We start from the raw sequence: 230,490 nt of genomic DNA, 5'->3' as shown, positions 1-230,490 counted from the left end.
CAGGCCGCCCTGGCCTCCGGTGCCGTTGCTGCCAGCCAAACCGTTGTCGACGGTTTTGCCGGCCGCGCCGGCATCCCCGCCGGTGCCGCCCTGACCACCCTGACCACCCATACCGCCGCCAGTGGCACCGGTGGTGGTGGTGCCGGTGTTCGAACCCCCGAGGCCGCCGCCACCACCTTGACCGCCGCTACCGCCGTCACCGGCCTGCCCGCCGCCGACACCGCCGATGCCTTTGCCGCCGTCACCGCCGCCACCACCGGCACCGCCCTGGCCGCCCTGAGCACCGGGGGAGGGGGCCAGGAGGTCGTCGTTGCCGTTGACTCCGGTGGCGCCGCGGCCGCCGTCACCGCCCGCACCGCCCCGCCCGCCGCCGCCGTGGGCGCCGTCGGCGCCGCCCTGGACACCTTGGCCGCCGGCCCCGGCATCGCCGCCGGCACCGCCCTGGCCGCCGTCGGCGCCTTTGCCGCCCCCGCTGGCACCGCTGGTGGTGGTCCCGGTGTGGGTGCCGCCCGTACCACCATCACCACCGGCCCCGCCGATACCGCCGGTGCCGCCGTTACCGCCGCCGACCCCGTTGATCCCGGCGCCGCCGTTACCGCCCTGGCCTCCGGCCCCGCCCTGCCAACCCGCGGTGCCCGCGGTGGGGACAGTCGAGGAGAGCCCGGTGGTCCCGAGATCGCCGCGCCCGCCGGTGCCCCCGGTACCGCCGGTCCCGCCGCTGCCCGCGCCGCCGCTATGACCGTGGGTCCCGAACACTCCGCCCGATCCAGCGGCCCCGCCCAGCCCGGCACCGCCACCGGTGCCGCCGGTACCGCCGGTGCCGCCCTCGATCTGGTAACCGAGACCGCTACCGCCCTCACCGCCCATGCCGCCGGTCCCGCCGATCCCCCCGACACCGCCAGACCCCCCAGCGCTGAACAACCCGTAGGCCGAACCGCCGTCCCCACCAAGACCCCCGGTGCCCCCGTTAAAACCCAGACCGCCCTTACCGGCGCTCAGACCACCACCAGCGGTCCCGGTCTGACCGGTACCGCCTTGTCCGCCGATCCCGCCAGCACCGCCATCACCGGCACCCCCACCGAACAGGGCCCGCCCAGCCCCACCAGCACCCCCGGTGCCACCCGCTCCGCCCACACCGCCAAAGCCATCTCCGCCGCTACCGCCCACCCCGCCGACCCCGCCGAACCCGGCCAACCAACCCCCGGACCCGCCGGCACCACCGGTGGCGCCGATCCCACCCGCCACCCCGGTGCCGCCCCTACCGCCGGCCCCACCATTGCCCCACAAACCCGCATCACCACCCCGACCACCGGCCTGCCCCACCGCACCCGAGCCGCCGGCCCCACCGTTGCCCCACAAAATCCCGCCATCGCCCCCCGCCTGGCCGGTGCCCGCCGCCCCATTGGCCCCATCACCGATCAACGGCCGACCCAGCAACGTGTTCGTCGGGGCATTGATCACCCCCCACACACCCTGCTCCAACACCTGCAACGGCGAAACATTCACCACCTCCGCAGCCCCATAGGCCGCCCCCGCACCACTCAACGCCGCCACGAACCGCTCATGAAACACCCCCACCTGCACACTGAGGGCCTGATACTCCGCACCGAAAGTGCCGAACAACCGCGCCACCGCCGCTGATACCTCATCACCGGCCAACGGCGCCACCCCCACCGTCGCCGGCCCCGCCGCCAACGCCGCCGCCCGCACCACCTCCCCAAGACGACCCAACTCACCCGCCGCCACAGAAACACCCTCAACCGAAGCAACCACAAACGACGACAATTCAGGTCCTCTCCCAAAGACACCACAACGCGAATTCGCGAGAAACGCTACACGCGACACACCCTCACCACAGCCAATGCCAGAAATTGAAAGAAATGTCGTATTGAGCGTTTGCGGCATGTTACGAGTCGTTCATCAGTGCTGGCGAATGAGTTGGACTCGGATGACGTCCCGAACGCCGATGTACTGGCCTTAGCTGCAGTTGTCTTTCAATACACGAACAAATCAGAATACGTGGGTGAATTAATTAAGTTGGGCGCAGCACGGACCGGGGTGATCACCGCGCCACGGCGCAAGGCCGCAGCGCCGACGCAACGGGTTCTCAAGGCAGACAGAGCGTTACGACAGGGGCATGCCTGCTGAATGGGCGGTCGTCGCGCAATGTGGGTGGGCGCCGGTTCGAGGTCGAAACTTCGCGGTGGTGGCAGCGGGGCGTAGGCGAGTAGTCCCCAATTAATAGTGAACGCGACTCGCCGATCCCAAGAAACGTCCACGGTTCAACCACCCAGCGACGCGTTAGCCTGTGCTGCAACAGTCAGCACAATCAGCGGTTTCCCGTATTGAGGCCGCACGACCTGCCTTACCTACCTGACCGCAATATTTGAATTTCATTCGAGTCTGCCAAAAGGTCGCAGTCTCACATGTAGCGCGATGGCGTCCGTTGTGTATGTGGCAGAGAGCAGAGATGGTGCTGTTGCGCGACCGGCGGTTAGTCGGATGGCGGCCACGGAGGAGAACAGCCTGGGGCCGCGCAGATGCAGCGGGTCCTGTCGCTTGAGCGACTAGGCGTCCGGGTACCCACCCAGGTACCTACCGAGGGAGATGCCATGAAAACCGTCGAGGACCGTCGCGCCCGAAGCCGCATTCCGCGTTCGCGCGGCGCCGTCACTGGGTTGCTCCTAGTCATTCTGGGCGTCTGGGGAGCGCTGATCCCGTTCGTCGGCCCCAATTTCGACTTCGCCTACACCCCCGGACAGGCCTGGACCGCGGCACGTCTATGGCTGGAAGTGCTGCCGGGCGTGGCCACCGCGCTTGGCGGTCTGTTGTTGATCGCTGCCCGGAGTCGCGGCCCCGCGATGCTGGGCGGATGGCTGGCCGCCCTCGGCGGCACCTGGTTCGTGGTTGGCACCGCTTTCGCGCCGATTCTGCGGATCGGCAGTGTTGGAGACCCGGTCGGCGCGTCGGATGCCAAGCGCGCTGCTGTGCAGATCGCGTACTTCTCCGGGCTAGGTGCGTTGATCATTTTTCTCAGTGGGGCGGTCTTGTCGCGCTTAGTGGTTCGGTTAGCACGTGAGGTTCAGTCGGTGCCGTCGGCCCAGCCGGTGGAGGCCCGGTCCGAGCAGCAGTACACCGGCTTGGTCGAGCCGGATCGCGACCCGCAGCAGACGGATGTGCTGACCACTCCGCGCGACCAGTACGTGCCCGCCGAAGGGCACAAGCGTGGGTTGTTCCGACGGCACCGCACACCGGTCGCGCACCAGTAGTGAGCACTGGCAGGGGCCTGACGGGGCTGTGACCAGTTCGGTCGGCGCCATCTTGGGCGTCTGGGACCGGGGTGCCGCCGCTGAAATTGGGGTTTCCACCAGTCCGCTGGTATCAAGCGCTGCGTTGTCAGCCGGAGTGGCCATTACCCCTTACCAGATCATCAATACCGTTGTCGGGGCGGCGCCGGGGCATTTACATGCGCCCGTTACTACGCATACGCCAACGAATCCGGATACGTGACTGAATTCAGTGCGCGGAGGTCCGCGCCAGGCGCAAGTTCCACCACTCGGCGGCACCGTACTCGGCAACGCCGCGATGAGTGTGCAAGGTGTGCAACGTCTTTCAGTGGAAAACGACTACCGGTCCAGCGCGATGCGCCCGGTGACACGGGATGAATAGGTGGCTCGAGGCCGCATGGGAACTGTGACAGCAGCGGAAAACGAAAAATGAACCCTCATTGCGAAATCGCTGAGCTGCAGTGCAGTTCATCGGCGATGCTTCGCAGGGGTAGCGATGGTCAGTGCCGCGCGTTAGGCAGCTAACTTTTACCGCTACGTGAAATTTCAGAGCGGCGTCGCTACCGCCTCTATTGAGGCTGACAATTGATTAATCTTTGAACCGATTAACAGGCTGCGGATCCACGGCGAGGGGCCGGCGACTGTGGTGCTGCCGGTGCCCTCGCGGACGTGGGAGACGTCGTTCATGTCATTGGTGGTCATCACTGCGAAGCACCCAGCTCAGCCGCTGCGGAACTGGGCAACCTTGCGTCCTCGCTCAGCGCGGCCAATGGTGCCTGTTCGACGGGCTCAATTGAACATCGTCATTCCGTCTAAAGCACCGAAAAAGCAGGTGCCCGGCTGACCAAGCCGGACACCTGCCTCAACCGTCGCCCCACCTACAGCAAGCCGAGCAACTGCAGATCGCTGGCGTACTTTTCGATGACCGCCGGCGTGACATGCGGGATGTCCTTGTCCGGCCCGATCTTGGCTTCCTGCACTGCCGCGCGGAACCGGTCCGTCGGGGCCATCGACCCGTTGATCGGCTTCTCCGGCTGCTGGTAATTGTGCAGCAGTGGCAGCAATGAGTACTGCCGTTGCCGTTCCGGCAGACCCCGCAGCGAGGTCTCGAAGCGTCGCAGCCACTGCTGGTAGTCGCCGATCCGCTCGATCGCATACCCGGCGTCCACCAGCCAGTCGATGAACTCGTCGAGGCCGATGCCGTCGTCGTACGGGTTCATCACGTGGTAGGTCTGGAACCCGATCTCGGGAACCTGCGCACCCAGCGTCGAGATCGCGTCGGCGATGAACTCCACCGGCAACCCGTCATAGTGGGCGCGCTGACGGTTGCCGTCGGCGTCCAGTTCGTAGAACGACTTGGGCGCGATGCCGGAGGCCACCACACTCAGGATGGTCCGGGTGAACATGTCCGGCAGGTTCAGCTGACCGGCGTAGGTGGTGTCAGCCAGGATCATGTCGCAGCGGAATACCGCTACCGGCAACCCGCACAGGTCGTGCGCCTCGCGTAGCAGCACCTCACCGGCCCACTTGCTGTTGCCGTAGCCGTTGGCGTAGCTGTCGTTGATCTTGCGTGTCGCGCTCATCACCCGGACGTCGGCGTCCTCGACGAACTTGCCCGGTGTGATCTGGTCGCCGACTCCGATGGTGGAGACGTAGGTGTACGGCTTTTGCTTGCTGGTCAACGCGATCCGGATCAGCTCGGCGGTGCCCAGTGCGTTGGGCCCGAACAGTTCGCTGTACGGGAGCACGTGGTTGACCAGGGCGGCGGGGTCGACGATGAGGTCGACGGTGTCTGCCAGCCGCTGCCAGGTCGCAGCGTCCAGACCCAGGTTGGCCTCGCCCTTGTCGCCGGCGATCACCTCGAGGTGATCGGCCGCCAGCTTGCGGTAGTGCGCCAGCAGCTTGGGGTCACCGCTGTCGAACGTCCGGTCCAGGCGCTCACGGGCGTCCGCGTCACTCTTGGCCCGTACCAGGGCGATGACTTTGCCGTCGACCAGGTCCATCCGTTCCAGCCAGTCCAGCGCCAGGTAGCGGCCCAGGAAGCCGGTGGCGCCGGTCAGCAGCACGGTGCGCACCTCAGTGGCCGGTCCGGGCAGCTGCGGGGCGGCGGCCAGGGTTGCGGCGTCGATGAACTTGTCCAAGGTCAGGTCGGCGGCGTGCACCTCGGTGGCGCCCCGCCCGTGCACCGAGGCGAAGGTGGGCCGCTTGGACCCGGCCTGCTCGGCTTCGATGTAAGCGGCGACAGCGGCCAGGTCGTTGGCCGGGCTGACGATCACGCCCACCGGCACGTCGACGTCGAAGATCTCGTTCAGCAGGTTGCCGAACGTCAACGCGGACAACGAGTCGCCGCCGAGATCGGTGAAGTGCGCCTCGGGAGACACCTCGGAACTGGCTGCCCCGAGCATGGCGACGGCGGCCCGGGTGACGGTGGCCAGCACGGGGGCGTCCTTGCCGGTGCGGCGAAGTTCGCTCAGCTCGTTGGCTTGGCCGGCGGCCAGGTCGGCATACAGCTGTTCCAACCGCTCCCCGTAGTGCGCCTTGAGCTTTGGCCAGGCCAGCTTGCGGATGCCGGTCAACAGGCCGTTCTCCAGGGTGAACGGCGCGGTCTCGACGATGAAGTCGCGCGGCACCTCGTAGGACTGCAGGTCGGCGTCGCGGGCCACGGTCTGCAATGAGTCCGCGATCAGCGGCTTCAGCTCGTCGACGGAATACCGCGCCAGCGCGTCTTCGGTGGGCACCACGACCGCCAGCAGGTAGGGGTGTGCGCTGTTGCCGTAGACGTAGATCTGCCGGACCAGCGGGCTGTTGCCGAACACCGCTTCCAACTTGGCGACGGTGACGAACTCGCCCTGCGCCAGTTTCAGCACGTTGTTGCGTCGGTCGACGTAGACCACCCGGTTGGGACCGACCTCGGCGACGACGTCGCCGGTGCGGTAGTAGCCGTCTGCGTCGAACACGTTCGCGGTGATCTCGGGCCGTTTGTAATAGCCGGGGAACATGTTCTCGGTCTTGAGTAGCAGCTCGCCGCGCGGATAAGGCCGGTCGGTGTTGAAGTAGCCCAGGTCAGGCACGTCGGCCAACTTGTAGTCGATCACCGGTGGACGCTGCACTTCGCCGTCGAACAGGACCATGCCGGCCTCGGTGGAGCCGTAGCCGTCCAGCAGGTGCATTTCGAGCAGAGACTCGACCCAGGCCTTCAGCTCCGGGGAGGTGGGCGCCGAGCCGGTCATCGCGAAGATGAACCGGCCGCCGAGCAGCTGCTGGCGCTGCCTGACCAGCACCTCGGCCGGGTCGGCGCCGTTGTCGACCTCGCGCAGGAATTCGCCGTACAGCGTCTCCCAGATGCGTGGCACGAAGTTGAGCTCCGTAGGCCGCACCAGGGCCAGGTCTTCGAGCAGGGTGGACAGGTCACTTTTGGCGGCGAAGTACGCGGTACCGCCGTTGCCGAGCGTGCCGTAGAGGATGCCGCGGCCCATGACGTGGCTCATCGGCATGAAATTGAGGGTGATCGACGCAGCGGTGGGGCCGAACCAGTTCTTGGCCGACCGGCGGAACATCTTGGCGACGTTGTGCTGCGGGTACATCGCACCCTTGGGTGCACCGGTGCTGCCGGAGGTGTAGATCAACAGCGCCAGCGCATCCTCAGCCACGTCAGCTACCGGGGCGCCCGGTAGGGCTTCGCCACGTCCGAGCACGTCAGCCAGCGTTTCGACCGGCACGCCGGAGTCGGACAGGGCTGCGACGGCACCATCGAGGGCCTCCCGTTGGTCGTCGACCTCGGGGTGGTAGTCGAACACCACCAGCTTGGTGGGGGTGAACCCGGCGCGGATCAGCTGCACGGCGTCGGTGAGCTGGTTGATGCTCGCCGCGAGCAATCGGGGCTCGGTCTCGGTGACGATCGGCTGCAGCTGCGCGATCGAGGCGCTGGTCTGCAGCGGAACCGAGACGGCGCCCATGCTGCCCAAGGCCATGTCGATGCTGGTGTAGTCCACGCTGGTGAAACCGAGCACGCAGACCCGGTCACCGGCCTGCACGCCGTCGGCGGCCAGGGCGTTGCCGATCGCGGCCATGCGGTCGCCGAGTTCGCCATAGGTGATCGTCTCGAAGCGGGGGAGAAGTTTGAGGGTGGTGCGTCCGGTCGCAGGGTCGGCGATGAACTCCACAGCGCGCTGGCCCAATGCGGGCCGGGCAGCGTAGCCCTGCACGACGGTCTGCAGCACGTGCGGGAGCCGCAACTCCGGGCGCTGCAAGGCCTCGGCGACGGCTGGGTCGGGCTGGGCGGCGGCGAATTGCGGATCGTTGGCGACGAGGTCTTGGGTACGGCGGGTGAGCTGCTCTTCTTCAGTGATGGTCGACATGGCAATCCTCTTCGAACGAAAAATTTGCTTTGAAGGCTATGTGCGCTGCGTTGCGCTGACTATAAGAACGTTAGCAAAACTAACATTATTCCTCAACGGCCCCGGCTGGGGAGTGCCTGTGAGTTGCAACACCGGTGTCAGCGTGGTATTCCACCCCGGTGCCGTCGCGCGTTCGAGGTCTGCAGCCGACGGAAACTAGATGTCGGCCAGCAGGCCACCGATGATCGCGATGCCTTCGGACAGTAGGTCGTCGCTGATGGTCAATGGGGGCAGCAGCCGGATGATGTTGCCGTACATTCCACAGGTCAGTACGACGACTCCGGCCGCGTGGACCGCGGTGGCCAGCCGGGCGGTCAGCTCGGGGTCCGGCTCGGCGGTGCCCGATTTCACCAGCTCGACGGCGATCATCGCGCCGCGGCCCCGCACGTCGCCGATCCGGTCGTCGCCGGCCTGCAACCGCAGCAGCGGCTCGGTGACCAGCCGCTCGATCTCCCGTGCCCGCTCGATGAGGCCGTCGGACTCGATGGTCGCGATGGTGGCCAGCGCCGCCGCGCACGCGACGGGGTTGCCACCGAACGTGCCGCCCAGTCCGCCGCCGTGCGAGGCGTCCATGATCTCGGCGCGGCCGGTGATCGCGGACAGCGGCAGCCCGTCGGCGATGCCTTTGGCAGTGACGATCACGTCGGGCTCGATGTCCTCGTGTTCGCAGGCGAACATCGCCCCGGTACGCGCGAAGCCGGTCTGCACTTCGTCGGCGATGAACACGACGTCGTTCTCCCGGCACCAGCGCAACAGCGTCGGCAGAAAACCCTCGGCGGGCACGATGAACCCGCCTTCGCCCTGAATGGGCTCGATGATGACCGCGGCCAGGTTCTTGGCCCCGACCTGCTTGTCCATCACGCTGATCGCGCGGGCCGCCGCTTTCTCCCCATCGGTGGCCAGTTCCTTGTCCAGCAGCCCGTCCCGGTAGGGGTAGGACATCGGTGCGCGATAGATCTCCGGCGCGAACGGGCCGAACCCGCTCTTGTACGGCATGGACTTGGCGGTCAGCGCCATCGCCATATTGGTGCGCCCGTGGTACGCGTGGTCGAACGCGACCACCGCAGGCTTGCGGGTGTGGGACCGGGCAACCTTGATCGCGTTCTCGACGGCTTCAGCCCCGGAGTTGAACAGCACCGAGCGCTTTTCGCCGGCGCCGGGGGTGATGCGGTTCAGTTCCTCGGCGACGACGACATACCCCTCGTACGGCGTCACCATGAAGCACGTGTGGGTGAACTCGGCGACCTGCCCGCGCACCGCCTCGACGACGGCCGGTGCCGAGTTGCCGATCGTGGTCACCGCGATGCCTGAACCCAGGTCGATCAGGCGGTTGCCGTCGACGTCCTCGATGATGCCGCCGCCGGCGCGGGCGACGAATACCGGCAGGGTGACCGCGACGCCGTGGGAAACCGCGGCAGTGCGGCGTTTGTTGAGTTCCAGCGACGCGGGACCCGGGATTTCGGTGACCAGATGACGGCTTTGCTCGAGGCTGGCCACGGACCGCTCCTTCCGCGGCGCGCCGGTCACGTCGCGAATGAAAGCCTAACTGCTGGCCCGCATCCGGCGGGCCGTTGGGCTGCGCCACCCGTGGTGGGGTCGGTTTGCGACGTTCCCGAATGGCAGACTGGACCGTTGACGACGTGATCGAGCGCCGGGTCCGACTGGCGCCGTCCCCGAGTTTTCGCGGGATTTTCGAACACTACCGATACGAGAGACAGGCTTTTCGATGCAGAGTTTGATGTTGTTCGCGCCGTTCCTGATCATCATGGCCGGCTTCATGTTCATGGCTTCGCGGCGCCAGCGGCGGGCCGTGCAGGCGACCATCGACCTGCACGAATCGCTGCGGCCGGGGGACCGGGTGCACACGACCTCAGGGCTGGAAGGCACCATCGTCGGCATCACCGAGGACGACGTGGAACTCGAGATATCGCCAGGGGTGGTGACGACCTGGATGAAGCTGGCCATCCGGGACAAGATCCTGCCCGATGGCGACGACGCGGACGAGGACTCGGCCGTCGCCGCCGCGGAGGACGCCGACGACGAGACGCACGTCGCCAAGGATTCCTGACCGGGGCTACCTGCCGCGTCCGTGACGCTGGTCTGAACGCGGCACGTAGTCTTTCCGGAAGCTCGCACGGGGCAAGTACCGATTTCAAGGAGAAGGAACGTGGCATCGTCTTCGGCGCCGGTGCAGCCTGCCCGCTACCTGTCGGTGTTCCTGCTCATGCTCGTCGGCGTCTATCTGTTGGTGTTCCTCACCGGCGACAAGAAGGCCGCGCCGAAACTGGGCATCGATCTGCAGGGCGGCACCCGGGTGACGTTGACGGCGCGTACCCCGGACGGCAAGCGTCCCAGCCCGGAAGCGCTGGCGCAGGCGCGCGAGATCATCAACTCCCGCGTCAACGGCCTGGGTGTGTCCGGCAGTGAGGTGGTCGTCGACGGCGACAACCTGATCATCACGGTGCCCGGCAACGACGGCAACGAGGCGCGCAACCTAGGGCAGACCGCCCGGCTCTACATCCGTCCGGTGATCGACACCCGGCCGGCGCAGGCGATTCCCGAAGAGCCCAGGCCGGCCGAGGAGCAGCCGGCCCCCGGTGCTCCGGCGCCCGGTGGAACGGCTCCGGCCCCGGGTGCCCCGGCTCCGGCCCCGGGTGCCCCGGCTCCTGCCCCGGGTGCCCAGGCCCCGGCGCCGGGCGGTCCGGCATCCGGTGCCCCGGCTCCCGCGTCCGGCACCCCGGCGCCACCCCCGCGCGGACAACCACGGCCCTATCCGCAGGATCCGGCGCCGAGCCCGTCGCCTGCCCCCAGCCCGGCGCCTGCGCCCGGTCCGTCGCCTGCGCCCAGTGGGGAGCCGGCGCCGCCCGCAGCCCCTGCGCCCCCCGATCCGCGCCAGGCTCTCGCAGAGCGCATCGCGCAGGAGAAGAAGTGGCGGCAGAGCACCAGTCAGTACATCCAGATGATCGCCCTGCAGTTCCAGGCCACCCGATGCGGCAAAGAGGACATCCTGGCCGGTAACGACGACCCGAACCTGCCACTGGTCACCTGCTCGACCGACCACAAGATGGCCTACCTGCTGGCGCCGTCGATCATCAGCGGCGACCAGATCCAGGACGCGTCGTTCAACCAGGACCAACGCAGCCTCGGCTGGGTGGTCGATCTGCAGTTCAAAGGTCCCGCCACCAGCGTCTGGGCCGACTTCACCGCCGCCCACACCGGCACCGAGACAGCCTTCACGCTGGACTCGCAGGTCGTCAGCGCGCCGCGGATCAGGGAGCCGATCCCCGGTGGACGCACCCAGATCAGCGGGGGCGAGCCACCTTTCAGCTCGGCGACCGCCAAACAGCTTGCGAACGTGCTGAAGTACGGCTCGCTGCCGCTGTCCTTCGAATCCTCAGAGGCCCAAACTGTCTCTGCGACACTGGGTCTGTCGTCGCTGCGGGCCGGTCTGATCGCCGGCGGGATCGGGCTGCTGCTGGTGCTGGTGTATGCCCTGCTGTACTACCGGGTGCTGGGATTGCTCACGGCGTTGTCGCTGATTGCTTCCGGCGCAATGGTTTTCGCAATTCTGGTGCTGCTCGGCCGATATATGAACTACACCCTGGACCTGGCCGGTATCGCCGGTCTAATCATCGGTATCGGTACGACGGCGGACTCGTTCGTGGTGTTCTTCGAGCGGATCAAAGACGAAATCCGCGAAGGCCGTTCCTTCCGGTCGGCGGTTCCGCGTGGTTGGGCACGGGCACGCAAGACCATCGTTTCCGGCAACGCGGTCACCTTCCTGGCTGCCGCCGTGCTCTACGCCCTGGCGATCGGCCAGGTCAAGGGCTTCGCGTTCACCCTGGGCCTCACCACGATCCTCGACCTCGCCGTCGTGTTCCTGGTGACCTGGCCGCTGGTGTACCTGGCCTCCAAGTCTTCGCGGCTGGCCAAGCCGGCGTACAACGGCTTGGGCGCTGTGCAGCAGGTCGCCCGCGAACGCCGCACCGCGTCTGCAGGTGCCCGCTCGAGCAACACCAATACGGGACGGGGATAACCGATGGCCAAAGACCCCGAGGACCGCTCGGCCACCACCGACAGTGCGAAGGCGGCCAAGACGACGCCGGCCACGAAGCCGGCCGCCAAGCCCGCCCGCCCCACGGCGCGCAAGACCACCGCGGCCAAAGCCGCCAAGTCGACCGCGGCCAAACCCGACACGACGACGGCGGCGACAGCACCTGCCAAGGTCGCAACCGAGGAAAAGTCCAGCGTCGCAGCCAAAGACGACAGCACGGAATCACCGACGGCCACCACGGTCGCTGTCACAGACACCCAACCGGACACCGCCGGCGGCCCTAAGCACAGCTTCCTGTCCCGGCTCTACACCGGTACCGGCGCCTTCGAGGTAGTGGGACGCCGCCGGCTCTGGTACGGGATCAGCGGCGCCATCATGGCGATCGCGGTCCTGGCGATCCTCATCCGCGGCTTTGCGTTCGGCATCGACTTCAAGGGCGGCACCACGGTGTCACTGCCCGCGGCCGGGGCCGCCGGCACCATCCAGGTCGCCCAGGTCGAAGACATATACACCAAGGCGATCGGCAAAGATCCGGAATCGGTGGTCAGCGTCGGCAAGGGGTCGTCGGCCACCGTGCAGATCCGGTCCGAGCACCTCACCAACGAGCAGACCGAAAAGCTGCGCAACGCGCTGTTCGACGGGTTGCAGCCCACGGGTGCCGACGGCAAACCCAACAAGAGCGCGATCAGCGACGCCGCGGTCTCCTCGACCTGGGGTGGTCAGATCACCAAGAAGGCGATCCTGGCGCTGGCCGTGTTCCTGGCGCTGGTTGCGGTCTACATCACCGTGCGTTACGAGCGGTACATGACGTTGTCCGCACTAGCGGCAATGGTTTTCGACATCACGGTCACCGCCGGCGTGTATGCCCTGGTGGGTTTCGAGGTCACCCCGGCGACGGTGATCGGGCTGCTGACCATCCTCGGCTTCTCGATCTACGACACTGTCATCGTGTTCGACAAGGTCGAGGAGAACACCCACGGGTTCCAGCACACCACCCGGCGCACTTTCGCCGAGCAGGCCAACCTGGCGGTCAACCAGACGTTCATGCGCTCGATCAACACCAGCCTCATCTCGGTGCTACCCGTTGTTGCGTTGATGGTGGTGGCGGTGTGGCTGCTGGGGGTGGGCACGCTCAAAGACCTGGCGCTGGTGCAGCTGATCGGCATCATCGTCGGCACCTATTCGTCGATCTTCTTCGCCACACCGCTGCTGGTCACATTGCGCGAACGCACCGAACTGGTGCAGACCCACACGCGTCGGGTGCTGCGGCGGCGCGGGGTGGCCGTCCCGGCAAAGGCGTCCAGCGCCAAGAAATCTCGCGGGAAGCCCCCCGTCGATAAGACCGATGACGAGCCCGGCGACGACGAGACAGAGCAGACCGAGGCGGTCTCGCTCGCCAAATCAGAAACTGACACCCCACCGGCCGCCAACAAACCGGCCCCCGGTGCGCGACCGGTGCGTCCCACCGGCACCCGGCGTCCCACCGGCAAGCGAAACGTCGGCAAGCGGTAGGCGCATGGCCACCCGGTGTCGCTGGCGAAAAGCTCTGCTGGTCAACGGCGTTGCCGCTGTGCTGGCGGCGGCGGGCCTGTCCGGATGCTCGGGCAGCGCAGCGGGCCAAATCGAGTACGTGGTCGACGGCATGGTGACGACCTATAACACCAACACCACCGTCGGCGCCGCATCGGCCGGGGCCCAGGCGTTCGCGCGGACCCTGACCGGATTCGGCTACCACGGACCCGACGGGCAGGTGGTCGCCGACCACGACTTCGGCACCATCTCGGTGGTGGGCGGATCTCCGCTGGTGCTCGACTACCAAATCGCCGACAACGCCGTCTATTCCGACGGCAAACCGGTGACCTGCGACGACCTGGTGCTGGCCTGGGCCGCCCAGTCCGGGCGGTTCGGTGGGTTCGACGCGGCCACCCAGGCCGGCTACGTCGACATCGCCAATATCGAGTGCACGCCGGGCCAGAAGAAGGCCCGCGTGTCGTTCATCCCGGACCGCGGCGTCGTCGACTACACGCAGCTGTTCACCGCGACGTCGATGATGCCGTCGCACATCCTGTCCGACACGTTGGGTTCCGACATCACCACGGCCCTGTTGACCAACAAGGTGTCGGTGGTGGAACAGGTTGCGCGACTGTGGAATACGACCTGGGATCTCAAGCCCGGGGCCGATCTCAAACGTTTTCCGTCGTCCGGTCCGTACCGGATCGAGTCGGTACTGGACGGCGGCGGAGTGGTGCTGGTGGCCAACGACCGCTGGTGGGGCGCCAAGGCGATCACCAAGCGCGTGACCGTGCGACCACAGGGCGGCGACATCCAGGATCGGGTCAACAACCGCCGGGTGGACGTGGTCGACGTGGCGGCCGGGTCGTCGGGAGCGCTGGCCACCCCGGACGATTATCAGCGCACCGACTCGCCCGCGGCGGGGATCCAACAGCTGATCTTCGCCCCGCAGGGTCCGCTGGCCCAGATCCCGTTCCGTCGGGCATTCGCGTTCTGTACACCCCGCGACGTGATCGCGCGCGACGCCGCGGTGCCGATCGCGAACTCGCGCCTGTCCCCGGCCACCGAGGACGCGCTGTCCGCCGCGGACGGTGCGGGCGAAGCCGGCCCGTTCAACAAGGCCAACCCCAACGCCGCCCGCGACGCGCTGCGCGGCACGCCGCTGACGGTGCGGATCGGCTACCGCGGCCCCAACGCCCGCCTGGCGGCCACCGTCGGATCCATTGCCGCGTCGTGCGGGCCGGCCGGGATCACCGTGACGAACGTGACCCTGGACACTTCGGGCCCGCAGGCGTTGCGGGAAGGGAAAATCGACGTGCTGCTGGCCGGCACGGGCGGCGCCACAGGCAGCGGCTCCACGGGTTCCTCGCCGATGGACGCCTACGCCTTGCACGGCGGCAACGGCAACAACCTCTCTGGTTACGCCAATCCGCAGGTCGACGGGATCATCGGCGCGCTGGCGGTGTCCGCCGACCCGGCCGAACGGGCCCGGTTGCTGGGCGAGGGCGCGCCGCTGTTGTGGGCGGACATGCCGACGTTGCCCCTGTACCGGCAGCAGCGGACCCTGCTGACGTCCAAGAAGATGTATGCCGTCAGCAAGAACCCGACCCGGTGGGGGGCGGGCTGGAACATGGACCGATGGGCTCTGGTGCAGTGAAACTACGGGTGCCGTGACCGACGTCGCCGCTCTGATCGACGGTCTGACCCGCAGGGTCGCCGACTTCCCCGAGCCCGGGGTGCAGTTCAAAGACCTCACCCCGGTCTTCGCGAACGCCGATGCGATGGCCGCGATCACCGAGGCGCTGACCGAAGTTTCCGCCGGCGCGGACCTGGTGGCCGGCATCGACTCCCGCGGTTTTCTGCTGGCCGCCGCCGTCGCCACCCGGCTGCGCACCGGTGTGCTGGCCATCCGCAAGGGCGGCAAATTGCCGCCGCCCGTGCTCAGCGAGGACTACCAGCGCGAATACGGCGCCGCCACCGTGGAGATTCCAGCGGACGGAATCGAGTTGGCCGGTCTGCGCGTTGTGATCATCGACGACGTGTTGGCCACCGGTGGCAGCGTCGGCGCCGCACAACGGCTGCTGCAGCGCGCCGGGGCCCACCCGACCGGTGCGGCGGTGGTGGTGGAACTGCCCGGGCTCGGTGGTCGCGAGGCGGTGGCGCCGTTGCCGGTGCACAGCCTCAGTCGCGCCTGACAATCCACTTCCCGCGATATCCTCTAGGTCGGAGGTGACCAGTGACCAACGTGGCGGACGAACAGAGCACGCTGCAGGCTGTCACCCCGGCTGCGGAAACGCCGTCCGGCCCGCCCACCGAGCCGCTCCCGATACCTCCCGCCGAGCCGGTCCCGGCACCTCCCGCCGAGCCGCTGAAGTCCAGCAGCAGCGCGTCCCGCCGGGTGCGGGCGCGACTGGCCCGCCGGATGACCGCGCGCAGCAGCGCCATCAACCCGGTGTTGGAGCCGCTCGTTGCGGTGCACCGGGAGGTCTATCCCAAGGCGGACCTCTCGCTGCTGCAGCGCGCCTATGAGGTGGCCGACCAGCGGCACGCCAGCCAGTTGCGGCACTCCGGCGACCCCTACATCACCCACCCGCTGGCCGTGGCAAACATTCTGGCCGAGTTGGGCATGGACACCACCACCCTGGTGGCCGCACTGCTGCACGACACCGTCGAAGACACCGGTTACACCCTCGAGGCGTTGTCCGAGGAATTCGGTGAGGAGGTGGGCCATCTCGTCGACGGCGTGACCAAGCTGGACCGCGTGGTGCTGGGCAGCGCCGCTGAGGGCGAGACGATCCGCAAGATGATCACCGCGATGGCCCGCGACCCGCGGGTGCTGGTGATCAAGGTGGCCGACCGGTTGCACAACATGCGGACCATGCGTTTCCTGCCGCCGGAGAAGCAGGCCCGGAAAGCCCGCGAGACGCTGGAAGTCATTGCGCCCCTTGCGCATCGGCTGGGGATGGCCAGTGTCAAGTGGGAGCTCGAAGATCTGTCGTTCGCGATTCTGCATCCCAAGAAGTACGAGGAGATCGTCCGGTTGGTGGCCGGGCGCGCCCCGTCCCGGGACACCTACCTGGCCAAGGTGCGCACCGAGATCACCACCACGCTGAGTGCCTCCAAGATCAAGGCGACGGTGGAGGGCCGCCCCAAGCACTACTGGTCGATCTACCAGAAAATGATCGTCAAGGGCCGCGACTTCGACGACATCCACGACCTGGTCGGCATCCGTATCCTGTGTGACGAGATCCGGGACTGTTATGCCGCTGTGGGCGTGGTGCATTCACTGTGGCAGCCGATGGCGGGACGGTTCAAGGACTACATCGCCCAGCCCCGGTACGGGGTGTACCAGTCGCTGCACACCACCGTCGTCGGCCCGGAGGGTAAGCCGCTGGAGGTGCAGATCCGCACCAGCGACATGCACCGCACCGCGGAATTCGGTATCGCCGCGCACTGGCGCTATAAGGAAACCAAGGGCCGCAACGGTGTTCCGCATCAGCACGCCGCCGCCGAGATCGACGACATGGCCTGGATGCGTCAGCTGCTCGACTGGCAACGGGAGGCCGCCGACCCCGGGGAGTTCCTGGAGTCGTTGCGTTACGACCTTGCGGTGCAAGAGATCTTCGTGTTCTCACCCAAGGGCGACGTGTTCACCCTGCCCGCCGGCTCCACGCCGGTGGACTTCGCCTACGCCGTGCACACCGAGGTCGGCCACCGCTGCATAGGCGCCCGGGTCAACGGCCGGCTGGTGGCGCTGGAGCGCAAGCTGGAAAACGGCGAAGTCGTCGAGGTTTTCACGTCGAAGGCGCTCAACGCCGGTCCGTCGCGGGACTGGCAGCAGTTCGTGGTGTCGCCCCGCGCCAAGACCAAGATTCGCCAGTGGTTCGCCAAGGAGCGCCGGGAGGAGGCGCTGGAGACGGGCAAGGAGGCGATGGCCCGCGAGGTGCGTCGGGCCGGACTTCCGTTGCAGCGCTTGGTCAATGGTGAGTCGATGGCGTCGGTGGCGCGCGAACTGCACTACACCGACGTGTCCGCGATGTACGCTGCGATCGGCGAAGGGCACGTCTCGGCGCGGCATGTGGTGCAGCGGTTGCTGGCCGAGTTGGGCGGCATCGACCAGGCCGAGGACGACGTTGCCGAACGGTCGACCCCGGCAACAATGCCCCGGCGCCCGCGCAGCACCGAGGACGTCGGGGTCTCGGTGCCCGGCGCGCCCGGTGTGCTGACCAAGCTGGCCAAGTGCTGCACGCCGGTGCCCGGCGACCAGATCATGGGGTTCGTCACCCGCGGTGGTGGTGTGAGCGTGCACCGCACCGACTGCACCAACGCCGCATCGCTGCAGCAGCAGGCCGAGCGCATCATCGAGGTCTTGTGGGCGCCGTCGCCGTCGTCGGTGTTCCTGGTCGCGATCCAGGTCGAGGCGCTCGACCGGCACCGACTGCTCTCCGACGTCACCCGCGTGCTGGCCGACGAGAAGGTGAACATCCTGTCGGCGTCGGTCACCACCTCCGGCGACCGGGTGGCGATCAGCCGCTTCACCTTCGAGATGGGCGCCCCGAAGCACCTGGGGCATCTGTTGAACGTGGTCCGCAACGTGGAGGGCGTCTACGACGTGTACCGGGTGACATCCGCGTCCTAGGTCGGTTCAATCGATTCGGACGACGGCGTACCGGTCGGGTCGCTCGGCTCGGGCTCCGGCGTCGTAGTGCTGCTGCTCGTTTCGCTGAACGTCGTCGTCGTCGTGGTGGACGGTGGAGCGGTGGGGGGCCCGTCGTCCGCGGCGAAGAACGCGACCAACGCGGCTACCAGGACCAGCAGCAATCCCGAACCCGCGACCGTCGCGATCAGCACCGTACGGCCGCTTCCCGCCTTGGCGGGGGTCGGTGGATCGGCGATGCCCTCGGAATCCACCGGCCGCAGCCCGGTGGGCACCTCGGCCGGCGGCGGCGGGGGCAGGGGCAGCGCGGCCCCACCCAACGCCGCGCGCGCGGCGTCGGCGAGCTCGGTGACGGTCTGATACCGGTCTTGCGGGTCTTTGGCCATCCCGCGCGCGACCACCGCGTCGAAGGCCGGCGAAATACCGGGCACCAGGACCGTCGGTCGCGGCGGAGGGGAGTGCAGATGGCCCGAGATCTGTTCTGCGAACGACTCGCCGGGGTACGGTCGCGCACCCGTCAGGCACTCGTAGAGCACACAGCCGAGCGCGTACACGTCGGCCCGCGAATCGGTTGTGCCACTGAATCTTTCCGGCGCAAGATAGGCCAGGGTGCCCATCGTGGTCCCGGTCCCGGTGAGGGCGGTGTCGGTGGTGGCGCGGGCCAGCCCGAAGTCGATCAGGTAGACGAAGTCACGGGCCGCGGCGACCAGGATGTTGGACGGCTTGACGTCACGATGCACCAGCCCGGCCCGGTGCGCGCTGTCCAGTGCTGCCGCGGTCTGCTCGATGATCGCCACCGTCTGTTCGGGGGTCAGCCGGCCGCCGTTTTCGACGATGAACTGGGCCAGATCCCGGCCCTCGACCAGGCGCATATCCACATACAGGCGACCGTCGATCTCACCGAAACTGTGGATGGGCACCACATGCGGATCGTTCAGGCTGGCCGCGGTGCGGGCCTCGCGGCGGAATCGGTGCTGGAACTCCTTGTCCTCGACCAGATGCGGCGGCAACACCTTGATCGCGACGATCCGGTCGGTCTCGGTGTCGTAGGCGCGGTAGACCTGCCCCATACCGCCGCGACCCAGCAGTCCCTGCAACTGGTATCGACCGAATGCACTTTCGGTCACAAGTGCTCCTCCCCGGTGAGCCCGCCTTCGGGGACCCTAGCCGTTCAAGGCCGCCGTTGCCTGAAGCATCACTAATCCGTTCGTAGCGAGGTGATGGTCACGTCGACGGCCGGTCGTGTCTGGTCGCCCATGCCCACCACACCGCCGGCAGCGATCTTGTCCAGGGTGGCCAGGCCGTCGGCCTGGATGGTGCCGAACACGGTGTAGTCGGGCGGCAGCGCGGAGTCGCGGAAGACCAGGAAGAACTGGCTGCCGTTGCTGTTGGGCTGTTTGGAGTGGGCCATGGCCAGCGTGCCCCGCGGATAGATGACGGGTTGTTGCAGCTTCGGATCGCCGGGCTGGAACTGGTTGCTGGGGAACTCGTTGGCGAACTCGTAACCCGGGCCGCCCGTCCCCTCGGCTTTGGGGTCGCCGCACTGCAGGATCGACAGCCCCGGAGATGCGACCATCCGATGGCACTTGGTGTCCTTGAAGAAGTCCTGATTGGCCAGGCTGACAAAACTGTTCACCGTGCACGGCGATTTATTGTTGGCCAGCATCAGGCCGATGTTGCCCTGATTGGTGCTCATGCTCGCGCTGACCTCGGCCGGCTCGGTGGGCACCTTGCCGGTGCGCGGCGGCTTCACCGGCTTGGCGGCCGGCTCCGGCGACGCCGGGTACTGACAATTGGCGCCCACATTGGCCGGCGGCTTGAACTCCGGCATGGGCCCGGCGCCGCTGACGTCCACCGGCGGCAGGTTGCCCTGGGGTCCCGGTGCGGCGCTGCTGCTCGGCGTGGACGACGCCGACGGGGTGGCTTTGTGGTCGTCCTTCATGAAGACGAAGACGACGAGCGCCGCCACCACGGCGACCACTGTGGCCGCGGCACCGGAGATCAGCATGATGCGGCGTCTTTTAGCCTGCTTGGCGCGGCGTTCGAGCTGCCGTTCGAGTTTGCGCTTGGCGGTCTCACGGCGCTGTTTGTTCGTTGGCACGGCCGCTATCATTCCATGGCGCGGTACGGCGTTTTCGTCGCCTGTGGTCCGGGATGGGAAACTGGGCACCGTGTTGATCACCGGATTTCCCGCCGGGTTGCTGCAGTGCAATTGCTATGTGCTGGCCGAGCGACCAGGTACCGACGCCATCATCGTCGACCCCGGGCAACGGGCGATGGGTCAGCTGCGGCGCATCCTGGACCAGCACCGGCTGACCCCGGCCGCGGTGCTGATCACCCACGGCCACATCGACCACATCTGGTCCGCCCAGAAGGTGTCGGACACCTTCGGCTGCCCCACCTACATCCATCCCGAGGACCGATTCATGCTCTCCGACCCGATCTACGGCTTGGGACCGCGCGCCGCGCAGCTGGTCGCCGGCGCATTCTTCCGCGAGCCCAAGCAGGTCGTCGAACTGGACCGCGACGGTGACAAGATCGACCTCGGCGGCATCTCGGTCAACGTCGACCACACCCCCGGGCACACCCGCGGCTCGGTGTGCTTCCGGGTGCTGGCCGACAAAGATCTGGTGTTCACCGGCGACACGTTGTTCGAACGTTCGGTCGGGCGCACCGACCTGTTCGGCGGCAGCGGCCGCGACCTGCTGCGCTCCATCGTCGATAAACTGTTGGTGCTCGACGACGCAACCGTGGTACTTCCGGGGCATGGCAACAGCACCACCATCGGCGCCGAGCGTCGTTTCAACCCGTTCCTCGAAGGTCTGAGCTCGTGAGCGACTTCGTGGCCCCGAAGGGCGTTCCCGACTATTTCCCGCCGGAATCGTCGCAGTTCGTCGCCGTGCGCGACGGGTTGTTGGCGTCGGCCCGGCGGGCCGGGTACGGCCACATCGAGCTGCCCATCTTCGAGGACACCGCGCTGTTTGCGCGCGGCGTGGGCGAATCCACCGACGTGGTGTCCAAGGAGATGTACACCTTCGCCGACCGCGGCAACCGCTCGGTGACGCTGCGCCCCGAAGGCACCGCCGGGGTGGTGCGAGCGGTGATCGAGCACGGTCTGGACCGTGGCGGGTTGCCGGTCAAGTTGTCCTATGCCGGGCCCTTCTTCCGCTACGAGCGTCCGCAGGCCGGCCGGTACCGGCAGTTGCAGCAGGTCGGTGTCGAAGCGATCGGTGTCGACGATCCCGCGCTGGACGCCGAGGTGATCGCTGTGGCCGACGCCGGATTCCGATCGCTGGGCCTGGCCGGGTTCCGCCTGGAGATCACCTCGCTCGGCGATGACAGTTGCCGTCCGCAGTATCGGGAACTGTTGCAGGATTTCCTGTTGGGCTTGCCGTTGGACGACGACACCCGGCGGCGCGCCGAGATCAATCCGCTGCGGGTCCTTGATGACAAGCGGCCCGAGGTGCGGGCGATGACGGCGCAGGCGCCGGTGTTGCTCGACCACCTCTCCGATGCCGCCAAGCAGCACTTCGACACCGTGCTGTCGCATCTGGACGCGCTCGGTGTGGCGTATGTCATCAACCCGCGGATGGTGCGCGGGCTGGACTACTACACCAAGACCACTTTCGAGTTCGTGCACGACGGACTGGGCGCCCAGTCCGGCATCGGCGGTGGTGGGCGATACGACGGTCTGATGCGCCAACTCGGCGGCCAGGACCTGTCCGGCATCGGTTTCGGGCTCGGCGTGGACCGGACGTTACTGGCGCTGCGTGCCGAAGGTAAAAGCGTGGGGTCGACGGCGCGCTGCGAGGTGTTCGGGGTGCCGCTGAGCGACGCGGCCAAGCTGCGCCTGGCGGTGCTGGCCGGGCAATTGCGGGCCGCCGGCGTGCGCGTCGATCTGGCCTACGGCGCCCGGGGGCTCAAGGGCGCTATGCGGGCCGCGGATCGCTCGGGGGCACGGTTCGCGTTGGTGGCCGGCGACCGTGATCTGGACGCCGGCACCGTAGGGGTGAAGGATCTCGGTTCCGGCGAGCAGGTTTCCGTGCCGATCGATTCGGTTGTCGCTGACATGCTTTCGCGATTGCGTGACTCCGAGCTCTAGTGATGACAGTGCATGGAGGCATCGGTTATTCACTGCCACGCTTCGAAAAGGCCGGGTGCGCCCTCGGGTCGGTCCACCTGATGCTGCGGGGTATGTGAGTAGACTCACAGCCGCTGATCGAGGGGGTTCGACAGCGTTAGCTGTTTTCCGTTCGCGTTGAGGAGGCCCCCGGTGTCGTACGTCGTCGCGGCCTCTGAGCTGTTGGCGACGGCCGCGCTGGAGTTGGGCGTGATGGAGTCGGCGCTGAGTGCGGTGAGCAGGGGCGCCGCGCAGTCCACCACGTCGCTGGCAGCTGCGGCAGCCGACGAGGTGTCAGCGCGGATCGCTGCGTTGTTCGAACGACATGGCCGGGAATTCCAGGCCGTCTCGGTCCAGGCAGCTCAATTCCACGGGCAGCTGGTGGACAATCTGACGGCGTCGGCACGGATGTATCTGAGCACCGAGATCGCCAACGTCGGACAGCTGTGGGGCAGCCCGCTGATCGGTGCTGGTGCCGAACTGCCGAACGCGGCGGCAGGCGTGCGCTTGACAGTCCCCGGTGCCGGACCGCTTTACAATCCGCGCTTCGTTCTCGAGCTGCCGTTTTTGGGACTTCCGCTGCTTGCTGGCGGTGTGCCGGGCCCGATCTCGGCGTCCCTGCTACAGGGCTACGACCTGCTCAACGGGGCGATCGGGGGGAGGTGGTTCCCGGACAGCATCGCTTCGGTGGTCAATTACCCCGCGAGCATCGGCATCTTCAGCGGCAGCCTGAATGCCCCGGGCGCAAACGTGGCCGTTGCCATCGGCCGATTGGCACTGCACAGTCAGATCCTCGACGCGGTGGCCACGGCCGGCGGTTCACCGGTACAGATCGCCGGCTTGTCGATGGGATCGCTCGTCGTAAACAGCGAGCTGGCGTATCTGGCGGCCGACCCGACCGCACCACCGGCTCATGCTCTGCAGTTCACCGTGTTCTCGAGTCCCGAGTTGGGCCTGGCTCGCACCTACCTACCGACCGGGACGCATGTGCCGCTGATCGACTACACGAGGCAGAGCTTGCCGAACACCCAATACGACGTCAGCGTGGTCTTTGGTCAGTACGACGCCTTCGGCAACCCGCCCGATCGGCCCTGGAATATTCCAGCGGTGGTCAACGCGCTGTTCGGGACGATCTACCAGCACAACACCACATCGCTCGTGTCGTTGGCGGACACCGTGGAGCTGTCCAGCGTTACGACACCGGCCGGTGGCACGATCACCACCTACATGGTGCCCGCGCCGATCCTTCCGATGCTGTTGCCGCTCGCGCAGCTCGGTGTTCCGCAACCCATCGTCGGCTCCCTCAATTCATTGCTGCAGCCGATCGTCAATGCCGGTTATTCGTCACTGACGCCAGCGGCGGGACCCTATTTTTCCGGCGGATCCCTGGTCGGCTTGTTGTGATGCTGTCCTGACAGCCGCAGACGTCGTCCACCTTGACTTGTCATCGAACTATTGTTCGAATAGGGCAATGCGTTGGACCGGCCAAACGGTAGCCGTCAACGGCACACCCGTCGATGATGGCGCGCTGCCCGGGCTGCAGCGGATCGGCTTCGTCCGCAGCGTGCGGGTGCCGCAGTTCGAGGGCATGACGTTTCACGAGGTGTTGTGCAAGTCGGCGCTGAACAAAGTGCCGGACGCGACAGCACTGCCGTTCAGCTACACCGTCAACGGGTACCGCGGCTGCTCGCATGCCTGCCGCTATTGCTTCGCCCGGCCCACCCACGAATACCTGGACTTCGACTCCGGCGCCGATTTCGACACCCAGGTCGTGGTGAAGACCAATGTGGCCGAGGTGCTGCGCCGCGAACTGCGAAGACCGTCGTGGCGGCGTCACACCGTGGCGCTGGGCACCAACACCGACCCCTATCAGCGCGCCGAGGGTCGTTACGCGCTGATGCCCGGCATCATCTCTGCGCTCGCCGAATCCGGCACGCCGATGTCGATCCTGACCAAAGGCACCCTGTTGCGCCGGGATCTGCCGCTGATCACCGAAGCGGCGCAACGGGTTCCGCTGTCAGTAGCGGTGTCGCTGGCGGTGGGAGACCCGCAGTTGCATCGCGAGGTCGAGCCGGGCACGCCCACGCCGCAGGCACGGCTGGGTCTTGTCACCGCAATTCGCGACGCGGGCCTGGACTGCCACGTCATGGTGGCACCGGTGTTGCCGCACCTGACCGACTCCGCTGAGCACCTCGACGAGCTGCTGGGTCTGATCGCCGCGGCCGGGGCAACCAGCGTGACCGTCTTCGGCCTGCACCTGCGCGGCTCGGTCCGCGCCTGGTTCATGTCGTGGCTGGCCCGCACCCACCCGGAACTAGTCGGCAGGTACCGGGAGCTGTACCGCCGCGGCGCATATCTGCCGGCCGACTACCGCGCCATGCTGAGCGAACGCGCCCGCCCGCTGGTCGCCAGGCACCGGTTGGGCGGGGACCACCGACCGTCGTCACCGGCAATGGAAGCGGCCGTCGCGCCGGAACCCCTGCAGCCGACGCTGTTCTGAGTCAATCGCGACGCGGCTTGGTCAAAGTGAACTGATCGATCGGGGTCACGGCGCCGTACGGCCCGGCCACCGCGTAGTGCGTCGCCTTGATCGACGTGTTGCCCCCGGGCCGCCCAGGATCGACATCGAAAGACGAGAAGCCGTAGGGATTGTCGCGGTCACGGAACGCCGACCAGGGCGCGTCCTCCAGCACGTATATCGGCGTCCGGTGACCGTTTTCCGGGTCGGTGTCGCCGACGCCGGTGATCACCCGGCATTTCAGGTCCGCGAAGAACTTGCCGTTGGTCGGCTTCGAGGTGCCGCCCCCGCCGATGACGAGGTGCACCGTCCCGCGGGTCGGGTCGATCACGTCGGTGCGGGTGTCGACGGGGATGGGCGTTCGGGTGTCGGTGCCGAGTGCGCCGCGCAGTGGATGCGAGCGTTCGTAGTGATGCTCGTGGCCGCACAGCACCAGATCAACCTGGTACTGGTCGAACAGTGGCAGCCAGTCCTGCCGGATCCCCAGATCCGCCCCGTTGGCCTCGGCGGTGGATATCGCCGTCTGATGCATGCAGATGACCAGCCAGTCAACGTCGGGATCGCGCCGAGCCGCTGCGAGTTCTTTTTCCAGCCAACGTCGTTGCTCGCCGCCGGAGTACCCGTGCACGTAGGAGTTGCCGGCGTCCTGCAGGGCTACGTCGTCGTTCTGCAGGGCGATGACCCGCACCGAGCCGGCGGTGAACGAGTACCACAGGCCGGCGAACTCGGCACCGGCCCCCGAATCCGGCACCGCGAAGAACGTCTGAAAGGCGCCGTAACCGATTGGGCCGTTGCCCTTTTCGTTCTCGTGGTTACCCGCCGCCGGCATCCACGGTCGGTAACGCGCGGACCGGGTGTTGTTCTGGAACCAGTCCGACCAGGTGCGCACCCGATCGCTGGCGAGGTTGGCGTAGCACAGGTCACCGTTGACCAGATTGAACAGCGGCGCCATCCGCTCGATTGCTGCAGTGGTGTCGCCGGCCGCCGGTGACCCGATGTGGTCATTGGTGTACGTGCCGTTGACCAGTGTGTCCAGCATCGGCGTGGACTGGTCACCGAAACTGGTGAAGCGCAATGCCTTTCGGCCGGACGGGGCGGTTCGCAGGGTGCCCAGTTCCGGGGTGGCGCCGTCGTGCACGGCGGCGTACACGTAGTCGGTGTCGGGCGTCAAGTTGGACAGGCGCGCGTGATTGACGCGAATATCTCTGTTGGATTTGGCATCTCGGTAGGTCCGTGTCTCGGCCGCCACCACGCTGCCGAACCCACCCGTCGGCGTACCCAGCAGCACCCGGGGGTTGCGCACGGCGTCGGTGGTGTGCCAAGAGACCACCGCCTCCGTCCCGGCGTTGCGACCGAACTGCAGATGCAGCCCACCCACCGGAGGCGCGCCGACGCGATCGGGCTGGTACCAGACGCCGGGACCGCGGGACCGCAGCAGCGCAGTACCCCCCACCCCCGCGCCGGCGCCGAGCACCGCCGCCGCGGCCCCGGTTCCCAGCAGCGCGCGCCGGCTGACGCCGGTGCGTTGCGGGTCGTCGGTCATGGCTGCTTCATACCGCAAGCGGGTGAACACCAACGGAACGAGCCCAGGTAACGAATCCGGTAGCGTTTCCGATATGACGAACGTGCGAAAACTGGCGAGCGCGGTCGCAGCCGGCTTCCTCGGCGCGGCCGTGGTGGCCGCGACCCCGCCTGCGGCATCACATGCGGACCCGACGGGGCATCAGGTCACCTACACCATCGTCACCACCGGCAATCTCACCGGCAGTCTGCGCTACATCACCAGCGATCCGCCGAACCAGGCGGCCTTCGACGCCAATTCGGCGCAGTTCATGACCACCGTGCCGACGACGTTCAGCGGCGGAGAACCCCTGGTCTACAACGCGACGCTGACCAACCCGGGGCAGTGGGCGTTCATCGCTGCCAGCGGTTCCTGCCGGTGGCCCGACTGCAGCTCCGGCAACATCGCGGAGATCAAGTGTCAGATCGCTGTTGACGGCCAGGTGGTGGTGACGCAGAACGCCACCACCGCGGTCACCTGCGCTACGCGTCCCTGGTAACCGGCGCCGCGGGGAGCGGTCGGCCCCCACGGGCGCGGAATTAGCGGTTACCGGCGCACTACGGTGGTTCGCGTGGTCAGTGATGCTCAGGTCGAGCGGTGGCGCGCCGCCGTTCGCACTGCGCTGGACGCCTGGGTCGAGAATGCCGACCCGACGCTTGGCCGCGACGTCGCCGAGTTCGTCGCTTCCGGAGACGCCGGGCCAGATTTAGTCGAGCGGCTGACCGCCGTCGGCGGCATCAAGACGTGGGAAACGTTGCCGCGCGACGATCGCTTGAAAGACGCTCATGCGTTGCTGCACACCATGCCTGCCCGAGTTCGACTGCGCTGGGCGGAGATAGTGCTGCTGCTCAAGCGGTACACCCTGACGCTGGCGCCGATTGCCGGCGGCGACGCCATCGAGAACCTGATCTGTGACCTCGTCGGCGAGTGGAGTTCGTTGGAGAGAAATTTCCCGGATCTTCCCGTCGGCTACGACACCCTGGATGAGATGGTTGTGGCGGCGGGCGGCAGGAGCGGCGAGTTGCTCGCGGCAGCGTTCAGCAGAGCCGCGGACCGGCCCAGCGGTTGGATGTGGCCGACCCGCAACATCCTGCTGTCGACACGCGGTTATGCCGCTGCCGTAGTCCGGCACGCCGCCGAACTCGCGCCGCTGGCCGCCGCACAAACCGGCGAGGACATCCGCGAGCGAGTGCTCGACTTGCTCGAACCTCTGGACGGCACTGCGCTCGCGGCCTTCGCGGACACCTTGGCCACGTTCATGGTGGAGGCAACCGGCAATGTTGCTGTTCGTGCCGAGCGGCTGTGTGGACGTTGTGATAGAGCGGCGCTCTTTGCCGCGTTTCAGCGTCAGGTCTCAGGGCCCCCGGCGCGCCGAGCCGCCGCCTTGCGCGCTGCATGGCGGTATGCCGATATCGACGCCGATCGCCAATGGGCAACGGCCACAGCACAATCCGACCGCGCGCCCAGCGTGCGCCTGATCGTCGACGAATGGCGCGATGCCGCGGCGCCGATTATTCCCCTCCCCGAGCCGGGGCCGGGGTGGCCGGTCGTTGATCCCACGCCGGTCCGCCCAGCCTTGGAAAAGCTTTTCGCGCAGCTTAATTCGATAGTCGTGGGCAACGATTGGGGTGGCAGCCCGCCGCCGCTGATGGGTGCGGAAGATTTGCTGACCGTCGAAACGATACTCCGTGCCGGCCGGGCACCCGACCGGAAGAATCCATGGCCGCGGTTCGCGAATTATCGAATGCGCGATGCGATCCGCGAATTTGCGGAGGCGGAGCATGTCGACATGGTGGTGCTACTGGTGGTGTGTCACTACCTGAGGGACCATCCCTTCGATTTCTACGAGTTCGCCGATGCTGTGCACGCCAAACTCGGCGGCCCGTCGCTGGCTGAGCTGGCCGGCTTGCTCGGTCACTTGACCGAGCAAGCCGACACCGGGCTGGTTTACCACTACGCGAAGGGCAACATAGGGCAGGGTTGGCCCTCCGCCGATGTGCTTCCGTTCCTCACTGCGAACGCTCAGTATCTGGCCGATAGGGCGATGAACGCCAGCCCCCACATCGAGTCGCCCAAGGTCTATTGGGACCTGCTGGCCGAACTTCCGGTGCTGCCGCCCGACGCGGCCGACGCACTGTTTCCCGCCGCTCTGGGGCCTAAGACCAGCAATCGCGCGCAAGCTCAGCGGGTTCTCGCCAAAGCTCCCGACCGCCGCGCCCGCATCTACACCGCGTTGGCTGACGGCCGCGTCAAGGTCCGACTGGCCGCAGCTCAATGGATAGCCCACACCGCAGACCAGCGGACGTGCCGCGGTTGGAGACCTGCCTGCGGATCGAGACCGACGACCGCGTCCGAGGGGCTCTGTTGGGGGCGCTGACCGCGGCGGGAAGGCCTGCGGCCGACTATCTGACACCCGAGCATCTGATTGCCGAAGCCGAAACGGCGCTGCGCAAAGATGCGCCGGCCGGCTTGTCCTGGTTGCTCTGGGAGCGGGTGCCGACGATGCGTTGGGAGCAGGGCCTGGCACCGGTGCCTGCGTCGGTCGTGCGTTGGCTGGTCATCAAGGCGTGTGAGGCCAACGACCCTGCGCCGGACGGAGGGCTGCGACACCACCTTGCGTTGTTCGCCGCCGAAGATCGATTTGCGTTAGGCGACTTCCTGATCGATGCCTGGACGACGGCTGACGAGTACGCCTTTCATTCCCGCCAGACTGCCCAGCAGACGGTCTCGGCCATCAAGTCCAAGGGTGTGCTGGCGGTGGTGGCCGCTTGCGCCAGCCCCAATGCGCCGACGCTGGCGGAGGAATTCCTGCGTAGTTTCGACACGGCGCGGATGGCGCAATGCAGCGCCCTGTTGACCATGCTCGGGCATATCGACAGCGTCGACGCCGTCCGGGTCCTCACGTCGGTGGCGTATCGGTCGAAGTCGGCTCGGCTGATCGAGGAGGCCGCCGCGCAACTGGCCGAGTTGCCCGCTCGGTGGGGATGGTCGGCGGACGAGGCCGCTGACCGCACAGTTCCCTACGTCGGATTCGACAACGCGGGCCGGCTGCAACTGAGTTACGGGCCCGAACCGTATTTCGCTGTGCTACAGGCGGATCTGAGTATCACGGTGTACGACGGCGACGGAAATCCGTGCACGAAAGGGGACCTGGCCGGTCCGTACAAGACGGTCCCGCGCGCGTATCTGGCGCGTGCCCGCAAGCTGCTCGCCCCGGTGGTCACCGCGCAGACCGCTCGACTGGCCGAGGCGATGCACCGGCAGCGCCGGTGGTCCGTGGCGGAGTTCGAACGCTATGTCCTCGGGCATCCGGTGCTGAGCCGATTGGCGTGCCGGTTGGTTTGGGTCGCCGAAACCGACTGCGGTCCAACGCTTTTCCGACCGCTCGGAGCGACGGCCGGGCCCGCTGGGACAGTTACCGTTCGAGTGGCGGGGGACGCCGACATGACCGCTGAGCAGGCCGCTGGCTGGCGCGCGGTGATCAATGCCGGAGACGCACCGCAGCTGTTCGACCAGGGCTAATCTGTGCGTCGGCGGTCGGGTTCTGCATGCGCGACGACGACGACGTCAGCCGGGACCCCGCCGACCGCCCGTAACGTATGCCCGACGGAGGCGTCGAAGTACGCGCTGTCGCCGGTGCCCAGGGTCACGGTCTGCTCGCCATAGCGGAGTTCGACGACTCCGGCGTGCACGAATACGAACTCCTGGCCGCTGTGGGTGGGATGCGGATCGTCGGCGGCGGCACCGGTTGGCCGAACTACGAACGGCGACATGGACTTTCCCAACAGCGAGGTGGCCAGCGCGCGGTAACGCCCCGGGTCGGGCTCGGCCCTGTCGACGACGAACGTTTCCTCGGCCGGGCTGTCGGAGAACAACCGGGCGACGTCGACGTCGAGCGCGCGAGCGACTTTGAGGGCCGCTGCTATCGACGGCGTGCTGTGCCCGCGTTCGACCTTCGACAGGTAACTCTTGGTCAGGCCGGCCCGCTCGGCCAGCTGCTCGAGGGTGAGTCCGCGTTGCCGGCGAACGGCACGGAGCAGTGCGGTCACCGGCCCAGCCTCTCATGACACGAAGTTTCCTATGCGGTACATTGTGTCACATGGTCGCCGGCTCCACGTTCTCCGACTCGAAAGCGGAACTGATGCGCCGCGCCCAGGAACAATTGGACGCCGAATCGGTCGACGGGCATCTGACCACCCGCCAGCAGGTCGCGTTGACCTGCCGGGTGCTGTTCGAGGCCGGCCACGACTCCGGGCTGGCCGGACAGATCACCGCCCGCGCCGAGCAGCCCGGCACCTACTACACCCAGCGCCTCGGCCTGGGCTTCGACGAGATCACCGCAGGCAACCTGCTGCTGGTCGATGAAGACCTCAACGTGGTGCAAGGCGAGGGAATGGCTAACCCCGCCAACCGTTTTCACAGCTGGATCTATCGGGCTCGGCCGGATGTGCAGTGCATCGTGCACACCCATCCCTTTCACGTCGCGGCGCTGTCCATGCTGGAGGTGCCGCTGATCGTCTCGCACATGGATACCACGCCGCTGTATGACGACTGCGCGTTCCTGGCCAACTGGCCGGGCGTGCCCGTCGGCAACGAGGAAGGCGAAATCATCACCGCCGCACTGGGAGACAAAAAAGCGGCGCTGCTGGCCCACCACGGACAGCTGGTAGCGGGGGCCAGCGTGGCGGAGGCGTGCTCGCTGGCGGTGCTCATCGAGCGCGCCGCCAAGCTGCAGCTCGCCGCCATGGCGGCGGGTGCGATCCAGCCGCTACCCGACGAGTTGGCCCGCGAAGCACACGACTGGACCCTGACCCCGTCGCGAAGCCGGGCGAACTTCGCCTACTACGCCAGACGAGCGCTCCAGCGGCACCCCGACGCGCTCACCGCCGGCTGAAAAGGAGCAATCGCGTGCCCACCGTTCACGGGATCATCGCCTACCCGGTCACGCCGTTCGGCGACGACGGCATCGACACCGAGCGGCTGGCCGCGCTGGTGGACCGGCTGGTCTCGTCCGGAGTCCACGCGATCGCCCCGCTCGGCAGCACCGGGGAGCTGGCCTACCTCGACGAATCGGAATTCGACACCGTTGTTGACACCACGCTGGGCGCGGTAGATGGCCGGGTGCCGGTGATCGTCGGTGTCTCAGATGTGACGACCGCCAAGACAATTCGGCGTGCCCAGTACGCGCAGCGGGCCGGCGCCGATGCGGTGATGGTGCTGCCGGTCTCCTATTGGAAGCTGTCCGACCGCGAGATCACGCAGCACTACCGCAGCATCGGTGAGGCTGTCGGAATCCCGATCATGGCCTACAACAATCCGGCCACCAGCGGCGTCGACATGCGTCCCGAATTGCTGGTCGAGATGTTCGACGGCATCGACAACCTCACCATGGTCAAGGAGTCCACCGGCGACCTGTCCCGCATGCAGCGCATCAGAGAACTCAGCGGCGGAAGGCTGCCCTTCTACAACGGCAGCAACCCGTTGGTGCTCGACGCGCTGAAGGCCGGTGCATCCGGATGGTGCACGGCCGCACCGAATCTGCGTCCCCAGCCGTGCATCGAGCTGTACGACGCGGTGCGCGCCGGCGATCTGGACCGGGCGCAGCGGCTGTACGACGACCTCAAACCGCTGCTGCAGTTCATCGTGGCGGGCGGGCTGCCCACCACCGTCAAGGCCGGACTGGACCTGCTCGGCACACCGGTCGGCGATCCCCGGGCACCGCAATTGCCGCTGGACCAGCAGGGCCGCAGCGCATTACAGCAGATCCTGACTTAACCCAGGTCGTTGGTGGCGAAGGTATCGCACTTGTTCGGGTCACCGTTCTGATATCCGATGGTGAACCACTTCTGGCGCTGCGCCGACGAGCCGTGCGTCCAGGATTCGGGGTTGACGCGACCGTTCACCTGCTCCTGGATACGGTCGTCGCCCACCGACGCCGCCGCCGACAAGGCATCGGAAATGTCCTTGTCGCTCAACGGGTTCAGGAACGGTTTGCCGGTGCTCTCCTGCGTGACGGTGGAGGCGTAGTGCGCCCACACCCCGGCGTAGCAGTCGGCCTGCAGTTCGGTGCGCACGCCACCACCTTTCGCGCCCTGCGCGCCGGACTGGGACCGGCCCAGGGTGCCCTGCAGATTTTGGATGTGGTGGCCGTACTCGTGGGCTACCACGTATTCCTCCGCGAAGGGTCCACCGCTGGACCCGAACCGGTCCACCAGCACCGAGAAGAAGTCGGTGTCGAAATACGCCGTCTTGTCCACCGGGCAGTAGAACGGTCCGACCTCGGTGCTGGCCGGTCCGCAGCCGGTGCTCACCGAGCCGCTGAACAGCCGCATCTTGGGCTTGGTGTAGCCGCGAACCAGCTGCTTCCACACCGCGTCCAGCGAGTTACCGGTGGCCACCACCCGGCACTGCACGTACCTGTTGGCATCGGCCCCGGTCTTGCACTTGGTCAAGTCGAAACCGGGCGCCACGTCGCCGCTGGTGTCCACCGGCTGCTGGCTGACGATCCCGCCGGGGTCGACGCCCAGGAGCATCGCGACCACCACGATCAGCAATCCGCCGATCCCCCCGCCGATGGCGATCGGACCCATCCCGCCACCGCCGCCGGACGAGGACGCAGAACTGGTATCGATCTGCATACCCTCGTTGAAGGTCATCGCACGCTCCCCGGAATCAGAGTTTGGTTACCGCGCCGCAATCAGCCTATCGCTGCGCTGTGGCGAATCGGTTGTCGGTGTAAGTACGCAGCGTGCGCAGGAATCGGCGCAGCGTGAGGTTCAGCAGCGGCGCGAACAGCGGCATCGCCAGCCGCGCCGGCCCGGCCGGTTGCACGGCCATGGTCCAGTTCAGCCGGCAACCGCCCCGAATGGCCTCAACCCGGTAATCCTCGGCTAGCGCAGCGAAAGTTTGCGTCGAGCTTTCGTTGAAGCGGAATGCGATGCGGCTGAACGGTTCCCAAGCCAGAAATTCCTCGCTGACGACGATGCCGCCGCGTAGGTCGGCGTTGCGGGTGGTGCCGACGCCGAATGGCTTCGGGCTGGTCCAGGTCACCGTCTTGATTACGGCGACCCAGCGCGGCCACGACTCGGCGTCGGAGAAGACCTCGAATAGCTGCTCGGGCGTGATGGCCAGGTCGACGCTGTTGCGAAACCGGAAGCGGGCGTTGTCGATGAAGTCCAGACCGACGTGTTCGCACGGGTGCATGGCCTCAGACATTAGCCGGGGCCTTCGCTGGCCGCGGCCAGCAACGGCACGATCACGTCGCTGATCGGGGTGGGCAGCCCGTGCCTGCGCGCCCGGCGGACGATCACCCCGTTACGCAGATCCCATTCCAGCGGTCGGTGGTGTTCGCGATCGGTCAGTATCGAAGTCGTCATGTCCTCGGGCACCGCCCGGAACGAATCGACGATCTGCCCAACGACGTCGTCGTCGAACTGGGCACCCTCGGCGCGGGCCACCGCGACGCATTCGGCCACATATCGGCGCGAGAGGGCAGCCACGTCGTCGCGGCGGAACATGCCGGATCGCCGCCCGGTCAGCACCATCAGTCCGGCCAGCGCGTTGAGCAGCAGCTTGCGCCACGTCACGGTGGTGAAGTCGGGGTCGCAGTCCACCCGGCAGCCCCCGGACCGCAGTAACTCTGCAACAGCTTCGGCCGCGGGTCCGGTGGGCAGCACCAGCGCGGCTTCCCCACGCAACCGCACCCACCCGTCGGGCTGGGTTTCTGCGGAGTACCACACGCTGCCGGGCACTACGGTCGACGACGGGCACAGCGGTTGCACCTGCTCGACCTGCTCGACGCCGTTCTGCAGCACCGTCACCACCGTGCGCTCATCACATAACCGAGTCAGCCAGCCTGCCGCGGCGTCGTTCTGGGTCGCCTTGACGGCCAGGATCACCACCTCGACCGGGCCGTCGACGTCGGCGGGGTCGGTGTGCACCGGCCCGGGCACCACAATCGCTGAACCGCCATCGGGCCGCAGTTCGATGCGTTCGCGTGGGGTATGGCCGCACAGCGACACCGGGTGACCGGCGCGGTGCAGCAGCGCGGCGACCGTTGTGCCGACGGCGCCGGGGCCCACGAGTGCGACAGAGGTAGGAATACCGGCAAAAGTACCGGGCGGAACCCGCCCTTTAGACTGGGCAGTCATCCAACCCAGGTCTGAAGGAGTTTTTGTGCTGCGCAGCCACGCCGCGGGTTCGCTACGGGACAGCGACGCCGGACAGCAGGTGACGTTGGCCGGTTGGGTGGCGCGCCGCCGCGATCACGGCGGTGTCATCTTCATCGACCTGCGTGACGCGTCCGGCGTCGCCCAGGTGGTCTTCCGTGAATCCGAGGTGTTGGCCCAGGCGCACCGGCTGCGCTCGGAGTTCTGCGTCGCCGTCACCGGCGTGGTCGAGATCCGCCCGGAAGGCAACGCCAACCCCGACATCGCCACCGGCGACATCGAGGTCAACGCCACCGCGCTGACCGTGCTGGGGGAGTCCGCGGCGCTGCCGTTCCAGCTCGACGAGCCGGCGGGGGAGGAGCTGCGGCTGAAGTACCGCTACCTGGATCTGCGCCGCGACGCACCGGCTGCGGCAATCCGGTTGCGCGCCAAGGTGAATGCGGCCGCCCGCGAGGTGCTGGGCCGGCACGACTTCGTCGAGATCGAGACACCGACCATCACCCGGTCCACCCCGGAAGGCGCGCGTGACTTCCTGGTGCCGGCCCGGTTGCGGCCGGGCACGTTCTATGCGCTGCCGCAGAGCCCGCAGCTGTTCAAGCAGCTGCTGATGGTGGCCGGCATGGAGCGCTACTACCAGATCGCCCGCTGCTACCGCGACGAAGATTTCCGTGCCGACCGCCAGCCCGAGTTCACCCAGCTCGACATGGAGCTCAGCTTCGTCGACGTCGACGACGTCATCGCGATCTCCGAGGAGATCCTGGCCGCGCTGTGGGCCCTGATCGGATACCAGATCCCCACCCCGATCCCGCGGATGACCTACGCCGACGCCATGCGCCGGTTCGGCTCCGACAAGCCCGACCTGCGCTTCGGTCTGGAGCTCGTCGAATGCGCAGAGTTCTTTAAAGACACGACGTTCCGGGTTTTCCAGGCACCTTATGTGGGTGCGTTGGTGATGCCCGGCGGGGCGTCCCAACCGCGGCGCACGCTGGACGGCTGGCAGGAATGGGCCAAGCAGCGCGGGCATCGGGGCCTGGCCTACGTGCTGGTGGGTGACGACGGCACGCTGGGCGGACCGGTCGCCAAGAACCTGACCGACGCCGAGCGCGACGGCCTGGCCGCTCACGTCGGCGCCGGCCCGGGCGACTGCATCTTCTTCTCGGCCGGCCCGGTGAAGCCGTCGCGCGCACTGCTGGGGGCGGCGCGCTCGGAGATCGCTCACCGGCTGGGTCTGATCGAACCCGGCAGCTGGGCGTTCGTCTGGGTGGTGGACCCGCCGTTGTTCGAGCCGGCCGACGACGCGGTGGAGGCCGGTGACGTCGCTGTCGGTTCCGGGGCGTGGACCGCGGTGCACCACGCATTCACCTCGCCGAAGGCCGAACACCAGGGCATCGTCGACAGCGACCCCGGCGCGGTGCTGGCCGACGCCTACGACATCGTCTGCAACGGCAACGAGATCGGCGGCGGCTCGATTCGTATCCACCGGCGCGATATTCAGGAGCGGGTGTTCGCGGTGATGGGCCTCGATCCCGCCGAAGCCGAGGAGAAATTCGGATTCCTGTTGGAGGCGTTCACCTTTGGCGCGCCGCCGCACGGCGGGATCGCGTTCGGCTGGGACCGGATCAATGCGTTGCTGTCCGGCGTCGACTCGATCCGCGAGGTGATCGCGTTCCCCAAAACCGGCGGTGGCGTCGACCCGTTGACCGATGCGCCCGCGCCGATCACCGCGCAGCAGCGTAAGGAGTCGGGAATAGATTTCACGCCCAAGCCGGTTCAGGGGGCATGACCGACAGGGATCTGGCTGAGCTGGCCAAGACGTTCAATCAGGACATCATCGCGGAGTTCCGCGCCAACGACGGGAAGGTGGGCGGCCAGTTCGAAGGCGCCGACCTGTTGCTGTTGCACACCACCGGTGCCAAGTCCGGCGAGCAACGGATCTCGCCGCTGGCCTACTTCGACATCGACGGCAAGCTGATCATCATCGGGTCCTTCGCTGGGGCGCCGGTGAGTCCGGCGTGGGTACACAACCTGCGGGCAAATCCTGCTGCCCGGATCGAAATCGGCACCGACGCCTACGATGTGACCGCGCGCGAACTGCCCGCCGAGGAGCGCGACGCGCTGTTCGACAAGGTCACCGCCAAGGCGCCCGGCTTCGCCGAGTATCAGTCGAAGACCACCCGGGTGATCCCGCTGTTCGAATTGCAGCGCGGACGCAGCGCAAGGGCGGCGGCAACGGCTACGACGACTTAGCCAGGAACTCCTTCACCAGCCGCCGCGGCGCCTGGGTCAGCCACGCCTCGGTGATCAACTCCTCGAGCTCGAAGAACCCGATATCGGCCAGCGTGACCAGCACGGCCGGGTAGCCGTCGAAGTGTGGGGTGGTGAAGTAGATGTCCGGCTCGTCGGCGATCAGCGCGAACTTCACGCCCTCGTCGGGCACCCGTACGCCCAGGATGTCGCCTGTCGGCGGCTGCACCCCGTGGCGCGTCAGCGCTTCGATGTCCGACCTGCGCAACGGGCGCTCCCAGGCCAGCAGCTTCTTGCCGACCCGCCAGTCGTGCTGTGAATGTTCGACGACCAGCGGCAACTCGGCGGCGATGCGCGCGACGTCGTCCCAGGTAGCCACGCCTCTCATTGTGCGCGCATTTGCCGTGCTGAGGAATATTTAGCGCAGAAATCAGCCCACCGACATCGTTTGCTCGGTCGTCTGCTGCCCGCTCAGCCAGGTCACCAGCTTGTCGTAGACCGACGGGTGGTTGAGCAGATCGAAGTGGTTGAGGCCGGCCAGGATGAGCCCGTGTGCGGCGTCGAACGGGATCGACCGGTACTTGCCCTGACCCGCCGCGCTCTTCGGCCGGACCAGGTGGTCGCCCATCAGCAGACCCACCGCACGCGGCGCCGCGGTGGTGGAGACGAAGTGGTAGACCGCGCCGGGCAGGAACGGCACCTCCTGGCACCGGTCGCGCAGGAATTCGTCCGGGTCGCAGTCTTGCCAGTCTTCGTCGAGCAGAGCGCCGTAACGCAGGTCCTTCACGCCGGCGCTGCGGGTGTTGAGGAACTTCGACACGCCTCGGGTCTCGGGAAGCTGCGCCAGCACGAAGGATGCGGCGTTGACACCCTTTTCCAGGTCGGCTCCCAGATGCGGCGAGCCCAGGCACACCACGTGGGACACGTCGTCGGTCCACGCGTGTTCGTGCTGCTGGCCGTAGTGGCACGCGCTGCGCGAGACCAGCCCACCCATGGAATGGCCCACCAGCACCAGTTCCTCCACCGCAACCGGCCACACCGCGTACAGCCGATCGATCAGATCGGCCAGCGCCTGCCCGTTCTGGGAAATGTGCCGGCCGCTGTTGTAGCGCAGGTAGACCGGCGTGTAGCCGAGGTCCTTGCGCAGGCGTTTGCCGTAGGGGCGCAGTTCCTCGCCGGTGCGCGGTGCGCGCCACCAGGACCGCTCGGTCATGCACCAGCCGTGGGTGAAGACCACGATCCGGCTGGTGGCTTTCGGGAACGCCGTGGCGATGGCGCCCCTGCTCAACCCGACCGGCAGCCCCTTGCGGCGGATCTGCATGGTGAGCGCCAAGCCGTTGTCGCGGTTGGTCATCTCGTCGCCGTAGATGCCGTTGAGCGCGGCCAGCACCCCGGCGATCCGGGGCCGGGCCTCGATCGTCTCGTCGTCCTCATTGCTGCACGTGTTGGCAGCCAACGCCCCGGCGCCGTAGAGGGACCCGCGCACCGCGTGGTCCACCAGGCTGTAGATGGTGGACGCGGTGGTGTCGTGCACCACCCTCACCGGCGCGGCTGCCGGGCCGATGGTGCCGAAGACCCGGCCGGCGATACCCCGATGAATGTCCCGGACCAGCGTGGTCAGCACCCGGGTGCCTTCCCCCGCGAGATCGGCCAGCGAACGGATTTCGTCTGCCTGCACAACAAGCTCCTTTCGGCGTTTCAGTGAACAAGTGTTCCCGTTTCGCGTCCGATTGCAAACCGGCCGGCCAGATTCCCGGGTCTGCCCGCCGCAGCGCCGGCCGGCCCCCAGTAGGTTTGGGCATGTGACGGACTTTCGGGACACCAAGCGCTACCGGGTCACGCATCGCACCGAATACCGCTACTCCGACCTCGTGACCGGCTCCTACGGTCGCGGGTTCCTCACCCCGCGTGATTCGCTGCGCCAGCGCTGCGTCGCGCACCGGCTGGTCATCGACCCGGAGCCGGCGGACAGATCCACCAGCCGCGACACCTACGGCAACATCAGCTCGTACTTTCACGTCACCACACCGCACCGCGCGCTGACCATCATCAGCGACTCGATCGTCGACGTCGGACTGCCGACCGCCGACCTCTACACCAGCGGGCCGGCGCTGCAACCGTGGGAGGCGGCCCGCCCGGCCGGGATGCAGGGCGCGCTGGCTACCGATTTCACCCTCGACCTCACCCCGCCCGAGATCACCGACGAGGTACGCGACTACGCCGCACCCAGTTTCGCGCCCGGCCGCCCTCTGGTGGAGGTGTTGCGCGACCTGGCAAACCGCATCTACACCGACTTCACCTACCGTTCCGGTTCGACGACGGTTTCCACACGTGTCAACGAGGTTCTGACGGCGCGTGAAGGGGTATGCCAGGACTTCGCGAGGCTGGCGATCGCCTGTCTGCGCGCCAACGGTTTGGCGGCCTGCTACGTATCGGGATACCTGGCCACCAACCCGCCCCCCGGAAAGGATCGAATGATAGGCATCGACGCGACCCACGCCTGGGCGTCGGTATGGACGCCGCAACAGGCGGGTCAGCACGAGTGGATGGGGCTCGACCCCACCAACGACGCGCTGGTCGATCAGCGCTACATTGTGGTCGGGCGCGGCCGCGACTACGCCGATGTGCCACCGCTGCGCGGCATCATCTACACCAACTCCAAGCGCAGTGTCATCGACGTCGGTGTCGACGTCGTCCCATTCGAAGGTGATGAACTCTATGCGTGATTTCAGTTGTCCCAACTGTGGCCAACGCCTGACATTCGAGAACTCGGCCTGCCTGAATTGCGGCAGCGCCCTTGGCTTTTCGCTAGAACAGATGGCGCTGCTGGTGATCGCCAAAAAGGAAGAAGACAGCGACCACGCCGGCGCCGTCGCGGCGGCCGAATATCAGCTGTGCGCCAATCTGTATGTGGCGGAATGCAATTGGCTGGTCCCGGTCGATCCGCCGGGCACCCTGTGCGAGTCCTGCTCGCTGACCATCGAGCGGCCCAACGATGACGACACGGTTGGTCTGCCCGAGTTCGCCCGGGCCGAAGCGGCCAAGCGGCGTCTGGTCGCCGAACTGCACGAACTGAAACTGCCGATCATCGGCCGTGATGAAGATCCGGACTACGGACTGGCCTTCCGGTTGCTGTCCAGTGCGCACCAGAATGTCATCACCGGTCACGAAAACGGCGTCATCACATTGGATCTGGCTGAGGGTGACGACGTGCACCGCGAGCAGTTGCGGGTGGAGATGGACGAACCGTACCGCACCCTGCTCGGGCACTTCCGCCACGAGGTGGGCCACTACTACTTCTACCGGCTGATCCAGTCGCCGGAGTACCTGGCGCGGTTCAACGAGTTGTTCGGAGACCCCGACTCCGACTATCAGGCGGCGCTGGACCGGCACTACAGCGAGGGCGCACCGGACGGCTGGGAGAAGAACTACGTCTCCTCGTACGCGACCATGCACCCCGCCGAGGACTGGGCGGAGACGTTTGCGCACTACCTGCACATCCGCGACACGCTGGACACCTCGGCGTCCTGCGGCCTGGCGCCGGCGGCGGCCACGTTCGACCGACCGCCGTTGGGACCCAGCGCGTTTCCCACCATCATCGACATGTGGCTGCCGTTGTCGTGGTCGCTGAACATGGTGAACCGGTCGATGGGCCACGACGACCTGTATCCGTTCGTGCTGCCGCCGGCGGTGCTGGACAAGATGCAGTTCGTGCACACCGTGATCGACGAGACCACCGCGGCCGCCTGAGCTCCGCGCCGCTACGCGGGCATCGTCCGGCGCTCGTCGGGGCCACCCCACAGGGGCTGCATGCCGCCGGGCAACGCCAACTGCGTCGCAGCAAGCGCGTCGGCCAGGTCGCGCAGTGCGGCGTGCACCCAGGTGAGCAGCTCGGCCAGTTCTTCGCGGTGCCCGTCGACCAGCTCTTCCAGCTCGGCGGGATCCGAGCGGCGCAGCCGGGTGCCGATCTCGTCCACGATCCGTTCCGGGCGTGACGAGCCCGACGAGCCGGGCAGGTCTTTGAGGCGCGCGCGCAACCGCTCCACCTGGTACAGCAGCGAGCGCGGGTTCTGCGGGTCGAACAGCATCAGTTCGGTCACCGCGGCCACGCTGACCTTGCCCAGCGTGCGACGACGGTAGATGACCGACGACTCGCAGGCCACCAGGGTGGCTTCCACGATGGACTGTTCGGCCACCGTGCCGCGCACCGTGGTCAGCGTGTCGGCCAGCAGCGCGGTCAACCACAGCCCGCGCTCGATCCGCTTGCCGATGTCCATCATCGTCCAGCCCACGTCGCGCACCATCGACTCGCCGGCCACCCCCGACAGGGTCAGCATCCCGGCCAGTGCCTGCGACTGCGCGGCGGCCAGCAGCGCATCGGCCTCGGCCAGCGACTGCGGCGGGTCGGACCGCAACGCGACGGCGCGTTCGACACTGGCCAGCACCATCCAGGTGTCGTTGGACAACTGGTCGCGCACCGCGCGCGCCGACAGCGCCAGCCCTTCCACCGACTGGATCAGCGAACCCGGCCGGTCCAGCTCGACCGTCATCGACCACAGCATCGAAGGAGCCACCGCGATCATCTCGGCGTGGTCGTACTCGGTGGCACCGCCCGCGCCGGTGTCGGTCCCGGTGATGCGGCCCAGCGCGGCCATCAGCACCGGCACGCACTCGCTTTCCTCGCTGTCCTGATGGTGGCGGTAGACGTGGTAGCGTTCGCGCGCCACGATCAACAGTCGCGCCATGTTCTCGGCGCGCTCGCCGTAGCGTCCCATCCAGAACAGATCGGACAGCACCCGTGGCGAGCTGACACCCCAGGTGCCGGCGCCGGTCTTGGCCGGCTGCGGCGCCGAGGGCAGGGTGATCGTCTCGGCTGTCGCGCGTTCCGTCGGGCGCACCCACACATCTTTGGCCGCAACGGTTTTCATGGTGTATGCAGCCGAACCTGGGGCGGTCACATAGCCCAGGCCGCCGATCATCGGGGCGTACCCGCCGCGCTGGGCGACGGTGAACAGCCGCATCCCGACACCGGCCGAGGACAGCACGCCGGCATGGTCGGTGGGGGCCGAGGAGAAGGTGGGCAGCACCTGACCGGCCCACCGCCACGGCGCCGCTTCGATGCGGGCGGTCAACTCGGCGAGCTGCGCGGCCGACAGCGTCGGGCCGACCAGGGGTTCCCCGCCGTCCACCGGTTTGATCAGCAACGACGGCAGGTTCGCCAGCAGGTGGGAGAGCTCGGCCGGGATGCCGCCCCAGTAGACGGGTGCGGTCTGCAGCTGCAGGTCCTCGCCGAGCAGCCGCTCGGCCAGCTCCGGCAGGAAGCGCAGCAGCCCGGGGCTTTCCAGGATGCCGCTGCCCAGCGTGTTGACCACGGTCACTGTGCCGCGGTGCAGCGCCTCCACCAGCCCGACCACGCCCAGGCGGGAGTCGGCGCGCAGGTCGAGCGGGTCCACGTAGCTCGCGTCGACCCGGCGCAGCACCACGTCGACGCGTTTGAGGGTGCCCAGCGACCGCATCCACAGCTTGCCGTCGCGCACCACCAGGTCCGCGCTCTCCACCAGCGGGAAACCCAGCAGCGTGGCCAGATACGCCTGGTCGAACGCGGTCTCGGAGTAGATGCCGGGGCTCAGCACCACCACCACCGGGTCCTGCACCACGTCCGGCGCGGCGTCGATCAGCGCCAGCCGCAGCGCCTGCGCGAACGGGGTGTTCGCCCGCGGCGCGATCTGCTCGTAGAGGTCGGGGATCGCGTGCGCCAGCACCCGGCGATCGGCCAGCGCGTAGCCGGCGCCCGACGGCGCCTGAGTCCAGTCCGCGTTGACCCAGAAGTTGCCGTCGGAGCGCCGGCTGACATCGCAGCCGTGCATGAACAGCTGATGGTGCCCGGGCACGGTGATGCCGTTGGCGGGCCGGATGTAGCCGGGATGGGCAAAGACCAGCTGCGCGGGCAACAGTCCTTCGATGAGCAGCCGGCGCGGGCCGTACAGGTCGGCCAGCACGGCATCCAGCAGCCGCGAGCGCTGAACCAGCCCGGCTTCCAGCGCATCCCAGTCGGCCGCAGACACCACCAGCGGCAGGGTGTCCAGCCGCCACGGTCCGGGTTCGGGTCCGTGACCCGAGGCCGCTTCGCGCCCGGCCTGTCCGTCCGAGACCCCGGTGTAGGTGATGCCGTCGTGGTCGATCAGGCTGTGCACGACCGACCGCAGCCGGTTCAGGCCGCTGCGGCCGCGTTCGGCGATCGCGTCGGCAAGCTCGTCCCAGCCCGGCCGGACGTTGCCGTCGGCGTCGACGAACTCGTCGTAACCGGCACCGGGACCGTCGCGCAGATCGAACAGCGCTTCCTGGGTGCGCGCGGTGCGGTATCCGGCCAGCAGACGGTCGACGTCGTAGGACTCCGAGGAAGCTGCCGACGCTGCACTGAGACCGAGTGTCATATCTGCGGACGCCACTACCGCTGCACGGTACGCACGCGACGCAGATCCAGGATGCCCGGCGCGCCGACGTCGGTGAACAGTCGCGCCTGCTTTTCGCGCAGACCGGCCAGGTCGAGCTTGCCGGGTGTGAAGCCGGACGCCTCGAAGCGCCGCGCCCGGCGCGACTCGGCGGCCACGGCGTTGACCGGGGGCATGTCATAGGCAAGCCCACCGGGGTGAACGACGTGGTAGGTGCAGCCGCCGCGCGACGTCCCGGCGGTCAGGTCGATCAGCTCGAACTGCAGCGGGACATCGATGGAGATGGTCGGGTGCAACGCGCTCGGCGGCTGCCAGGCCTTATAGCGCACCCCGCCCACGTGGATATCGGGGTTGTCGGTCGCCAGCAGCGGTATCGGATAGCCGTTGCAGGTCACCGCATAGCGGTGTCGGTCGGCGCCGATGATCCGCACCTGGATGCGCTCCACCGAAGAGTCCACATAGCGGGCGGTGCCGGTGGCGGTGGATTCTTCGCCGAGGGTGTTCCACGGCTCGATGGCGCCGCGCAACTCGATCTCCACACCGTCGAACACCGCGGTGCCGATCCGCGGGAAGCGGAACTCGGTGAACGGGTCCAGCCAGCTGGTCTCGAAGGGGATGCCCTGCGCGCGCAGGTCGGCCGCCACGTCGGCGATGTCGTGGATCAGGAAGTGCGGCAGCAGGTACCGGCCGTGCAGGTTGTCGCCGTGCCGGATCAGCGGAGCGCGCAGCGGCTGCTCCCAGAACCAGGCCACCAGCGACCGGACCAGCAGCGACTGCACCATCGCCATCCGCAGATGCGGCGGCATCTCGAACCCGCGCAACTCGAGCAGGCCCAGCCGGCCGCGGGAGCCTTCGGGACTGTAGAGCTTGTCGATGCAGAATTCGGCGCGGTGCGTGTTGCCGGTGATGTCGGTCAGCAGGTGGCGCAGCGCGCGATCGGTCACCCACGGCTTGGCCCCCCCACCGGCCGAGAGTCGCGCGATCTCGGCGAACGCGATCTCCAGCTCGTAGAGCGCCTCGTCGCGGCCCTCGTCCACCCGCGGCGCCTGGGAGGTGGTGCCGACGAACCGGCCCGCGAACAGGTAGGACAGCGCCGGGTGCCGCTGCCAGTAGGTGAGGAGCGAGACCAGCAGGTCGGGACGCCGCAGCAGCGGCGAGTCGGCCGGGGTGACGCCGCCGAGCGTGATGTGGTTACCGCCGCCGGTGCCGCCGTGGGTGCCGTCGATGTCGAACGACTCGGTGGACAGCCGGGTCAACCGGGCCTGCTCGTAGAGCGTTTCCAGCTGTCGGCGCTGCTCGTCGAAACTGGCCGTCGGCGCGACGTTGACCTCGATGACGCCGGGGTCGGGGGTGACCGTGGTGAAGATCAGCCGCGGGTCGGTCGGCGGGCCGTAACCCTCGATCACCACCGGGCAGCCGGCCTTGACCACCGCGGTCTCCACCCGCGCGACCAGGTCGATGAAATGTTCCAGGGCGGTGGTGGGCGGCAGGAAGATATACAGCAGCCCGTCGCGGACCTCGGCGACCAGGGCGGTCGTCGGCGCGTTCTCCGGGTCCACGACGACGGCTGTATCGCCCTCCGGTTCCGGCGGCAGCACCGACCCGAGGGTCCCCGGATCCACCTCGAACGACGCCGGGGGCGGTTGCCAGCTGATCGAACTCAGTGGCAACCGCAAGCCCGCCGGGGAATCGCCCTCGGTGAGCACCAGGCGCCCGCGCCGCAGTCGCCAGTTCGCGCTGGCCCAACCGGAGCCGTCGTCGCGGCGGTGCAGCGGCAGGACGAACGCCGCCGGGGTGGTGACCGCTTCGTCGAGCCGGGCCACCAGCGCGGCGCGGCCCGATTCGGTGTCCTGTTCGGCGTCGGGGTCCAGGTCGTCGCCGGGTGCCACCGGGTCACCGGCCGGCAGCCGGACCGACTTCGCCAACCGCACCAGCGGATCCTCGTACGCGGCGCGCACCTGGGTGAGCGGCAGCCCCAGCCCTTCGGCGACCGTCGCCAGCACGTCGCGTGCGGTCTCGTCGGCGACCGGGTCCGCCGGTTCGGGTGACCACGGGTCGGCCAGCAGCGTGTCGTCGCTCCACAGCGCGCGGCCGTCGGCGCGCCAATACAGACCGATCTGCCAGCGCGGCAGCGGCTCCCCGGGATACCACTTGCCCTGGCTGCGCTGCACCAGACCCTGCGGCGCCCACTGCGCCTTGAGCCGGGCGGCCAGCTCGGAGGCCAACCGCCGCTTGTGCGGTCCGTCGGCGGCGGTGCGCCATTCCGGGTCGACCTGATTGTCCACCGAGACGAACGTCGGCTCGCCACCCACCGTCAGCCGCACGTCGCCGGCGACCAGGCGCCGGTCGACCTGGTCGCCCAGCGCACAGATCGAGGCCCACGCGTCGTCGGTGTACGGCAACGTCACCCGCGGGTCTTCGTGCACCCGGGTGACGGTGTTGGTGAACTCCAGGGTCGAGGTACACGGATCGGTGCTGCCCGTGATCGGCGCGGCCGACGACGGATGCGGGGTGGCGGCCAGCGGGATGTGGCCTTCGCCGGCGAACAGCCCCGAGGTCGGGTCCAGCCCGATCCAGCCCGCGCCGGGCACGTACACCTCGGTCCACGCGTGCAGGTCGGTGAAGTCGGCGGCCGGTCCCGAGGGCCCGTCCAGGGGCGGCACGTCCGAGGCCAGCTGCACCAGGTAGCCCGACACGAACCGGGCGGCCAGCCCCAACTGGCGCAGGATCGACACCAGCAGCCATGCCGAGTCCCGGCAGGAGCCCACCCCGCTGCGCAGCGTGTGATCCGGCGTCTGGACGCCGGGTTCCATCCGCAGGCTGTAGCTGACGTCGGCGTTGATGGCCCGGTTCAGCGCGACCAGGAAGTCGATGGTGCGGGTGCCGGGGGGCACGTTGAAGTTGCCGACCCAGGCCTGCACCAAGTCGCCCGGGCCGGACCCCTCCGCGCCTTCGTCGACGGGACGCAGGAACGGTTCGAGGTCGTGCGCCAGCGCCTTGGGGTACAGCGATTTATCCGGGTCCCACGTCTCGGCCCACTCCTCGATGAAGAAGTCGAACGGGTTGATGACCTTGAGGTCGGCGATCAGGCCGACGGTGATGGTCAGCTCCCGGGTGGGCTTGGGGAAGACCAACCGGGCCAGAAAGTTGCCCAGCGCGTCCTGTTGCCAGTTGATGAAGTGCTCGCCGGGATCGATCCGCAGCGAGTAGGCCTCGATCGGAGTGCGGGAGTGTGGCGCCGGGCGCAACCGCACGACGTGCGGATACACCTGGACCAGCTTGTCAAAGGTGTAACTGGTGCGGTGCTCCAGTGCAACTTTGATACTCATAACCGCTGATCCCATCACATGAGACAGCCGCCCGCAGCGTGCGCCAGTGCTGGCTTACGTTGCGGGCGGCTGTTATTCGGGTTTTGGCCGTTCGGCGTGAACAGCCTGTTTCGGGGTGTTACCGCTGATGGCGCCTAGTACTGCTGACCAGGGTACTGCTGCTGGCCCGGGTAGGGCTGCTGGCCGGGGTACTGCTGCTGGCCCGGGTAGGGCTGCTGGCCCGGGTACTGCTGGCCGGGGTACTGCTGGCCGGGCGGCAGACCAGAGGCCTGGCCGGCCTGCTCCAGCGGCGCGACCTGCCCGCCGGTCAACTTGCGGTACGTATAGACCTGGATCAGCATCGCGACCGGGATGGCCGCGATCAAGCCGACGCCGCAGGCGAACTCACCGACGATCAGCACGGCGACCTGGACGAGCCAGGACAGCAGGGCGGGACCCACGTTCGCCTTGGTGGTGTTGATGCTGGCCTTGATGGAATCCACCGGCGACAGCGACCTGTCGATCGCGAACTGGATCGCGAACATCGACAGGAAAGCGAAGATCAGGCCCGGGATGTAGCACAGGAAGGTGCCGACGGCCACGCCGAGGGCCACCAGCAGCGCGGTCAGCACGGCCGGACCCAGGTTGCGCGGTTTCAGGAACGAGCCCAAGGACACCGGCCGGCCGTCGGCGACGTCCAGGCTGCCCGACGCCATGGCGGCCTGCATGTAGTAACCGACGACGGCCAGCACCAGCCCCATCAGGCCCATGCCGATGATCGATCCCATGCCGAGCGCGCTGTCGGAGGCGTAGGTCGAGTAGGAACCCGTCTGCGGGTCGTAGGTGGTGGTGCCCGCGCTCATCAGGGAGGCGATGAACGCTCCGTACATGATGCCGCCGAGCACCGCGATGACGACGAAGAATATCGCCGCGGATCCGGCCATCGGGCCGACGTTCTTGGTGAACTTGCCCCACGCCCAACTGAAGGCGTCGCCCACACTGAACGGGCCGGCGGCCGGGCCGGCGCCCGGGCCGGGCGGGGGTGCGCCGTACCCGCCGCCGGGTGGTGGCGGAGGTGGCGGCGCGCTGTAACCGGGCGCCTGGTAGCTGCCGGGCGACGGACTTTGCGGCTTGGAGAAGTCGGGCCCGGATGGGGGCGGGCTGAAGCTCGGTGGTGGCGGCGGGGGCGCCCCATAGCCACCGCCTTGGCGCGGCTGCGGCGGGTAGCCCGGAGGATATCCGCCCTGCGGGTCGGCCGGGTTGCCTGGATATTCTGGCGGCTGGCTCATTGCTGTCCTCTGCCTCGTAGTTCGCTCTTGTCGATGGGGGCCTGACTCGTGCGGGCGTAGCAAACGGGAACTTAGCAAATGTGCGCCCACCACGCGCGCATTGGTGGCCTGTCCGCCCTGCGTGGTATGCCTGAAAACGTGTCCGACGGTCTGTTCGACCTGCCCGGTACACCGGATCCGGCCGGTTTCGGTGCCGGAAGCGCCGCCGAGAGCGGATCGCCGCTGGCGGTGCGGATGCGCCCGGCGTCGCTGCAGGAGGTGGTCGGGCAGCAGCATCTGCTGGCGGCGGGGTCGCCGTTACGCCGTCTGGTCGAGGGCTCCGGCATGGCCTCGGCCATCCTTTACGGTCCGCCGGGCAGCGGCAAGACGACGCTGGCGGGGCTCATCTCGCAGGCCACCGGCCGCCGGTTCGAGGCGTTGTCGGCGTTGTCGGCCGGGGTCAAAGAGGTGCGCGCGGTCATCGAGAAGGCGCGGTTGGGTGCGCTCTCCGGCGAGCAGACGGTGTTGTTCATCGACGAGGTGCACCGGTTCTCCAAGACCCAGCAGGACGCACTGCTGGCCGCGGTGGAGAACCGGGTGGTGCTGCTGGTGGCGGCCACCACGGAGAACCCCTCGTTCTCGGTGGTCGCGCCGCTGCTGTCGCGGTCGCTGATCTTGCAGCTGCGCCCGCTGAGCGCCGATGACATCCGCAACGTGGTGCAGCGCGCCATCGAGGATCCGCGCGGACTGAACGGCACGGTGTCGGTGGCGCCGGAAGCCGTCGAACTGTTGGTGCAACTGGCGGCCGGCGACGCCCGCCGCGCGCTGACCGCACTGGAGGTGGCCGCCGAGGTCACCGACCACGTCTCCGTCGAAACCGTGGAACAGTCGCTGGACCGGGCCGCGGTGCGGTACGACCGCGACGGCGACCAGCACTACGACGTCGTCAGCGCGTTCATCAAGTCGGTGCGCGGCTCCGACGTGGACGCCGCGCTGCACTATCTGGCACGGATGCTGGTCGCGGGGGAGGATCCGCGCTTCATCGCGCGCCGGCTGATGATCCTGGCCAGCGAGGACGTGGGCATGGCGGACCCGACTTCGCTGTTGGTGGCGGTCGCGGCGGCGCAGACGGTGGCGCTGATCGGGATGCCCGAGGCACAGCTGACGCTGGCGCACGCCACCGTTCACCTGGCCACCGCGCCCAAGTCCAATGCGGTGACAACGGCGCTGGGCGCGGCGATCAACGACATCAAGGCGGGCAAGGCGGGCCTGGTGCCGGCCCAGCTGCGCGACGGGCACTACGCGGGCGCGGCAGCGCTGGGCAACGCGCAGGGTTATAAGTATTCCCACGACGCCCCGGATGGCGTTGTCGCGCAACAATATCCGCCGACCGAACTGGTGGGCGTGGACTACTACCGGCCCACCGGCCGGGGTGCGGAACGCGAGATCGTCGGCCGGCTGGACCGGTTGCGCGCGATCATTCGCGGGAAACGGGGACAGTCATGAAAACCTTCAGCGACGAGGAGATGGCGCCGCTGCTGGCAACGGCCAAGCCCTACAGCGTCGTGATCCTCAAGCGCGGACCCAACTACGGCGACGACGGCGCGTCCGGGATCGTGTGGGAGCACGGCCGGCGCAACTTCGGCCTGCGCGACGACGGTGTGCTGGCCGTGGTGCTGCCGAGCACCGACGAGTCCGACGTGTGCGGTGTCGCGGTGTTCGCCGCCTCCGTCGAGGACACGGACGCGATCATGGCCGGCGACCCGGGCGTCGTCGCCGAGGTGTTCAGCTATGAGGTGCACCCGTGCCTGGGGTTCCCCGGGGACGCGCTGCCGTAGCGCCTCAGTGTCGGGCCGGTCAGACCAGTTCCGGCACCCGCAGCCGCGCGATCGCCAGTTCGAACTCGCCGACATCGTCCTGGTCGACGCCCAGGTCCCGCAGTATCGCCGTGCGCAGCGAGCGGGCCGCCTCGCTGCTGCGTTCCATCGCTTCGCGGCTGTCGTAGGTCACCGACGCCACCGCCCGCGCCGAGGTGCGGTCGATCATCACGCTGGCGCTGCAGAACCCGTCGAACTCCTCAATGGCCGGCAGCACCGCCAACTTGTAGAAGTCCAGGGCGTGTTCGAACTGTTCGGGCCGGGCCTTGAGCCAGGTGGCGCGCACGCACGCGCCCAGACCCGAGCGCCGGTTGCGGTGCAGCGCGGCGATCTCCCACTGGTCGACGACGGCGCTGCCGCCAAGGATCTTCACGGCGCGGCTGCGCACCGGCCACACCCGCTCCGCGCTGGCGCGCATCGCCTCCTCGGTCTCCCAGGCACTCGTCGCGACGCATCGGGCCGAATCCCGGTCCACCAGCAGCGACATGCCCAGACAACCGTCGACCTCGCGAAGCGTGGGCAGCACCACGTCGCGCATGTGGGCGATACCCATGTTGAGCAGCGAAGGTTGCGCCTGGATGGTGGTGGAGCGTGCGTACACGATCGGCCCCTTTCTGTCGTCGGGGGGTTCATCACCCACCTTCCTCCGACCCCGCCGGTGTGGCAACCGTCACATCTGTACTTGGCGGCGCGTAGGGCGTGCACCGTAGGCTGACCGGGTGCATACCGATGTGCTGGAGGTGGACACCACGCGTCGCCGCTACGTCGATCTCACCGATGCGGTGCGGTCGTTCTGCGGCAGCCACGAGGACGGCCTGTGCAACATCTTCGTCCCGCACGCCACCGCCGGTGTCGCGATCATCGAGACGGGTGCGGGCTCCGACGAGGACATGGTGGACACCCTGGAGCGGCTGCTGCCGCGCGACGACCGTTACCGGCATGCGCACGGCTCGCCCGGCCACGGTGCCGATCACGTGCTGCCGGCGATCGTCGCACCGTCGATCACGGTGCCGGTCAGTGGCGGCGAGCCGTTGCTGGGCACCTGGCAGAGCGTCGTCCTGGTCGACCTGAACCGGGACAACCCCAAGCGGTCGGTCCGGTTGAGCTTCGTCGGCGGCTGACTGGCAGGCTGGGCGGGCCGAATTCGGTATTCGGTAGCCTGCTGCGGCGCATAGGCTGACGGTTGACCTGGTACCGGAACGAGGAAGAAGAAGAGTGCAGACACACGAGATCAGGAAGCGTTTCCTTGATCATTTCGTGAAGGCGGGTCACACCGAGGTGCCCAGTGCCTCAGTGATCCTGGACGACCCCAACCTGCTGTTTGTCAACGCCGGCATGGTGCAGTTCGTGCCGTTCTTCCTGGGGCAGCGCACGCCCCCGTACGCCACCGCCACCAGCATCCAGAAGTGCATCCGCACACCCGACATCGACGAGGTGGGCATCACCACCCGGCACAACACGTTCTTCCAGATGGCCGGCAATTTCAGCTTCGGCGACTATTTCAAGCGCGAGGCCATCGCGCTGGCCTGGGACTTGTTGACCACCAACGTCATCGAGGGTGGTTACGGCATGGACCCGGAGAAGCTCTGGGCCACGGTCTATCTCGACGACGACGAGGCCGCGGGTTTGTGGCAGGAGATCGCCGGGTTGCCGCCGGAGCGGATCCAGCGGCGCGGGATGGCCGACAACTACTGGTCGATGGGCATCCCCGGGCCGTGTGGGCCGTCGTCGGAGATCTACTACGACCGCGGGCCCGAATTCGGCGTCGACGGTGGTCCGATCGCCAACGAGGACCGCTATCTCGAGGTGTGGAACCTCGTGTTCATGCAGAACGAGCGCGGCGAGGGCACCTCCAAGGAGGACTACGAGATCCTCGGGCCGCTGCCGCGCAAGAACATCGACACCGGCATGGGTGTGGAACGTATCGCGCTGGTGCTGCAGAACGTGGCCAACGTCTACGAGACCGACCTGCTGCGGCCAGTCATCGACCTGGTGGCTGCCCGCGCACCGCGCGGTTACGACGTCGGGAATCATCCCGACGACGTGCGGTACCGCATCATTGCCGACCATTCCCGCACCGCCGCGATCCTGATCGGCGACGGGGTCAGCCCCGGCAACGACGGCCGCGGTTACGTGCTGCGCCGACTGCTGCGCCGGGTGATCCGCTCGGCCAAACTGCTGGGTATCGACACCCCGGTGGTGGGCGATCTGATGGCCACCGTGCGCGACGCGATGGGTCCGTCGTACCCGGAACTGGTCAGCGACTTCGACCGGATCAACCGCATCGCCGTCGCCGAGGAGACGGCGTTCAACCGCACGCTGGCTTCGGGTTCCCGGCTCTTCGACGACGTGGCCGGGGCCACGAAATCCGCCGGGGTGTCGGTGGTTTCGGGCTCGGACGCGTTCACCCTGCACGACACCTACGGCTTCCCGATCGAGCTCACCCTGGAGATGGCCGCCGAATCCGGCCTGACGGTCGACGAGGCCGGTTTCCGCGAGCTGATGGCCGAGCAGCGCCGGCGGGCCAAGGCCGACGCGGCCGCCCGCAAGCACGCGCACGCCGATCTGACCGCCTACCGCGAACTGGTGGACGCCGGACCGACGGAATTCACCGGGTTCGACGAATTATCATCTCAGGCAAGGATTCTCGGCATTTTCGTGGACGGCAAGCGGGTGCCGGTGGTGTCGCACGCCGACGGTGTCGACGCCGACCGGGTGGAGCTGATCCTGGACCGCACGCCGCTCTACGCGGAGTCCGGCGGGCAGATCGCCGATGCCGGCACCATCAGCGGCACCGGGTCGGGCGGCAGCGCCAAGGCCGCGGTGACCGACGTGCAGAAGATCGCCAAAACCGTTCACGTGCACCGGGTCAACGTCGAATCCGGCGAGTTCGTCGAAGGCGACACCGTGCTCGCCGCGGTGGACCCCGGCTGGCGCAAAGGCGCCACCCAGGGCCACTCCGGCACCCACATGGTGCATGCTGCGCTGCGACAAGTGTTGGGCCCCAACGCCGTTCAGGCCGGATCGCTGAACCGCCCGGGTTATCTGCGTTTCGACTTCAACTGGCAGGGCCCGCTGACCGAAGACCAGCGCACCCAGATCGAGGAAGTCACCAACGAGGCCGTCCAGGCCGACTTCGAGGTGCATACCTTCCTCGAGAATCTCGACAGAGCCAAGGCGATGGGCGCGATGGCGCTGTTCGGTGAGGCGTATCCAGATCAGGTGCGGGTGGTGGAGATCGGTGGACCGTTCTCGCTGGAACTCTGCGGCGGCACCCACGTGCACAACTCGGCGCAGATCGGTCCGGTGACCATCCTGGGCGAATCGTCCATCGGTTCCGGGGTGCGCCGGGTGGAGGCCTACGTCGGCCTGGAGTCGTTCCGGCACCTGGCCAAGGAACGTGCGCTGATGGCTGGACTGGCGTCGTCGTTGAAAGTGCCCTCCGAGGAGGTGCCCGCGCGGGTGGCCAACCTGGTCGAGCGGCTCAAGGCGGCGGAGAAGGAACTCGACCGCGCCCGGCAGGCGACCGCCCGGGCTGCTGCGTCAAATGCCGCCGCCGGGGCCGAGCGCATCGGTAATGTCCGGCTGGTGGCGCAACGCATGTCGGCCGGGACCACCGCCGCGGACCTCCGTGCGCTGGCCGGCGACATCCGCGGCAAGCTGGGCAGCGATCCCGCGGTGGTGGCGCTCATTGCCGAGGGGGAAGGTGCGAGCGTGCCGTATGCGGTGGCGGCCAACGCCGCCGCGCAGGATCTGGGACTCAGCGCCAACGAGCTGGTCAAGCAGCTGGCGGTGGCCGTCGACGGCCGCGGCGGCGGCAAAGCCGACCTGGCGCAGGGATCGGGCAAGGACCCGGCCGGCATCGACGCGGCCCTTGCCGCGGTACGCGCACAGATAGCGCGGGTCGGTTGAGTGGGGTTGCCGCAGGAATCTGACCGGCCGGGCGAGGACGACCCCGGGCGTGGACGTCGGCTGGGGATCGACGTGGGAACCGTGCGGATCGGGGTGGCCGCCAGCGACCCGGACGGCATCTTGGCCACCCCGGTGGAAACCGTGCGTCGCGACCGGTCCGGCCGGCATCTGCGGCGACTGGCCGCGCTGGTCGCCGAGATAGAGGCCGTCGAAGTGGTCGTCGGGCTGCCCCGCACCCTGGCCGACCGGATCGGCTCGTCAGCGCAGGACGCGATCGAAGTCGCCGACGAGCTGGCGCGGCGGGTGGCGCCGGTGCCGGTTCGGCTGGCCGACGAACGGTTGACCACCGTCACCGCGCAGCGTTCGCTGCGCGACGCGGGTATGCGGGCCAAACAGCAACGCGCGGTGATCGATCAGGCTGCGGCGGTCGCGATCCTGCAGGGCTGGCTGGATCAACGCCGTGCCCTGACCGCTGAACGGGTGTCGGATGTCTGAACTCGACGAAAGCCAGGACGAGACCAGGGCCAAGCCCCAAGCCGTCGGCCCGAGCCGAACGACGCGGGCCGCCCGCAAGCGCGCGCAGCGAACCCGCCGCCGGCGCCGCTTCGCGGGTGTCTTCGCGATCAGCCTGCTGACGGTGGTCGTGGTGGCCGCGGTGCTGCTCGGCTCCAAGATGTGGCACCTGGTCACCGCGAGAGACGACGACTTCTCCGGCGATGGCAAGCGCGACATCGTGATTCAAATCCTGTCCGGGGACTCGACCACCGCGGTGGGGGAGACCCTGCTCAAGCGCGGGGTGGTGCGCACGGTGCGCGCGTTCGTCGACGCCGCCCACGGCAACGCGGCCATCACGTCGATACAGCCCGGCTTCTACCGGATGCGCACCGAGATTCCCGCGGCCAATGCGGTGTCGCGCCTGGTCGATCCGAAAAGTCGGGTGGGCAGGCTCGTCATTCCGGAGGGACGTCAGCTCGACGACACCACCGACATGAAGACCAACAAGACGACGCCCGGCATCCTCACCCTGATTTCGCGGGCCACCTGCGTCGACCTGGACGGCAACCAGCGCTGCGTGTCGGTGGCCGATCTGCGGACCGCGGCCGGCAAGGGCACATCGGCGGCGCTGCTGGTGCCGGACTGGGCCGTGGAGCGGGTGCAGGAACTCGGCGACGACCATCGCCGGATCGAGGGCCTGATCGCGCCGGGGACGTTCAACATCGATCCGGCCGGCTCCGCCGAAACCACCCTCGCCAACCTGATCGGCGCCGGCGCGACGCAATACCTGACCTCGGGGCTGGTCGACACCGCCAAGTCGTTGGGCCTGTCGCCCTACGACGTCCTGGTGGTGGCCTCGTTGCTGCAGCAGGAAGCCAATGCCCAGGACTTCGCGAAGGTGGCGCAGGTCATCTACAACCGGCTGCACGAACATCGCAAGCTGGAGTTCGACTCGACGGTCAACTACCCGCTGGACCGCCGCGAGGTAGCCACCAGCGACGGGGACCGCGCGCAGCGCACGCCCTGGAACACCTACATGGTCGACGGGCTGCCGCGCACCGCGATCTGCTCGCCGGGGGTGGAGGCGCTGAACGCCGCGGTGCATCCGGCGCCCGGTGACTGGCTGTACTTCGTCACCATCGACGGTCAGGGGACCACCCTGTTCACCCGCGACTACCAGCAGCATCTGGCCAACATCGAACTGGCCAAGCGCAACGGTGTCCTCGATTCCGCTCGCTGAGCGGGGCCGCGGCGGCAGAAAGGCCGCGGTGCTGGGCTCGCCGATCGCGCATTCCCGATCGCCGCAGCTGCACCTGGCCGCCTATCGCGCGCTGGGCCTGCAGGACTGGACCTATGACCGCATCGAGTGCGACGCCGACGCGCTGCCCGGGGTGGTGGCGGGCTTGGGACCGGAGTGGGTGGGGCTCTCGGTGACGATGCCGGGCAAGTTCGCCGCGCTGCGCTTCGCCGACGAACACACCCCGCGTGCCGAGCAGGTCGGATCGGCCAACACACTGGTGCGCACGCCGCGCGGCTGGCTGGCCGACAACACCGACATCGACGGCGTCGCCGGTGCGCTGGGCCAGGTCAGTGGGCACGCCCTGGTGCTCGGGTCGGGTGGCACCGCACCGGCCGCGGTGCTGGGGTTGGCTCAGCTGGGGGTCGGGGAGATCACGGTGGTCGCGCGCGATCCGGACAAAGCGGCGCGGTTGGTGGAGCTGGGCGCTCGGGTCGGGGTGTCGACGGGGTTCTGCGGCCTGCACGACGACGGGCTGGCCGGCGCGGTCGCCACCGCCGACGCGTTGGTCAGCACCATCCCGGCCGACGTCGCGGCCCGCTACGCCGAGACGTTCGCCGCGGTCCCGGTGCTGCTGGACGCGATCTACCATCCGTGGCCGACGCCGTTAGCCGCAGAAGTGCAGGCCGCCGGCGGGCGGGTGGTCAGCGGTCTGCAGATGCTGCTGCATCAGGCGTTCGCGCAGGTGGAGCTGTTCACCGGACTGCCGGCACCGCGTGCGGCGATGGCGCGCGCGGTGGCCGGATAGCGGTGCCCGTCGCCCGCGACAGTCCTCATATGCGCGTCGACACGCCGGTGAGCGGCGGCATTTCGGGGACGCTCGCGCCGGCCGGCCCTGACTTGCGCCTCAGCGCAACCCGAATACCGTCGCCCGCATGCGGGTCGGGCTGGTCATCGCGTGGATGGCGGTGCTGTGTTGCTACGACGTCCGGGACCGACGACTGCCCAACCTGCTGACCCTGCCCGGCGCTGCGGCGATCCTGGCCGGCGCGGTCGCGGCCGGTCGCGGGGTCCCCGCCGTGGCCGGCGCGGCAGCCCTGACCGGGGCGTACCTGCTGGTGCACCTGGTGTCGCCGACGGCGATGGGCGCCGGCGACGTCAAGCTGGCGATCGGTCTGGGCGGGCTGGCCGGGTGCTTCGGTGCCGAGGTGTGGTTTCTGGCGGCGATCACCGCGCCGCTGCTCACGGCGGTGGCGGCGCTGGTGCTCGGGGTGCGCGCGGTGCCGCACGGTCCGTCGATGGTGTTGGCGACGGCGGGCGCGACCGCGCTGGCCGTGCTGGGCTGAGGGGCCTATTCGACGTTGACGCCGTAGTCGAGCGCAATGCCGCGCAGCCCCGAGGCGTAGCCCTGGCCGATGGCGCGGAACTTCCACTCGCCGTTGCGGCGGTAGAGCTCACCGAAGACCATCGCCGTTTCGGTAGAGGCGTCCTCGAACAGGTCGTAACGGGCCAGCTCGCTGCTGGTGACCTGATCCCACACCCGGATGTAGGCGTTGCGCACCTGGCCGAATGTCTGTCCCTGGCCGTGCGGGTCATGGATGGAGACCACGAAATAGATGGCGGCTATGGTGGCCGGCACCGCGACCAGGTCGACGTTGATGACCTCGTCGTCGCCCTCGCCGGACCCTTCGAGGATGTCCCCGGTGTGCTCGATGGATCCATCGGGGGAGCGGAGGTTGTTATAGAACACGAAGTGGCTGTCGGACAGCACCTTGCGGTTCTCGCCGCACGCGAGCGCGCTGGCATCCAGGTCGTAGGTACTCTCCCAACCCAATCCCACCGACACCGCGGTCAAATTAGGGGCCTGCTTCGACAGTGAGACGTTGGCGCCCTTGTTCAGGCTGACACCCATGCCGATCACCTTTCCAGCGCGTGCGGATTGCCGTGCGGGGTTGCCCCGGTCCGACCAGGAGTAATCGTCACGCTAGTACATCGGCGGCAGGCCCGGCCGGTGCCGGCCGCGCGCGTGGGAAGATAACCGGGTGTTGCGCTGGATCACTGCCGGAGAGTCCCATGGCCGGGCGTTGGTGGCCCTGGTGGAAGGCATGGTCGCCGGGGTGGAAGTCACCTCCGCCGAGATCGCCGACGAACTGGCCCGCCGCCGGCTGGGTTACGGCCGCGGTGCCCGGATGAAATTCGAGCGCGACGCGGTCACCATGCTGTCCGGGGTGCGGCACGGCGTCACCCTGGGCGGGCCCATCGCGATCGAGATCGGCAACACCGAATGGCCCAAGTGGGAGACCGTGATGTCGGCCGACCCCGTCGACCCCAAAGAACTGGAGAACAGCGCGCGCAACGAGCCGCTGACCCGGCCGCGGCCCGGCCACGCCGACTACGCGGGCATGCTCAAGTACGGCTTCGACGACGCCCGGCCGGTACTCGAACGCGCCAGCGCCCGCGAGACCGCCGCCCGGGTGGCGGCCGGCACGGTCGCGCGGGCATTCCTGCGCCAGGCGTTCGGCGTCGAGGTGATCTCGCACGTCATCTCCATCGGTGCGTCCGCGCCCTATGACGGTCCGCCGCCGCGCGCGGAGGACCTGACCGCCATCGACGCCAGCCCGGTCCGCGCGTTCGACGGCACCGCCGAAGCGTCGATGATCACCGAGATCGAGGCCGCCAAGAAGGACGGCGACACGCTCGGCGGTGTCGTCGAAGCGGTAGCGCTGGGCCTACCGGTCGGGTTGGGTTCCTTCACCAGCGGCGAGAACCGGCTGGACAGTCAGCTGGCCGCCGCGGTGATGGGCATCCAGGCGATCAAGGGCGTTGAAATCGGCGACGGGTTCGAAACCGCACGTCGGCGCGGCAGCCGCGCGCACGACGAGATGTATCCCGGTCCCGACGGGGTCGTGCGCTCGACCAACCGCGCCGGCGGCCTCGAAGGCGGGATGACCAACGGCCAGCCGCTGCGGGTGCGCGCGGCGATGAAGCCGATCTCCACCGTGCCGCGGGCGCTGGCCACCGTCGACCTGGCCACCGGTGACGAGGCCGTCGCCATCCACCAGCGCTCCGACGTGTGCGCCGTGCCGGCCGCCGGAGTCGTGGTCGAATCCATGGTCGCGCTGGTGCTCGCGCGTGCGGCGCTGGAGAAGTTCGGCGGCGATTCCCTGGCCGAGACCCGGCGCAACATCGAGGCCTACCAGCGTTCGGTTGCCGACCGGGAAGCGCCGGCGGCCCGGGCGTCCGGAAGCTAGCCCGCCATGGCTCCCAAGGCGGTACTCGTGGGCTTGCCGGGTTCTGGCAAGTCGACCATCGGGCGTCGGCTCGCCAAGGCGCTCGGGGTGAGCATGCTGGACACCGACGCCGCCATCGAGGCGCAGACCGGGCGTTCCATTGCCGACATCTTCGCCACCGACGGCGAGCAGGAGTTCCGTCGCATCGAGGAGGAGGTGGTGCGCGCGGCGCTCGCCGAGCACGACGGCGTGCTCTCGCTGGGCGGCGGCGCGGTCACCAGCCCCGGGGTGCGCGCCGCGCTGGCCGGCCACACCGTGGTCTATCTCGAGATCAGCGCCGCCGAAGGGGTGCGGCGCACCGGCGGCAGCACCGTGCGCCCGCTGCTGGCCGGACCCGACCGTGCCGAGAAATTCCGGGAACTGATGTCCAAACGCATTCCGCTGTACCGCCGGGTCGCGACCATCCGGGTCGACACCAACCGGCGCAACCCCGGCGCGGTGGTCCGCTACATCGTGTCGCGGCTCAAGACCGAGGTAGAGGCCGCCCAATGACTGACAGCGCCGGCATGAAACATGACATTGCGCCGGTCACCGTGCCGGTGGCCGTCGACCCGCCGTACCCCGTGCTGATCGGCACCGGGCTGCTCGACGAGCTCGAGGAGTTGCTCGCCGGCCGGCACAAGGTAGCCGTCCTGCACCAACCGGTGCTCGCGCAGCTCGCGGAAGAGATTCGAATCCGGTTGGCCGACAAGGGAGTTGATGCGCACCGCATCGAAATCCCGGATGCCGAAGCGGGCAAGGACCTGCCGGTCGTCGGTTTCATCTGGGAAGTGTTGGGCCGCATCGGGATCGGGCGCAAAGACGCACTGGTCAGCCTGGGCGGTGGCGCCGCTACCGATGTCGCCGGGTTCGCTGCGGCAACCTGGCTGCGCGGGGTGTCGATCGTGCACGTGCCGACCACCCTGCTCGGCATGGTCGACGCCGCCGTCGGCGGCAAGACCGGGATCAACACCGACGCGGGCAAGAACCTGGTCGGCGCGTTCCACCAGCCGCTGGCCGTGCTGGTGGACCTGTCGACGCTGAAAACGTTGCCGCGCAACGAGATCGTGGCCGGGATGGCGGAAGTGGTCAAGGCCGGTTTCATCGCCGATCCGGTGATCCTGGATCTCATCGAAGCCGACCCGCAGGCGGCGCTGGACCCTGAGGGCGAGGTGCTGCCCGAGTTGGTGCGGCGCGCCATCGCCGTGAAGGCGGACGTGGTGGCCGCCGACGAGAAGGAATCCGAACTGCGCGAAATCCTCAACTACGGACACACTTTGGCCCACGCGATCGAACGCCGGGAGCGCTATCAATGGCGGCACGGCGCCGCGGTCTCGGTGGGGCTGGTGTTCGCGGCCGAACTGGCCCGGCTCACCGGCCGTCTCGACGACGCCACCGCCGCGCGACACCGCACCATCCTGGAGTCACTGGGCCTGCCGGTCAGCTACGACGCCGACGCGTTGCCGCAGCTGATCGAGTTCATGGCCGGCGACAAGAAGACCCGCGCCGGGGTGCTGCGGTTCGTGGTCCTGGACGGACTGGCCAAGCCGGGCCGGCTGGTGGGCCCCGACCCGGGCCTGCTGGTGACGGCCTATGCGGGAGTGTGCGCGCCATGAGCACCACGGTGAACGTGATCAACGGCCCCAACCTGGGCCGGCTCGGCCGGCGCGAACCCGCGGTCTACGGCAGCACCACCCATGACGAGCTGGTCGCCCTGATCGAACGCGAGGCCGCCGAACTCGGGCTCGACGCCGTGGTGCGGCAAAGCGACAGCGAAGCCGAGCTACTGGACTGGATACACCGGGCCGCGGACGCCGGCGAGCCGGTGATTCTCAACGCCGGCGGCCTGACCCACACCTCGGTGGCGCTGCGCGACGCCTGCGCCGAGCTGCGCGCGCCGCTGATCGAGGTTCACATCTCCAATGTGCATGCGCGCGAAGAGTTCCGGCGCCATTCCTACCTCAGCCCGGTCGCGACCGGAGTGATCGTCGGCCTGGGGATCCAGGGGTACCTGCTGGCCCTGCGGTATCTGGCCGGTTAGTCCTTGCGCAGATCCGGCTTCTTGGTCGGCCGGGTGTGGTCGTCGGTGCGGATGACCTCGGTCTTGGCGTCGCTGTCGTCGGTGCGGATGACCTCGGTCTTGGCGTCGCTGTCGTGCGTGCGGATGACTTCGGTCTTGGCCTCGTCGTCGTGGGTGGGGATGACCTCGGTGCGCTCGTCGGCACGTTCCTTCGTGGCGACCGCGGAGGTCCGCTGCTCCGAACGGCCGCCACCGGCGGTCGGGATCTCGCCGGTCGGGCTGTCGTCGTCGTCGCGCACGGCGGAGAACACGTCGGTGTTGTCCTCCCGCTCCCGGGAACCGTCCCGGGAACCGTCGTGCTTCTCGGGATCGGGAGCGTTGCGGTCGATGCGCCACCGGCCGACGGCCACGCCGATGATCGCGAACACGAAGACCAGCAGCGCGGTGAACGCCGCGAACGTTGTTAGCTCGTTGAGGATGCCGCCGGTGTAGATGCCCTTGTAGAAGATGGCGATGATCCAGGCGATCAGGCCGCTGACCAAGCCGGCGATCAGTCCGCCGAGCAACCAGATCATGGCCAGGTCGGCGCGCCGGTCCGGGTCCGGGTTGGCTTTGGCGTCGGCGCGTCCGTCCAGCACGCCCCACACGACCGAGGCGATCACGTAGAGCGTCAACAGCACGATGCTGATCAGCGCAGACTGCGTCTGAAATGCATTGATCAGCGCTCCCTGGATCAGCCGGAGCACGACCATCGCGGCCGCAAAGACCAAACCGCGCACCATCCACTTGTTCATGGGCAAACAGCGTAGCGAGTACCGTCAAGGGTCGTGACACATTCCCAGCGTCGACACCACCTCAAAGCCAAGATCAGTGCCGCCGGACTAGACGCGATGCTGGTCACGGACCTGATAAACGTCCGGTATCTTTCCGGTTTCAGCGGGTCCAACGGCGCGTTGCTGGTGTTTGCTGACGATCGCGAGGCCGTGTTGGCCACCGACGGCCGGTATCGCACCCAGGCCGCGCAGCAATCGCCGGATCTGGAGGTGGCCATCGAACGCGCCCTCGGGCGCTATCTGTCCGGCCGGGCCGGGCAGGACGGTGTGCGGAAACTGGGCTACGAAAGCAACGTCGTCACGGTCGACGGCTTCGACGCGCTGTCGAACGCACTCGACGGCCACCACACCGAGCTGGTCCGCGCGGCGGGCACCGTGGAGGCGCTGCGCGAGGTGAAGGATGCCGGTGAACTCGCGCTGCTACGGCTGGCCTGCGAGGCGGCCGACGCCGCGCTGGCCGACCTGGTGGAGCACGGCGGGCTGCGGCCGGGTCGCACCGAACGCCAGGTGGCCCGCGAACTGGAGAGCCTGATGCTCGACCACGGCGCCGACACCATCTCGTTCGAGACGATCGTGGCGGCCGGGCCCAACTCGGCGATCCCGCACCACCGGCCCACCGACGCGGAACTGGCCCCGGGCGACTTCGTCAAGATCGACTTCGGCGCCCTGGTCGCCGGCTACCACTCGGACATGACCCGCACCTTCGTGCTGGGCAGCGCGGCCGACTGGCAGCTGGAGATCTACGACCTGGTCGCCACGGCGCAAGGCGCCGGCCGGGAGGCGCTGCGCCCGGGAGTTGACCTGCGCGATGTGGACGGCGCAGCGCGCCAGATCATCACCGACGCCGGCTATGGCGAGCACTTCGGTCACGGCCTGGGGCACGGGGTCGGACTGCAGATCCATGAAGCGCCGGGCATCGGCGCGACGTCCGCCGGTACACTACTTGCGGGCTCCGTGGTCACCGTGGAGCCCGGCGTCTATCTACCCGGCCGCGGCGGTGTCCGCATCGAGGACACGCTGGTAGTGCCCTCGGAAACCTTGGCCGCCGCGCAGACCGCCGGACACACCCCGGAATTGTTGACCCGGTTCCCGAAGGAACTGGCCATTTTGTAGGAGATTTGAACGACCGTGGCGAGCACTGCTGACTTCAAGAACGGACTTGTCCTGGTCATCGACGGCCAGTTGTGGACCATCACCGACTTCCAGCACGTCAAACCCGGCAAGGGTCCGGCCTTCGTGCGCACCAAGCTCAAGAACGTGCTGTCGGGCAAGGTCGTCGACAAGACCTATAACGCCGGCGTGAAGGTCGACACCGCCACCGTGGACCGGCGCGACACCACCTACCTGTACCGCGACGGCTCGGACTTCGTGTTCATGGACAGCCAGGACTACGAGCAGCACCCGCTGCCGGAGTCCTTGGTCGGCGACGACGCGCGCTTCCTGCTGGAGGGTCTGCCGGTGCAGGTGGCGTTCCACAACGGCGCGCCGCTGTACATCGAGCTGCCGGTGACCGTGGAGATGGTGGTCACCCACACCGAGCCCGGCCTGCAGGGCGACCGGTCCAGCGCGGGCACCAAGCCCGCGACGCTGGAGACCGGTGCCCAGATTCAGGTGCCGCTGTTCATCAACACCGGAGACAAACTGAAGGTGGACTCCCGCGACGGCAGCTACCTGGGCCGGGTAAACGCCTGAATATGCCAGACCGAAAAACGTCGCGTCCCGTGCGAGGACGGCACCAGGCGCGTAAGCGGGCGGTGGACCTGCTGTTCGAGGCGGAGGCCCGCAACCTCAGCCCGGCTGAGGTTGTCGACGGCCGCACCGCGCTGGCCGAAACGAACCCGGACGTGACTGCGCTGCAGCCGTACTCGGCTGCGGTGGCCCGCGGGGTGGCCGAGCATTCGGCGCACATCGACGAGTTGATCACCTCGCACCTGCAGGCTTGGACGCTGGACCGGTTGCCCGCGGTGGATCGCGCCATCCTGCGGGTTGCGGTGTGGGAGTTGCTGTATGCCGACGACGTGCCCGAACCGGTCGCCGTCGACGAGGCCGTTGAACTGGCCAAGGAGCTGTCCACCGACGATTCCCCCGGCTTCGTCAATGGGGTACTCGGCCAGGTCATGCTGGTGACCCCGCAGATCCGGGCGGCTGCCCGGGCGCTGCGCGAGACGGCGCAGGAGAACGTGCCATGACCCGGCTGGAGCTGCGGGTGGTGCTGTCCGTGCTGGCGGCAGTCGCGGTGGTGGTGGGTGCCGTGGTCAGCGCCGCGTTCGGGTGGACCATCGTGGCCTCGGTGCTGGCGATCTTCGCACTCGGCGTGGGCGCCTGGGTGTACCACACGGTGGAACGGCTGATCCTGGCCCGCCGCATCAGCACGGTGCGCACGGCCGCCAAGCCGCTGCAGCCGCTGCTGCCGGTGATGGCCGCGATCATGGGCCTGACCCAGGGGGTCGTGCGTTCCCTGAGCGATGTCACCGATCTGCCGGGCAAGCGCTGGGAGATGCCGCAACTGCCGTTGTTGAAGTGGATGGAGAACCCGCTCGGTGGTCGCGGCGGTAAACAGATCGTGGACGCCGACGACGAGTCGGACGACCGACCGGCCTGAGTCGAAAATCCTCGACCGAAATCATCGCGCTTTGTCCGCGGGCGGGACACAATGGCGGCTGGCTGTCCGCACCGACGGACGCGCTATCTGCACCAACAGAAGGTGACGACATGACTCGACAAGGTGCCCGCCCGCGACGACTCCGGGTTTCGGCGCTGGCGGCGGTTGCCAACCCGTCGTACACGCGCGTCGACACGTGGAACATGCTCGACGACGCGTGCCAGCACCTGGCGGAAGTCGACCTGGCCGGGCACGACAAAACCCACGATCTGGCCGTGGTGAAGCGACTGATGGACCGGATCGAGGCCTACGAACGGTATTGGCTCTATCCCGGCGCCACCAACCTGGCGACCTTCCGCGCTCACCTGGAAAGCCTGTCCACGGTGCGACTCGCCGAAGAGGTGTCGCTGGCTACCCGGTTGCTCTCCGAATACGGCGATCGCACAGCGCTTTTCGACACCACTGCGCCGCTGGCCGACCAGGAGCTGGTCGCGCAGGCCAAGCAGCAGCAGTTCTACACGGTGCTGCTCGCCGACGATTCCCCGCCGACTGCACCGGAGAGTCTGGTCGAGTGCCTGCGCGCCCTGCGCAACCCGGCCGACGACATCCAGTTCGAGATCCTGGTCGCCCCCAGCGTCGAGGACGCCATCACCGCGGTCGCGCTGAACGGCGAGATCCAGGCCGCGATCATCCGCCACGACCTGCCGCTGCGGTCCCGCGACCGGGTGCCGCTGATGAACACGTTGCTGGGCGCCAACGACGACACCACGGTCTCCGACCGCAGCCACGACTGGGTGGAGTGCGGCGAATGGATCAAAGAACTGCGACCGCACATCGACCTGTATCTACTCACCGACGAGTCGATCGCGGCCGGCAACGACGACCAAGCCGAAGTCTACGACCGGACTTTCTACCGGCTCAACGATGTCACCGATCTGCACAGCACGGTGATCGCCGGGCTGCGCAACCGTTTCTCCACACCGTTTTTCGACGCGTTGCGCGCTTACGCGGCTGCGCCCGTCGGCCAGTTCCACGCTCTTCCGGTCGCGCGCGGTGCCAGCATCTTCAACTCGAAGTCGTTGCAGGACATGGGGGAGTTCTACGGCCGCAACATCTTCATGGCCGAAACATCCACCACCTCAGGTGGATTGGACTCGCTGCTGGATCCGCACGGCAACATCAAGAAGGCGATGGACAAGGCGGCGGTCACCTGGAACGCCAATCACACCTATTTCGTCACCAACGGCACCTCGACGGCGAACAAGATCGTCGTGCAGTCGCTGACCCGCCCGGGTGACATCGTGCTCATCGACCGCAACTGTCACAAGTCCCACCACTACGGACTGGTGCTGGCCGGGGCGTACCCGCGCTACCTGGAGTCCTACGCGCTGCCGCAGTTCGCCATCTACGGCGCGGTGCCGCTAGACACGATCAAGAAAGCGCTGCTGGATCTCGAAGAGGCCGGACAGCTGGACAAGGTGCGGATGCTGTTGCTCACCAACTGCATCTTCGACGGCGTCGTCTACAACCCGCGGCGGGTGATGGAAGAGGTGCTGGCGATCAAGCCGGACATCGTCTTCCTGTGGGACGAGGCCTGGTACGCGTTCGCGACCGCGGTGCCCTGGGCCCGGCAGCGCACCGCAATGGTGTCCGCCGATCGCCTCGAGCAGATGCTGGCGTCCCCGGAGTACGCTGAGGAATACCGTGATTGGCGCAAATCGATGGAAGGCGTGCCCCGCGCGGAATGGGTCGAGCACCGGCTGATGCCGGATCCGGAACGCGCGCGGGTGCGGGTCTACGCGACGCACTCGACGCACAAGTCGCTCTCGGCGTTCCGGCAGGCGTCGATGATCCACATTCGCGACCAGGATTTCAACGCCCGCGCGCGCGACGCCTTCGGGGAGGCGTTCCTGACCCACACCTCGACCTCGCCGAATCAGCAGCTGCTCGCCTCGCTGGACCTGGCCCGCCGGCAGGTCGACATCGAGGGCTTCCAGTTGGTCCGGCAGGTCTACGACATGGCACTGGTCTTCCGGCACCGGGTCCGCAAAGACCGGTTGATCAGCAAGTGGTTCCGCATCCTCGACGAGTCCGACCTGGTACCCGAGGAATACCGGGCCTCCCACGTCAGCTCGTACCGCGAAGTCCGTCAGGGCGCCCTGGACGAGTGGAACGAGGCTTGGCGATCCGACCAGTTCGTGCTGGATCCGACGCGGGTCACGCTGTTCCTAGGCAAGACCGGGATGAACGGGTACGACTTCCGCGAGAAGATCTTGATGGACAAGTTCGGTATCCAGATCAACAAGACGTCCATCAACAGCGTGCTGCTGATCTTCACCATCGGCGTGACCTGGTCGAGCGTGCACCATCTGCTCGACGTGCTGCGCCGCACGGCCACCGACTTCGACCGCACTCAGAAGGCGGCCAGCGCTGCGGACTGGGCGCTGCACGAGCGTCGGGTCGAGGAGATCACCGAGGACCTGCCCCACCTGCCCGACTTCAGCCAGTTCGACGAGGCTTTCCGCCCCGACGAGAACAGCGTGTTCGGCGACACCCGGTCGGCGTTCTACGCCGGATACGAAGAGTCCGATCGGGAGTACGTGCTGATCGGCACCGCCGGACGCCGCATCGCCGAAGGAAAGACGTTGGTGTCCACCACATTCGTGGTGCCCTACCCGCCGGGCTTCCCGGTGCTGGTGCCAGGTCAGGTGGTGTCCAAAGAGATCGTCTACTTCCTGGCGCAACTCGACGTCAAGGAGATCCACGGCTACAACCACGAACTCGGTCTGTCGGTGTTCACCCAGGACGCGCTGCAGCGGCTGGAGGCCAAGCGCAGCGCGGTGAGCTCGGTGAGCACCAACGGCAACGGGTCCGAGCCGACGGGTGCTGAGCAGACGCTGGTGGCCAACGAGCACACCGTCCCGGTGAACTGAGGCTCCTAAGCGTCCTGTCGCCGAGCGTCCCTACCGCCGCCGAGTGTCCCTACCGCCACCGAGCGTCCCTACCGCCACCGAGCGTCCCTACCGCCACCGAGCGTCCCTACCGCCGCCGAGCGTCACGCCAGCGTGGCTTTCGCTGTCGAGCGTCACGCTAGCGTGGCGCGGTCGCCGCTGGGGCCTCGACGTCTGTGCCGGCGCTCGTCGAGTGTCACGCTAGCGTGGCTTTCGGTGTCGAGCGTCACGCTAGCGTGGCGCGGTCGCCGCTGGGGCGTCGTTGCCTGTGCCAGCGCTCGTCGAGTGTCACGCTAGCGTGGCTTTCGCTGTCGAGCGTCACGCTAGCGTGGCGCGGTCGCCGCTGGGGCCTCGACGTCTGTGCCGGCGCTCGTCGAGTGTCACGCTAGCGTGGCTTTCGCTGTCGAGCGTCACGCTAGCGTGGCGCCCAGCGCCGCGGGCGGCGAGCGAGTCGGGCCTACAACCCGAGCGCGCGGTACGTGTGCCGGACGAACCTCGGTTGCGCGGTGCGCATCCGGGCCAGCGTCGGATTGCCCGCGACCGCCGCGGCCGCGTTCACCGTCAGGTCGGGGCAGTACTGAATCAGGTACATCAGGATCAGGTCGGCGCTCGGGTCGGCCTGCCACCACGTCCCGTAGGCGCCCGGCCAGCTGAACGTCCCGACGCCGCCCGGCCCGAACAGCGGGGTGGACTTGGCCGGGTCGGTCACCACCGACAGGTTCAAGCCGAATCCGCGTCCCACCCAGTACGGCGACCCCAGGAAGTTGTGCCGCTTCTGCTCCTCGGTCAGCCGGTCGGTGCGCATCAGCGCCACCGACTCCGGGGTCAGGACCCGAACGCCGTCGACCGACCCGTCGCCCAGCAACATGCGCACGAATCGCAGATAGTCGTCGGCCGTCGACCACAGCCCACCGCCGGCGTTGCAGAACGTCGGGGGCTTGACGTGCGGCGGACCCATCACGTCGTGCCGCAACCGGCCGTGCTCGTCGTGCCGGTACATGGTGGCGGCCCGGGATCGAGCCTCGGGCGTGACGAAGAACCCCGTGTCCGGCATGCCCACCGGTCCGAGCACCCGCTCGTCGAAAACCTCGTAAAGCGGCTTGTCCTCGATGCGGGACAGGATCACGCCGAGCAGGTCGATGGCGTGGCTGTAGGTCACCTTTTCGCCCGGTTGATGCACCAGCGGCAATTCGGCGAGTTCGCTCAGCCAGACGTCGGAGCCCTGGTTGAACGGCAGCCGCAGATACGCCTGCGCGATCGGACCGGTCACTGAAAAGCCGTATGCCAGGCCGCTGGTGTGGGTGAGCAGGTCCTCGATCAGGATGGGCCGTCGCGCGGGATGGGTGCGGTCCAACGGGCCACGCGGATCGTCGAGCACCTGCAAGTCGGCCAGCTCCGGCGCCCACCGGGTGATCGGATCGCGCAACGTCAGCTTGCCTTCGTCGACCAGGCTCATGACCGCTGCCACCGTCACCGGTTTGGTCATGGAGGCGATGCGGAACAACGTGTCGCGCTGCATGGGTAGGCCGGCCTCGACATCCCGGTACCCGATTTCGTTGACCTGCAACACTTCTCCGTGCTGCCAGACCACCGTGAGGGCTCCGGCCAGCAGACCCGCCTCGCACACCTCGCGGATGGTCGCCTGATTGCCGTCGAGATTCACTCGGGTAGGTTAGCGGCCCGGGCGCGCGCGCGGGAAATTGGCGTTTCCGCAAAGATCGACCGAGGCCGCCGCACCGGTCAGGCCCCACCGTTAGTTACTGCCGGGAAACGGTTTGCACCGCGCGGGCCGCATGTTACTGTCGCGCTCTCCGGCAAAGTGATCTGGTGAACGCGCTGTGAGGGCGGCGACTCGGGAGAATGGTGTCGTTGCTGGTGAACCAGGGTGCGGGTGTGCAGTCACCGAGGTCCGCGATGAAGGGTGGGGGCGCGACGCCCAGGCTCCGTCCACACCGTACGACGAGGGTAGCGACCCGCTGCTCAATACCACCGGTTGGTTAACTCAGCAAAGGCTGGCCATGAATGGCTTGATCTCACAAGCGCAAATCTCCCATCGACCCGTCTCCCGTAAACCCTCGACCCCGGTGTCTGTCGCGATCCTGTTCGCCGCAGCACTTGTCGCGACCGTCATCACCGGCTGCGGCGGAAACAAGTCCTCCGAGCCGTCCAAGTCCTCGGGATCCTCGACCACGTCGGCGACGAGCGGAGCCGCTGGAACGTCCGGATCGTCCACGGCCCCCTCACCCGACGCGCAACAGCTGCTGACGGACAGCTCCAAAGCCACCACCGGGCTGCGCAACGTGCACATCAATCTGTCGACCGCCGACATCAACACCTTGCCGATGGAATCGGTCAATGCTGATGTGACCAATGAGCCCGAGAATCTGGGTGGACGGGCCGTCGGCGACGCCACCATCAGGTTGCAACCCAAGACTCCCGCGGTACCCAAGACGTTCATCGTCACCAACAAGACCATGTTCATCAAGGACGACGCCGGCAAGTACAACTCGGTCGGCGAGGCGGTCAAGTTCTACGACCCAGGCGTGGTGCTGGACAAGGAAAAGGGTATCGGCGCGGTCATCGCGAAGGTCCAGAACCCGCAGGTTGCCGGGAACGACAACATCGACGGGGTCGCCGTGATCAAGGTGACCGGGACCATCGACCCGGCGGTCGTGGACCCGCTGGTGCCGCAGATCGGCAAGGACGCCAAGGGCCCACTGCCGATCACGCTCTACATCGCCGACGTCAAAGCGCCGGGGGCGCCCGGCACGCCGCCGAGCGCGTATCTGGTGCGCATGGTGCTCGACAAGGACAAGGGTCACGTCACCATCAACTTGTCCAAATGGGGTGCGCCGGTGACCATTCCGAACCCGGAAGGTTAGCCGGACAGTCTCCGATCGGGACCGACCCGGGCAAGGCGGCATCGCTCGAGCGACCGACGCGCCCGGGTCGCATCCCGTTTGACGTGCACTTTCTAACACCGAACAGACATCCTTTGAGAATCCTCCAAGGCTCCTCCAAGGCCGGCCCTCCACCATTTGGGCCAGCTCGCCGGAAAGCCCGGCGCGCAGCCGATTTCATTCGACCAGACCCGGAGGACCACGAATGACCAACGACCTCCCCGAGGTTCGGGAGCGCGGCCTTGCGCCGGGTCCTGAGCCCGGGCGGAACGGGGAAGCTCAAGAGCGGGGCCCCGGCCCGCGTCCCGGGCCTCCGCCGGGCGGCCCGCCGGTGCTTCCCGACGTGTGGGTGTACAACGGGCGGGCCTACGATTTGAGCGATTGGATCGACAAGCATCCCGGTGGCGCCTTCTTCATCGGGCGAACCAAGAACCGGGACATCACCGCGGTCATCAAGTCATACCACCGCGACCCGAAAGTGGTCGAGCGCATCCTTGATCGCCGCTATTCGCTGGACCGCGCCGCAACTCCGCGCGACATCCATCCCAAGCACAACGCGCCGCCGTTTCTGTTCAAAGACGACTTCGACAGCCGCCGGGACACACCGAAATACCGGTTCGGCAATCAGGAAGACCTGATGCACCGGGTCAAGACGCGGCTCACCGAGCCGGCGCTGGCCGCGCGAATCAAGCGCATGGACCGCGTTTTCAACATCGTGGTGGTGCTCCTGGCCATCTCCTATTTCGGGGTGCAGGCGGTGCGTTTGATCGAACCGCGGTGGATGCCGTTGTGGGCGTTCGTGTTTGCGATGGTGCTGCTGCGCAGCTCGCTGGTCGCCTACGGCCACTACGCCCTGCACCGTGCCCAGCGGGGCCTGAATAGGGTGTTCGCCAACACATTCGACCTGAATTACATCGCGTTGGCGCTGGTCGTGGCCGACGGTCACACCCTGCTGCACCATCCGTACACGCAGAGCGACGTCGACATCAAGAAGAACGTCTTCACGATGATGATGCGACTGCCGCGGCTGTATCGCATTCCGGTGCACACCCTGCACAAATTCGGTCACCTTCTCACCGGTATGGCCGTGCGGATCGCCGACGTGTGGAACATGACCCGCAAGGTCGGTGTCGAAGAGGGCTACGGGAGTTGGCGCAATGCGCTGCCGCATTTCCTCGGGTCGTCCGGGGTGCGATTGCTGCTGGTGGCCGAGATGGTGGTTTTTCTGGCAGCCGGCGACTTCTGGGCCTGGGCTTTGCAATTCGCCGTCACGCTGTGGATCAGCACCTTTCTGGTGGTGGCCAGCCACGAGTTCGAGGACGAGGACAGCGCCGCCGTGCCCGCAGGACAGGACTGGGCCGTCGATCAGGTCCAGCACGCCAACGACTTGTCGGTGCTCGGCAACCGCTACGTCGACTGCTTCCTGTCGGCGGGCTTGAGCTCGCACCGCGTCCATCACGTATTGCCGTTCCAGCGCAGCGGATTCGCCAACATCGTCACCGAGGACGTGCTGCGCGAGGAGGCAACGAAGTTCGGTGTCGAATGGTTGCCGCCGAAGAGCTTCTTCGGCGACCGGCTGCCCAAGCTGTGCCGCAGCTATCTGTTGTCGCCGTCGCGGCCGGCGCGGGAACGCAAGTGGGGCGTGGTGCGCGAACATCTTTCGCCGACGGCGTTCAAGGACAGCGCCAGGTACGTGGTGGCCGGCTTCGTCGGGATCGGGTCGGTGTGAGTACCCCTACGGAGGGCGGCGTGATGTTCCCCGCCGCAGCAGAAGTCGAAGTCCGGCTGGCTCAGTTGCCGCCGGCGCCACCGACCACGGTGGCGGTCATCGAGGGCATCGCGACCGGTTCGCCGCCGCGGGTCGTGCACCAGGCCGATGCCGCCGAGCGAGTCGCGGAGCTCTTCGACGATCCCGAACAGCGGCAACGGATCCCGCGGCTGTACCGCAAGACGCGGGTCGGGGCCCGCCGGATGGCGGTGGACCCGCTGGATCCCGCGTTCGACGCGTTCCGCAAGGAACCCGGCACCGTCCGGGACCGGATGAACCTGTTCTTCCAGCACGCGGTTCCGCTGGCGGTCGACGTCAGCAGACGTGCTCTGGCCGGTCTGCCGTACCGGACCGACGAGATCGGGCAGGTGGTGTTCGTCACCAGCACCGGATTCATCGCACCGGGTGTCGATGTCGCGATCGTCAAGGAACTGGGATTGCCGAAATCGGTGTCGCGCGTCGTGGTGAACTTCATGGGCTGTGCGGCGGCGATGAACGCCATACGCACCGCCGCCACCTACGTTCGGGCCCATCCGAGCATGAAGTCGTTGGTGGTGTGCATCGAATTGTGTTCGGTGAACGCCGTTTTCGCCGACGATGTCAACGACGCGGTGGTCCACAGCCTGTTCGGTGACGGGTGCGGGGCGTTGCTGATCGGCGCCAGCCAGGTGCACAAGCAGCTGCCGCAGGGCAACGTGGTGATCCGCAGCGCGTTCACCCAGCTGCTCGACGACGCCGAAGACGGCATAGTGCTGGGCGTCAACCACAACGGCATCACCTGCGAACTGTCGGAGAACCTACCCGACTACATCTTCCGCAGTGTCGCACCGGTGGTAGCAGAAGTATTGCGGGACAATGGATTACAGAAATCCGACATTGATCTGTGGGCGATCCATCCCGGTGGGCCCAAGATCATCGAGCAGTCCGTGCGATCGTTGGGTATCGGCCCGGAGCGGGCGTCGCACAGCTGGGAGGTGCTGGCCCGGTTCGGCAACATGCTCAGCGTCTCGCTCATCTTCGTGCTGGAACTCATGGTGCGACAGGCGGATTCGGCCAAGCCGATCTCGACGGGCGTGGCGTTCTCGTTCGCGCCGGGGGTCACCGTAGAAGGCATGTTGTTCGACATCATCCGGGGTGAATGAAATGAGCAATCGGCTGAGCGAGCGGGTGCTGTACCGCGAGTTGATGACCGACAATCTGCGCTGGGATGCGTTGCAGTTGCGCGAGGGCGACATCGTCATCTCCACCCCGCCGAAGTGCGGGATGACCTGGACGCAGCGGTTGGTGTCGTTGCTCGTCTTCGACGGGCCTGAGCTGCCCGGACCACTGTCGACGGTGTCGCCGTGGCTCGACCAGACGATCCGGCCCATCGGCGAGGTCGTCGCCGTCCTCGACGCGCAGCGGCACCGGCGGTTCATCAAGACCCACACGCCGCTGGACGGCCTGGTGCTCGACGACCGGGTCACCTACCTGTGCGTGGGGCGCGACCCGCGTGACGCCGCGGTGTCGATGCTGCATCAGACGACCAACATGGATCGCGCGCGGGTGCGGGCGCTGCACGAGATCGCGGTGCCTCCGCAAGAGCGCCTGGGTCCGCCGGGACCCGAACCCGGTCCGCTGGGCCGCGGACCGATCGACGAGTTCCGGCACTGGCTGGAAGGGCCCGCGCTGCCGCCACCCGGGGTGGGTTTCACCCCGCCGAAGGGAATCGGCACTCTGGCCAACGTGATGCACCAGTTCGGCAAGGTATGGGAGCGCCGCCACCTGCCCAACGTGGCGCTCCTCCACTACGCCGACTATCAGGCCGATCTGGTGGGGGAGATGCTGCGCCTTGCTGCGATACTCGGCTACGACCTGAGCCGCGAGCGTGCACAGGAGCTGAGCCGGCATGCCTCACTCGGTGAAATGCGTTCTCGGGCAGCCGAAGTCGCGCCGAACACCACCGACGGCATCTGGCGCAGCGATGAGCAGTTCTTCCGTCGCGGCGGCAACGGTGAGTGGCAGGAGTACTTCACCCGCGACGAGTACCGCCGCTACAACCACCGGATCAACCAGCTTGCGCCCCCGGACCTGCTTGCCTGGGCGCACGAGGGCCGCCGCGGGTACGACCCGGAAGTAGTCGCGGCGTCAGGTTAGTCCGCTCAACCCGTCCGCTCCGAATACGAACCCGCCGCCCCCGCCGGTGCCTGGATTACCTACCGTGCCGCCGACGCCGCGGTTACCGCCGTTGCCGCCGTTGCCGATCAACACCGCGTTCCCTCCGGAGCCACCCGCGCCGCCGAGACCCCCACTGACGTTGTCGCCACCGGCCCCGCCGGCACCGGCGACACCCAGAATGGCGACGTCGCCGCCGCGGCCACCGTTTCCGGCCGACGCACCACCGATCGTGATGCCACCGGTTCCTCCGTCACCGCCGACACCGATGATGACGGCGCCGTTGCCGCCGCTGCCGCCGTCGCCTCCCGGGCCGGTCAGCCCGACTCCGCCGGTGCCACCGGGGCCACCACTCAGGCACAGCACCAGCGCATCGCCCCCGTCACCGCCGGCGCCCCCGGTGAGTCCGAAGCCACCGGTCCCGCCGGTTCCGCCGATGCCGAACAGGAGGCCGGGATTGCCGCCGGTCCCACCCTGACCGCCGGTGCCGGTCGCGCTGACGCCGCCGGCGCCGCCGGCGCCACCGGGACCGCCCACCAGCGCGCCCACCCCGCCGGTTCCGCCGGTGCCGCCGAGCAGGCTGCCGCTGCCACCCGACCCGCCGTTGCCCCCGACCGCGGTGACCACGCCGCCGAGAGGTCCGGCCGATCCGCCGGCCCCGCCCGTCCCGCCCAGTATTCCGCCGGTTCCCCCAACGCCGCCGTTGCCGCCGGATCCGAACAAGCCACCGCCACCGCCGCCGCCGCCTACGCCACCCCGGAAGGAGTCGGCCAGCGTGGACCCACCGGCGCCGCCGAATCCACCGCGGCCGAACAGCAGTCCGCCGCTGCCGCCGGCCCCGCCGATCCCGCCGTCGCCGGTCGCGCAGTATGCACCGGTGCCGCCGGCGCCGCCGGCGCCGATCAATCCGCCCGCACCGCCGGCGCCACCGGTGCCGAGCAGGATTCCGCCCGCTGCACCGTCGAGGCCGGAGCCGGTCGGCGCGTTGGCCCCGTTACCGATCAGTGGACGGCCCAGCAGCGCTTCGGTGGGGGCGTTGACAACGTTGAACGCGCCCTGCAGCGGCCCCGCGATGCCGGCGGATCCGGCGGTGCCGACGGTGACCGGCGAGAACCCGCCGTTGCCGCCGTTGCCGGCGACACCGATCAGCCGGGCATCACCGCCCGCGCCGCCGATACCCCCCGTCCCGGCCGAGCTGTCACCGCCGGCCCCGCCGGCGCCGCCATTGCCGATCAGCACGCCGCCCCGCCCTCCGGCCCCGGCGGCTCCGCCGTTCCCCAGTTCACTGAACCCGCCGGCAGCCCCAGCGCCGCCATTGGACACCCAGCCGCCGTCACCGCCCGCGCCGCCGGTCCCGCCCAGACCCGAAATGCTCTGTCCGCCAACACCACCGGGTCCTCCGTCGGAAAGGAACATGCTCGCCGCACCGCCTGCGCCGCCGCTCCCGCCCGCCCCGGATCCGCTCGCCGCCCCGCCACCGCCGCCGGATCCGCCCGCGCCGACCAGGAACCCCGCAGTTCCGCCCGGTCCGCCGGCGCCGCCGTTGTCGAAGACGCCCACCCCGCCGGCGCCGCCGCTCCCACCCGGTCCGGCCGGCAGGCCCGCAGCGCCACCCGCCCCGCCCGCACCTCCGGTGCGGCCGACCCCGCCGTCGCCGCCGTTGCCGCCGCCCTCGGCGACCATCTGGCCCATGAACCCGGCGGCGCCGCCCCCGCCGCCGGTGCCGCCGACACCGGTCGGGTTTGCCCCACCGACTCCGCCGGGCCCGCCGCCGCCGAGCCACACCCCGGATCCGCCGGCGCCACCGGCGCCGCCCAGTCCGGTCGCGCTGCTGGACATTCCGCCGCTGCCGCCGCCGCCGCCGTTGCCTAGCAGCAGGCCGCCGGCCCCGCCCGTACCGCCGTTGCCGCCGACGCCGGCCGTCATGCTGCCACCGGCGCCGCCGGGACCTCCGTTGCCGAACAGGCCGGCTGCGCCGCCGTTGCCGCCGTGTTGTCCGGGGTCGCCCGATCCGCCGGCGCCGCCGCTGCCGATCAGCCAGCCGGCCGCGCCACCGTTCTGACCCGATCCCGGCGCGGCGTTGGCGCCATTGCCCACCAACGGGCGCCCGGTCAGTGTCTGCACCGGGTCGTTGACCAAGGCCAGCAACGTCTGCAACGGACCGGCGTTGCTCGCCTCTGCGCTCGAGTAGGCACCCGCCCCGGTGCTCAGCAGCTGTACGAACCGGGTGTGAAATGTCATGGCCTGGCCCGCGACCGCCTGGAACTGCTGTCCATGTCCGGAAAAGAGCGCCGCGATCGACGCCGACACTTCGTCATTCGCGGCCGCCGCGATGTGTGTGGTGGAATTCGCGGCCACCGCCTGGGCCGTTCGAATCAGGTCGGCGACGCGGGCCGCATCACCGGCAGTGGCTTGCAGGATTTCTGGTACGACACCGACAAACGACATGGTGTTTGGCTTCCTTCGACGTGGACGGGAACCACGCGTGGTCCGCCGGAATAGCCCTGCGGGCTGAGCCGGGGGTGCCCGGGCAACATCGCCCTAAACGTGCAGTCGCCGTCCGGCGCATCGTGCCCGTTTGGGCCACAGAACGAACGATTGCCTGGTTCTGGTCCGCCGTCAGTGCTGTGCGCGGATGATCTGACCGGGGGATATCGGGTTGGTCCCGGCGGCGACGCGGCTCGCACCGGCGGGAGCAGCACAGTGCTGTGGCATCGGGGAGGGGCCGAGGGATGAACTTTGTCATGCTGCCGCCGGAGGTCAATTCGGCGCTGATGTTCGCAGGGGCGGGGACGGGGCCGATGTCGGCTGCCGCGACATCCTGGGAGTTGCTCGCGACGGAGATGAACGCGTCGGCGGCGGGGTTCTCCTCGGTGATCTCCGACCTGACCGGGCAGGCGTGGCAAGGCAGTTCGTCGGTTGCCATGACCGAGACCGCCGCCCGGTATGCGTCCTTCTTGAATGTGGCTGCGGCGCAAGCGGAATTGGCAGCGCGCCAGGCGCAGACCGTGGTGAGCGCGTTCGAGGCAGCGCAGGCCGCCACGGTGCGTCCGTTGGTGGTCGCAGCCAACCGGAACAACCTGGTGGCGTTGGTCGTCTCAAACCTGTTCGGCCAGAACGCGCCCGCGATCGCCGCCGTCGAGTCGGTCTACGAGGAGATGTGGGCGCGCGATGTGAGCGCGATGGCCGGTTATCACGGCGAGGTTTCGGCAGCGGCAGCGCAATTGCCGTCGTGGCAAACCGCTGCGCTCGACCTGGTCAATGCACCCACTCAGGTGCTGCTGGGACGACCGCTGGTCGGCAACGGGGCCGCCGGCACGGCGAGCAATCCCGCCGGAGGCGCCGGGGGGCTGCTCTTCGGCGACGGCGGCGACGGCTACTCCAACTCCGCGCCGACGGGCAGCGGCGGCAGCGGCGGGTCCGCCGGCCTGGTCGGCACCGGGGGCAACGGCGGCAACGGTGGTACCGCGGGATTCGGCGGCGCCGGCGGAACAGGCGGGCTGCTGTTCGGTGCCGGAGGCCAGGGTGGCGGTGGTGGGGCCGGCGGCGCCGGCGGCAACGCCGGTCTGCTCGGGTTCGGCGGTGCCGGGGGCGCGGCTACCGGCGCGGGCCAACCCGGGGGCAATGGCGGAAGCGGTGGAGCTCTGGCCGGCAACGGCGGTGGCGGGGGCTTCAGCGCGTCCGGCAACGGCGGTGCCGGAGGCAGCGGCGGCGCCATCGCGGGCAGCGGGGGCGACGGCGGGTCGAGTGGGTCGGGCAACGGCGGCGACGGTGGAGCGGCGGCGGTCATGTTCGGCAACGGCGGCAGTGGCGGCAGTTCGTTGTTCGGCGGCGACGGTGGCGACGGGGGCGCCGGGGCGTCCCTGGCCGGCAGCGGCGGCAACGGCGGCAACGGGGGACAGGCCGCCCCCGGTGGCAACGCCGGTGACGGCGGCAACGGCGGCGACGCGGGTGACTTCGGCAGCGGCGGAGCCGGCGGCGCGGGTGGCAACAACCTGGTCGGCACGGTTGGCGCGGTCGGCGGCAACGGCGGTAGCGGCGGCGCGTCCGTCATCGGCAACGCCGGTCCCGGTGGCAACGGCGGCACCGCGCAGACAGCCAACGGGTTCGCCCAGGGTGGCAACGGTGGCAACGGCGGTAGCTCGGCAGGATCGGGCACCGGTGGCTTCGGCGGACTCGGCGGAGATGCGAGCTCACTCACCGGCGACGCGACCGGCGGCCGGGGCGGCGCCGGTGGCAGCGGTGGGTTGACCGGCAACGGCGGACCGGGCGGCAACGGCGGTGACGCCGAGGCCGGGTTGGTCGCGCGCGGCGGCGCCGGCGGCCCCGGTGACAACGGCGGCATCGTCGCCCCGGGCGGCAATGGCGGCAACGGCGGCAACGGTTTTGGCGGCGTTGACGGTTTCGGCGGCAACGGCGGGGCCGGAGGTAACGGCTTCGGCGACGCCGATGGCCGCGGCGGCTTCGGCGGTTTCGGCAGCACCGCCAACGGCGCACCGGGTTGACTTTCGTTGCTGCGCTGACATTTCACATCGGTTGCGGTTGGGCAAAGTTACGGCAGCGTCCCTGTGGCGAGGGGGCCGGTACCGCCTGTCCGGCTATAGTGTTGGCTCCTATGAGCGGACGGCACAGATGCGAGAAGCCCTGGCGCACAGCGCTTCACGCAGCCATGTCGGCATTCGCGTTGGCACTGTTCGGGATCGGCGCCGCCCCCGTGGCCGACGCGGCTGCCGCCACCGCGACGTTGACGGTGGAACACACCTGGCAGACCGGTTTCATCGCCCGCTTCATCGTCACCAACATGAGCGTGGCGCCGCTGACCGACTGGAAGCTGGAATTCGACCTGCCGGCGGGCGAATCCGTTTCGCATACCTGGAACAGCACGGTCACCCAGGTGGGCACGCACTACGTGATCACCCCGGCGAACTGGAATCGCACGATTGCCCCCGGTGGTACCGCCAACGGCGGCATGCGCGGCGTGTTGTCCGGTACCTATTCGCCGCCCGCGAACTGCCGGATCAACGGGCAGTATTGTTCCTAGCGACGGCATCCAGCCAGTGGCGCAACAGCTCTGTGATTCGTGCAAAAGTCGCGCATAGGCAGGCAATTCGCGCAGAGGTGGGCAAACCACCGAGGGTGTCCGAATCCGGTACAGCTGAGCCGGATGGGACTGAAGTGACCAACATCCTTTTCGGCCTCCGCTGAGCCGCTGCCGGCGCCGAATCACCCACCCCAGCCCGTGTTAGGCTGCCCGGCAGTCGACATCCTTTAACGATCCGTCCGGAGAGGCGGAGAAGGAGGTCAAGCTCTCGTATGGGTGCTGTCCGGGAACCGCGAGAATTGATGTCAGCGGCCGACGTCGGTCGGACCATCTCTCGTATGGCTCATCAGATCATCGAGAAGACCGCACTGGACAACCCCGACTCGACCCGTGTTGTCCTGCTGGGAATCCCCACCCGCGGCGTCACACTGGCGGGCCGGCTGGCCGCCAACATCGCCGAATTCAGCGGCGTCGACGTCGGCCACGGCTCGCTGGACATCACCCTCTACCGCGATGACCTGATGATCAAACCGCCGCGACCACTGGCCGCGACGTCGATCCCGGCCGGCGGCGTCGACGACGCACTGGTCATCCTGGTCGACGACGTGCTGTATTCCGGTCGCTCGACCCGCTCCGCCCTGGACGCGCTGCGCGACGTCGGACGTCCCCGGGCAGTGCAACTGGCCGTCCTCGTCGACCGCGGCCACCGCGAGTTGCCGGTGCGCGCGGACTATGTCGGCAAGAACGTGCCCACCTCGCGCAGCGAGAGCGTGCACGTGCGGTTGCGCGAGGACGACGGGCACGACGGCGTGGTGATCACCCGATGACCAGGCGACACCTGCTCAGCGCCGGGGACCTGACCCGCGACGAGGCCACCGCGATACTCGACGACGCCGACCGCTTCGCCCAAGCCCTGGTGGGCCGTGACATCAAGAAACTCCCGACGCTGCGGGGACGCACCGTCGTCACGATGTTCTACGAGAACTCCACCCGCACCCGCGTCTCGTTCGAGGTGGCCGGCAAGTGGATGAGCGCCGACGTGATCAACGTCAGCGCGACCGGGTCCTCGGTCGGCAAGGGCGAGTCGTTGCGCGACACCGCGCTGACCCTGCGCGCGGCCGGCGCCGACGCGCTGATCGTGCGGCATCCCGCCTCGGGTGCGGCGCATCTGCTCGCCGAGTGGACCGGTCGCCAAGATGGTCCGTCGGTGATCAACGCCGGTGACGGCACCCACGAGCATCCCACCCAGGCTCTGCTGGATGCGCTGACCGTGCGGCAACGACTCGGCGGCATCGAGGGTCGCCGGGTGGTGATCGTGGGTGACATCCTGCACAGCCGGGTGGCCCGCTCCAACGTGATGCTGCTGCACACCCTGGGTGCGGAGGTGGTGCTGGTCGCGCCGCCGACCCTGTTGCCGCGCGGGGTGGAGAGCTGGCCGGTCACCGTGTCCAACGACTTCGACGCCGAACTGCCTGCTGCCGACGCGGTGCTGATGTTGCGGGTGCAGGCCGAGCGGATGAACGGCGGCTTCTTCCCGTCGGTGCGCGAATATTCGGCGCTGTACGGACTGTCCGCGCGGCGCCAGGCGCTGCTGCCCGGACACGCCGTGGTGCTGCACCCGGGCCCGATGCTGCGCGGTATGGAGATCTCCTCTGCGGTCGCGGACTCGTCGCAATCGGCTGTGCTGCAACAGGTTTCCAACGGTGTGCATGTGCGCATGGCGGTGTTGTTCCACGTTCTGGTGGGTGCCGAGGAGGCGGCGGCATGAGTGTGCTGATTCGGGGCGTCCGACGCTACGGTGCGGGCGATCCCGTCGACGTGCTGGTGGCGGACGGCCAGATCGCTGAAATCGGTGCCGGACTCGAGATTCCCGACACCGCCGACGTCATCGACGCCTCCGGTCAGGTGTTGCTGCCCGGCTTCGTGGATCTGCACACGCATCTGCGCGAGCCCGGCCGGGAGTACGCCGAAGACATCGAAACCGGTTCGGCGGCAGCCGCTCTCGGCGGTTACACCGCGGTGTTCGCGATGGCCAACACCGATCCGGTGGCCGACAGCCCGGTGGTCACCGACCACGTGTGGCACCGGGGTCAGCAGGTCGGCCTGGTCGATGTCCACCCGGTCGGTGCGGTCACCATCGGGCTGGCCGGCAAAGAGCTCACCGAGATGGGGATGATGCACGCCGGTGTCGCCGGGGTGCGGATGTTCTCCGACGACGGCATCTGCGTGCACGACCCGCTGGTGATGCGGCGCGCGCTGGAATACGCCACCGGGCTGGGGGTGCTGATCGCCCAGCACGCTGAAGAGCCGCGGCTGACCGTCGGGGCGATCGCCCATGAAGGGCCCACTGCCGCCCGGCTCGGACTCACCGGATGGCCGAGGGCCGCCGAGGAATCCATCGTCGCCCGCGACGCCCTGCTGGCCCGCGACGCCGGAGCCCGGGTGCACATCTGCCACGCCTCCACCGCCGGCACCGTGGAGCTGGTGAAATGGGCTAAGGAGCAAGGTATTTCGATCACCGCCGAGGTCACCCCGCATCACCTGCTGCTGGACGACAGCAGGCTGGCCAGCTACGACGGGCGCAATCGGGTCAACCCGCCCCTGCGCGAGGCCGCCGACGCTATCGCGTTGCGTCAGGCCCTGGCCGACGGGGTAATCGACTGTGTGGCCACCGATCACGCCCCGCATGCCGAGCACGAGAAGTGCGTCGAGTTCTCGGCGGCGCGTCCGGGCATGCTCGGCCTGCAGACCGCATTGTCGGTGGTGGTGCAGACGATGGTGCGTCCGGGCCTGCTGACCTGGCGTGACGTCGCCCGGGTGATGAGCGAGAATCCGGCGCGCATCGTGGGGCTGCCCGATCAGGGCCGGCCGTTGGAAGTGGGGGAGCCGGCCAACGTGACCGTGGTCGATCCGGACGCCACCTGGACGGTCACCGGCGGCGAGTTGGCCAGCCGTTCGGCCAACACGCCATACGAGTCGATGACACTGCCTGCGACGGTCACTGCGACGCTGTTGCGCGGCAGGGTCACCGCCCGAGACGGGAAGAGTCCGGTATGAATTCAGGCACCATGGTGGGATCGCTGATCTTTGCGGCGGTCCTGGTGGTGTTGCTGGCGGTGGTCATCCAGTTGATGATGCGGGGCTGGCGACGCCGGGCCGAACGGCAGGTGGAGCTGGTCGGCGAGCTGCCCGAACTGCCCGACGAGGTGGGGGCCGCCCTGATCACCACGCCCGGCCTCTACGTCGGTTGCACACTGTCCCCGGCCTGGAACGACCGGATCGCCGTCGGCGATCTCGGGTACCGCAGCAAGGCGGTGCTGACCCGCTACACCGGCGGAATTCTAGTGGAACGCATCCGTGCGCAACCGATCTGGATTCCGCGGGAGTCGGTGGTGGACATCCGTTGTGAGCGCGGCATCGCCGGCAAGGTGGGTGTGCGCAACGGGATCCTGGCTATCCGGTGGCGGTTGCCGTCGGGCACCGAGATCGACACGGGGTTCCGGGCGAACAACCGGGACGACTATGCGAAGTGGTTGGAAGAAGAGGAGCCCGGGCAAGTGAGTTGCGCCGATGACGATGCAGGGGGGCAACCGCCCGCCGGCGGGGAACGAACCGACGAGGAGTGGCGCACATGAGTCGAGCGCTGCTGGTGCTGGAGGACGGGAAGGTTTTCGCCGGCACCCCGTTCGGCGCGGTCGGGCAGACACTCGGTGAGGCGGTGTTCAGCACCGGCATGTCCGGCTATCAGGAGACCCTGACCGACCCCAGCTACCACCGTCAGATCGTGGTGGCCACCGCCCCGCAGATCGGCAATACCGGCTGGAACGCCGAGGACGGCGAGAGCCGCGGCGATAAGATCTGGGTCGCCGGCTACGCGGTGCGCGACCCGTCGCCGCGCGCGTCGAACTGGCGCGCCACCGGCACGCTGGAGGACGAGTTGGTGCGCCAGCGCATCGTCGGGATCGCCGGGATCGATACCCGCGCGGTGGTCCGCCATCTGCGCAGCCGCGGCTCGATGAAGGCGGGCGTGTTCTCCGGGCCGGCTCTGGCCGATCCCGAACAGCTGATCGAGCGGGTGCGCGCGCAGGAGGCGATGCTGGGCGCCGACCTGGCCGGCGAAGTCAGCACGCCTGAGACGTACACGATCGAACCCGAAGGGCAGCAACGCTTTACCGTGGCCGCGCTGGATCTGGGTATCAAGACCAACACCCCGCGTAACTTCGCCAAGCGCGGGGTACGTAGCCACGTGCTGCCCGCCGGGGCGAGTTTCGAGCAGATCGCCGAGCTCAGACCCGACGGAGTTTTCCTGTCCAACGGGCCCGGCGACCCGGCCACCGCCGACCACACTGTCGCCCTCACCCGCGAGGTGCTGGGCGCCGGAATCCCGTTGTTCGGCATCTGTTTCGGCAATCAGATCCTGGGCCGGGCGCTGGGGCTGTCGACCTACAAGATGGTGTTCGGCCATCGCGGGATCAACATCCCGGTGATCGACCACGCCACCGGACGGGTGGCGGTAACGGCGCAGAACCACGGCTTCGCATTGGAAGGGGAGGCGGGCCAGCGGTTCGACACGCCGTTCGGCCCAGCGGTGGTGAGCCACACCTGTGCCAACGACGGCGTTGTCGAGGGCGTCAGACTCGTTGACGGAAAGGCTTTTTCGGTGCAATACCATCCGGAGTCCGCGGCCGGCCCGCACGATGCGGAATACCTGTTCGACCAGTTCATCGACCTGATGGACGGGAACCGCTAGTGCCGCGACGCCAAGACCTCAACCACGTGCTGGTGATCGGCTCCGGGCCGATCGTAATCGGCCAGGCCTGCGAATTCGACTACTCCGGCACCCAGGCCTGCCGGGTGCTGCGCGCCGAGGGACTGCAGGTCAGCCTGGTCAACTCCAACCCGGCCACCATCATGACCGACCCGGAATTCGCCGACTTCACCTACGTCGAACCCATCACCGCCTCGTTCGTGGAGAAGGTGATCGCCCAGCAGGCCGAGCGCGGCAACCGGATCGACGCGCTGCTGGCCACCCTGGGCGGCCAGACCGCGCTCAACACCGCGGTGGCGCTCTACGAGCGCGGCGTGCTGGAACGGTACGGCGTGGAGCTCATCGGCGCCGACTTCGAAGCCATCCAGCGCGGTGAGGACCGGCAGCGGTTCAAGGACATCGTCACCAAGGTCGGCGGCGAATCCGCCCGCAGCCGAGTGTGTTTCACCATGGACGAGGTGCGGGACACGGTTGCCGAACTGGGCCTGCCGGTGGTGGTGCGGCCCAGCTTCACCATGGGCGGTCTCGGCTCCGGCATGGCCCGGTCGGTCGAGGAGGTCGACCGGATCGCCGGCGCCGGGCTGGCCGCCAGCCCCAGCTCCAACGTGCTGATCGAGGAATCCATCTACGGCTGGAAGGAATTCGAACTCGAGCTGATGCGCGACGGCCACGACAACGTGGTGGTGGTGTGCTCGATCGAGAACGTCGACCCGATGGGTGTGCACACCGGCGACTCGGTCACGGTGGCGCCGGCGATGACGCTGACCGACCGGGAATACCAGCGGATGCGCGACCTGGGCATCGCGATCCTGCGCGAGGTCGGCGTGGACACCGGCGGCTGCAACATCCAGTTCGCGATCAACCCCGACGACGGACGGCTGATCGTCATCGAGATGAACCCGCGGGTGTCGCGTTCGAGTGCGCTGGCGTCCAAGGCGACCGGCTTCCCGATCGCCAAGATCGCCGCGAAGCTGGCCATCGGCTACACCCTCGACGAGATCGTCAACGACATCACCAAGGAAACCCCGGCCTGCTTCGAACCCACCCTGGACTATGTGGTGGTCAAAGCGCCGCGTTTCGCCTTCGAGAAGTTCCCCGGCGCCGACCCAACCCTGACCACCACCATGAAGTCCGTCGGCGAGGCAATGTCGTTGGGCCGCAACTTCGTCGAGGCGCTGGGCAAGGTGATGCGCTCGCTGGAGACCACCCGCGCCGGGTTCTGGACCAAGCCCGATCCGCCCGATTCGACGCTGGACGAGGTGCTGACCCGATTGCACACGCCCACCGAAGGCCGGCTCTACGACATCGAACTCGCGCTGCGGCTGGGCGGTTCGGTGGAGCAGGTGGCCAAGGCCAGCGGTGTCGACCCGTGGTTCGTGGCCCAGATCGACGAGTTGGTGGCCCTGCGCGCCGAACTCGTGGACGCACCCGTGCTCGACGCCGAACTGCTGCGTCACGCCAAGCACTGCGGGCTGTCGGACCGCCAGATCGCCGCGCTGCGACCGGAACTGGCCGGCGAAGACGGGGTGCGCTCGCTGCGCGAACGGCTGAACATCCACCCGGTGTACAAAACGGTGGACACCTGCGCGGCCGAGTTCGAGGCCAAGACGCCGTATCACTACAGCAGCTACGAACTCGACCCGGCCGCCGAGACCGAGGTCGCCCCGCAGACGGTGCGTCCCAAGGTGCTGATCCTGGGTTCCGGCCCCAACCGCATCGGGCAGGGCATCGAGTTCGACTACAGCTGCGTGCACGCGGCAACCACGTTGAGCCAGGCCGGTTTTGAGACGGTCATGGTGAACTGCAACCCAGAGACGGTGTCCACCGACTACGACACCGCCGACCGGTTGTACTTCGAGCCGCTGACGTTCGAGGACGTGCTGGAGGTGTTCCGCGCCGAGGAGCAGTCCGGGGCCGGCGGCCGGGGTGCCGGCGGTGTCGCCGGGGTCATCGTGCAACTGGGCGGCCAGACCCCGCTGGGGTTGGCCCAACGCCTGGCCGATGCCGGGGTGCCGATCGTCGGGACCCCGCCGGAGGCGATCGACCTGGCCGAGGACCGCGGCGCGTTCGGCGACGTGCTCAACGCCGCGGGCCTGCCCGCCCCCAAGTGGGGCACCGCGACCACGTTCGACCAGGCGCGTCGTATCGCCGCCGACATCGGCTATCCGGTGCTGGTCCGGCCGTCCTACGTGCTCGGCGGTCGCGGCATGGAGATCGTCTACGACGAGGCGACCCTGCGCGGCTACATCACCCGCGCCACCGAACTGTCCCCCGAGCACCCGGTGCTCGTCGACCGCTTCCTCGAGGACGCGGTCGAGATCGACGTCGACGCGCTGTGTGACGGCGCCGAGGTCTACATCGGCGGGATCATGGAACACATCGAGGAGGCCGGCATCCACTCCGGTGACTCCGCGTGTGCCCTGCCGCCGGTGACGTTGGGTCGCAGCGATATCGAGAAGGTCCGGAAGGCGACCGAGGCCATTGCCCGCGGGATCGGTGTGGTGGGTCTACTCAACGTGCAGTACGCGCTCAAGGACGACGTGCTCTACGTATTGGAGGCCAACCCGCGGGCAAGCCGCACCGTCCCGTTCGTGTCCAAGGCGACCGCGATCCCGCTGGCTAAAGCCTGCGCGCGAGTCATGTTGGGCGCCAGTATTTCTCAGCTCCGCAGCGAGGGCATGCTGGCCGAGACCGGGGACGGCGCCAGCGCGGCGCCGGATGCCCCGATCGCGGTCAAGGAAGCCGTGTTGCCGTTCCACCGGTTCCGCCGCGCCGACGGTGCCGCGATCGATTCGCTGCTCGGTCCGGAGATGAAGTCCACCGGCGAGGTGATGGGCATCGACCGCGATTTCGGCACCGCCTTCGCCAAGAGCCAGACAGCCGCCTACGGTTCACTGCCCGCGCGGGGCACGGTGTTCGTGTCGGTCGCCAACCGGGACAAGCGGTCGCTGGTGTTCCCGGTCAAGCGGCTGGCCGACTTGGGTTTTCACGTGCTGGCCACCGAGGGTACAGCGGAGATGTTGCGCCGCAACGGAATTCCGTGTGACGAGGTCCGCAAGCACTTCGAGGCGCCGCAGGACGGGCGGCCGGTGGTGTCGGCTATCGACGCGATCCGGGCCGGTGAGGTCGACATGGTGATCAACACGCCCTTCGGCAACTCCGGCCCGCGCATCGACGGTTACGAGATCCGCTCGGCCGCGGTGGCGGTCAACATCCCGTGCATCACCACGGTTCAGGGCGCCTCGGCCGCCGTGCAGGGCATCGAGGCCGGCATCCGCGGTGACATCGGTGTGTTGTCGCTGCAGGAGCTGCACCGCAACCTGGGTTCGCGTAACGGCCACGATGGCTAGTTTCGGTGCTCGGCTGGCCGCGGCCAGGGCACAGCGCGGGCCGTTATGCCTGGGCATCGACCCGCACCCCGAACTGCTGCGGGCGTGGGATCTGCCGGCCACCCCGGCCGGGCTGGCCGAGTTCTGCGACGTCTGTGTGCAGGCCTACGCCGGGTTCGCGGTGGTGAAACCTCAGGTGGCGTTCTTCGAGGCGTACGGCGCGGCCGGCTTCGCGGTGCTCGAGCAGACCATCGCCGCGCTGCGCGCCGACGGCGTGCTGGTGCTGGCCGACGCCAAGCGGGGCGACATCGGGACCACGATGGCCGCCTACGCCGCGGCCTGGGCGGGGGATTCGCCGCTGGCCGCCGACGCGGTGACGGCGTCGCCCTATCTGGGATTCGGCTCGCTGCGCCCGCTGCTGGACGTCGCGGCGGCCCATGACCGGGGGGTGTTCGTGCTGGCGGCCACCTCCAACCCCGAGGGAGCCACGGTGCAGCGCGCCGACGTCGGTGGCCGCACCGTGGCGCAGTTGATCGTGGACCACGTCGCGGCCGCGAACGCTGCGGCGCAACCCGGCTCCGTCGGCGTGGTCGTCGGCGCCACCGTCCTCGACCCGCCCGATCTGAGCGCTGTCGGGGGACCGGTCCTGGTGCCCGGGGTGGGAGCCCAGGGCGGCCGTCCCGAGGCGCTGGCGGGGCTCGGCGGGGCCGGGGCGGGCCTGCTGTTGCCGGCGGTCTCGCGTGAGGTGCTGCGCGCCGGCCCGGGTGTCGCGCAGGTGCGCGCGGCCGCCGAGCGCCTGCGCGACACCGTCGCGTATCTAGCCGGCGCCTGACTGGCCCACCCGGACCACGATCGCGCTGGCGTTGTCGTGCCCGCCGGCGGCGTCGGCCGCGTCCAGGATTCCGGTCACCGCCCGCTGTGGGTCGCTGTCCTGCAGGAAGGCCTCCAGGAATGCGTACGGGACCTGTTCGGCGACGCCGTCGCTACACAGCAGGAAGGCGTCGCCGGGACGAGGATTGACGTTCAGGACGTCCGGCTCCGGTAGGTCCGGGTGCCCGATGTAGCGGGTCAGCTGATAGCGGGCGGCCCCGGCTTCGTGTGAATCGAAGGCATACCAGCCGTTGACCGCGCCCAGCCACGCCATCGTGTGGTCCACGGTCAGCTGCTCCAGCAGCTCGCCGCGTAGCCGGTAGGCCCGTGAATCGCCGACCTGGGCGATCCACAGCCCGTCCCGGCCGGCGGCCATGGCGGTGAGCGTGCACCCGGTCAGCGCGCCGAGTTGGCGGCCGATCGCGCGGACGCGTTCCTGCGCTTCGGCGACCGCTTCCCGAATGCTCGCCGGCGTGATCTGCGCCCCGGTCAGGGCTGCCACGACGGTGTCTACCGCGGTCTGCCCGGCCAGCGCGCTGCCGCGTCCGTCACCCATGCCGTCGGCGACGACCGCCAGCAGCGGATCGGTGCCGAGGTGCACGACGTCGTAGTTCGCCTGATAGCGGCGTCCGATGTGGCTGCCGGCCGCGGTCCGCCAGTCCAGCATGGGGGCAGTATCGCAGCTCTGCGGGCGGTTCCCGGCGCCGGGAAGCGCCGCGCCGCACGTGCACGACACGCGCGGACACGCCGCGGCGATCCGTGATCCTGGGCACGGGGACCGGCGCGCACCCCCCGACCGTGGGTGGCCCGCTGCCCTGCCGAGCCGTACGGTGCCGCTCCAGCACCCTAAAACCGCAGTTCAACGTCGCTATTGGCGGCCCGTGGAACGGCGCGGCCACCGGTTTCCGCCCGCCGTCCGGCGGTGCCGCGCCGCACGTCGACGGCGCGATGTCGCGCTCGCACGCTGGGCGTTTAGCCCCGAAACCGGGGGGTCGGGTTAGATTTCGTCGGAGACCGTGAGTACGGTCGTCAGCGCTGGCCGAAGTACGTGGTCGAGACAAATGACGATCGATAGTTATCGACGAGAGACGGAGGAATCGTGGCCCTTCCCCAGTTGACCGACGAGCAGCGCGCGGCAGCGTTGGAGAAGGCTGCTGCCGCACGTCGGGCACGAGCCGAACTCAAGGATCGGCTCAAGCGTGGCGGCACCAACCTCACCCAGGTCCTCAAGGACGCCGAGAGCGACGAAGTCCTGGGCAAGATGAAGGTGTCTGCGCTGCTGGAGGCCTTGCCGAAGGTGGGCAAGGTCAAGGCGCAGGAAATCATGACCGAGCTCGAAATCGCCCCGACCCGCCGCCTGCGCGGCCTGGGCGACCGTCAGCGCAAGGCGCTGCTGGAAAAGTTCGGCTCCTAGTCGGCTGGGCGATCCAACCCAGCCCCCGGCCCGGGAGCGCCAATGAGTGCCGGCGGGGGACCGGACTCCGGCCGCGTGGTCGTGCTGTCCGGTCCCTCCGCGGTCGGCAAGTCGACGGTCGTCCGGTGCCTGCGGGAGCGCATCCCGGACCTGCACTTCAGCGTCTCGGCCACCACCCGGGCGCCGCGGCCCGGTGAAGTCGACGGTGTCGACTACCACTTCGTCAGCCCCACCGCCTTTCAGCGCCTCATCGACCAGGGCGAGTTGCTGGAATGGGCGGAGATCCACGGGGGGCTGCACCGGTCGGGCACGCTGGCGGCCCCGGTGCGCGACGCCAAAGCAGCGGGTTTCCCGGTGCTCGTCGAGGTCGATCTCGCCGGTGCCCGAGCGGTCAAGGCGGCCATGCCGGAGGCGCTCACGGTGTTCCTGGCCCCGCCCAGCTGGGCGGACCTGGAGGCCAGACTGGTCGGGCGGGGCACCGAAACGGCCGAGGTGATCCAGCGCCGCCTGGACACCGCGCGGATCGAATTGGCCGCTCAGGGCGACTTCGACGTCGTCGTGGTGAACAGCCGATTGGAGTCTGCGTGCGCCGAATTGGTATCCTTGCTGGTTAGCAACCCATCCAGTGCTTGACCCAACCGTACTTTTGAAGCCGCCTATGAGCAGCTGCGTGCAGCCAGGAGAATTTTTACGTGACTATTCCGCAGTCCGACGTGTCGTTGACCGCCGTGGATCAGTTCGATCCGTCGGCCGGTGGGGCCGGTGCCTATGACACCCCGTTGGGCATCACCAACCCGCCCATTGACGAATTGCTGGAACGCGTCTCGAGCAAGTACGCGCTGGTGATCTACGCCGCCAAGCGGGCCCGGCAGATCAACGACTACTACAACCAGCTCGGCGAGGGCATCCTCGAGTACGTCGGCCCGCTGGTCGAACCGGGGTTGCAGGAAAAGCCGCTGTCGATCGCGATGCGCGAAATCCACGCCGACCTGCTCGAACACACCGAGGGCGAGTAACAGGGTCCGGCGCGCCATGGAGAGTCAGCGCAGTGAGGGCAGCAAGCGCGGCTCCAGACGCGTCGTAGTCGGAGTTTCCGGCGGGATCGCAGCCTACAAGGCCTGCACTGTGGTCCGGCAGCTGCGCGAGGCCGGGCACAGCGTGCGGGTCATTCCCACCGAGTCCGCGCTGCAGTTCGTCGGGGCGGCCACCTTCGAGGCGTTGTCCGGGGAAACAGTGCAGACCGGCGTCTTCAAGGACGTGCCCGAGGTGGCGCATGTGCGTCTCGGCCAGCAGGCTGACCTGGTGGTGGTCGCACCGGCCACCGCTGATCTGCTGGCCCGCGCGGTGGCCGGCCGCGCCGACGACCTGCTGACCGCGACGCTGCTCACCGCGCGATGTCCGGTGTTGTTCGCGCCGGCGATGCACACCGAGATGTGGCTGCATCCGGCCACCGTCGACAACGTCGCCACCCTGCGCCGCCGCGGCGCGATCGTGCTCGAGCCCGCCTCCGGACGGCTGACCGGCACCGACAGCGGCGCCGGCCGACTGCCCGAGGCCGAGGAGATCACCACGCTGGCCCACCTGCTGCTGGACCGCCACGACGCGCTGCCCTACGACCTGGCCGGGTGCCGGGTCCTGGTGACCGCCGGTGGCACCCGGGAGGCGATCGATCCGGTGCGCTTCATCGGCAACCGCAGTTCGGGCAAGCAGGGCTATGCCGTGGCGCGGGTCGCCGCGCAGCGCGGGGCCGAGGTCACGCTGATAGCGGGACACACCGCCGGGCTGATCGATCCGGCCGGTGTCAACGTGGTGCACATCAGTTCGGCAGAGCAGCTCGGTGAAGCGGTGTCCAAGCACGCGTCGGAAGCCAACGTGCTGGTGATGGCGGCGGCGGTGGCCGATTTCCGGCCCGCGCAGGTTTCCACCGCCAAGATCAAGAAGAGCCCGGACACCCAGGCCGGACCCGCTCCCATCGAGTTGCTGCGCAACGACGATGTGCTGGCCGGCGCCGTACAGGCCCGCTCGCACGGCCAGTTGCCGAACATGCGCGCCATTGTGGGGTTTGCCGCCGAGACCGGCGACGCCAACGGTGACGTGCTGTTCCACGCCCGGGCGAAGCTGCGACGCAAAGGCTGTGACCTGCTGGTGGTCAACGCTGTCGGCGAGGGCAAGGCATTCGAGGTGGACAGCAACGACGGCTGGCTGCTGGCGGCCGACGGCACCGAGTCGGCACTGCAGCACGGATCGAAGACGCTGATGGCGAGCCGTATTGTGGATGCGATCGTCGCCTTTCTGCACGGGGAGACACCGCAGTAACGTGGCGGGGCAGCCCGTGCTCCGGGCGGCCCATCAAATTTGCAAACACCCGGCGCAGCCGGTTGAGTAAGAGCCAGGAAAAATAATTCGCCTAACTAACCTTTGGCGAGCACGACGGGAAGGAAGCACAGGGTGAGCGAGAAGGGCCGGCTATTCACCAGCGAATCGGTGACCGAGGGGCATCCAGACAAGATCTGTGACGCGATCAGTGACTCGGTCCTCGACGCGCTGCTCGCGGAGGACCCTCGCTCCCGTGTCGCCGTCGAGACGCTGGTGACCACCGGCCAGGTGCACGTCGTGGGTGAGGTCACCACCTCGGCCAAGGAGGCGTTCGCCGACATCACCAACACCGTGCGCAAGCGCATCCTCGAGATCGGCTACGACTCGTCAGACAAGGGCTTCGACGGGGAGACCTGCGGGGTGAACATCGGCATCGGCGCCCAGTCGCCAGACATCGCCCAGGGCGTCGATACCGCGCACGAAGCCCGTGTCGAAGGGGCGGCCGACCCGTTGGACTCGCAAGGCGCCGGTGACCAGGGGCTGATGTTCGGCTACGCGATCAACGACACCCCGGAGTTGATGCCGCTGCCCATCGCGCTGGCGCACCGGCTGTCGCGGCGACTGACCGAGGTCCGCAAGAACGGGACCCTGGACTACCTGCGGCCCGACGGCAAGACCCAGGTCACCATCGAGTACGAGGACAACGTGCCGGTCCGGTTGGACACCGTCGTCGTCTCCACCCAGCACGCCGACGGCATCGACCTGGAGAACACCCTCGACCCCGACATCCGCCGGCACGTGCTGGACACGGTGCTGGCCGACCTGGCCCACGAGACCCTGGATTCGTCGTCGACCCGGGTGCTGGTCAACCCGACCGGCAAGTTCGTGCTGGGCGGTCCGATGGGCGACGCCGGGCTGACCGGCCGCAAGATCATCGTCGACACCTACGGCGGCTGGGCCCGCCATGGCGGCGGCGCGTTCTCCGGCAAGGACCCGTCCAAGGTGGACCGGTCGGCCGCGTACGCGATGCGGTGGGTGGCCAAGAACGTCGTGGCCGCCGGCCTGGCGCAGCGCGTCGAGGTGCAGGTGGCCTACGCCATCGGCAAGGCGGCGCCGGTCGGGTTGTTCATCGAGACGTTCGGCACCGAGGCCGTCGACCCGGTGAAGATCGAGAAGATCATCCCGGAGGTCTTCGACCTGCGGCCCGGCGCGATCATCCGCGACCTGAACCTGCTCCGGCCGATCTACGCTCAGACCGCCGCCTACGGGCACTTCGGGCGTACCGACATCGAGCTGCCGTGGGAGCAGCTGGACAAGGTCGACGACCTCAAGCACGCCATCTAGCCTGCCGAGCAGACGCAAAAGCCCCTATTTCGTGCCGAAATTAGGGGCTTTTGCGTCTGCTCGCCGTCAGGTGGGCGGTAGCGGGTGGTCGGGGTCCAACCCGGCCAGGCCGTCGATGCTGTGTTGATTGCGTCCGATCGAACGGGTGTAGGCCTCCGCGGGCTGCTTGGCGTGATACGTGTCGAGCACCTGGCGGTCGTCGACCAGTTCGTAATACGGCACCGCGAACCCGCAGGCATCGGCGATCCGCTCCACGTCGATCACGATGGCCGCCCGCACCCCGGGGTGTAGATCCCCGAAATGTCTTCTGACACGGTCGAATTCGTCATCGTCGGGGCGCAGCATCCGGCCGGTGCCGAACAACCGCAGGATGCGGGAGTTGCGGCTGAACGAGCAGAACATGACCGTGATGCGCCCGTTGTCGCGCAGGTGCGCAATGGTCTCCACCCCGCTGCCGAACAGGTCCAGGTACGCCACCGTGTGGTCATCGAGTACCGCGAAGGTGTCGGCGTAGCCTTTCGGCGACAGGTTGATGTGGCCGCCCTGCGACGGTGCGGTCGCCACGAAGAACATCGCCTGCTCAGCGATGAACTCCCGCAACGAGTCGTCGATACGCGAAAACACCTTCGCCATATCGACTGAGCCTAGTGCCTAGGGTGCAATCCCTTCCTGACCAGCACCGCGCCGGCCGAGCGACCGCCGGTGACTCAGGCGCTGAACCGGTAGTCGTCGAGGTCGAAACGCCTGCTGCGCCAATAGGCTTCGACCGTGGTGGTGGGCCGCAACGGCACGTCGCCGTTCTTGTCGAAGTAGTAGCTGTTGGCCAGCCGGCAGCTGTCCTGCCAGAAGATCTGCCGGTGCCGCTTGCTCATCATCTCGGCGAAATACCGGTCGTTGGCGGCCGCGGCCACCTCGACGCGGTGCGAGCCGTCGCGGTCGGCCCGTTTCAGGCACCGCACGATGTGGTGGGTCTGGGTCTCGATCAGCGCGAAGTACGAGGAACCAACGTAGCCGTACGGCCCGAAGATGGTGAACATGTTGGGGAATCCGGGAACGCTGACGCCTTCATAGGCCTGCAGCCGGTGTTCGTCCCAGAACCGGGCCAACGACCGCCCGCCGCTGCCGGTGACGGCATAGGTGGGGACGTTGTCGGTGTCCATGACCTTGAAGCCGGTGGCCAGGATCAGCACGTCGATCTCGTGCTCCTCGCCGTCGGTGGTGACTACCGCTGCGGGGGTGACCCTGTCGATCGGCTCGGTGACCAACCGGACGTTGTCGCGGTTGTACGTGGCCAGGTAGGTGTTGTGGAAGCCGGGGCGCTTGCATCCCACGGCATAGTGCGGGGTGAGTTTCTCGCGCACCACCGGGTCTTTGACCTGCTGTCGCAGGTAGCCGCGGCCCGCCGTGGCCATGCTCTTGGCGAACGGGAACACCGTGAAGTACTGCGCCGAGAGCGGGAACGTCACCTCGACGAAAGCCTGACTCAGTAGCCGCTGAATGACGTTGCCGCCGGGAATCCGCATCGCCCAGCGCGCCGCGGCCGGCAACGGCACGTCGAATTTGGGAAAGCACCAGATCGGGGTGCGCTGAAAAACGGTGAGCCGGCTGACAATCGGCGCGATCTCCGGGATGACCTGGACGGCGGAGGCTCCGGTCCCGATGATCGCCACCCGCTTGCCGGTCAGGTCCTGGCTGTGGTCCCAGCGCGCGGTGTGCATGGTGATGCCGTCAAACGATTCCACGCCGGCGATGTCGGGCAGATTCGGCACCGTGAGCACGCCGCTGGCGCTGATCAGGAATCGGGCGGTGATCTCGTCACCCGGATCTGTCTGCAGCCGCCACAACGCCCGCTCGTCGTCGAACTCCGCGGAGATCACCTTGGTGTTGAACCGGATCCGGGACCGGATGCCGTACTTGTCCACGCAGTGATCGGCATAGGCTTTGAGCTCGCCGCCGGGGGCGTAGGTCCGCGACCAGTCCGGGCTCTGCTCGAACGAGAACTGGTAGGAGAACGACGGAATGTCCACGGCGATGCCGGGATAGGTGTTCCAATACCAGGTGCCGCCGACCCCGTCGGCGGCCTCGATCACCAGGTAGTCGGACAGGCCCGCCTCGTCGAGCTTGATGGCCGCGCCGATGCCGGAGAACCCGGCGCCGACGATGACGGTGTGATAGTCGGGTGCCCCACCCATGGCGAATTCCTCCGATGACAATGCCGGTGCCGGCTCATGGCTATATGTCTGAGCCTAGGTTCACGAGTAAAGCGCCTTTTTCAACGCCGCCAGCCCGCGGTTGGTGGCCTCGGCCGCGGCGGGCACTACCGGCGCGAAGCTGACGTAGCCGTGCACCAGTGTCGGCTCGTTGCTGACCTCCACGGCGACCCCGGCGGCGCTGAGCAGCTGCGCGTAGCGGGCACCGTCGTCGCGCAACGGGTCGTGCTGGGCGGTGCCGATGAAAGCCGGCGGCAGCCCGGACAGCTCCCCGTTGCCGGGGGCAAGGCTGGCCGGCAGCGTGGTGTGGTCGGTGACGTCGAGGTGCGGCACGTACCACGCCAGGAAGGCGTCGATGACTTCCTCGTCCAGGATCGGGTCCACCGCGTACTCGATGAACGACGGCAGCGTCCGGTCACCGATGCACGACGGGTACCACAGCAGCTGGTAGACCAGCGCCGGGCCGCCGTTGTCGCGGGCGAGTTGGGTCATGACAGCTGAGATGTTCCCGCCCGCGGAGTCGCCGGCGACGGCTATCCGGCCGGGGTCACCACCGAGCTCGGCGGCGTTGTCGGCGACCCATCGCAGCGCCGCCCAGGAGTCGTCGACCGCGGCCGGGAACGGATGCTCGGGGGCCAGCCGGTAGTCGACGGACACCACGATCGCGTCCGCGCCGACGGCGTGGGCGCGCGCGACGTGGTCGTGGGTGTCCAGGTCGCCCAGCGCCCACCCGCCACCGTGGTAGAAGACCACCACCGGCAGGTTGTCCTGCGCGGCTGTCGGCGGCCAGTAGATGCGGACCGGAATGTCGGTGTGCTCGCCGTAGCCGACCGTGCGTTCCTCGATGCGCAGCTGCGGGAGCATCTCCGCGGGAAACTTCAACGCCGCCAAGGCCGCCCGGGCGACCTCGACCCCGTCGGCCGCGTTGAAGGTCATCGGAATGACATCGAGCAGCATCTTCAGGGTCGGATCGATGCCCGGTGGGGTGCTGGTCGGCTCCGTCATGGCTTCACCGTACGCACGTTCGCCATTATCCGTGCAGCGCGGCGCGCAACGCTGTTAACCCGCGGTCCATCGCGGCGGTGGCGGCGGGCACCACGCCCGCGTACCCCAGGTATCCGTGCACCATCGTCTCGGCGTTGTGCACCTCGACCGGGACCCCGGCGGCGGACAGCAGTTCGCCGTACCGGATGCCGTCGTCGCGCAGCGGGTCGTGGCCGGCGACCGCAATGTAAGCGGCCGGCAGGCCAGACAGGTCCGCGGCCCGGCCCGGGGCCATGCCCGACGGCGGATCGGCCATGTCGGCGTCGCCGGCATACCACCGGGAGAAGTCCGAAATCGCCTTCGCGTCGAGGATCAGCGCGTCGGCGTTCTCGGTGAACGACGGCAGCGACGCGTCCCACATCGTGGACGGATACCACAACATCTGGAATGCGATCGGCGGTCCGCCCTCGTCGCGGGCCCGCTGCGCGATCACCGCCGCGATCGTGCCGCCCGCGGAGTCGCCGGCCAGCGCAATACGGCCGGGGTCGGCGCCCAGGTCCGTGCCGTGATCGGCGACCCATCGCGTTGCGGCCCACGCGTCCTCGACGGCCGCCGGGTAGGGGTGCTCGGGGGCCAGGCGGTAGTCGACCGACAACACGATCGCATCGGCGCCGACGGCATGCTGGCGCGCTGTGCCGTCATGGGTGTCCAGATCGCCCATCACGAACCCACCGCCGTGGAAGAACAACACCACCGGGTAGCTCCCCGAATCGGTTGCCGGCCAATAGATCCGGACACCGATAGGGCCGCCGGGCCCGTCCAGCGAACGATCTTCCACGCGCAGTTCGGGATGTAGCGGGCGGCGCGGCAGATCCCGCAACCGCTGTCGCACGGCGTCGATTCCGTCTTCGGCTGATAGCCGAAAGGGAACAGCATCCAGTACCTTCAGCAGGATGGAGTCCACACCGGGGTTCGCGTCGGGGGCCCCTACGCCGAGGTTGTCCAAGTTGGGCATGGGGGTACCGTACGCAGCCCGTCTGGTGGTCGGCGGTTGGGTGGCCGCGGGGTGGGCGGGCATCGCCTACGGCATCTACCTGACGGTGATCGCGGTGCGCCTGCCGCCCGGCAGCGAGCTGACCGGGCACTGGACTTTCCAGCCGCCGTTCAAGGCGTCGATGGCGGTGCTGCTGGCCCTGGCCGCGCTGGCGCACCCGGTGGTCCGCGAGCGGCGCTGGCTGGTGCCCGCCCTGGTGTTCTCGGCCGGCGGTGACTGGCTGCTGTCGATTCCCTGGTGGAAACACTCGTTCGTGTTCGGGTTGGGCTCATTCTTGTTGGCGCACATATGTTTTCTCGGAGCGCTGCTGCCGCACGTCGCCCCCACGCGCGGTCGGGTCGCGGCGGCCGCGGTGATGGTCGTCGCATCGGTGGCGATGCTGATCTGGTTCTGGCCGCACCTGAACGACGGCACGCAGAATCTGACCATCCCGGTGACCGTCTACATCACCGTGCTCTCGGCGATGGTGTGCACGGCGTTGCTGGCACGCCTGCCCACCATCTGGACCGCCGTCGGGGCGGTGTGTTTCGCGGCGTCGGACTCGATGATCGCGATCGGCCGGTTCATCCTGGGCAACGAGGCGCTGGCGGTACCCGTCTGGTGGTCCTATGCCGCCGCCGAGATACTGATCACGGCCGGCTTCTTCTTCGGCCGGGACGACCTGTACCGCACCGCGGACACCGCCACGCCCGCGGAGAGCTGAGCGCCGGCAACAAATACCTTGGCTGACAACATATCTCGCGGTTCAGGTGCTGCCGAGGTAGAGCCGGTGGCGCGGGTGCTGCCCATGCTGACGGTGCCGCACCTGGATCGGGACTTCGACTATCTGGTCGCACCCGAGCAGTCCGACGATGCGCAACCCGGGGCGCGGGTCCGGGTGCGCTTTCACGGCCGGCTCGTCGACGGGTTCATCCTGGAACGCCGCCACGACACCGACCACCCCGGCAAGCTGGGCTGGCTCGACCGCGTCGTATCGCCGGAACCGGTGCTCACCACCGAAGTCCGACGGCTGGTCGAAGCCGTCGCCGCCCGGTACGCCGGTACTCGGGCCGACGTGCTGCGCCTGGCGATACCCGCCCGGCACGCCCGGGTGGAGAAGGAAGCGATCGTGGTCCCGCAGCGGCCGGTGGTCGCGCCCGTCGACCCGGCGGGCTGGGCAACCTTCCACCGCGGTGCACAGTTTCTGGCCGCACTGGCCGAGTCGCGGGCTGCCCGCGCGGTGTGGCAGGCGCTGCCGGGTCAGTCGTGGGCCGACCGGTTCGCCGAAGCGGCCGCGCAGACGCTGGCGGCCGGTCGCTCGGTCCTTGCGGTCGTGCCTGACCAGCGCGATCTCGACCTGCTGCACCGGGCCGTGCTCGGCGTTGTCAACGAGGACAGCGTGGCGGCCCTGTCGGCGGGACTGGGCCCCGCCGCGCGTTACCGCCGGTGGCTGGCCGCCTTGCGCGGGGGCGCGCGGGTGGTGATCGGCACCCGGTCCGCGGTGTTCGCGCCGCTGGCCGACCTCGGTCTGGTCATGGTGTGGGCCGACTCCGACGACAGCCTGGCCGAGCCCCGAGCGCCCTATCCGCATGCCCGGGAGGTGGCGATGCTGCGGGCGCACCAGGCCCGTTGTGCCGCCCTGATCGGCGACTACGCCCGTACCGCGGAGGCCCAGGCGCTGGTGCGCAGCGGCTGGGCGCACGACATCGTCGCCGCCCGACCGGTGGTGCGCAGCCGGACCCCCCGGGTGATCGCCCTCGATGACAGCGGCTACGTCGACGAACGCGACCCGGCGGCGCGCACCGCACGGTTACCGTCCATCGCCCTGCGCGCTGCCCGCACCGCGCTGGCAGCTGAGGCTCCGGTGCTGGTCCAGGTGCCGCGGCGCGGGTATGTTCCGTCGCTGGCCTGTGGGCGTTGTCGCGCGATCGCCCGCTGCCGGCACTGCACCGGTCCGTTGGCCCTGGTCGAGCGCGGTGCGGGGACCGCATGCCGGTGGTGCGGGCGGGTCGACGCGGCGCCGCGGTGTGCGCGCTGCGGTTCGGATGCGGTGCGGGCGGTGGTGGTCGGCGCCCGGCGTACCGCCGAGGAGCTCGGCCGCGCCTTCCCGGGCACCGCAGTGGTCACGTCGGCGGGCGAGGCCATCGTGTCGGCGGTGGCCGCCCGGCCTGCGCTGGTGGTGGCCACGCCGGGTGCGGAACCATCGGCGACCGGCGGGTACGGGGCGGCACTGTTGCTGGACACCTGGGCGCTGCTGGGCCGGCAGGATCTGCGCGCGGCCGAGCACGCGCTGTGGCGGTGGATGTCTGCCGCCGCTCTGGTCAGGGCCCGCGGCGAGGGCGGGGTGGTCATCGTGGTCGCCGAATCCTCGCTTCCGACAGTGCAATCGCTGATCCGGTGGGACCCGGTCGGTCACGCCGACGCCGAGCTCGCGGCCCGCGCCGAGGTCGGTCTGCCGCCGAGTGTGCACATCGCCGCGCTGGACGGCAGCGCCGATGCGGTGAGTGCGTTGCTCGCCGAGGCGCGGTTACCCGACTACGCCGAGTTGCTCGGCCCGGTGGATCTGCCGGCCGGTGCCCGTCGCCCGGCGGCCATCGCATCCGGTGCGCCGGTCACCAGGATGCTGGTCCGGGTGCCGCGGGAGCACGGCCTGGCGCTGGCGGCCGCGTTGCGCGGCGCTGTCGGCGTCCTCAGCGCCCGCCAGACCCACGAGCCGGTCCGGGTGCAGATCGATCCGCTGCACATCGGGTGACGCGCCGCGCCCGGCCGTCGACCATACCCGCGAACTACTATTGTGGTGAGAAATAATCGATGGCTACGACTGTGCAGCTGTTACGCTTTTCGCTGCTAGCCGACCTAGGCGAAGGGTGCAGCGTGGCAGGGGACAACGCGACGGTCGATGATTCGCTGGACGTCATCACCGACTCGCTGCTGACCGCCTCCCGACTGCTGGTGGCGATCTCGGCGCGGTCGATCGCCCAGGTCGACGAGACCATCACCATCGCGCAGTTCCGCACCCTGGTGATCCTTTCCCACCGTGGCCCCATCAACCTCGCCACGCTGGCGAATCTGCTGGGCGTGCAACCCTCGGCGACCGGACGGATGGTGGACCGGTTGGTCAGCTCCGGGATGATCGACCGGCTGCCGCACCCCACTTCGCGCCGCGAACTGCTGGCGGCGCTGACCAAGCGGGGCCGCGACGTCGTCCGGCAGGTCACCGCCTACCGCCGCAAGGAAATCGCGCGGATCGTCGGACAGATGCCCCCGGCCGAACGGCACGGGCTGGTGCGTGCCCTGACCGCCTTCACCGCCGCCGGCGGTGAGCCCGACGCCCACATCGACATCGAAGACATCTGAGTGCCAAGCGGCTTGCTCTCACGCGGCGTCGTCCACCGGCAGGGACGGACTTCCTAGACTGAGCGCGTGCGCCTCGTCTTCGCTGGAACCCCCGAACCCGCGCTGCCCGCGCTGCGCCGGCTGCTCGACTCGCCGAATCACGACGTGGTCGCCGTGCTGACCAGGCCGGACGCAGCCTCAGGGCGCCGGGGCCGGCCCGAGCCGTCACCGGTCGCCCGCGAGGCACTCGAGCGCGGCATCCCGGTGTTGCGGCCGGCGCGGCCGAACTCGGCGGAGTTCGTCGCCGAACTGACGGAATTGGCGCCGCAATGCTGCGCGGTGGTGGCTTACGGAGCGCTGCTCGGCGACGGGCTGCTGGCCGTGCCCCCGTCGGGTTGGGTGAACCTGCATTTCTCGCTGTTGCCGGCCTGGCGCGGCGCGGCGCCGGTGCAGGCGGCGATCGCCGCCGGGGACACCATCACCGGGGCCACCACATTCCAGATCGAAAAGAGCCTGGACTCCGGACCCGTCTACGGGACCGTCACCGAGACCATCCGGCCGACCGATACCGCCGGTGATCTGCTTGAGCGCCTTGCGGTTTCGGGTGCGGCACTGCTCGCCGCCACCCTGGACGGGATCGCCGACCAGTCGCTGACACCGCAACCGCAGCCCGCCGACGGGGTAAGCCTGGCCCCCAAGATCACCGTGGAGCAGGCCCGGGTGCGCTGGGACCTGCCGGCGCCGGTGGTCGAACGACGCATCCGCGCGGTGACACCCAATCCGGGCGCCTGGACGCTGCTCGGTGACCTGCGCGTGAAAATCGGCCCGGTGCAACTGGCGCAGGACGCGCCGAAGTCGCTGTCGCCCGGCGAGATTCACGTCACACGCAACGCGGTGTGGATAGGTACCGCTTCGGCGGCGGTGCGGTTGGGCCAGATTCAGCCGCCCGGCAAGAAGCCGATGAACGCTGCGGACTGGGCCCGCGGTGCGCGGCTGGACGAGACGACCAGGGCCTCATGAGTCCCGCGCAGGACAAGCCCTACCGGAAACGTCCGGACCGCAAACCGCAACGGCCGCAACGGCCGTCGCAGCAGCGGGGCCCGCGGCGAAAGAACCTGGACCCGGCCCGCCAGGCCGCCTTCGACGCCCTGCGGGCGGTCAGCGAGCGCAACGCCTACGCCAACCTGGTCTTGCCCGCCCTGCTGCGCGAACGCGGAATCACCGGCCGCGACGCCGCATTCGCGACCGAACTGACCTACGGCACCTGCCGGACCCGTGGGCTGCTCGACGCCGTGATCGCCGCGGCCGCCGGCCGCCCGCCGAACACGATCGACCCGGTGCTGCTCGACCTGTTGCGCATGGGCAACTACCAACTCCTGCGCACCCGGGTGGATGCGCATGCCGCGGTGTCGACCACCGTCGAGCAGGCCGGGCTCGAATTCGATTCGGCGCGAGCAGGTTTCGTCAACGGGGTGCTGCGCACCATCGCCGCGCGCGACGAGCAGTCCTGGCTGGACGAACTGGCGCCGCGCAATGATCCGGTAGGCCGTGCCGCGTTCGTGCACGCCCATCCGCGGTGGATCGCCCAAGCGTTCACCGACGCTCTGGGTGCCGCTGCGGGCGAGCTGGACGCAGCGCTCGCCAGCGACGACGAACGCCCCCAGGTTCATCTGGCGGCTCGTCCCGGAGTGCTCACGGCCGCCGACCTCGCCGACGCGGTCGGGGGCACGGTCGGCCGATTCTCGCCCTACGCGGTGTATCTGACCGGCGGCGATCCGGGCGGGTTGGCGCCGGTGCGCGACGGGCAGGCGCTGGTCCAGGACGAAGGCAGCCAGCTGGTGGCGCGCGCGCTGACGCTGGCACCCCTGGACGACGGTGAGGGCGGCCGGTGGCTGGATCTGTGCGCCGGGCCGGGTGGCAAGACCGCGCTGCTGGCGGCGTTGGGTGCCCAGTCGGGAGCGGCGGTGACCGCGGTCGAGCCGACGGGGCACCGCGCCGAGCTGGTGGAGGTGAACACCCGCGGATTGCCGGTCGAGGTGCTGCGGGTCGACGGGCGCGACTCCGGCCTCGAACCGGGTTTCGACCGGGTACTGGTCGACGTGCCGTGCACCGGGCTGGGTGCGTTGCGCCGCCGGCCGGAGGCCCGCTGGCGGCGGCAGCCGTCCGACGTTCCCGCGCTGGCCAAGCTGCAACGCGAGCTGCTTGCCGCCGCGATCTCCCTGACCCGGCCGGGCGGGGTGGTGCTGTACGCCACCTGCTCACCGCACCTGGCCGAGACGGTCGGGGTGGTCGCCGACGCGCTGCGCCGCCACCCGGTGACCGCGCTGGACACGCCGCCGTTGTTCGACCCGGTGGCCGACGGGATCGCGACCGGTCCCTCCGGTCACTACGTACAGCTGTGGCCACACCGACACGGCACCGATGCGATGTTCGCCGCGGCCCTGCGCCGCCAGTAAGGTGTCGCACATGTCTTCTCGGGGGGGACCGCTGATAGCCCCGTCAATTCTGGCCGCTGATTTCGCCCGCCTCGCCAAGGAAGCCGCGGCCGTCGACGGCGCCGACTGGTTGCACGTCGACGTGATGGACAACCACTTCGTGCCGAATCTCACGATCGGCCTGCCGGTGGTGGAGAGCCTGCTGGCCGCGACCGACATCCCGATGGACTGCCATCTGATGATCGACAACCCGGACAAGTGGGCGCCGCCCTATGCCGAGGCCGGCGCCTACAACGTCACGTTCCACGCCGAGGCCACCGACAATCCGGTCGCGGTCGCCCGCGACATCCGGGCCGCCGGAGCCAAGGCCGGCATCAGCGTCAAGCCGAAGACCGCGCTGGATCCCTACCTGGACATACTGCCGCACTTCGACACCCTGCTGATCATGTCCGTCGAACCCGGTTTCGGTGGTCAGAGCTTCATACCCGAGGTGCTCAGCAAGGTACGCGCGGTGCGCAAGCTGGTGGACGCCGGCGAACTGAGCATCCTGGTCGAGATCGACGGCGGCATCAATGAGGACACCATCGAGCAGGCCGCCGAAGCCGGCGTCGACTGCTTCGTCGCGGGGTCCTCGGTGTACGGCGCAGACGACCCGGCCGCCGCGGTCAAGGCGCTGCGGCGGCAGGCCGCCGCGAAGTCGCCGCACCTGGGCAGCGGCTCATGACCGGACCGACCGTCCCCGAGCAGGTCAAGAGCATCGAAGAGGCCATGAAACTGGCCATCGACCACTCCTACCAGGTGAAGGGGACCACCTACCCCAACCCGCCGGTCGGGGCGGTCATCGTCGACCAGGAAGGTCGCGTCGTCGGCGTCGGTGCCACCCAACCGGCCGGGGGCGATCACGCCGAGGTCATGGCCCTGCGCCGGGCCGGCGGGTTGGCCGCCGGCGGCATCGCGGTCATCACCATGGAACCGTGCAACCACTACGGCAAGACACCCCCGTGCGTGAACGCCCTGATCGAGGCGCGGGTGGGAACGGTGATCTACGCCGTCGACGACCCCAACGGCATCGCGGGCGGCGGCGCGGGCCGGTTGACGGCGGCCGGACTGCAGGTGCGATCAGGGGTGATGGCCGACGCGGTAGCGGCCGGCCCGCTGCGGGAATGGCTGTTCAAGCAGCGCACCGGGCTGCCGCACGTGACGTGGAAGTACGCCACCAGCATCGACGGCCGCAGCGCCGCCGCCGACGGGTCCAGCCAGTGGATCTCCAGTGAGGCCGCGCGCGCGGACCTGCACCGTCGTCGGGCGATCGCGGATGCGATCGTGGTCGGCACCGGCACTGTCATCGCCGACGATCCCGCCCTGACCGCCCGGCTGCCGGACGGCTCGCTGGCCCCGCAGCAGCCGCTGCGGGTGGTGGTGGGCAGGCGCGAGATACCGCCGGAAGCCAAGGTGCTCAACGACGATTCGCGCACGATGGTGATCCGGACCCGCGAGCCGGTCGAGGTGCTCCGCGCGCTCAGCGATCGCACCGACGTGCTGCTCGAAGGCGGCCCGACGCTGGCGGGGGCATTCCTGCGCGCCGGGGCGATCAACCGGATCCTGGCCTATGTGGCGCCGATCCTGCTCGGCGGTCCGGTGACTGCGGTCGACGACGTCGGGGTGTCCAGCATGGCCCAGGCGCTGCGTTGGCAGTTCGACAGCGTCGAACAGGTCGGACCGGACCTACTGCTCAGCCTGGTGGCTCGGTAGCCGTCGGCGCCGGCTGGGCTTCGGCTGCGTGCCGCGGTGCTCCGGCCGCAGGTGCCGAGGGCGGTGCCGGTGCTGCGTGTTCGAAGACCGGCTGTTCCTCGGCATGCTCGTCGCGGGCGCCGATCAACAGCCCCAGTAGCGCGCCGACCACACAGATCGCCACGGTGACTTTGAAGATGTCCCCGTACATCAACGCGAACGCGTGCAGGTAGGACCCGGCCGTACGTTCCAACCCGGCCAGAATGTGATTGAACCGGTAGAGCCCCCATGCACTCAGCGCGGCCACCCCGATCAGCATGCCCGTCATCCTGGCCACCACCACCGACGCCGACGCGATGCCGTGCTGAGCGGCAGGAACCACCCGCAGCGCCGCCGAGGACAGCGGTCCGATCACCAGGCCCAGACCCAATCCGGCGATCAGCAGGTCGGTGTGCACGGCGGGCAGCAATATCCCGAGGACGTCGTGCTTGCGTGACATCAGGTCGGCACGCCAATACGAAATGAGCCAGTATCCGCACCCGGCGATCAGCAATCCGACGAAGACGACGATGCGGTCGCCGGTGCGGGTGGCGATCCAGCCGCCGAGCAGCGCGCCCACCGGCAGTGCGATCAGGAACCACAGCAGCAGGCCCGCCGCCTGATTCTGGTTCATCCCGAGCACGCCCTGCCCGAACAACTCCACGTTCACCAGGGTCACCATCAGCGCCGCGCCGGCGCACACCGAGGCACCCAATGCGGACAGGAACGGCCGGAAACGCACGCCGGCCGGGTCGATGAGCCGGGTACGAGCGAAACGTTCCCAGACGAAGAACAGCACGCCAACCACCACCGCGCCGATCACCAGCGGCAGACCGTAGCTCGGCAGCACCTGTCTGCCGTCCGGTTTGGGGTTGTAGAGGCCGATGACCGCCAGGCCCAGCGCGAGCGCCAACAGTAAACCGCCGGTGACGTCGATCTTCTCCGGCTGTGCGCTGCGGTCGTGGGACGGCAGGCTGAAGTGGATCATCACCATCGCGGCCAGGGTCAGCGGCACATTGACCCAGAACACGTCGCGCCAGTCGTGGAACAGCCACACGATGAAGATGCCGTACAGCGGACCCAGCACGCTGCCGAGTTCCTGGGCGGCGCCGATACCGCCGAGCACGCCGGCCCGGTTGCGCTGGGCCCACAGGTCGGCGCCCAGCGCCAGCGTCACCGGCAACAGGGCACCGCTGGCAATGCCCTGAATGGTGCGCCCGGCGATCAGGTAGTGGAACGCCCGGTCGGGATCGGGGTCCACCATGTAGTCGCCGAACTCCGGATTCCAGTTGCCCAGCTTCACCGACATCGCGGTGATCACCGAGCCGACGATGAACATGGCCAGGCTGGACTGCAGCACGAACTTACGTCCGAAGCGGTCCGATGCCCGGCCCAGCAGCGGCATCGCGGCGATGTAGCCCAACAGATACATCGTGACGATCCAGGTGATGCGCTGCAGCTCGTTGACCGGAATGCCGACGCTGGTCATGATGTCGCGCATGATGGTGACCACGACATAGGTGTCGAGGGCGCCCAGCAGCACCGCGAGGCTGCCTGCGCTGATCGCTATCCGGCGTCCTGCTCGCATTCTCATCGGATCAGCTCTCCGGCTTCGTGACGACGACGGGCTGGTTCCAGTTCGACAGCGTCATCTGGATCGAGTTGCCCGACCCCTTGTCGATCATCACCTGCGCCAACTGGTGCTCACCGGTCTCCTGGATCCAGACGGTGGTCGGAACCTGGTCTGTGGCGTTCAGCGGCGCGAGCTTGTTCACCACGTCGCCGTTGACCTTTCCGCTGATGCGCACGGCAGTCTGCCCGTTGATCATGTCGCGGCCCTCGGCTTTCGGATCGTTGAGATTCGCCAGAATGTTGGCGACGCCCGTTTCCGGGCTGAGAATTGCCGACGGGTCGTAGTGCAACAGTTCCTCGATCTTGCCCACGTCGGTCCATTGCCCGGGGGACAGGGCGGTGGTGTACAGCTCGCCCTCCAAGATCACGAAGTCGGCCTGAACCTCGTTGCCGAACGCAATGATTCGGGCGTTGCCCTTGCCGGCGGTGGTCGGGGTGGTGGTCAGATCGCCGGTGAGGTTCTTCAGCGGCAGGCCCGCAATCTTGCCGTTCACCGTCAAGTTCAGATGCGCGCTCTTGACGCCTTTGGTGACCGCGGCCGACTGGCTGACCAAGGTCTTTGCGTCGGGAAGTGGACCACCTTTGGCTTTCTTGCTGATCGTGCACCCGCCGCTGAGCGTGACAGCGACGCTCAGGATGGCGAAGACGGCTAAGAGTCGTCGGGGGGTCTGCATACGTTGCATCGTAGAGGGTGCCCATGTCAGACCCCTGGTAGCCGGGCGGGTGCAGACGGCCGCAAACAGTCACTAACCTGGTGCGATGTTCACCGGAATTGTCGAGGAGCTGGGGCAGGTGGTCGGCCGGGACGCGCTGGTCGATGCCGCGCGGCTGATCATTCGCGGGCCCACCGTGACCGCCGACGCCGGTCACGGCGATTCGATCGCCGTCAACGGCGTGTGTCTGACAGTGGTCGACGTGCTGCCCGACGGCCAGTTCAGCGCCGACGTGATGGCCGAGACGCTGAACCGCTCGAATCTGGGCCGGCTGCAACCGGGGAGCCCGGTGAACCTGGAACGCGCGGCGGCGATCAACAGCCGGCTGGGCGGACACATCGTGCAGGGTCACGTGGACGGAACCGGTGCGATCGTCGCCCGCACGCCCGCTGAGCACTGGGAAGTGGTGCGCGTCGAGATGCCCGCGGCCGTGGCCCGCTACGTCGTGGAGAAGGGGTCGATCACCGTGGACGGGATTTCGCTCACCGTTTCCGCCCTGGGCGCCCAGCCCCGGGACTGGTTCGAGGTCTCCCTGATTCCGACCACCCGGGAGCTGACCACGTTGGGTTCCGCCCCGGTCGGCACCCAGGTGAATCTGGAGGTGGACGTGATCGCGAAGTACGTCGAGCGCCTGCTGCAAGCCCAGCGCGACTGATGTGGGCCTCCCACTCAACACGCAGCGGCAATAACCCGGGGCCGGCGGTGGTTCATACTGAATGCAACACGGCGGTTTTCGTGCTGGCCGTTCGAACAGCAAGGTAGCGACGATGACGAGGTTGGACTCCGTCGAGAGGGCGGTTGCCGACATAGCGGCGGGCAAGGCCGTCGTCGTCATCGACGACGAGGAACGCGAAAACGAGGGCGATCTGATTTTCGCGGCCGAGAAGGCCACCCCGGAGCTGGTGGCGTTCATGGTCCGCTACACCTCGGGATACCTGTGCGTGCCGCTGTCCGGGGAGATCTGCGACCGGCTGGGTCTGCTGCCGATGTACGCGGTGAACCAGGACAAGCACGGCACCGCCTACACCGTGACTGTCGATGCGAGACTCGGTGTGGGAACCGGGATCTCAGCGTCGGACCGGGCCACCACGATGCGGCTGCTGGCAGATCCGGCGAGTATCTCGCAGGATTTCACCCGTCCCGGTCACGTGGTTCCGTTGCGCGCCAAGGATGGTGGTGTGCTGCGGCGTCCCGGTCACACCGAAGCCGCGGTCGATCTGGCCCGGATGGCGGGCCTGCAGCCGGCCGGCACCATCTGCGAGATCGTCAGTCAAAAAGACGAGGGCGCGATGGCCCAGACCGACGAGCTGCGGGTCTTCGCCGACGAGCACGGTCTGGCGCTGATCACCATCGCCGACCTGATCGAGTGGCGCCGCAAGCACGAGAAGCACATCGAGCGCATCGCCGAGGCCCGGATCCCGACCCGGCACGGGCAGTTCCGCGCCATCGGCTACAGCAGCATCTACGAGGACGTCGAGCATGTCGCGTTGGTCCGCGGTGACATCGCCGGGCCCAACGGCGACGGCGACGACGTGCTGGTGCGGGTGCACTCGGAGTGCCTCACCGGGGACGTGTTCGGCTCGCGCCGGTGTGACTGCGGGCCGCAACTGGATGCCGCCATGGCGATGGTCGCCCGGGAGGGCCGCGGCGTGGTGTTGTACATGCGCGGCCACGAGGGCCGCGGCATCGGCCTGATGCACAAGCTGCAGGCCTATCAATTGCAGGACGCCGGCGACGACACGGTGGATGCCAACCTCAAGCTCGGATTGCCCGCCGACGCACGCGATTACGGGATCGGCGCGCAGATCCTGGTCGATCTCGGGGTCCGCTCGATGCGGCTGCTGACCAACAACCCGGCCAAGCGGGTCGGCCTGGACGGATACGGGTTGCACATCATCGAACGGGTGCCGCTGCCGGTGCGGGCGAACGCCGAGAACATCCGCTACCTGATGACCAAACGCGACAAGATGGGCCACGACCTGGCGGGCCTGGACGATTTCCACGAATCCATTCATCTGCCAGGCGAATTCGGCGGTGCCTTGTGAGGGGTACGCGGTGAGCGGTGGCGCTGGCGTGCCGGACATCCCGGCGCTCGACGCTTCAGGCGTGCGGTTGGGCATTGTCGCCAGCACCTGGCACGGGACGATCTGCGACGCGCTGCTGGCCGGTGCGCGCAAAGTCGCCACCGCGTCCGGTATCGACGATCCGACGGTGGTACGGGTGCTGGGTGCCATCGAGATCCCGGTCGTGGCACAGGAACTGGCCCGCAGCCACGATGCCGTCGTCGCGCTTGGTGTGGTGATCCGCGGTGAGACACCGCATTTCGACTACGTCTGCGACGCGGTGACCCAGGGACTGACCCGGGTCTCGCTGGACGCGGCCACGCCAGTGGCCAACGGGGTGTTGACCACCAACAACGAGGCGCAGGCCCTCGACCGGGCCGGGCTGCCGTCGTCGGCCGAAGACAAGGGCGGCCAGGCCGCGGCGGCAGCGCTGAGCACCGCACTGACCCTGCGCGACCTGCGCGCCCGATCGTGACGACGAAATCCGCCGCGGGTGACTGGGACCTGGTCTGCCGCCCACGCCTGACACCGTTGTTCGCCTACGGGGCGGCGTTCATCCTGCTGGCGGCGCATATCGCCGGTGGACTGCTGCTCAAGATCGGGTCCAGCGGAGTGGTCTTCCAGACTGCCGACCAGATCGCGATGGCACTGTTGGGCGCGGTCCTGGCGGGTGCCGTGCTGTTGTTCGCGCGGCCCCGGCTGCGCGTCGGCGCGGCTGGGTTGTCGGTACGAAATATGTTGGGCGACAAGTTGATTCCGTGGTCCGATGTGGTCGACGTGTCGTTTCCGGTCGGTGGCCGCTGGGCTCACGTCGACCTGCCCGACGACGAATACATCCCGGTGATGGCGATCCAGGCCGTGGACAGGGAACGCGCGGTCGCGGCGATGGATTCGGTGCGATCGCTCATGGCCCGCTATCGGCCGGACCTGCACGCGCGCTGATGGCGCGACCGAGGTGGCGTGGCCGCCGTGTCCACCGAAACCCGCCCGACCACTAACCTGGTTTGGTGCCAGATCCCGCCACCTACCGTCCGGCTCCCGGGTCTATCCCGGTCGAGCCGGGCGTGTACCGATTCCGGGATCCGCACGGGCGCGTCATCTACGTCGGCAAGGCCAAGAGCCTGCGCAGCCGGCTGACGTCGTATTTCCAGGACATCTCCGCCCTGCACCCGCGCACCCGGCAGATGGTGACCACCGCCGCCAAGGTCGAGTGGACGGTGGTGAACACCGAGGTCGAGGCGCTGCAGCTGGAATACAACTGGATCAAGGAGTTCGATCCGCGCTTCAACGTCCGCTACCGCGACGACAAGTCCTACCCGGTGCTGGCCGTCACCCTCAACGAAGAGTTCCCGCGGTTGATGGTGTACCGCGGGCCCCGGCGCAAGGGGGTGCGCTATTTCGGACCGTATTCGCATGCCTGGGCCATCCGCGAGACGCTGGACCTGCTCACCCGGGTCTTCCCGGCGCGGACCTGCTCGGGCGGAGTCTTCAAGCGACACAGCCAGATCGACCGGCCCTGCCTGCTCGGCTACATCGACAAATGTTCGGCGCCCTGCGTCGGCCGGGTGAGTGCCGAGCAGCACCGTCAGATCGTGCTCGATTTCTGCGACTTCCTGTCCGGCAAGACCGACCGCTACGCGCGCGAGCTGGAGCAGCAGATGCACGCCGCGTCCGAACAGCTGGATTTCGAACGGGCCGCGCGGCTGCGCGACGACCTCGGTGCGCTCAAGCGTGCGATGGAGAAGCAAGCCGTGGTACTCGGCGACGGCACCGACGCCGACGTGATGGCATTCGCCGACGACGACCTCGAGGCCGCGGTGCAGGTTTTCCACGTGCGCGGCGGGCGGGTCCGCGGCCAGCGCGGCTGGGTCGTGGAGAAATCCGCGGAAGCCGGGGATTCCGGCGCCGAGCAGCTGGTCGAGCAGTTCGTCACGCAGTTCTACGGCGATCAGGCCGAACTGGGTCTGGAAACCAGCCAAGCGGCCGACGAATCCGTCAACCCGGTGCCCCGCGAAGTGCTGGTGCCCTGCCTGCCGGCCAACCACGACGAGCTGGTCGCCTGGCTGTCCGGTCTGCGTGGTGCGAAGGTCGCACTGCGGGTGCCCCGGCGTGGTGACAAACGCGCGCTCGCCGACACCGTGGAACGCAACGCCAAAGATGCTCTGCAGCAACACAAGCTGAAGCGCGCCGGCGACTTCAACGCCAGATCTGCTGCGCTGCAGAACATTCAGGAGTCACTCGGGTTGGCGGACGCCCCGCTGCGCATCGAGTGCGTCGACATCAGCCACGTGCAGGGCACCGACGTCGTCGGCTCGCTGGTGGTCTTCGAGGACGGTCTGCCGCGCAAATCGGACTACCGGCACTTCGGGATTCGCGAGGCCGCGGGCGAGGGGCGGTCGGATGACGTCGCCTCCATCGCCGAGGTGACCCGGCGCCGGTTCCTGCGTCATCTCAGCGACCAGAGCGATCCGAATCTGCTTTCCCCGGAAGGTAAATCGCGCCGATTCGCCTACCCGCCCAACCTCTACGTCGTGGACGGCGGCGCGCCCCAGGTCAACGCGGCCAGTGCCGTGCTCGAGGAGCTCGGCATCACCGACGTCGCGGTGATCGGTCTGGCCAAACGGCTGGAAGAGATCTGGGTGCCGGCCGAACCGGACCCGATCATCATGCCGCGCAACAGCGAGGGACTGTATCTGCTGCAGCGGGTGCGCGACGAAGCGCACCGGTTCGCCATCGCCTACCATCGCAGCAAAAGATCCAAACGGATGACGGCGTCGGCGCTGGATTCCGTGCCCGGACTGGGTGAGCACCGACGCAAGGCGCTGGTCACCCACTTCGGATCGATAGCCCGCCTCAAGGAGGCCACCGTCGAGCAGATCACGGCCGTCCCCGGCATCGGAGTAGCCACGGCCACCGCCGTGCTGGACGCGCTGCGGCCCGAGTCGACGGGAGTCACCGAATGACCGGCAACGAGGTCCCCGCCGGCATCGACGTCGTGCTGGTGACCGGGCTCTCGGGCGCGGGACGGGGCACCGCCGCCAAGGTGCTCGAGGATCTCGGCTGGTATGTGGCCGACAATCTGCCGCCGCAGCTGATCACCCGGATGGTGGATTTCGGGTTGGCCGCCGGCTCGCGGATCACCCAGCTCGCGGTGGTGATGGACGTGCGGTCGCGCGGCTTCACCGGTGACCTGGACGAGGTGCGCAACGAGTTGGCCACCCGCGACATCACCCCGCGTGTGGTGTTCATGGAGGCTTCCGACGACATGCTGGTGCGCCGCTATGAGAACAATCGCCGCAGCCACCCGCTGCAGGGCGAGCAGACCCTGGCCGAAGGTATTGCCGCCGAACGCCGGATGCTGGCTTCGGTTCGGGCCACGGCGGACCTGATCATCGACACCTCGACGTTGTCGGTGCGCGGGCTGCGGGAGACCATCGAGCGCGCGTTCGGCAGCACCGCCGCCGCAACCACCAGCGTCACCGTGGAATCGTTCGGCTTCAAATACGGCCTGCCGATGGACGCCGACATGGTGATGGACGTTCGTTTCCTGCCGAACCCGCACTGGGTCGACGAGCTGCGTCCGCTCACCGGCCAGCACAGCGCGGTGCGCGACTACGTCCTGAGTCAGCCCGGCGCGGCGGATTTTCTGCAGACCTACCACCGGTTGCTGGCCCTGGTGGTCGACGGGTACCGGCGGGAAGGCAAGCGCTACATGACCGTCGCGGTCGGCTGCACCGGCGGTAAGCACCGCAGCGTCGCGATCGCAGAGACGTTGATGGAACTGCTGGGGTCGGATCCGCTGCTCACGGTGCGGGCGTTGCACCGGGATCTGGGCCGCGAATGAATTCCTCGGTGAGCCAGAGCATCGTCGCGATGGGCGGCGGGCACGGCCTGCATGCGACGCTGTCGGCCGCGCGCCGGCTGACGCCGTACGTCACCGCCATCGTGACCGTCGCCGACGACGGCGGCTCGTCGGGCCGGCTGCGCGGGGAACTCGACGTGGTGCCCCCCGGTGATCTGCGAATGGCGTTGGCGGCCTTGGCATCTGACAGTCCGCACGGGCGGCTCTGGGCGACCGTCATGCAGCACCGGTTCGGTGGCACGGGAGCGCTGGCCGGGCATCCGATCGGCAACCTGTTGCTGGCGGGCCTGTCCGAGGTGCTGGCCGATCCGGTCGCGGCACTCGACGAGGTCGGGCACATCCTGGGTGTCAAGGGGCGGGTGCTGCCGATGTGCCCGATCGCCCTGCAGATCGAGGCCGACGTGTCCGGGCTGGAGTCCGATCCGCGCATGTTCCGGTTGATCCGGGGGCAGGTCGCCATCGCCACCACGCCGGGCACGGTGCGCCGGGTACGGTTGCTGCCCGCCGACCCGCCGGCCACCCGGCAGGCCGTCGACGCGATCATGGCCGCCGACCAGGTGGTGCTGGGGCCGGGCTCGTGGTTCACCAGTGTGATCCCGCATGTGCTGGTGCCCGGTCTGCGCACTGCGTTGCGGGCCACCACCGCGCGCAAGGCGCTGGTGCTCAATCTGGTGGCCGAGCCGGGGGAGACGGCCGGCTTCTCGGTGGAACGCCACCTTCATGTGTTGGTCCAGCACGCGCCGGACTTCACGGTGGACGACATCATCATCGACACCGACCGGGTGCCGAGCGATCGCGAACGCGACCAACTGCGCCGCACCGCAACGCTGCTGCAGGCGGAGGTCCACTTCGCCGACGTGGCCCGACCTGGTACACCTTTACATGACCCGGGCAAGCTGGCGGCGGTCCTGGACGGGGTGCGGCAACGTGGCAGTGCTCGTCCTGGGGGCTCAGGGGAGCCCGCGGTGACGGCTACCGAAGAGATACCGATCGACGGTGGCCGTCGGGAACGAACCAAGGGGTGACGACGCGTGGCGATGACGACCGAAGTCAAGGACGAACTGAGCCGTCTGGTGGTCAAGTCGGTCAGTGCGCGCCGCGCGGAGGTCACCTCGCTGCTCAGGTTTGCCGGCGGGTTGCAGATCGTGTCCGGGCGGGTGGTCGTCGAAGCCGAGGTGGATCTGAGCAGCATCGCGCGCCGGCTGCGCAAGGACATCTTCGACCTGTACGGCTACAACGCGGTGGTGCACGTGTTGTCGGCCAGTGGAATTCGCAAGAACACCCGCTATGTGCTGCGGGTCGCCAGTGATGGCGAGGCGCTGGCCCGCCAGACCGGCCTGCTCGACATGCGCGGGCGTCCGGTGCGCGGCCTGCCGGCGCAGGTCGTCGGCGGCAGCGTCGGCGACGCCGAAGCCGCTTGGCGGGGAGCTTTTTTGGCGCACGGCTCGCTGACCGAGCCGGGCCGGTCCTCGGCGCTGGAGGTCAGCTGCCCGGGCCCGGAGGCGGCGCTCGCGCTCGTCGGTGCGGCGCGCCGACTCGGGGTCAGCGCCAAGGCGCGCGAGGTGCGTGGCGCCGACCGGGTGGTGGTGCGCGACGGCGAGGCGATCGGCGCGCTGCTGACCCGGATGGGCGCCCAGGACAGCCGGCAGGTCTGGGAGGAGCGCAGGATGCGCCGCGAGGTCCGGGCCACGGCCAACCGGCTGGCCAACTTCGACGACGCGAACCTGCGCCGGTCGGCGCGCGCGGCGGTGGCTGCGGCGGCGCGGGTGGAACGGGCCCTGGAGATTCTCGCCGACACCGTGCCCGAACATCTGGCCACGGCGGGCCGGCTGCGGGTGGAGCACCGCCAGGCCTCGCTGGAGGAGTTGGGTCGGCTCGCCGACCCGCCGATGACCAAAGATGCTGTGGCAGGCCGTATTCGGCGGTTGCTGTCGATGGCCGATCGGAAGGCGAAGGTGGACGGCATTCCCGACACCGAGTCGGCGGTGACCCCCGATCTGCTGGAGGACGCGTAACACCGGGCTGTGAGATTCTCCGGGTTGCTGGCTTCGCTGGGTGGACGGACGCTACGGTCGGGGAATGCAACGGCTCTCTAGTGTTGATGCGGCGTTCTGGTCCGCGGAAACCGCAGGCTGGCACATGCACGTCGGTGCGCTGGCAATCTGCGACCCCACCGACGCGCCCGACTACAGCTTCCAGCGGCTGCGCGAACTGCTGATCGAGCGGTTGCCGGAGATTCCGCAGCTGCGCTGGAAGGTGACCGGCGCTCCGCTGGGCCTGGACCGCCCGTGGTTCGTCGAGGACGACGAACTCGATATCGATTTCCACGTGCGACGCATCGGCGTTCCCGCCCCCGGCGGGCGCAAAGAGGTCGACGAACTCGTCGGCCGGCTGATGTCCTACAAGCTGGACCGCTCGCGTCCGCTGTGGGAACTGTGGGTCATCGAGGGCGTTAAGGGTGGCCGCATCGCGACCCTGACCAAGATGCATCACGCCATCGTTGACGGGGTTTCCGGCGCCGGGCTCGGCGAGATCCTGCTGGACGTCACCCCCGAGCCGCGCCCCCCGCAGAAGGAAACAGTCGGTTTCGTCGGCTTCCAGATCCCCGGGCTGGAGCGGCGCGCGATCGGTGCGCTGATCAACGTGGCCGTCAAGACACCGTTTCGCATCACCAGACTGCTGGAACAGACGGTCCGCCAACAGATCGCGGCGCTCGGTGTCGCCGGCAAGCCGCCCCGCTATTTCGAGGCGCCCAAGACCCGGTTCAATGCCCCCGTGTCGCCGCACCGGCGCATCACCGGCGCGCGCGTGGAGTTGAAGCGGGCCAAGGCCGTCAAGGATGCGTTCGGGGTCAAGCTCAACGATGTGGTGCTCGCGCTGGTCGCGGGGGCGGCGCGCGAGTACCTGCTCAAGCGCGACGAGTTGCCGTACAAGCCGCTGATCGCCCAGATCCCGGTGTCCACCCGCACCGACGAGTCCAAATCCAACATCGGCAACCAGATCAGTTCGATGACGGCGTCGCTGGCCACCGACATCGACGACCCGGGCGAGCGGCTGCTGGCGATCCACGAAAGTACCCGCAACGCAAAGGAAATGGCCAAAGCTCTGTCCGCGCACCAGATCATGGGGCTCACCGAGACCACGCCGCCCGGGCTGCTGCAGTTGGCCGCCCGCGCCTACACGGTCAGCGGGTTGTCGCGCAACTTCGCGCCGATCAACATGGTCGTCTCCAACGTCCCCGGCCCGTCGGTCCCGCTGTACATGGCCGGCGCCAAGTTGGAGTCGCTGGTTCCGCTCGGCCCACCGGTGATGGACGTGGCGCTCAACATCACCTGCTTCTCCTACGACCAGTGCCTCGACTTCGGTTTCGTGACCACACCGGAGGTCGCCAACGACATCGACGACATGGCCCGAGCCATCGAGCCGGCGCTCAAGGAGTTGGAGCGCGCCGCCGAAGCGCTGTAGTGCGCTATGTGCTCGGCGGGTTCGTCACGTAGACCCAGGACAGGAACCGGGCCACCGCGTCGGCCGACTTGTGTGCCCGCGGCGAGCCGAAGATGTCGAAAGCGTGCTGCGCGTTCGGTAATTCGGCGTAGGCGACCGGCGACTTCGACACCGCGCGCAGTTCGTCGACGAACTCGCGGGCCTCTTCCACCGGGATCAGCGAATCATCCTCGCCGTGCAGCACGAAGAACGGTGGCGCGTCGGGTCCCACGTAGCTGACCGGGGAGGCGTCGACGTAGATATCGCGGTGCGTGCTGAACTTCTTCTTGACCACCATTCGGGCCAGGATCTCGACGAATTCCGCGCGCCCCGGCGCGTCGGTGGAGAACCAGTCGTAGCGACCGTAGAACGGCACGGCGGCCACCACCGAGGTGTCGGCGTCTTCGAAACCCGGCTGGAACTTGGGGTCGTTGGGTGTCAGCGCAGCCAGCGCCGAGAGGTGACCGCCGGCCGAACCACCGCTGATCGCAACGAAATTCGGGTCCCCACCGTAGGCTGCGATGTTCTTTTTCACCCAGGCCAGCGCGCGTTTGACGTCGACGATGTGGTCCGGCCAGGTGTGCACCGGGGATACGCGGTAACCCATCGACACACATACCCAGCCGCGCGAAACCAGATGCGCCATCAGCGGATACGCCTGCGGACGGCGCATCCCGATCATCCAGGCGCCGCCCGGCACCTGCAGCAGCACCGGCGCTTTGCCGTCCCGGTCCAGATCGCGCCGACGCCAGATGTCGGCCCGGTTGGCGCGACCGTGCGGACCGTAGGACACGATGTTCTCTTTGTCGACGAAACGCCGGCGTGCCATCGTGGTGCGCAGCGGCGGGTTGCGCCGACCGGATTGCGTGGGCTGGGTGGGCAATTCCTGCAATTCTTCGGTGTAGTCGGGACCGAGTTGATCGGTCAGCGCCGACTCCAGCACCGGGCCGGGGGTGACCAGGCCGCGGTAGCCGATTACCCCGAGCATCGCCCACGCCGCGCCGGTCAGCGCCAGCGCCACCTTGCCCTTGGGGCCGGCGAAGTCACCGCGCCGCCCGCGGCGCACCGCGTCCAGCACGGACACCCCCGCATACAGCGCCGGCACCTCGGAGGTGGGCCAGCCGAACCAGAACACCGTCGGGGCTGCCCACGAGTTGCGGGTGATCGGCCGTAATCCGTTGGCGGCGTTGACGAATTCCACCGCGGCACGGGTCAGCGGCCGCGGCCGGCGCAACTGCCTGAGCAGTGGGCGCAGGTTCATGAGTCGCTCACCCGGGCCTTGAGTTCGTTGCGCAGGATCTTGCCGGTGCTGCCGCGCGGCAATTCATCGAGGACCGTGATCTCGCGAGGCACCTTGTAATTGGCCAGGTTGTCCCGGACATGCTGTTTGAGGGTCTCGTCGGTGGCACGGGCGCCGGGTGTCAGGACCACGAAAGCCGCCAATCGCTGGCCGTACTGTTCGTCGTCCACGCCGATCACCGACGCTTCGGCGACTTCGGGATGGGATGCCAGCGTCTTCTCCACTTCGATCGGATAGATGTTCTCCCCGCCGGAGACGATCATCTCGTCGTCGCGGCCCACCACGAACAGCCGGCCGTTCTCGTCGAGGTAGCCGACGTCACCCGACGACATGTAGCCGGCGTGGAAATCCTTCTGCTTCGACCCCTCGGTGTAACCGTCGAACTGAGTGTCGTTGTGCACGTAGACGGTCCCGGTCTCACCGGTGGGCAATTCGTGAAAGTCCTTGTCCAGGATGCGGATCGAGGTACCACCCGCCGGCTTGCCCGCGGTGTCGGGGGCCGCGCGCAGGTCCTCGGGCGTCGCGGTGGCGATCATGCCGGCCTCAGTGGCGTTGTAGTTGTTGTAGATCACGTCGCCGAACTGGTCCATGAACGAGATCACGACGTCGGGACGCATCCGTGAACCCGAGGCCGCGGCGAACCGCAGCGATTTCCCGCTGTAGCGGTTGCGCACCTCGTCGGGCAGGTCCATGATCCGGTCGAACATCACCGGTACCACCGCCAGGCCGGTCGCCTGGTAGCGGTCGATCAGGTCCAGCGTCGCTTCCGGGTCGAATTTGCGCCGGGTGACGATGGTGCAGGCCATCGATGCGGCGAAGATCAGCTGCGAGAAACCCCAGGCGTGGAACATGGGCGCGACGATCACGATCGTTTCCTCGGCCCGCCACGGGGTGCGGTCCAGGATCGCCTTGAGCGTACCTATTCCGGCGTTGCCGCCAGATTGCTTGGCGCCCTTGGGTGTTCCGGTGGTACCGGAGGTGAGCAGGATGATGTTGCCCTTGGCCGCACCGCGCTGCGGCCGCTGGCCGGCGTGCGCGGTGATCAGTTCCTCGACCTTGTGCCGGCCCGGCTCAGCGGAGTCGGTCCAGGCCAGGATTCGGGTGGCATCGGGCCGGTCGGCCAGCGCGCGCTCGACGGTGTCGGTGAACTCCTCGTCGTAGATCACCGTGTCGACGTTCTCGCGGTTCACCACTTCGGCCAGGGCCGGACCGGCGAATGATGTGTTGAGCAACAGGATATCGGCACCGATCCGGTTGGCGCCCACCACCGCTTCGATGAAGCCGCGATGGTTGCGGCACATCACGCCGACCACCTTCGGTGCGCCGGAAGGCAACTGCTGCAGGGCAGCACCCAGGGCGTTGATCCGCTCGTCGAGCTCACGCCAGGTCAGCGTGCCCAGTTCGTCGATCAGGGCGGGACGGTCCGGGCAGCGCTGCGGTGCTCCGGCGAAACCTGTTGTCATGCCCATGCCTTCGCGGCGCATGGCCGCGATCATTTTCACGTAGCGGTCGGGGCGCAGCGGCGCGATCAAGCCGGCACGCCGCATGGTGCGGATGACTCCGAGAATGTCTTCGACGCGAGATGCCATGGCTCAGCCCAGGATCGGGAAGCGGCGCTTGGCGGCGAGTTCGTTCAGGCCGGCCTGCATCACCGAGCGGACGTGTTCGTCGACGGCATCGACGTCGGGGTCGGCACCGAATTCCGCGACGATGTCGATCGGTGCGAGCACCTGGGTGACGATCTTGGAAGGCAGCGGCAGATTCGGCGGAATCGGACTGGTCAGCCCGAACGGGAACCCGATGGACAGCGGCAGGATGTCGCTGCGCAGCAACCGTTTCAGGCCCAGCCGCTGTGCCAGCCAGGTGCCGCGGGTCAGGTAGAGCTGGGTTTCCTGGCCACCGATGGAGACCATGGGCACGATGGGTACGCCGGCTTCGATCGCGGTGCTGACGTAGCCTTTTCGGCCGTTGAAGTCGATGACGTTCTCCGCGGCCGTCGGCCGGTAGGCGTCGTAGTCGCCGCCGGGGAACACCACCACCACGCCGCCGGAGCGCAGTGCTTTGGCGGCGTTCTCCCGGTTGGCCCGGATGTAGCCGGTCTTTCGGAAGAAGTCCGCGGTCGGCCCCATGAACAAGATGTCGTGGCTCAGGGTCAGCACCGGCCGGTCATAGCCGAACTTGTCGTAGAAGTCGACGCTGAAGATCGGCACGTCCATGGGGAACTGACCACCCGAGTGGTTGGCGACCACCAGCGCGCCGCCCGGCGGGAACCCGTCCAGTCCGTGCACCTCGCTACGGAAGTACGTCTTCAACATCGGGCGCAGCACCGAGATCATCCGCTGGGTCATGCCGGGGTCGAATTTGCCGATGTCGTCTTCGCTCACTGAGGCTCCTTTGCCGACGAGTTCCTTGATCGTAGCGAGCAGCCTCGACCGTCGATCCGAACCCTCGACGCACTGCGGCGGGTGCCTACATATGCTGCAACGCGACAGAGCTCACCCGAAGGGACTCCCGATGGCCATCCTCGACAGCTTCCGACTCGACGACCGCGTCGCGATCGTCACCGGCGCGTCCAGTGGCCTGGGCGTCGGGTTCGCCGCCGCCCTGGCACAAGCGGGAGCCGACGTGGTGCTCGGCGCGCGGCGCGAGGAACGCATGGCCCGCACCCGGGAACTGGTGGAGGCGGCGGGCCGCCGGGCCGTCGCCGTGCGCACCGACGTGACCGACCCCGGCGATTGCCAGCACCTGGTCCGGGCGGCGGTGGAAAGTTTCGGGCGGGTCGACATCCTGGTCAACAACGCCGGCGTCGGAACCGCCGTCCCGGCGCTGCGCGAGACACCCGAGCAGTTCCGGTCGGTCATCGACCTGAACCTGAACGGTTGCTACTGGATGGCGCAGGCATGTGCGCAGGTCATGCAACCCGGCAGTTCGATCGTGAACATCAGCAGCGTGTTGGGGCTCACCACCGGGGGCCTGCCGCAGGCCGCCTATGCGGCGTCGAAGGCCGGCGTCATCGGTCTGACGCGCGATCTCGCCCAGCAGTGGACCGGGCGCAAGGGCATTCGGGTCAACGCGCTGGCACCGGGGTTCTTCGAGTCGGAGATGACCGACGAATTGCCGGCCGGCTATCTGGAGAGCACCGTGGTCCCGCGTACCCTGGCCGGCCGCATCGGCCGGGTCGAAGAGCTCAGTGCTGCACTGATTTTCCTCGCCAGCGACGCCAGTAGCTATATCACCGGTGTCACGCTGCCGGTCGAAGGCGGCATGCTCGCCACCTGAGGGTGTTGCAGGACGGCTTCGCTCTGCGGAAGGATCCCAGAGGTGGCCCAGCCCGAAGCCGAGGCCCGCGGTCAGCTTGCGGTGATCGCCCGGCAGATGAGTGCCATTCGCGATGAATTCATCACCGAGGTGTTCGCGGCGATGAAGAAGGACATTCAGGGCCTCAACTACGACAGCCGGATGCTGTCGTTGTGGCGGAGCAGCCTCACCGAGCACGTGGTGGCGGGCATTCACTATCTGGAGCGGGATCCACCGGAACCGTTCCTGGAGGCCCCGGCCGCGGGATTGGCCTACGCACGGGCGGCGGCTCAGCGAGACATCCCGTTGTCGGCGCTGGTTCGGGCCCATCGGATCGGACATGCGCGATTCCTGCAGCAGGCAATGCCGTTCGTGTCGCTGTTGTCCGCCGCACAGCGGGTGCCGGCGATGATCGAGCTGGTGAGCCGCTGTTCGCGCTTTGTCGACGTGATCGGCGACCAGCTGATCATGGCCTACGAACAGGAACACGACCGCTGGGTCAGCCGGCGCAGCGGCCTGCAACAACAGTGGGTCACCGACCTGCTCGCCGGGGCGCCGATCGACGTCCAACGTGCCGAAACGGTGCTGGGCTATCAGCTGGACGGGCCGCACGTCGCCGCGGTGTTGTGGGCGGACGACACCACCTCCGCGCGTGACGTCGCGGCGCTGTTCGAGAAGACAGCGGCGCTGCTGGCGGGGGAGCTGCGGGCGGTGGGGCGGTCGCTGATGGTCCCGACCGACGAGCGCGAAGCGCGGCTGTGGTTTTCGCCGTCGGCGGGCCGGGACGCGACGGTCGTGGATCCGCAGCGGGTGCGCGCGGCCTGCACCTCGGCCGGATTGGACGCACGATTGGCGTTCGGCCGGGTCGAACAGGGGCTGGACGGTTTTCGTGCCTCGTTGAAACAGGCCGAACGCGCCAAGGCGGTAGCCCTTGCCGGTGGCGACCACCCCCGCCACCGGGTGGTGTTCTATGCCGATGTCGCGCCGGTTGCGCTGATGGCCGGCGACCCCGAGGAGCTGCGGCGGTTCGTCGCCGACACGCTGGGCGACCTCGATGTGCACGACGAGCGCAATCGCTGGCTGCGGGAGACGCTGCGGCAGTTCCTGGCCCGCAACCGCAGTTATGTCGCCACTGCCGAAGCAATGATGCTGCACCGCAACACTATTCAATATCGGGTGGTGCAGGCGATGGAACGTTGCGGGCAGAACTTCGACGATCCCGACGCGGTGTTCAAGGTACAGCTGGCGCTGGAGGTCCGCCGGTGGATGGGTCCGGTCGTGCCGCGCGCGGTCACGCCTACGGCCTGACGGTGTTCGTGCGCAGCGCACAAAGCCGGCGGTGAGCTTCGGCGCCGCGGCACATGGTATCGGCAAATTAGGAACGTTATCGTTCACCTATGGACGTCACCGCACTGCCCGGCATGCCGCTGTCACGGGCGGTCCCCGATCGCGGTGTCCGCCCCCGCCAACACCGGATGGCAACGAGAAGCGTTATCCGAGAAGTAAATTCATGCAACCGAAACCGCCGACCGGTGCCGGTGTTCCCCGCTACGCCGCCGAAGCCGTGGCCGGGGACCGCCGCCAGGCCGAATACTTCATGGCGCTGCTCAAGCTGAACCTGCAGCGCGTCGACCACCGGATCGAGAAGTGCCGGGCCGCGATCGCCTTTTCGCAGGCCGCCGGTGACATCGAGAACGTGATCGGCTTCCGCGACCTGCTGCGACTCGAGCAGCAGGAACGTCAGGCTGTCGAGGTGATGATCGCGAATCTGCGCCGTCGTTTCGCGCCGCCGGGGACCGAAAAGTCCTTCTGATCGGCCCGCGGGTGGCGCTCCGCTGCCAGGGCCCGGCCCGATACATTTGGTCTCGCTGGAGTCAGCAGCGGGAACGGGGGCCGTCATGGGGTTCATGTCACCAGACCTACCGGATGTCGATCGCGACACCTGGTCGAGTTTGCCGCGGGCCACGCGCCTGCAGGTCGTGACCCGGCACTGGGCGGAGAACGGCTTCGGCACACCGTACGCGGTGTACCTGATCTATCTGCTGAAAATTGCGCTCTACCTCGCCGCTCCCGCGGCAATCATCTCGTTGACCCCCGGCCTGGGTTCCCTCGGCGACATTTCGACCTGGTGGACGCAGCCGATCGTCTATCAGAAGCTGATCGTCTTCACGCTGCTGTTCGAGGTGCTCGGTTTGGGGTGCGGGTCGGGTCCGCTGACCGGTCGCTTCACCCCGCCGATCGGCGGGGTCCTGTACTGGTTGCGCCCCAGGACAATTCGGCTGCCACCCTGGGGGGACAAGGTCCCCTTCACCCGGGGCGATTCTCGCAGCATCGTCGACGTCGCGCTCTACGCGGTGGTGTTGCTCAGCTGCGGGTGGGCGCTGTTGGCGCCCGGGGGCGGTCCGGTCACCTCCGCCGGCGACGTCGGCCTGCTCGATCCACTGCTGGTGGTCCCGATCATCGTGGCTCTGGCGTTGCTGGGCTTGCGTGACAAGACGGTGTTCCTGGCGGCCCGCGGCGAACACTATTGGCTCAAACTCTTCGTGTTCTTCTTCCCGTTCGCCGATCAGGTCGCGGCCTACAAGCTCATCATGTTGCTGCTGTGGTGGGGCGCGGCCACCTCCAAGCTCAATCATCACTTCCCCTATGTGGTTTCGGTGATGACGAGCAACAACGCGTTGCTGCGCAGCGCGTTGTTCACCCCGCTCAAACGCAAGATGTACCGCGACCACCTCGACGATCTGCGGCCCACCCTGATACCGAAGCTGATGGCCCACGTCGGGGGCACCACCGCGGAGTTCGTGGTGCCCACCATTCTGGTGTTCGTCGCCGGCGATCAGCCGTGGCGGTGGTTCCTGATCGGATTCATGGTCATCTTCCACCTCAACATCCTGTCCAACCTCCCGATGGGAGTTCCGTTGGAGTGGAACGTCTTTTTCATCTTTTCGCTGTTCTATCTGTTCGGGCACTACGGTTCGATCCGCGCGATCGACCTGCGGTCGCCGCTGCTGTTGGCCCTGGTGTTGGCGGCGGCCGCGGTCGCCGTCGCGGGAAACCTCTTCCCGGCGAAGATTTCGTTCCTGCCCGGCATGCGCTACTACGCGGGAAACTGGGCCACCAGCGTGTGGTGCTTCCGTTCCGGCGCCGAGGACAAGATCGAAACCGATGTGGTGAAAAGCTCTGCGTTGGTTATCAATCAGCTGGCCAAGCTGTACGACCCGGCTACCGCGGAGATCATGGCCGACAAGACCGCCGCGTTTCGTGCGATGCACACCCACGGCCGCGCGCTGAACGGATTGCTGCCCCGCGCGATCGAAGACGAAGCCGACTACAAGATCCGCGAGGGTGAGATCGTGGCCGGACCGCTGGTCGGGTGGAACTTCGGCGAAGGGCACCTGCACAACGAGCAACTGCTCGAGGCGGTGCAGCGCAGGTGCAACTTCGCCGAGGGTGATGTTCGGGTCATTGTCCTCGAAGGCCAGCCGATCCAGCATCAGAAGCAGTGGTACCGCATCTTCGACGCCAAAACCGGCCTCATCGAAGCCGGTTATGTCGACGTCGCGGAAATGCTGACCCGTCAGCCCTGGCCGGAGCCGGGCGACCACTTCCCGGTCCACGTGACCACCGCAGCCGGCGCATGACGACCGCGGTCGTCGTCGGCGCCGGGCCCAACGGATTGGCCGCCGCCATCCACCTCGCCCGCCAGGGCCTCGATGTGCACGTGCTGGAGGCCGACGACACCATCGGCGGGGGAGTCCGCTCGGGTGAGTTGACGGTGCCCGGCGTCATTCACGACCACTGCTCGGCGTTTCACCCGCTCGGCGTCGGATCACCGTTCTGGAAGGAGATCGGACTCGACAGCTACGGCCTGTCGTGGAAATGGCCGGAGATCGATTGCGCGCATCCCCTCGACGACGGCACCGCCGGCTTGTTGTATCAGTCGATCACCAAGACCGCCAAAGGACTTGGGGCCGATCGCCGACGATGGCAGGCGGCGGTCGGCGGGCTGGCGAAGGGGTTCGACGACCTGGCCGAGGATCTGCTGCGACCGGTGCTGGCCCTTCCGCACCATCCGCTGCGCCTGGCGCTGTTCGGTCCGCGCGCGGTGCTGCCGGCCGCCGCGGTAGCGAGCTGGTTCCGCACCGACCAGGCCCGCGCCCTGTACGGCGGCGCGGCCGCCCATGCCTATACCCGGTTGGATCGGCCGCTGACCGCGTCGCTGGGGTTGATGATCCTGGCCAGTGGCCACCGATACGGGTGGCCGGTCGCCGAAGGCGGGTCCGGGTCGATCACCCGTGCGCTGGGTGCGGCGCTGCAGGCGCACGGTGGGCGCATCACCACCGGCGTCACCGTCACCAGCCGCCGCGACATCCCGACTGCCGACCTCGTCATGCTCAACCTGAGCCCCGCCCAGGTGCTCGAGCTCTACGGCGATGCGATGCCGACGCGGATCAGGCGGTCCTATCGGCGGTTCCGCGCGGGTTCGTCTGCGTTCAAGGTCGACTTCGCGATCGAGGGTGACATCCCCTGGACCAATCCCGACTGTGGGCGGGCGGGCACCGTGCACCTGGGTGGCAGTTTTGCGGAGATCGCTGACACCGAATTGCAACGGGCGCAAGGGAAGATGGCGCAGCGGCCGTTTGTGCTACTCGGGCAGCAGTACCTGGCCGACCCGTCCCGTTCAGCCGGCAACATCAACCCGATCTACGCCTACGCCCATGTCCCGTTCGGCTATACCGGCGACGCGACCGCCGCCATCGTCGACCAGATCGAACGGTTCGCACCCGGTTTCCGCGATCGCATCATCTCGACCGTTTCCACCAGCACCAGCGAGCTGCAGGCCCGCAACCCCAGCCTGATCGGCGGTGACATCATCGGTGGCGCGAACGACCGGTTGCAGATCCTGTTCCGGCCGCGGATCGCGGTGGATCCCTATGCGATCGGCGTGCCGGGTGTCTACCTGTGCTCGCAGTCCGCCCCGCCCGGCGCCGGGATACACGGGCTGTGTGGGTATCACGCCGCCGAAGCCGGGTTGCGCTGGCTGCGGCGCGGTTAGTTCGGCGGCCGGGTTGATGCTGCTATTGGTGTCAAGCGGCTTTGAGCCAGTTTCTGTATTGGTCGGCGAGGGTGTCGTCGCGTTGTAGACCCCGTTCGATGCGGGAGATGACGGTGGGCCAGACGCCGAAGTGGTTGGCCGCCGCAGTGACGGTGATGTTCTCGGGGCGCCGATACCAGCATCGCCTTGAGCTGATTGATCACCGCGGTGCGATGTTTGACCGCCGAGCGGCGGGCGATGTGCAGAGCTCGCAACCCACTGGTCGCATCGTCCTTCGGGATGGCGAGCCCGTCGCCGGCCAGCGCAGTGCGGGCGGCGCTGTAGGCATCTAGTGGACCAGACTTGCCTCTGAGCCGCCGGGTGGACTTGACCGCGCGGGTGACCTCCACGACGTCAATACCGGCCGCACCCGGATCACTGGCCCGACCCCCCACCACACCACCACCGGATGTCCCACCCTGCCAAGGACCCCTCGGCGAACGCGCCGACTGGTGGTGGTACACACCCTTCCAACCTAAAGACGTGCCAGCTGGACGACTTTTCAGCAAGTCACGGAATAAGGTGTTGAGCGTTGTGAATAACGCCTGCCGGCAATGCATTATTTGGCAGGCGCACGGCAATATTCTGCGCGCTATTCAGCGCATGGAACATTGATATTCAGGTCACCCGAAATAGCGGATCACTGAAACGGTCCAGCCGTCTGGTTCACCCGGTCGGACCGGGTGCAAATGGCTGACCCGGTACTGGCCCACCGGTGGGAGCCGGACGCGACGGGTCGCCTTTCCCGGTCCGGGACATGTCGGTGATCGGCGCGGCCGGCAGCCCGGCACCTTCTGGCCCGAGCGCGATCAGCGGAGTACCCGCTGCGATGACCGGTGCTCCGACCGGAACCGGTGCGCCGATCGGGACGGGTGCGCCGATCGGGACGGGTGCGCCGATGGGCACGGGTGCGCCGATGGGCACGGGTGCGCCGATGGGCACGGGTGCGCCGATGGGCACGGGGGCTCCGATGGGTACGGGGGCTCCCACCGGGATGGGCGCCGCGACCGGGATCGGTGCGCCGATCGGCACCGGCCCAGGTACCACCACCGGGACACCGGCCATGTCAGTGACTGCCGCGCTGGCCGGGCCGCACATCGCTGGTGCTGCGGGTCCCCCGGCGGTCCCCGGCCCGCCCGGTGTCGACCCGCCCCCAGCACCCGCGCCGCCCGCGCCGCCGCCGTCGTACGCACAGCACGCAGGTGCGGCGCCGGCAGGTGCTGGTGCACCCCCGGGGCCGCCGGCAGCGCCTCCCGCACCGGTGGGGGCTGGCGCACCCGCGCCGCCCGCTCCGCCGTATGCACAGCATGCCGATAGGGCAGCCGCCCCCGCGGGTGCTCCCGCACCGTCGGCCATCCCCGACATGCCCTGAATGCACGCGTGGCCGCCACCGGTGATCAGCGGTACGGCAGCCGCGGCCGGACTCAGCGATACCGCGGCACCCAGCAACCCGGCACCGGCGACAAATGCCTTGAAGTTGAATCGATCAAAGATCGTCATCAACGTCAACTCCTTTAATCACGCTCATAAGTTTCTGTGGACGCAAGCAGGCCGCACGGCCAACCCGAGTCCTTCTTGTACACCGGCGCAATTGTTGGGTGCTGTTGTGTGGCGCATGACGCGCCGCACCGCGTCGTTTCCAAATGGTGACGTTCGCTAGGACTTACCTACTGAATGGAGACTGGTCCGTTATTTATCGGTAGGGATTCGCCCGGTCCCGCCCCGGTGAGCGGCATCACAACAACGCGCCGCCGGCGGCCGGCACTCTTACCAGCCACAGCGATGCCGTCCGCACTGCTCTAGGCTGACGACGAGCGCTTATCAGCGGACACGAACCAAGACGAGGAGAGACACGTGACGGTCCGAGTAGGCATCAACGGGTTCGGTCGCATCGGACGCAACTTCTACCGCGCCCTGTTGACCCAGCGCGACCTTGGCAAGGCCGACATCGAGGTGGTGGCTGTCAACGATCTCACCGACAACGCCACGCTGGCTCACCTGCTGAAGTTCGACTCGATCCTGGGCCGCCTGCCCGCCGACGTCAGCCTCGACGGCGACGACACCATCGTCGTCGGCAAGGACGAGATCAAAGCCCTCGCGATCAAGGAAGGCCCGTCCGCGCTGCCCTGGGGAGACCTGGGTGTCGACGTCGTGGTCGAGTCCACCGGCATCTTCACCAACGCCGCCAAAGCCAAGGGCCACCTCGACGCCGGGGCCAAGAAGGTGATCATCTCCGCGCCGGCCACCGACGAGGACATCACCATCGTGTTGGGCGTCAACGACGACAAATACGACGGCAGCCAGAACATCATCTCCAACGCCTCCTGCACCACCAACTGCCTCGGGCCGCTGGCCAAGGTGCTCAACGACGAGTTCGGCATCGTCAAGGGCCTGATGACCACCATCCACGCCTACACCCAGGACCAGAACCTGCAAGACGGCCCGCACAAGGACCTGCGCCGGGCGCGGGCTGCCGCGCTCAACATCGTGCCCACGTCCACCGGCGCCGCCAAAGCCATCGGCCTGGTGCTCCCCGAACTCAAGGGCAAGCTCGACGGGTATGCCCTGCGGGTTCCGATCCCGACCGGATCGGTCACCGACCTCACCGCAGAGCTGAAGAAGTCGGCCACCGCCGACGAGATCAACGCTGCGTTCAAGGCCGCCGCCGACGGGCCGCTCAAAGGCATCCTGAAGTACTACGACGTGCCGATCGTGTCGTCCGACATCGTCACCGACCCGCACAGCTCGATCTATGACTCGGGCCTGACGAAGGTCATCGACAATCAGGCCAAGGTGGTGTCCTGGTACGACAACGAATGGGGCTACTCCAACCGCCTCGTCGACCTGGTCGAACTCGTCGGCAAGTCGCTCTAACCATGAGCGTCCCGACACTCGAAGACCTTCTCGCCGAAGGTGTTTCGGGCCGCGGTGTGCTGGTCCGCTCCGACCTGAACGTCCCGCTCGACGATGACGGCACCATCACCGATCCCGGCCGGATCACCGCGTCGGTGCCGACGTTGAAGGCGCTACTCGACGCCGGCGCCAAAGTGGTGGTCACCGCTCATCTGGGGCGCCCGAAGGACGGACTCGACCCGAAGTACTCGCTGGCGCCGGTCGCCGAAGCGTTGGGCGAGCAACTGGGCCGGCACGTGCAATTGGCCGGGGATGTCGTCGGCAGTGACGCACTGGCCCGGGCCGAGGGTCTCACCGACGGTGACATCCTGCTGCTGGAGAACATCCGTTTCGACAAGCGCGAGACCAGCAAGGACGATGACGAACGCCGCGCGCTGGCCAAGCAGCTCGCCGAACTGGTCTCGCCGGGAGGCGCTTTCGTCTCGGACGGCTTCGGAGTGGTGCACCGCAAGCAAGCCTCGGTGTACGACGTCGCCACGCTGCTGCCGCACTACGCGGGCAAACTGGTCGCCGACGAGATCGAGGTGCTCGAACAGTTGACCAGTTCCACCGAGCGGCCCTACGCGGTGGTGCTGGGCGGATCGAAGGTCTCGGACAAGCTCGGTGTCATCGAGTCGCTGGCGACCAAAGCCGACAGCATCGTCATCGGTGGCGGCATGTGCTTCACATTCCTTGCCGCACAAGGATATTCGGTGGGTAAGTCGCTGCTCGAAGAAGAGATGGTGGACACCTGCAAGAACCTGTTGGAGACCTACCACGACGTCCTGCGCCTGCCCGTCGACATCGTGGCGACCGAGAAGTTCGATGCCGACTCGCCGCCGCAGACCGTGGCGGCCGACGAGATTCCCGACGACCTGATCGGCCTGGACATCGGACCCGGTTCGGTGAAGAGGTTCACCACGCTGCTCTCCAATGCCAAGACCGTGTTCTGGAACGGTCCGATGGGCGTATTCGAGTTTCCCGCCTATGCCGAGGGCACCCGCGGGGTCGCCGAGGCCATCGTCACCGCGACCAAGAAAGGCGGTTTCAGCGTGGTCGGCGGGGGTGACTCCGCAGCGGCGGTGCGGGCGTTGAAGATTCCGGAGGACGCCTTCTCGCACATCTCCACCGGCGGCGGCGCGTCGCTGGAATACCTGGAAGGCAAGTCGCTTCCGGGCATCGAAGTGCTGACAAGTGAGCAACCAGGAGCAGACTCGTGAGCCGCAAGCCGCTGATCGCCGGCAACTGGAAGATGAACCTCAACCACTTCGAGGCGATCGCGCTGGTTCAGAAGATCGCATTCGCGTTGCCGGACAAGTACTTCGACAAGGTCGACGTAACCGTCATCCCACCGTTCACCGACCTGCGCAGCGTGCAGACCCTGGTCGACGGCGACAAGTTGCGGCTCACCTATGGTGCCCAGGACCTGTCGCAACACGACTCCGGCGCCTACACCGGGGAGATCAGCGGAGCCTTTCTGGCCAAGCTGGGTTGCAGCTTTGTCGTCGTCGGACACTCCGAGCGGCGCACCTACCACGACGAGGACGACGCGCTGGTGGCCGCCAAAGCCGCTGCCGCGTTGAAGCACGAGCTCACCCCGATCGTCTGCATCGGCGAGCACCTCGAGGTTCGTGAGGCCGGAAATCACGTGTCGCACAACGTCGAACAGCTGCGCGGCTCGCTGGCCGGGTTGTCTGCCGAACAGATCGAAAAGGTCGTCATCGCCTACGAACCGGTGTGGGCGATCGGCACCGGGCGGGTCGCCAGTTCCGCCGATGCGCAAGAGGTATGCGCGGCGATTCGCGTGGAGCTCGGCCAGCTGGCGTCTAAACAGATCGCCGAATCGGTGCGGGTGCTCTACGGCGGGTCGGTGAACGCCAAGAACGTCGGCGACCTGGTCGCGCAGCAGGACATCGACGGGGGACTGGTCGGCGGCGCGTCGCTGGACGGGGAACAGTTCGCCACGCTCGCAGCGATCGCCGCCGGGGGGCCATTGCCGTAGCTCGCCGGAGGTCCACTGCCGTAGATCGGCACGTGCGGTGTGCCCGAAAAGTCGCGCCTGCGTGGGCAAGTCGCTATGAGGCGGGCACCGGGATCGCTATCCTTGGACGGTGACGGCTGGGGCTATTGTGGCCAAGCCGACGTATTTTCCGGCCCGGACGATCGCGTACGATCGCCACAATTGCCGCTCCATCGAGTCGAACACATGCGCCGCAATCGATTTGGCAAGCTGCAACTGCTCGGCGGACAACGGCGCCGGCGCGCTGATGTGGACACGATCGGCGGCCGGGGCGATCGGCGGGTCGTGCCGACCGGCCAGATAGTCCAGCCGGCCCCCGGTTTCGGCCTCCGCGGCCAGGGCGAGCGGCTTCGTCTGGGCGAAGAATTCTTCGCCGGTGGATTCCAGGGCCACCAACATCCACCACCGCAGCACCGGATCATCGTGCCGCAGTGCGATTTTGGCGAACTCGATCATGTTCTCCCGATGCAAATCCATGTCGGCATCGAAGAAGAGCCACTCCAGCGCCCGGCTACCGCTATGGTCCAGCACGTCGTCGAGGCCGAGCGCATCCCAGTCGGACAGGAATAACCCGCTGTGTTCGGAGAGCCGCGAGGCCCATGCGTTGACCGCTTCCTGTTCGGGGGTCGCCGGTTCGGGAAATGTCACGGCGTACTTGGTCAGGTCGCGGTAACCGAGGATGTCCATCACCCACATCGGGATGAACTGACGAAGTTTGTCCGCAGCGCTTCGATCGTCGCTGCGCAGCCATTCGTAGAAGGGGTGCGCGCGCAACCTGTCCTTGCGCTCCTCGAGATAGCGCAGCATCTCGCTGTCGTGATCGTCGTTCGGGTCGACCACCAGGGCGGGGGCCGTCCAATCGTCGCGCGCCACACTCTGCAGTGGCGGACGGCGCGGGACGGTGCCGGACTCCAGATAGGTGTTGGCGTAGTGCAGAAATCCGTCGAAGATGCGATCGAAAATGCCGAACATCCGCTGGCAGGCCTCTGCTGCGCGCTCGCGACGCGCCGGGTCGAGCTCGACGGTCTCGAATACGCCTTCGGTGTTGCCGACGTGACCGGATTCCAGGTCAAGGTGGTAGGGGCCGAAATAGCTGTATTCGAGCCCGGTCTGGCTGGATAGCCTGGCCGCGACGCGGGCGGTATTGCTGAGCATGACGTGGCCGGTGGCTTCACCGGCCTCCGAGTGACCGAACCGGATGAACGCGTCGTCACCGTCGTCGACAACAAGCCGGATGAAATCAATTCCGCTGCGGCGGAACGGTTCCTGGTCCGGGGACAGGAACAACCACCACAGGGTGTCACTGGTGCGCCAGCCCAGTCGGGCATCGAGATCGAGCTTGCGCCAGTCGTCCAGGAACATCTTGGAGTGCTTCTCGTCTTCGAGCGTGCCGAGATTGATCACCCATTCGTACTCGGTGTGTGGTTCGGGGAACCGCAATACCCAGCGGTTCATGTCGCGAAATTGCATGATGAACAGGGCGCCGGCCGGTCCGATGGCAAGCTGATCCTGCGCCGGCACTCTGTCGCTGGACAACCACGCGAAAAAGGGGTGCCGACGCACCGCCTCTTGTCGCGCATCCCGCAGTTGCATCACGTGTTTCATTGCAAGGCCATCCATTACTGATCGCGAAGGCGTTCTGGGTCCACGAGCCTTTCCGAAGTCGCGCTAATTATACGCTCGCCCAACACCCGTCAGCGCTCGCAACCCGATTCGGTCGACGGTCCCGGGGAATTACCTGCGCCCCGTGCGCCCTTTTTCGGTCCTTCCGTGCGAGAGTTAGCTGTCGCTGCTAACAGCTGTTGAATAGTAGTAGGTTGCGATCGGGATTTGTCCCGCCGCGGGGTCGGGTCGCGGTAGGGGTCGAGAGCCGAGCTTGGTCGTGATGGGGAGGGAGGGTCGCGACGACATGAGCGGAATGCGCGACGTGAGCGGCGTGCCGGCGGAGGCCGCTCAGGAGGCAACGGACGAGGACGGCGTGATTGCGTCGATGCTCGCCGGCGGCGCGAGTGGGCGGGACGCGGAATTGTTGCGCGCGGTATTCGCGCAGTCGGGCATCGGTGTCGGTCTTTCCGATATGTCCGGCAAGATCCTGGTGGTCAATGCCGCGTTCGCGCGCATGTTCGGCTACGAGGTCGAAGAATTCATCAAACTGCACATCACCGATCTCAACCACCCCGACGACACGTCGGAGGTGTGGGAGCAGTACGGCGCGCTGATGCGAGGTGACGTCGACCGGGTCAGTTTGGAGAAACCGCACCTGCACCGCGACGGACGCACCATCTGGAACAGTGTCAACGTCTCGCTGATCCGAGATGCGAATGGCGTACCCATTCACACCCTCGCGTTGTTCGAGGACGTGACCGATCGGCACGAGCTGGAACAGCAATTGCGTCATCAAGCCCTCTACGACCCGCTGACCGGACTGCCGAATCGGACGCAGTTCTTCGAGCGTCTCGACGCGGCATTCGAAGATCCGCAGTCGCGCGTCGGCATTTGCTACATCGACCTCGACTGCTTCAAAGACGTCAACGACACGCTCGGCCACGACATCGGTGACAAGGTCCTCGTCCGGGTGGCCGACCGGTTGGCGTTGTGCCTGCAGCGGCCCGACCAGATGGTCGCCCGGTTGGGTGGCGATGAGTTCGTCTTCTTCGTCCCGCAACCGGGCGGCGCCAACGAAGTCACCGACCTCGCCGACTCGGTGCTGCGTGTCCTCGAATCGCCCTTCGACATCGACGGGCATTCGATCAGCATCTCGGCCAGCGTAGGGGTGATGGAACAAGAAGTCGCCGAGATGTCCCAGGTCGACCTGATGAAAGGGGCCGACATCACGCTGGCCCGCGCCAAGCAAGCCGGCCGCAACCGGTGGGCCCTCTACGATCGCGACCACGACAACACCCCGATCTCGAAGGCGCTGGAACGAGGCGAGTTCTTCGTCCTCTACCAGCCGATCGTGCGGCTCGCCGACAACTGCATCATCGGCGCCGAGGCGTTACTCCGCTGGGCGCACCCGACGCTGGGCACCCTGCTTCCAGAGCGCTTCATCAGCCTGGCCGAGCGCAACGGGATGATCGTTCCGCTCACCACTTTCGTGATCGAGCAGGCTTTCCGTGACCTGCAGGATTGGCGCCTGAACGCGACGGCCGACCCGCCGCCGTTCGTCGGCGTGAACGTCTCCGTCCGCAACATCTGCGACTCCGGTTTCATCTCGGTCATCAAGAACGGGTTGGCCGGGTCGGGTCTGCCGCCGCACTCGCTGCACCTGGAGCTCACTGAGAACGCGATCCTGGGCAAGGACGAGACGTCGATCACCAGGCTGCAGCAGCTGTCGGCGATGGGCGTCGCGATCGCGATCGACGATTTCGGCACCGGCTTCTCCAGCCTGGCCTACCTGCGCAATCTGCCGGTCGACATAGTCAAACTCGCGGGCGAGTTCATCAAGAATCTCGGGGGCAATATCCAGGGCCGGCTGGCCGACGAGCAGATCACCCGAGCAATGATCGATCTGGCCCATACTCTGGGCCTCAGCGTCACTGCCGAGCAGGTCGAGACCGCCAGTCAGGCCGCACGGCTGCGCGCCTTCGGCTGCGACGCAGCGCAGGGCTGGCATTTCGCGAAGCCGATGTCTGCCGCCGAACTGTTCAAGCAGTAGCCGTCTACCCGAGCGTCACTTGTATTTGATCAACAACGCCATACCGACGATGGACACCAGCCAGATACCGGTGATGAACAGCGTCAACCGGTCCAGGTTCTTCTCGACCACCGTGGACCCGGACAAGCTGGACTGCACACCCCCGCCGAACAGTGTCGACAGGCCGCCGCCCTTGGCGCGGTGCAGCAGCACCAGCAACACCACGAGCACGCTGGTGACCACCAGAGTGATCTGCAGGGCCAATTCCATACCGGGGAGCCTACCTAACCTGACACGAAGACCCGGGACCGGCAGTCGCAAGGCTCAGTTCGGCGGACCGGCCGCCAGGGTGACGGGCACGGTGCGGGTGATCCGCTCTCGGTCGAGGTAAGTCACCATCACCACGTCATCGGGACGGTGCCGGTCGAGCACATCGGTGAGCACGGTCCCGTCCGGGACCCGCGTGCCGTCGATCGCGGTGATGACGTCGCCGCCCGCCAGCCCCGCCGCCTCGGCAGGCGAGCCGCGCAGGACACCCTGCACCGGGACACCTCCGGAGCCGCCGTCGTTGCTGACGCCGACGCCCAGGATGGCCGTCGGACCGACGTGCACCGAACCGCTCGGGGTGCCGGATCGGATGGCGTCCGCGATGGTCAACGCCCGATTCAGCGGGATGGCGAAGCCTCCGGTACTGACCATTCGGTAGGTCTCCGAAGCGGCGGTGACGATCCCGACGACGCGGCCGCTGTTGTCGACCAGCGGCCCACCCGAATTCCCGGGACGAACGTTGGCGCCGAACGCGATCAGATCGGACAGCTGCTCGGTGCTGCCGGTGCTCTGGTCGGTGGCGACAATGCTCTGGCCCAGCGCTTGGACAGCGCCGCCCGCGGGCGACAGTCCGCCGCCCTCGGGGAATCCGACGGCGGTCACCGGGTCGCCCACGCGCACACTCGCCGAGTCGGCGGTAGGGGCGACGGGTAAGTCCGCCGCGCCGCGGAGTTGCAGGACGGCGATGTCGCTCTTGCGGTCGTACCCGAGCACGTCAGCAGGGTAGGCCTGGCCGTTGCCGATATCGGTGACAGTGATGTCGGTGGCGCCGCGGATGACATGGTTGTTGGTCAGCACGATGCCGTCCGGACTCAGCACGATGCCCGTGCCGGTTCCCGTCGCACGTTCGAACGGGATGGCGGTGTCGATGCGCACCACCCCTGGCTCCACCCGCGTGGTGTCGACGACCAGGCTCGGTGCCGTCTTCACCCCGTCGAGCAGTCCCGCCGATGCCTCCGGCGCGCCGACGCCGAATCCGGCGAGGAACAGGACGAAGGCAAAGACCAGGAGGTGGCGGCGAATCCGCGACCCCGGCGACGCAGGCACGTGACAGCCATTCGGGAAAAACATGTGGAGTCCTTCGATAGGGGCTAGCGCAGTCAGGGGGCCGGTCAACTCAAGCCGTCCGCGACCGACGGCCGGGATGGCCTTCTTTACCCGGGCCCCGACTGCCTAAACGCTGCCAAATGGCCGTCAAGCCGGTCGGCACCGATACTGGGACGATGGTCGAGGCCTCTGACACCGCCCTGGAACCCATCGGCGACGTGCACCGCACGAAGGTGGGTCGCGACGCGACCGAGCCGATGCGCGCCGACATCAGGCTGCTGGGCGCCATCCTCGGCGACACCGTGCGCGAGCAGAACGGCGACGAGGTGTTCGATCTGGTAGAGCGGGCGCGGGTGGAATCCTTCCGGGTCCGGCGTTCGGAGATCGACCGCGCCGAGGTCTCGCGCATGTTCGACGGCATCGACATCCATCAGGCCATCCCGGTCATCCGCGCGTTCACCCATTTCGCACTGCTGGCCAACGTGGCCGAAGACATCCATCGCGAACGCCGGCGCAACGTCCACGTCGAGGCGGGCGAACCCCCGCAGGACAGCAGCCTGGCCGCCACCTACGCCAAGCTCGACGACGCTGACCTGGATTCGGCGACGGTGGCGCAGGCCCTGCAAGGCGCGCTGGTGGCCCCGGTGATCACCGCCCATCCCACCGAGACGCGGCGGCGCACGGTCTTCGTCACCCAGCACCGCATCACCGAGTTGATGAGGCTGCACTCCGAGGGGCACACCGAGACCGACAGCGGACGCAGCGTCGAACTCGAGTTGCGTCGCCAGATCCTCACCTTGTGGCAGACCGCGATCATCCGGTTGTCCCGGCTGCAGATCAGCGACGAGATCGCGGTCGGGCTGCGCTACTACGCGTCCGCCTTCTTCGAGGTGCTACCCAAGGTCAACGCCGAAGTGCGGGACGCGCTGCGGGCCCGCTGGCCCGACGCCGACCTGCTGTCGGGTCCGATCCTGCAGCCGGGCTCCTGGATCGGCGGCGACCGGGACGGCAACCCGAACGTGACCGCCGACGTGGTCCGGCTGGCCACCGGCAGCGCTGCCTACACCGCGCTGGCGCACTACCTCGCCGAACTCGACCACCTCGAGCAGGAGCTGTCGATGTCCTCGCGGCTGCTCGCGGTGACTCCCGAACTGGCCGAGCTGGCCCAGGGATGCCAGGACAAAGCGCGCGACGACGAGCCGTACCGCCGCGCGTTGCGAGTGATCCGGTCCCGGTTGAGCGCGACCGCGACCGCGATCCTGGATCAGGAGCCGCTGCATCTGTTGGACCTGGGTCTGCCGGCCTACGCCACACCGGGGGAGTTGCGCGCGGACCTGGACACCATCGACGCGTCGTTGCGCACGCACGGCAGCGCGCTGCTGGCCGACGACCGCCTTGCGCTGCTGCGAGAAAGCGTGCACGTCTTCGGTTTTCACCTGAGCGGTCTGGATCTGCGCCAGAACTCCGACGTGCACGAGGAGGTGGTCGCCGAACTGCTGGCCTGGGCCGGTGTGCACCCGGACTACGCCTCGCTGCCCGAAGACGAGCGGGTCGAACTGCTGGTGGCCGAGTTGAGCACCCGCCGGCCACTGGTCGGCGACCGGGCCAGGTTGTCCGAGCTGGCGCGCAAGGAACTCGACATCGTCGGCGCCGCCACCCACGCGGTCCGAACCTACGGTCCCGCAGCGGTTCCCAACTACGTCATCTCGATGTGCCAGTCGGTGTCCGACATCCTGGAACCGGCCCTGCTGATGAAAGAGGTGGGCCTGCTCGACGCCTCCGGCGACGAACCCTACTGTCCGGTGGGGATATCGCCGCTGTTCGAAACGATCGACGACTTGCACAACGGCGCGGCCATTCTGCAGGCGATGCTGGAGCTTCCGCTGTACCGCGGCATGGTCGCCGCACGCGGTGACATGCAGGAAGTGATGCTGGGTTACTCCGACTCGAATAAGGACGGCGGATATCTGGCCGCCAACTGGGCGGTCTACCGCGCCGAGCTGGCCCTGGTGGACGCAGCCCGCAAGGGCGGAATCCGGTTGCGGCTGTTCCACGGTCGCGGCGGCACGGTGGGCCGCGGCGGCGGCCCGAGCTATCAGGCGATCCTGGCGCAGCCGCCCGGGGCGGTGAACGGTTCGCTGCGGCTGACCGAGCAGGGCGAGGTGATCGCGGCGAAGTACGCCGAACCGCAGATGGCCCGGCGCAACCTGGAGAGCCTGCTGGCCGCGACGCTGGAGTCCACGCTGCTCGACGTCGAAGGTCTCGGCGACGACGCGGAACCGGCCTACCGGGTGCTCGACGAGATCGCCGCCCTGGCCCAGCGGGCATACGCCGAATTGGTCCATCACACAGACGGTTTCGTGGAGTACTTCAAAGCCTCCACGCCGGTCAGTGAGATCGGGTCGCTCAACATCGGCAGCCGGCCGAGTTCACGCAAGCCGACGGAGTCCATCGCGGATCTGCGCGCCATCCCCTGGGTGCTGGCCTGGAGCCAGTCCCGGGTGATGTTGCCCGGCTGGTACGGCACCGGTGCGGCCTTCGAGCAGTGGATCGCCGCGGGCCCGGACAGCGAAGCGGACCGGCTTGCGGTGCTGCACGACTTGTATGAGCGGTGGCCGTTCTTCCGCAGCGTGCTGTCCAACATGGCGCAGGTGCTGGCCAAGAGCGATCTGGGCCTGGCGGCCCGCTACGCCGAGCTGGTCGACGACGAGGCCCTGCGCAACCGCGTTTTCGACAAGATCGTCGACGAACACAAGCGCACCATCACGATGTACAAACGCATCACCGGTGAGGAAGATCTGCTGGCCGACAACCCGTCGCTGGCGCGTTCGGTGTTCAACCGGTTCCCCTACCTCGAACCGCTGAACCACCTGCAGGTCGAACTGTTGCGCCGCTACCGCTCCGGGGAGGACGACGAACTGGTGCAGCGCGGCATTCTGCTCACGATGAACGGGCTGGCCAGCGCGTTACGCAACAGCGGATAACGGGCATCCCCGGTACCGAGGGGGTCCCATGTTCGAGAACGCACGGTCGGTCAGCGGGGTGCAGGTCGCGCAGAACGAGGTGTTCGAAAAGTTCGCGCGCGCCGGGTTCGTCGTCTCCGGCCTGCTGCATCTGATCGTCGGCTACCTGGCCATCCGGATCGCACTCGGCGACGGCGGTACCGCGGACCAGTCCGGGGCGCTCGCCACCCTGGCGGACCAGCCCGGCGGTCCGGCCGCGCTGTGGGTCGCCACCGGCCTGCTGTTGACGCTGGGCCTGTGGCGATTGGTCGAGACGTTTCTCGGACGTGCGGTCGACCGCGAGTCGTCGGACTCGTCGCCGGGATTGCTGGACCGGGCCAAGGCTTTCGGGGTGGCCGCGGTGTATCTCGGATTCGCCTATTCCGCATGGGGTTTCGCGCGCGGTGCGGGCCGGGCCTCGAGCGAACAGAGCTCGACCATGAGTGCACGCCTGATGCAGTCCACGGCGGGCACCATCGCGCTGGTCGCCGCCGGGGTGGCGGTGGTCGCAATCGGGGGATACCACATCTACAAAGGGGCGGCGCGCAAGTTCGTCGACGACCTCAACGGCACGTCGGGCAAGGTGGTCCGCCACCTCGGGGTGGCGGGCTACGTCGGCAAGGGTGTGGTGCTCGCGGCCGCGGGCCTGCTGGTGGTCGTGGCCGCGTGGCGTTCCGAGCCGAGCCGGGCCACCGGTCTCGACGGCGCCCTGCGCACGTTGGGGGCGCAACCCTTCGGTTCAGCCCTGCTGATCGCCGCCGGCCTCGGGATCATCACCTACGGTCTGTTCAGTTTCGTGCTGGCCCGATCGACCAAGATGTGAGGGCTGCGCACCGCTGTCGAAGATGTCGTCGAGCAGCGGGCCCGGAGCTGCCGCCGGGTCGACGAACCATTCGTAACTGAACACCGCGCCGAATACCTGCGGGGGCAACCGCATCAACACCCCGTACAGACGGGCGGCCAGTCCGTCACCGAGCTGGGAACGGTGCGCGGCGAAGGCATCTCGCTTCTGCCGCGCGAACCGTCGCACATTGACCCGGTGGGTGATGGTGGCCCGCGGCGCATAGGAGCTGTCGATGATCTCCGGCTCGTACGGCGCCGGCAGCCGCAACAGTCGGCACAGGTCGCTGACACGGCGCAGCAGTTCCCGGGGCATCGTCACCTCGAGTAGCCGTGGCGTACCGGCCAATTCAGCGGCGCGCTTGCCCACGTGGTGCACCTGCACATGGTCGCGGTGACCGTAGCCGCCGTTGGGCTGATAGCTGATCAGCAGCTGGGCGTCTTCGGCGCGCAGGATGTCGGCCAGCCGCGCCGCCGCCTCCTCGACGTCGGCGCGGCCGAACCGCACCCGCCCCGGCGGGTCCGGATAGAAGTCCGACCCGTACCCACTGTCGGCATAACCCAGGCATTCCACCCGGTGGACGCCCAGAGTCCTTGCACTCGAACGCAATTCGTCCAAGCGAGTGTCGTCGGCGTCCGAGCCCATCCGCCCGTCGGTGGCGCTGACCACGACCACGCGGTGTCCGGCGGCCGCGGCCTTGGCCAGGGTGCCGCCGGTCAGGATGACCTCGTCATCCGGATGTGCGTGAAACGCCACGACGGTGGACGCGGCGCTGGCGCGGGCGCCGGCCGGGCGGGTCACACGCTTCTGTTGCGGAGCTTGTCCAGCACGCCGCGCATCATGTGCTCGGTCACGTTGATCGGCGCCATCATCGTCTCGCCCCAGCTGACGATGTTGTCCATCCGCTCCAGAATGGCTTCCACCGGCTGCAGTACGCCGAGCAGCCGCTTGGCGAGGTCATCGAGGCTGGACAGGGTGCGGTCCAGATGGTTCAAAGCGTCTTCCATCCGTTCGACCGTGGCATTGAGCGCCTTCAACGACTTGTTCAGCTCCACCAGGGAAGTGCTCAAGCCGTCCAGCACATCCTCGACCTGCTCCACCGTCTTGTCGGCGTTCAGGGCCGCCTGGGTCAGCGTCTTCACTCTTTGCCGAGCCGGCTTCGGTCGGGTGCCGCTTGTGTCTGCCATGGAGGTCATTATTACTCCCGCAGGCGGAGCCACCTACCCCCGGGAAAGCTTGCTGGCCGCATCTTCGTCCAGGAACCACACCGTGGCCTCGCGGCCGACAGCACCGGCAGCCGGCAGCGACACCGGCTCGGCGCCGTTGACCGCGGCGGCAACCGCGTCGGCCTTGCCTTCGCCGGACACCAGCAGCCAGACTTCCCGCGAACGCTGGATTGCCGGCAAAGTCAAGGTGATTCGCAGCGGCGGCGGCTTCGGGCAGTCCTCGACCGCGACCACGATGCGGCTGGTTTCGCGCACCGCCGGGGTGTCCGGGAACAGCGAGTTGACGTGGCCTTCCGGACCCATGCCCAGGAGGTGCACGTCGAAGCTGGGCGATGTGTCACCCGCTGCGGCGTTGGCGGCCAGCACCTGCTCGTAGGCCAGCGCGGCGGCGTCGATGTCGGAGCCGAACTCGCCGTCGTCGGCGGCCATCGGATGCACCTGGCTGGCCGGAATGTCGACGTGGTCGAGCAGCGCCTCGCGCGCCTGCTTCTCATTGCGCTCGTCGTCGTCTTCGGCGACGTAGCGTTCGTCGCCCCAGAAGATGTGCACTTTCGACCAGTCGATCTGATCCGCCCGGGTCGCCAGGTGGCGCAGCAACCCGATGCCATTGCCGCCGCCGGTCAACACGATCAGCGCCTGACCGCGCGCCTCGATCGAGTCCCGGACGGCACCGATCAGTCGCTGGCCGGCCGCCTCGGCCAGGGCGTCGCCGTCGGCGAACGTCTGGATCTCGGTGCTCATGCGTACTGCACTTTCTTGATCCCTTCCAGTGCGGACAGGTAGATCTCGTCAGCGTCGAGCCGGCGCAGATCTTCGGCCAGGCATTCACCGGTTACCCTGCGCGGCAACGGAACCCGGGCGTCGGGCTTCGCGGTGCGGCTCAGCGTGGCGGTGGTGCCGTCCTGGGGCCGACTCAGCGTGATGGTCTCGCTCGCGCGCACCAGCTCCACCTTCAGGTCGCCGACTTCGCGGCGTACCGGTCCGTCGATCCGGCTGGCCAGCCACCCGGCCAGCACGTCCAACGCGGGCTCGGTCCGCAACCCGGAGATCAGCGCCGATTCGATCGGCTCGTGGGGTGGCAGATCGACGGCCGAGGTCAGCAGCGCGCGCCAATAGGTGATGCGGCTCCAGGCCAGGTCGGTGTCGCCGGCGGTGTACCCGGCCAGCCTGCTCTTGATCGCCGACAGCGGGTCTTCGCCGTTGGTGGCGTCGGTGATGCGGCGAATTGCCAACTTGCCCAACGGATCCTGTGCCGGCACCTCGGGAGCGATGTCCGGCCACCAGGCCACCACCGGGATGTCGGGCAGCAGGAAGGGCACCACGACGCTGTCGGCATGCCCGGACAGCGCGCCGGACAGGCGCAGAATCAGCACCTCGCCGGCGCCGGCGTCGCGCCCGACCCGGATCTCGGCGTCCAGCTTGGGCTTGTCCGCGTACGGGTCGCCGCGCATCGCCACGATGATGCGGCTGGGGTGTTCGTGGCTGGCGTCGTTGGCGGCCTGGACCGACTCTTCCAGCACGGCGTCGCTGTCCGGTGCGATGATCAGCGTCAGCACCCGGCCCATCGTCACGATGCCGGCCTCTTCGCGCAGTTCGTCGAGTTTCTTGTTGACCGCGGTGGTGGTGGTTTCCGGTACTTCGACGATCATCCGCGCCGCCCCTCCTCGCCGGCGATCATGGCCGCCGCCATTCCCGGCCGGTGCGGCGCAGCATCTCGAACGCCGACTCCGGACCCCAGGTGCCGGCCGCATAGGGCTCCGGCTTGCCGTGCGCCGCCCAGTTGTCGAGCACGGGATCGAGTATCTGCCAGGCCAATTCGACCTCTTCGTTGCCCGGGAACAGCGACGGCTCACCGAGCAGCACGTCGAGGATCAGCCGCTCGTAGGCCTCCGGCGATTCCTCGGCGAACGCCGAGCCGTAGGAGAAGTCCATGTTGACGTCCCGGACCTCCATCGCGGTGTCGGGAACTTTGGAGCCGAACCGCAACGTGATGCCCTCGTCCGGCTGCACCCGGATCACCATGGCGTTGGCGCCGAGTTCATCGGTCATGGTGGCGTCGAACGGCAGATGCGGGGCGCGCTTGAACACCAGCGCGATCTCGGTGACCCTGCGGCCCAACCGTTTTCCGGTCCGCAGATAGAACGGCACGCCCGCCCAGCGACGAGTGTCGACCTCCAGGGTGATGGCCGCGAATGTCTCGGTGGTGGAATCCGTCGCGAAGCCCTCCTCCTCGAGCAAGCCGACCACCCGTTCCCCGCCCTGCCACCCGGCCGTGTACTGGCCGCGGCTGGTGGTCTCGTCCAGCGGCTCGGCGAGCCTGATCGCGGAGAGGACCTTGATCTTCTCCGACTCCAACGACTTCGGGGTGAAGCTGACCGGCTCTTCCATCGCGGTCAGCGCCAGCAGTTGCATCAGATGATTCTGGATCACATCCCGGGCCGCGCCGATGCCGTCGTAATAGCCTGCGCGACCGCCCAATCCGATGTCCTCGGCCATGGTGATCTGCACGTGGTCGACGTAGTGGGAATTCCAGATCGGGTCGAACAGCTGATTGGCGAACCGCAGCGCCATGATGTTCTGTACTGTCTCTTTGCCCAGGTAGTGGTCGATGCGGAAGACCGCGTCCTCGGGAAAGACCGCGTTGACGGATTTGTTGAGTTCCTCAGCGCTGTGCAGGTCGTGGCCGAAGGGCTTCTCGATCACCACCCGGCTCCACCGGTCGTCCTGCGGGCGGGCCAGTCCGGACTTGTGCAGCTGGTCGCACACCACCGGAAACGACTTCGGCGGAATCGCCAGGTAGAACGCGTGATTGCCGCCGGTGCCCCGTTCGGCATCGAGCTTCTCCAGCGTCTCGGCGAGCCGACCGAATGCGTCGTCGTCGTCGAAAGAGCCTGGCACGAAACGAAATCCCTCGGCCAGCCGGTCCCAGTTCTCCTGGCGGAACGGAGTTCGGCAGTGCTCCTTGACGGCCTGGTACACCACGTCACCGAAGTCCTGTGAGCTCCAGTCCCGGCGCGCGAACCCCACCAGGGAGAAGGTCGGCGGCAGCAGACCGCGGTTGGCCAGGTCGTAGATCGCCGGCATCACCTTCTTGCGGGCCAAATCGCCGGTGACACCGAAAATCACCATGCCGCACGGGCCGGCGATGCGGGGGAGTCGTTTGTCGCGCTTGTCGCGCAGCGGGTTCTGCCAGGACTCCTGACTCATTTGTCGGCGGAGTCGAGCTGCGCCTGAGTTTCCTCGAGCAGTTCCTTCCAGGAGTCCTCGAACTTCTCCACGCCTTCTTTCTCCAGCGCGATGAACACGTCGTCCAGATCGATGCCGATGGAGTCGAGCCTGTCGAACACCTGCTGGGCCTCCGCGGCGGTGCCGGTGACCGTGTCGCCGCTGATCTGACCGTGGTCGGCGACGGCGTTCAGCGTCTTCTCCGGCATGGTGTTCACCGTGTTGGGGGCCACCAGTTCGGTGACGTACAGGGTGTCGGAATAGTCCTCGTTCTTGACCCCGGTGGACGCCCACAGCGGCCGCTGCGCCCGGGCGCCGTCGGCCTTGAGCGCCTCGAAACGCTCACCGCCCTCGAAGACCTCTTGGTACGCGGCATAAGCCAGGCGGGCATTAGCGACCGCGGCCTGCCCGAGCAGCGCTCGCGCGTCCTCGGAGTCGATCTTCTCCAGCCGCTTGTCGACCTCGGTGTCCACCCGGGACACGAAAAACGAAGCCACCGAGTGGATCTTGGACAAATCGTGGCCGGCCTCTTTGGCCTTCTCCAGCCCCTCCAGGTAGGCGTCCATCACCGCGCGGTAGCGCTCGACGGAGAAGATCAACGTGACGTTGACCGAAATGCCTTCCGCCAGAGTCGAAGTGATGGCAGGGATGCCCTTTTCGGTGGCCGGGATCTTGATGAACAGGTTGGGCCGGTCCACGATCTTCCACAGCTCGATCGCCTGCTGCGCGGTCTTGTCCGCGTCGTGCGCCAGCCGCGGGTCCACCTCGATCGACACCCGGCCATCCACGCCGTCGGAGGATTCCCACTGCGGCCGCAACACATCACACGCGTCGCGCACGTCATCGGTGGTCACCGTACGAATGGTGGCGTCCACGTCGGCGCCACGCTCGGCCAGCTCAGCGATCTGGTCGTCGTAGGTGTCGCTGTCGGCCAACGCCTTCTGGAAGATGGACGGGTTGGTGGTGACTCCCACGACACTCTTGGTGTCAATCAGCTCCTGCAGATTGCCGGACCGGATTCGGTCGCGGGACAAGTCGTCCAGCCATACCGATACCCCCGCCTCGCTCAGTGCAGCCAGATTCGGGTTCTGGGTCATCTTGAATCACCTTTTCTCAGTTATCGAGTGCTTCTTCCGCCGCGTCGGCGACGGCTTCCGCGGTGAAGCCGTACTCCTTGAACAGCGTCTTGTAGTCGGCGGATTCGCCGTAGTGCTCGATGGACACGATCTTGCCGGTATCGCCGACGAGCTTGTGCCAGGACTGGGCGACACCGGCTTCGACGGCCACCCGCGCCGACACCGACGGCGGCAGCACCTTGTCGCGGTAGTCGGCCGGCTGCGACTCGAACCACTCCACGCACGGCATCGAAATCACCCGCGCGATAATGTCCTTGTCCGCCAACAACTTCTGCGCCTCGACGGCGAGCTGGACCTCGGAGCCGGTGGCAATCAGCACCACGTCGGGCTCGTCGCCGCCGTCGTCACCGAGGATGTAGCCGCCGCGCGCCACCCCGTCGGCGTCGGTGCCGGCCAGGATGGGAACGTTCTGGCGGGTCAGGATCAGCCCCACCGGGCCGCTGCCATTGCCCCGGGCCAACACGGTGCGCCACGCGTACGCGGTCTCGTTGGCGTCGGCCGGTCGCACCACCGACAGGTTCGGTATCGCGCGCAGCGCCGAGAGGTGCTCGATCGGCTGGTGCGTCGGACCGTCCTCGCCGAGTCCGACCGAGTCGTGCGTCCACACGTAGATGGTGTCGATGTCCATCAGCGACGCCAACCGCACCGCCGGACGCATGTAGTCGGAGAACTGCAGGAACGTGCCGCCGTACGCGCGGGTGGGTCCGTGCAGCACGATGCCGGACAGGATCGCGCCCATCGCGTGCTCGCGCACACCGAAGTGCAGGGTGCGGCCGTACCAGTCGGCCTGGTAGTCCTTGGTGGAGATCGACGGCGGACCGAAGGATTTGGCGCCGTCGATGGTGGTGTTGTTGCTGCCCGCCAGGTCGGCCGATCCGCCCCACAGCTCCGGCAGCTTCGGTCCCACCGCATCCAGCACCTTGTTGGAGGCTTTGCGGGTGGCGATCTCGTCCTCGCCCGGCTCCCAGCTCGGCAGGTCGGCGTCCCAGCCGTCGGGCAGCTCCTGCGCGGTCAGGCGGTCCAGCAACGCCTTGCGCTCGGGTTCGCGCTCGGCCCACGCGTCGAAGTCGGTCTGCCACTTCTCGTGAGCAGCCTTACCGCGCTCGACCAGCTTGCGGGTGTGCGCGATCACGTCGTCGCGCACCTCGAACGTCTTGTCGGGGTCGAACCCGAGGATCTTCTTGGTCTCGGCCACCTCGTCGTCGCCCAGGGCCGCGCCGTGCGCCTTGCCGGTGTTCATCAGGTTGGGCGCGGGGAATCCGATGATGGTGCGCAACGAGATGAACGACGGCCGGCCGGTCTCGGCCTTGGCGTTGGCGATCGCTTCTTCGATGCCGACGACGTTCTCGCCGCCCTCGACTTCTTGCACATGCCATCCGTAGGCGCGGTAGCGCGCCGCGGTGTCCTCGCACAGGGCGATGTTGGTGTCGTCCTCGATCGAGATCTGGTTGCGGTCGTAGAACACGATGAGGTTGCCCAGTTGCTGCACCGCGGCCAGCGACGACGCCTCGGACGTCACGCCCTCTTCGATGTCGCCGTCGGAGGCGATCACGTAGATGTGGTGGTCGAACGGGCTGCTGCCCGGTTCGGCGTCGGGGTCGAACAGACCGCGCTCATAGCGCGCCGCCATCGCCATCCCGACCGCCGAGGCCAATCCCTGGCCCAACGGGCCGGTGGTGATCTCGACGCCCTCGGTGTGCCGGAACTCCGGGTGCCCGGGGGTCTTGGAGCCGAAGGTGCGCAGCGATTCGATGTCGGAGAGCTCCAGCCCGAACCCGCCCAGGTAGAGCTGCAGGTACAACGTCAGGCTGCTGTGCCCGGCCGACAGCACGAACCGGTCGCGGCCCAGCCAGTGGACATCGCTGGGATCGTGGCGCATGGCCCGCTGGAACAGCGTGTAGGCCAGCGGGGCCAGGCTCATGGCGGTTCCGGGATGGCCGTTGCCGACCTTCTGCACGGCGTCGGCGGCCAGAACCCGGATGGTGTCGACCGCAGCCGAATCGATCTCGGTCCAGTCGTCGGGGTGGTGCGCTTGAGTGAGCTCGGAGATCTCTTCGGCAGTGGTCACTAATTCAGTCCTCAGTCCAGTCCACAGTCGGGCGTCATAAAACTGATCAATTTCACCCTAGTGCCGGTTGGCGGCCGGTAGCAGGTCCAGAATGGGGTGTACCCAATGAAGCCGGTGTGAAAATATTTCGTTGGGGTTCAGCACCGCGAAACCGCCGAATCGACCCCTGCGGGTCCGCGGGCGCGCTCGCGCCGTCTACCATCGTGCGTAGTAGAAGCTGCGCGCGGCTGCGATTTCACCGAGGAGTTAATGCGTGAGCGTTCGCGGGCGCCCAGATATCGTGGCGCCGGGCCGGACCGAAGGCCTGTTGCAGGGCCGGGTCGTCGGCAAGGTGCTGGCCTATGTGGCGTTGACCAAGCCACGGGTGATCGAGCTGCTGTTGGTCACCGCGATTCCGGCGATGCTGCTGGCGCACCGTGGCGCCGTCGAGCCATTGCTCATCCTGAACACGCTGCTGGGCGGCATCATGGCGGCGGGCGGCGCCAACACCCTGAACTGCGTGGCCGACGCCGACATCGACAAGGTGATGAAGCGGACCGCGCGCCGGCCGCTGGCCAGGGCGGCGGTGCCCAGGCGTAACGCGCTGATCTTCGGCCTGGTGCTCAGCGCGGGCTCGTTCGGCTGGCTGTGGTGGACCACCAACCTGCTCTCCGGCCTGCTGGCCGTGGCCACCATCGCGTTCTACGTGTTCGTCTACACATTGCTGCTCAAGCGGCGCACCTCGCAGAACGTGGTGTGGGGCGGGGCGGCCGGGTGCATGCCGGTGATGATCGGCTGGTCGGCGGTCACCGGCACCATCGGGTGGCCGGCGCTGGCAATGTTCGCGGTGATCTTCTTCTGGACGCCGCCGCACACTTGGGCGCTGGCGATGCGGTACAAAGAAGACTACAAAGTAGCCGGCGTGCCGATGCTGCCCGCGGTGGCGACCGAGCGTCAGGTCACCAAGCAGATCCTGATCTACACCTGGCTGACGGTGCTGTCGACGCTGGCGCTCGCGCTGGCCGCCGGGTGGCTGTATGCGGCGGTCGCGGTGGTGGCCGGGGTCTGGTTCCTGGCGATGGCCCACCAGCTGTACGCAGGCGTGCGCGCCGGCGAGGAGATCAAGCCGCTGCGGCTGTTTCTGCAGTCCAACAATTACTTGGCGCTGGTGTTCTGCGCGCTGGCCATCGACTCGGTGATCGCGCTGCCGACGTTATTCTGACCCTCGACTCTCTGCGCCGAGCGTCCCGAAATGTACGTCGACACGCCGTGCGGCACCGGCATTTTGAGGACGCTGGACCTAGGGCAGCAGCACGATCGAGCCGGACGTCTTCCGCCCCTGCAGATCGATGTGCGCACGCGCGGCGTCGGCCAGCGGATAGCTGTGGCCGACCTCGACCCGCACCGCCCCGCTCTCGATCACCTCGAACAATGCGGCTGCGCGCGAACTGAATTCGGGTCCAGTGCGGATGAAGTGGGCCAGTGAGGGCCGGGTCAGGTACACCGAACCGGCGTGGTTGAGCCGCTGCGGGTCCACGGGCGCGACGGGTCCGCTGGCAGCGCCGAACAGGGCCAGCGTGCCGCGCACCGAGAGGCTGGCCAGGCTCGCGTCGAAGGTGGTCGCCCCCACGCCGTCGTACACCGCAGCCACCCCCGCACCGTCGGTGAGCGCGCGGATTCGCTGACCGAACTGACCGGCGTCGTCGGGGTAGGGGAGCACCTCGGCGGCCCCGGCCTGCCGCGACAGCGCCTCTTTCTCCGGCGTCGACACCGTCGTGATCACCCGCGCTCCCAGTGCGGTGGCCCACTGCGTCAGGATCAGGCCCACCCCACCGGCGCCGGCGTGGATCAGGATGCTCTCGCCGCTCTGCACCGCATACACCGACTTGAGCAGATACTGCGCGGTCAGGCCTTTCAGCAGTGCCGACGCGGCGACCTCGGAGCTGACTGCGTCGGGCACCTTGGCGGTCAAATATGCTGGGGCAGTGCAGAATTCGGCGTACCCGCCGTTGGCTGACGGGCTCACCACCCGGTCGCCGACGGCAATGTCGTCGCCCGCTTCGGGGCCGGCCGCGACCACCGTTCCGCACACCTCGGAGCCCAGCACGAAGGGCAGCGGGCGCGGGTACTGGCCGGAACGGAAGTAGGTGTCGATGTAATTGACGCCGATGGCCTCCGCCTTGATCAGCAGCTCGCCGGGGCCGGGCTCGGGCTGGGCCACCTCGGTGTAGTTCAGGACCTCGGGACCGCCGGTTTCGCTGACTTCGATCGCACGCATGGGGGATATCATGCCCGGGCATGAAACTAGCCCGACCGGACGTCTTCCATCCGCGCATCGTGCTGGCGGGCAGTCCTCAGCGTCCCGCCGGCGACGGCGACGACGCGGGGCTGGTGGCCGCGCTGCGACACCGGGGTCTGCAGGCCCGATGGTTGTCCTGGGACGACCCGGAGGTCGCCGCGGCACACTTGGTGATCCTGCGGGCCACCCACGATTACGCCACCCGGCTCGACGAGTTCCTGACCTGGGCGCACGGTGCGCAGCAGGTGCTCAACCCGCCCGCCGTCGTCGCCTGGAACGCCGATCGGCGCTACCTGGACGATCTGGCGGCTCGGGGGGTGCCGACGGTGCCGGGCTCGACGTGCGCGCCCGGCGAGCGGGCCCGGTTGCCGCGCGAGGGCCACATCTTCGTCGGACCCGTCGTCGGCACCGGGACGCGGCGATGCAGCGTTCCGGCAGCGGCCCGCACTGAAGTCGACGAGCAACACCGCGCCGGCCGGACCGTGTTCGTCCAGGCGGGCTTTGGCCCGGAAACGGTGCTGGTATTTCTCGGTGGCAAGCCGTCGCACGCGTTCGTCCCGCGGGGCGACACCCTGCATCAGGGGGAGGTGGATTTCGAACTCTGGGACGTCGGCGCCGCCGCGCTGGCCGCCGCACCGGGGGAGCTGCTGTATGCACGGGTTCATCTGGTCGGTCACCGGGTGCTCGAACTGCAGCTGATCGACCCGGCGCTGGGTTGGCTGCGCCTGGACACCCAGACCCGTGAGCAGGCTCAGCGGCAGTTCGCGCTGGCCGTGGAGTCAGCCTGCGAAGGTCTCGGGCTCGGCCCGTTCTCGCATCGACGCCCATAACGCCGCGGTAGCCGCGGTGCACGCCGCCGCGCCGGCCACGTGGAGGGCGACCAACACCGCGGGGACCCCGGTGTAGAACTGGGCGGTGCCGACGGCGGCCTGGGCGGTCACCAGCGCGAGCAGGACGCCGAGCCGCCGCAGGGTGTCCCGGCAGGTGTGCACCGCCACCAGCCCGAAGCACAGGCCCACCAGCAGCGCGAAATAGGACACCAGCAGCGACGAGTGGGCGTGCACCAGGGTGGTGACCTCGACCTTGAGCCGCGGGACCGTGCGGCTGGGGCTCTTGTCGCCGGCATGCGGGCCGGCCGCGGTCACCAGCGTGCCGGTCACCAGAACCGCGGCCAGATTCAGAGCGCTGAGCACGGTGAGCAGGCGCAGCGGCCGGGGCACCCGAACCCGGACCACACCGTCATCCGGCTCGCCGACCTTGACGTAGAGCAGCACCGACAGCCACACCATCGTCATCGACGCCAGCAAGTGGATCGCGACGGTCCACCACAGCAACCCGGTGCGTACGGTGATGCCGCCGATGACCGCCTGCACCACGGTCGAGGCCGGCATCAGCCACGCGTAGACCAGCACCTCGCGGCGGCGTCGCGCCCGGGTGACCGCCAGTACGGCCAGCGCGGCGGTGACGACGACCGCGAAGGTGATCATCCGGTTGCCGAACTCGACGGCCTGGTGGATGCGCGGCACTTCGGCGTGGGCGACGGGGGTGAAGCTGCCCGGAAAGCACTGCGGCCAGGTCGGGCAGCCCAGGCCCGAGGCGGTGACGCGGACGATCGCGCCGGTGACCGCGATGCCGCCCTGGGTGAGGATGACGGCGGCGGCGATCCAGCGTTGGATGCGCAGGCTGGGGTCGGGGAGCCGGTCCACCAGCCGCATCAACGCCCCTCCGACCGTCACCGAACGATCGTATCGACGACTACGTCGTGTAGTAGAGCAGCCCCCGGCCGTTGACACTGCGCTGCGGGTGCGCGCTACTCGAACTTCCCCGCCCCGGGCGCAGAGCCAACGCCCCCGGACGGCTCAGACGAAGCGGAACCACCGCCGCGCCGCCAGCGCGGCCACCGCACCCCACACGGTCAGCACGGCGATCCCGAACCAGTCCACCCGCAAGCTCATGGCCTGCGACAGCGCCTCGGTCAGGGCTCCCGACGGCGTCACCCGCGCCGCCCACTTGATCGCCGTCGGGACCAGGTCCGTCTCGAGTGTCAGGGCACCGAAACCGGCGAAGACGAACCACAACAGGTTGGCCAGCGCCAACACGATCTCGGCGCGCAGCGTCCCGCCGAGCAGCAGACCCAGCGCGGCGAACGCCCAGGTGCCCAGCCCGATCACCACCGCGCCCAGGGCCAGCGCAGCCGGCGCCGGCCGCCAGCCGACCGCAATCCCGATGCCGCCCAAAATGATTGACTGCAGGAACACAGTGAACATCACAGCCAGTGACTTGCCGACGATGATGCCCCAGACCGGCAGCGGGGTGGCCCCCAGCCGCTTCAGGGCGCCGTAGCGGCGGTCGAAGGCCACCGCGATCGCCTGGCCGGTGAACGCGGTGGAGATCACGGCCAGCGCCATGATGGCGGGGGTGAACACCGCGGCACGCGGCTCGCGGAACGAACCGAACGGCAGCAGGCTCAAGCCCACCAGCAGCGTGATCGGGATGAACATGGTCAGCAGCAACTGCTCGCCATTGCGCAGCAGCAGCTTGGCTTCCAGACCGAATTGCGCGGCCAGCATCCGGGATACCGCGCTGGGGCGCGGGTCCGGGGTGAAGGTTCCTGCCGGAAAGCTCATGACCGCAACTTTCTGCCGGTCAGGTCGAGGAACACGTCTTCGAGGCTGCGTTGTTCGACCCGCATGTCGGTGGCCAGCACGTCGATCTGAGCGCACCACGCCGTGATGGTGGCCAGCACCTGCGGACCGACCGGTCCCTCGACCAGGTACTCGCCCGGGGACAACTCGCTGGCCTGGTAGTCCTCCGGCAGCGCCGAGCTCAACAGCGACAGGTCGAGGCGCGGCGGCGCGCTGAACCGCAGCTGGTCTTTGGCGCCGCTGCGCATCAGCTCGGCCGGCGTGCCGGACGCGACCATCGTCCCGTGGTCGATGATCACCAGCCGGTCGGCGAGCTCTTCGGCCTCTTTGAGCTGGTGCGTGGTCAACACCACGGTGACGCCGTCGCGGCGCAGCGCGTCGATCAGTTCCCACACCAGCAGCCGCGCGTGGGCGTCCATCCCGGCGGTGGGCTCGTCGAGGAAGACCAGTTCGGGACGGCCGACCAGGGCGCAGGCCAGCGCGAGCCGCTGCTGCTGGCCGCCGGAGAGCCGCTTGTAGGTGGTGCGGGCCGCTTCGGTCAGGCCCAGGATGTCCAGCAGCCACGTCGGGTCCAGCGGGTCGGCGGCATAGGAGGCCACCAGATCCAGCATTTCCCCGGCGCGCGCCGCCGGGTAGCCGCCGCCGCCCTGCAACATCACGCCGATCCGGGGCCGCAGGCGCGCGTTGTCGGCGATCGGGTCCAATCCGAGGACCTCGATGCTGCCGGCGTCCGGTCGCACGAAGCCCTCGCACATCTCGACGGTGGTGGTCTTACCGGCGCCGTTGGGACCCAGCAGGGCGAAGACTTCGGCGGCATGCACGTCCAGATCGAGGCCGGACACGGCCTGGACGGACCCGTACTGTTTGCGCACCCCGCGCAGCCGCACCACGCATTCGCGGTCGAGGGGGACTGAGCTCACGTGGAATCAGCGTAGGCGTCGGGAGTGGTGGCCGTCGCCGAGGGCTGGATCTCGGTCGCCGGCTCGGCAGGTGCCGGTTCCGGGTTCTCCTCGTCCAGGGGTCGCCACGGCAGCCGGTGATAGGTCAGCGAAATGAGCACCACCACGATGAACGCGCTGGCCAGCGTGGCGTCGACGATCTGGAACAGGGCGAACCGGTCCCCGTTGGCGGTGGGACCGAAGATGCCCACGATCAACGTGATCACGATAGCCGCGGCGCGGAATCCGGTGCGGGTCGCCCATGCGGCCAGCGGAATGATGGCCCAGAGCAGGTACCAGGGTTGCACCACCGGGAACAGCAGCACGGTCAGCCCCAGCGCCACGCCCAATCCGCCGATCGGGTGTAGCCGGCCGCGGAAGACGGCCAGCAACAGCCAGCAGACCATCACCATGATGATCAGCACGCCGATGGCACGGGTCAGCGACAGTATCGCGGTGGTGTGATCGCCCAGGCCCAGCAGAATGCCCACCTGCCCGGTCCCCAGCGCCAGCAGCGTGGGCGGTGACATCCAGCTGCGCACCACGTTGGCGGTGCCCAGGGTGTAGATCCAGCCGAAACCCAGCCCGCTGGCCCATCCGACGATGCCCATCACCGTCAACGCCAACCCCGCCATGCCGAGGCCGGAGAGCAGCAACGCCTTGATGCTGCCGCCGCAACGGTAGGCCAGCGCGCCGGTGACGAAGCCCAGCGCCAGCAGCGAGGGCAGTTTCACCTGTGACGACAGCACGATCAGGACCGATCCGAACACCAGCATCCCCAGCGGGCGCCAGTCCGGGCCGATCCGCCACGAATGCGGCAGCAGGCGGTCCGAGCCGGTCGAGTCCAGGCCCCGCAACGCGAATTCAGCGCCGGTGAGCATCAGTCCCAGCATCAACGCCTCGTTGTGGATGCCGGCCACCAGATGCATGAACAGCAGCGGGTTCGCCGCGCCCAGCCAGAGCGCGCTGACTTCGGCCACCCCGCACCGCCGGGCCAGCCGCGGCGTGGCCCACACGATCAGGGCCACCCCCAGCAGCACCACCAGCCGGTGGAACAACACCGCGGCGACGATGTTCTCGCCCGTGATCGAGGAGATGCCGCGCCCGATCCACAGGAACAGCGGACCGTAGGGCGCCGGGGTCTCGCGCCACAGGCTGGGCACCGACAGGGTGAACACGTGGCCCAGGCCCAGGCCGGACGCCGGACCCACCCGGTAGGGGTCCAGGCCGTCCAGCGAGATCTGGCTCTGGGCCAGATACGAGTAGACGTCTTTGCTGTACATCGGGGGAGCGATCAGCAGCGGCAGCATCCACAGCACCAGGGTGCGGTCCAGGTCGCCGCGCGACATCCGCCGCTTGCCCGACGCGAACCGGCCCAGCATCAGCCAGGCCAGTGCCATCATCACCGCGCCGGTGGTGGTCATCGTCAGCGCGACGGTCTGGATGCGCGACGGCAGGTTGAGCAACCGGACGCCGAAGGTCGGGTCCTGCACGACGGGCCGGGCGCCGTCGCCCAGGGCGCCGATCGCCATCAGCACGGTGCCGGTGGCGCCGAAGAGCCGGGTGCGCTTGAGTGCCGCGAATTCGGTGGCGTTGAGTGGCTTTCCCACCGTCTGCTCGTCGCCGTGCAGGGCGGCGATCGACGAGCTCAAGGTGCGGTGGCGGGCTGCCATCTGAGCAGCGTAACGGCAGCTGCTGTTGCTCTCGTCACGTAAGGGCACCCTTGCTGGACCGCCGGCGGGAATTGCGACACACTGGTGTTGTGAAAATCCAATCCGAGCTGGGCGCCGCTGTGTCTGCGGCCGCCCCTGCCGGGGTGCCCGCGGTCAGCGCTGCCGGGTCGGAGGGTCACACCAGGCGCGCGATCGTGCGACTGCTACTGGAATCCGGGTCCATCACCGCCACCGAGATCAGCGAGCGACTGGGCTTGTCGGCCGCCGGAGTGCGCCGCCACCTCGACGCGCTCATCGACGCCGGCGAGGCCGAGTCCGTGGCCGCCGCGTCCTGGCAGCAGGTGGGTCGGGGGCGGCCGGCCAAGCGTTACCGCCTGACCGCAGCGGGACGCGCCAAGCTCGACCATTCCTATGACGACCTGGCTTCCGCGGCGATTCGGCAGCTCCGCGAAATCGGCGGCGACGCTGCGGTGCAGAAGTTCGCGCGCCGCCGTATCGACGCGCTGTTGTCCGATGTGGCGCCGGCCGACGGCGCCGACGATTCCGCTGTCGAAGCCGCCGCGTCGCGCATTGCGCAGGCGCTGACGCAGGCCGGTTACGTCGCCACCACCACCCGGGTGGGTGGGCCGGTGCAGGGTGTGCAAATCTGCCAGCATCACTGCCCGGTGTCCCACGTGGCCGAGGAATTCCCGGAGTTGTGCGAAGCCGAGCAGCAGGCGATGTCTGAGGTGCTCGGCACCCACGTGCAGTTGTTGGCGACGATCGTCAACGGTGACTGTGCCTGCACCACCCACGTGCCACTCAAACTGGCGCCCAGCCCGCGCCCGACCACCAGCAATGAAGGAGCGTCCTGATGACCCTCGAAGCAGCTAGAGAGCCGCTGACCCAGGAGCAGACGATCGACTCGCTGGGCCGCTACGGCTACGGCTGGGCCGACTCCGACGTCGCCGGCGCCAGTGCGCAGCGCGGCTTGTCCGAGGCGGTGGTGCGCGACATCTCTGCCAAGAAAAGCGAGCCGGAGTGGATGCTGGACATCCGACTGAAGGCGCTGGGAATCTTCGACAAGAAGCCGATGCCGAACTGGGGATCCAACCTCGAAGGCATTGACTTCGACAACATCAAGTACTTTGTGCGCTCCAGCGAGAAGCAGGCCGCGACCTGGGATGATCTGCCCGCCGACATCAAGAACACCTACGACAAGCTGGGCATCCCGGAGGCCGAGAAGCAGCGGCTGGTCTCCGGTGTCGCCGCCCAGTACGAGTCAGAAGTTGTTTACCACTCCATTCGCGAGGACCTCGAAAAGCAGGGCGTCATCTTTTTGGACACCGACACCGCGTTGCGAGAGCACCCGGAGATCTTCAAGAAGTACTTCGGCACGGTGATTCCCGCCGGGGACAACAAGTTCTCCGCGCTGAACACCGCGGTGTGGTCGGGCGGCAGCTTCATCTACGTGCCGCCGGGCGTGCACGTCGACATCCCGCTGCAGGCCTACTTCCGGATCAACACCGAGAACATGGGCCAGTTCGAGCGGACGCTGATCATCGTCGACGAGAACGCTTATGTGCACTACATCGAGGGCTGCACCGCGCCGATCTACAAGTCGGACTCGCTGCACTCCGCGGTGGTGGAAATCATCGTAAAGCCCGGTGGCCGTTGCCGTTACACCACCATCCAGAACTGGTCGAACAACGTCTACAACCTGGTCACCAAGCGCGCCCGCGCCGAAGCCGGCGCCACCATGGAATGGGTCGACGGCAACATCGGATCCAAGGTCACCATGAAGTACCCGGCGGTCTGGATGACCGGTGAGCACGCCAAGGGTGAGGTGCTCTCGATCGCGTTCGCCGGCGAGGACCAGCACCAGGACACCGGCGCCAAGATGCTGCACCTGGCGCCCAACACGTCGAGCAACATCGTGTCCAAGTCGGTGGCCCGCGGCGGCGGTCGTACCTCCTACCGCGGTCTGGTTCAGGTCAACAAGGGTGCGCACGGGTCGCGCTCGTCGGTGAAATGCGATGCGCTGCTGGTGGATACGATCAGCCGCAGCGACACCTACCCCTACGTCGACATCCGTGAAGACGACGTCACGATGGGCCATGAGGCCACCGTCTCCAAGGTCAGCGAGAACCAGCTGTTCTACCTGATGAGCCGCGGCATGACCGAGGACGAGGCGATGGCGATGGTGGTGCGCGGGTTCGTCGAGCCGATCGCCAAGGAACTGCCGATGGAGTACGCGCTGGAGCTCAACCGGCTGATCGAGCTGCAGATGGAGGGTGCGGTCGGATGACGGCCGGCACCGCAGCAGCTGCCCTGAACAAGGGGGAGCTGTTCTCCTCCTTTGATGTCGACGCCTTCGAGGTGCCGCACGGTCGCGACGAGTTGTGGCGGTTCACCCCGCTCAAGCGGCTGCGCGGCCTGCACGACGGCTCCGCGCAAGCCACCGGCAGCGCGCAACTTGCCGTCACCGAACACGACGGCGTGACCACCGAGAAAGTGCGCCGCGGCGACGAACGCCTCGGTCAGGGCGGTGTCCCCGCTGACCGCGTTGCGGCGCAGGCGTTTTCGTCGTTCAACTCCGCCACGCTGGTCACCGTCGGCCGTGACCGACAGATCGCCGAACCGATCAACATCACCGTCGCGGGTCCCGGTGCGGGCGCCACCGCCTATGGGCACCTGCAAATCCGTGTCGAGGAACTCGGCGAGGCCGTCGTCGTCATCGATCACCGGGGCAGCGGAACCTACGCCGACAACGTGGAATTCGTCGTCGCGGACGCCGCCCGGCTCACCGTCATCTGGATCGCCGACTGGGCCGACGACGTCGTGCACCTCAGCGCCCACCACGGCAGGCTCGGCAAGGACGCGGTGCTCAAACACGCCACCGTCACGCTGGGCGGTGAGGTGGTGCGGATGTCGGCCACTGTGCGTTTCGCCGCTCCCGGTGGCGACGCGGACCTGTTGGGTCTGTACTTCGCCGACGACGGCCAGCACCTCGAGTCGCGGCTGCTGGTCGACCACGCTCAGCCCGACTGCAAGTCCAACGTGCTGTACAAGGGTGCGCTGCAAGGAGATCCGTCGTCCAAGCGACCCGACGCGCACACCGTCTGGATCGGCGACGTGCTGATCCGCGCCGAGGCCACCGGCACCAACACCTTCGAGATGAACCGCAACCTGGTGCTCACCGACGGCGCCCGCGCGGACTCGGTACCCAACCTGGAGATCGAGACCGGTGAGATCGCTGGGGCCGGACACGCCAGCGCCACTGGACGTTTCGACGACGAGCAACTGTTCTACCTGCGCTCCCGCGGCATCCCCGAGGAGCAGGCCCGCCGGTTGGTGATCCGCGGATTCTTCGGTGAGATCATCGCCAAGATCGCGGTGCCCGAGCTACGGGAACGCCTCACCGCAGCCATCGAACACGAACTGGAAATCACGGAGAAGAACACAGCCTCATGACCACTCTGGAGATCAAAGACCTGCACGTCAGCGTCGAAAACAAAGATGCCGCGGCCGGGGAGCGCGAGATCCCCATCCTCAAGGGCGTCGATCTGACCGTGCAGTCCGGTGAGACACATGCGCTGATGGGCCCCAACGGCTCCGGTAAGTCGACGCTGTCCTACGCCATCGCCGGCCACCCCAAATACCTTGTCACGTCCGGATCCATCACCCTGGACGGCGCGGACGTGCTGGCGATGAGCGTCGACGAACGTGCGCGGGCCGGGCTGTTCCTGGCGATGCAGTACCCGGTCGAGGTGCCCGGTGTCTCGGTGTCGAACTTCCTGCGTACGGCCGCCACCGCCATCCGCGGCGAGGCGCCCAAGCTGCGGCACTGGGTCAAAGAGGTCAAAACCGCGATGGCCGCCCTAGAGGTTGACCCGGCCTTCGCCGAGCGCAGCGTCAACGAGGGTTTCTCCGGCGGCGAGAAGAAGCGCCACGAGATCCTGCAGCTCGAGCTGCTCAAGCCCAAGATCGCCATCCTGGACGAGACCGACTCCGGCCTGGACGTCGACGCGCTGCGGGTGGTGAGCGACGGCGTGAACCGCTACGCGCAGGCCGAGCACGGCGGCGTCCTGCTGATCACGCACTACACCCGCATCCTGCGCTACATCCGGCCGGAATATGTGCACGTGTTCGTCGGCGGTCGCATCGCGGAATCGGGCGGGCCGGAGCTGGCCGACGAACTCGAGCAGAACGGTTACGAGCGCTTTCAGCAAGCAGCACCCACCGGGGCCTAACATGCTGGACCTGACGGCCATCCGCGCCGATTTCCCCATCCTCAAGCGCATCATGCGCGGCGGAAATCAGTTGGCGTACCTGGATTCCGGCGCCACCTCGCAGCGGCCGTTGCAAGTCCTCGACGCCGAGCGCGAGTTTCTGCTGACCGCCAACGGCGGCGTGCACCGGGGTGCGCATCAGTTGATGGAAGAGGCCACCGACGCCTACGAGCAGGGTCGGGCCGACATTGCGGGCTTCGTCGGCGCCGACCCCGACGAACTGGTGTTCACCAAGAACGCCACCGAATCGCTCAACCTGGTGTCATATGTGCTGGGGGACAGCCGGTTCGAGCGTGCGGTAGGGCCGGGCGACGTGATCGTCACCACCGAACTCGAACACCACGCCAACTTGATCCCCTGGCAGGAGTTGGCCCGCCGGACCGGAGCCACGCTCAAGTGGTACGGCGTGACCAACGACGGCCGCATCGACCTGGACTCGTTGCAGCTCGACGAACGCGTCAAAGTCGTTGCCTTCAGCCATCATTCCAACGTCACCGGTGCCTTGGCGCCGGTCGCCGAACTGGTCGCCCGCGCCGGCGCGGTGGGGGCGCTGACCGTCCTGGACGCCTGCCAGTCGGTACCGCACCAGCCGGTCGACTTCCACGCGGACGGCGTCGACTTCGCCGCCTTCTCCGGGCATAAGATGCTGGGGCCTAACGGAATCGGCGTGCTGTACGGCCGGCGTGGACTGCTGGCCGCCATGCCCCCGTTCCTCACCGGCGGTTCGATGATCGAGTCGGTCACCATGACGGCCTCCAGCTACGCGCCCGCCCCGCAGCGCTTCGAGGCGGGCACACCGATGACCTCACAGGTGGTCGGCTTGGCCGCGGCCTCACGCTATCTCCAGGCCATCGGGATGGACGCTGTCGAGTCCCACGAACGCGAACTGGTTGCCCAGGCCATCGACGGCCTGTCCCGCATCGACGGCGTCCGCATCGTCGGTCCGACATCCATGCAGGACCGCGGGTCCCCGGTCTCGTTCGTCGTCGACGGCGTGCACGCCCACGACGTGGGTCAGGTGCTTGACGACGACGGTGTGGCGGTCCGGGTCGGGCACCACTGCGCGCTGCCGTTGCACCGCAGGTTCGGTCTGGCCGCCACCGCCCGCGCATCGTTCGCCGTGTACAACACCGCCGAGGAGGTCGACCGGCTGGTAGCGGGCGTGCGACGGTCCGTGGATTTCTTTGGGAGAGACTGACTTTGCGTCTCGAGCAGATGTACCAGGACGTGATCCTGGACCACTACAAGCATCCGCACCACCGCGGACTGCGCGAACCGTTCGGCGCCGAGGTGTTCCACGTCAACCCGGTGTGCGGCGACGAGGTGACGCTGCGGGTGGCGCTGTCCGAGGACGGCGAGACCGTCGCCGACATCTCCTATGACGGGCAGGGCTGTTCGATCAGCCAGGCGGCGACCTCGGTGCTGACCGATCAGGTGATCGGGCAGAGCGTGCCGCAGGCGCTGCAGACCGTCGACGCGTTCAGCGCCATGGTGTCGTCGCGGGGCAATGTGCAGGGCGATGAGGATGTGCTGGGCGACGGAGTAGCGTTTGCAGGGGTGGCCAAGTATCCGGCGCGGGTCAAATGCGCGTTGCTCGGCTGGATGGCGTTCAAAGATGCGCTCGCGCAGGCCCACGCAGCTTTCGAGGAGGTCGACAGATGAGCGAAACCGCACTGCCCGGTAGCGAGAACAGCGCACCCGACGAGGAACTGCTCGCCGAGATGGAAGAGGCGATGCGCGACGTCGTCGACCCGGAGCTGGGCATCAACGTCGTCGACCTGGGCTTGGTATACGGCCTCAACCTGGAAGAGGGCGAAGAAGGCACGATCGCTCTGGTCGACATGACGCTGACGTCGGCGGCCTGCCCGCTGACCGATGTGATCGAGGACCAGTCGCGCTCGGCGTTGATCGGCAGCGGGCTGGTCGACGAGTTGCGCATCAACTGGGTCTGGAATCCGCCGTGGGGTCCGGACAAGATCACCGAAGACGGCCGCGAGCAACTCCGGGCGCTGGGATTCACCGTCTGATTCAGCGGCGGTGTGGTTGGCCGCCCCCCGGGCGGACAGCCGCACGGTGTCGTGTCATTGGCCAGCCGGAACCCCGAGGGCCAGCAGGGCGACGTCGTCTTCGACGCCACGGCCGAGGTCGGTCAGCAATCCTTGCAATGCGGCCATGAGGTCCGCGGCCGTCGACGGAGCGTGCGCTTGCGCGAACCGCAGCAACGCGCCGTCGTCGTCGTACCGTTCACGGCCCCGTCCGGTGCGGGCCTCGGTCAGCCCGTCGGAGTAGAGCAGCAACGTGTCGCCGGCGACCAGGCGTAGCCGGGTGGCCACGAAGTCCGGTCTGGCCAGGATGCCTACGGGTTGGCCGCCCGCGGTGGAGACTTCCCGGACTTCGCCGGCCGAACCGAGCAACAGGGCAGGTGGATGCCCACCGCTGGCCAGATGAACGTCAATGCCGGACGGGGAGGGGCGAAGGGTCCCGACGATGACGGTGGCGAAGGTGTGTGCATCGCGGGGAGCGCGCTGTTTGAGAACCTTATCCACGGTGTGCAGCACCGACACCGGGTCGGCGGTGGACATCACCGCCGCAGCCCGCAGGGTGTACCGGGTCAGCGAGGTCACCGCGGCCGCTGCCGCACCCTTGCCGGCGACGTCGCCCAGGAAAAACCCCCAGGTGTCGCCCGCGAGGGGGAACAGGTCATAGAAGTCGCCGCCGACCTCGCCGGTAGCGGCGTGATAGTGGGCGATGGCCTGCACGGACGGCGGCGGGGACAAAGACGGCGGGAGCAGCGACCGCTGCAAGGTGGCGGCGAGCAGTTCCGCGCGGGCCTGCTCGGCCTCCGCGCGGCGCCGTTCGTCCAGCAGTTCGCGTTCATAGGAGCGCCGCTTGCGCGCATCGTGGATCGCCATCCGGATGAGTTGCGGCGATCCTTTGGCGTTTGCTGTGATCAACACCGGCAGCCGGGTCGCGTCGGATCGCACCAGGTCGATCGCCATCTCGGCGACGCTGAGATTGACCTGGAGCAGCGGTGCGAAATGGGTCTCGTAATGGATGCGGGCGCCGGCGCTGAACAGCTCGGTGAACTGCCGGCCGACCAGCTCGTTCGGCGAGTACCCGAGCCAGTCGGCCAGCACGGCATTGACCGCGGTGATGCGCCGGTCGGTGGTCGCGCACAGCAGACCGCAGGGCGCGTTGTCGAAGAAGTCTTCGGGTTGGAAATCTGTCACTGAGCAAACGCTGCGATTTGGGCGGCGGTGGCCTCGGGTGCGCTCAGCTGCGGGCAGTGCCCGGTCGTGTCCAGGGTGACCAGGGTGCTGCCGGCAATGTGTTCAGCGACGTACGCGCCGACACCGGTGGGGGCGATGGCGTCCTCGGCGCATTCCAGCACCAGCGTGGGTAGTGACACCCGGGACAGGTCCGCGCGGTTGTCGGACAGAAAAGTCGTGCGCGCGAACACTTTTGCGCACGCAGGGTCGGTGCGGCAGAAGGTCTCGGCGAGTTCCTCGGACAGTTCGGGGCGGTCCGGGTTGCCCACGATGGTCGGGGCGATCGCGTGCGACCAGCCCAGGTAATTGCTGTCCAGCGAGTCGAGCAGATCGTCGATGTCGGCGCGGGTGAATCCGCCGCGGTAGTCGGCGTCGTCGATGTAGCAGGGTGACGGCGTCACCAGCACCAGCTTGGCAAACGCGTCGGGACGCTCGGCGGCGGCCAGCACACCCATCATCGCGGCAACCGAGTGGCCGACGAAGACCGGATCGCGCAACTGCAGCTGGTCGACGAGCTCGAGGATGTCCGTCGCGTAACCGTCCAGGCTGGCGTAACGCTGCGGATCCCACGCCGAAGGGTCAGCACCGCCCGAGCCGACGTGGTCGAACAGCACGACGCGGAAATGCCGGCTCAACGGCGCGGTGACGCGGCGCCACATCTCCTGGTCGCAGCCGAATCCGTGCGCCAGCATGAGCGTCGGCGCCTCCTCGGGGCCGAGGAAGTGCACATTGTTCCGGACACGGACATCCATGCCGTAATAATCGCACGTCCGCCGGCGGTCGGTCCGTGCGTCAGAACGCCTCTTCGGGCATCCGCATGATGTCGTCGTCGGTGTTCTCGATGACGCTGCGCAACCCGGCCAGTTTGGGCAGCACGTTCTTGGCGAAGAAGCCCGAAACCGCGACTTTGCCCTGATAGAAGGCCTGGTCGCCGGGTGACCGATCGCCGGCCAATGCCGCCTGGGCCACGCCGGCCTGGACCAGCAGCCGCCAGCCGATCAGCAGGTCACCGACGGCGAGCAGGTAGCGCACCGATCCCAGGCCGACCTTGTAGATGTCGGTGGGGTGCTGGGCGGCCGACATCAGGTATCCCATCAACGCGGTCGTCATGCCGGTGACGTCGTCCAGCGCGGCCTGCAGCAGTTCGGCCTGATCTTTGAGCGACTCGTCGATGTTCTCGATGGTTGTGTTGATCTGGTTCGTCAGGTGGGTCAGCGACTGGCCGTGGTCGCGAACGATCTTGCGGAAGAAGAAATCCATCGCCTGGATCGCCGTGGTGCCCTCGTAGAGTGAGTCGATCTTGGAGTCCCGGATGTACTGCTCGATGGGGTAGTCCTGCAGGAATCCCGAACCGCCCAGTGTCTGCAGGGATTCCGTCAAGATCTCGTATGCCCGCTCGGAGCCCACACCCTTGACGATCGGCAGCAGCAAGTCGTCGACGCGATGCGCCATGTCGTGATCTGCTCCCGAAACATGTTGTGCGACATCGTCATCCTGATGTGCAGCGGCATAGAGGTACAGCGCGCGCAGCCCTTCGGCGTAAGCCTTCTGGGTCATCAGGCTGCGCCGCACGTCGGGGTGGTGCATGATCGTGACCCGCGGCGCGGTCTTGTCGGTCATCTGGGTGAGGTCGGCGCCCTGCACCCGTTCCTTGGCGTAGGCCAGCGCGTTGAGGTAGCCCGTGGACAAGGTGCCGGAAGACTTGACGCCGATCGTCATTCGGGCGTGCTCGATCACAGTGAACATCTGCGCGATGCCGTTGTGCACGCCGCCGACCAGGTAGCCGACCGCGGGGACGTCGGTGGCGCCGAACGTCAGCTCGCAGGTCGGCGAGGTCTTGAGCCCCATCTTGTGCTCGAGGTTGGTGACGTACACGCCGTTGCGTTCGCCGAGTTCACCGGTCTCCGAGTCGAACAGATAGTTGGGGACGTAGAACAGGCTCAACCCTTTGGTGCCGGGCCCGGCGCCCTCGGGCCGGGCGAGCACCAGATGGAAGATGTTCTCCGTGGTGGCGCCGACGTCGCCGCCGGAGATGAACCGCTTGACGCCCTCGATGTGCCAGGTGCCGTCGGGCTGCTCGACGGCCTTGGTGCGCCCCGCGCCTACATCGGAGCCGGCGTCAGGTTCGGTGAGCACCATGGTGGCCTGCCAGCCGCGCTCGATTCCCAGTGCAGCCCAATGCTTTTGCTCCTCGTTGCCCTCTAGGAAGAGGGGTTGGGACAACACCGGGCCGAAGTTCAGGAAGGACACCGACGGGTTCGCGCAGTAGATCATCTCGTTGACGGCCCAGGTCAGCGGCGGAGGTGCGGCCATGCCGCCGATCTCCTCGGCCAGGCCCAACCGCCACCACTCGGCGTCTTTGATGGCCTGCAACGTCTTGACCACCTCGGGCGGGATGCTGATGCTGTGCGTGGCCGGGTCGAACACCGGGGGGTTGCGGTCGGCGAACGCGAAGGTTTCGGCGAGCGGCCCCTCGGCCAGGCGTGCCGCCTCGGCCAGGATGGTGTGCGCGGTGTCGAGGTCGAGATCGGCGTACCGCCCGGCACCGAGCACCGCCCCGATGTCGAGAACCTCGAACAGGTTGAACTCGAGATCCCGAACGTTGGCGATGTAGTGCCCCACTGCGGTTCCTTCCACTCAGACCGGTGGGTCTCAAGTGTGTCCGACGTCGGAAAACGTACGCAACCGTAAGTACGGGGTACTAACCGTTGGCGCCGTTCTGGCCGAAGAGCAGGCCGCGGGTGCCGCCCAGGCCGTCAGTGGAACCGACGGCCGTGCCGGTACCGCCGGCGCCACCGTTGCCGAACAGCAGCGCGTTTCCTCCGTTGCCGCCGTTGCCGGGCGGGAATGCCCCGCCGTCGCCACCCTCGCCGCCGTTACCGATCAAGCCGGACTGGCCGCCGGGGCCGCCGCTGGCGTTGGACACGAGCCCGCCGCCGCTGCCGCCGCCGCCGCCATTGCCGATGAAGAATCCGCCGGCACCGCCGGCGCCGCCGATTCCCGCGGAGGTGGCTGTCCCGCCGACCCCACCATCGCCGAACAGCCAGGCGCGACCGCCGGCGCCACCACCGAAGAATCCGGTACCTCCGGCGCCGCCCCCGCCGTAAAGCAGTCCACCGTTTCCCCCGGCGCCGCCGACCGCCGCCGTACCACTGGCGCCGCCGGCACCCCCGAAGCCGAGCAACCCGGCGGATCCCCCTCTGCCGCCGGCTTGTCCCGGGGCGACACCGGCACCGCCGGCACCGCCGTTCCCGAAGAAGATCCCACCGTCCTCGCCGGCCATGCCGGCTGCGCCGGTGCGGCCGTCGCCGAAGAACGGCCGGTTGAACAGCGCGCGGCTGGGCGCGTTGATCAGGTCGAGCACCGGCTGCAACGGCCCGAGGTTGGTGGCTTCGGCGGTGGCGTACGCACCCGCGTTGCGGGCCAGGGTCTGCACGAACTGCGCGTGAAATGCGCTGGCCTGCGCGCTGATTGACTGATAGGTCTGGGCGTGCGACCCGAAGACCGCCGCCACCGCCCGAGACACCTCGTCGGCCCCGGCAGCCAGCGCGTTCGAGGTTCGTGCTGCCGCCGCCGCGTTGGCGTCGTTGAGCAGCGAGCCGACCCGGGCCAGATCGCCCGCCGCCTGCGAAACGAACTCGGTGTTAGCGACCACGTACGACATTTCGCACCTCCACATTGAGACAGCGACCTACGAAGCTTAACGCTGTTCGGCACCGATGGATCCAACTTTTTCCGGATCGAATTCAGCGGGACCTGCACGGGTCACCGGACTTCATCACACCGTCGTTTTCATTTGTGGCAGAAGCCAATTCATTGACATACCGCAACGGAACCGAGACCTGGGCGGATCCCTGCGTCAATACACTCGGTGCATCCAGCCCAACTCTGTCCCCGCGAGGCCGCCGCAATGACCGTGTCCGCCGTCGAAGCGCCCGCTGCGGCGGCCGCCGAGCGTGGCCCGACGGTAGGTCCGGTGTGTTGGCCCGCGGCGCTGTGGTCGGTGATGTCCGTGCGCTGGGCGGCGGTGGCGCTGCTGCTCTTCGCGGCCGGCTTCGCGGCACAGCTCAGCGGTGCGCCGCAGGGTATCTGGTGGTCGTTGTACCTGGCGTGCTATCTCGCCGGCGGCTGGGGATCGGCGTGGGCCGGGGCGCAGGCGTTGCGTCACCGGGAGCTCGACGTCGACCTGTTGATGATCGTTGCCGCGGTGGGCGCGGTGGCCATCGGGCAGATCTTCGACGGCGCGCTGCTGATCGTGATTTTCGCGACCTCGGGGGCGCTCGACGAGGTCGCCACCAAGCACACGGCGGACTCGGTCAAGGGATTACTGAACCTGGCGCCCGACCGGGCTGTGGTGGTCGACGGGCACGGCAACGAACAGACAGTGCCGGCCGGCGAACTGGTGGTCGGTGACCGGGCGGTGGTGCGGCCGGGAGAGCGCATCCCGGCCGACGGGGCGGTGCTGGCCGGCGCATCCGAGGTCGACCAGTGCTCCATCACGGGTGAGTCCATGCCGGCGGCCAAGTCGGCGGGCGATGAGGTGTTCGCCGGTACGGTCAACGGATCCGGGGTGTTGCACGTCGTCGTCACGCGCGACCCGTCGCGCAGTGCGGTGGCCCGCATCGTCGAGCTGGTAGCAGCGGCGTCGGCGACGAAGGCGAAAACCCAACTGTTTGTGGAGAAGATCGAGCGGCGCTACTCGGTGGGCGTGGTGGGTGCCACCCTCGCCCTGATCGTGATCCCACTGCTGATCGGCCTGCCACTGCAGTCAGTTCTGTTGCGCGCCATGACTTTCATGATCGTGGCCTCACCGTGCGCGGTGGTCTTGGCCACCATGCCGCCGTTGCTGTCCGCGGTCGCCAACGCCGGTCGGCACGGTGTCCTGGTCAAGTCCGCGCTGGTCATGGAACATCTCGCCGACATCAGCGTCGTCGCGCTGGACAAGACCGGCACGCTGACCTGTGGGACACCGCAGCTGAGTACCGTCGAGGTGTTGCGGCCCGAGCTGGCGGATGTGCGCCGAATACTCGAATTAGCCTCCGGTGCAGAGCAATTCAGTGAGCACCCGCTGGGTCGCGCGATCGTCACGGCAGCCCGCCGTCGTGGGGTCGCCATCGCGGCGGCCGAGGACTTCCGCGCCCTGCCCGGCCGCGGGGTGCGGGCGACCGTGGACGGTGCTTTCGTCGAAGTGTGCAGTCCGGACAGCTATCGGGGGGAACCGCCGGCCGCGCTGGCGGCGATGTTGGCGGATGGTGCCACGGCGGCCGTCGTCGTCGTCAACGGAGTGGCGGTCGGGTTGCTCGGACTCACCGACCAGATTCGCGGCGACGCCGCGGTGTCGGTGGCTGCGCTGAGCGCGTTGACCACGACGCCACCGGTCTTGCTGACCGGCGACAACGTGCCCGCGGCGCGACGGGTGGGCCGGGCCGCCGGCATCACCGACGTGCGCGCGGCCATGCTGCCCGACCAGAAGGCGGCGGCAGTCCGCGCGCTACAGGGCGCGGGGCACCGGGTGCTCGTCGTCGGCGACGGGGTCAACGACGCGCCCGCCATGGCCGCGGCGTGCGCGTCGGTGGCGATGGGCGCCGGGGCCGACCTCACGCTGCAGACCGCCGACGGGGTGACGGTCCGCGACGAACTGCACACCATTCCGACGATCATCGGGCTGGCCCGGCACGCCCGCCGGGTGGTGGCGGTGAACCTCGCGGCCGCCGGCAGTCTCATCGCGGTGCTGGTGCTGTGGGATCTGTTCGGGCAGCTCCCGCTGCCGCTCGGGGTCGCCTGCCACGAAGGTTCCACGCTGCTGGTCGCCCTGAACGGACTGCGCCTGTTGACCGACCGGGCGTGGCGGGCCGCCGCGTCGGGTTGCGGCCCGGCAGCCCCGCCGGGAACAAAGACCGTGGTCGCGGCGTTACCGCTGACGTGACTACCCAAGACCTCACCGCTGCACAGTTCAACGACACGATCGCCGGCAACGAGATGGTGCTCGTCGACTTCTGGGCGTCCTGGTGCGGCCCGTGCCGGGCCTTCGCGCCGACGTTCAAGGCGGCCTCCGACAAGCACCCCGATGTGGTGTTCGCCAAGGTCGACACCGAAGCCGAGCAAGAGCTGGCCGCGGCGGCCCAGATCCGGTCCATCCCCACGCTGATGGCGTTCAAGAACGGCCAACTGCTGTTCAACCAGGCGGGCGCCCTGCCGCCGGCCGCGCTGGAAGACCTGATCCAGCAACTGAAGGGCTACGAGGCTGCGGAGGCTGAAGTAACCGAGGTCTAGACCCGGCAGCCCGCGGGCGCTCTGCGATACCGTGCACAGGTGAGTCTGGTCCTCCTGGAACACCCGCGGCCCGAGATCGCCCTGATCACCCTGAACCGTCCCGAGCGAATGAACTCGATGGCCTTCGACGTCATGGTTCCGCTGCGGGAGGCCCTTGAAGAGGTCGGCACCGACAACTCGGTGCGGGTGGTGGTGCTCACCGGCGCGGGCAAGGGCTTCTCGTCGGGGGCGGATCACAAGTCCGCGGGCTCGGTTCCGCACGTCGATGGCCTGACCCGCCCGACGTATGCGCTGCGGTCCATGGAGATCCTCGACGACGTCATCCTCAAGCTGCGCCGCCTGCATCAACCGGTGATCGCCGCGGTGAACGGCGCGGCCATCGGCGGCGGACTGTGTCTGGCCCTGGCCGCCGATGTGCGGGTGGCCTCTACCACCGCATACTTCCGGGCGGCGGGCATCAACAACGGCCTGACCGCCAGCGAACTCGGCCTCAGTTACCTGCTGCCCAGGGCCATCGGGTCGTCGCGGGCCTTCGAGATCATGCTGACCGGCCGTGACATCTCCGCCGAGGAGGCCGAACGGATCGGATTGGTGTCCTGCCAGGTGCCGCCCACCCAGCTGCTGGACACCTGTTATGCGATCGCGGCGCGCATGGCGGCGTTCTCGCGTCCGGGTATCGAGTTGACCAAACGAACACTTTGGAGTGGACTGGACGCCGGTAGTCTCGAGGGACACATGCAGGCCGAGGGCCTGGGACAGCTTTTCGTCCGTCTACTCACCTCCAACTTCGAAGAAGCGGTTGCCGCACGCGCGGAGAGACGGCCGGCGGTGTTCACCGACGAAAAATAGGGAGCAGATGTGATCACGGCTACGGACCTGGAGGTCCGCGCTGGTGCGCGCATCCTGCTCTCACCCGACGGGCCGGCGCTGCGGGTGCAGCCCGGTGATCGGATCGGGTTGGTCGGCCGCAACGGTGCGGGCAAGACCACCACCCTGCGGATCCTGGCGGGGGAGGGCCAGCCCTACGCCGGTACGGTCACCCGCAAGGGCGAAATCGGTTATCTGCCACAGGATCCCAAAGAGGGCGATCTGGACGTGCTGGCTCGCGACCGGGTGTTGTCCGCCCGCGGTCTCGATGTGCTGCTCACCGATCTGGAAAAGCAGCAGGCGTTGATGGCCGAGGTCGCCGACGACGACGCGCGGGACCGCGCCATCCGCCGCTACGGCCAACTCGAGGAGCGCTTCGTCGCGCTCGGGGGCTACAGCGCCGAAAGCGAGGCGGGCCGCATCTGCGCGAGTCTCGGTCTGCCCGAACGGGTGCTCACCCAGCAGTTGCACACCCTGTCCGGCGGGCAACGGCGCCGGGTGGAGTTGGCGCGAATCCTGTTCGCCGCCTCCGACAGTGGCGCGGGTTCGTCCACCACGTTGCTGCTCGACGAGCCCACCAACCACCTCGACGCGGATTCGGTGGGCTGGCTACGGGACTTCCTGCGGTCGCACACCGGTGGCGTGGTGATGATCAGCCACAACGTCGACCTGATCGCCGATGTCGTCAACCGGGTGTGGTTCCTCGATGCGGTGCGCGGTGAGATGGACGTCTACAACATGGGCTGGCAGAAGTACCTCGACGCCCGCGCGACCGACGAGCAGCGTCGCCGCCGCGAGCGCGCCAACGCCGAACGCAAGGCCGCCGCGCTGCGCACCCAGGCCGCCAAGCTGGGTGCCAAGGCCACCAAAGCCGTTGCCGCGCAGAACATGTTGCGCCGCGCCGACCGGATGATGGCCTCGCTGGACGAGGAACGCGTCGCCGACAAGGTGGCCCGCATCAAATTCCCCACCCCGGCCCCGTGCGGCCGCACCCCGCTGGTGGTCAAAGGCCTGAGCAAGACCTACGGCTCCCTGGAGGTGTTCACCGGGCTCGACCTGGCCATCGACCGCGGCTCGCGGGTGGTCGTGCTCGGGCTCAACGGTGCCGGCAAGACCACGCTGCTGCGGTTGCTGGCCGGGGTGGAGACGCCCGACACCGGCGGCCTGGAACCCGGACACGGTCTGCGCATCGGCTATTTCGCGCAGGAGCACGACACCTTGGACAACGACGCGACGGTCTGGCAGAACATCCGGCACGCCGCTCCCGAATCCGGCGAGCAGGAGCTGCGCGGGCTGCTCGGTGCGTTCATGTTCAGCGGCCCGCAACTCGACCAGCCGGCGGGCACGCTGTCCGGGGGTGAGAAGACGCGGCTCGCGCTGGCCGGCCTGGTCGCATCCACCGCCAACGTGTTGCTGCTCGACGAACCGACCAACAACCTCGACCCGGCCTCACGCGAGCAGGTCCTCGACGCGCTGCGCAGCTACCAGGGCTCGGTGGTGCTGGTGACCCACGACCCCGGTGCGGCCGAAGCCCTGGACCCGCAACGCGTCCTGTTGTTGCCCGACGGCACCGAGGACTACTGGTCCGAGGACTATCGCGACCTGATCGAACTGGCCTGAGCTCCCGCTGGATCTACCGGACGGCGAGTTCGAGGCGGTTCAAGCGACGGACCAAGATGCTCGGAAGCCACTCGCCGACGTCTGCCGGCTCGATCCAGGTCGTGCGTTCCAGCAGCATCCTGAACACGATGTGCGCCTCCAGCCGCGCCAGGGCGGCGCCGACGCAGAAGTGCACTCCCTTCCCGAAGGCCACATGGCCTTTGGCGCCGGCGCGGTCGAGGCGGAACTCGTCGGGCGCTTCGAAATGTGCTGGGTCGCGGTTGGCGGCGCCCCACATCAGCAACAAGTGGGAATCGGCCGGCACCGGCACCCCGCCCAGGGTGGTGTCGCGCCACACGTGGCGATAGTGCCCGCGGAAGGGGGCCTCATACCGGAGTGCCTCTTCGATGAAGGCGTTGAGCAGGTCGGGATGCTCGCGCAACTGCTGTTGTATCGCCGGCTGTTCGGCCAGCACCCAGGCGGCGCTGCCCAGCAACGATGCGGTGGACTCGCCGGCAGCGCTGAACAGCGTGATCATGATGCCCATCGCCACCATCTGGTCGACTTCGCCCGATGCGTACCGAGCCGCCAGGTCGGCGATCAGACCGGATTCGGCTGAGTTCCCGGCCTTCTCGAAATGCTCCATGACATAACCCGACAATTCGAATGCAGCCACGCCGGCTGCCTCGAGTTGAGATTGTGTGACGACTCCGTCGAGCATCGTGGTGGTGGCGAAGCCCAACCTGATCAGGTTGTCGACATCGGCGCCGGGCAGACCCAGCAGCTTGGCAACGACCATCATCGGAAGCCGGTTGGCTATCGCGCTCATCCACTCGATACGCCCGTCCCGCAGGCCCTCGACCCACAGCCGCTGGGCGACCTCGCCGGCGAATTGTTCGATGATGCGGACGCGCTTGGCAGCTAGATGTGGCAGCAGGATCTTGCGGTGAACCGCATGGATCGGATCATCGGCGGTGGCCAGAGCGTGGTGGGGGCTGCCGGCCTCCATCATCGGGAACGGGGTGATGGTCCCGTCGTCGTGGTAGACCATCGTCGCGGTGAGGTTGGAGGAAAAGTCTTCGACCCGCTGGACGGCATCAACGACCGCATCCCAGCCGCAGACCGCGTAGAACGCCGAGTCCCCGATGCGGTGCACCGGGGCCTGGGCGCGCATCCGTGCATACAGCGGATAGGGATCCTGCAAAGCCTGCGCGCCGAAGAAGTTGAGCGGCTCATCCAGCACAGGCATGCCCTCAGGTTCGTGCCAATCAGCTAACCGGTCAACACTTCCCGCTGAAGTTGATAACCGTTGCAGATTCCCACCCAGCTGCGAATCCTCAGATCGGCGACGCCATCAGCTAATTAGCGTGAGAAGATTGCAGTCATAATTATCATGGTGCGAAATGCCTTGCAATGACATCGACGCCGGTGGACCATCGTCGTATGCCCCGGACGGACTGGCTGGTCGGGCGGGACCGCCACACCGAAGCTGCCGAGCGGATTTACTCCGCTGCGGCCGACCTCATCGCCGACGTCGGATACGACGCATTCACCATCGAGGCCTTGGCCGCCAGGGTGCACTGCTCTCCGGCGACGATCTACCGGCACGCCGGCGGCAAAGCAACGATCCGCGACGCCGTCGTCGCCCGGCTCGGCACGAAGATCGTCGATTCCGTCCGCAGTGCCATCGAGGACCTGACCGGCCCCGACCGCGTTGTCGCCGCGACCATCGTTGCGCTCCAACGGGTGCAAGCTCAGCCCATGACTCAGCTCTTCCAGTCGATGAACATGAACTCCGGCAGCGACTGGCTCGCCAATTCGCCTGCCGTGCAAACCTTTGCCGCTGAAATGCTCGGCCCCGACAACCCCGACCCACTGGCCGTGCAGTGGCTGATCCGGGTGTTCCTGGCGCTGTGGTGTTGGCCGTTGAAAGACCCGGAAGCTCAAATGGCATTGCTGCGGCGCTTTTTCGCAGCGTCCTTCGCCGACGACTGACGGTCCCGTGCAACAGCCGGGTAGGCGACCATGACACTGTCCCCAACGAAGATGGATCAGGCCAGATCCGGCCGCCGCACCGAATTCTCCACCAGGTCCAGCACCGCCGCCAAGCGCTGCGGGTCTTCGCCCGACGCCAGCCGCGCCACCAGACCGTCCAGCACCAGGTCCAGGTAGCAGTGCAGCACGTCGGCGGGCACGTCGTCGCGAACCCGGCCGGCCTGCTTCTGCCGGTGCAACCGTTCGGTGGTCGCCGCCGCCAGCTCGGCGGACCGTTCGGCCCAGCCGCGGCTGAACTCGGGGTCGTGACGCAGCTTGCGCGCGATCTCCAGCCGAGTGGCCAGCCAGTCGAACTGCTCGGGAGCGGCCAGCATGTTGCGCATCACCTGGATCAACCCTTGGCGCGAGGCGACTTCCGCCATGCGCTGGGTGTCCTCGCGCGCGAGCGCGAAGAACAGCGCGTCCTTGTCGCGGTAGTGGTGAAAGATCGCACCACGCGACATGCCGATCTCTTTCTCCAGCCGGCGCACCGTGGCCTGGTCGTAGCCATACTCGGCGAAACAGCGGCGCGCGCCGTCCAGGATCTGACGGCGCCGCGCCTCGAGATGATCCTCGCTGACTTTGGGCACAGGCGGGGGATGTGGTTGCGGCTAGCCAGAGTTCAGCATGTTGCGCAGTACGTACTGCAGGATGCCGCCGTTGCGGTAGTAGTCGGCTTCACCCGGGGTGTCGATGCGGACCTTGGCGTCGAACTCGATCGGGTCGCCGGTTTCCTTGCTGGCCTTGACCTTCACCGTCTTCGGCGTCTTGCCGTCGTTGAGTTCTTCGATGCCGGTGATGTCGAAGGTCTCGGTACCGTCCAGGCCCAGCGACTGCGCCGACTCCCCGTCCGGGAACTGCAGCGGAATCACGCCCATGCCAATCAGATTCGAGCGGTGGATACGTTCGAAGGACTCGGTGATCACCGCCCGCACGCCCAGCAGCCGGGTGCCCTTGGCCGCCCAGTCGCGCGACGAGCCCGACCCGTACTCCTTGCCGCCCAGCACCACCAGCGGGATGTCTTCCTTCGCGTAGTTCTGTGCCGCGTCGTAGATGAACGCCTGCGGCGCATCCTCTTTGGTGAAGTCGCGGGTGTACCCGCCGGACACGTCGTCGAGCAGCTGGTTGCGCAACCGGATGTTGGCGAAGGTGCCGCGGATCATCACCTCGTGGTTGCCGCGGCGTGAGCCGAAGGAGTTGTAGTCCTTGCGCTCGACGCCATGCTCGTCGAGGTACTCCGCGGCCGGGGTGCCCGGCTTGATGCTGCTCGCCGGCGAGATGTGGTCGGTAGTGACCGAATCACCAAGCAGCGCAAGAACTCTGGCGCCCTTGATGTCACTGACCGGCTCGGGTTCCTTCGACATCCCGTCGAAGTAGGGAGGCTTGCGCACATACGTCGAGTCCTCGTCCCATTCGAAGGTGTTGCCGCTGGGCGTCGGCAGGTTCTGCCAGCGCTCGTCGCCCTTGAACACGTCGGCGTAGTTCTTGGTGAACATCTCCTGGCTGATGGCCGACGCGATGGTGTCCGACACATCCTTCTGCGACGGCCAGATGTCCTTGAGGAAGACATCGTTGCCGTCCTTGTCCTGGCCCAGGGGGTCCTCGTCGAAGTCGAAGTCCATCGACCCCGCCAGCGCATAGGCGACCACCAGCGGCGGCGACGCCAGGTAGTTCATCTTCACGTCCGGGTTGATGCGGCCCTCGAAGTTGCGGTTACCGGACAGCACGGCCGCGACGGCAAGGTCGTTGTCGTTAACCGCCTTCGAGATGTCCTCGGGCAGCGGCCCGGAGTTGCCGATGCAGGTGGTGCAGCCGTAGCCGACCAAGTAGAAGCCCAACTTCTCCAGGTACGGCCACAATCCCGCCTTGTCGTAGTAGTCGTTGACCACCTGCGAGCCCGGCGCCATCGTGGTCTTCACCCACGGCTTGGAGGTCAGCCCCTTCTCGACGGCGTTACGTGCCAGCAGCGCCGCGCCCAGCATCACTTCGGGATTGGAGGTGTTGGTGCACGACGTGACCGCCGCGATCACCACCGCGCCGTGGTCCAGCACGAACTCGCCGTATTCGTCGGACTTCACCTCGACGGGGTTGCTGACCCGACCCTTGGCATGCACTGCGGCCGAATGGACCTTGGGAGCGTCGTCGGCGTGGCCGTTGTCCGGCGAACCGGGATCGCTGGCCGGGAACGACTCGTCCACCGTCTCATCCAGTTTCGAATAACCCTGCTTGTCGTCGGAGCCGTCTTCGACGTAGCTGGTGATGTGCTTGCGGAAGGTCGACTTGGCTTCCGACAACGCAATTCGGTCCTGCGGGCGCTTCGGGCCGGCGATCGACGGCACCACCTCGGACAGGTCGAGTTCCAGGTACTCGGAGAAGTTCGGTTCGTGGTCGGGATCGTGCCACAGCCCTTGCTCTTTGGCGTAGGCCTCGACCAGCGCCAGCTGATCTTCGCTGCGCCCGGTGAACTTCAGGTAGGAGATGGTCTCTTCGTCGATCGGGAAAATCGCTGCGGTGGAACCGAATTCGGGGCTCATGTTGCCCAGCGTGGCGCGGTTGGCCAACGGCACTTCGGCGACGCCGTTGCCGTAGAACTCGACGAATTTGCCGACGACGCCGTGCTTGCGCAGCATTTCGGTGACGGTCAGCACCACGTCGGTGGCCGTGACGGCCGGCTGGATCTCGCCGGTCAGCTTGAAGCCGACGACGCGGGGGATGAGCATCGACACCGGCTGACCGAGCATCGCGGCCTCGGCCTCGATGCCGCCCACGCCCCAGCCGAGCACCCCGAGGCCGTTGACCATCGTGGTGTGGGAGTCGGTGCCCACGCAGGTGTCCGGGTAGGCGACTGTCTTACCCGCGCCGTTGGCGCGGGTCATGACGACACTGGCCAGGTATTCGATGTTGACCTGGTGCACGATGCCGGTGCCGGGCGGCACCACCTTGAAGTCGTCGAACGCACCTTGCCCCCAGCGCAGGAACTGGTAGCGCTCGCCGTTGCGTTCGTACTCGATCTCGACGTTGCGCTCGAAGGCGTCGGCGGTGCCGAACAGGTCGGCGATCACCGAGTGGTCGATCACCAGATCGGCCGGCGCCAGCGGGTTGACCTTCTCGGCGTCGCCGCCCAGATCGCCGATCGCCTCGCGCATGGTGGCCAGGTCGACGATGCAGGGCACCCCGGTGAAGTCCTGCATCACCACCCGGGCGGGGGTGTACTGGATTTCGATGCTGGGTTCCGCCTCGGGATCCCAGTTCGCGATCGCCTCGATGTGCTCCTTGGTGATGTTGCTGCCGTCTTCGTTGCGGAGCAGGTTCTCGGCGAGCACCTTGAGGCTGTAGGGGAGTTTCTTGGTCTCAGGGACGGCATCGAGACGGTAGATCTCGTATTCTTTGTCGCCGACCTTGAGGGTGTCGCGGGCTTCGAACGAGTTCACCGAACCTTTGCTAGTCACATCAACTCCCGAGGATTAAGTTCTTCCCGCCGACGGGCCGTGTCGGCGGGGGCGGTGCAACTTTAACAGTACGCTTGTCCTGCATTAGATTGCCACCCGCTCTGCCCAGTCTTGTCGCATCGCGCGCTCCTGGGAAGGTCGGGTCTCACCCCCGGCCGCACCGGGCGTCGCACCGCCGAGCGTCGCACCGCCGAGCGTCGCACCGCCGAGCGTCACACCGCCGAGCGTCACACCGCCGAGCGTCACACTAGAGTGATTGCGGTCGCCGAGCGTCACGCCAGCGTGGCACCTGGGGTCACGGCGGGACCCTGCGGTCGCCGAGCGTCACGCCAGCGTGGCAGTCGGCGTCGAACGTCACGCCAGCGTGACAACCTGGGGTGACGGCGGGACCACGCGGTCGCCGAGCGTCACGCCAGTGTGGCAGTCGGCGTCGAACGTCACGCCAGCGTGACAACCTGGGGTGACGGCGGGACCCTGCGGTCGCCGAGCGTCACGCCAGCGTGACAACCTGGGGTGACGGCGGACCCTGCGGTCGCCGAGCGTCACGCCAGCGTGGCAGTCGGCGTCGAACGTCACGCCAGCGTGACAACCTGGGGTGACGGCGGGACCCTGCGGTCGCCCAGCGTCACGCCAGCGTGGCAGTCGGCGTCGAGCGTCACGCCAGCGTGACAAACCTGGGGTGACGCCCAGACACCCGGCGCCTGCGGGACACCCGGGTCGAAGAGATGACGACGGAGGAAGTACGCGATGACCGAACTGCCGTTGCCGCAGACGATCCCGTTTCTGCCCGCATACATCCCGCAGGACGTCGACATCAACGCGATCAAGGCCGAGGTGCACGCGGACGGCGTCGCGGCGCCTCCGGGACCCGAGCCGGGTCTGCTCGACATCGTCAACCATGCCCGCAGCGAAGGCATCACGCTCAAGATCGTGCTGCTCGACCACAATCCGCCCAACGACACCCCGCTGCGTGATATCGCGACCGTCGTCGGCGCCGACTACCCGGACTCCACCGTCCTGGTGCTCAGCCCCAGCTACGTCGGCAGCTACAGCTCGCACTTCCCGCGCGTCACGTTGGAAGCCGGGGAAGACCATTCCAAAACCGGCAATCCGGTGCAGTCTGCGCAGAACTTTCTCAACGAGCTCAATACCCCAGAGTTCCCCTGGACTGGCCTCACCATCGCTTTGCTGATCGGGGTGTTTGCCGCGGCTGCGGGCACCCGACTGATGCAGCGTCGCAATCGCCGGCCAGCAACGTCGCCGACTCGGCCCGAGGTGACTTCCAGCGCCGACGCATAGGGCATCTAAGCAGGTGGCGACCCTGCGTCGCAGCGCCTACAGGTTCTGATCCTTCCTGGTTGGCAAACCCGCCAGGTCACTGTTGGGTCACAGTAAACGCACTTCCTGAGTGCAATTTGTGACTTGCGTTTCTTTAGCGGCAAGTGTGACGTACGGTGCGAATGATGCTGATGTTGTTTATGGCGCGTTCTGCGAAAACCGGCGCCGTCCGTCCGATTTAAGCCGTAGGAGATCCAAGTCGAATGAGACGGACACGCCCTGGCTCTGCCTCTCAAACCGCCGCCCGGCTGGTGCGCCCAGCCGTTCCGGCGGTATTGAGCGTGGCGCTGTTGCTGGGCACCCCCGAACTTGCCCACGGCGAGCCTGCCGCAGACAGCATCGCGGTGCTGATTGCCAACGTCGCCCGGGCCAACCAGCGCCTCGAAGACCTGAGCGCCACCGTCGAAATCGAGCAGGAGAGCGTCAATAAGGCCCTCGTCGCCGTCGAGGACGCCCGCGAACAGGCCGAGGTCGCCGGTCGCGAACTCGAAGCCAGCCAGCAGGCCGTCAAGGACGCCGGTGCGGCCATCACCGCAGCCCAGCGCCGGTTCAACGTCTTCGCGGTCGCGACGTACATGAACGGCCCCGACGGCGGCTACCTGTCCGCCCACAGTCCCGACGAGATGATCGCCGCCGCCGGTGCCGCCCGCACCATGGCCGCCAGTGCGCAGGCCGTGCTGACCCGGTTGCAACGCGCCCGCACCGAGCAGGTGAACAAGGAATCAGTGGCGCGGTTGGCCAAGCAGAAGGCCGACCGGGCCGCTGTCGACGCCAAGGCCAGCCAGGACGCCGCGGCCCACGCGCTGGAGGACACCCGGCGCAAGTTCGACCAGCAACGCGAAGAAGTCAATCGCCTGGCAGCCGAGCGTGAAGAAGCCGAAAACAAGCTGCAGCAGGCCCGATTCGTCGCGTGGACGCAGTCGGGCGGCCAGGGCACCCCGCCGAACATGTGGGACACCGCCGGCGGCACCGGCGGTGGCCGTCGCTGGGACGGCTGGGACCCCTCGCTGCCGCAGGTGCCCAGCGCCAACGTGCCCGGGGACCCGATCGCGGTGGTCAACCAGGTGCTCGGTTACTCGGCGACCTCGGCGCAGGTCACCGCCACCATGGGCAAGCAATTCCTGCAGGGGCTGGGCATCCTCAAGCCCGACGACACGGGCATCACCAACGCGCCGACCGGTGCGACGTCGGGGCGCATCCCGCGGGTCTACGGACGGCAGGCCTCCGAGTACGTGATCCGTCGCGGCCTGTCCCAGATCGGCGTGCCGTACTCCTGGGGCGGTGGCAACGCGGCCGGACCCAGCCACGGCATCGACTCCGGCGCCAACATCACCGGCTTCGACTGTTCCGGACTGGTGCTCTACTCGTTCGCCGGCGTGGGCATCAAGCTGCCGCACTACTCGGGTTCGCAGTACAACATGGGCCGCAAGATCCCGACCTCCCAGATGCGCCGCGGCGACGTCATCTTCTACGGCCCCGGCGGCAGCCAGCACGTCACCATCTACCTCGGCAACGGCCAGATGCTCGAGGCGCCCGACATCGGTTTGAAGGTGCGAACTGCGCCGGTACGCACCAGCGGCATGACGCCGTTCGTGATCCGCTACATCGAGTATTAACGAGGACTCATGCGCCACAAGCGAATTCATCTGCCCCTAGCCCGGCTCCTGCCCCTGATCCTGGGGTTGGTCGCCGGGCTGGTGGTCGCTGTGGCGCCCCCCGCCGCCGCCGACGGGGAGTGGGATCCCACCCTGCCCGCCGCGGTGAGCGCCGGCGCCCCGGGCGACCCGCTGGCGGTTGCCAACGCCTCGCTGCAGGCCACCGCACAGGCCACCCAGACCACGCTCAACCTCGGCCAGCAGTTCCTCAGCGGCCTCGGCATCAACCTCGGCGGTACGCCGGCGGCCGCCAACACCAGCGGCAGCCGGATTCCGCGGGCGAACGGCCGGGAGGCCATCGAGCACGTGATCCGCCGTGCCGGATCCCAAATGGGCGTGCCGTATTCGTGGGGCGGTGGCTCGCTGGAAGGCCCCAGTAAAGGAGTGGACTCCGGTGCGGGCATCAACGGCTTCGACTGCTCGGGTCTGATGCGGTACGCGTTTGCCGGCGTCGGTGTGTTGATCCCGCGGTTCTCCGGGGACCAGTACAACGCCGGGCGCCACATCCCGCAGAACGAGGCCCGGCGCGGCGACCTCATCTTCTACGGCCCCAACGGCAACCAGCACGTCACGATGTATCTGGGCAACGGGCAGATGTTGGAGGCTTCCAGCCTGGCCGGCAAAGTCACGATCAGCCCGGTGCGCAAGCCCGGCATGACTCCGTATCTGACTAGGATCATCGAGTACTGAGCCGAAGAGCCGGGGGGCGTACCAGGGGTGGTGCCGGCCCGTCAGCGAAGCCGGTGACGTCGACGGATTCCAGGACGCCTGGAATAGTTGAACGCGGGCACGTCGCTGCCCCGCGATATTGGTCGTGACGGCAGTCGTGTCCGAAAAGAGCTGTGGAGGGTTATTGATGACAACAGCAGGTGGCGGTTACCCGGGCCAGGGTGCACATTCTGGTCCCGCACTCGCCAAGGAGGCGCCGTCGGGCGGCGCTGATGGGCTGGCCGCCGAAGTGCACACCCTCGAGCGGGCCATCTTCGAGGTCAAGCGGATCATCGTGGGCCAGGACCAGCTCGTCGAGCGGATGCTGGTTGGCCTGCTCGCCAAGGGGCACGTACTGCTGGAAGGTGTACCCGGCGTCGCCAAGACGCTGGCCGTGGAGACCTTCGCCCGCGTCGTCGGCGGGACATTCGCCCGCATCCAGTTCACCCCGGACCTGGTGCCCACCGACATCGTCGGTACCCGCATCTACCGGCAGGGCAAGGAGGAGTTCGACACCGAGCTCGGCCCGGTGGTGGTGAACTTCCTGCTCGCCGACGAGATCAACCGTGCCCCGGCAAAGGTCCAGTCCGCGCTGCTCGAGGTGATGGCCGAACGTCACGTGTCCATCGGCGGCAAGACTTTCCCGCTGCCCAATCCGTTCCTGGTGATGGCCACCCAGAACCCGATCGAGCAGGAGGGCGTCTACCCGCTGCCCGAGGCGCAGCGCGACCGCTTCCTGTTCAAGATCAACGTCGGTTACCCGACGCCCGAAGAGGAACGCGAGATCATCTACCGGATGGGTGTCACCCCGCCGCAACCCAAGCAGATCCTCGACACCGGTGACCTGCTGCGCCTGCAGAACGTCGCGGCCAACAGCTTCGTCCACCACGCGCTGGTCGACTATGTGGTCCGCGTGGTGATGGCCACCCGCCAACCCGAGCAGCTGGGCATGAACGACGTCAAGACCTGGATCGCGTTCGGCGCCTCACCGCGCGCCTCGCTGGGCATCATCGCCGCGTCGCGGGCCCTCGGGCTGGTGCGCGGGCGCGACTACGTGATTCCCCAGGACATCATCGACGTCATTCCCGACGTGCTGCGCCACCGCCTGGTGCTCACCTACGACGCGCTGGCCGACGAGATCACCGCGGAGACCGTGATCAACCGGGTGCTGCAGACGGTCGCCCTACCGCAGGTGAATGCCGTTCCGCAGCAAGGGCATTCGGTGGGACCGGTGATGCAGGGCGCCACTGTGGCGGCTGGCGGTCGGTGACCGACTCGAAACCCGCCGCGGCTAAGCCCGCGGTGCGTCATCCGCCTTCGATGATGCGCGGCACCATCGACGACCCGAAGTTGTCGGCGGCGCTGCGCACCCTCGAGCTGACCGTGAGCCGCAAACTCGACGGCATCCTGCACGGCGATCACTTGGGTCTGATCCCGGGGCCGGGCAGCGAGCCGGGGGAGTCGCGGATCTATCAGCCCGGTGACGACGTACGCCGGATGGACTGGGCGGTCACCGCGCGCACCACCCACCCGCACGTGCGGCAGATGATCGCCGACCGCGAACTAGAGACGTGGCTGGTGATCGACATGTCGGCCAGTCTGGACTTCGGCACGTCGGTCTGTGAGAAGCGCGACCTGGCGGTGGCTGCCTCGGCGGCCATCTGTTACCTCAATGTGGGCGGTGGAAACCGGATCGGGGCGCTGGTGTCCAACGGCACCGACACCATCCGGGTGCCGGCGCGCTCTGGTCGCGAGCACGTGCAGACCCTGTTGCGCACCATCGCGACCACGCCGAAGGCGCCGGTCGGGGTGCGTGGAGACCTGGCCGCCACCATCGACGCCCTGCGCCGGCCGGAACGGCGCCGCGGCATGGCGGTGATCATCAGCGACTTCCTCGGTCCGATCAACTGGATGCGACCGCTGCGTGCGATCGCGGCCCGGCACGAGGTGCTGGCCGTCGAAGTGCTCGATCCGCGTGACGTCGAATTGCCCGACATCGGCGACGTGGTCCTGCAGGACGCGGAGTCCGGGGCGGTTCGCGAATTCACCATCGACAGCCAGCTGCAATCCGACTTCTCCCGGGCCGCATCGTCACATCGCGCCGACGTGGCCCGCACGATCCGCGGTTGCGGCGCATCGGTGATGACGCTGCGCACCGACCGCGACTGGATCGCCGACATCGTTCGTTTCGTGTCCAATCGCCGACGCGGGGCTGTGGCGGGGCGCCGGTGAACCACACCCATCCCGCGACGGCCACATATTCCACGACGGGTTTGTTATGAGATTGCCCCTGCTCGGGCCGATGAGCCTGTCCGGCTTCGAACACTCCTGGTTCTTCCTGTTCCTGCTGGCCGTGGTCGGCCTGGTTGCGTTGTACGTGCTGTTGCAGCTGGCGCGGCAGCGGCGCATGTTGCGGTTCGCCAACATGGAGTTGCTGGAAAGCGTTGCGCCCAAACGGCCTTCGAAGTGGCGGCACGTCCCGGCGATCCTGCTGGTGTGTGCACTGGTGTTGCTGACCATCGCGATGGCCGGGCCCACCAACGACGTCCGTATCCCGCGTAACCGCGCGGTGGTGATGCTGGTGATTGACGTGTCGCAGTCGATGCGCGCCACCGACGTCGAACCCAACCGGATGGTCGCCGCGCAGGAGGCCGCCAAGCAGTTCGCCGACGAGCTGACCCCGGGTATCAACCTCGGTCTGATCGCCTACGCGGGTACCGCCACGGTGCTGGTGTCGCCGACCACCAACCGGGACGCCACCAAGGCCGCGCTGGACAAGTTGCAGTTCGCCGACCGCACCGCCACCGGGGAGGCGATCTTCACCGCCCTGCAGGCCATCGCCACCGTCGGCGCGGTGATCGGCGGCGGGGACACGCCCCCGCCGGCCCGCGTGGTGTTGTTCTCCGACGGCAAGGAGACGATGCCGACCAATCCGGACAACCCCAAGGGGGCCTTCACCGCGGCGCGCACCGCCAAGGACCAGGGCGTGCCGATCTCCACGATCTCCTTCGGCACCCCCTACGGCTTCGTCGAGATCAACGACCAGCGCCAGCCGGTGCCCGTCGACGACGCGACGCTGAAGAAAGTCGCCCAGCTCTCCGGCGGCAACTCCTACAACGCCGCCACGCTGGCCGAATTGAAGGCGGTCTACGCCTCGCTGCAGCAGCAGATCGGCTACGAGACCATCAAGGGCGACGCCAGTGTGGGCTGGTTGCGGCTGGGCGCGCTGGTCCTGACGTTGGCCGCGTTGGCGGCGCTGCTGATCAACCGACGGCTGCCTACTTGAGCTTCAGTTCAACGCGATGACCGCCGACGGCGGGTACGACGCCGGGATCGGGTTGATGTTCTGCACGATCGGCGAGCCCGGTGGCGGCGGCAACACCCGGCTCAGCGTGAAGCGCGCGCCGTCGGCCAATTCCTGACGGGTGCACATGAACTCCTCGGTGGTCCGCAGCCGCCAGCGGTCCTGACCCAGACAGGCGCGGTTGCCGTCGCGGGTGACGGCAAGCGCCATCGCCAGTGCGTCGGCCCACGATTCGTCGGTTCGGGTCTCCAGCACCACCGGGCGGCCGTGCGCGTGGGCGGCGATATAACTGAGCGCTGCCGGCACCCCGGCCAGTTCGTCACGGTCCCGCCGCAATGCGGGCGTGCTGAGCGCGAGCGTCACCCCGACCGTCAGACCCAGGGCCGCCGCAGCGACCGGCAGTCGGCGTACCCAGCCCTGGTCGCGGGCCGTGGCCAGCAGCACCAGCGCCACCGCGCCCAGCATCAGGAGCGCCAGCGGCAGCGCGTAGGAGAAGATGCCGATGTAGGACGCGAAGAGTTGGTCCACCCCGTACCAGCAGTACAGGCCGAACAGTGCGGTGGCCACGGCGGTCACCCGCAGCAGCTGACGGCAGAAGTCGTGCGGGGTGCCGTCGGGCAGCGTGGCGAGCGCACGGACCAGCAGGACGTTCCCGACGAACAAGACGACCAGGATCACCGCGCCGGCCGCCGGGTTCGGCCCCCAGAACTGCACCAGGAACCGCGCCGTGTCGAGCAGCGGGTTCGGCGCCCGGTGGCCGTAGGAGATGTACTTCGCGATCTCCCCGGGCCAGTGCAGCATCTCGTTGAGCACGATGGGCAGCAGGAACACCGCCAGCACGACCGCGGCGATCAGCAGGTCGCGGCGGTGTGCGAGCAGGTTGCGCCGCTGCGGGAGCAGCGCCGCCAGGGCCAGCAGCGGGACCAGTGCCAGGAACTCGGCGTGCCCGTGCACCAGCAACCCGCCGGCGAGCACCATGATCCACAGGTGGCGCAGCCGGCCGGCCGCGACCGAGGCGACCGCGAACAGATACAGCAGGAAAGGCGCGAAACAGGCGTGCGGGATCCAGGTCGAGCAGACCAGCTGGGTGTGCTTGGCCAGGAAGATCAACCGGACGCCGAACGCGGTGAGCACCGCGGGCACCGAACGCACCCAGGTGTAGAGGATGGTCAGCGCCAGCCCGAGCAGCGTCGCATTGAGCGCCATGATCGTCATCACCTGCCCGTTGTAGGGCGCCGGAACCAGGTGAGTCACGTCGTGCAGCAGCCACTCGCCGAAGGCCTGCAGGTAGAAGTAGGCCGGGCCGGGGTGATGGAAGCCGACCCGGGAATAGTGCCCGGTCAACAGGTCGAAGTGCTTGGCCTGGATGGTCAGCATCGAATTCGACGCGGGATCGCCGGCCTCGTAGATGGCCTGGGTGAACAGGTCGGTATTGCGCAGCAGCAGCAGGATGAACAAAGCGCCGCCGCAAGCGGCGAAGATCGCTCGGGCGGGCGGGGTCCGGGAACGGGTCGACGGGTCGGCCATGCGGCCCTGATCCTATGCAGCCGCGTGGCCGCCAGGGTTTGTCGGGGGCACCGGGTTTCGGGCCGACCGCGGTGAGGCGATAGGTTGACGGGGTGACTGGTGCAGCCACTGAAATTGCCTTCGAACCTCCGGCCGACGGCGGCAAACCGCCGTTCGTGTCGCGATCAGTCCTGGTCACCGGCGGAAACCGGGGTATCGGACTGGCCATCGCCCAGCGGCTGGCCGCCGACGGGCACAAAGTGGCCGTCACCCACCGCGGCTCCGGCGCGCCCGAGGGGCTGTTCGGCGTCGAGTGCGACGTTACCGACAACGCCGCCGTGGATCGTGCCTTCACCGAGGTCGAGCAGCATCAGGGGGCGGTCGAGGTGCTGGTGTCCAACGCCGGCATCTCCGCGGACGCCTTCCTGATCCGGATGACCGAGGAGCGGTTCCAGAAGGTCATCGACGCCAATCTCACCGGCGCGTTCCGGGTGACCCAGCGGGCCTCGCGCAGTATGCAGAAGAAGCGCTTCGGCCGGATCATCTACGTGGGCTCGGTCTCCGGCAGCTGGGGGATCGGCAACCAGGCCAACTACGCGGCCTCCAAGGCCGGCCTGATCGGCATGGCCCGCTCGATCTCCCGGGAACTGTCCAAGGCCGGGGTGACGGCGAACGTGGTGGCTCCCGGGTACATCGACACCGAGATGACCCGCGCGCTGGACGAACGGATTCAGGCCGGGGCGCTGGATTTCATCCCCGCCAAGCGGGTCGGTACCGCCGAGGAGGTGGCCGGAGTGGTCAGCTTCCTGGCGTCCGAGGACGCGAGTTACATCGCCGGCGCGGTCATCCCGGTCGACGGCGGCATGGGCATGGGCCACTAGGTAAAGGACGGACATGGCAGGCTTGCTCGACGGCAAACGGATCCTGGTCTCCGGGATCATCACCGACTCATCGATCGCGTTCCACATCGCCCGGGTCGCGCAGGAGCAGGGCGCTCAGCTCGTGCTGACCGGGTTCGACCGGCTGCGGCTGATCCAGCGCATCGCCGACCGGCTGCCGGAGAAGGCGCCGCTGATCGAACTCGACGTGCAGAACGAGGAGCATCTGGCCAGCCTGGCCGAGCGGGTCAAAGCCGAGATCGGCGAGGACAACAACCTCGACGGCGTGGTGCACTCCATCGGGTTCATGCCGCAGACCGGGATGGGCATCAACCCGTTCTTCGACGCTCCCTACGAGGACGTGTCCAAAGGCATTCACATTTCGGCGTATTCGTACGCCTCATTGGCAAAGGCGTTGCTGCCGATCATGAATCGCGGTGGCTGCATCGTCGGGATGGACTTCGACCCCACCCGGGCGATGCCGGCCTACAACTGGATGACGGTTGCCAAGAGCGCTCTGGAATCGGTCAACCGGTTCGTCGCGCGCGAGGCCGGCAAGGTCGGCGTCCGCTCCAATCTTGTTGCGGCCGGGCCGATTCGGACGTTGGCGATGAGCGCGATCGTGGGTGGCGCGCTCGGCGAGGAAGCCGGCGCACAGATGAAGCTGCTCGAGGACGGCTGGGACCAGCGCGCCCCGATCGGTTGGAACATGAAGGACCCGACGCCGGTCGCCAAGACGGTGTGCGCTCTGCTCTCCGACTGGCTGCCGGCCACGACGGGTGACATCATCTACGCCGACGGCGGCGCCCACACGCAGCTGTTGTAATGGATTTCGACGCGCTCCTGCTGCTGTCCTTTGGTGGTCCGGAAGGGCCGGAGCAGGTGCGGCCGTTCCTGGAGAACGTCACCCGGGGACGCAACGTGCCCCCGGAGCGGCTCGACGACGTCGCCGAGCACTACCTGCATTTCGGCGGGGTCTCACCGATCAACGGGATCAACCGGGCGCTGATCGCCGAGTTGCAGGACCAGCAGGGTCTGCCGGTCTACTTCGGCAACCGCAACTGGCAGCCCTACGTGGAAGACACCGTTGCGACGATGCGCGACAATGGGATTCGCCGGGCGGCGGTATTCACCACCTCGGCGTGGAGTGGCTACTCCAGTTGTACGCAGTACGTCGAGGACATCGCCCGGGCCCGGGCGGCGGCCGGCCCGGATGCGCCCGAACTCGTCAAATTGCGAACGTACTTCGACCATCCGCTGTTCGTGGAGATGTTCGCCGAGGCGGTCGCTGCCGCGGCCGGCACCGTGTCCGACGATGCACGGTTGATCTTCACCGCGCACTCCATTCCGATCGCCGCCGATCAACGCTGCGGTCCGAATCTGTACAGCCGCCAAGTGGCTCACGCCGCACGGTTGGTGGCGTCGGCGGCGGGGTACCGCGACTTCGACGTGGTGTGGCAGTCGCGGTCCGGGCCGCCGCAGGTGCCGTGGCTGGAGCCCGACGTCGGCGACCATCTGGCATCGTTGGCGGACAAGGCCGTAATCGTCTGTCCCATCGGCTTTGTCGCCGACCACATCGAAGTGGTCTGGGATCTGGACCACGAGTTACGGCTGCAGGCTGCAGATCTCGGCGTTGCATTCGCCCGCGCCGCCACCTTCAACGCCGACGCCCGGTTCGCCCGGCTGGCCATCGATCTGATCGACGAACTGCGCGACGGCCGCGCGCCGGCACGGGTGTCCGGCTCCCGTCCGGTGCCCGGTTGTCTCGCCAGTGCCAACGGCCAGGCATGCCTGCCGCCGCACTGTGCCCGCGAAATCGCGTAGGGCAGGTTCGGCTGCCGCGCCCCAAGCCGTTTTGGCGGCGGTGACTCCGTTGCCCTGAGCAATCGCGCGACCATCCCCCGGATGCTGACGGATGGGGCGCGCGTGGTCAGGCCGCGGCGATAGCAAACACGCCGCGCCCGGGTCTGACACCGCTACCCGTCGGCGCAGAATTCAGTCGGCCCACGCGGACTGCAGGATCGCGGTGACCGCGGCCATGCGCGCCGAGCGGACCACCGCGCTGAGCGGCCGCAGGGCATTGGAAGCGAGCTGCGTTTCCGAAGAAGATTGCGTACCAGTCAATTCCGGTGCGGCGGTACGGTCGGGCAACCGGCTCAGCCCGGCGCTGACCGCGATGATCGCATCGACATGCGCGGCGTTCTCCAGCACCCGCAGCGCGCGGGTGGGCGCGTGGTCGGGAATCCGGTGTTGCCGTGCGGATTCCAGCATCTGCTCGACGAGCCCGCGCGGATTGTCAACGCCGCTGGCCGATTCCAATCCCATCACGCTCAACGCATCGGCAGCCGACCGCACTGCCGAACGCAGTGTGTATTCGGCGTCGCCCAGTTCGTGGTGGTCGAACACCGGGACGCCGGGCAACGAGTACACCATCCACGTCAGCGCGCACAGTTCGGGTTCGTCGGCTTCGTCGTCGTCGCTGTAGGCGTACTCGGGCACCAGTCCGATCGCGCTGCGCGCATCGTCGGGGTTGGTGACGATCACCGCCTCGCCGGCAGCCAACGCGTCGCGTTCGAACTGGGTGCCGGCGCACAACCCGCGCACATCGCCGGGCACCGGGATCACCACGTTGATGGTGCCGCGCGGACGGTCGGGCGTCTGACGACCGACTGCCGCCCGCAGCGTCTGCAGCAGCGACACCGTCCCGGCGTCGCTCACATCGGGCCACGGCAGCCCGGTGTGGCCCGCCGCGACGGCGTCGTAGGCCGCAACGGATTGCCTTGGCGCCCAGAGGGATAACGCATCAAGGACGTCGTCGGGCGCGGCCTTGCCTGCGAGCCAGGCGTTGGCCCACATCGACAGTGAGACACTGGGGCACCACATGGTCTCGCAGTGTAGTGGCTCGCCGCCACGGGCGTGGATTGTCGGAGATCACGCGTATTCTGTGCCCATGCCCGTCGCACTGATCTGGCTCATCGGAGCTCTGGTGCTGGTCGGTGCGGAGGCCCTCACCGGCGACATGTTCCTGCTGATGCTCGGCGGCGGCGCGTTGGCCGCCGCGGGGGTCAGCTGGCTGACGGACCTGCCGGTCTGGGCGGACGGAGTGGTGTTCCTGGTCGTGTCGGTGCTGTTGCTCACCCTGGTGCGGCCGCAACTTCGCCGGCGGATGACCCCGCAGACCGCGCTGCGGACCGGCGCGGAGGCGCTGGAAGGCAAGCACGCGGTGGTGCTGGATCGGGTCGCCCACGACGCCGGGCAGGTCAAGCTGGACGGTCAGGTGTGGACGGCGCGCCCGCTCAACGACGGCGACGTCTACGAACCCGGCCAGTCCGTCACCGTCGTGCACATCGACGGGGCCACCGCCGTGGTGTTCAACAACGCATAGCGACCGACTGAAGGAGTTCCGGTGGAAGGTGCGGTGACCGGCCTGGTCCTGCTGGCCGTCCTGGTGGTATTCGCCATCATCATCGTGGCCAAATCGGTGGCCCTGATACCGCAGGCCGAGGCTGCGGTCATCGAGCGACTGGGCCGGTACAGCCGCACGGTCAGCGGCCAGCTGACGTTGCTGGTGCCGTTCATCGACCGCATCCGGGCCCGCATCGACCTGCGTGAACGGGTGGTGTCCTTTCCGCCGCAACCGGTCATCACCGAGGACAACCTGACGCTGAACATCGACACCGTCGTCTACTTCCAGGTCACCGTCCCGCAGGCGGCGGTCTACGAGATCAGCAACTACATCGTCGGTGTCGAGCAGCTGACCACCACCACGCTGCGCAACGTGGTCGGCGGCATGACCCTCGAGCAGACCCTGACCTCCCGCGACCAGATCAACGCCCAGCTGCGCGGCGTGCTGGACGAGGCGACCGGCCGCTGGGGGCTGCGGGTGGCGCGGGTGGAGCTGCGCAGCATCGATCCGCCGCCGTCGATCCAGGCGTCGATGGAAAAGCAGATGAAGGCCGACCGGGAAAAGCGCGCGATGATCCTGACGGCCGAGGGCACCCGGCAGGCGGCGGTAATGCAGGCCGAGGGGCAGAAGGCGGCGCAGATCCTGGCCGCCGAGGGTGCCAAGCAGGCCGCGATCCTCACCGCTGAGGCCGATCGGCAGTCCCGGGTGCTGCGCGCCCAGGGTGAACGCGCCGCCGCCTATCTGCGGGCGCAGGGACAGGCCAAGGCCATCGAGAAGACGTTCGCCGCGATCAAAGCCGGCCGACCGACCCCGGAGATGCTGGCCTACCAGTATCTGCAGACGTTGCCGGAGATGGCGCGCGGCGACGCCAACAAGGTGTGGGTGGTGCCCAGCGACTTCAACGCTGCGCTGCAGGGCTTCACCAGGTTGCTCGGCAAACAGGGCGAGGATGGGGTGTTCCGGTTCGAGCCGTCCCCGGTCGACGACGCGCCGCGGCACTCCGCGGACGACGACGACGCCGAGGTGGCGGACTGGTTCACCACCGGCAGCGATCCGGCGATTTCCCAGACGCGCGCCGCCACCGATGTCTTGCCGCTGCAGCCCGGCCAACGCCCGGTGGATGGGCCGCCGGAGCTGCGTCAATAGGATTGCCGGATGAGCACTCTGACTTCACCGAAGACCTACGCCGGACTGGCTGCGTTCCACGCCCTGGACGCGGTGTTGTGCGCGGTCGAGGCGCCGCCCATCAAGAAGGCGCTGGACACCGTCCAATGCCCGGAGAACGTGCGCCCGGTGTTGCCGGTGGTGAAGGTGGCCGCCGCCGTCGGCCTGGCGTCGGTGAACCGGTTTCCGGCGCTGGCTCGGCTGACCACGGCGATGCTGACGCTGTATTTCACGTTGGCGGTGGGCGCGCACCTGCGGGTGCGGGACACGGTGGCCAACACGTTGCCGGCCGCGTCGTTCCTGGCGTTGGTCCTGGCGATGACGGTCAAGGGGCCGGACACCGCCGACGCTTCGTAGCCTCGCGGTGTCCGCGCCCGCGACCGAAAGCCGTGCTAGCGCGGAGCAGTCGGCGATGCGCTGGGCCCCGCGGAAGGCGATGCCGGTGGCTGACCCGGCCCCGGTGGCTGCTGCCCGGCCGGCCCACCCGGCCCAGCAGGTCCCATTGGGGGCGGCCCGCCCGGGAACGGCGGCGGCAGCATGCCGTGCGGACCGCCCATCGGGCCTTTACCGCCGGCCATCGGACCGCCCGGTCCGCCGGGACCGGGGAAACCCATGTGCGCTGCGCCGGGTGGCGGTCCGAAGCCTGGTGGCGGCGGTGGAGGTCCGAAGAAGGTGATCGCCAGCACGGCGGCTCCCGCGGTGAACATCGAACCGATCAGTCCACCCAGCAGTCCGGCGCCGAACAGCGCGCCGAGGGGAAAGCGCCGTTTCTGCGCCGCCGTCGGAGCAGCAGCGGGCGGCGGAGCGACGACTGCCTCGTCGCTCGGTGTCGTGGTGTGGTCGGAGGTCATGGGGACTCCTCGGGTCGTTGGTGCGTTGCTGGACGCGACGGTAGGAGCCGAACTTGAAGCAAAGCTGAAGATTGCCGGAGCCGGCCCGGCGCAGTCCGGACCAAGCAGCGTCGTGTGAACAATGGGGGGCATGACTCGCGCCGATCGCACCGGTAGCAGGACCGGCCAATTCAGCGTCGGCACCCCGCGGGTGTTGGTGGTCGAGGACTCCGAAACGATTCGGGAGATGGTCAGCGAGGCGCTGTCCGACGTCGGCTATCACACCGACACCCGTTGTGACGGAAACGGATTGGAAGAGGTGCTGGAAGGTCTGCGGCCCGATCTGGTGGTGCTTGACGTGATGTTGCCGGGCCGGGACGGATTCGAACTCATCGACGTCGTGCGGCAGTGGGGCGACATCGGCATCGTCTTGATCACCGCCCGTGACGGCCTGCCGGACCGGTTGCGCGGCCTGGACGGGGGCGCTGACGACTACGTGGTCAAACCTTTCGAACTGGCCGAGCTCGTCTCTCGGGTCGGGGCGGTGTTACGGCGACGGGGACGGCTGCCCACCGTGGTCCAGTTCGGTGACGTGATCCTCGACGTCGACGCAGGCGTTGCGGCGCGCGACGGTCACCCGCTGGACCTCACCGCCACCGAGCTGCGGCTGCTGACCTTCCTGGTGGAGCAGCGGGGGCGGATCGTCAACGCCAACCAGATACTCAGTGCGGTGTGGGGATACGACGCCTACGACCCGAATCTGGTGCAGGTGCACGTCAGCGGGCTGCGGCGCAAACTCGAGGCGCACGGCCCGCGGATTCTGCAGACCGTTCGCGGCATCGGTTACCGCCTGCAGCCACCGCAATCGTGACGGGCACGGTCACGCCCACCCCGTCGCTGCGGCGACGGGTGGTGCTGCTCGTCGTGGCGCTGCTGGCGGTGCTGCTGGTCGTGCTGGGCGTGACGGTCGATATCAGCCTGCGCGTCCAGGCGCGGCACAACCTGAACGAACGGCTGCTCGCTGCGACATCGCGAGCTGATGCTCTGGTCGCCGCCCACACCGCGCCGGATCTGATGGCCGCGCAGTTGAATGGTGGCAGCGTGCGCGCATTGATCGTGACGGCCGATGGTGTCACCTATGGCGATCCGGGCATCAGCCCCGACACCAGAGCGGGTTCTACTGTGCCGCCGCCCTTTCCGCCGCCGCCGGTGCACCGGCCGGGGCCGCCGCCGTCGGGCAGGCCGCCGCTGCCGCCGGGCATGTTGCCGCCGCCGCCACCGCCTAGCGGCACCCCTGCTGACGCGAGTGCGACCGTGGTGGTGCACCCGCTGCCCGACGGCGCCCGCTTGATCCTGGTCGCCGACACCACCCAGACCACGCAGGTGACCCGTCAGCTGCGCCAGCTGATGATCGGCGCCGGACTGGCGACGCTGGTGTTGGCTGCACTGTTGCTGGTCGTCGTCAGCCGGACCGCGCTGCGGCCGCTGGACGGGTTGACTGCGCTGGCCAAGGACATCACCACCGGTGACCGCGGCCGGCGGCTGCGGCCGTCGCGCACCGATACCGAATTAGGCCGCGCTGCAGACGCTTTCGATGGGATGCTGGATGCGCTGGAGGATTCTGAGTTGCGCGCCCGGCAGGCCGCCGAGAACGCGCAGCGCGCCGAAACGGCGACGCGGCAGTTCCTTGCCGACGCCGCGCACGAGCTGCGCACCCCGATCGCGGGCATCCAAGCCGCCGCCGAGCAACTCGCCGCCCACGAGACCGGCTCGGAGTCCAGCGCGCAGCTCCGGCGGGCCGCCTTGTTGCAGTCCGATGCCCGACGGGCCGGTCGGCTGGTTGCCGACATGCTGGATCTGAGCCGCATCGACGCCGGCTTGACGCTGGACGTCCGGGAAGCCGATCTGGCCGCGATCGTCGAGTCCGAAGTGCAGCGCGCCGCCATGTTGGCGCCGGCGGTCTCGGTGCGGCGCACCGGGGTGTCCGAGCTCAACGTGACGGCGGACCCGACCCGGGTGGCGCAGATCCTGTCCAACCTGCTGGACAACGCGCGGCGGCACACGCCGGCGGGTGGCTCGATCACCGTCGAACTCGGTGCCGATCCGAGCGCGGCGACGGTGACCGTCACCGATACCGGGCCCGGCGTTCCCGACGAGGAGCGGAACCGTATCTTCGAGCGTCTGGTCCGGCTGGATGCCGACCGTGCCCGCGACCACGGCGGGGCGGGACTGGGACTGTCGATCGCCCGCGCGCTGGCCCGGGCCCACGGCGGCGACCTGGTGTGCCTGCCGCACGACGGGGGTGCACAGTTCCGGCTCAGCTTGCCGAATTACCTTGTCAGGTCGGAAAATTCAAGTAACCGGGCGGCTATCTGATCCCATGTCAATTGGTTGCCCGCTATCGCAACCACGAATTGCTCGGCGGCATCGACATCCAGGTCAGTCGAAACCCGATAGCCGTTCAGGCCGAGGAGGAGCCAGCAGGCCGCCCAACCAGTGCGCTTGTTCCCGTCGGCCAACGATTGTGTGGTCACCAGTGAGTGCAGCAGCGCTGCCGCTTTATCCCAGACCGACGGATATGCATCTGTACCGAAAACCGTTGCCGCAGGGCGCATCAGACTGGATTCGAACAGACCGGGATCACGCACCAACGGCCGAAAGCCGCAGGCGTACTCCGCTGCGATCAAGACCTCGTCGGTGCTCGGGAAGTCCGTCACGCCAAGCGGCGGTTCAGTTCAGCGGAGCGCTGAGCTATCTCCTGACTCAGAGCACGTATCCGGCCTTCGCGATCGACCGCCTTGGCCAGGATCGCCTGTTTCGCGAACGCCCGCATGGAGGTCCCTGTGCTGCTTGCCGCCGCACGTACGGTTGCCAGTTCCTCTTCGGAGAATTCGACATTCAACGCTGGCATGGTTGACCCCCAATTACTTGGTACTACAAAGGTACCAGATTTGGTACCTGGGCAACGAGCGGCCAAATGGGGGGGCTCCAGGCATGGACGGCAGCGGTGGCGCGGGTGGCCAGGGCGGCGCGGGCGGAGCGTTTGCCAGCGGCGGCGCCAATGGAGCGGTGCTCGGCAACGGCGGCATCGGCGGAATGGGTGGCGCCGGTGGCAACGCCGGCTATCTGTTCGGCCACGGTGGGAATGGCGGTGTCGGCGGTGCTGGGGGTGGCGGTTCGGCTGGCGAGGGTACTGGCGGCACCGGTGGCGCGGGAGGTCTGTCCGGGCTCTTTGGTGACGGTGGCGTCGGGGGAAGCGGGGGAACGGCGTTCAGCGTTGCCGGCACTGGGGGCACCGGAGGCAACGGCGGCAACGCTCAGCTGCTAGGCAACGGCGGCAACGGCGGCAATGCGGGCACCGGACTCTGCCGTCGGGCTCCGGGAGTCGGCGGCAGCGCCGGGCTGCTGTTCGGGCTGGCTGGGATCAGTGGCAGCTGACATCGGTTCCCGTTGCCTGCAGCCAGTTAGAGCTGCACCCACTCGCCGCGAGCTGCAGAAGTCAGCACCGCCTCCGTGAGAACCGCTGCGCGATAACCATCTTCGAACGTCGGCAGCCCGTCCGGTGCCCCGCCCCGAATGGCCGAGTACACGTCGGCGACGAAAGCGTCGAAGCAGTCCTGATATCCCTGCGGGTGGCCGGCCGGAACCGTCGAGAGCCGCACCGCGTCGGCGGCGGAGAAACCGGCGCCGCGCTCCAGCAGCGTCGAACCCTCGGCTCCGCCGACCCAAAGCCGGTCGGATCGCTCCTGCTCGAAGCCGAAGGCAGCGCGTTCGGTGTCGACGTACAACTCGAGTCGGTTCTTGCGACCCCAGGACACCTGGCTGACGTTCATCGATCCGATCGCGCCGTCGGCCGTGCGGAACAGCAGTGCTGCAAGGTCTTCCGTCGGCTGCGACGCCTGGCGGTCGTGGACCGTTGACGTCACAGCCGACAACGCGACGATGCGGTCGCCGGTGACGAACTCGGCAAGATCGCACCAGTGGACTCCGATGTCGGCAAACGCCCGCGAGGGTCCCCCCGATGCCGGATCGACGCGCCAGTTGGACGCCCCCGCATCGCCCAGCCAATCCTGCAGGTACCCACCGTGGATGAGAAAGATGCGTCCGCCGTCGCGCAACCTGGCGCGCATTTCCCGCACCGACGGGTAGAACCGATACGCGAACGGCACCGCGTGCACCACCCGTCGCGCCTTCGCCTCGGCAAGCATGGCGGCGGCTTGCGCAGTGGAAACGCCGATGGGTTTCTCGCAGATCACGTTGGCGCCGGCGGCCAGAGCAGCTGAAACCTGTTGGGCGTGAACGGCATTCGGGGTGCAGACGTGTACTAGGTCGGCATCGCCGAGTAGGTCGTGTGGCGACGACGACGATGCGGCCACACCCCACGCGTCGGCGGCACGGGCCGCGCCCTCTTCGGTGCGACCCACCACCCCGACGACGACGCCGCCGGCCCGGCGCACCGCCCTGGCGTGAACGGCGCCGATGAACCCGGTCCCGATGATCACCGAACGCAGCATCGAGGCGATACTACGGATGTGCCTGATGCCCGTCCGGTCGTAGTCCTTTCGGCTGCGCCGCGAGCGATCGATCAGCTTTTCCGGCCGGGCAGGTTCGAGGCGCTCGAGGCGGATTTCGAAGTCATTGTCGACGATGGCTTTACCCGGCTCGACGAGTTGTTGCCCGAGGTTTTCGCGATCGTCGGTCAGCCCGACCTGCCCCGGGAACGGCTGGTCCGCGCCGAGAAGTTGCGGGCACTGGTGAACGTCGAGGGGAATTTCTTTCCCAACGTGGACTACCCGGTGTGTTTTGCGCGCGGGATTCGGGTGCTGGGGTGTGGTCCGGTGTACGCGCAGCCCGTCGCCGAGTACGCGCTGGGTCTGGCGCTGGATCTGTGTCGGGGAATCAGCCGGGAGGACCGCGCTTTGCGGGCCGGCACGGAAAGCTGGAGTGCCGAGAGCACCGCGGACTCGATCCTGCTGTCCGGTGCGGACGTCGGCCTGATCGGTTTCGGCTTTCTCGGTCGCGCACTGCGCGCGCTGCTGGTTCCGTTCCATCCGGTGCTGCGCTGCTTCGATCCGTGGCTGCCCGACAGTGTGATCCGCGAGCATCAGATGATTCCGGCCGAGCTGAACGAGGTGCTGGCGCGCAGTCAGGTCATCGTCGTGCTGGCCACGGTCACCAGCGAGAGCGAACATCTGCTCGGCGCGGCGGAGTTGGACACCATTTCGCCAGGTGCCCGGGTCGTGCTGGTCAGCCGCGCCGCCGTCGTCGACCTCGACGCGCTGCTGGACCGCGTGGCGGACCAGCGGTTCCTCGCCGCCGTCGACGTGTGGCCCGACGAGCCGCTACCAGCCGACCACCGCGCCCGCGGCATCGAAGGGCTGGTGCTGTCCGCACACCGTGCGGGCGGGATCGCCAGCGCCTTTCATGACATCGGCGAACTGGTCATCGACGACCTGCGGCTGATCAAGGCCGGCCTGCCGCCGGTACGGTCGCAGCTCGCCGCACCGGAGTTGGTGGGCCGGTACCGCAACCGCCCGGTGGGTTGAGTCTCAGCCCGTCACCACACTGAGACCCCACTGCTCCAGCCACGGCCGCACCAATTCGGCCACCGAAAACGTTGCCGGCGTCGAACATCCGGGATTGGGGTCGTTCTGCCGTCCGCCGCGGATGTGGATGCCGACCGCCGCTGCGCCGTCCCGACGAATGAGGTAGACCGGGCCGCCGGAGTCGCCGCACTGACTGGCGGCCAGGAACACCACCTTGCTGTCGGTGACATCGGTGATCTGTCCGCATTCCACCCGGCCGGTCTTCATGCCGAATTTGCACAGCTGCTGGCCGAGCTGCAGTTCGTCGGCGACGCCACTGACCGGCATCGAGGCGGTGATCGCCGCCGTCTGTGGCACCTTGTCGGCTTCGAGGGTGATCAGCCCGATGTCATGGTCTTCGCCGCGGGTACCTTCGCTGACCGTCTGGGTGAACGTGCCCACGGTCACGTACGACTCGGCGGCGGAATTGATGCTGACTTTGCTTGTCTCGCCGGGCTTGTTGCAGTGACCGGCGGTGAGCAACGCCCGCTGGCCGGTGTTGGTGTGCACCAAAAATCCTGCGGTACAGGCCATTCCGCCGGTGCCGTCGGCGTAGCTGACCGCGATCGCGGTGCCCGGGCCGACGGTGGCTGCGGCCGGCAGCGGGAACGGGATGCGGATGGGCGGCTCGGATGCCCGGAGGATCGGTGTCCTGGGGCCGGGCAGGAACATCGCGCACACGAACGAGGCGGCGCTGAGGAGCGCGAAGAACGACAGTCGCCAGCTGTGGAAGCGCCGGTCGCGGGTATGGCGCCAGGAGGCCAGCACCGGCCAGGCCGCCACCACCAGGCACAGTGATGCTCCGGCGGCGAGAGCGATGGTGCGCACCAGCGATGCCTGTGGTGACAGGTTCGCGAAGGCACCGACCATGACGTCGATCTTTCAGGTAAAGCCGAGCGTGCTCAAACCGAGCGCACCGGCTCCGCGTCGACGGCGGGCGGCGGCGTTTCGAACGCCGGCCCGGGGTGCGCGGCATGCTGCTGGCGGTATTTGCGCACCTCATAGATCAGCCCGCACATGCCCAACGCCCCCGTGCACACCGACACCAGCACCAACAGTGGGTTGCCGTCGCCGGCGAATGCGTTGCCCAGGATCACCACGGCGGCGGTGCCGGGCAACAGCCCGGCGACGGTGGCCCAGGTGTAGGGCAGCACCCGTACCGCGGAGGCGCCGGCGGCATAGTTGATCGCCGCGAACGGCACGGCGGGGATGAACCGCAACGACAGGATGGCCAGCCAGCCTCGTTCGCGCAGGCGCTCATCGAGTCGCGCGATCGCCCGCCGGTGATCCAGCCGCTTCAGCCGCCACCCGGTGGCCCGCACCAGCAGCAGCGCCAGCACAGCGCTGGCGGTGCTGGCGCTCACCGCGATGGCCACCCCGAGCGCCGTCCCGAACAGCAGTCCAGCCGCGATGGTGAACGCGGTGCGGGGAAACGGCGCCACGGTCACGACGGTGTGCACGAGCAGGAAGGCGAGCGGAAACCACGGCCCCACCGATCGCGCCCAGTCGCGCATTTCCAGCGCGGTGGGCAGCGGAACCAGCAACGCCACGGCCACCAGGGCTGTGATTCCCACCACGGTGAAAATCAGCCGCAGCCGCGAGGTCTGCCGCACCGCCTCAGCCATCGCCGTCGCGACACCGCGCACGGTATCGACGGTTTTGCAGATGAGGGGGGCCGGCATGATTTCCAAGGGTACGGGGCGCAGGTGAATACCGAGTTGCCCTCGGCTGGCGTTTCGCGGCACACCGCGGTGCAGATAGTCGCACCACGATTCCTCTTTTGCGGTGCAAATCAACTAGCGTAATTTGCGAGTTGCACCCCCTCAGACAACCCCAACAGTGCTGGGAAAACAGGAGCAATCGGTGTCCATTGACGTACCCGAGCTGGCGGACCTGGAACAGGTTCGCGGCCGTTGGCGCAGTGCCGTCGCCGGTGTGCTCTCCAAGAGCACCCGCACCGACCCGGCCGAGTTGGGTGACGAGCCCGAACAGCGCCTGGAAACACCCACCTACGACGGTTTCGTGATCCGGCCGCTCTACACCGCCTTTGATGAGCTTCCGGAACCGCCGCTGCCCGGCCAGTGGCCGTTTCTGCGCGGCGGCGACCCGACCCGCGACGTCAAGTCCGGGTGGAAGGTCGCCGAGGCCTTCCCGCTGCCCGGCCTGGCCGTCGAGGAGGCCAACTCGGCGCTGCTGGCCGCGCTCGGCGAAGGGGTCAGCGCGCTGCTGATCCGGCTGGGGGAGTCGGGGGTGGCTCCGGACCAGCTCGAAGCGCTGCTCGACGGTGTGTACCTGAGCATGGCGCCGGTGATCCTGGACGCGGGGGCTGATTTCGTTGCCGCCGCCGACGTGATGTTGCGACTGGTGGATGCGGTCGACGAGGACCAGCGCGCCACCGTGTCGGTGGATCTGGGCGCCGACCCGCTGACCGCGACGCTCAGCGACCGCACCGCCCCGCCGATCCAGGACGTCGTCACGGTTGCTGGGTGGGCTGCTGGCAAACCCGGGGTGCGGGCCGTCACGGTTGACGGCCCCGCCTTCAACAACGCGGGCGCGACCGCGGCCTGGGAGCTCGCGGCCACCATCGCTGCTGCGGTGGCCTATCTGCGGCTGCTCACCGAATCCGGCCTGTCGGTCCCAGATGCGTTGCGGCAGATCAGCTTCCGGCTCGCCGCCGACGACGACCAGTTCATGACGCTGGCCAAGATGCGCGCCGTGCGTCAATTGTGGGCGCGGGTGGCCGAGGTCGCCGGCGATCCGGACGGAGGCGCGGCGGTGGTGCACGCCGAAACGTCGCTGCCGATGATGACCCAGCGCGATCCGTGGGTGAACATGCTGCGCAGCACGTTGGCGGCCTTCGGCGCGGGTGTGGGTGGGGCGGACACCGTACTGGTGTACGCATTCGACGTGGCCATCCCGGGCGGCTGGCCGGGCACCGCCACCAGCTTCGCGCGCCGCATCGCCCGCAACACCCAGTTGCTGCTGCTCGAGGAATCACACGTCGGCCGGGTGCTGGACCCCGCCGGCGGGTCCTGGTTCGTCGAAGACCTCACCAAGCAGCTGGCCGAGCGGGCCTGGCAGCACTTCCAGTCCATCGAGTCCGAGGGCGGATTCGTCGACGCCCAGGATTTCCTCAAAGGTCAGTTGGACGAGCTCGCCGCAAAACGGGCCGACGACGTCGCGCACCGCCGCATCGCGATCACCGGCGTCAACGAGTTCCCGAACCTCGGTGAAGCGCCGCTGCCGCAAGGTGACTCGCTGGGGCGCGCCGGTCATGTCGTGCGTTACGCGGCCGAATTCGAGGCATTGCGGGATCGTTCCGACGTTTACTTCGCCGAGCACGAGGTGCGGCCACAGGTGCTGTTGCTGCCGTTGGGACCGCTGGCCGAACACAACATCCGTACTACCTTCGCCACCAACCTGCTGGCCTCCGGCGGCATCGAGGCGGTCAATCCGGGACCGCTGGATGCGGCCGGGGTCGCGGGAGCCCTTCAGGAAGTGAGTTCGCTGAAGGCGGTGGTGATCTGCGGCACCGACAAGCGCTACGCCGACGAGGCATCCGAGGTGGTGGCCGCCGCGCGCGACGCCGGCGTCGAGCGGGTGTATCTGGCCGGGCCGGATAAGGCGGTGGCCGAGGCCGAGCACCGACCGGATGAGTTTTTGACTCTGAAAATCAATGCGGTGCAGACACTTTCGGATCTGCTGACTCGATTGGGGGCTTAGCATGACCACGACGGTTCCCTCGATTGGCAGCTTCGCCGACGTCCCACTGGAAGGCGATAAGGACGTACCGAAACCCACCGCGGAGGCGGTGGACGAGTACGTCGAAGCGGCCGCCAAAGCGCACTGGTACACCCCCGACCAGCTGCAGTGGCAGACGCCGGAAGGCATCGACGTCAAGCCCGTCTACATCGCTGAGGACCGCCGGGAGGCCGGGGAGGCCGGCTACCCGCTCAACAGCTTCCCCGGTGAGCCGCCATTCGTGCGCGGGCCGTACCCGACGATGTACGTCAACCAGCCGTGGACCATCCGCCAGTACGCCGGCTTCTCCACTGCGGCGGAGTCCAACGCGTTCTACCGGCGCAACCTGGCAGCCGGCCAAAAAGGTTTGTCCGTCGCCTTCGACCTGGCCACCCACCGCGGGTACGACTCCGACCACCCGCGCGTGCAGGGTGACGTCGGAATGGCCGGTGTGGCAATCGATTCCATTCTCGACATGCGGCAGTTGTTCGACGGCATCGACCTGTCGACGGTGTCGGTGTCGATGACCATGAACGGTGCGGTGCTGCCGATCCTGGCGTTATATGTGGTGGCCGCCGAGGAGCAGGGGGTGCCGCCGGAGAAGCTGGCCGGCACCATCCAGAACGACATCCTCAAAGAGTTCATGGTGCGCAATACCTACATCTATCCGCCCAAGCCGTCCATGCGGATCATCTCCGACATCTTCGCCTACACCAGCGCCAAGATGCCGAAGTTCAACTCCATCTCGATCTCCGGCTACCACATCCAAGAGGCCGGGGCCACCGCCGATTTGGAGCTGGCCTACACGCTGGCCGACGGCGTCGAGTACATCAAGGCAGGCCTGGACGCTGGGCTGGACATCGACAAGTTCGCCCCGCGGCTGTCCTTCTTCTGGGGCATCGGGATGAACTTCTTCATGGAGGTGGCCAAGCTGCGGGCCGGGCGGCTGCTGTGGAGCGAACTGGTCGCCAAGTTCGACCCGAAGAGCGCCAAATCGCTGTCGCTGCGCACCCATTCGCAGACCTCGGGCTGGTCGCTGACGGCGCAGGACGTGTTCAACAACGTGGCCCGCACCTGTATCGAGGCAATGGCCGCCACCCAGGGCCACACCCAGTCGCTGCACACCAACGCCCTGGACGAGGCACTGGCGCTGCCCACCGACTTCTCCGCGCGCATCGCCCGCAATACCCAGCTGGTGCTGCAGCAGGAGTCGGGCACCACCCGGCCGATCGACCCGTGGGCAGGTTCGTACTACGTGGAGTGGCTGACCCATCAGCTCGCGCAGCAGGCCCGTGCCCACATCGAAGAAGTTGCCGAGCACGGCGGCATGGCCCAGGCGATCGGCGAAGGCATCCCCAAGCTGCGCATCGAGGAAGCCGCCGCGCGAACCCAGGCCCGCATCGACTCCGGCCAGCAGCCGGTGATCGGGGTGAACAAATACCAGGTAGAAGAGGACCAGGAGATCGAGGTCCTCAAGGTGGAAAACAGCCGGGTGCGTTCGGAGCAGCTGGCGAAGTTGAAGGATCTGCGGGCGAACCGGGACGCTGAGGCGGTCGAGGCGGCACTGGCCGAGCTGACCCGGGCGGCGTCGGCGTCCGGGCCTGCGGGTGAGGACGGGTTGGGCAACAACCTCATGGCACTGGCGATCAACGCGGCCCGGCACAAGGCCACCGTGGGGGAGATCTCCGACGCCCTGGAGAAGGTCTACGGGCGCCACCAGGCTGAGATTCGCACCATCGCGGGGGTCTACCGCGACGAAGTTGGAAAGGCGCCCAACATCGCTGAAGCCACTGAACTCGTCGAAAAGTTCGCCGAGGCCGACGGCCGCCGGCCCAGGATCCTGATCGCCAAAATGGGCCAGGACGGCCACGACCGCGGACAGAAAGTGATCGCCACCGCGTTCGCAGACATCGGGTTCGACGTCGACGTGGGTTCGCTGTTCTCCACCCCCGAAGAAGTGGCCCGGCAGGCTGCCGACAACGACGTGCACGTGGTCGGGGTGTCCTCGCTGGCTGCGGGACACCTGACGCTGGTGCCGGCGCTGCGCGACGCGCTGGCCGAGGTGGGGCGCTCCGACATCATGGTGGTGGTCGGCGGGGTAATCCCGCCCGGAGATTTCGACGAGCTGTACGAGGCCGGGGCTGCGGCGATCTTCCCGCCGGGGACGGTGATCGCGGACGCGGCAATCGGGTTGCTGCAGAAGCTGGGCGAACGCCTGGGATACGAACTAAGCGAATGACCTGAGGATTCCGCTTCGCGCGGTGGCTGGAAAGTGCACTGCCACTTGAGTTTTGGCGAAATTCATACTGGCTCCAGGCAAAGGCGCGCCGAGCGTAATAAGTCGGTCGACGCAGACCGAGCTTGCGCTCTGGACTAGAGCGGGTTTGATATGCGGCGGAGCTGCTTTGACAGCCTGTGCCCACTGTCTGATTCGCGCATGGAATCGCCCACTTGAAGGCCGTTGGTCAATTAGATTGGCTGAATGCGTGCTGCCTTCACCCGCGTCAGCAGGCAGCGCGGAATTGTCGGCGCCGCCGATGGATGCGCGTCGGGGAACCCGACATTGGAAGGCCGCGAGCCTGGTCCGGATGTCACGAGGACGGCGAAGAGGAGACAGCGTGTATTCATACTTCTGACGCTGTGGGTGCTAGCCTGCACAACTTTCCACGTGTTTGTTGTGATGTCGGTCTATTCCAATGTAGTCGTATTGCTGCAGTACTATGCTATCAATTATAAATACGGATTTGTACGCCGTGGTTTAGCCGGTGAGTTGATCCGAATATTTCCTGAGCACAACTACTTTGATGTCGCATATGCGATTCTGTGGGCTTCAGCGATAACGTGGCTGATCTGCTTGGCGTTCTTCGTCTGGCTTGTCTTGAAGCCCAACCGAGGCTCAGAGCGGCGGAGGATGCTGGCTCTACTGGTTCCCGTCCTGCCCTTCTCGGTTTCCTACCTGGTATATAACGCGCATCCCGAAATATGGGGCATGTCTGCTCTCGTCATATTCAGTATCGCCGTTCGAAGTGCTGGCAGCCGCCGGTCGAGGGTCATCTACTGCGTGATCTACGGTGCGACCGGAGCAGTCTTCACCTTGATCCATGAAGCCATGGCGGTGCAGTTCGCCCTCGGCGCAGTCCTTGCGATAACCGTTCTTGCGAAAGACACTACGAGCGCGGCGAAGCGCCTACTCAGTCTATTAGCCGTAGGACCAGGCCTGTTGGCGCTGGTTTTTGTGGCGATGCTGGGTCGTCGTGATACCGCGACGTCTTTGTGTACTCAAATTCCACATGGACTGGTTGACGATCCCGTAGGGACATACGATGCCCCCCATCGAAGCCTGAGTTTTTTATTCGGTCAGTTTCAACATCAGTCGGATTTCCACGACTGGGTGTGTACGAAGACCATGCCGTTTTTTTACATGGATATTTTTGACGGTGCTAGGGTGGTGGCGTCCTATGGACTGCCTAAGCTTTTCGCTTCACTGGTCCTTGGTATCGCTATATTGTTTCTGACATTGTCGGCTGTCCGCTATGTATGCGGAGTTTCTGCCCGTTCATTTGCCCAAGAAATTTACAATGATCGTCGGATGGTGTTGCTCAGCATAGCACTCCTGCTTCCGCTTTTCGTGACCGCCGTTGATTGGACGCGTTGGTATACCGTCATTGCTCTGGACATAACCACTGTTTATATTCTTTATGCGATTGAGAGACCTGAAATCGATCAGAGGGTGACCCGACGTGACTGGCAGGTATTCGTCGCAGCTGTCGTCGTCTTTGCGGCCATACCTTTCGGCAACCTCAACAACGTTGACTCGTAGTCAGGCTCAGTGCTCGTAGCTTGTGGCGGGCAGTCTGGGGATCGCACGTGCCCACCCCGGGATGGCCGTCCCGAACCAGCCTCGCGATATGGGATTCTGGAGAACCGACAAGAACCCGTCCAGGCAGTCAGCCGTCGTGGGAAGGCTAAACCGTGACCGTTCCCCATCTCGCTCGCGTCCCGGCAAGTAAGTGATGTCGCCAACTGGCAGCTCCGTGACGGAGCTATCCGAAGCGATCCGAGGAGGCGACCGCGCAGCCCTGCCGCGGGCCATCACACTGCTGGAATCGACGCGCGCCGACCATCGAGAGCGGGCGCAACAACTGCTGCTGGAACTGCTGCCCGATTCCGGCAATGCCCATCGGGTCGGCATCACCGGCGTGCCGGGGGTGGGTAAGTCCACCAGCATCGAAGCCCTGGGCATGCATTTGATTGGACAGGGCCACAAAGTGGCGGTGTTGGCTGTCGATCCGTCCTCAACGCGGACCGGTGGCTCAATTCTGGGCGACAAGACCAGGATGGCGCGCCTGGCAGTGCACCCCGATGCCTACATCCGGCCGTCTCCCACGTCGGGGACTCTGGGCGGCGTGGCAAAGGCGACCCGGGAAACGGTTGTGTTGTTGGAGGCAGCCGGTTTTGACGTGATCCTGATCGAAACCGTGGGCGTCGGCCAGTCCGAGGTTGCAGTGTCCAACATGGTCGACACGTTCGTGTTGCTGACGCTGGCGCGAAGTGGGGATCAGTTGCAAGGTATCAAAAAAGGCGTGCTGGAGCTGGCCGATATCGTGGTGGTCAACAAAGCCGACGGTGCCCACCTCAAGGATGCGCGGATGGCCGCGCGCGAACTCTCCGGAGCCATCAGGCTGATCTATCCGCGCGAAACCCTGTGGCGGCCACCGGTTCTGACCATGAGTGCGATGGAGGAAACCGGCCTGGCCGAGTTGTGGCAGACCGTGGAGAAGCACCGCGACGTACTCACCGAGGCCGGCAAGTTCGAGGCGCGTCGTCGCGACCAGCAGGTGGACTGGACCTGGCAGATGGTGCGGGACACGGTGCTGGACCGGGTTTTGTCCAACCCGGAGGTGCGCAGGATCCGCCCCGACGTCGAGCGGCAGGTGCGCGACGGTGAGCTGACCCCCGCTCTAGCCGCCCAGCAAATACTTGAGATCGCGACGACTTAACAGATCGGTAAATATGTCCGGGTTTGCCGGTGGGCAGTTAGACGGGTGAAGTAAATTCAGATTCGTGACGGTAGACATCGGAGTCGATCGACGCGCTGTTCCTTCCCACGATGCCCCTGACGCAGGGCATGGTGTGTTCGGCGCCGCGGACTCCCACTTCGGATGCGTCGTTCGTGCTTTCTCTACCATGTGGCCCGGTCACCGCTTCGGCGGCGGCGCGTTGGCGGTCTATTTGGACGGGCAACCCGTCGTCGACGTGTGGAAGGGCTGGGCGGACCGGGACGGCAAGGTGCCGTGGTCGGCTGACACCGCGCCGATGGTGTTCTCGGCCACCAAAGGCATGGCCGCCACCGTCATCCACCGACTCGCTGACCGCGGCCTGATCGACTACGAGGCACCGGTCGCCGAGTACTGGCACTCGTTCGGCGCCAACGGCAAGGCCGACATGACGGTTCGCGAGGTGATGAAGCACACCGCCGGCCTGTCGGGCCTGCGCGGAGCCACCCAGGCGAACATCTTCAATCATGTCGAGATGGAGGAACGGCTCGCAGCGGCGGCGCCGGGACGGCTGCTGGGTCAACCGGCCTACCACGCGTTGACCTTCGGTTGGCTGATGTCGGGACTGGCCCGCGCAGTCACCGGCAAGGACATGCGGGCGCTGTTCCGCGAGGAACTCGCCGAACCGCTCGGTACCGACGGCTTTCACCTGGGCCGTCCGCCGGCCGGCTCACCCACCCGGGCCGCCGAAATTATCATGCCCCAGGACATCGCCGGCGCCCCGATCGTCAACTGGGGGATTCAGAAGATCGCCAATCACTTCTCCGGCGGGTACCGCTCCATGTATTTCCCGGGAGTCATCGCCTCGGTGTCGGGGAACATGTCGATGCTGGACGCCGAGATCCCGGCTGCCAACGGCGTGGTCACCGCACGAGCTCTCGCCCGGATGTACGGTGCGATCGCCAACGGGGGAGAGGTCGACGGCACCCGGTTCCTGTCCCGGCGGCTGGTCGCCGGGCTCACTGGTGAGCGGGTCGTGCAGCGGGACCGGAACATTTTCGTGCCCATGGCATTTCACCTTGGATATCACGCACTGCCCATCGGCAACGTGATGCCGGGCTTCGGCCACGTAGGCCTGGGCGGGTCAGTCGGCTGGAGCGACCCGGAATCGGGTCTGGCGATCGCGGTAGTGCACAACCGGCTGCTCACGCCATTGGTGTTGACCGACCACGCTGCGTTCGTCGCTCTGGCGGCGCTGATTCGTCAAGGTGCTGCGAAGGCACGCAAGCGGGGGTATCGGCCGGTGCACGGGTTGGGCGCTCCGTATTCGGAGCCGGGTGCGGTGGCGGGGTAGGGCTACCCGAGGTTTTCGAAGGCGCCGATCTTCTCCAGGGTTACCGCGAGCGGGTCGGCGCCGTCGTGTACGCGGCGCTCCCAGTCGATAGTCCAGCCGACAGCGTCGTGGAAGCGGAGCCGGTTGCGCCAGCCGAGTTCACGCTGCGCCTTGGTCGCGTCGAGGGCCAGCAGATTCGCTTCGTGCGGATGTTCCCCGGGCTGGTTGTCCCAGTGGGCGCCGCCGCCCCACAGTTCGGCGGCGAGTGTCGCAACCTGGCCGACCTCGACGAAGCTGTCCCGGCCGGGGCCGATGTTCCATTGGTCCTGGCCTTTTGCGCCGTCGGACAGCAGGGCCTCCGCGATGACCAGGTAGCCATTGAGGCAGTCCAGGACGTGCTGCCAAGGCCGCACTGCCTGGGGGAAACGCAGCAGGGGTGGTCGTCCGCCCGCGTAGGCGCGCACCAGGTCCGGCATCAGCCGTTCGGGGCTGACGTCGCCGCCACCGATTACGTTGCCGCCGCGAGCGATAGCCGTAGGGCAACCGGGATAGCTGCGGACCCATGACTGCGTGAGCAGGTCGGCCATCGCCTTGGAGGCGCTGTACGGGTCATCGCCGCCGAGTGGGTCGGTCTCGACGTAGCCGGCCTCCTGGTTGATGTTGCGGTAGACCTTGTCGGTGGTGACGACGACATGGGCGCGCACCGACGGCGTTTTCGTCACTGCCTCAAGCACGTTGAGGGTGCCCATCGCGTTGGTCTCGTAGGTGTAGCGCGGGTCCCGATAGGACTCGCGCACCTGCGATTGCGCGGCCATGTGTATGACGACATCGGGGGCGGTGGATCGGATCGCGGCGGTGGTTGCCTGCGCATCGCGGATGTCGACTCGGTGATCGGTGAGCAGTTGCCTGGTCAGCGCGGCCTGCTCGAAGAGGCCGCCTGGGGGGGCGTCGAGAGCCAGGCCGGAGACCGTATGGCCGCGGCTGCGCAGCAACAGGATCAGCCATGGACCTTTGAAGCCGGTGTGACCCGTGATCAGGTAGTGCATCAGCTAATTGTGCGTACGGGCTCAGGTGCGCGAATCACTCCATCTGGCCGCGTGCGGGCGGATCGATATGTCCCAGTGATGAAGGTCCCCTTGTTCCGTTGTGAGCGGCGAACTGATCATATTAAAAGACCAGCGGGGCTACCCGTGGGTCCTAGCCGGGTGCGGCCCAAATCCGATCGCTTGTTGCAGTGTCGCTACGATCGGCACGACAGATCGAGGTCGCACAGGCCGGAACGTCGCCGTATTTGGCCCCCTTCGGGTCGTGTGTGTACTCCGCACCTTTGAACAGCCACCGGTCGAGCACTAGGAAGCGTCCTACCCACACGATGCCGAAACCAATGACCTGCGCACACAGCACAGCTGCGCCCCGAACGACAGTTGCATGGTCAGCAATTAGCCGTTCGACCAAGTAGGTAAATGCGGTAGCCAGTGAAACGCCTAGCATTACGGCGAACCAGAATACAAGTATCTGCCTGTGAAGTTCTCGTCCCGAACGGTCCCGCCAAACCAAGTGCCTATTTGCGAAAAAATTCGGGACCGCAGCGATGGAGGCGGCTAAGACAGAAGCCGTGACGTAATCGTCGAGCCAGCGGCCCAACAGCAGGAGTAGACCTTGTCCAACGGGAAGAAAAGCTAGCGAAACCCACGCATACCGTAGCTTCCTGCGGATCGCCTCAGGTAGCGAGTAGGAAGCTACACCCGACGGCCACAGGTTCATGTGGATTGAAATTAGTTGTCAACGAGGCTGCTCGGGCGGGAATCACAGAATTAGTCGGCGAGAGCACTGACGAGATGAACCCGGTGAAAGCGCTGACGGAAGTCTGTACGGCACAACTTCGCCGACGTGCACCTCTCGTTCGGCGAGGGCTCGGGAGCGATGTGCTGTGAGGTGGCTGCGGTCAACACGACTATTTGCCAACAGTTAATGATTTACACTAACGCCACTGGTAAGTTCTCGGCTTGCTGTCGTGACGATCTGAGCATTTCGTTATCCGGCTAGCGGCACCAGCTAATTACAGTATGTCTAGATGCGTCACCGTCGATCTGCCACTGTCGATGAACGGGGATGGAGTACAGGATGCAACGGATGGCGAGGCAAATAACCATTAACCGTCGGTGCTTGCGGCTCAGATACAGCAATCGGGCTGCAAGTTCTTACAAGTGATTTTCTATATCTGTTCGTCCGCGCCGGTCATTACATTAACTACCGCAAGCCCCCGTAGTGACTCGGCTCTCATTGCGCCCCGCAAATAGTTTAGCCGGCCTTTCTTGTCACGAGATTCCGCAAATCTTGATTCGATGTAGCCCTGCGCAGCGGTCAAAGGCTCGAGTCCATGACATAAGCTGGCTTTTACGAAAAATGCGTTGTTACCTGCCGTATTGCTCCCGATGAAGTCATAGCCTTTCGACAGCGCGAGATGGCACAATGCACCCAGGGAGGCACCGTAATAGAGGTTGCCATGCAAACCCCAGCGATTGAACTTTGGGTCGTAGGGAATGGTGATCGCACGGTCCCGTCCGAAAACACTATTGTATTCGACGATGACGACAGCCGGGTCAATCACCGTAATGGCCTGCCAGACCCAGTAGTCGTTACCGTCGATATCGATATGCAAGATTCCAACTTCGCCAGCGAAACCATGATTGAGAAGCAATTGATTGATGTTCTCGGCGGTAACAAAAGCGCAGGCGCTCTGTAAGTCATATTTCCAGGAAATCTCGTCGCGACGGATCGCATCAATATTGCGTTGCGACCCATCCATCACCAAACCCCGCCAGTTGTTGTTAATCAACAAGAAACGAGTGTTTGCTTCAGTGTAGGTTTCGACGCCGAACTCGACAAAAGATTGATTTATCCCTGGCAGGCGTTGTATTAACCACTGGATGATGCCATCGTCGCCCCATTGGCTGAACACCGAAAACTCAACTTCAGCAAGATTGCGGACGGCTGGCTTGTCGCGCACCACCCAAGAGAGTTGCCGACCCACTAGGGCCTTTAACTTCTCGTCTTCCGCAGTCCCCACTGTCTCTCCTGCTGCTCGTATTCGATGGTTGCTCATTGAGCATGTCGGTCACTAAGGGTTATCGTAGGACGCGCCGACCCCGGTGTGCACGAGCGATGTTCCGTGCGTCCAGGCACAACTGGTGCGGTCGCCGCCCGGCAACTGAGTAGCCACGCGAAACGCTTAGGTTCTACCAGGGTTCGGCCTGGCCAAATATGGAACCTCCTAGGCGGAAGCGACCATCCTCGGCGAGCTGTCGACTTGTATCGGATGGAGCCGTCGAGCAGCGGAATATCACGTGCGAGTTGTACTGAGACATCTAACCGAATCCCGACGACAAGACGGCTGGTCGACTGCACATCGCTGAATACCGTTAGCGGGCGGAGTCGACGCCGCATGGACATCCTTGAAACAGTTTATGATCTCTATCTCGTGTGTATGCCCCGGCTTGACACAGGTACCGTTCGCCGTTCGACGCAGGGGGCGTTCGGCACTCTCTACTAGTCGTGCGACGTCGCGGTGCCAGCCACGACAAATCCCCGTTCGGAGGTCGGTTACGTTGCTAAGATGACGCGGTTGACGCGATTGAGGCACCTGGCGCCTCGGCGGGCCGACTGCCTGGGTCTTGCTACTGCAGATCATAGGTGGTCTATCGGGGTGCACCAGGCCTCGCCATATCGAGTTGAAGCGGGATAGGAGCCAGTCGACATGCAAGCGCTCGTCGGTCGAGATCTTGGCCAGGACAAGCACCGGGTTCGCTTCTGGCTCGCAGAAGATGCACACAGTGTGCCGCGCACGTCACGGCACGGCCAGTTCGGAAGGCTTGCCCACCTTGTGTGGCTGGAAGTCTCTCGTCGTGGTTATTCAGAACTTGCGAAGCCGGCTAGTTTTGGCAACGTTTTCTCTATCCGGCGGCGACCCGGTGCCCGCGACATCAGCAACCTTGCGGTGCAGCGTCGGTCGGTGTTGTCGCAACGTCCCCATGTTCTGACAAGTCCGATTGTTAATGCATCTGTCAAATAAGGATCGCCGTCTTGAGTCAGTATCAGATACCTATATATCGACCCGACTTAAATGGCAATGAAAAGAAGTATGTCACCGAGTGCTTAGACACTTCGTGGATCTCTTCGCGCGGTCTTTTCGTCAACGAATTCGAGGCGCGTTTTGCCGCGCGAATCAACGTCGAGCATGCTGCGTCCGTATGTAATGGCACGGCCGCACTCCACGTGGCGTTGATGGCTCTCGGTATCGGACCAGGCGATGAGGTCATCGTTCCGACGCTGACTTACATCGCCGCGGTGAACGCGATTGCCTACACGGGTGCGACTCCTGTATTCGCCGACTCTCTGCCGTCTACTTGGCAGATTGATCCTGAAGACATCCGCCGCCACATAACGGCGCGCACCCGCGCCATTATGCCGGTACACCTCTACGGGCAATCATGCGATATGGATTCGATCATCGCCATTGCCAACGAGCACCGACTATTCGTGGTGGAAGATTGCGCCGAGGCCTTTGGTGCGCTGTACAAGGGCCGTCACGTCGGCACCTTCGGCGATGTAGCAACATTCAGTTTCTTCGGTAATAAGACCATCACTACCGGTGAAGGTGGAATGGTGGTATCCAACGATAAGACGCTCATTGAACGAGTGCGACACCTCAAAGGCCAGGGTTTGGCTGCGCATCGCGAGTACTGGCACGACGTGGTGGGCTATAACTATCGCATGACGAATATAGAGGCTGCTCTGGGGCTTGCGCAGCTGGAGCGCGCCGACGATTTTATTACGCGTAAGCGCAATTTAGCCGAGCGTTACATTGCCGCCCTAAGCCACTTGCCTATCGAAGTGCACAGAGAAGCACCGGATACTTTTCACAGCTATTGGATGTTTTCCATCCTCGTCGATCAATCTGAGCAGCGCGACGCATTGCGCATGCATCTCGCGGACGCAGGAATTGAAACGCGACCGCTGTTCTATCCAGTGCATACTATGCCCATGTATGCCCGGAATTATCGCAAGCACAGAGTAGCGGAAGATCTGGCCTGGCGTGGAATTAATTTGCCCAGCTGGCCTGGACTGCAGCCGCAACACGTGGAGCAGATTGCCAAGGAAATCGACAATTTCTACTCCAATGCCACGTGATCTATTAATCGCGGGGTCCAGCGGGCAGGCCAAGGAGGTCGCGCAATTAGCCCGGCGCATCGACCCTATGGGGGCGAGGTGGTCGCACATTCGATATGTCACGGATAGGGCTGCCGAACTAGGTACAAGCCTGCTATATGGTCAGGTAGAGCTATTAGACGAGCAACTGTTGCATCGAGACGTTGAAGCTGACGTAGTAATAGGTGCGGGCAAGCCCACTTTGCGCCGTAGTATCGCGCATAAGTTCCTCGCCAACCCGGTGCTGAGATTTCCAAACCTCGTCCACCCGTCGCTGGACATCGATCTAAGTATAGTCCGACTAGGCCGAGGCAACATAATTACTCAGGGTACGGTCATGACCTGTGATATAGAGATTGGCGATTTCAATTTATTCAATTGGAACTGCACCGTGGGCCACGACGCTCGGATTGGCTCCTTCAACGTGATCAATCCTGGAGCCGCAATATCCGGTCGTGTTGCGCTCGGCGATGCGTGTCTGTTAGGCACCGGTTCTCGAATTCTGGAGACGTTAAGCATTAGCTCAGAGACTGTCATCGGCGCGGGAGCCGTTGTCACACGGTCGATCGTGAATCCCGGTGTATATATGGGGGTCCCGGCTCGCCTTCAAGGCATGCCGCTATGAAGATCGGCGTCCTAGGGCACAAATTCATCGAGTGGGAGGGGGGCATCGACTTCCTGCGGACAATCTGCGAAAGTTTGGCGGCAGCAGACCGAGCGGCTGAGTTGCATGTTCTCGTTCCCACACATGGACCACGCGTCGCCGTTCAAGCACTTGAACTAAGAATATACCGTATGGCTAAACGACTTCGGGGACAGCAAATTGCGACTCAGCGGACGCCGGATTTGCGTAATTTATACGCCTCGGCCCCTGATGCGCGCACGACAGTCGCAGTTCACCGAATAGACCTAGGTAGTACTGCTATTCGCCGTGCCTTCAGAGATTTGCAACTCGAGATACTGTTGCCCTCTTTCGAAACTCTAGCATTCGGTGACGAGATTCCCTGGCTGGGTTATCTGTACGATATGCAGCACAAATACCTGCCGCATTTCTTTTCACCGCAAGAGCTAACGCAACGAGACTTAGCTATGGGGCGCATGCTGCGAGAAGCCAAGGCAGTAATAGTGAACTCTCGCAGCGTAGCCACTGACGTGCGGACCTACTTCCCAGGCGCTTATGCGCAAGTCTTAGCACTTCCCTTTAGCGCGGCCCCTCAGCCGGACTGGTTCCAACTCGACCCGCAGATTGTTTGCGCGAAGTACTCGGTTCGCCCCAACTACTTTGTAATCTGCAATCAGTTCTGGAAACACAAGGATCATGGCACGGCCTTTAAAGCGTTTGCATCCCTGGCCCGACTTTATCCGGAGCTCCAATTGGTCTGCACCGGGGATACATCTGACTATCGTGACCCTCAGTACTTTCCCGGGCTGCAGCAACTACTGAGCGAACTAGGCATTGAAGACCGGGTCGCAATCCTGGGCCGCATCCCAAAGCCAGATCAAATCGCACTTGTACGCGGTTCAGTGGCACTAGTACAGCCCACGATGTTTGAGGGCGGGCCAGGTGGTGGTGCTGTCTATGATGCGGTTGCGCTAGGCATACCCTGCATTGTGTCTGACATACCAGTCAACCTGGAGATCAACGAGTCCGAGGTGCGTTACTTTAAGTCACGGGATTCAGCATCTTTACTCGAGGTCATGTGTCAGAGCTACGCCGAGTCCGCCGCGTCGAGCCCGCCCGATGCGGCCGAACTAGTTGCCCGAGGGCGAAGACGCCGGAAGGAATGTGGCAACGTCCTCATGCAAGCCGCAGTGGCTGTCATTGAGCAGCGGCCGGCACCTTGATTTCGAAGAAAGTCCACTGAGCGTGAGGGGGTCGCACCCTTACGGCCTCGGTTTACCGGTGATATTCCGTCCGTGAGCGGTGCAAACGATAGGACCCATTCGATGTCTGCAGACTGTGCTTCCACACCGGATGATCCGATCATGCGCCCACCGCAACATATGCCATCATCGACACCACCCGACGGCGCCGAAACGACAGTCGCCGCGCGAAGTCCCACCGACGAGACTTCAAATGCACGACCACGGACGTTGGCGCTCCTCTCAGCGATCGCGTGCACGGTCTTTGGTGTCAAACTCATCGTGATCGCCACTCTGGGTTCGACGATGCCGTTGTTTGACCAATGGGATGGTGAAGCGGTTAAAACCTACCTGCCTTACTTGCACGGCACGTACTCTATTGGTGATTTGTTTGAACCCCACAACGAACATCGAATTGTATTCACACGGCTTTTGACGCTAATTCATCTGGAGCTAGCGGGCGAGTGGAACACTCACATGGAAATGATTTTCTGTGCCGTCATTCATGCTTTCTTAGTCACTTGGCTTTGCGCTTTACTGATTCCGCTTGTTGCGCCGAGGCGACATATGCTTTTTGCTTGCTTCATTGTGGTAGTGTTTACACTTCCACTAGGATACGAGAACACTCTGTTAGGGTTCAATTTTCATTTCTATCTGACCCTGCTGTTCGGACTCGCGGCCATTGCTACGTTTGCCTCAGCAGCTCCTTTCACGTGGCGTTGGTTCATTGGATTAGCCGCCGCGATCCTCAGCTACTTGTCGTTCTCTTCGTCAGGCATTGCTGCGATTGTTACCGCCGCAGTACTCGTCACCTTGCAGCTAGTGACAAAGGTGAGAGAACGGTGCAATCGTGAGTTTTTGGGCGTGACCGTCATCGCGTTGATCGGTATAGGCATGCTGCTGTGGGAAATTTCCGTCGTAAATGCGTCTGGTACGCCCTCGAATGTAACCCCTCTAGGGTTCCTCTTGGGACTTCTCTTTCTTGCCGGTCCCACAATTTTAGGAATAATCGGTATTCAAGGTCCAGCTATATGGTTCTGCCGAAATACAATGATCAATCGGCCGCCGTCCCATGATCGGGCATGGGTTGCGGTGGGCATTACCGCCTGGGTAGCTATCCAGCTGGCAATAGTTGCATATGGTCGAGGGACTGCTATCGGAGTGCGGTATATGGATATGCTACTTCCCGTCTATCCAGTCGCGTTCGTAGCGGTATTTTTGATAGCTGATCATATATCTAGTGATCGCCTGAAGCGGTACGCGAGAACGGGTGCCGTAGCGTGGGTTTTCGTTACGGTAGTGTTGATTACGGCTCTGGGCTACTATATGGCCATCCTTCAGGCGATTGATTGGAATAAGTCTGCTCGACAACAGGCAAGTAATGCTAGAGCGTACATGGCAACACACAGCCGCGAATCACTAAAGGTGAGAGATCATAGTTATCTGGTTGACGTCACTTTCCCCAACCTTGACGAATATGCGTGGATTCTTGATGATGCCGATGTTAGGGCAATAATGCCGCCAGAAATCCGGCCAGTTGACGCCGACAATATGAGTGCGCGCAAGCACTTGTTGCTTGAGGGGGCGCTCGCTAGCGCCACGGCTAGTAGCGTTCGCTTTGTGTTGGGCCTCGGACCGGCACTCGTTGCGTTAGGTGTAGGTTTATTTTTTTCGCTCGCGGCCCGCGGTACTTTGTACGCCCGCGGCGAGTCCCAGAGCCTGAGCGCACCCGGATCTCGAGTCGAATCGGTCTAATCCCCATTTCAGCTGATGGTGCGGGCCACCGAGATGTAGGGCACCTGCAGGCGGCAGCGCGCCTCGGGCGGCGTCCGGTGGGTCTTCGCGCTCCACTAGGGCCGTTCTGCGCAAGTTGGTCGTTTACTGTCGCACTGTACTTGCGTGCTCTAAATACCAGGCCACGGTGGCCTCGACACCCGTGCGAAGGGTGATTTCGGGTTGCCAACCGGCCTCCCGGAGCACTGAGACATCTAGGACCTTGCGCGGTGTGCCGTCGGGTTTGGTTGTATCCCAACGGGTTTCGCCGGTATAGCCTACCGCTGCGGCCACCAGGGTGGCGATCTCACTGATCGTGTAGTCGACGCCGGTGCCGACATTGACCTGCTCAGGCCCATCGAAGTTCTCAAGCAGGAACAGACACGCACTTGCCAGGTCATCGACATGCAGCAATTCGCGACGGGGAGTTCCGGTACCCCAATTGGTCACTTCCGGTGCACCGCTCGCTTTCGCGTCTTCATATCTGCGGATCAGAGCCGGCAGCAGATGGGAGCCTGATGGCGAAAAATTATCGCCAGGCCCGTAGAGGTTGGTCGGCATCGCCGAAATCCACGGCAGACCGTGTTGTCGCCGTACCGCCTGGACCTGGATGATGCCGGCGATTTTCGCTATCGCGTACGCGTCGTTTGTGGGTTCTAGGGGTCCGGTGAGAAGGGCGCTTTCTGGGATGGGCTGCGGGCTGAACTTCGGGTATATGCATGAAGATCCGAGAAACAACAAGCGCGGTACCTGCGCGGCGACGGCAGCATCGAGAAGATTGACCTGAATCTGCAAGTTCTCGGAAAGAAAATCGGCGGGGTACGTGCTGTTAGCCATGATGCCGCCGACCCTGGCTGCGGCATCGATGACGACGTGGGGTTTGGCTTCCTGAATGAAGTCAAATGTTGCGGCTCGATCGGTCAAATCGACGTCGCCGCGTGAGCGAAGGATCAAGTTGGTGAAGCCTTCATCGGTGAACTTCCGCACCAAGGCCGATCCGACCAGCCCGCGGTGACCTGCGATATAAACCGGGACGGCACGGTCAAGCACGCCGACAGCGGTGTTTGCGCTCATGTCCGACCAGAGAGCACTGGTTTGTCGATCCACGGTTTGCCTTCATACTCGAGCGCAGCGATGTCGGCGTCCACCATGATTCGTGCCAGCTCGCCGGTATGGACCGAAGCCCGCCACCCGAGAGCGTCGGCTGCCTTGGAAGCATCACCGATCAGCGAGTCGACTTCGGTCGGCCTCAAATATCGCTCGTCGAACTTGACATGGTCCTGCCAGTCCAGACCGGCATGCGCAAAGGCTGTCTGGGCAAATTCCTGTACCGTGTACCCCCGACCAGTGGCCAATACATAGTCATCCGGCTCTGACGCCTGGAGCATTCGCCACATTCCTTCGACATACTCAGGTGCGTAGCCCCAGTCACGAACGGCATCGAGGTTGCCCATGTAGACCTCAGACTCTATGCCGGCTTTGATGCGTGCTACCGCTCGCGTGATTTTACGAGTGACGAATGTTTCGCCACGACGCGGTGATTCGTGATTGAACAAGATGCCGTTGACCGCGAACAACCCGTAGGCCTCGCGGTAATTCCGTGTCACCCAGTAGGAGTAGACCTTTGCCGCGCCGTAGGGGGAGCGTGGATAAAACGGTGTCAGCTCGTTCTGCGGGGGTGGCGACGCACCGAACATCTCCGATGAAGAAGCTTGATAGAACCGGCATTGCACCCTCGAGAGTCGCACCGCTTCCAGCAAACGCATGGATCCGGTGCCGGTGGTATCGCCAGTGTGCACCGGCTCGTCGAAGCTGACCCGCACATGGGACTGCGCCGCAAGGTTGTAGACCTCGTCGGGTTCGATCGTGCTCAGCAGGGTCACCAGGCGGGTCCCATCAATCAGGTCACCGTAGTGCAGGAACAATCGTGCACCCGATTCATGGGGGTCGACATACAGATGGTCGATCCGCGATGTGTTGAACGTCGAAGCCCTGCGGATGAGCCCGTGCACCTCATAGCCTTTGCTGAGCAACAGTTCGGCGAGATATGAACCATCCTGTCCCGTGATTCCGGTGATCAGGGCTCGTTTCATCGGATTCCTCAACGTTTGATGGCGGCGTCCCGCACCCATTGTTGCTGTAGCCGCCGCGTTACCGGCGCTGACTCATCCTAGTTGGTGACACCGAGCTGCCGGTCACGATTGCCACCTCGTGCCACTGGTGCGTCGTTCGGCCGCGCAGCAGGACGATCTGGCGAATTGCGCTGTGCGCAGGGGTTATCTTCCTGCGGATCAAGTCCGAGGCAAACTCACTGGTCTGTTCGGCTCTTCACCGCACACTTCTCAGTTTGGGTCGTCTGAGGCGTGCGATCCTCCGGTCGAGCAATTCCAAAGCCGACGCCTTGACGTATAACGGCAATCGTTTTTCCATCTCTCGATCCCGGCCGTTGCTGAGCCCGGAAACGTCGTTGAAGTCCGCGACGACGATATCCATGTATTGGATGTCTAACGCAGGATTCGAGAAGCAACGGATGTTGAAATCCCAGTCCGCCCAGAGCTTGTAGCGCAGGTTGTAGGGGCCGATCCCGGCAAAGAGCCGGCGTCGGTAGAACATCGACTGATGGCAGATGTTCTTCTCGAAGAGTAGGCGGTCGAGGTCGAAGGGCCCGGCATAGCGGGAGGAGGTGGATCGCATCAGCACGTCGCCGTACACCAGGTCGCTGGTCTCGTGCTGGCCAATGTACGCAGCGACTTTGGCCAGTGTCTGCTCGTCGTGCAAGGTGTCGTCGCCGCCCAAGAAGAACACCCATGATCCGGTGGATTTTTCGACGCCGCGGTTCATCGCATCGTAGACGCCATCGTCGGGGTCGCTCTGAATCACCAGACGCTGCGACAATTGGGGCCGGAAACCTTCGGCAACCCCGACGGTGTCATCGGACGAGTCCCCGTCCATCACGAGTAGTTCGTAGTCGCTACAGGTTTGGCGGGCGACGCTCTCAAGGCAGGCATGCAAAGTCGACGCCACGTTGAAGGTAGGAACGATGATGGAAAACATGGGCTCGGCCACGGCGCGATGCTAGCAGCGGCCCACGGATCTGAGGCGGCGATTGCGGCTCGGATTTTGACTGAGCAGACGCGACGAACCGCATGTTTGCCCCGATGCAGAAGAACTGTCGGAGTCGACCATGGGCGGAACCACCCTCGGGCGGACCTCAGCCGATGTACGGTTACGTCGTGTCGTTACTGATCGCCGTGCCGGTCTACGGCCAGCACGAGTACACGCACGATCTCATCGCCGATCTCGAGCGCGAGGGTGCCGACTACCTCATCATCGACAATCGCGGCGACTATCCGAAGATCGGCAGCGAACGGGTCGTCACACCCGGTGAGAATCTTGGTTGGGCCAAGGGCAGTGACCTGGGCTTCCGCACCGCGTTCGACGAGGGCTACACCCATGCGATGACGCTTAACAATGACACGCGCTTGTCGAAAGGGTTCGCGGCCGGCCTGCTCGATCCAAGCCTGCCAAAGGATGCGGGGATTGTCGGCCCGATGATCGACCAAGGCTTTCCCTGCGCAATACCGGAGCTACAGCCGGCCGCCGCGGATTACGTCCCGCGACCGCGATATCGCGCCGTTCCCGCGGTGGAGGGTACGGCGTTGATGATGTCCCGCGAGTGCTGGGATGCGCTGGGCGGCATGGATTTACACAGTTTTGGTCGCTACGGGTGGGGGATCGACCTGGATCTGGCTCTGCGTGCCCGTAACGCCGGATACGGCGTGTACGTCACCGAAATGGCCTACATCAACCACTTCGGTGGCAAAACAGCCAAGGCTAATTTCGGCAGCTGGCGATACGAGTGGAACGCCAATTACGCGCTGGTGCGCGGATTGGGCCGCGTGCATGGTCGCAAGTGGCGCGACAAGTTCGACGGTGCGCTGATGGGCGGCGGCCCGGGCCCGTCCGGATGGCGCGCCAGGGCCTTGCTGACAGCGGCAATGGCCGGTGAGGCGGGTGCCTTCGTCGACCGTCGCAGAAGCAATTCAGGGAAGCGGTAACCGCGCCCTCGAAGCTTTGACATACTCACCCAGTGAGTCTTCGCGCGCGAGTGAGATCCAGCCCGTTCGTCATGAAAGCCGTAGCGAAATACGGCTATCCGATAGGGACCCGCCTGATGGGTCGTGACGAGATGCTGTTCATCAACTTCGCCTACGAAGAAGACCCTCCGTTGGGAATTCCTTTGTCGGACACCGACGAACCCGACCGGTACTGCATCCAGCTCTACCACCAGACCGCGATCCAAGTGGACCTCACCGGAAAGCGGGTGTTGGAAGTCAGTTGCGGCCACGGTGGCGGCGCCTCGTACATCACCAGGACTTTCACACCGGCCGCGTACACCGGCCTGGACCTCAACTCGGCTGGTATCGCGTTCTGCCGCAAGCGTCATCAACTGCCTGGACTCGACTTCGTACACGGTGACGCCGAGAATCTGCCCTTCGACGACGAATCTTTCGACGCCGTAATCAATGTCGAGGCCTCTCATCACTATCCGCACCTGCCGCGCTTTTTCAACGAGGTGACCCGCGTACTGCGTCCGGGAGGGCACCTTCTCTACACGGATTTCCGCGTGTCTCACCTGGTGGATGAGTGGGAGGCGGTGCTGGCCGACATCCCGCTGCGGCTCGTCTCCAAGAGGGTGATTGACGAGGAAGTCAAGCGGGGGATGAAGGAACGTTCTCCGCGCATCGAAGCGGTGATCAGTCGCCGTCTGCCGGGGTTCCTACAGCGCTACGCGCGCGACCAGGCCGGCATCCCCGGGGGAAGCCTCTACGACTGGGCACAGGCCGGGGTGTTCTCCTACCGCATCTACTGCTTCGTCAAAGACTGAACTCAAAGACTGAACGAGGGTCTTGGCGGCGAGGCCCTAACTCACGCGCTGCACTCAGCGGCAACCCGGTAACCGCGCACCGCAAGCGGAATGAAGAGCCCGATCAACGCGATCGCCCAGCCGAGCGTCAGCGCCAAGGGCAGCAGGACGGGGCCTTCGTGGGCCAGAGCGCGCATGACTTCGATCGGCGGTGACATGGGCTGCACCCGAACCACCGGCTGGATCCAGTGTGGAAACAGCGCGACAGGGGTGGTCCCTGAGCTGATGAACACCAGCGAGGTGATCGCAGCGGCCAGGTACGTCACGATGGCGCGTCCGTTGCTGCGCACCGCCAGGGTCAGCACCAGAGCGGTGAAGCCGACCACCACGAGCGGCGGAATGACGATGTACGCCAGCGCGGTGTGCCAACCGTGCGCAAAGCGCAGCCCCATCGCCGTTCCGACGGCAGTGATCAGGATCGTGCCCATCAGTGCGCGTGCCGCTTCGGCGATCAACCGTCCGCCGATCGCGCTGGCCCGGTGCACCGGCAGCACCCACATGCGGCTGAGCAACCCCGACGACCGCTCCATCGGGATGCCGACGGCGCCACCCAACGCACCGAACATCCCGGCCAGAACCGCGCACATCGGGACCAGGCCGTAGATGCTGTCGACGCCGGTGACTTTATGGATCTGCTCACCGAGCACGGCCTTGTAGACCACTAGCAGGCAGATCGGCAGAATCACCGTCGCCAGCACCGCCGCTGGTTCGCGACGCCACCGGATCATGATCCGACCGGCGTGCAGCCAGCTCTGACTCAACAGAGCATTCAACGAGCCGACCTGCGAGCTCATCGTCCACGCCTCTGCATCCGCAGGGTGATTGCGCCGAAAATCAAGAACATGCCCAAACACCATCCCAAGGCCGCCTTCGCATGGTCGACAGGTACTTGTCCGCTCGCCAACCCGCGCAGCGTTTCCGCGGTCTGGGACACCGGCTGGTTGCGCACGAACGGCCGCACCCACTCGGGGAAAGTCTTCTCCGGTGCCACTCCAGTAGACAGCAGAATCAGCATCAACTGGGGGATCAGCAGCAGTTGACTCGTTGTTTCGATGCTGCCCCCGCTGGACCCCAAGGCGTCAGCGCCCAACGACACGGCCAGGCAAAGGACCAGGGCGAGCAGGATGAAAGCCAGTCCATAGACCGGTCCGCCGGCCATCCGGAAGCCGAATGCATATCCGGCGATCATGGTCGCGGTGAGGGCTATCGACGCCCGCACCAGCGTGGCTGTGATGCGCGCGCCAACCGGTGCCATGGCGGTGATCGGCATAGTCCGCAACCGTGTGCCCAGCCCGAACCAGCGATCGCGGCCCGCACGGTCTGCGGTGAGCGCTGCGGCCATGATCATCGACTGAACCACCACTGCGGGTAACACGTACTGCGGGTAGGTCAGACGCCCGGTATCGATGAGGCCGTGGGTGGCCATCGTCAGCCCGACCAGGCTGATGATGGGCACGAATATCTCGAAGATGATTCCGGCATCGCGCAGCGTAGTGCGCAGAGATCGCTCGGTGAGGGCAACCAGCGCTGTCATGATTGCGGGACGGTCTGATTGGTCAGGTGCAGGAATGCTTCATCGAGCGAAGGCTTGCGTAGCGAGATGTCGGCGATCTCGATTCCGATCGAGTCGAGCCGGCGAAATACCTCGCCCAGAGTGGCCACGCCATCGCGGGCAAGCACTGACACCGAGTTGTTGTCGGCATCGAGGTCGATGCCGTCGAGCCCGGCCAGCGCCTCAGCAACCTGGGGCAGATCAGAGGGGTTGGCGGGCGTCACCTCGCAGTAGCTCATGCCCACCTGGCGCTTGAGTTCCGCGGCGGTCCCATTGGCGATCACCTGTCCGTGGTCGAAAACCACGATGGAATCGCTCAACACGTCGGCCTCTTCGAGGTACTGCGTGGTGAGCAGCACCGTGACATCCTGCTCGGCCAGCGAACTGACGATGCTCCACACGTCGCGCCTGCTACGGGGGTCAAGGCCCGTGGTGGGCTCATCGAGGAACAGCACTTTGGGTGTGACCACCAACGCACTGGCCAAGTCGACACGTCGCCACATGCCGCCGGAGAAGGTCGATACCCGCCGGTCGGCGGCCGCGACGAGGTCGAATTGACCGATCAGCTCGTCAGCGCGGGCTTTGGCTTGCTTACGGCCGAGTCCCCGCATCCTGCCGAACAGAACCAGGTTCTCCCGGGCGGTCAACATCGGGTCCACCGCGGTGAACTGCCCGGTGATACCGATCTCCGAGCGCACCTTGGCCGCCTGCCGGGCGACGTCGTACCCGGCGACCATTGCGCGGCCCGATGAGGGACGGAGCAGCGTGCACAGGATGTTCAGGGTAGTTGTCTTGCCGGCGCCGTTATGGCCCAGGATCGCGCACACCGACCCCGCGGGAACGGAGAAATCCACCCCACGCAGCGCGTAGGCGTTACCTCCGAATGTTTTTGTGAGGCCATCGACCTCGACCGCAAGTTGGCCCACCGGCCGAGTATTTCATGACCGGTAGTCCCACGCTGGATTATCGCCACAATCGTCAAAATTCCGGCCGTCCCGCAGGTCGGCGGTATCGCTGGCCAGCGGGGCGGGGAAAAGTTGCACGCTAGTGCCTGAAATCGCCCTGCCACCAGCGGCTGGACTGATACTCTACGACCTTCACTGCCCAGCGAATGGAACGACATGACCGCGCTGCAACGCTCTTTCACCGAGGATGGTCCGCGGCTGGACCGCCGCGCCAGATTGCGACGCGCCGGGCGGCGAGCGCAGGCCACACTCATGCCGTGGTCCCCTCGGGTGCTGGGAAAGCGGCTGGAAAGCCAGGCCCGGACGCTGGGTGACCACATCAACCGGGGCGACACGGTCCTGGACGTCGGATGCGAGACGGGGCACCTGTGCAAATACCTCGCAGAGATGCACGGGGCGACCGCATCCGGCATCGACGTCCACGACGCGACGACGATCCCGATCGACTTCAGTGTGTTCGACGGCAGATCAATACCTTTCGAGGACAATGCGTTTGACCACGTTGTGCTCAGTTTCGTGCTGCACCACGCGAACGACCCGATGGCGTTGATCAAGGAATGCCGGCGAGTGGCACGACGCAGCATCATCGCGTTTGAGGATCTGCCCGAGACGAGGGTGGAAAAACTGCTGACCAAAGGCCATATCGGCTTGTTCAGAGTGGCTTACCGACTAGAAGCTGCCGGCGACTACCGCACAGCGCTCGAGTGGATCGAAAAAAACGCCCTCGAAGTCTCCGAAACGCCGCTGCCGCTGGACTGGTTCGACGTGCTGTACCGGGTTCCGCACGTCATGCTGGTCTACAAACTTGCGAATGACTGAAGGACGATGAGATTCGTCCTTGCCAGCTGCGGGACGCGGGGCGACGTCGAGCCCTGCGCAGCGGTGGGTCTTGAGCTGCTGCGTCGAGGGCATGACGTCGTGATGGCCACTCCGCCTGATCAAGTCGGCTTCGTTCAGAAAATGGGGCTGGCGGCGGTTCCCATGGGTCCGCCCACTGGGGACATACCAGATGTTTTCGTCACCCCGTGGTCTGTCAAAGACCCCATCAAACCCGTTCGCGATGCGATGGAACACATCCACCAGCGGTGGGCCGATGTGAGTGAGACATTGAAATCGCTGGCCGCCGGGGCCGACCTGATCTTCACCGGTGTCTCTTATCAGGAATCCGCCGCCAACGTCGCTGAGTATTACGACATTCCGGTTGCTGCATGGCATCACGTCCCGATGCGGCCCAATGGCCACCTGATCTCTGTGGTGCCGGCGCCGTTGCTCAGATCCGCGATGCGGGTGACCGATTGGGCGCAGTGGCGCTTGATCAAACGCCCAGAGGATGCGCAACGGCGCGACCTCGGCCTACCGCACACCACCGCGCCAGCATCACGGCGGATGGCGCAGCGCGGATCGCTGGAGATACAGGCTTACGACGCGCTGTGTTTTCCCGGCCTGAGTGAGGAATGGACTGCACAGCGCCCGTTTGTCGGGGCACTTACCGCAGAGTTGCCAACGGACTCGGACGACGAGACGCTGGCGTGGATTGCCTCGGGCACCCCACCGATCTACTTCGGATTCGGCAGCATGCCAGTGGAATCGCCGGCCGACATGGTGCGCATGATCACCACGGCCTGCGCGGAACTCCACCAGCGCGCTCTAATCTGTTCTGGCGCAACCGATTACACCGACCTGCCCAATTCGGATCGGGTCAAGGTCGTACGCGGTGTGAGCCATAGCGTCGTTTTCCCCAAATGCCGGGCAGTAGTCCATCACGGCGGCGCCGGCACTACCGCTGCGGGACTGCGCGCCGGAGTGCCGACCCTGATCCTGTGGGTTGCTTCTGACCAACCGATATGGGCGACGGTGGTGCGGCGGCTCAAAGTTGGTAAAGCTCGCCGCTTTTCACGCACGACCGCGAAAACTCTGACGAAAGATCTGCGGCGGGTCCTGAGCGCGCAGCCGGTTGGCCGAGCCCGCGACGTTGCCGCAGAGCTGACGAAAGCCACTACCAGCGTCGTAACTGCGGCCGACCTGCTCGAGCAGGCCGGTCGTGGTAAACGATTCCGCTGATATGAGTCCCGCATCCGTTCCGCTCGGTCTGCTATGCCGGCCCGGAGTGGTTACCGTCAATGTACGGTTGCTGGCGTGTCGGTTCTGATCACCGTCCCGGTCTTTGGGCAACACGAGTACACGCACGCCTTGGTAGGCGATCTGGAACGCGAAGGCGCCGACTACTTGATCGTCGACAATCGAGGCGATTACCCCCGGATCGGCAACGAACGCGTGGACACACCCGGGGAGAATCTCGGCTGGACGGGCGGTAGTGAATACGGCTTTCGAATTGCCTTCTCAGAGGGTTACTCCCATGCGATGACCCTCAATAACGACACCCGGATCTCGAAGGGCTTCGTCGCCGGCTTGCTCGATCCGAGGCTGCCCGACGACGCCGGGATCGTCGGCCCGATGTTCGACCACGGGTACCCGTACGCGATGGACGAGCAGAAGCCCCACGCCGCGGATTACCGGCCGCGGCCGCAATATCGCGTAGTGCCCTCCGTGGAGGGAACCGCCCTGGTGGTCTCCCGCGAATGCTGGGAGGAAACCGGCGGTATGAACCTGGTGGACTTCAAGCAGTACGGGTGGGGGCCCGACCTCGACCTCGCGTTCCGGGCACGCCGGGCCGGATTCGGGGTGTACACCACGGAAATGGCCTATATCAACCACTTTGGACGCAAGACCGCAAACGCGCACTACGGCGCGTGGCGGTATGAGTTGTGGGCAAATATCGCGATGCTGCAAGGGCTACGGCGGCTGCACGGCTCGGGCGCTGCGCTTAATATCATGCGCCAGATCGGCCTGGCTCACGATCGCAAATGGCATAGACCAATCCCGCTGAGTAACCCCACTGGCCAGGCGGCCGACTGATCTGGATACCTTGACGGTTCCTGAACGGAAACCAACGGGTCGAAGGTAACGTGATGTCCGTGGTTGAGTCCTCCCTTCCCGGCGTGCTGCGTGAGCGCGCCAGTCTGCAGCCCAACGACACGGCGTTCACATATGTGGATTACGAGCAGGACTGGGACGGCGTTCGTACCTCGTTGACGTGGGCGCAGTTGTACCGGCGAGTGTCGAACCTGGCCGAAGATCTCAAGGCTTACGGTTCGACGGGCGATCGGGCGCTCATCCTGGCGCCACAGGGGCTTGAGTACCTCGTCAGTTTCTTGGCTGCGATGCAGGCAAACCTGATCGCGGTTCCGCTGTCGGTACCTTACGGCGGTGCCCACGACGAGCGGACCGTTTCGGTTCTGGCCGACACCTCGCCGGCCGTCATCTTGACGACCTCAACCGTGGCGGAGAACGTCCGAGAGGTGGTGGAGGCAAACGGACCGGCTACCAAACCGGCGATTGTCGAGGTTGACGGGCTGGACTTGGATTCACGGCGGAGACCTTCGGGGCCACGGTCACGGTCCGCGCGGAATGAACAACCGGATTTTCTTTACCTGCAATACACGTCCGGATCGACCCGTACGCCTGCCGGCGTCATGGTCAACAACCGAAACGTCTTCGCCAACTATGAGCAGATCATCGGGGACTTCTTCAAGGCTCGGGGCGGTGTCGCGCCCCCGGGCCTGACGATTGTGTCCTGGTTGCCCATGTATCACGACATGGGACTGCTGCTGGGGATCGTCATGCCGATCCTGGGTGGCTTCACAACGGTGCTTTCCAGCCCGGTGGGCTTCCTGCAACGGCCGCTGCGTTGGTTGCAGCTCATGGCCGAGCCTGAGTGCACCGTCTCGGCAGGCCCCAACTTTGCCTTCGAACTAGCCGTGCGCAAGACGAGGAACGAGGACCTGTCCGGACTCGATCTCGGGGGACTGCACAGCATTCTCAATGGCAGCGAACGGGTGCAACCGGCGACGCTCAAGCGATTCACGGACCGATTCGCACCGTTCAATTTTCCGCCGGAGGCACACCGTCCGTCTTATGGGATGGCCGAAGCCACCGTGTACATCGCCACCCGCGAACCTGGAAATCCGCCAGAAATCGGCTACTTCGACAGCGACAAGTTGCCCGAGGGTACCGCGGTCCGGTGTGAGATCGGGTCGGGCACACCATTGGTGAGCTACGGTTCACCCCAATCCATGGACGTTCGCATTGTGGACGCCGACACCGGTCGGGAATGCCCAGAGGGAACCGTCGGTGAAATCTGGGCGTCCGGCGACAATGTCGCAGCCGGATACTGGCAGAAACCTGAAGAGACACAACGTGTTTTCGCGGCAAAGATCGTTGACCCGGCACCGGAAACGCGCGAAGGTCCCTGGCTGCGGACCGGCGACTCCGGGTTCGTCTCTGACGGTGAGCTTTTCATCATTGGCCGCATCAAGGATCTGCTGATCGTCTACGGCCGCAATCATTCTCCCGATGACATCGAAGCGACCATCCAGGAGATCACCTCGGGCCGCTGCGCCGCGATAGCCGTTCCCGACAAGGGCATCGAGAAGCTGGTTGCCATCATCGAACTCAAGAAGCGCGACGACAGCGCGGAATCGGTGGACCGCCTGCACGACGTCAAACGTGAGGTAACATCAGCGATTTCGAAGTCTCATGGACTGAAGGTCTCGGACCTGGTGCTGGTGTCGCCCGGCTCGATTCCGATCACCACAAGCGGCAAGATCCGGCGATCCCAATGCGTCGAGTTGTACCAACAGGACGTATTCGCCCGCCTGGATGCCTAGCCGGCATTACGTCAGAGGCGCGCTTCCGCTGCCATTCGATTCGCCGTTGCCGGCGCCATTGCCCACCGTCGCTGCGACGACCGGTTGTTGGGGGATAACGCTGTAGCCGAACAGCGGCAGTGAATGACCGAGGAATTCGTCCTCGTGCTTCTTTTTCTTCTTGCCATTGGAATTGACCGGGGCTGAAGCTCCCCACTGCAGATCATCGGTGAGTTGTTTGCGCACCCCGGTGAGGTCGAACAGCGGAAGCGAGTGGCTGGGTTCGAAGTGCCCCGGCCGGCGGTTCTTGGTAGCGGCGCCCGCCGGTCGCTTCCGCCGGTTGGCGGGCGCGGTGGCGCGGGTGCGTGTTTTCGGCGGCGGTCTCCGCTTGGCCGGGTCCGGAATCAAATGAAGCCTGATCAGATGGGGGGAGATCTTCTTCCACGTCTGCTGCAGCTTCTCGTTGAGCACGTCGTTTCCGGAGCCGTCCAATTTCGACGGCCACCAGTTTTTCTGACCGATCATGGCGGCCAAGGCCGGTACGGTAATGGTCCGCACCAAGAAGGTGTCGATCACAATGCCGATGCCGATGATGAAGCCGGCTTCCTGCATGGTGCTGATGCTGGCGGACAGCAGGCCGAACATCGATGCCGCGAAGATCAGCCCTGCCGAGGTGATCACGCCACCAGTGGTTCCCACGGTGCGGATGACGCCGAAGCGCACCCCGTGCGGCGACTCGTCGCGTATTCGCGAGATCAGCAACATGTTGTAATCCGCACCGACGGCGACGAGCAGGATGAACGAGAGCCCGGGCAGACTCCAGTGCAGTTCCTTACCCAGTAGGAACTGGAATACCAGAACGCCGATGCCCAACGCCGACATATACGAAAGCAGCACTGAGGCAATCAGATACAGCGGTGCGACAATAGCGCGCAGCAGAAGCACCAAGATCAGGAACACGATGACGATGGTGGCGATGATGATGAAGTTCATGTCGGCGTTGTAATAGTCGCGAGTGTCCCGAAGTCCCGTCGGAACTCCCGCGACCATGATTTTCGCGTCCGACAACTCGGTGTTCGGTGTCGCTGCGCGCGCTGCCTTCTCGATCGCGGTGATCTGGTCCATCGCGGCAGTGCTGAACGGACTGAGCCCGCTTTGAATGAAGTATCGCGCCGCGTGACCGTCAGGCGAGATGAACAGCTGGGCGCCCTTCTTGTACTCCTCCCTGGTCGTGATCTGCGGGGGGAGGTGGAAGCCCGCCATGGACGGCTTGCTGGCGTCGTGCTTCATCTCCAGCAGGAACCCGGACGCTTCATTCAGACCCGACCCGATCCGTCGGGTCTGATCTACCAGCTCCTTGACTCCGAAGGCCAAGGCACGGCTACCGTCTGCGAGGGCATTGGAACCTGCTTGGGCCTGGTTCATGGTGGACTGCAGGTTCTTGATGGTCTTGAGGGCGTCGGAGGCTTGAGTCAGCATCTGCTGAATCTTGGCCAGCGTTTGACCAATAGTCGAAGCTTGTTCCGCCGCTTGCAGATTGCGCGCCATCGCCTTGATGGACAGCAATGTTCCGTTGTCATCGGCGGAAACCATTGCCGCCAGGCCGGCGCGTGAATTCACACACGCCGGATCGATATTGCAATCGGGGCTGGCATAGAGCGCTCGGACCATCGGTCCGGCCCAAGCGGCCACGTTCTCCGCATTCGTGGTCGAGGCGTTCAAGCTGTCGCTGAGGTTCTTCATCTGACCGGTGAACCGTGCGCCCTGCTCCAGCGCGCTGATGGCTTTGTCGCCGCCCAGCATCTGCTCCATGGCGGTCAGTGCCGCGACTGTTCCGCTGAGGCTGGAGACGGCGCCGGTGACTTGGTCGCGAAGCTGGGAGAGAGCGTCCGCCAATTGGTTCGCGCCGCCGACCAACCGGTCCAGGTCACCCCCGTGATTCTCGATCTGGTTGGAAGCTTCGTCGAGTTTGCCACCGACTTCACCGGCCTGCCACGACACCTTCATCTGTTCCAGCGGTTCCCCATTGGGCCGCGTCAGGCCGCGCACCATCGTGATGTCCGGGACTTGACTGACCCGACCGGCCACCTGCTCCAGATCCGCCAGCGCCGACGGTGTCCGCAAGTCGTGGGATGACTGGATGAACAACATCATCGGAGTCATCGCGTTCATCGGGTAGTGCTTGTTCATCGCCTCGTAGCCCTTGGAGCTGTCGACCTCGTCCGGCAACGATTTGAGGTCGTCGTAGTTGTAACGCACGGCTCCCATGCAGGCGGCGAGGGCAATGAGCACGACAAGACTGGCGGCCAGATGGATGCGCGGCTTGCGCACGATGCGGATTCCCGAGCGCCGCCACAGTTGGGTGGTGAGGTCGCGGCGCGGCTTGATCCAGCCACGCCTGCCCGCGAGTACCAGCACGGCGGGCAGGAACGTCACTGCCGCCAGCAGCGACACCACGATCGAGATCGAAATTGCCGG

Annotated in this window: 190 protein-coding genes and 13 pseudogenes (1 of these 203 running past the window's edge); 129 read left to right on the top strand and 74 right to left on the bottom strand. The window is 67.0% G+C overall.

Translation table 11 applies throughout. The annotated features are described in order from the left end of the window. Positions 1-1,746: PE family protein (locus AC5Y5Z_RS06510; RefSeq protein WP_499924008.1), on the bottom strand; the 1,746-nt coding region annotated here is incomplete at its 3' end. An 866-nt stretch (positions 1,747-2,612) separates the two neighbouring features. Between AC5Y5Z_RS06510 and AC5Y5Z_RS06505 the strand changes: the two genes are divergently transcribed. Then, complete coding sequence (locus tag AC5Y5Z_RS06505) at positions 2,613-3,269, top strand: hypothetical protein (RefSeq protein WP_499924006.1); 657 nt, start codon at positions 2,613-2,615, stop codon at positions 3,267-3,269. Positions 3,270-3,833: 564 nt separating this feature from the next. On the opposite strand, the gene AC5Y5Z_RS06500 is transcribed toward AC5Y5Z_RS06505, so the two are convergent. The 3 genes from AC5Y5Z_RS06500 to gabT form a co-directional block, all read right to left on the bottom strand. Then, a complete protein-coding gene (locus tag AC5Y5Z_RS06500; RefSeq protein ID WP_499924004.1) occupies positions 3,834-3,992 on the bottom strand; it encodes a hypothetical protein in 159 nt (52 codons plus the stop codon). A 173-nt stretch (positions 3,993-4,165) separates the two neighbouring features. Continuing rightward, positions 4,166-7,645, bottom strand: coding sequence for a carboxylic acid reductase (gene car / locus AC5Y5Z_RS06495; RefSeq protein WP_499924002.1), 3,480 nt, complete (start codon positions 7,643-7,645; stop codon positions 4,166-4,168). A 195-nt stretch (positions 7,646-7,840) separates the two neighbouring features. Further along, complete coding sequence (gene gabT / locus AC5Y5Z_RS06490) at positions 7,841-9,181, bottom strand: 4-aminobutyrate--2-oxoglutarate transaminase (protein ID WP_499924000.1); 1,341 nt, start codon at positions 9,179-9,181, stop codon at positions 7,841-7,843. Positions 9,182-9,410: 229 nt separating this feature from the next. Between gabT and yajC the strand changes: the two genes are divergently transcribed. The 6 genes from yajC to AC5Y5Z_RS06460 all read left to right on the top strand — a co-directional run bounded on the left by yajC (position 9,411) and on the right by AC5Y5Z_RS06460 (position 17,889). Beyond that, on the top strand, positions 9,411-9,752 hold the full coding sequence (gene yajC, locus AC5Y5Z_RS06485) for a preprotein translocase subunit YajC (RefSeq protein ID WP_499923998.1): 342 nt from the start codon (positions 9,411-9,413) through the stop codon (positions 9,750-9,752). 99 nt (positions 9,753-9,851) lie between these two features. Then, positions 9,852-11,720 (top strand): protein translocase subunit SecD, encoded by a 1,869-nt coding sequence (secD, locus tag AC5Y5Z_RS06480; RefSeq protein WP_499923996.1) that lies wholly within the window; start codon positions 9,852-9,854, stop codon positions 11,718-11,720. Positions 11,721-11,723: 3 nt separating this feature from the next. Then, positions 11,724-13,250 (top strand): protein translocase subunit SecF, encoded by a 1,527-nt coding sequence (secF, locus tag AC5Y5Z_RS06475; RefSeq protein WP_499923994.1) that lies wholly within the window; start codon positions 11,724-11,726, stop codon positions 13,248-13,250. A gap of 4 nt (positions 13,251-13,254) precedes the next feature. After that, a complete protein-coding gene (locus tag AC5Y5Z_RS06470; protein ID WP_463824970.1) occupies positions 13,255-14,907 on the top strand; it encodes an ABC transporter substrate-binding protein in 1,653 nt (550 codons plus the stop codon). Next, positions 14,837-15,445: an adenine phosphoribosyltransferase gene (locus AC5Y5Z_RS06465; RefSeq protein WP_499923993.1), complete on the top strand. Its 609-nt coding sequence runs from the start codon at positions 14,837-14,839 to the stop codon at positions 15,443-15,445. The genes AC5Y5Z_RS06470 and AC5Y5Z_RS06465 overlap by 71 nt, the downstream gene beginning before the upstream one ends. 131 nt (positions 15,446-15,576) lie before the next feature. Beyond that, positions 15,577-17,889: a RelA/SpoT family protein gene (locus AC5Y5Z_RS06460; protein WP_499924033.1), complete on the top strand. Its 2,313-nt coding sequence runs from the start codon at positions 15,577-15,579 to the stop codon at positions 17,887-17,889. A 104-nt stretch (positions 17,890-17,993) separates the two neighbouring features. On the opposite strand, the pseudogene AC5Y5Z_RS06455 reads toward AC5Y5Z_RS06460, so the two are convergent. After that, positions 17,994-18,977, bottom strand: a pseudogene (locus AC5Y5Z_RS06455) (serine/threonine-protein kinase); the annotation flags it as partial. A 128-nt stretch (positions 18,978-19,105) separates the two neighbouring features. Continuing rightward, a complete protein-coding gene (locus AC5Y5Z_RS06450; RefSeq protein ID WP_463824972.1) occupies positions 19,106-20,008 on the bottom strand; it encodes a peptidylprolyl isomerase in 903 nt (300 codons plus the stop codon). A 70-nt stretch (positions 20,009-20,078) separates the two neighbouring features. On the opposite strand from AC5Y5Z_RS06450, the gene AC5Y5Z_RS06445 reads away from it, so the two are divergent. From AC5Y5Z_RS06445 to AC5Y5Z_RS06430, 4 genes are all read left to right on the top strand, one after another. Continuing rightward, positions 20,079-20,741 carry an MBL fold metallo-hydrolase gene (locus AC5Y5Z_RS06445; protein WP_499923991.1) on the top strand — a complete coding sequence of 221 codons (663 nt, stop codon included), beginning with the start codon at positions 20,079-20,081 and terminating at the stop codon, positions 20,739-20,741. Beyond that, positions 20,738-22,009, top strand: a complete 1,272-nt coding sequence (hisS, locus tag AC5Y5Z_RS06440; RefSeq protein WP_463824974.1) for a histidine--tRNA ligase — start codon at positions 20,738-20,740, stop codon at positions 22,007-22,009. The genes AC5Y5Z_RS06445 and hisS overlap by 4 nt, the downstream gene beginning before the upstream one ends. Before the next feature lie 171 nt (positions 22,010-22,180). Further along, entirely contained in the window at positions 22,181-23,431 is a 1,251-nt protein-coding gene (locus AC5Y5Z_RS06435; protein WP_499923988.1) for a PE-PPE domain-containing protein, read from the top strand. A 67-nt stretch (positions 23,432-23,498) separates the two neighbouring features. Next, complete coding sequence (locus AC5Y5Z_RS06430) at positions 23,499-24,527, top strand: Rv2578c family radical SAM protein (RefSeq protein ID WP_473139534.1); 1,029 nt, start codon at positions 23,499-23,501, stop codon at positions 24,525-24,527. 1 nt (position 24,528) lies between these two features. Here the strand turns inward: AC5Y5Z_RS06430 and AC5Y5Z_RS06425 are convergent, their stop codons facing one another. Further along, positions 24,529-26,088, bottom strand: a complete 1,560-nt coding sequence (locus tag AC5Y5Z_RS06425) for a purple acid phosphatase family protein (RefSeq protein WP_499923987.1) — start codon at positions 26,086-26,088, stop codon at positions 24,529-24,531. Between the two features lie 73 nt (positions 26,089-26,161). Between AC5Y5Z_RS06425 and AC5Y5Z_RS06420 the strand changes: the two genes are divergently transcribed. From AC5Y5Z_RS06420 to AC5Y5Z_RS06410, 3 genes are all read left to right on the top strand, one after another. Then, a complete protein-coding gene (locus tag AC5Y5Z_RS06420; RefSeq protein WP_463824979.1) occupies positions 26,162-26,605 on the top strand; it encodes an Rv2576c family protein in 444 nt (147 codons plus the stop codon). Between the two features lie 72 nt (positions 26,606-26,677). Beyond that, a complete protein-coding gene (locus AC5Y5Z_RS06415; RefSeq protein WP_499923985.1) occupies positions 26,678-28,483 on the top strand; it encodes a hypothetical protein in 1,806 nt (601 codons plus the stop codon). Next, positions 28,471-29,628, top strand: a complete 1,158-nt coding sequence (locus tag AC5Y5Z_RS06410) for a DUF4132 domain-containing protein (protein ID WP_499923984.1) — start codon at positions 28,471-28,473, stop codon at positions 29,626-29,628. The genes AC5Y5Z_RS06415 and AC5Y5Z_RS06410 overlap by 13 nt, the downstream gene beginning before the upstream one ends. Here AC5Y5Z_RS06410 and AC5Y5Z_RS06405 read toward each other — a convergent pair. Beyond that, a complete protein-coding gene (locus AC5Y5Z_RS06405; protein WP_463824981.1) occupies positions 29,625-30,155 on the bottom strand; it encodes a helix-turn-helix domain-containing protein in 531 nt (176 codons plus the stop codon). The two genes, AC5Y5Z_RS06410 and AC5Y5Z_RS06405, sit on opposite strands and share 4 nt — an antisense overlap. A 50-nt stretch (positions 30,156-30,205) precedes the next feature. On the opposite strand from AC5Y5Z_RS06405, the gene AC5Y5Z_RS06400 reads away from it, so the two are divergent. Together AC5Y5Z_RS06400 and AC5Y5Z_RS06395 are read left to right on the top strand one after the other, a co-directional pair. Further along, positions 30,206-31,000: an aldolase gene (locus AC5Y5Z_RS06400; protein ID WP_463824982.1), complete on the top strand. Its 795-nt coding sequence runs from the start codon at positions 30,206-30,208 to the stop codon at positions 30,998-31,000. Positions 31,001-31,014: 14 nt separating this feature from the next. After that, positions 31,015-31,881 carry a dihydrodipicolinate synthase family protein gene (locus AC5Y5Z_RS06395; protein WP_499923982.1) on the top strand — a complete coding sequence of 289 codons (867 nt, stop codon included), beginning with the start codon at positions 31,015-31,017 and terminating at the stop codon, positions 31,879-31,881. Here the strand turns inward: AC5Y5Z_RS06395 and ypfJ are convergent. From ypfJ to AC5Y5Z_RS06380, 3 genes are read right to left on the bottom strand one after another with little or no spacing between them, the layout of a single operon-like run. Further along, positions 31,878-32,762 (bottom strand): KPN_02809 family neutral zinc metallopeptidase, encoded by an 885-nt coding sequence (ypfJ, locus tag AC5Y5Z_RS06390; protein ID WP_463824985.1) that lies wholly within the window; start codon positions 32,760-32,762, stop codon positions 31,878-31,880. The genes AC5Y5Z_RS06395 and ypfJ overlap by 4 nt on opposite strands. A 46-nt stretch (positions 32,763-32,808) precedes the next feature. Then, complete coding sequence (locus AC5Y5Z_RS06385; RefSeq protein WP_499924031.1) at positions 32,809-33,309, bottom strand: SRPBCC family protein; 501 nt, start codon at positions 33,307-33,309, stop codon at positions 32,809-32,811. A gap of 11 nt (positions 33,310-33,320) precedes the next feature. Then, the gene (locus tag AC5Y5Z_RS06380) at positions 33,321-34,208 is read right to left on the bottom strand and encodes an oxidoreductase (protein ID WP_463825434.1); all 888 of its coding nucleotides are present in this window, start codon (positions 34,206-34,208) and stop codon (positions 33,321-33,323) included. A gap of 46 nt (positions 34,209-34,254) precedes the next feature. On the opposite strand from AC5Y5Z_RS06380, the gene aspS reads away from it, so the two are divergent. Both aspS and AC5Y5Z_RS06370 read left to right on the top strand, forming a co-directional pair. Continuing rightward, the gene (gene aspS, locus AC5Y5Z_RS06375; RefSeq protein ID WP_473139662.1) at positions 34,255-36,057 is read left to right on the top strand and encodes an aspartate--tRNA ligase; all 1,803 of its coding nucleotides are present in this window, start codon (positions 34,255-34,257) and stop codon (positions 36,055-36,057) included. Continuing rightward, positions 36,054-36,521 (top strand): nitroreductase family deazaflavin-dependent oxidoreductase, encoded by a 468-nt coding sequence (locus tag AC5Y5Z_RS06370; RefSeq protein ID WP_473139540.1) that lies wholly within the window; start codon positions 36,054-36,056, stop codon positions 36,519-36,521. The genes aspS and AC5Y5Z_RS06370 overlap by 4 nt, the downstream gene beginning before the upstream one ends. Here AC5Y5Z_RS06370 and AC5Y5Z_RS06365 read toward each other — a convergent pair. Beyond that, positions 36,508-36,897: an MmcQ/YjbR family DNA-binding protein gene (locus AC5Y5Z_RS06365; RefSeq protein ID WP_463824987.1), complete on the bottom strand. Its 390-nt coding sequence runs from the start codon at positions 36,895-36,897 to the stop codon at positions 36,508-36,510. The two genes, AC5Y5Z_RS06370 and AC5Y5Z_RS06365, sit on opposite strands and share 14 nt — an antisense overlap. A gap of 51 nt (positions 36,898-36,948) precedes the next feature. After that, a complete protein-coding gene (locus AC5Y5Z_RS06360) occupies positions 36,949-38,196 on the bottom strand; it encodes an esterase/lipase family protein (protein ID WP_499923981.1) in 1,248 nt (415 codons plus the stop codon). Positions 38,197-38,320: 124 nt separating this feature from the next. Between AC5Y5Z_RS06360 and AC5Y5Z_RS06355 the strand changes: the two genes are divergently transcribed. Both AC5Y5Z_RS06355 and AC5Y5Z_RS06350 read left to right on the top strand, forming a co-directional pair. Next, positions 38,321-39,244 (top strand): transglutaminase family protein, encoded by a 924-nt coding sequence (locus AC5Y5Z_RS06355; protein WP_473139542.1) that lies wholly within the window; start codon positions 38,321-38,323, stop codon positions 39,242-39,244. Next, on the top strand, positions 39,237-40,268 hold the full coding sequence (locus tag AC5Y5Z_RS06350; protein WP_463824990.1) for a zinc-binding metallopeptidase family protein: 1,032 nt from the start codon (positions 39,237-39,239) through the stop codon (positions 40,266-40,268). Before AC5Y5Z_RS06355 ends, AC5Y5Z_RS06350 begins: the two co-directional genes overlap by 8 nt. An 11-nt stretch (positions 40,269-40,279) precedes the next feature. Here AC5Y5Z_RS06350 and AC5Y5Z_RS06345 read toward each other — a convergent pair whose 3' ends face one another. From AC5Y5Z_RS06345 to AC5Y5Z_RS06335, 3 genes are all read right to left on the bottom strand, one after another. Next, positions 40,280-42,952, bottom strand: a complete 2,673-nt coding sequence (locus AC5Y5Z_RS06345; protein ID WP_499923978.1) for a circularly permuted type 2 ATP-grasp protein — start codon at positions 42,950-42,952, stop codon at positions 40,280-40,282. Positions 42,953-42,966: 14 nt separating this feature from the next. After that, on the bottom strand, positions 42,967-46,299 hold the full coding sequence (locus AC5Y5Z_RS06340; protein ID WP_473139543.1) for a transglutaminase family protein: 3,333 nt from the start codon (positions 46,297-46,299) through the stop codon (positions 42,967-42,969). Positions 46,300-46,433: 134 nt separating this feature from the next. After that, positions 46,434-47,567, bottom strand: a complete 1,134-nt coding sequence (locus AC5Y5Z_RS06335; protein WP_499923977.1) for a DUF2189 domain-containing protein — start codon at positions 47,565-47,567, stop codon at positions 46,434-46,436. A 126-nt stretch (positions 47,568-47,693) separates the two neighbouring features. On the opposite strand from AC5Y5Z_RS06335, the gene AC5Y5Z_RS06330 reads away from it, so the two are divergent. Together AC5Y5Z_RS06330 and AC5Y5Z_RS06325 are read left to right on the top strand one after the other, a co-directional pair. Beyond that, the gene (locus tag AC5Y5Z_RS06330; RefSeq protein WP_499923976.1) at positions 47,694-49,052 is read left to right on the top strand and encodes a replication-associated recombination protein A; all 1,359 of its coding nucleotides are present in this window, start codon (positions 47,694-47,696) and stop codon (positions 49,050-49,052) included. After that, positions 49,049-49,384, top strand: a complete 336-nt coding sequence (locus tag AC5Y5Z_RS06325; RefSeq protein WP_463824994.1) for a hypothetical protein — start codon at positions 49,049-49,051, stop codon at positions 49,382-49,384. The genes AC5Y5Z_RS06330 and AC5Y5Z_RS06325 overlap by 4 nt, the downstream gene beginning before the upstream one ends. A gap of 19 nt (positions 49,385-49,403) precedes the next feature. On the opposite strand, the gene AC5Y5Z_RS06320 is transcribed toward AC5Y5Z_RS06325, so the two are convergent. Further along, a complete protein-coding gene (locus AC5Y5Z_RS06320) occupies positions 49,404-50,024 on the bottom strand; it encodes an antibiotic biosynthesis monooxygenase (protein WP_499923973.1) in 621 nt (206 codons plus the stop codon). A gap of 130 nt (positions 50,025-50,154) precedes the next feature. Between AC5Y5Z_RS06320 and AC5Y5Z_RS06315 the strand changes: the two genes are divergently transcribed. From AC5Y5Z_RS06315 to AC5Y5Z_RS06290, 6 genes are all read left to right on the top strand, one after another. After that, positions 50,155-50,544 (top strand): secondary thiamine-phosphate synthase enzyme YjbQ, encoded by a 390-nt coding sequence (locus AC5Y5Z_RS06315; protein WP_473139664.1) that lies wholly within the window; start codon positions 50,155-50,157, stop codon positions 50,542-50,544. Positions 50,545-50,638: 94 nt separating this feature from the next. After that, on the top strand, positions 50,639-53,335 hold the full coding sequence (alaS, locus tag AC5Y5Z_RS06310) for an alanine--tRNA ligase (protein ID WP_499923971.1): 2,697 nt from the start codon (positions 50,639-50,641) through the stop codon (positions 53,333-53,335). Between the two features lie 6 nt (positions 53,336-53,341). Then, positions 53,342-53,830 carry a Holliday junction resolvase RuvX gene (ruvX, locus tag AC5Y5Z_RS06305; RefSeq protein WP_499923970.1) on the top strand — a complete coding sequence of 163 codons (489 nt, stop codon included), beginning with the start codon at positions 53,342-53,344 and terminating at the stop codon, positions 53,828-53,830. Then, positions 53,823-55,070, top strand: coding sequence for an endolytic transglycosylase MltG (mltG, locus tag AC5Y5Z_RS06300; RefSeq protein ID WP_473139547.1), 1,248 nt, complete (start codon positions 53,823-53,825; stop codon positions 55,068-55,070). The genes ruvX and mltG overlap by 8 nt, the downstream gene beginning before the upstream one ends. Continuing rightward, a complete protein-coding gene (locus AC5Y5Z_RS06295) occupies positions 55,057-55,875 on the top strand; it encodes a shikimate dehydrogenase (RefSeq protein ID WP_499924029.1) in 819 nt (272 codons plus the stop codon). Before mltG ends, AC5Y5Z_RS06295 begins: the two co-directional genes overlap by 14 nt. 127 nt (positions 55,876-56,002) lie before the next feature. After that, positions 56,003-56,413, top strand: coding sequence for an A24 family peptidase (locus tag AC5Y5Z_RS06290; RefSeq protein ID WP_499923968.1), 411 nt, complete (start codon positions 56,003-56,005; stop codon positions 56,411-56,413). Between the two features lie 5 nt (positions 56,414-56,418). Here AC5Y5Z_RS06290 and AC5Y5Z_RS06285 read toward each other — a convergent pair whose 3' ends face one another. Further along, the gene (locus AC5Y5Z_RS06285; RefSeq protein ID WP_463825000.1) at positions 56,419-56,979 is read right to left on the bottom strand and encodes a TerD family protein; all 561 of its coding nucleotides are present in this window, start codon (positions 56,977-56,979) and stop codon (positions 56,419-56,421) included. A gap of 130 nt (positions 56,980-57,109) precedes the next feature. Here AC5Y5Z_RS06285 and aroC point away from each other — a divergent pair, with 130 nt between their 5' ends. From aroC to aroQ, 4 genes are read left to right on the top strand one after another with little or no spacing between them, the layout of a single operon-like run. Beyond that, positions 57,110-58,318: a chorismate synthase gene (gene aroC / locus AC5Y5Z_RS06280; RefSeq protein ID WP_473139549.1), complete on the top strand. Its 1,209-nt coding sequence runs from the start codon at positions 57,110-57,112 to the stop codon at positions 58,316-58,318. 6 nt (positions 58,319-58,324) lie between these two features. Continuing rightward, positions 58,325-58,849, top strand: a complete 525-nt coding sequence (locus tag AC5Y5Z_RS06275; protein WP_463825002.1) for a shikimate kinase — start codon at positions 58,325-58,327, stop codon at positions 58,847-58,849. Between the two features lie 14 nt (positions 58,850-58,863). Next, entirely contained in the window at positions 58,864-59,952 is a 1,089-nt protein-coding gene (aroB, locus tag AC5Y5Z_RS06270) for a 3-dehydroquinate synthase (RefSeq protein WP_463825439.1), read from the top strand. Next, positions 59,949-60,377 carry a type II 3-dehydroquinate dehydratase gene (aroQ, locus tag AC5Y5Z_RS06265; RefSeq protein ID WP_463825003.1) on the top strand — a complete coding sequence of 143 codons (429 nt, stop codon included), beginning with the start codon at positions 59,949-59,951 and terminating at the stop codon, positions 60,375-60,377. The genes aroB and aroQ overlap by 4 nt, the downstream gene beginning before the upstream one ends. Here the strand turns inward: aroQ and AC5Y5Z_RS06260 are convergent. Next, entirely contained in the window at positions 60,374-61,150 is a 777-nt protein-coding gene (locus AC5Y5Z_RS06260; RefSeq protein ID WP_473139551.1) for a B-4DMT family transporter, read from the bottom strand. The two genes, aroQ and AC5Y5Z_RS06260, sit on opposite strands and share 4 nt — an antisense overlap. A 33-nt stretch (positions 61,151-61,183) precedes the next feature. On the opposite strand from AC5Y5Z_RS06260, the gene AC5Y5Z_RS06255 reads away from it, so the two are divergent. The 5 genes and pseudogenes from AC5Y5Z_RS06255 to AC5Y5Z_RS06235 form a co-directional block, all read left to right on the top strand. After that, complete coding sequence (locus AC5Y5Z_RS06255; RefSeq protein WP_499923964.1) at positions 61,184-62,302, top strand: M24 family metallopeptidase; 1,119 nt, start codon at positions 61,184-61,186, stop codon at positions 62,300-62,302. Positions 62,303-62,317: 15 nt separating this feature from the next. After that, positions 62,318-62,881, top strand: a complete 564-nt coding sequence (gene efp / locus AC5Y5Z_RS06250; RefSeq protein WP_499923963.1) for an elongation factor P — start codon at positions 62,318-62,320, stop codon at positions 62,879-62,881. A 2-nt stretch (positions 62,882-62,883) separates the two neighbouring features. Next, on the top strand, positions 62,884-63,378 hold the full coding sequence (gene nusB, locus AC5Y5Z_RS06245) for a transcription antitermination factor NusB (RefSeq protein WP_499923961.1): 495 nt from the start codon (positions 62,884-62,886) through the stop codon (positions 63,376-63,378). Continuing rightward, entirely contained in the window at positions 63,375-63,791 is a 417-nt protein-coding gene (locus AC5Y5Z_RS06240; RefSeq protein WP_499923958.1) for an antitermination protein NusB, read from the top strand. The genes nusB and AC5Y5Z_RS06240 overlap by 4 nt, the downstream gene beginning before the upstream one ends. A 110-nt stretch (positions 63,792-63,901) precedes the next feature. After that, a pseudogene (locus AC5Y5Z_RS06235) lies at positions 63,902-66,643 on the top strand (aminotransferase class I/II-fold pyridoxal phosphate-dependent enzyme); the annotation flags it as partial. Between the two features lie 556 nt (positions 66,644-67,199). On the opposite strand, the gene AC5Y5Z_RS06230 reads toward AC5Y5Z_RS06235, so the two are convergent. Then, positions 67,200-68,405: a serine hydrolase domain-containing protein gene (locus tag AC5Y5Z_RS06230; protein ID WP_499923955.1), complete on the bottom strand. Its 1,206-nt coding sequence runs from the start codon at positions 68,403-68,405 to the stop codon at positions 67,200-67,202. Positions 68,406-68,826: 421 nt separating this feature from the next. On the opposite strand from AC5Y5Z_RS06230, the gene AC5Y5Z_RS06225 reads away from it, so the two are divergent. The 4 genes from AC5Y5Z_RS06225 (at position 68,827) to AC5Y5Z_RS06210 (ending at position 73,546) form a co-directional block, all read left to right on the top strand. After that, a complete protein-coding gene (locus AC5Y5Z_RS06225) occupies positions 68,827-69,624 on the top strand; it encodes an LppX_LprAFG lipoprotein (protein WP_473139555.1) in 798 nt (265 codons plus the stop codon). 223 nt (positions 69,625-69,847) lie between these two features. After that, on the top strand, positions 69,848-71,371 hold the full coding sequence (locus AC5Y5Z_RS06220) for a fatty acid desaturase (RefSeq protein ID WP_499923952.1): 1,524 nt from the start codon (positions 69,848-69,850) through the stop codon (positions 71,369-71,371). Positions 71,372-71,394: 23 nt separating this feature from the next. After that, positions 71,395-72,552 (top strand): type III polyketide synthase, encoded by a 1,158-nt coding sequence (locus AC5Y5Z_RS06215; protein WP_499924027.1) that lies wholly within the window; start codon positions 71,395-71,397, stop codon positions 72,550-72,552. A 1-nt stretch (position 72,553) separates the two neighbouring features. Further along, positions 72,554-73,546, top strand: coding sequence for a sulfotransferase domain-containing protein (locus AC5Y5Z_RS06210; RefSeq protein ID WP_499923949.1), 993 nt, complete (start codon positions 72,554-72,556; stop codon positions 73,544-73,546). On the opposite strand, the gene AC5Y5Z_RS06205 is transcribed toward AC5Y5Z_RS06210, so the two are convergent. Beyond that, positions 73,538-76,012, bottom strand: a complete 2,475-nt coding sequence (locus AC5Y5Z_RS06205) for a PE family protein (RefSeq protein WP_499923946.1) — start codon at positions 76,010-76,012, stop codon at positions 73,538-73,540. The two genes, AC5Y5Z_RS06210 and AC5Y5Z_RS06205, sit on opposite strands and share 9 nt — an antisense overlap. 284 nt (positions 76,013-76,296) lie before the next feature. Between AC5Y5Z_RS06205 and AC5Y5Z_RS06200 the strand changes: the two genes are divergently transcribed. The 9 genes and pseudogenes from AC5Y5Z_RS06200 to pyrF all read left to right on the top strand — a co-directional run bounded on the left by AC5Y5Z_RS06200 (position 76,297) and on the right by pyrF (position 87,534). Beyond that, the gene (locus AC5Y5Z_RS06200; RefSeq protein WP_499923945.1) at positions 76,297-78,069 is read left to right on the top strand and encodes a PPE family protein; all 1,773 of its coding nucleotides are present in this window, start codon (positions 76,297-76,299) and stop codon (positions 78,067-78,069) included. Positions 78,070-78,179: 110 nt separating this feature from the next. Further along, entirely contained in the window at positions 78,180-78,605 is a 426-nt protein-coding gene (locus AC5Y5Z_RS06195; RefSeq protein ID WP_499923941.1) for a cellulose-binding domain-containing protein, read from the top strand. Between the two features lie 272 nt (positions 78,606-78,877). Then, positions 78,878-79,432: a bifunctional pyr operon transcriptional regulator/uracil phosphoribosyltransferase PyrR gene (pyrR, locus tag AC5Y5Z_RS06190; RefSeq protein ID WP_463825017.1), complete on the top strand. Its 555-nt coding sequence runs from the start codon at positions 78,878-78,880 to the stop codon at positions 79,430-79,432. After that, on the top strand, positions 79,429-80,373 hold the full coding sequence (locus AC5Y5Z_RS06185) for an aspartate carbamoyltransferase catalytic subunit (protein WP_463825018.1): 945 nt from the start codon (positions 79,429-79,431) through the stop codon (positions 80,371-80,373). The genes pyrR and AC5Y5Z_RS06185 overlap by 4 nt, the downstream gene beginning before the upstream one ends. Then, entirely contained in the window at positions 80,370-81,662 is a 1,293-nt protein-coding gene (locus AC5Y5Z_RS06180; protein ID WP_463825019.1) for a dihydroorotase, read from the top strand. Before AC5Y5Z_RS06185 ends, AC5Y5Z_RS06180 begins: the two co-directional genes overlap by 4 nt. Further along, positions 81,659-82,147, top strand: a pseudogene (locus AC5Y5Z_RS06175) (PH-like domain-containing protein); the annotation flags it as partial. The gene AC5Y5Z_RS06180 and the pseudogene AC5Y5Z_RS06175, both read left to right, overlap by 4 nt. 89 nt (positions 82,148-82,236) lie before the next feature. Beyond that, positions 82,237-83,355: a glutamine-hydrolyzing carbamoyl-phosphate synthase small subunit gene (gene carA / locus AC5Y5Z_RS06170; protein WP_463825020.1), complete on the top strand. Its 1,119-nt coding sequence runs from the start codon at positions 82,237-82,239 to the stop codon at positions 83,353-83,355. Beyond that, the gene (gene carB / locus AC5Y5Z_RS06165) at positions 83,355-86,723 is read left to right on the top strand and encodes a carbamoyl-phosphate synthase large subunit (RefSeq protein WP_499923937.1); all 3,369 of its coding nucleotides are present in this window, start codon (positions 83,355-83,357) and stop codon (positions 86,721-86,723) included. The genes carA and carB overlap by 1 nt, the downstream gene beginning before the upstream one ends. Next, complete coding sequence (gene pyrF / locus AC5Y5Z_RS06160; RefSeq protein ID WP_473139562.1) at positions 86,716-87,534, top strand: orotidine-5'-phosphate decarboxylase; 819 nt, start codon at positions 86,716-86,718, stop codon at positions 87,532-87,534. Before carB ends, pyrF begins: the two co-directional genes overlap by 8 nt. Here pyrF and AC5Y5Z_RS06155 read toward each other — a convergent pair. Next, on the bottom strand, positions 87,520-88,239 hold the full coding sequence (locus AC5Y5Z_RS06155; RefSeq protein ID WP_473139563.1) for a PP2C family protein-serine/threonine phosphatase: 720 nt from the start codon (positions 88,237-88,239) through the stop codon (positions 87,520-87,522). The genes pyrF and AC5Y5Z_RS06155 overlap by 15 nt on opposite strands. Before the next feature lie 432 nt (positions 88,240-88,671). On the opposite strand from AC5Y5Z_RS06155, the gene mihF reads away from it, so the two are divergent. From mihF to metK, 5 genes and pseudogenes are all read left to right on the top strand, one after another. Beyond that, positions 88,672-88,986 carry an integration host factor, actinobacterial type gene (gene mihF, locus AC5Y5Z_RS06150; RefSeq protein ID WP_036355303.1) on the top strand — a complete coding sequence of 105 codons (315 nt, stop codon included), beginning with the start codon at positions 88,672-88,674 and terminating at the stop codon, positions 88,984-88,986. Between the two features lie 42 nt (positions 88,987-89,028). Continuing rightward, positions 89,029-89,619 (top strand): guanylate kinase, encoded by a 591-nt coding sequence (gene gmk, locus AC5Y5Z_RS06145; protein ID WP_463825024.1) that lies wholly within the window; start codon positions 89,029-89,031, stop codon positions 89,617-89,619. A gap of 59 nt (positions 89,620-89,678) precedes the next feature. After that, positions 89,679-90,002, top strand: a complete 324-nt coding sequence (gene rpoZ, locus AC5Y5Z_RS06140; protein WP_463825025.1) for a DNA-directed RNA polymerase subunit omega — start codon at positions 89,679-89,681, stop codon at positions 90,000-90,002. Next, positions 89,968-91,302: pseudogene (gene coaBC, locus AC5Y5Z_RS06135) on the top strand (bifunctional phosphopantothenoylcysteine decarboxylase/phosphopantothenate--cysteine ligase CoaBC); the annotation flags it as partial. The gene rpoZ and the pseudogene coaBC, both read left to right, overlap by 35 nt. A gap of 132 nt (positions 91,303-91,434) precedes the next feature. Then, complete coding sequence (metK, locus tag AC5Y5Z_RS06130) at positions 91,435-92,646, top strand: methionine adenosyltransferase (protein ID WP_463825027.1); 1,212 nt, start codon at positions 91,435-91,437, stop codon at positions 92,644-92,646. 66 nt (positions 92,647-92,712) lie between these two features. Here the strand turns inward: metK and AC5Y5Z_RS06125 are convergent, their stop codons facing one another. The 4 genes from AC5Y5Z_RS06125 to lipI all read right to left on the bottom strand — a co-directional run bounded on the left by AC5Y5Z_RS06125 (position 92,713) and on the right by lipI (position 96,855). Beyond that, positions 92,713-93,279, bottom strand: a complete 567-nt coding sequence (locus tag AC5Y5Z_RS06125; protein ID WP_473139564.1) for a pyridoxamine 5'-phosphate oxidase family protein — start codon at positions 93,277-93,279, stop codon at positions 92,713-92,715. 74 nt (positions 93,280-93,353) lie between these two features. Further along, entirely contained in the window at positions 93,354-94,838 is a 1,485-nt protein-coding gene (locus tag AC5Y5Z_RS06120) for a flavin-containing monooxygenase (RefSeq protein ID WP_499923933.1), read from the bottom strand. A 60-nt stretch (positions 94,839-94,898) separates the two neighbouring features. After that, positions 94,899-95,861, bottom strand: coding sequence for an alpha/beta hydrolase (locus AC5Y5Z_RS06115; RefSeq protein WP_473139566.1), 963 nt, complete (start codon positions 95,859-95,861; stop codon positions 94,899-94,901). 25 nt (positions 95,862-95,886) lie between these two features. Then, on the bottom strand, positions 95,887-96,855 hold the full coding sequence (gene lipI, locus AC5Y5Z_RS06110) for an esterase LipI (RefSeq protein WP_499923932.1): 969 nt from the start codon (positions 96,853-96,855) through the stop codon (positions 95,887-95,889). Between lipI and AC5Y5Z_RS06105 the strand changes: the two genes are divergently transcribed. The 7 genes from AC5Y5Z_RS06105 (at position 96,854) to ribD (ending at position 104,396) form a co-directional block, all read left to right on the top strand. After that, on the top strand, positions 96,854-97,597 hold the full coding sequence (locus tag AC5Y5Z_RS06105) for a lysoplasmalogenase (RefSeq protein ID WP_463825032.1): 744 nt from the start codon (positions 96,854-96,856) through the stop codon (positions 97,595-97,597). The genes lipI and AC5Y5Z_RS06105 overlap by 2 nt on opposite strands. Before the next feature lie 84 nt (positions 97,598-97,681). After that, positions 97,682-99,625 (top strand): primosomal protein N', encoded by a 1,944-nt coding sequence (locus AC5Y5Z_RS06100; RefSeq protein ID WP_473139666.1) that lies wholly within the window; start codon positions 97,682-97,684, stop codon positions 99,623-99,625. 122 nt (positions 99,626-99,747) lie between these two features. Then, positions 99,748-100,230 carry a MarR family winged helix-turn-helix transcriptional regulator gene (locus AC5Y5Z_RS06095; protein ID WP_463825033.1) on the top strand — a complete coding sequence of 161 codons (483 nt, stop codon included), beginning with the start codon at positions 99,748-99,750 and terminating at the stop codon, positions 100,228-100,230. Between the two features lie 66 nt (positions 100,231-100,296). Next, a complete protein-coding gene (gene fmt, locus AC5Y5Z_RS06090; RefSeq protein WP_499923926.1) occupies positions 100,297-101,229 on the top strand; it encodes a methionyl-tRNA formyltransferase in 933 nt (310 codons plus the stop codon). Then, the gene (locus tag AC5Y5Z_RS06085) at positions 101,226-102,665 is read left to right on the top strand and encodes an RsmB/NOP family class I SAM-dependent RNA methyltransferase (RefSeq protein WP_499923925.1); all 1,440 of its coding nucleotides are present in this window, start codon (positions 101,226-101,228) and stop codon (positions 102,663-102,665) included. The genes fmt and AC5Y5Z_RS06085 overlap by 4 nt, the downstream gene beginning before the upstream one ends. A 10-nt stretch (positions 102,666-102,675) precedes the next feature. Continuing rightward, positions 102,676-103,368: a ribulose-phosphate 3-epimerase gene (rpe, locus tag AC5Y5Z_RS06080; protein ID WP_463825035.1), complete on the top strand. Its 693-nt coding sequence runs from the start codon at positions 102,676-102,678 to the stop codon at positions 103,366-103,368. Then, a complete protein-coding gene (gene ribD, locus AC5Y5Z_RS06075; RefSeq protein ID WP_499923920.1) occupies positions 103,365-104,396 on the top strand; it encodes a bifunctional diaminohydroxyphosphoribosylaminopyrimidine deaminase/5-amino-6-(5-phosphoribosylamino)uracil reductase RibD in 1,032 nt (343 codons plus the stop codon). The genes rpe and ribD overlap by 4 nt, the downstream gene beginning before the upstream one ends. Here the strand turns inward: ribD and AC5Y5Z_RS06070 are convergent. Further along, the gene (locus tag AC5Y5Z_RS06070) at positions 104,377-106,002 is read right to left on the bottom strand and encodes an MFS transporter (protein WP_463825443.1); all 1,626 of its coding nucleotides are present in this window, start codon (positions 106,000-106,002) and stop codon (positions 104,377-104,379) included. The genes ribD and AC5Y5Z_RS06070 overlap by 20 nt on opposite strands. Positions 106,003-106,012: 10 nt before the next feature. After that, a complete protein-coding gene (locus tag AC5Y5Z_RS06065) occupies positions 106,013-106,729 on the bottom strand; it encodes an LppX_LprAFG lipoprotein (RefSeq protein WP_463825037.1) in 717 nt (238 codons plus the stop codon). Between the two features lie 76 nt (positions 106,730-106,805). Between AC5Y5Z_RS06065 and AC5Y5Z_RS06060 the strand changes: the two genes are divergently transcribed. The 9 genes and pseudogenes from AC5Y5Z_RS06060 to AC5Y5Z_RS06020 all read left to right on the top strand — a co-directional run bounded on the left by AC5Y5Z_RS06060 (position 106,806) and on the right by AC5Y5Z_RS06020 (position 116,149). Beyond that, positions 106,806-107,414 (top strand): riboflavin synthase, encoded by a 609-nt coding sequence (locus tag AC5Y5Z_RS06060; protein ID WP_463825038.1) that lies wholly within the window; start codon positions 106,806-106,808, stop codon positions 107,412-107,414. A 112-nt stretch (positions 107,415-107,526) separates the two neighbouring features. After that, positions 107,527-108,804 carry a bifunctional 3,4-dihydroxy-2-butanone-4-phosphate synthase/GTP cyclohydrolase II gene (locus AC5Y5Z_RS06055; RefSeq protein ID WP_499923915.1) on the top strand — a complete coding sequence of 426 codons (1,278 nt, stop codon included), beginning with the start codon at positions 107,527-107,529 and terminating at the stop codon, positions 108,802-108,804. Between the two features lie 10 nt (positions 108,805-108,814). Continuing rightward, positions 108,815-109,297 (top strand): 6,7-dimethyl-8-ribityllumazine synthase, encoded by a 483-nt coding sequence (gene ribH / locus AC5Y5Z_RS06050; RefSeq protein ID WP_463825040.1) that lies wholly within the window; start codon positions 108,815-108,817, stop codon positions 109,295-109,297. Further along, positions 109,294-109,764, top strand: coding sequence for a PH domain-containing protein (locus AC5Y5Z_RS06045; protein ID WP_463825041.1), 471 nt, complete (start codon positions 109,294-109,296; stop codon positions 109,762-109,764). Before ribH ends, AC5Y5Z_RS06045 begins: the two co-directional genes overlap by 4 nt. Positions 109,765-109,829: 65 nt before the next feature. Continuing rightward, positions 109,830-111,785 carry an excinuclease ABC subunit UvrC gene (uvrC, locus tag AC5Y5Z_RS06040; RefSeq protein WP_463825042.1) on the top strand — a complete coding sequence of 652 codons (1,956 nt, stop codon included), beginning with the start codon at positions 109,830-109,832 and terminating at the stop codon, positions 111,783-111,785. Continuing rightward, positions 111,782-112,666 carry an RNase adapter RapZ gene (gene rapZ / locus AC5Y5Z_RS06035; protein WP_463825043.1) on the top strand — a complete coding sequence of 295 codons (885 nt, stop codon included), beginning with the start codon at positions 111,782-111,784 and terminating at the stop codon, positions 112,664-112,666. The genes uvrC and rapZ overlap by 4 nt, the downstream gene beginning before the upstream one ends. A gap of 8 nt (positions 112,667-112,674) precedes the next feature. Beyond that, a pseudogene (yvcK, locus tag AC5Y5Z_RS06030) lies at positions 112,675-113,725 on the top strand (uridine diphosphate-N-acetylglucosamine-binding protein YvcK). Then, positions 113,722-114,699, top strand: coding sequence for a DNA-binding protein WhiA (gene whiA, locus AC5Y5Z_RS06025; protein WP_463825044.1), 978 nt, complete (start codon positions 113,722-113,724; stop codon positions 114,697-114,699). Before yvcK ends, whiA begins: the two are co-directional and overlap by 4 nt. A gap of 64 nt (positions 114,700-114,763) precedes the next feature. Next, the gene (locus tag AC5Y5Z_RS06020) at positions 114,764-116,149 is read left to right on the top strand and encodes a WS/DGAT/MGAT family O-acyltransferase (RefSeq protein ID WP_463825045.1); all 1,386 of its coding nucleotides are present in this window, start codon (positions 114,764-114,766) and stop codon (positions 116,147-116,149) included. Positions 116,150-116,153: 4 nt separating this feature from the next. Here the strand turns inward: AC5Y5Z_RS06020 and AC5Y5Z_RS06015 are convergent, their stop codons facing one another. Genes AC5Y5Z_RS06015 through AC5Y5Z_RS06005 form a run of 3 tightly spaced genes read right to left on the bottom strand, consistent with a single transcriptional unit; the run spans position 116,154 to position 119,815 of the window. After that, complete coding sequence (locus AC5Y5Z_RS06015) at positions 116,154-117,428, bottom strand: alpha/beta hydrolase fold domain-containing protein (RefSeq protein ID WP_499923904.1); 1,275 nt, start codon at positions 117,426-117,428, stop codon at positions 116,154-116,156. After that, entirely contained in the window at positions 117,425-119,056 is a 1,632-nt protein-coding gene (gene fadD12, locus AC5Y5Z_RS06010; RefSeq protein ID WP_499923903.1) for an acyl-CoA ligase FadD12, read from the bottom strand. Before fadD12 ends, AC5Y5Z_RS06015 begins: the two co-directional genes overlap by 4 nt. A gap of 3 nt (positions 119,057-119,059) precedes the next feature. Then, positions 119,060-119,815 (bottom strand): 1-acyl-sn-glycerol-3-phosphate acyltransferase, encoded by a 756-nt coding sequence (locus AC5Y5Z_RS06005; protein WP_463825444.1) that lies wholly within the window; start codon positions 119,813-119,815, stop codon positions 119,060-119,062. Positions 119,816-119,981: 166 nt separating this feature from the next. Here AC5Y5Z_RS06005 and AC5Y5Z_RS06000 point away from each other — a divergent pair, with 166 nt between their 5' ends. The 7 genes and pseudogenes from AC5Y5Z_RS06000 to AC5Y5Z_RS05970 form a co-directional block, all read left to right on the top strand. After that, positions 119,982-120,746 (top strand): SDR family NAD(P)-dependent oxidoreductase, encoded by a 765-nt coding sequence (locus AC5Y5Z_RS06000; RefSeq protein ID WP_499923902.1) that lies wholly within the window; start codon positions 119,982-119,984, stop codon positions 120,744-120,746. Between the two features lie 96 nt (positions 120,747-120,842). Next, positions 120,843-122,072 carry a PucR family transcriptional regulator gene (locus tag AC5Y5Z_RS05995; RefSeq protein WP_463825445.1) on the top strand — a complete coding sequence of 410 codons (1,230 nt, stop codon included), beginning with the start codon at positions 120,843-120,845 and terminating at the stop codon, positions 122,070-122,072. A 202-nt stretch (positions 122,073-122,274) separates the two neighbouring features. After that, the gene (locus AC5Y5Z_RS05990) at positions 122,275-122,577 is read left to right on the top strand and encodes a hypothetical protein (protein ID WP_499923900.1); all 303 of its coding nucleotides are present in this window, start codon (positions 122,275-122,277) and stop codon (positions 122,575-122,577) included. 85 nt (positions 122,578-122,662) lie between these two features. Further along, positions 122,663-124,405 (top strand): DUF3556 domain-containing protein, encoded by a 1,743-nt coding sequence (locus tag AC5Y5Z_RS05985; RefSeq protein ID WP_499923896.1) that lies wholly within the window; start codon positions 122,663-122,665, stop codon positions 124,403-124,405. Further along, positions 124,402-125,820: a phytoene desaturase family protein gene (locus AC5Y5Z_RS05980; RefSeq protein WP_499923891.1), complete on the top strand. Its 1,419-nt coding sequence runs from the start codon at positions 124,402-124,404 to the stop codon at positions 125,818-125,820. Before AC5Y5Z_RS05985 ends, AC5Y5Z_RS05980 begins: the two co-directional genes overlap by 4 nt. Positions 125,821-125,927: 107 nt before the next feature. Next, the gene (locus AC5Y5Z_RS05975; protein WP_499923889.1) at positions 125,928-126,152 is read left to right on the top strand and encodes a hypothetical protein; all 225 of its coding nucleotides are present in this window, start codon (positions 125,928-125,930) and stop codon (positions 126,150-126,152) included. A 73-nt stretch (positions 126,153-126,225) separates the two neighbouring features. Next, positions 126,226-126,348 (top strand): annotated as a pseudogene (locus AC5Y5Z_RS05970) (hypothetical protein); the annotation flags it as partial. A gap of 177 nt (positions 126,349-126,525) precedes the next feature. On the opposite strand, the pseudogene AC5Y5Z_RS05965 reads toward AC5Y5Z_RS05970, so the two are convergent. Beyond that, positions 126,526-127,041: pseudogene (locus AC5Y5Z_RS05965) on the bottom strand (beta-xylosidase); the annotation flags it as partial. A gap of 174 nt (positions 127,042-127,215) precedes the next feature. Further along, positions 127,216-127,359, bottom strand: a pseudogene (locus AC5Y5Z_RS05960) (hypothetical protein); the annotation flags it as partial. 354 nt (positions 127,360-127,713) lie between these two features. Here AC5Y5Z_RS05960 and gap point away from each other — a divergent pair. The 3 genes from gap to tpiA are packed head-to-tail and all read left to right on the top strand — an operon-like array spanning position 127,714 to position 130,753. After that, positions 127,714-128,733: a type I glyceraldehyde-3-phosphate dehydrogenase gene (gap, locus tag AC5Y5Z_RS05955; RefSeq protein WP_463825054.1), complete on the top strand. Its 1,020-nt coding sequence runs from the start codon at positions 127,714-127,716 to the stop codon at positions 128,731-128,733. Positions 128,734-128,735: 2 nt separating this feature from the next. Continuing rightward, positions 128,736-129,971, top strand: coding sequence for a phosphoglycerate kinase (locus AC5Y5Z_RS05950; protein ID WP_499923887.1), 1,236 nt, complete (start codon positions 128,736-128,738; stop codon positions 129,969-129,971). Next, entirely contained in the window at positions 129,968-130,753 is a 786-nt protein-coding gene (tpiA, locus tag AC5Y5Z_RS05945) for a triose-phosphate isomerase (protein WP_499923886.1), read from the top strand. The genes AC5Y5Z_RS05950 and tpiA overlap by 4 nt, the downstream gene beginning before the upstream one ends. Positions 130,754-130,849: 96 nt before the next feature. Here the strand turns inward: tpiA and AC5Y5Z_RS05940 are convergent, their stop codons facing one another. Beyond that, positions 130,850-132,376, bottom strand: coding sequence for a hypothetical protein (locus tag AC5Y5Z_RS05940; protein ID WP_499923885.1), 1,527 nt, complete (start codon positions 132,374-132,376; stop codon positions 130,850-130,852). A gap of 280 nt (positions 132,377-132,656) precedes the next feature. Here AC5Y5Z_RS05940 and AC5Y5Z_RS05935 point away from each other — a divergent pair. Beyond that, positions 132,657-133,151 (top strand): annotated as a pseudogene (locus AC5Y5Z_RS05935) (PAS domain-containing protein); the annotation flags it as partial. Next, entirely contained in the window at positions 133,131-134,426 is a 1,296-nt protein-coding gene (locus AC5Y5Z_RS05930; RefSeq protein WP_463825446.1) for a putative bifunctional diguanylate cyclase/phosphodiesterase, read from the top strand. The pseudogene AC5Y5Z_RS05935 and the gene AC5Y5Z_RS05930, both read left to right, overlap by 21 nt. Positions 134,427-134,441: 15 nt before the next feature. Here the strand turns inward: AC5Y5Z_RS05930 and secG are convergent, their stop codons facing one another. Together secG and AC5Y5Z_RS05920 are read right to left on the bottom strand one after the other, a co-directional pair. Further along, positions 134,442-134,675, bottom strand: a complete 234-nt coding sequence (gene secG, locus AC5Y5Z_RS05925) for a preprotein translocase subunit SecG (protein ID WP_085252171.1) — start codon at positions 134,673-134,675, stop codon at positions 134,442-134,444. 54 nt (positions 134,676-134,729) lie between these two features. Beyond that, positions 134,730-135,803, bottom strand: a complete 1,074-nt coding sequence (locus AC5Y5Z_RS05920; protein ID WP_473139582.1) for a S1C family serine protease — start codon at positions 135,801-135,803, stop codon at positions 134,730-134,732. Positions 135,804-135,955: 152 nt separating this feature from the next. Between AC5Y5Z_RS05920 and ppc the strand changes: the two genes are divergently transcribed. Continuing rightward, positions 135,956-138,763, top strand: coding sequence for a phosphoenolpyruvate carboxylase (ppc, locus tag AC5Y5Z_RS05915; RefSeq protein ID WP_499924024.1), 2,808 nt, complete (start codon positions 135,956-135,958; stop codon positions 138,761-138,763). 28 nt (positions 138,764-138,791) lie between these two features. Further along, positions 138,792-139,604, top strand: a complete 813-nt coding sequence (locus AC5Y5Z_RS05910) for a DUF1206 domain-containing protein (protein WP_499923883.1) — start codon at positions 138,792-138,794, stop codon at positions 139,602-139,604. Between the two features lie 15 nt (positions 139,605-139,619). Here the strand turns inward: AC5Y5Z_RS05910 and AC5Y5Z_RS05905 are convergent. The 7 genes and pseudogenes from AC5Y5Z_RS05905 to tkt form a co-directional block, all read right to left on the bottom strand. Beyond that, a pseudogene (locus AC5Y5Z_RS05905) lies at positions 139,620-140,423 on the bottom strand (PIG-L deacetylase family protein); the annotation flags it as partial. Next, the gene (locus AC5Y5Z_RS05900) at positions 140,420-140,818 is read right to left on the bottom strand and encodes a magnesium transporter CorA family protein (RefSeq protein WP_463825060.1); all 399 of its coding nucleotides are present in this window, start codon (positions 140,816-140,818) and stop codon (positions 140,420-140,422) included. The gene AC5Y5Z_RS05900 and the pseudogene AC5Y5Z_RS05905, both read right to left, overlap by 4 nt. A gap of 24 nt (positions 140,819-140,842) precedes the next feature. Continuing rightward, entirely contained in the window at positions 140,843-141,589 is a 747-nt protein-coding gene (gene pgl / locus AC5Y5Z_RS05895) for a 6-phosphogluconolactonase (RefSeq protein ID WP_499923881.1), read from the bottom strand. Next, a complete protein-coding gene (gene opcA, locus AC5Y5Z_RS05890) occupies positions 141,586-142,497 on the bottom strand; it encodes a glucose-6-phosphate dehydrogenase assembly protein OpcA (RefSeq protein ID WP_463825062.1) in 912 nt (303 codons plus the stop codon). The genes pgl and opcA overlap by 4 nt, the downstream gene beginning before the upstream one ends. A 25-nt stretch (positions 142,498-142,522) precedes the next feature. Then, positions 142,523-144,055, bottom strand: a complete 1,533-nt coding sequence (gene zwf, locus AC5Y5Z_RS05885) for a glucose-6-phosphate dehydrogenase (RefSeq protein WP_463825063.1) — start codon at positions 144,053-144,055, stop codon at positions 142,523-142,525. Further along, a complete protein-coding gene (gene tal / locus AC5Y5Z_RS05880) occupies positions 144,052-145,170 on the bottom strand; it encodes a transaldolase (RefSeq protein WP_499923878.1) in 1,119 nt (372 codons plus the stop codon). Before tal ends, zwf begins: the two co-directional genes overlap by 4 nt. Before the next feature lie 16 nt (positions 145,171-145,186). After that, a complete protein-coding gene (gene tkt, locus AC5Y5Z_RS05875; RefSeq protein ID WP_463825065.1) occupies positions 145,187-147,277 on the bottom strand; it encodes a transketolase in 2,091 nt (696 codons plus the stop codon). A gap of 253 nt (positions 147,278-147,530) precedes the next feature. Here tkt and AC5Y5Z_RS05870 point away from each other — a divergent pair, with 253 nt between their 5' ends. Then, the gene (locus AC5Y5Z_RS05870; RefSeq protein WP_473139586.1) at positions 147,531-148,478 is read left to right on the top strand and encodes a heme o synthase; all 948 of its coding nucleotides are present in this window, start codon (positions 147,531-147,533) and stop codon (positions 148,476-148,478) included. A 78-nt stretch (positions 148,479-148,556) separates the two neighbouring features. On the opposite strand, the gene AC5Y5Z_RS05865 is transcribed toward AC5Y5Z_RS05870, so the two are convergent. Further along, positions 148,557-149,534: a quinone oxidoreductase family protein gene (locus AC5Y5Z_RS05865; RefSeq protein ID WP_473139587.1), complete on the bottom strand. Its 978-nt coding sequence runs from the start codon at positions 149,532-149,534 to the stop codon at positions 148,557-148,559. Positions 149,535-149,554: 20 nt separating this feature from the next. Between AC5Y5Z_RS05865 and AC5Y5Z_RS05860 the strand changes: the two genes are divergently transcribed. After that, positions 149,555-150,385, top strand: coding sequence for a DcsG N-terminal domain-containing protein (locus tag AC5Y5Z_RS05860; RefSeq protein WP_499923875.1), 831 nt, complete (start codon positions 149,555-149,557; stop codon positions 150,383-150,385). On the opposite strand, the gene AC5Y5Z_RS05855 is transcribed toward AC5Y5Z_RS05860, so the two are convergent. From AC5Y5Z_RS05855 to mptB, 4 genes are all read right to left on the bottom strand, one after another. Beyond that, complete coding sequence (locus AC5Y5Z_RS05855) at positions 150,335-151,270, bottom strand: COX15/CtaA family protein (protein ID WP_499924022.1); 936 nt, start codon at positions 151,268-151,270, stop codon at positions 150,335-150,337. The genes AC5Y5Z_RS05860 and AC5Y5Z_RS05855 overlap by 51 nt on opposite strands. A gap of 144 nt (positions 151,271-151,414) precedes the next feature. Next, the gene (locus AC5Y5Z_RS05850) at positions 151,415-152,182 is read right to left on the bottom strand and encodes an ABC transporter permease (protein WP_463825069.1); all 768 of its coding nucleotides are present in this window, start codon (positions 152,180-152,182) and stop codon (positions 151,415-151,417) included. Then, positions 152,179-153,120, bottom strand: a complete 942-nt coding sequence (locus tag AC5Y5Z_RS05845; protein WP_463825070.1) for an ABC transporter ATP-binding protein — start codon at positions 153,118-153,120, stop codon at positions 152,179-152,181. Before AC5Y5Z_RS05845 ends, AC5Y5Z_RS05850 begins: the two co-directional genes overlap by 4 nt. Continuing rightward, positions 153,117-154,811, bottom strand: a complete 1,695-nt coding sequence (gene mptB / locus AC5Y5Z_RS05840) for a polyprenol phosphomannose-dependent alpha 1,6 mannosyltransferase MptB (RefSeq protein WP_499923872.1) — start codon at positions 154,809-154,811, stop codon at positions 153,117-153,119. Before mptB ends, AC5Y5Z_RS05845 begins: the two co-directional genes overlap by 4 nt. On the opposite strand from mptB, the gene AC5Y5Z_RS05835 reads away from it, so the two are divergent. From AC5Y5Z_RS05835 to AC5Y5Z_RS05805, 7 genes and pseudogenes are all read left to right on the top strand, one after another. After that, on the top strand, positions 154,805-155,665 hold the full coding sequence (locus AC5Y5Z_RS05835; RefSeq protein ID WP_473139672.1) for a helix-turn-helix transcriptional regulator: 861 nt from the start codon (positions 154,805-154,807) through the stop codon (positions 155,663-155,665). The two genes, mptB and AC5Y5Z_RS05835, sit on opposite strands and share 7 nt — an antisense overlap. After that, the gene (gene sufB / locus AC5Y5Z_RS05830) at positions 155,665-157,098 is read left to right on the top strand and encodes a Fe-S cluster assembly protein SufB (RefSeq protein ID WP_463825072.1); all 1,434 of its coding nucleotides are present in this window, start codon (positions 155,665-155,667) and stop codon (positions 157,096-157,098) included. Before AC5Y5Z_RS05835 ends, sufB begins: the two co-directional genes overlap by 1 nt. Next, positions 157,095-158,264, top strand: a complete 1,170-nt coding sequence (sufD, locus tag AC5Y5Z_RS05825) for a Fe-S cluster assembly protein SufD (protein WP_499923870.1) — start codon at positions 157,095-157,097, stop codon at positions 158,262-158,264. The genes sufB and sufD overlap by 4 nt, the downstream gene beginning before the upstream one ends. Beyond that, positions 158,261-159,043, top strand: coding sequence for a Fe-S cluster assembly ATPase SufC (sufC, locus tag AC5Y5Z_RS05820; protein WP_463825074.1), 783 nt, complete (start codon positions 158,261-158,263; stop codon positions 159,041-159,043). Before sufD ends, sufC begins: the two co-directional genes overlap by 4 nt. 1 nt (position 159,044) lies before the next feature. Continuing rightward, positions 159,045-160,280, top strand: coding sequence for a cysteine desulfurase (locus AC5Y5Z_RS05815; protein ID WP_499923868.1), 1,236 nt, complete (start codon positions 159,045-159,047; stop codon positions 160,278-160,280). Next, positions 160,277-160,766: pseudogene (sufU, locus tag AC5Y5Z_RS05810) on the top strand (Fe-S cluster assembly sulfur transfer protein SufU). Before AC5Y5Z_RS05815 ends, sufU begins: the two are co-directional and overlap by 4 nt. After that, positions 160,741-161,109, top strand: coding sequence for a metal-sulfur cluster assembly factor (locus AC5Y5Z_RS05805; RefSeq protein WP_463825076.1), 369 nt, complete (start codon positions 160,741-160,743; stop codon positions 161,107-161,109). The pseudogene sufU and the gene AC5Y5Z_RS05805 overlap by 26 nt, the downstream one beginning before the upstream one ends. A 54-nt stretch (positions 161,110-161,163) precedes the next feature. On the opposite strand, the gene AC5Y5Z_RS05800 is transcribed toward AC5Y5Z_RS05805, so the two are convergent. From AC5Y5Z_RS05800 to AC5Y5Z_RS05785, 4 genes and pseudogenes are all read right to left on the bottom strand, one after another. Next, entirely contained in the window at positions 161,164-162,312 is a 1,149-nt protein-coding gene (locus AC5Y5Z_RS05800; RefSeq protein WP_499923866.1) for a PP2C family protein-serine/threonine phosphatase, read from the bottom strand. After that, on the bottom strand, positions 162,309-163,103 hold the full coding sequence (locus tag AC5Y5Z_RS05795; protein ID WP_463825078.1) for an alpha/beta fold hydrolase: 795 nt from the start codon (positions 163,101-163,103) through the stop codon (positions 162,309-162,311). The genes AC5Y5Z_RS05800 and AC5Y5Z_RS05795 overlap by 4 nt, the downstream gene beginning before the upstream one ends. Before the next feature lie 40 nt (positions 163,104-163,143). After that, positions 163,144-164,973, bottom strand: coding sequence for an acyl-CoA dehydrogenase (locus AC5Y5Z_RS05790; RefSeq protein WP_463825079.1), 1,830 nt, complete (start codon positions 164,971-164,973; stop codon positions 163,144-163,146). An 82-nt stretch (positions 164,974-165,055) separates the two neighbouring features. Next, positions 165,056-166,015 (bottom strand): annotated as a pseudogene (locus tag AC5Y5Z_RS05785) (PE family protein); the annotation flags it as partial. A gap of 246 nt (positions 166,016-166,261) precedes the next feature. On the opposite strand from AC5Y5Z_RS05785, the gene AC5Y5Z_RS05780 reads away from it, so the two are divergent. The 4 genes from AC5Y5Z_RS05780 to AC5Y5Z_RS05765 are packed head-to-tail and all read left to right on the top strand — an operon-like array spanning position 166,262 to position 171,111. Then, on the top strand, positions 166,262-168,277 hold the full coding sequence (locus AC5Y5Z_RS05780) for a heavy metal translocating P-type ATPase (protein ID WP_499923864.1): 2,016 nt from the start codon (positions 166,262-166,264) through the stop codon (positions 168,275-168,277). Then, positions 168,274-168,624 carry a thioredoxin gene (gene trxA, locus AC5Y5Z_RS05775; protein WP_463825081.1) on the top strand — a complete coding sequence of 117 codons (351 nt, stop codon included), beginning with the start codon at positions 168,274-168,276 and terminating at the stop codon, positions 168,622-168,624. The genes AC5Y5Z_RS05780 and trxA overlap by 4 nt, the downstream gene beginning before the upstream one ends. A gap of 21 nt (positions 168,625-168,645) precedes the next feature. Next, positions 168,646-169,473: an enoyl-CoA hydratase gene (locus tag AC5Y5Z_RS05770; protein ID WP_473139673.1), complete on the top strand. Its 828-nt coding sequence runs from the start codon at positions 168,646-168,648 to the stop codon at positions 169,471-169,473. 9 nt (positions 169,474-169,482) lie between these two features. Beyond that, positions 169,483-171,111: an ABC-F family ATP-binding cassette domain-containing protein gene (locus AC5Y5Z_RS05765; RefSeq protein ID WP_463825082.1), complete on the top strand. Its 1,629-nt coding sequence runs from the start codon at positions 169,483-169,485 to the stop codon at positions 171,109-171,111. A gap of 13 nt (positions 171,112-171,124) precedes the next feature. Here the strand turns inward: AC5Y5Z_RS05765 and AC5Y5Z_RS05760 are convergent, their stop codons facing one another. Next, positions 171,125-172,339: a cytochrome P450 gene (locus tag AC5Y5Z_RS05760; protein ID WP_499923861.1), complete on the bottom strand. Its 1,215-nt coding sequence runs from the start codon at positions 172,337-172,339 to the stop codon at positions 171,125-171,127. Positions 172,340-172,533: 194 nt separating this feature from the next. Here AC5Y5Z_RS05760 and AC5Y5Z_RS05755 point away from each other — a divergent pair, with 194 nt between their 5' ends. Further along, the gene (locus AC5Y5Z_RS05755; RefSeq protein ID WP_499923859.1) at positions 172,534-173,085 is read left to right on the top strand and encodes a TetR/AcrR family transcriptional regulator; all 552 of its coding nucleotides are present in this window, start codon (positions 172,534-172,536) and stop codon (positions 173,083-173,085) included. A 56-nt stretch (positions 173,086-173,141) separates the two neighbouring features. Here the strand turns inward: AC5Y5Z_RS05755 and AC5Y5Z_RS05750 are convergent, their stop codons facing one another. From AC5Y5Z_RS05750 to AC5Y5Z_RS05740, 3 genes are all read right to left on the bottom strand, one after another. After that, positions 173,142-173,714: a TetR/AcrR family transcriptional regulator gene (locus AC5Y5Z_RS05750; protein WP_463825085.1), complete on the bottom strand. Its 573-nt coding sequence runs from the start codon at positions 173,712-173,714 to the stop codon at positions 173,142-173,144. Positions 173,715-173,735: 21 nt separating this feature from the next. Next, positions 173,736-176,573, bottom strand: a complete 2,838-nt coding sequence (locus AC5Y5Z_RS05745; RefSeq protein ID WP_499923857.1) for an aconitate hydratase — start codon at positions 176,571-176,573, stop codon at positions 173,736-173,738. A gap of 84 nt (positions 176,574-176,657) precedes the next feature. After that, the gene (locus AC5Y5Z_RS05740) at positions 176,658-176,849 is read right to left on the bottom strand and encodes a hypothetical protein (protein WP_499923855.1); all 192 of its coding nucleotides are present in this window, start codon (positions 176,847-176,849) and stop codon (positions 176,658-176,660) included. Positions 176,850-177,320: 471 nt separating this feature from the next. Here AC5Y5Z_RS05740 and AC5Y5Z_RS05735 point away from each other — a divergent pair, with 471 nt between their 5' ends. The 6 genes from AC5Y5Z_RS05735 (at position 177,321) to AC5Y5Z_RS05710 (ending at position 183,560) form a co-directional block, all read left to right on the top strand. Next, the gene (locus AC5Y5Z_RS05735) at positions 177,321-177,872 is read left to right on the top strand and encodes an Rv1476 family membrane protein (protein ID WP_499923853.1); all 552 of its coding nucleotides are present in this window, start codon (positions 177,321-177,323) and stop codon (positions 177,870-177,872) included. 242 nt (positions 177,873-178,114) lie between these two features. Beyond that, positions 178,115-179,527 carry an NlpC/P60 family peptidoglycan endopeptidase RipA gene (gene ripA / locus AC5Y5Z_RS05730; protein WP_499923852.1) on the top strand — a complete coding sequence of 471 codons (1,413 nt, stop codon included), beginning with the start codon at positions 178,115-178,117 and terminating at the stop codon, positions 179,525-179,527. Between the two features lie 9 nt (positions 179,528-179,536). After that, positions 179,537-180,256, top strand: coding sequence for an NlpC/P60 family peptidoglycan endopeptidase RipB (gene ripB / locus AC5Y5Z_RS05725; RefSeq protein WP_463825089.1), 720 nt, complete (start codon positions 179,537-179,539; stop codon positions 180,254-180,256). A 166-nt stretch (positions 180,257-180,422) separates the two neighbouring features. Further along, the gene (gene moxR1, locus AC5Y5Z_RS05720) at positions 180,423-181,544 is read left to right on the top strand and encodes a chaperone MoxR1 (RefSeq protein ID WP_463825090.1); all 1,122 of its coding nucleotides are present in this window, start codon (positions 180,423-180,425) and stop codon (positions 181,542-181,544) included. Between the two features lie 50 nt (positions 181,545-181,594). Further along, positions 181,595-182,506: a DUF58 domain-containing protein gene (locus AC5Y5Z_RS05715; RefSeq protein WP_463825451.1), complete on the top strand. Its 912-nt coding sequence runs from the start codon at positions 181,595-181,597 to the stop codon at positions 182,504-182,506. Positions 182,507-182,552: 46 nt separating this feature from the next. Continuing rightward, positions 182,553-183,560: a VWA domain-containing protein gene (locus AC5Y5Z_RS05710; RefSeq protein WP_463825091.1), complete on the top strand. Its 1,008-nt coding sequence runs from the start codon at positions 182,553-182,555 to the stop codon at positions 183,558-183,560. 3 nt (positions 183,561-183,563) lie between these two features. Here AC5Y5Z_RS05710 and AC5Y5Z_RS05705 read toward each other — a convergent pair whose 3' ends face one another. Next, the gene (locus AC5Y5Z_RS05705; protein WP_499923850.1) at positions 183,564-185,105 is read right to left on the bottom strand and encodes a hypothetical protein; all 1,542 of its coding nucleotides are present in this window, start codon (positions 185,103-185,105) and stop codon (positions 183,564-183,566) included. A 92-nt stretch (positions 185,106-185,197) separates the two neighbouring features. Here AC5Y5Z_RS05705 and fabG1 point away from each other — a divergent pair, with 92 nt between their 5' ends. From fabG1 to AC5Y5Z_RS05690, 3 genes are read left to right on the top strand one after another with little or no spacing between them, the layout of a single operon-like run. Continuing rightward, positions 185,198-185,965, top strand: a complete 768-nt coding sequence (gene fabG1, locus AC5Y5Z_RS05700; RefSeq protein ID WP_463825093.1) for a 3-oxoacyl-ACP reductase FabG1 — start codon at positions 185,198-185,200, stop codon at positions 185,963-185,965. Positions 185,966-185,978: 13 nt separating this feature from the next. Continuing rightward, positions 185,979-186,788, top strand: a complete 810-nt coding sequence (inhA, locus tag AC5Y5Z_RS05695; protein WP_463825094.1) for an NADH-dependent enoyl-ACP reductase InhA — start codon at positions 185,979-185,981, stop codon at positions 186,786-186,788. Further along, entirely contained in the window at positions 186,788-187,786 is a 999-nt protein-coding gene (locus tag AC5Y5Z_RS05690; RefSeq protein ID WP_499923847.1) for a ferrochelatase, read from the top strand. Before inhA ends, AC5Y5Z_RS05690 begins: the two co-directional genes overlap by 1 nt. A 171-nt stretch (positions 187,787-187,957) precedes the next feature. Here the strand turns inward: AC5Y5Z_RS05690 and AC5Y5Z_RS05685 are convergent, their stop codons facing one another. Next, complete coding sequence (locus AC5Y5Z_RS05685) at positions 187,958-188,845, bottom strand: Rv1486c family protein (RefSeq protein ID WP_499923845.1); 888 nt, start codon at positions 188,843-188,845, stop codon at positions 187,958-187,960. Positions 188,846-188,912: 67 nt separating this feature from the next. Here AC5Y5Z_RS05685 and AC5Y5Z_RS05680 point away from each other — a divergent pair, with 67 nt between their 5' ends. The 3 genes from AC5Y5Z_RS05680 to AC5Y5Z_RS05670 are packed head-to-tail and all read left to right on the top strand — an operon-like array spanning position 188,913 to position 190,889. Beyond that, positions 188,913-189,347, top strand: a complete 435-nt coding sequence (locus AC5Y5Z_RS05680; RefSeq protein ID WP_463825097.1) for an NfeD family protein — start codon at positions 188,913-188,915, stop codon at positions 189,345-189,347. 21 nt (positions 189,348-189,368) lie between these two features. Beyond that, a complete protein-coding gene (locus AC5Y5Z_RS05675; protein WP_463825098.1) occupies positions 189,369-190,514 on the top strand; it encodes an SPFH domain-containing protein in 1,146 nt (381 codons plus the stop codon). Between the two features lie 9 nt (positions 190,515-190,523). Beyond that, positions 190,524-190,889, top strand: a complete 366-nt coding sequence (locus AC5Y5Z_RS05670) for a DoxX family protein (RefSeq protein ID WP_463825099.1) — start codon at positions 190,524-190,526, stop codon at positions 190,887-190,889. Positions 190,890-190,924: 35 nt separating this feature from the next. On the opposite strand, the gene AC5Y5Z_RS05665 is transcribed toward AC5Y5Z_RS05670, so the two are convergent. Next, positions 190,925-191,383, bottom strand: coding sequence for a hypothetical protein (locus tag AC5Y5Z_RS05665; RefSeq protein ID WP_463825100.1), 459 nt, complete (start codon positions 191,381-191,383; stop codon positions 190,925-190,927). Between the two features lie 130 nt (positions 191,384-191,513). Here AC5Y5Z_RS05665 and AC5Y5Z_RS05660 point away from each other — a divergent pair, with 130 nt between their 5' ends. Together AC5Y5Z_RS05660 and AC5Y5Z_RS05655 are read left to right on the top strand one after the other, a co-directional pair. After that, entirely contained in the window at positions 191,514-192,233 is a 720-nt protein-coding gene (locus AC5Y5Z_RS05660; RefSeq protein WP_463825101.1) for a response regulator transcription factor, read from the top strand. Further along, positions 192,230-193,738 (top strand): sensor histidine kinase, encoded by a 1,509-nt coding sequence (locus AC5Y5Z_RS05655; protein ID WP_499923842.1) that lies wholly within the window; start codon positions 192,230-192,232, stop codon positions 193,736-193,738. The genes AC5Y5Z_RS05660 and AC5Y5Z_RS05655 overlap by 4 nt, the downstream gene beginning before the upstream one ends. Here the strand turns inward: AC5Y5Z_RS05655 and AC5Y5Z_RS05650 are convergent. Together AC5Y5Z_RS05650 and AC5Y5Z_RS05645 are read right to left on the bottom strand one after the other, a co-directional pair. Beyond that, a complete protein-coding gene (locus tag AC5Y5Z_RS05650) occupies positions 193,693-194,079 on the bottom strand; it encodes a type II toxin-antitoxin system death-on-curing family toxin (RefSeq protein ID WP_499923840.1) in 387 nt (128 codons plus the stop codon). The two genes, AC5Y5Z_RS05655 and AC5Y5Z_RS05650, sit on opposite strands and share 46 nt — an antisense overlap. Beyond that, entirely contained in the window at positions 194,076-194,273 is a 198-nt protein-coding gene (locus AC5Y5Z_RS05645) for a hypothetical protein (RefSeq protein ID WP_463825105.1), read from the bottom strand. Before AC5Y5Z_RS05645 ends, AC5Y5Z_RS05650 begins: the two co-directional genes overlap by 4 nt. A gap of 83 nt (positions 194,274-194,356) precedes the next feature. Between AC5Y5Z_RS05645 and AC5Y5Z_RS05640 the strand changes: the two genes are divergently transcribed. Then, positions 194,357-194,800 carry a hypothetical protein gene (locus AC5Y5Z_RS05640; RefSeq protein ID WP_499923838.1) on the top strand — a complete coding sequence of 148 codons (444 nt, stop codon included), beginning with the start codon at positions 194,357-194,359 and terminating at the stop codon, positions 194,798-194,800. 26 nt (positions 194,801-194,826) lie between these two features. Here the strand turns inward: AC5Y5Z_RS05640 and AC5Y5Z_RS05635 are convergent, their stop codons facing one another. Beyond that, positions 194,827-195,876 (bottom strand): Gfo/Idh/MocA family protein, encoded by a 1,050-nt coding sequence (locus tag AC5Y5Z_RS05635; protein ID WP_499923836.1) that lies wholly within the window; start codon positions 195,874-195,876, stop codon positions 194,827-194,829. An 18-nt stretch (positions 195,877-195,894) separates the two neighbouring features. Between AC5Y5Z_RS05635 and AC5Y5Z_RS05630 the strand changes: the two genes are divergently transcribed. Continuing rightward, positions 195,895-196,908 carry an NAD(P)-dependent oxidoreductase gene (locus AC5Y5Z_RS05630; RefSeq protein WP_473139611.1) on the top strand — a complete coding sequence of 338 codons (1,014 nt, stop codon included), beginning with the start codon at positions 195,895-195,897 and terminating at the stop codon, positions 196,906-196,908. 3 nt (positions 196,909-196,911) lie between these two features. Here AC5Y5Z_RS05630 and AC5Y5Z_RS05625 read toward each other — a convergent pair whose 3' ends face one another. Together AC5Y5Z_RS05625 and AC5Y5Z_RS05620 are read right to left on the bottom strand one after the other, a co-directional pair. Further along, positions 196,912-197,817 carry a S1 family peptidase gene (locus AC5Y5Z_RS05625; protein ID WP_473139612.1) on the bottom strand — a complete coding sequence of 302 codons (906 nt, stop codon included), beginning with the start codon at positions 197,815-197,817 and terminating at the stop codon, positions 196,912-196,914. 32 nt (positions 197,818-197,849) lie between these two features. Next, a complete protein-coding gene (locus AC5Y5Z_RS05620) occupies positions 197,850-198,629 on the bottom strand; it encodes a TVP38/TMEM64 family protein (RefSeq protein WP_463825110.1) in 780 nt (259 codons plus the stop codon). A gap of 181 nt (positions 198,630-198,810) precedes the next feature. Between AC5Y5Z_RS05620 and mutA the strand changes: the two genes are divergently transcribed. From mutA to lipL, 5 genes and pseudogenes are all read left to right on the top strand, one after another. Further along, positions 198,811-200,670 carry a methylmalonyl-CoA mutase small subunit gene (mutA, locus tag AC5Y5Z_RS05615; RefSeq protein WP_499923834.1) on the top strand — a complete coding sequence of 620 codons (1,860 nt, stop codon included), beginning with the start codon at positions 198,811-198,813 and terminating at the stop codon, positions 200,668-200,670. 1 nt (position 200,671) lies between these two features. Further along, a complete protein-coding gene (gene scpA / locus AC5Y5Z_RS05610; RefSeq protein ID WP_463825112.1) occupies positions 200,672-202,927 on the top strand; it encodes a methylmalonyl-CoA mutase in 2,256 nt (751 codons plus the stop codon). Positions 202,928-203,170: 243 nt separating this feature from the next. Further along, positions 203,171-204,508 carry an Rv1490 family membrane protein gene (locus tag AC5Y5Z_RS05605; protein WP_499923830.1) on the top strand — a complete coding sequence of 446 codons (1,338 nt, stop codon included), beginning with the start codon at positions 203,171-203,173 and terminating at the stop codon, positions 204,506-204,508. Positions 204,509-204,701: 193 nt separating this feature from the next. After that, positions 204,702-205,699: pseudogene (meaB, locus tag AC5Y5Z_RS05600) on the top strand (methylmalonyl Co-A mutase-associated GTPase MeaB). A gap of 53 nt (positions 205,700-205,752) precedes the next feature. After that, positions 205,753-207,039: an esterase/beta-lactamase LipL gene (lipL, locus tag AC5Y5Z_RS05595; protein WP_499923828.1), complete on the top strand. Its 1,287-nt coding sequence runs from the start codon at positions 205,753-205,755 to the stop codon at positions 207,037-207,039. Between the two features lie 2 nt (positions 207,040-207,041). On the opposite strand, the gene rfbG is transcribed toward lipL, so the two are convergent. From rfbG to AC5Y5Z_RS05580, 3 genes are all read right to left on the bottom strand, one after another. Further along, positions 207,042-208,064, bottom strand: coding sequence for a CDP-glucose 4,6-dehydratase (gene rfbG, locus AC5Y5Z_RS05590; RefSeq protein WP_473139618.1), 1,023 nt, complete (start codon positions 208,062-208,064; stop codon positions 207,042-207,044). Positions 208,065-208,215: 151 nt separating this feature from the next. Next, positions 208,216-208,782: a GtrA family protein gene (locus AC5Y5Z_RS05585; RefSeq protein WP_499923825.1), complete on the bottom strand. Its 567-nt coding sequence runs from the start codon at positions 208,780-208,782 to the stop codon at positions 208,216-208,218. Between the two features lie 451 nt (positions 208,783-209,233). Then, complete coding sequence (locus tag AC5Y5Z_RS05580; protein WP_473139620.1) at positions 209,234-210,088, bottom strand: hypothetical protein; 855 nt, start codon at positions 210,086-210,088, stop codon at positions 209,234-209,236. Between the two features lie 1,013 nt (positions 210,089-211,101). On the opposite strand from AC5Y5Z_RS05580, the gene AC5Y5Z_RS05575 reads away from it, so the two are divergent. The 3 genes from AC5Y5Z_RS05575 (at position 211,102) to AC5Y5Z_RS05565 (ending at position 215,844) form a co-directional block, all read left to right on the top strand. Beyond that, a complete protein-coding gene (locus AC5Y5Z_RS05575; protein ID WP_499923824.1) occupies positions 211,102-212,208 on the top strand; it encodes a DegT/DnrJ/EryC1/StrS family aminotransferase in 1,107 nt (368 codons plus the stop codon). A 639-nt stretch (positions 212,209-212,847) separates the two neighbouring features. After that, a complete protein-coding gene (locus AC5Y5Z_RS05570; RefSeq protein ID WP_499923822.1) occupies positions 212,848-214,071 on the top strand; it encodes a glycosyltransferase in 1,224 nt (407 codons plus the stop codon). A 300-nt stretch (positions 214,072-214,371) separates the two neighbouring features. Continuing rightward, entirely contained in the window at positions 214,372-215,844 is a 1,473-nt protein-coding gene (locus AC5Y5Z_RS05565; RefSeq protein ID WP_499923820.1) for a hypothetical protein, read from the top strand. A gap of 123 nt (positions 215,845-215,967) precedes the next feature. Here AC5Y5Z_RS05565 and AC5Y5Z_RS05560 read toward each other — a convergent pair whose 3' ends face one another. The 3 genes from AC5Y5Z_RS05560 to AC5Y5Z_RS05550 all read right to left on the bottom strand — a co-directional run bounded on the left by AC5Y5Z_RS05560 (position 215,968) and on the right by AC5Y5Z_RS05550 (position 218,916). Then, entirely contained in the window at positions 215,968-216,936 is a 969-nt protein-coding gene (locus AC5Y5Z_RS05560) for a GDP-L-fucose synthase family protein (protein ID WP_499923819.1), read from the bottom strand. After that, entirely contained in the window at positions 216,933-217,955 is a 1,023-nt protein-coding gene (gene gmd, locus AC5Y5Z_RS05555; RefSeq protein ID WP_473139625.1) for a GDP-mannose 4,6-dehydratase, read from the bottom strand. The genes AC5Y5Z_RS05560 and gmd overlap by 4 nt, the downstream gene beginning before the upstream one ends. Before the next feature lie 235 nt (positions 217,956-218,190). Then, complete coding sequence (locus tag AC5Y5Z_RS05550; protein ID WP_473139674.1) at positions 218,191-218,916, bottom strand: glycosyltransferase family 2 protein; 726 nt, start codon at positions 218,914-218,916, stop codon at positions 218,191-218,193. 164 nt (positions 218,917-219,080) lie between these two features. On the opposite strand from AC5Y5Z_RS05550, the gene AC5Y5Z_RS05545 reads away from it, so the two are divergent. Continuing rightward, the gene (locus tag AC5Y5Z_RS05545) at positions 219,081-219,920 is read left to right on the top strand and encodes a glycosyltransferase family protein (RefSeq protein WP_499923817.1); all 840 of its coding nucleotides are present in this window, start codon (positions 219,081-219,083) and stop codon (positions 219,918-219,920) included. Positions 219,921-219,991: 71 nt separating this feature from the next. After that, positions 219,992-220,750 (top strand): phthiotriol/phenolphthiotriol dimycocerosates methyltransferase, encoded by a 759-nt coding sequence (locus AC5Y5Z_RS05540; RefSeq protein WP_473139627.1) that lies wholly within the window; start codon positions 219,992-219,994, stop codon positions 220,748-220,750. Positions 220,751-220,791: 41 nt separating this feature from the next. Here the strand turns inward: AC5Y5Z_RS05540 and AC5Y5Z_RS05535 are convergent, their stop codons facing one another. The 3 genes from AC5Y5Z_RS05535 to AC5Y5Z_RS05525 are packed head-to-tail and all read right to left on the bottom strand — an operon-like array spanning position 220,792 to position 223,267. Then, positions 220,792-221,583: an ABC transporter permease gene (locus AC5Y5Z_RS05535; RefSeq protein WP_463825128.1), complete on the bottom strand. Its 792-nt coding sequence runs from the start codon at positions 221,581-221,583 to the stop codon at positions 220,792-220,794. Continuing rightward, positions 221,580-222,323: an ABC transporter permease gene (locus tag AC5Y5Z_RS05530; RefSeq protein ID WP_463825129.1), complete on the bottom strand. Its 744-nt coding sequence runs from the start codon at positions 222,321-222,323 to the stop codon at positions 221,580-221,582. Before AC5Y5Z_RS05530 ends, AC5Y5Z_RS05535 begins: the two co-directional genes overlap by 4 nt. Then, positions 222,320-223,267, bottom strand: a complete 948-nt coding sequence (locus AC5Y5Z_RS05525) for an ATP-binding cassette domain-containing protein (protein ID WP_463825130.1) — start codon at positions 223,265-223,267, stop codon at positions 222,320-222,322. Before AC5Y5Z_RS05525 ends, AC5Y5Z_RS05530 begins: the two co-directional genes overlap by 4 nt. A 195-nt stretch (positions 223,268-223,462) precedes the next feature. Between AC5Y5Z_RS05525 and AC5Y5Z_RS05520 the strand changes: the two genes are divergently transcribed. The 4 genes from AC5Y5Z_RS05520 to AC5Y5Z_RS05505 all read left to right on the top strand — a co-directional run bounded on the left by AC5Y5Z_RS05520 (position 223,463) and on the right by AC5Y5Z_RS05505 (position 228,033). Then, positions 223,463-224,125 carry a class I SAM-dependent methyltransferase gene (locus AC5Y5Z_RS05520; RefSeq protein WP_463825131.1) on the top strand — a complete coding sequence of 221 codons (663 nt, stop codon included), beginning with the start codon at positions 223,463-223,465 and terminating at the stop codon, positions 224,123-224,125. Positions 224,126-224,131: 6 nt separating this feature from the next. Then, the gene (locus AC5Y5Z_RS05515; RefSeq protein WP_463825132.1) at positions 224,132-225,367 is read left to right on the top strand and encodes a glycosyltransferase; all 1,236 of its coding nucleotides are present in this window, start codon (positions 224,132-224,134) and stop codon (positions 225,365-225,367) included. A 75-nt stretch (positions 225,368-225,442) separates the two neighbouring features. After that, the gene (locus tag AC5Y5Z_RS05510) at positions 225,443-226,222 is read left to right on the top strand and encodes a glycosyltransferase family protein (protein WP_463825133.1); all 780 of its coding nucleotides are present in this window, start codon (positions 225,443-225,445) and stop codon (positions 226,220-226,222) included. A gap of 53 nt (positions 226,223-226,275) precedes the next feature. Continuing rightward, entirely contained in the window at positions 226,276-228,033 is a 1,758-nt protein-coding gene (locus AC5Y5Z_RS05505) for an AMP-binding protein (protein WP_463825134.1), read from the top strand. Positions 228,034-228,039: 6 nt separating this feature from the next. Here the strand turns inward: AC5Y5Z_RS05505 and AC5Y5Z_RS05500 are convergent, their stop codons facing one another. Beyond that, positions 228,040-230,490: the 3' portion of an MMPL/RND family transporter gene (locus AC5Y5Z_RS05500; protein WP_463825135.1), read on the bottom strand. Its footprint extends 1,035 nt past the window's final position; 2,451 of the gene's 3,486 nt are visible here — the last part of the coding sequence; its start codon lies beyond the right edge, outside the window; its stop codon occupies positions 228,040-228,042.

This window comes from Mycobacterium sp. NGS29 (genome assembly GCF_059812965.1).
The sequence above is the reverse complement of the archived record's forward strand: the minus strand, read 5'-3'. Positions and strand labels throughout refer to the sequence as shown.

Excerpts from the sequence above, each read along its gene's own strand:
- sufC (WP_463825074.1), top strand. The coding sequence starts at position 158,261 with ATGACCACTCTGGAGATCAAAGACCTGCACGTCAGCGTCGAAAACAAA.
- ripB (WP_463825089.1), top strand. The coding sequence starts at position 179,537 with ATGCGCCACAAGCGAATTCATCTGCCCCTAGCCCGGCTCCTGCCCCTG.
- AC5Y5Z_RS05910 (WP_499923883.1), top strand. The coding sequence starts at position 138,792 with ATGTTCGAGAACGCACGGTCGGTCAGCGGGGTGCAGGTCGCGCAGAAC.
- AC5Y5Z_RS05715 (WP_463825451.1), top strand. The coding sequence starts at position 181,595 with ATGATGCGCGGCACCATCGACGACCCGAAGTTGTCGGCGGCGCTGCGC.
- AC5Y5Z_RS06005 (WP_463825444.1), bottom strand. The coding sequence starts at position 119,815 with ATGACCCAGCGGATGATCTCGGTGCTGCGCCCGATGTTGAAGACGTAC.
- AC5Y5Z_RS05735 (WP_499923853.1), top strand. The coding sequence starts at position 177,321 with ATGACCGAACTGCCGTTGCCGCAGACGATCCCGTTTCTGCCCGCATAC.
- AC5Y5Z_RS05680 (WP_463825097.1), top strand. The coding sequence starts at position 188,913 with ATGCCCGTCGCACTGATCTGGCTCATCGGAGCTCTGGTGCTGGTCGGT.
- AC5Y5Z_RS06120 (WP_499923933.1), bottom strand. The coding sequence starts at position 94,838 with ATGGGTGGGGCACCCGACTATCACACCGTCATCGTCGGCGCCGGGTTC.
- AC5Y5Z_RS06105 (WP_463825032.1), top strand. The coding sequence starts at position 96,854 with ATGGGGGTACCGTACGCAGCCCGTCTGGTGGTCGGCGGTTGGGTGGCC.
- AC5Y5Z_RS06070 (WP_463825443.1), bottom strand. The coding sequence starts at position 106,002 with ATGCGAGCAGGACGCCGGATAGCGATCAGCGCAGGCAGCCTCGCGGTG.
- ppc (WP_499924024.1), top strand. The coding sequence starts at position 135,956 with ATGGTCGAGGCCTCTGACACCGCCCTGGAACCCATCGGCGACGTGCAC.
- AC5Y5Z_RS06220 (WP_499923952.1), top strand. The coding sequence starts at position 69,848 with ATGACCAACGACCTCCCCGAGGTTCGGGAGCGCGGCCTTGCGCCGGGT.
- AC5Y5Z_RS06350 (WP_463824990.1), top strand. The coding sequence starts at position 39,237 with ATGCGTGATTTCAGTTGTCCCAACTGTGGCCAACGCCTGACATTCGAG.
- nusB (WP_499923961.1), top strand. The coding sequence starts at position 62,884 with ATGCCAGACCGAAAAACGTCGCGTCCCGTGCGAGGACGGCACCAGGCG.
- AC5Y5Z_RS06215 (WP_499924027.1), top strand. The coding sequence starts at position 71,395 with ATGTTCCCCGCCGCAGCAGAAGTCGAAGTCCGGCTGGCTCAGTTGCCG.
- AC5Y5Z_RS05620 (WP_463825110.1), bottom strand. The coding sequence starts at position 198,629 with ATGCCGGCCCCCCTCATCTGCAAAACCGTCGATACCGTGCGCGGTGTC.
- AC5Y5Z_RS06015 (WP_499923904.1), bottom strand. The coding sequence starts at position 117,428 with ATGAACCTGCGCCCACTGCTCAGGCAGTTGCGCCGGCCGCGGCCGCTG.
- AC5Y5Z_RS05540 (WP_473139627.1), top strand. The coding sequence starts at position 219,992 with ATGAAAGCCGTAGCGAAATACGGCTATCCGATAGGGACCCGCCTGATG.
- AC5Y5Z_RS05535 (WP_463825128.1), bottom strand. The coding sequence starts at position 221,583 with ATGAGCTCGCAGGTCGGCTCGTTGAATGCTCTGTTGAGTCAGAGCTGG.
- AC5Y5Z_RS06285 (WP_463825000.1), bottom strand. The coding sequence starts at position 56,979 with ATGGGTGTCAGCCTGAACAAGGGCGCCAACGTCTCACTGTCGAAGCAG.
- tal (WP_499923878.1), bottom strand. The coding sequence starts at position 145,170 with ATGACCCAGAACCCGAATCTGGCTGCACTGAGCGAGGCGGGGGTATCG.
- AC5Y5Z_RS05665 (WP_463825100.1), bottom strand. The coding sequence starts at position 191,383 with ATGACCTCCGACCACACCACGACACCGAGCGACGAGGCAGTCGTCGCT.
- AC5Y5Z_RS06020 (WP_463825045.1), top strand. The coding sequence starts at position 114,764 with ATGCAACGGCTCTCTAGTGTTGATGCGGCGTTCTGGTCCGCGGAAACC.
- AC5Y5Z_RS05645 (WP_463825105.1), bottom strand. The coding sequence starts at position 194,273 with ATGCCAGCGTTGAATGTCGAATTCTCCGAAGAGGAACTGGCAACCGTA.
- AC5Y5Z_RS06210 (WP_499923949.1), top strand. The coding sequence starts at position 72,554 with ATGAGCAATCGGCTGAGCGAGCGGGTGCTGTACCGCGAGTTGATGACC.
- AC5Y5Z_RS05920 (WP_473139582.1), bottom strand. The coding sequence starts at position 135,803 with ATGTTTTTCCCGAATGGCTGTCACGTGCCTGCGTCGCCGGGGTCGCGG.
- AC5Y5Z_RS06115 (WP_473139566.1), bottom strand. The coding sequence starts at position 95,861 with ATGACGGAGCCGACCAGCACCCCACCGGGCATCGATCCGACCCTGAAG.
- AC5Y5Z_RS06240 (WP_499923958.1), top strand. The coding sequence starts at position 63,375 with ATGACCCGGCTGGAGCTGCGGGTGGTGCTGTCCGTGCTGGCGGCAGTC.
- AC5Y5Z_RS06430 (WP_473139534.1), top strand. The coding sequence starts at position 23,499 with ATGCGTTGGACCGGCCAAACGGTAGCCGTCAACGGCACACCCGTCGAT.
- AC5Y5Z_RS06425 (WP_499923987.1), bottom strand. The coding sequence starts at position 26,088 with ATGACCGACGACCCGCAACGCACCGGCGTCAGCCGGCGCGCGCTGCTG.
- AC5Y5Z_RS06505 (WP_499924006.1), top strand. The coding sequence starts at position 2,613 with ATGAAAACCGTCGAGGACCGTCGCGCCCGAAGCCGCATTCCGCGTTCG.
- AC5Y5Z_RS06180 (WP_463825019.1), top strand. The coding sequence starts at position 80,370 with ATGAGTGTGCTGATTCGGGGCGTCCGACGCTACGGTGCGGGCGATCCC.
- scpA (WP_463825112.1), top strand. The coding sequence starts at position 200,672 with ATGACCACGACGGTTCCCTCGATTGGCAGCTTCGCCGACGTCCCACTG.
- AC5Y5Z_RS05940 (WP_499923885.1), bottom strand. The coding sequence starts at position 132,376 with ATGAAACACGTGATGCAACTGCGGGATGCGCGACAAGAGGCGGTGCGT.
- pyrF (WP_473139562.1), top strand. The coding sequence starts at position 86,716 with ATGGCTAGTTTCGGTGCTCGGCTGGCCGCGGCCAGGGCACAGCGCGGG.
- pyrR (WP_463825017.1), top strand. The coding sequence starts at position 78,878 with ATGGGTGCTGTCCGGGAACCGCGAGAATTGATGTCAGCGGCCGACGTC.
- AC5Y5Z_RS06420 (WP_463824979.1), top strand. The coding sequence starts at position 26,162 with ATGACGAACGTGCGAAAACTGGCGAGCGCGGTCGCAGCCGGCTTCCTC.
- AC5Y5Z_RS05975 (WP_499923889.1), top strand. The coding sequence starts at position 125,928 with ATGACGGTGGGCCAGACGCCGAAGTGGTTGGCCGCCGCAGTGACGGTG.
- secG (WP_085252171.1), bottom strand. The coding sequence starts at position 134,675 with ATGGAATTGGCCCTGCAGATCACTCTGGTGGTCACCAGCGTGCTCGTG.
- car (WP_499924002.1), bottom strand. The coding sequence starts at position 7,645 with ATGTCGACCATCACTGAAGAAGAGCAGCTCACCCGCCGTACCCAAGAC.
- gmk (WP_463825024.1), top strand. The coding sequence starts at position 89,029 with ATGAGTGCCGGCGGGGGACCGGACTCCGGCCGCGTGGTCGTGCTGTCC.
- AC5Y5Z_RS06100 (WP_473139666.1), top strand. The coding sequence starts at position 97,682 with ATGCTGACGGTGCCGCACCTGGATCGGGACTTCGACTATCTGGTCGCA.
- AC5Y5Z_RS05815 (WP_499923868.1), top strand. The coding sequence starts at position 159,045 with ATGCTGGACCTGACGGCCATCCGCGCCGATTTCCCCATCCTCAAGCGC.
- AC5Y5Z_RS06260 (WP_473139551.1), bottom strand. The coding sequence starts at position 61,150 with ATGAACAAGTGGATGGTGCGCGGTTTGGTCTTTGCGGCCGCGATGGTC.
- AC5Y5Z_RS05900 (WP_463825060.1), bottom strand. The coding sequence starts at position 140,818 with ATGACCTCCATGGCAGACACAAGCGGCACCCGACCGAAGCCGGCTCGG.
- AC5Y5Z_RS05545 (WP_499923817.1), top strand. The coding sequence starts at position 219,081 with ATGTACGGTTACGTCGTGTCGTTACTGATCGCCGTGCCGGTCTACGGC.
- AC5Y5Z_RS05640 (WP_499923838.1), top strand. The coding sequence starts at position 194,357 with ATGGACGGCAGCGGTGGCGCGGGTGGCCAGGGCGGCGCGGGCGGAGCG.
- ripA (WP_499923852.1), top strand. The coding sequence starts at position 178,115 with ATGAGACGGACACGCCCTGGCTCTGCCTCTCAAACCGCCGCCCGGCTG.
- moxR1 (WP_463825090.1), top strand. The coding sequence starts at position 180,423 with ATGACAACAGCAGGTGGCGGTTACCCGGGCCAGGGTGCACATTCTGGT.
- whiA (WP_463825044.1), top strand. The coding sequence starts at position 113,722 with ATGACGACCGAAGTCAAGGACGAACTGAGCCGTCTGGTGGTCAAGTCG.
- AC5Y5Z_RS05780 (WP_499923864.1), top strand. The coding sequence starts at position 166,262 with ATGACCGTGTCCGCCGTCGAAGCGCCCGCTGCGGCGGCCGCCGAGCGT.
- sufD (WP_499923870.1), top strand. The coding sequence starts at position 157,095 with ATGACGGCCGGCACCGCAGCAGCTGCCCTGAACAAGGGGGAGCTGTTC.
- AC5Y5Z_RS05550 (WP_473139674.1), bottom strand. The coding sequence starts at position 218,916 with ATGTTTTCCATCATCGTTCCTACCTTCAACGTGGCGTCGACTTTGCAT.
- AC5Y5Z_RS05530 (WP_463825129.1), bottom strand. The coding sequence starts at position 222,323 with ATGACAGCGCTGGTTGCCCTCACCGAGCGATCTCTGCGCACTACGCTG.
- AC5Y5Z_RS05560 (WP_499923819.1), bottom strand. The coding sequence starts at position 216,936 with ATGAGCGCAAACACCGCTGTCGGCGTGCTTGACCGTGCCGTCCCGGTT.
- AC5Y5Z_RS05660 (WP_463825101.1), top strand. The coding sequence starts at position 191,514 with ATGACTCGCGCCGATCGCACCGGTAGCAGGACCGGCCAATTCAGCGTC.
- yajC (WP_499923998.1), top strand. The coding sequence starts at position 9,411 with ATGCAGAGTTTGATGTTGTTCGCGCCGTTCCTGATCATCATGGCCGGC.
- AC5Y5Z_RS05990 (WP_499923900.1), top strand. The coding sequence starts at position 122,275 with ATGCAACCGAAACCGCCGACCGGTGCCGGTGTTCCCCGCTACGCCGCC.
- AC5Y5Z_RS05515 (WP_463825132.1), top strand. The coding sequence starts at position 224,132 with ATGAGATTCGTCCTTGCCAGCTGCGGGACGCGGGGCGACGTCGAGCCC.
- lipI (WP_499923932.1), bottom strand. The coding sequence starts at position 96,855 with ATGCCCAACTTGGACAACCTCGGCGTAGGGGCCCCCGACGCGAACCCC.
- ypfJ (WP_463824985.1), bottom strand. The coding sequence starts at position 32,762 with ATGACCTTCAACGAGGGTATGCAGATCGATACCAGTTCTGCGTCCTCG.
- aroB (WP_463825439.1), top strand. The coding sequence starts at position 58,864 with ATGAAACATGACATTGCGCCGGTCACCGTGCCGGTGGCCGTCGACCCG.
- fadD12 (WP_499923903.1), bottom strand. The coding sequence starts at position 119,056 with ATGGCATCTCGCGTCGAAGACATTCTCGGAGTCATCCGCACCATGCGG.
- inhA (WP_463825094.1), top strand. The coding sequence starts at position 185,979 with ATGGCAGGCTTGCTCGACGGCAAACGGATCCTGGTCTCCGGGATCATC.
- sufB (WP_463825072.1), top strand. The coding sequence starts at position 155,665 with ATGACCCTCGAAGCAGCTAGAGAGCCGCTGACCCAGGAGCAGACGATC.
- AC5Y5Z_RS06470 (WP_463824970.1), top strand. The coding sequence starts at position 13,255 with ATGGCCACCCGGTGTCGCTGGCGAAAAGCTCTGCTGGTCAACGGCGTT.
- AC5Y5Z_RS06055 (WP_499923915.1), top strand. The coding sequence starts at position 107,527 with ATGACGAGGTTGGACTCCGTCGAGAGGGCGGTTGCCGACATAGCGGCG.
- AC5Y5Z_RS05985 (WP_499923896.1), top strand. The coding sequence starts at position 122,663 with ATGGGGTTCATGTCACCAGACCTACCGGATGTCGATCGCGACACCTGG.
- AC5Y5Z_RS06085 (WP_499923925.1), top strand. The coding sequence starts at position 101,226 with ATGAGTCCCGCGCAGGACAAGCCCTACCGGAAACGTCCGGACCGCAAA.
- AC5Y5Z_RS05520 (WP_463825131.1), top strand. The coding sequence starts at position 223,463 with ATGACCGCGCTGCAACGCTCTTTCACCGAGGATGGTCCGCGGCTGGAC.
- carA (WP_463825020.1), top strand. The coding sequence starts at position 82,237 with ATGAGTCGAGCGCTGCTGGTGCTGGAGGACGGGAAGGTTTTCGCCGGC.
- AC5Y5Z_RS06290 (WP_499923968.1), top strand. The coding sequence starts at position 56,003 with ATGCGGGTCGGGCTGGTCATCGCGTGGATGGCGGTGCTGTGTTGCTAC.
- AC5Y5Z_RS06400 (WP_463824982.1), top strand. The coding sequence starts at position 30,206 with ATGGTCGCCGGCTCCACGTTCTCCGACTCGAAAGCGGAACTGATGCGC.
- AC5Y5Z_RS05805 (WP_463825076.1), top strand. The coding sequence starts at position 160,741 with ATGAGCGAAACCGCACTGCCCGGTAGCGAGAACAGCGCACCCGACGAG.
- AC5Y5Z_RS05795 (WP_463825078.1), bottom strand. The coding sequence starts at position 163,103 with ATGGATGTCCGTGTCCGGAACAATGTGCACTTCCTCGGCCCCGAGGAG.
- AC5Y5Z_RS06345 (WP_499923978.1), bottom strand. The coding sequence starts at position 42,952 with ATGACACTCGGTCTCAGTGCAGCGTCGGCAGCTTCCTCGGAGTCCTAC.
- AC5Y5Z_RS05755 (WP_499923859.1), top strand. The coding sequence starts at position 172,534 with ATGCCCCGGACGGACTGGCTGGTCGGGCGGGACCGCCACACCGAAGCT.
- gmd (WP_473139625.1), bottom strand. The coding sequence starts at position 217,955 with ATGAAACGAGCCCTGATCACCGGAATCACGGGACAGGATGGTTCATAT.
- AC5Y5Z_RS06205 (WP_499923946.1), bottom strand. The coding sequence starts at position 76,012 with ATGTCGTTTGTCGGTGTCGTACCAGAAATCCTGCAAGCCACTGCCGGT.
- AC5Y5Z_RS06325 (WP_463824994.1), top strand. The coding sequence starts at position 49,049 with ATGAAAACCTTCAGCGACGAGGAGATGGCGCCGCTGCTGGCAACGGCC.
- rfbG (WP_473139618.1), bottom strand. The coding sequence starts at position 208,064 with ATGCACTACCTGATCACGGGTCACACCGGCTTCAAAGGTCCATGGCTG.
- AC5Y5Z_RS05685 (WP_499923845.1), bottom strand. The coding sequence starts at position 188,845 with ATGTGGTGCCCCAGTGTCTCACTGTCGATGTGGGCCAACGCCTGGCTC.
- AC5Y5Z_RS06185 (WP_463825018.1), top strand. The coding sequence starts at position 79,429 with ATGACCAGGCGACACCTGCTCAGCGCCGGGGACCTGACCCGCGACGAG.
- AC5Y5Z_RS05865 (WP_473139587.1), bottom strand. The coding sequence starts at position 149,534 with ATGCGTGCGATCGAAGTCAGCGAAACCGGCGGTCCCGAGGTCCTGAAC.
- mltG (WP_473139547.1), top strand. The coding sequence starts at position 53,823 with ATGTCTGAACTCGACGAAAGCCAGGACGAGACCAGGGCCAAGCCCCAA.
- AC5Y5Z_RS05850 (WP_463825069.1), bottom strand. The coding sequence starts at position 152,182 with ATGAGCTTTCCGGCAGGAACCTTCACCCCGGACCCGCGCCCCAGCGCG.
- zwf (WP_463825063.1), bottom strand. The coding sequence starts at position 144,055 with ATGAGTCAGGAGTCCTGGCAGAACCCGCTGCGCGACAAGCGCGACAAA.
- AC5Y5Z_RS05625 (WP_473139612.1), bottom strand. The coding sequence starts at position 197,817 with ATGGTCGGTGCCTTCGCGAACCTGTCACCACAGGCATCGCTGGTGCGC.
- AC5Y5Z_RS06335 (WP_499923977.1), bottom strand. The coding sequence starts at position 47,567 with ATGAGCCAGCCGCCAGAATATCCAGGCAACCCGGCCGACCCGCAGGGC.
- AC5Y5Z_RS06465 (WP_499923993.1), top strand. The coding sequence starts at position 14,837 with ATGCCGTCAGCAAGAACCCGACCCGGTGGGGGGCGGGCTGGAACATGG.
- AC5Y5Z_RS05585 (WP_499923825.1), bottom strand. The coding sequence starts at position 208,782 with ATGAACCTGTGGCCGTCGGGTGTAGCTTCCTACTCGCTACCTGAGGCG.
- AC5Y5Z_RS05950 (WP_499923887.1), top strand. The coding sequence starts at position 128,736 with ATGAGCGTCCCGACACTCGAAGACCTTCTCGCCGAAGGTGTTTCGGGC.
- AC5Y5Z_RS05605 (WP_499923830.1), top strand. The coding sequence starts at position 203,171 with ATGCGTGCTGCCTTCACCCGCGTCAGCAGGCAGCGCGGAATTGTCGGC.
- AC5Y5Z_RS06125 (WP_473139564.1), bottom strand. The coding sequence starts at position 93,279 with ATGGCGAAGGTGTTTTCGCGTATCGACGACTCGTTGCGGGAGTTCATC.
- mptB (WP_499923872.1), bottom strand. The coding sequence starts at position 154,811 with ATGGCAGCCCGCCACCGCACCTTGAGCTCGTCGATCGCCGCCCTGCAC.
- AC5Y5Z_RS05505 (WP_463825134.1), top strand. The coding sequence starts at position 226,276 with ATGTCCGTGGTTGAGTCCTCCCTTCCCGGCGTGCTGCGTGAGCGCGCC.
- AC5Y5Z_RS05995 (WP_463825445.1), top strand. The coding sequence starts at position 120,843 with ATGAGTGCCATTCGCGATGAATTCATCACCGAGGTGTTCGCGGCGATG.
- AC5Y5Z_RS06195 (WP_499923941.1), top strand. The coding sequence starts at position 78,180 with ATGAGCGGACGGCACAGATGCGAGAAGCCCTGGCGCACAGCGCTTCAC.
- AC5Y5Z_RS05570 (WP_499923822.1), top strand. The coding sequence starts at position 212,848 with ATGAAGATCGGCGTCCTAGGGCACAAATTCATCGAGTGGGAGGGGGGC.
- AC5Y5Z_RS06275 (WP_463825002.1), top strand. The coding sequence starts at position 58,325 with ATGGCTCCCAAGGCGGTACTCGTGGGCTTGCCGGGTTCTGGCAAGTCG.
- secF (WP_499923994.1), top strand. The coding sequence starts at position 11,724 with ATGGCCAAAGACCCCGAGGACCGCTCGGCCACCACCGACAGTGCGAAG.
- AC5Y5Z_RS05705 (WP_499923850.1), bottom strand. The coding sequence starts at position 185,105 with ATGGCCGACCCGTCGACCCGTTCCCGGACCCCGCCCGCCCGAGCGATC.
- rapZ (WP_463825043.1), top strand. The coding sequence starts at position 111,782 with ATGACCGGCAACGAGGTCCCCGCCGGCATCGACGTCGTGCTGGTGACC.
- AC5Y5Z_RS05670 (WP_463825099.1), top strand. The coding sequence starts at position 190,524 with ATGAGCACTCTGACTTCACCGAAGACCTACGCCGGACTGGCTGCGTTC.
- AC5Y5Z_RS06155 (WP_473139563.1), bottom strand. The coding sequence starts at position 88,239 with ATGCTGGACTGGCGGACCGCGGCCGGCAGCCACATCGGACGCCGCTAT.
- AC5Y5Z_RS06200 (WP_499923945.1), top strand. The coding sequence starts at position 76,297 with ATGAACTTTGTCATGCTGCCGCCGGAGGTCAATTCGGCGCTGATGTTC.
- AC5Y5Z_RS06385 (WP_499924031.1), bottom strand. The coding sequence starts at position 33,309 with ATGCACCCGTGCGAACACGTCGGTCTGGACTTCATCGACAACGCCCGC.
- AC5Y5Z_RS05760 (WP_499923861.1), bottom strand. The coding sequence starts at position 172,339 with ATGCCTGTGCTGGATGAGCCGCTCAACTTCTTCGGCGCGCAGGCTTTG.
- ribD (WP_499923920.1), top strand. The coding sequence starts at position 103,365 with ATGACCGGACCGACCGTCCCCGAGCAGGTCAAGAGCATCGAAGAGGCC.
- AC5Y5Z_RS06065 (WP_463825037.1), bottom strand. The coding sequence starts at position 106,729 with ATGCAACGTATGCAGACCCCCCGACGACTCTTAGCCGTCTTCGCCATC.
- AC5Y5Z_RS05860 (WP_499923875.1), top strand. The coding sequence starts at position 149,555 with ATGAAACTAGCCCGACCGGACGTCTTCCATCCGCGCATCGTGCTGGCG.
- rpe (WP_463825035.1), top strand. The coding sequence starts at position 102,676 with ATGTCTTCTCGGGGGGGACCGCTGATAGCCCCGTCAATTCTGGCCGCT.
- pgl (WP_499923881.1), bottom strand. The coding sequence starts at position 141,589 with ATGAGCACCGAGATCCAGACGTTCGCCGACGGCGACGCCCTGGCCGAG.
- AC5Y5Z_RS05635 (WP_499923836.1), bottom strand. The coding sequence starts at position 195,876 with ATGCTGCGTTCGGTGATCATCGGGACCGGGTTCATCGGCGCCGTTCAC.
- AC5Y5Z_RS06060 (WP_463825038.1), top strand. The coding sequence starts at position 106,806 with ATGTTCACCGGAATTGTCGAGGAGCTGGGGCAGGTGGTCGGCCGGGAC.
- AC5Y5Z_RS06000 (WP_499923902.1), top strand. The coding sequence starts at position 119,982 with ATGGCCATCCTCGACAGCTTCCGACTCGACGACCGCGTCGCGATCGTC.
- opcA (WP_463825062.1), bottom strand. The coding sequence starts at position 142,497 with ATGATCGTCGAAGTACCGGAAACCACCACCACCGCGGTCAACAAGAAA.
- AC5Y5Z_RS05710 (WP_463825091.1), top strand. The coding sequence starts at position 182,553 with ATGAGATTGCCCCTGCTCGGGCCGATGAGCCTGTCCGGCTTCGAACAC.
- AC5Y5Z_RS06330 (WP_499923976.1), top strand. The coding sequence starts at position 47,694 with ATGCCTGAAAACGTGTCCGACGGTCTGTTCGACCTGCCCGGTACACCG.
- AC5Y5Z_RS05980 (WP_499923891.1), top strand. The coding sequence starts at position 124,402 with ATGACGACCGCGGTCGTCGTCGGCGCCGGGCCCAACGGATTGGCCGCC.
- aroQ (WP_463825003.1), top strand. The coding sequence starts at position 59,949 with ATGAGCACCACGGTGAACGTGATCAACGGCCCCAACCTGGGCCGGCTC.
- AC5Y5Z_RS06340 (WP_473139543.1), bottom strand. The coding sequence starts at position 46,299 with ATGAGTATCAAAGTTGCACTGGAGCACCGCACCAGTTACACCTTTGAC.
- AC5Y5Z_RS06370 (WP_473139540.1), top strand. The coding sequence starts at position 36,054 with ATGACCGACAGGGATCTGGCTGAGCTGGCCAAGACGTTCAATCAGGAC.
- AC5Y5Z_RS05690 (WP_499923847.1), top strand. The coding sequence starts at position 186,788 with ATGGATTTCGACGCGCTCCTGCTGCTGTCCTTTGGTGGTCCGGAAGGG.
- AC5Y5Z_RS05855 (WP_499924022.1), bottom strand. The coding sequence starts at position 151,270 with ATGCGGCTGGTGGACCGGCTCCCCGACCCCAGCCTGCGCATCCAACGC.